Annotated in this window: 207 protein-coding genes, 9 tRNA genes and 4 pseudogenes (1 of these 220 cut by a window edge); 137 read left to right on the forward strand and 83 right to left on the reverse strand. The window is 63.9% G+C overall.

Annotated features, from left to right (window positions below; translation table 11 throughout):
* Positions 1-126 precede the first annotated feature (126 nt).
* On the reverse strand, positions 127-465 hold the full coding sequence (locus ACVWWQ_RS00005) for a hypothetical protein (RefSeq protein WP_133950876.1): 339 nt from the start codon (positions 463-465) through the stop codon (positions 127-129).
* A gap of 184 nt (positions 466-649) precedes the next feature.
* On the opposite strand from ACVWWQ_RS00005, the pseudogene ACVWWQ_RS00010 reads away from it, so the two are divergent.
* A pseudogene (locus ACVWWQ_RS00010) lies at positions 650-922 on the forward strand (phage integrase N-terminal SAM-like domain-containing protein); the annotation flags it as partial.
* 162 nt (positions 923-1,084) lie between these two features.
* Here ACVWWQ_RS00010 and ACVWWQ_RS00015 read toward each other — a convergent pair.
* From ACVWWQ_RS00015 to ACVWWQ_RS00030, 4 genes are all read right to left on the reverse strand, one after another.
* Positions 1,085-1,312: a helix-turn-helix transcriptional regulator gene (locus ACVWWQ_RS00015; RefSeq protein WP_099652437.1), complete on the reverse strand. Its 228-nt coding sequence runs from the start codon at positions 1,310-1,312 to the stop codon at positions 1,085-1,087.
* A complete protein-coding gene (locus ACVWWQ_RS00020; RefSeq protein WP_099652436.1) occupies positions 1,302-1,727 on the reverse strand; it encodes a DUF2178 domain-containing protein in 426 nt (141 codons plus the stop codon). The genes ACVWWQ_RS00015 and ACVWWQ_RS00020 overlap by 11 nt, the downstream gene beginning before the upstream one ends.
* Positions 1,728-1,857: 130 nt before the next feature.
* Positions 1,858-3,927: a GGDEF domain-containing protein gene (locus ACVWWQ_RS00025; RefSeq protein WP_133950874.1), complete on the reverse strand. Its 2,070-nt coding sequence runs from the start codon at positions 3,925-3,927 to the stop codon at positions 1,858-1,860.
* A gap of 21 nt (positions 3,928-3,948) precedes the next feature.
* Positions 3,949-4,686, reverse strand: a complete 738-nt coding sequence (locus ACVWWQ_RS00030; RefSeq protein ID WP_133950872.1) for a class I SAM-dependent methyltransferase — start codon at positions 4,684-4,686, stop codon at positions 3,949-3,951.
* Between the two features lie 229 nt (positions 4,687-4,915).
* Here ACVWWQ_RS00030 and ACVWWQ_RS00035 point away from each other — a divergent pair, with 229 nt between their 5' ends.
* Positions 4,916-6,124, forward strand: a complete 1,209-nt coding sequence (locus tag ACVWWQ_RS00035) for a serine hydrolase domain-containing protein (RefSeq protein WP_133950870.1) — start codon at positions 4,916-4,918, stop codon at positions 6,122-6,124.
* Positions 6,125-6,128: 4 nt separating this feature from the next.
* Here the strand turns inward: ACVWWQ_RS00035 and ACVWWQ_RS00040 are convergent, their stop codons facing one another.
* The gene (locus tag ACVWWQ_RS00040) at positions 6,129-6,971 is read right to left on the reverse strand and encodes an SAM-dependent methyltransferase (RefSeq protein WP_133950868.1); all 843 of its coding nucleotides are present in this window, start codon (positions 6,969-6,971) and stop codon (positions 6,129-6,131) included.
* 338 nt (positions 6,972-7,309) lie between these two features.
* Here ACVWWQ_RS00040 and ACVWWQ_RS00045 point away from each other — a divergent pair, with 338 nt between their 5' ends.
* Positions 7,310-7,675 carry a YciI family protein gene (locus ACVWWQ_RS00045; RefSeq protein ID WP_099652432.1) on the forward strand — a complete coding sequence of 122 codons (366 nt, stop codon included), beginning with the start codon at positions 7,310-7,312 and terminating at the stop codon, positions 7,673-7,675.
* Between the two features lie 116 nt (positions 7,676-7,791).
* Entirely contained in the window at positions 7,792-8,655 is an 864-nt protein-coding gene (locus ACVWWQ_RS00050; protein WP_099652431.1) for a YihY/virulence factor BrkB family protein, read from the forward strand.
* A gap of 8 nt (positions 8,656-8,663) precedes the next feature.
* Here the strand turns inward: ACVWWQ_RS00050 and ACVWWQ_RS00055 are convergent, their stop codons facing one another.
* Entirely contained in the window at positions 8,664-10,145 is a 1,482-nt protein-coding gene (locus tag ACVWWQ_RS00055) for an FUSC family protein (protein ID WP_166669764.1), read from the reverse strand.
* Positions 10,146-10,196: 51 nt separating this feature from the next.
* Here ACVWWQ_RS00055 and ACVWWQ_RS00060 point away from each other — a divergent pair, with 51 nt between their 5' ends.
* From ACVWWQ_RS00060 to ACVWWQ_RS00080, 5 genes are all read left to right on the forward strand, one after another.
* Complete coding sequence (locus ACVWWQ_RS00060; RefSeq protein ID WP_133950863.1) at positions 10,197-10,400, forward strand: hypothetical protein; 204 nt, start codon at positions 10,197-10,199, stop codon at positions 10,398-10,400.
* Between the two features lie 109 nt (positions 10,401-10,509).
* Positions 10,510-11,889, forward strand: coding sequence for a D-serine/D-alanine/glycine transporter (gene cycA / locus ACVWWQ_RS00065; protein WP_133950861.1), 1,380 nt, complete (start codon positions 10,510-10,512; stop codon positions 11,887-11,889).
* Between the two features lie 28 nt (positions 11,890-11,917).
* Entirely contained in the window at positions 11,918-12,718 is an 801-nt protein-coding gene (locus ACVWWQ_RS00070; RefSeq protein ID WP_457383255.1) for an alpha/beta hydrolase, read from the forward strand.
* Positions 12,719-12,817: 99 nt separating this feature from the next.
* Entirely contained in the window at positions 12,818-13,789 is a 972-nt protein-coding gene (locus ACVWWQ_RS00075; RefSeq protein WP_133951026.1) for a L,D-transpeptidase family protein, read from the forward strand.
* Position 13,790: 1 nt separating this feature from the next.
* A complete protein-coding gene (locus ACVWWQ_RS00080; protein WP_133950857.1) occupies positions 13,791-14,585 on the forward strand; it encodes a M23 family metallopeptidase in 795 nt (264 codons plus the stop codon).
* A gap of 55 nt (positions 14,586-14,640) precedes the next feature.
* On the opposite strand, the gene ACVWWQ_RS00085 is transcribed toward ACVWWQ_RS00080, so the two are convergent.
* Positions 14,641-15,300 (reverse strand): glutathione S-transferase family protein, encoded by a 660-nt coding sequence (locus ACVWWQ_RS00085; RefSeq protein ID WP_133950855.1) that lies wholly within the window; start codon positions 15,298-15,300, stop codon positions 14,641-14,643.
* A gap of 137 nt (positions 15,301-15,437) precedes the next feature.
* On the opposite strand from ACVWWQ_RS00085, the gene ACVWWQ_RS00090 reads away from it, so the two are divergent.
* From ACVWWQ_RS00090 to ubiM, 3 genes are all read left to right on the forward strand, one after another.
* Complete coding sequence (locus ACVWWQ_RS00090) at positions 15,438-17,129, forward strand: DUF748 domain-containing protein (RefSeq protein WP_133950853.1); 1,692 nt, start codon at positions 15,438-15,440, stop codon at positions 17,127-17,129.
* A 133-nt stretch (positions 17,130-17,262) separates the two neighbouring features.
* Positions 17,263-17,502, forward strand: a complete 240-nt coding sequence (locus ACVWWQ_RS00095) for a hypothetical protein (RefSeq protein ID WP_133950851.1) — start codon at positions 17,263-17,265, stop codon at positions 17,500-17,502.
* An 85-nt stretch (positions 17,503-17,587) separates the two neighbouring features.
* Complete coding sequence (gene ubiM / locus ACVWWQ_RS00100; RefSeq protein ID WP_133950849.1) at positions 17,588-18,811, forward strand: 5-demethoxyubiquinol-8 5-hydroxylase UbiM; 1,224 nt, start codon at positions 17,588-17,590, stop codon at positions 18,809-18,811.
* A gap of 143 nt (positions 18,812-18,954) precedes the next feature.
* Here the strand turns inward: ubiM and ACVWWQ_RS00105 are convergent, their stop codons facing one another.
* Complete coding sequence (locus ACVWWQ_RS00105; protein WP_133950847.1) at positions 18,955-19,371, reverse strand: OsmC family protein; 417 nt, start codon at positions 19,369-19,371, stop codon at positions 18,955-18,957.
* A 205-nt stretch (positions 19,372-19,576) separates the two neighbouring features.
* On the opposite strand from ACVWWQ_RS00105, the gene ACVWWQ_RS00110 reads away from it, so the two are divergent.
* Positions 19,577-19,843: a DksA/TraR family C4-type zinc finger protein gene (locus ACVWWQ_RS00110; RefSeq protein ID WP_133950845.1), complete on the forward strand. Its 267-nt coding sequence runs from the start codon at positions 19,577-19,579 to the stop codon at positions 19,841-19,843.
* Between the two features lie 217 nt (positions 19,844-20,060).
* Positions 20,061-20,630: a 2'-5' RNA ligase family protein gene (locus tag ACVWWQ_RS00115; RefSeq protein WP_208321620.1), complete on the forward strand. Its 570-nt coding sequence runs from the start codon at positions 20,061-20,063 to the stop codon at positions 20,628-20,630.
* Positions 20,631-20,649: 19 nt separating this feature from the next.
* Here ACVWWQ_RS00115 and ACVWWQ_RS00120 read toward each other — a convergent pair whose 3' ends face one another.
* Entirely contained in the window at positions 20,650-21,513 is an 864-nt protein-coding gene (locus tag ACVWWQ_RS00120; protein ID WP_133951024.1) for a DMT family transporter, read from the reverse strand.
* Positions 21,514-21,657: 144 nt separating this feature from the next.
* Positions 21,658-22,197, reverse strand: coding sequence for a protein-tyrosine phosphatase family protein (locus ACVWWQ_RS00125; RefSeq protein ID WP_133950841.1), 540 nt, complete (start codon positions 22,195-22,197; stop codon positions 21,658-21,660).
* A gap of 374 nt (positions 22,198-22,571) precedes the next feature.
* On the opposite strand from ACVWWQ_RS00125, the gene ACVWWQ_RS00130 reads away from it, so the two are divergent.
* Positions 22,572-24,104, forward strand: a complete 1,533-nt coding sequence (locus ACVWWQ_RS00130; protein ID WP_133950839.1) for a carbohydrate-binding protein — start codon at positions 22,572-22,574, stop codon at positions 24,102-24,104.
* Between the two features lie 51 nt (positions 24,105-24,155).
* On the opposite strand, the gene ACVWWQ_RS00135 is transcribed toward ACVWWQ_RS00130, so the two are convergent.
* A complete protein-coding gene (locus ACVWWQ_RS00135; protein WP_133950837.1) occupies positions 24,156-24,521 on the reverse strand; it encodes a VOC family protein in 366 nt (121 codons plus the stop codon).
* A gap of 114 nt (positions 24,522-24,635) precedes the next feature.
* On the opposite strand from ACVWWQ_RS00135, the gene ACVWWQ_RS00140 reads away from it, so the two are divergent.
* Positions 24,636-24,980 carry a zinc ribbon domain-containing protein YjdM gene (locus ACVWWQ_RS00140; protein ID WP_133950835.1) on the forward strand — a complete coding sequence of 115 codons (345 nt, stop codon included), beginning with the start codon at positions 24,636-24,638 and terminating at the stop codon, positions 24,978-24,980.
* Positions 24,981-25,093: 113 nt separating this feature from the next.
* Entirely contained in the window at positions 25,094-25,570 is a 477-nt protein-coding gene (locus tag ACVWWQ_RS00145) for a PepSY domain-containing protein (RefSeq protein ID WP_133950833.1), read from the forward strand.
* Positions 25,571-25,628: 58 nt separating this feature from the next.
* Here the strand turns inward: ACVWWQ_RS00145 and ACVWWQ_RS00150 are convergent, their stop codons facing one another.
* The 4 genes from ACVWWQ_RS00150 to ACVWWQ_RS00165 form a co-directional block, all read right to left on the reverse strand.
* A complete protein-coding gene (locus tag ACVWWQ_RS00150) occupies positions 25,629-26,054 on the reverse strand; it encodes an organic hydroperoxide resistance protein (RefSeq protein WP_099652414.1) in 426 nt (141 codons plus the stop codon).
* A gap of 83 nt (positions 26,055-26,137) precedes the next feature.
* Entirely contained in the window at positions 26,138-26,605 is a 468-nt protein-coding gene (locus ACVWWQ_RS00155) for a MarR family transcriptional regulator (RefSeq protein ID WP_133950831.1), read from the reverse strand.
* Between the two features lie 52 nt (positions 26,606-26,657).
* The gene (locus ACVWWQ_RS00160; protein WP_133950829.1) at positions 26,658-27,191 is read right to left on the reverse strand and encodes a lipocalin family protein; all 534 of its coding nucleotides are present in this window, start codon (positions 27,189-27,191) and stop codon (positions 26,658-26,660) included.
* Positions 27,192-27,297: 106 nt separating this feature from the next.
* Positions 27,298-28,518, reverse strand: coding sequence for an FAD-dependent oxidoreductase (locus ACVWWQ_RS00165; protein WP_133950827.1), 1,221 nt, complete (start codon positions 28,516-28,518; stop codon positions 27,298-27,300).
* A 129-nt stretch (positions 28,519-28,647) separates the two neighbouring features.
* Here ACVWWQ_RS00165 and ACVWWQ_RS00170 point away from each other — a divergent pair, with 129 nt between their 5' ends.
* The 4 genes from ACVWWQ_RS00170 (at position 28,648) to ACVWWQ_RS00185 (ending at position 31,983) form a co-directional block, all read left to right on the forward strand.
* The gene (locus tag ACVWWQ_RS00170) at positions 28,648-29,604 is read left to right on the forward strand and encodes an ABC transporter ATP-binding protein (protein WP_457383256.1); all 957 of its coding nucleotides are present in this window, start codon (positions 28,648-28,650) and stop codon (positions 29,602-29,604) included.
* Positions 29,601-30,362, forward strand: a complete 762-nt coding sequence (locus ACVWWQ_RS00175; protein ID WP_133950825.1) for an ABC transporter permease — start codon at positions 29,601-29,603, stop codon at positions 30,360-30,362. Before ACVWWQ_RS00170 ends, ACVWWQ_RS00175 begins: the two co-directional genes overlap by 4 nt.
* A gap of 100 nt (positions 30,363-30,462) precedes the next feature.
* Positions 30,463-31,314 carry a DUF3014 domain-containing protein gene (locus tag ACVWWQ_RS00180; protein ID WP_133950823.1) on the forward strand — a complete coding sequence of 284 codons (852 nt, stop codon included), beginning with the start codon at positions 30,463-30,465 and terminating at the stop codon, positions 31,312-31,314.
* A gap of 36 nt (positions 31,315-31,350) precedes the next feature.
* Positions 31,351-31,983, forward strand: coding sequence for a 2'-5' RNA ligase family protein (locus tag ACVWWQ_RS00185; protein WP_133950821.1), 633 nt, complete (start codon positions 31,351-31,353; stop codon positions 31,981-31,983).
* Here ACVWWQ_RS00185 and ACVWWQ_RS00190 read toward each other — a convergent pair.
* Positions 31,974-32,420, reverse strand: a complete 447-nt coding sequence (locus tag ACVWWQ_RS00190; protein ID WP_133950819.1) for a cupin domain-containing protein — start codon at positions 32,418-32,420, stop codon at positions 31,974-31,976. The genes ACVWWQ_RS00185 and ACVWWQ_RS00190 overlap by 10 nt on opposite strands.
* Positions 32,421-32,578: 158 nt before the next feature.
* On the opposite strand from ACVWWQ_RS00190, the gene ACVWWQ_RS00195 reads away from it, so the two are divergent.
* From ACVWWQ_RS00195 to ACVWWQ_RS00260, 14 genes and pseudogenes are all read left to right on the forward strand, one after another.
* Positions 32,579-33,970 carry an NfeD family protein gene (locus tag ACVWWQ_RS00195; RefSeq protein ID WP_457383257.1) on the forward strand — a complete coding sequence of 464 codons (1,392 nt, stop codon included), beginning with the start codon at positions 32,579-32,581 and terminating at the stop codon, positions 33,968-33,970.
* Between the two features lie 16 nt (positions 33,971-33,986).
* Entirely contained in the window at positions 33,987-34,763 is a 777-nt protein-coding gene (locus ACVWWQ_RS00200) for a slipin family protein (RefSeq protein ID WP_133950816.1), read from the forward strand.
* A 23-nt stretch (positions 34,764-34,786) separates the two neighbouring features.
* Positions 34,787-35,668: an SAM-dependent methyltransferase gene (locus ACVWWQ_RS00205; protein WP_133950815.1), complete on the forward strand. Its 882-nt coding sequence runs from the start codon at positions 34,787-34,789 to the stop codon at positions 35,666-35,668.
* A gap of 255 nt (positions 35,669-35,923) precedes the next feature.
* On the forward strand, positions 35,924-36,226 hold the full coding sequence (locus ACVWWQ_RS00210) for a hypothetical protein (RefSeq protein ID WP_133950813.1): 303 nt from the start codon (positions 35,924-35,926) through the stop codon (positions 36,224-36,226).
* 70 nt (positions 36,227-36,296) lie between these two features.
* A complete protein-coding gene (locus ACVWWQ_RS00215) occupies positions 36,297-38,036 on the forward strand; it encodes a tetratricopeptide repeat-containing diguanylate cyclase (RefSeq protein WP_457383258.1) in 1,740 nt (579 codons plus the stop codon).
* A 180-nt stretch (positions 38,037-38,216) separates the two neighbouring features.
* A complete protein-coding gene (locus tag ACVWWQ_RS00220; protein ID WP_133950809.1) occupies positions 38,217-39,002 on the forward strand; it encodes a class I SAM-dependent methyltransferase in 786 nt (261 codons plus the stop codon).
* Between the two features lie 82 nt (positions 39,003-39,084).
* Positions 39,085-39,270 (forward strand): oxidoreductase-like domain-containing protein, encoded by a 186-nt coding sequence (locus tag ACVWWQ_RS00225; protein ID WP_457383259.1) that lies wholly within the window; start codon positions 39,085-39,087, stop codon positions 39,268-39,270.
* Positions 39,267-40,061, forward strand: coding sequence for a dimethylarginine dimethylaminohydrolase family protein (locus tag ACVWWQ_RS00230; protein ID WP_457383260.1), 795 nt, complete (start codon positions 39,267-39,269; stop codon positions 40,059-40,061). The genes ACVWWQ_RS00225 and ACVWWQ_RS00230 overlap by 4 nt, the downstream gene beginning before the upstream one ends.
* Before the next feature lie 3 nt (positions 40,062-40,064).
* Positions 40,065-40,535 carry a GNAT family N-acetyltransferase gene (locus tag ACVWWQ_RS00235; RefSeq protein ID WP_099652401.1) on the forward strand — a complete coding sequence of 157 codons (471 nt, stop codon included), beginning with the start codon at positions 40,065-40,067 and terminating at the stop codon, positions 40,533-40,535.
* 136 nt (positions 40,536-40,671) lie between these two features.
* Entirely contained in the window at positions 40,672-41,922 is a 1,251-nt protein-coding gene (locus ACVWWQ_RS00240; protein WP_457383261.1) for a sensor histidine kinase, read from the forward strand.
* Positions 41,909-42,685 (forward strand): LytR/AlgR family response regulator transcription factor, encoded by a 777-nt coding sequence (locus ACVWWQ_RS00245; RefSeq protein WP_457383330.1) that lies wholly within the window; start codon positions 41,909-41,911, stop codon positions 42,683-42,685. Before ACVWWQ_RS00240 ends, ACVWWQ_RS00245 begins: the two co-directional genes overlap by 14 nt.
* 202 nt (positions 42,686-42,887) lie before the next feature.
* Positions 42,888-43,130: pseudogene (locus tag ACVWWQ_RS00250) on the forward strand (ATP-binding cassette domain-containing protein); the annotation flags it as partial.
* Between the two features lie 35 nt (positions 43,131-43,165).
* Entirely contained in the window at positions 43,166-43,666 is a 501-nt protein-coding gene (locus ACVWWQ_RS00255; RefSeq protein WP_133950803.1) for a hypothetical protein, read from the forward strand.
* Between the two features lie 108 nt (positions 43,667-43,774).
* On the forward strand, positions 43,775-44,491 hold the full coding sequence (locus ACVWWQ_RS00260; RefSeq protein WP_133950801.1) for an ion channel: 717 nt from the start codon (positions 43,775-43,777) through the stop codon (positions 44,489-44,491).
* 12 nt (positions 44,492-44,503) lie between these two features.
* On the opposite strand, the gene ACVWWQ_RS00265 is transcribed toward ACVWWQ_RS00260, so the two are convergent.
* The gene (locus ACVWWQ_RS00265) at positions 44,504-45,439 is read right to left on the reverse strand and encodes an HDOD domain-containing protein (protein WP_457383262.1); all 936 of its coding nucleotides are present in this window, start codon (positions 45,437-45,439) and stop codon (positions 44,504-44,506) included.
* 352 nt (positions 45,440-45,791) lie between these two features.
* Positions 45,792-46,514, reverse strand: coding sequence for an rRNA pseudouridine synthase (locus ACVWWQ_RS00270; RefSeq protein WP_133950798.1), 723 nt, complete (start codon positions 46,512-46,514; stop codon positions 45,792-45,794).
* 107 nt (positions 46,515-46,621) lie between these two features.
* Between ACVWWQ_RS00270 and ACVWWQ_RS00275 the strand changes: the two genes are divergently transcribed.
* Together ACVWWQ_RS00275 and ACVWWQ_RS00280 are read left to right on the forward strand one after the other, a co-directional pair.
* Positions 46,622-47,617, forward strand: a complete 996-nt coding sequence (locus ACVWWQ_RS00275; protein WP_133950796.1) for an LLM class flavin-dependent oxidoreductase — start codon at positions 46,622-46,624, stop codon at positions 47,615-47,617.
* Positions 47,618-47,678: 61 nt separating this feature from the next.
* Entirely contained in the window at positions 47,679-48,536 is an 858-nt protein-coding gene (locus ACVWWQ_RS00280; protein WP_133950794.1) for a PA4780 family RIO1-like protein kinase, read from the forward strand.
* 110 nt (positions 48,537-48,646) lie between these two features.
* Here ACVWWQ_RS00280 and ACVWWQ_RS00285 read toward each other — a convergent pair whose 3' ends face one another.
* Positions 48,647-49,081: an FKBP-type peptidyl-prolyl cis-trans isomerase gene (locus tag ACVWWQ_RS00285; RefSeq protein WP_133950792.1), complete on the reverse strand. Its 435-nt coding sequence runs from the start codon at positions 49,079-49,081 to the stop codon at positions 48,647-48,649.
* A 75-nt stretch (positions 49,082-49,156) separates the two neighbouring features.
* On the reverse strand, positions 49,157-49,714 hold the full coding sequence (locus ACVWWQ_RS00290) for a YaeQ family protein (RefSeq protein ID WP_133950790.1): 558 nt from the start codon (positions 49,712-49,714) through the stop codon (positions 49,157-49,159).
* 224 nt (positions 49,715-49,938) lie between these two features.
* Between ACVWWQ_RS00290 and ACVWWQ_RS00295 the strand changes: the two genes are divergently transcribed.
* The 6 genes from ACVWWQ_RS00295 (at position 49,939) to ACVWWQ_RS00320 (ending at position 58,267) form a co-directional block, all read left to right on the forward strand.
* Positions 49,939-50,817, forward strand: a complete 879-nt coding sequence (locus tag ACVWWQ_RS00295; RefSeq protein ID WP_166669763.1) for a pseudouridine synthase — start codon at positions 49,939-49,941, stop codon at positions 50,815-50,817.
* Positions 50,818-50,941: 124 nt separating this feature from the next.
* The gene (locus ACVWWQ_RS00300; RefSeq protein ID WP_133950786.1) at positions 50,942-52,939 is read left to right on the forward strand and encodes an OPT family oligopeptide transporter; all 1,998 of its coding nucleotides are present in this window, start codon (positions 50,942-50,944) and stop codon (positions 52,937-52,939) included.
* A 90-nt stretch (positions 52,940-53,029) separates the two neighbouring features.
* Positions 53,030-55,639 (forward strand): bifunctional lysylphosphatidylglycerol flippase/synthetase MprF, encoded by a 2,610-nt coding sequence (gene mprF, locus ACVWWQ_RS00305; RefSeq protein ID WP_457383263.1) that lies wholly within the window; start codon positions 53,030-53,032, stop codon positions 55,637-55,639.
* Between the two features lie 17 nt (positions 55,640-55,656).
* Positions 55,657-56,424, forward strand: a complete 768-nt coding sequence (locus ACVWWQ_RS00310; RefSeq protein WP_457383264.1) for an AcvB/VirJ family lysyl-phosphatidylglycerol hydrolase — start codon at positions 55,657-55,659, stop codon at positions 56,422-56,424.
* A gap of 74 nt (positions 56,425-56,498) precedes the next feature.
* Complete coding sequence (locus ACVWWQ_RS00315; protein ID WP_133950782.1) at positions 56,499-57,569, forward strand: methyltransferase; 1,071 nt, start codon at positions 56,499-56,501, stop codon at positions 57,567-57,569.
* Positions 57,566-58,267 carry a 16S rRNA pseudouridine(516) synthase gene (locus ACVWWQ_RS00320; RefSeq protein ID WP_133950780.1) on the forward strand — a complete coding sequence of 234 codons (702 nt, stop codon included), beginning with the start codon at positions 57,566-57,568 and terminating at the stop codon, positions 58,265-58,267. Before ACVWWQ_RS00315 ends, ACVWWQ_RS00320 begins: the two co-directional genes overlap by 4 nt.
* A 57-nt stretch (positions 58,268-58,324) precedes the next feature.
* Here ACVWWQ_RS00320 and ACVWWQ_RS00325 read toward each other — a convergent pair whose 3' ends face one another.
* Positions 58,325-58,669, reverse strand: coding sequence for a YkgJ family cysteine cluster protein (locus tag ACVWWQ_RS00325; protein ID WP_099652385.1), 345 nt, complete (start codon positions 58,667-58,669; stop codon positions 58,325-58,327).
* A 46-nt stretch (positions 58,670-58,715) separates the two neighbouring features.
* Positions 58,716-59,306 (reverse strand): DUF1415 domain-containing protein, encoded by a 591-nt coding sequence (locus tag ACVWWQ_RS00330; RefSeq protein WP_099652384.1) that lies wholly within the window; start codon positions 59,304-59,306, stop codon positions 58,716-58,718.
* Between the two features lie 114 nt (positions 59,307-59,420).
* On the opposite strand from ACVWWQ_RS00330, the gene ACVWWQ_RS00335 reads away from it, so the two are divergent.
* Positions 59,421-60,980, forward strand: a complete 1,560-nt coding sequence (locus ACVWWQ_RS00335) for a protein adenylyltransferase SelO (RefSeq protein WP_133950778.1) — start codon at positions 59,421-59,423, stop codon at positions 60,978-60,980.
* A gap of 166 nt (positions 60,981-61,146) precedes the next feature.
* Positions 61,147-62,463, forward strand: a complete 1,317-nt coding sequence (locus tag ACVWWQ_RS00340) for a divalent metal cation transporter (RefSeq protein WP_099652382.1) — start codon at positions 61,147-61,149, stop codon at positions 62,461-62,463.
* A gap of 32 nt (positions 62,464-62,495) precedes the next feature.
* On the opposite strand, the gene ACVWWQ_RS00345 is transcribed toward ACVWWQ_RS00340, so the two are convergent.
* The 5 genes from ACVWWQ_RS00345 to ACVWWQ_RS00365 form a co-directional block, all read right to left on the reverse strand.
* A tRNA-Arg gene (locus ACVWWQ_RS00345) sits at positions 62,496-62,572 on the reverse strand.
* Between the two features lie 130 nt (positions 62,573-62,702).
* The gene (locus tag ACVWWQ_RS00350) at positions 62,703-63,752 is read right to left on the reverse strand and encodes a porin (RefSeq protein WP_166669762.1); all 1,050 of its coding nucleotides are present in this window, start codon (positions 63,750-63,752) and stop codon (positions 62,703-62,705) included.
* A gap of 10 nt (positions 63,753-63,762) precedes the next feature.
* Positions 63,763-64,746 carry a c-type cytochrome gene (locus ACVWWQ_RS00355; RefSeq protein WP_133950774.1) on the reverse strand — a complete coding sequence of 328 codons (984 nt, stop codon included), beginning with the start codon at positions 64,744-64,746 and terminating at the stop codon, positions 63,763-63,765.
* A complete protein-coding gene (locus ACVWWQ_RS00360) occupies positions 64,743-65,405 on the reverse strand; it encodes a cytochrome c4 (protein WP_133950772.1) in 663 nt (220 codons plus the stop codon). Before ACVWWQ_RS00360 ends, ACVWWQ_RS00355 begins: the two co-directional genes overlap by 4 nt.
* Before the next feature lie 106 nt (positions 65,406-65,511).
* The gene (locus tag ACVWWQ_RS00365; protein ID WP_457383265.1) at positions 65,512-66,393 is read right to left on the reverse strand and encodes a metalloregulator ArsR/SmtB family transcription factor; all 882 of its coding nucleotides are present in this window, start codon (positions 66,391-66,393) and stop codon (positions 65,512-65,514) included.
* 238 nt (positions 66,394-66,631) lie between these two features.
* Here ACVWWQ_RS00365 and amaB point away from each other — a divergent pair, with 238 nt between their 5' ends.
* The 5 genes from amaB (at position 66,632) to murB (ending at position 71,512) form a co-directional block, all read left to right on the forward strand.
* Positions 66,632-68,167 (forward strand): L-piperidine-6-carboxylate dehydrogenase, encoded by a 1,536-nt coding sequence (gene amaB, locus ACVWWQ_RS00370; RefSeq protein WP_133950770.1) that lies wholly within the window; start codon positions 66,632-66,634, stop codon positions 68,165-68,167.
* An 88-nt stretch (positions 68,168-68,255) separates the two neighbouring features.
* Entirely contained in the window at positions 68,256-68,558 is a 303-nt protein-coding gene (locus ACVWWQ_RS00375) for a DUF4190 domain-containing protein (RefSeq protein WP_099652526.1), read from the forward strand.
* Positions 68,559-68,565: 7 nt separating this feature from the next.
* Positions 68,566-69,339, forward strand: coding sequence for an SDR family oxidoreductase (locus tag ACVWWQ_RS00380; protein ID WP_133950768.1), 774 nt, complete (start codon positions 68,566-68,568; stop codon positions 69,337-69,339).
* A 99-nt stretch (positions 69,340-69,438) separates the two neighbouring features.
* Positions 69,439-70,473, forward strand: coding sequence for a quinone-dependent dihydroorotate dehydrogenase (locus ACVWWQ_RS00385; protein WP_133950766.1), 1,035 nt, complete (start codon positions 69,439-69,441; stop codon positions 70,471-70,473).
* Positions 70,474-70,483: 10 nt separating this feature from the next.
* Positions 70,484-71,512 (forward strand): UDP-N-acetylmuramate dehydrogenase, encoded by a 1,029-nt coding sequence (murB, locus tag ACVWWQ_RS00390; RefSeq protein ID WP_133951011.1) that lies wholly within the window; start codon positions 70,484-70,486, stop codon positions 71,510-71,512.
* Positions 71,513-72,295: 783 nt separating this feature from the next.
* Here the strand turns inward: murB and ACVWWQ_RS00395 are convergent.
* Positions 72,296-73,543: an MFS transporter gene (locus tag ACVWWQ_RS00395; RefSeq protein ID WP_133950764.1), complete on the reverse strand. Its 1,248-nt coding sequence runs from the start codon at positions 73,541-73,543 to the stop codon at positions 72,296-72,298.
* A gap of 215 nt (positions 73,544-73,758) precedes the next feature.
* Here ACVWWQ_RS00395 and ppk1 point away from each other — a divergent pair, with 215 nt between their 5' ends.
* Positions 73,759-75,918, forward strand: coding sequence for a polyphosphate kinase 1 (ppk1, locus tag ACVWWQ_RS00400; protein ID WP_133950762.1), 2,160 nt, complete (start codon positions 73,759-73,761; stop codon positions 75,916-75,918).
* A 210-nt stretch (positions 75,919-76,128) separates the two neighbouring features.
* Entirely contained in the window at positions 76,129-76,332 is a 204-nt protein-coding gene (locus ACVWWQ_RS00405) for a hypothetical protein (RefSeq protein ID WP_133950760.1), read from the forward strand.
* 53 nt (positions 76,333-76,385) lie between these two features.
* Here the strand turns inward: ACVWWQ_RS00405 and ACVWWQ_RS00410 are convergent.
* Together ACVWWQ_RS00410 and rnd are read right to left on the reverse strand one after the other, a co-directional pair.
* A tRNA-Ala gene (locus ACVWWQ_RS00410) sits at positions 76,386-76,461 on the reverse strand.
* A 60-nt stretch (positions 76,462-76,521) separates the two neighbouring features.
* The gene (gene rnd, locus ACVWWQ_RS00415) at positions 76,522-77,637 is read right to left on the reverse strand and encodes a ribonuclease D (RefSeq protein WP_133950758.1); all 1,116 of its coding nucleotides are present in this window, start codon (positions 77,635-77,637) and stop codon (positions 76,522-76,524) included.
* Between the two features lie 112 nt (positions 77,638-77,749).
* Between rnd and ACVWWQ_RS00420 the strand changes: the two genes are divergently transcribed.
* Positions 77,750-79,687 carry an SUMF1/EgtB/PvdO family nonheme iron enzyme gene (locus ACVWWQ_RS00420; protein ID WP_133950756.1) on the forward strand — a complete coding sequence of 646 codons (1,938 nt, stop codon included), beginning with the start codon at positions 77,750-77,752 and terminating at the stop codon, positions 79,685-79,687.
* Between the two features lie 127 nt (positions 79,688-79,814).
* Here ACVWWQ_RS00420 and ACVWWQ_RS00425 read toward each other — a convergent pair whose 3' ends face one another.
* Positions 79,815-80,306 carry a peroxiredoxin family protein gene (locus ACVWWQ_RS00425; protein ID WP_099652370.1) on the reverse strand — a complete coding sequence of 164 codons (492 nt, stop codon included), beginning with the start codon at positions 80,304-80,306 and terminating at the stop codon, positions 79,815-79,817.
* 133 nt (positions 80,307-80,439) lie between these two features.
* Here ACVWWQ_RS00425 and ACVWWQ_RS00430 point away from each other — a divergent pair, with 133 nt between their 5' ends.
* Both ACVWWQ_RS00430 and ACVWWQ_RS00435 read left to right on the forward strand, forming a co-directional pair.
* The gene (locus ACVWWQ_RS00430; protein WP_099652369.1) at positions 80,440-80,892 is read left to right on the forward strand and encodes an Hsp20/alpha crystallin family protein; all 453 of its coding nucleotides are present in this window, start codon (positions 80,440-80,442) and stop codon (positions 80,890-80,892) included.
* Positions 80,893-80,960: 68 nt separating this feature from the next.
* Positions 80,961-81,857 carry a DnaJ C-terminal domain-containing protein gene (locus ACVWWQ_RS00435; protein WP_099652368.1) on the forward strand — a complete coding sequence of 299 codons (897 nt, stop codon included), beginning with the start codon at positions 80,961-80,963 and terminating at the stop codon, positions 81,855-81,857.
* A 68-nt stretch (positions 81,858-81,925) separates the two neighbouring features.
* On the opposite strand, the gene pilH is transcribed toward ACVWWQ_RS00435, so the two are convergent.
* From pilH to ACVWWQ_RS00480, 9 genes are all read right to left on the reverse strand, one after another.
* On the reverse strand, positions 81,926-82,291 hold the full coding sequence (gene pilH / locus ACVWWQ_RS00440) for a twitching motility response regulator PilH (protein ID WP_099652367.1): 366 nt from the start codon (positions 82,289-82,291) through the stop codon (positions 81,926-81,928).
* A 69-nt stretch (positions 82,292-82,360) separates the two neighbouring features.
* Complete coding sequence (locus ACVWWQ_RS00445) at positions 82,361-83,359, reverse strand: YhdH/YhfP family quinone oxidoreductase (protein WP_133950754.1); 999 nt, start codon at positions 83,357-83,359, stop codon at positions 82,361-82,363.
* A gap of 21 nt (positions 83,360-83,380) precedes the next feature.
* A complete protein-coding gene (locus ACVWWQ_RS00450; RefSeq protein ID WP_099652523.1) occupies positions 83,381-83,977 on the reverse strand; it encodes a TIGR00730 family Rossman fold protein in 597 nt (198 codons plus the stop codon).
* Positions 83,978-84,100: 123 nt separating this feature from the next.
* The gene (gene lpdA, locus ACVWWQ_RS00455; protein ID WP_133950752.1) at positions 84,101-85,525 is read right to left on the reverse strand and encodes a dihydrolipoyl dehydrogenase; all 1,425 of its coding nucleotides are present in this window, start codon (positions 85,523-85,525) and stop codon (positions 84,101-84,103) included.
* A 100-nt stretch (positions 85,526-85,625) separates the two neighbouring features.
* On the reverse strand, positions 85,626-86,843 hold the full coding sequence (gene odhB / locus ACVWWQ_RS00460; RefSeq protein WP_133950750.1) for a 2-oxoglutarate dehydrogenase complex dihydrolipoyllysine-residue succinyltransferase: 1,218 nt from the start codon (positions 86,841-86,843) through the stop codon (positions 85,626-85,628).
* A gap of 81 nt (positions 86,844-86,924) precedes the next feature.
* The gene (locus ACVWWQ_RS00465; protein ID WP_133950748.1) at positions 86,925-89,765 is read right to left on the reverse strand and encodes a 2-oxoglutarate dehydrogenase E1 component; all 2,841 of its coding nucleotides are present in this window, start codon (positions 89,763-89,765) and stop codon (positions 86,925-86,927) included.
* 299 nt (positions 89,766-90,064) lie between these two features.
* Complete coding sequence (locus tag ACVWWQ_RS00470; protein WP_133950746.1) at positions 90,065-91,015, reverse strand: GNAT family N-acetyltransferase; 951 nt, start codon at positions 91,013-91,015, stop codon at positions 90,065-90,067.
* A 10-nt stretch (positions 91,016-91,025) separates the two neighbouring features.
* Complete coding sequence (locus ACVWWQ_RS00475) at positions 91,026-92,222, reverse strand: cupin domain-containing protein (protein WP_133950744.1); 1,197 nt, start codon at positions 92,220-92,222, stop codon at positions 91,026-91,028.
* Positions 92,223-92,348: 126 nt separating this feature from the next.
* Positions 92,349-93,344: a LysR substrate-binding domain-containing protein gene (locus tag ACVWWQ_RS00480; RefSeq protein ID WP_133950742.1), complete on the reverse strand. Its 996-nt coding sequence runs from the start codon at positions 93,342-93,344 to the stop codon at positions 92,349-92,351.
* A 395-nt stretch (positions 93,345-93,739) separates the two neighbouring features.
* On the opposite strand from ACVWWQ_RS00480, the gene cysK reads away from it, so the two are divergent.
* The gene (cysK, locus tag ACVWWQ_RS00485; RefSeq protein WP_133950740.1) at positions 93,740-94,681 is read left to right on the forward strand and encodes a cysteine synthase A; all 942 of its coding nucleotides are present in this window, start codon (positions 93,740-93,742) and stop codon (positions 94,679-94,681) included.
* A gap of 64 nt (positions 94,682-94,745) precedes the next feature.
* On the opposite strand, the gene ACVWWQ_RS00490 is transcribed toward cysK, so the two are convergent.
* Entirely contained in the window at positions 94,746-95,135 is a 390-nt protein-coding gene (locus ACVWWQ_RS00490; RefSeq protein ID WP_133950738.1) for a winged helix-turn-helix transcriptional regulator, read from the reverse strand.
* Positions 95,136-95,324: 189 nt separating this feature from the next.
* Between ACVWWQ_RS00490 and gstA the strand changes: the two genes are divergently transcribed.
* From gstA to ACVWWQ_RS00540, 10 genes are all read left to right on the forward strand, one after another.
* Complete coding sequence (gene gstA / locus ACVWWQ_RS00495; protein ID WP_133950736.1) at positions 95,325-95,936, forward strand: glutathione transferase GstA; 612 nt, start codon at positions 95,325-95,327, stop codon at positions 95,934-95,936.
* A 355-nt stretch (positions 95,937-96,291) separates the two neighbouring features.
* Positions 96,292-96,376, forward strand: a tRNA-Leu gene (locus tag ACVWWQ_RS00500).
* Between the two features lie 90 nt (positions 96,377-96,466).
* Positions 96,467-97,759 carry a trigger factor gene (gene tig / locus ACVWWQ_RS00505; protein ID WP_133950734.1) on the forward strand — a complete coding sequence of 431 codons (1,293 nt, stop codon included), beginning with the start codon at positions 96,467-96,469 and terminating at the stop codon, positions 97,757-97,759.
* A gap of 49 nt (positions 97,760-97,808) precedes the next feature.
* Positions 97,809-98,438, forward strand: coding sequence for an ATP-dependent Clp endopeptidase proteolytic subunit ClpP (gene clpP, locus ACVWWQ_RS00510; RefSeq protein ID WP_099652355.1), 630 nt, complete (start codon positions 97,809-97,811; stop codon positions 98,436-98,438).
* 109 nt (positions 98,439-98,547) lie between these two features.
* Positions 98,548-99,840 (forward strand): ATP-dependent Clp protease ATP-binding subunit ClpX, encoded by a 1,293-nt coding sequence (gene clpX / locus ACVWWQ_RS00515; RefSeq protein ID WP_099652354.1) that lies wholly within the window; start codon positions 98,548-98,550, stop codon positions 99,838-99,840.
* Positions 99,841-100,008: 168 nt separating this feature from the next.
* Positions 100,009-102,480 carry an endopeptidase La gene (gene lon / locus ACVWWQ_RS00520; protein ID WP_133950732.1) on the forward strand — a complete coding sequence of 824 codons (2,472 nt, stop codon included), beginning with the start codon at positions 100,009-100,011 and terminating at the stop codon, positions 102,478-102,480.
* Between the two features lie 341 nt (positions 102,481-102,821).
* Positions 102,822-103,094 carry an HU family DNA-binding protein gene (locus ACVWWQ_RS00525; protein ID WP_099652352.1) on the forward strand — a complete coding sequence of 91 codons (273 nt, stop codon included), beginning with the start codon at positions 102,822-102,824 and terminating at the stop codon, positions 103,092-103,094.
* A 19-nt stretch (positions 103,095-103,113) separates the two neighbouring features.
* Positions 103,114-103,188, forward strand: a tRNA-Val gene (locus ACVWWQ_RS00530).
* Between the two features lie 9 nt (positions 103,189-103,197).
* A tRNA-Asp gene (locus ACVWWQ_RS00535) sits at positions 103,198-103,274 on the forward strand.
* A gap of 138 nt (positions 103,275-103,412) precedes the next feature.
* Positions 103,413-105,314, forward strand: coding sequence for a SurA N-terminal domain-containing protein (locus ACVWWQ_RS00540; RefSeq protein ID WP_133950730.1), 1,902 nt, complete (start codon positions 103,413-103,415; stop codon positions 105,312-105,314).
* A gap of 123 nt (positions 105,315-105,437) precedes the next feature.
* Here the strand turns inward: ACVWWQ_RS00540 and ACVWWQ_RS00545 are convergent, their stop codons facing one another.
* Both ACVWWQ_RS00545 and gloB read right to left on the reverse strand, forming a co-directional pair.
* Entirely contained in the window at positions 105,438-106,433 is a 996-nt protein-coding gene (locus ACVWWQ_RS00545) for a transglycosylase SLT domain-containing protein (protein WP_133951009.1), read from the reverse strand.
* 203 nt (positions 106,434-106,636) lie between these two features.
* The gene (gloB, locus tag ACVWWQ_RS00550; RefSeq protein ID WP_133951007.1) at positions 106,637-107,401 is read right to left on the reverse strand and encodes a hydroxyacylglutathione hydrolase; all 765 of its coding nucleotides are present in this window, start codon (positions 107,399-107,401) and stop codon (positions 106,637-106,639) included.
* A 245-nt stretch (positions 107,402-107,646) separates the two neighbouring features.
* Here gloB and ACVWWQ_RS00555 point away from each other — a divergent pair, with 245 nt between their 5' ends.
* The 19 genes from ACVWWQ_RS00555 to ACVWWQ_RS00645 all read left to right on the forward strand — a co-directional run bounded on the left by ACVWWQ_RS00555 (position 107,647) and on the right by ACVWWQ_RS00645 (position 123,249).
* On the forward strand, positions 107,647-108,333 hold the full coding sequence (locus tag ACVWWQ_RS00555; protein ID WP_133950728.1) for a methyltransferase domain-containing protein: 687 nt from the start codon (positions 107,647-107,649) through the stop codon (positions 108,331-108,333).
* 23 nt (positions 108,334-108,356) lie between these two features.
* Positions 108,357-108,800, forward strand: coding sequence for a ribonuclease HI (gene rnhA / locus ACVWWQ_RS00560; RefSeq protein WP_133950727.1), 444 nt, complete (start codon positions 108,357-108,359; stop codon positions 108,798-108,800).
* Positions 108,797-109,501, forward strand: coding sequence for a DNA polymerase III subunit epsilon (gene dnaQ, locus ACVWWQ_RS00565; RefSeq protein WP_133950725.1), 705 nt, complete (start codon positions 108,797-108,799; stop codon positions 109,499-109,501). The genes rnhA and dnaQ overlap by 4 nt, the downstream gene beginning before the upstream one ends.
* Before the next feature lie 376 nt (positions 109,502-109,877).
* A complete protein-coding gene (locus ACVWWQ_RS00570) occupies positions 109,878-111,098 on the forward strand; it encodes a site-specific integrase (RefSeq protein WP_133950723.1) in 1,221 nt (406 codons plus the stop codon).
* Between the two features lie 67 nt (positions 111,099-111,165).
* The gene (locus ACVWWQ_RS00575; RefSeq protein WP_133950721.1) at positions 111,166-111,423 is read left to right on the forward strand and encodes a hypothetical protein; all 258 of its coding nucleotides are present in this window, start codon (positions 111,166-111,168) and stop codon (positions 111,421-111,423) included.
* Between the two features lie 98 nt (positions 111,424-111,521).
* Positions 111,522-111,965 carry a hypothetical protein gene (locus ACVWWQ_RS00580; RefSeq protein WP_133950719.1) on the forward strand — a complete coding sequence of 148 codons (444 nt, stop codon included), beginning with the start codon at positions 111,522-111,524 and terminating at the stop codon, positions 111,963-111,965.
* 87 nt (positions 111,966-112,052) lie between these two features.
* Positions 112,053-112,271: a MerR family transcriptional regulator gene (locus ACVWWQ_RS00585; protein WP_133950717.1), complete on the forward strand. Its 219-nt coding sequence runs from the start codon at positions 112,053-112,055 to the stop codon at positions 112,269-112,271.
* Complete coding sequence (locus tag ACVWWQ_RS00590) at positions 112,268-112,492, forward strand: hypothetical protein (RefSeq protein ID WP_133950714.1); 225 nt, start codon at positions 112,268-112,270, stop codon at positions 112,490-112,492. The genes ACVWWQ_RS00585 and ACVWWQ_RS00590 overlap by 4 nt, the downstream gene beginning before the upstream one ends.
* Positions 112,489-113,097, forward strand: a complete 609-nt coding sequence (locus ACVWWQ_RS00595) for a hypothetical protein (protein ID WP_133950712.1) — start codon at positions 112,489-112,491, stop codon at positions 113,095-113,097. Before ACVWWQ_RS00590 ends, ACVWWQ_RS00595 begins: the two co-directional genes overlap by 4 nt.
* Positions 113,094-115,259: an AAA family ATPase gene (locus tag ACVWWQ_RS00600; protein WP_133950710.1), complete on the forward strand. Its 2,166-nt coding sequence runs from the start codon at positions 113,094-113,096 to the stop codon at positions 115,257-115,259. Before ACVWWQ_RS00595 ends, ACVWWQ_RS00600 begins: the two co-directional genes overlap by 4 nt.
* Positions 115,260-115,670: 411 nt before the next feature.
* Complete coding sequence (locus ACVWWQ_RS00605; RefSeq protein ID WP_133950708.1) at positions 115,671-116,357, forward strand: hypothetical protein; 687 nt, start codon at positions 115,671-115,673, stop codon at positions 116,355-116,357.
* Between the two features lie 2 nt (positions 116,358-116,359).
* Complete coding sequence (locus ACVWWQ_RS00610) at positions 116,360-118,954, forward strand: phage tail tape measure protein (RefSeq protein ID WP_133950706.1); 2,595 nt, start codon at positions 116,360-116,362, stop codon at positions 118,952-118,954.
* Positions 118,951-119,541: a hypothetical protein gene (locus tag ACVWWQ_RS00615; RefSeq protein WP_133950704.1), complete on the forward strand. Its 591-nt coding sequence runs from the start codon at positions 118,951-118,953 to the stop codon at positions 119,539-119,541. Before ACVWWQ_RS00610 ends, ACVWWQ_RS00615 begins: the two co-directional genes overlap by 4 nt.
* Positions 119,538-120,119 (forward strand): hypothetical protein, encoded by a 582-nt coding sequence (locus ACVWWQ_RS00620; RefSeq protein WP_133950702.1) that lies wholly within the window; start codon positions 119,538-119,540, stop codon positions 120,117-120,119. The genes ACVWWQ_RS00615 and ACVWWQ_RS00620 overlap by 4 nt, the downstream gene beginning before the upstream one ends.
* Positions 120,116-120,886: a phage terminase large subunit gene (locus ACVWWQ_RS00625; protein ID WP_166669760.1), complete on the forward strand. Its 771-nt coding sequence runs from the start codon at positions 120,116-120,118 to the stop codon at positions 120,884-120,886. Before ACVWWQ_RS00620 ends, ACVWWQ_RS00625 begins: the two co-directional genes overlap by 4 nt.
* 35 nt (positions 120,887-120,921) lie before the next feature.
* Positions 120,922-121,560: a hypothetical protein gene (locus ACVWWQ_RS00630; RefSeq protein ID WP_133950698.1), complete on the forward strand. Its 639-nt coding sequence runs from the start codon at positions 120,922-120,924 to the stop codon at positions 121,558-121,560.
* A 66-nt stretch (positions 121,561-121,626) separates the two neighbouring features.
* On the forward strand, positions 121,627-121,830 hold the full coding sequence (locus ACVWWQ_RS00635) for a hypothetical protein (RefSeq protein ID WP_133950696.1): 204 nt from the start codon (positions 121,627-121,629) through the stop codon (positions 121,828-121,830).
* A 488-nt stretch (positions 121,831-122,318) separates the two neighbouring features.
* Positions 122,319-122,555, forward strand: coding sequence for a hypothetical protein (locus tag ACVWWQ_RS00640; protein WP_133950694.1), 237 nt, complete (start codon positions 122,319-122,321; stop codon positions 122,553-122,555).
* 1 nt (position 122,556) lies between these two features.
* A complete protein-coding gene (locus tag ACVWWQ_RS00645; protein ID WP_133950692.1) occupies positions 122,557-123,249 on the forward strand; it encodes an SOS response-associated peptidase in 693 nt (230 codons plus the stop codon).
* Between the two features lie 162 nt (positions 123,250-123,411).
* On the opposite strand, the gene ACVWWQ_RS00650 is transcribed toward ACVWWQ_RS00645, so the two are convergent.
* Positions 123,412-123,501: transfer RNA gene (locus tag ACVWWQ_RS00650), tRNA-Ser, on the reverse strand.
* 111 nt (positions 123,502-123,612) lie between these two features.
* Between ACVWWQ_RS00650 and ACVWWQ_RS00655 the strand changes: the two genes are divergently transcribed.
* On the forward strand, positions 123,613-124,314 hold the full coding sequence (locus ACVWWQ_RS00655; protein ID WP_099652347.1) for a protein phosphatase 2C domain-containing protein: 702 nt from the start codon (positions 123,613-123,615) through the stop codon (positions 124,312-124,314).
* A 120-nt stretch (positions 124,315-124,434) separates the two neighbouring features.
* On the opposite strand, the gene ppsA is transcribed toward ACVWWQ_RS00655, so the two are convergent.
* Positions 124,435-126,807 (reverse strand): phosphoenolpyruvate synthase, encoded by a 2,373-nt coding sequence (gene ppsA / locus ACVWWQ_RS00660; RefSeq protein WP_133950690.1) that lies wholly within the window; start codon positions 126,805-126,807, stop codon positions 124,435-124,437.
* A 284-nt stretch (positions 126,808-127,091) separates the two neighbouring features.
* On the opposite strand from ppsA, the gene ppsR reads away from it, so the two are divergent.
* Both ppsR and ACVWWQ_RS00670 read left to right on the forward strand, forming a co-directional pair.
* Positions 127,092-127,907, forward strand: a complete 816-nt coding sequence (ppsR, locus tag ACVWWQ_RS00665) for a posphoenolpyruvate synthetase regulatory kinase/phosphorylase PpsR (RefSeq protein WP_099652345.1) — start codon at positions 127,092-127,094, stop codon at positions 127,905-127,907.
* Positions 127,908-127,944: 37 nt separating this feature from the next.
* Positions 127,945-128,406 (forward strand): DUF1249 domain-containing protein, encoded by a 462-nt coding sequence (locus tag ACVWWQ_RS00670; protein WP_133950688.1) that lies wholly within the window; start codon positions 127,945-127,947, stop codon positions 128,404-128,406.
* Between the two features lie 67 nt (positions 128,407-128,473).
* On the opposite strand, the gene ACVWWQ_RS00675 is transcribed toward ACVWWQ_RS00670, so the two are convergent.
* The 3 genes from ACVWWQ_RS00675 to ACVWWQ_RS00685 all read right to left on the reverse strand — a co-directional run bounded on the left by ACVWWQ_RS00675 (position 128,474) and on the right by ACVWWQ_RS00685 (position 128,747).
* A tRNA-Asp gene (locus tag ACVWWQ_RS00675) sits at positions 128,474-128,550 on the reverse strand.
* A gap of 36 nt (positions 128,551-128,586) precedes the next feature.
* Positions 128,587-128,662, reverse strand: a tRNA-Glu gene (locus ACVWWQ_RS00680).
* A 9-nt stretch (positions 128,663-128,671) separates the two neighbouring features.
* A tRNA-Ala gene (locus ACVWWQ_RS00685) sits at positions 128,672-128,747 on the reverse strand.
* Between the two features lie 170 nt (positions 128,748-128,917).
* Between ACVWWQ_RS00685 and ACVWWQ_RS00690 the strand changes: the two genes are divergently transcribed.
* From ACVWWQ_RS00690 to ACVWWQ_RS00710, 5 genes are all read left to right on the forward strand, one after another.
* Complete coding sequence (locus ACVWWQ_RS00690; protein WP_133950686.1) at positions 128,918-130,666, forward strand: cation:proton antiporter; 1,749 nt, start codon at positions 128,918-128,920, stop codon at positions 130,664-130,666.
* A gap of 190 nt (positions 130,667-130,856) precedes the next feature.
* Positions 130,857-131,606 carry an FKBP-type peptidyl-prolyl cis-trans isomerase gene (locus ACVWWQ_RS00695; protein ID WP_099652342.1) on the forward strand — a complete coding sequence of 250 codons (750 nt, stop codon included), beginning with the start codon at positions 130,857-130,859 and terminating at the stop codon, positions 131,604-131,606.
* A 163-nt stretch (positions 131,607-131,769) separates the two neighbouring features.
* Positions 131,770-133,113 (forward strand): UDP-glucose dehydrogenase family protein, encoded by a 1,344-nt coding sequence (locus ACVWWQ_RS00700; protein ID WP_133951004.1) that lies wholly within the window; start codon positions 131,770-131,772, stop codon positions 133,111-133,113.
* The gene (locus tag ACVWWQ_RS00705) at positions 133,110-133,334 is read left to right on the forward strand and encodes a SlyX family protein (protein WP_099652341.1); all 225 of its coding nucleotides are present in this window, start codon (positions 133,110-133,112) and stop codon (positions 133,332-133,334) included. The genes ACVWWQ_RS00700 and ACVWWQ_RS00705 overlap by 4 nt, the downstream gene beginning before the upstream one ends.
* Before the next feature lie 34 nt (positions 133,335-133,368).
* Entirely contained in the window at positions 133,369-133,941 is a 573-nt protein-coding gene (locus tag ACVWWQ_RS00710) for a DUF2058 family protein (protein ID WP_099652340.1), read from the forward strand.
* 60 nt (positions 133,942-134,001) lie between these two features.
* On the opposite strand, the gene ACVWWQ_RS00715 is transcribed toward ACVWWQ_RS00710, so the two are convergent.
* Positions 134,002-136,083: a 3-hydroxyacyl-CoA dehydrogenase NAD-binding domain-containing protein gene (locus ACVWWQ_RS00715; protein WP_133950684.1), complete on the reverse strand. Its 2,082-nt coding sequence runs from the start codon at positions 136,081-136,083 to the stop codon at positions 134,002-134,004.
* 328 nt (positions 136,084-136,411) lie between these two features.
* Between ACVWWQ_RS00715 and ACVWWQ_RS00720 the strand changes: the two genes are divergently transcribed.
* The 11 genes from ACVWWQ_RS00720 to recO all read left to right on the forward strand — a co-directional run bounded on the left by ACVWWQ_RS00720 (position 136,412) and on the right by recO (position 148,837).
* Entirely contained in the window at positions 136,412-136,906 is a 495-nt protein-coding gene (locus ACVWWQ_RS00720) for a hypothetical protein (RefSeq protein WP_099652338.1), read from the forward strand.
* Positions 136,907-136,919: 13 nt separating this feature from the next.
* Positions 136,920-139,481, forward strand: a complete 2,562-nt coding sequence (locus ACVWWQ_RS00725) for a bifunctional diguanylate cyclase/phosphodiesterase (RefSeq protein ID WP_133950682.1) — start codon at positions 136,920-136,922, stop codon at positions 139,479-139,481.
* Between the two features lie 215 nt (positions 139,482-139,696).
* Entirely contained in the window at positions 139,697-140,290 is a 594-nt protein-coding gene (gene rpoE / locus ACVWWQ_RS00730) for an RNA polymerase sigma factor RpoE (protein ID WP_199107269.1), read from the forward strand.
* Positions 140,287-140,976 (forward strand): sigma-E factor negative regulatory protein, encoded by a 690-nt coding sequence (locus ACVWWQ_RS00735; RefSeq protein ID WP_133950680.1) that lies wholly within the window; start codon positions 140,287-140,289, stop codon positions 140,974-140,976. The genes rpoE and ACVWWQ_RS00735 overlap by 4 nt, the downstream gene beginning before the upstream one ends.
* 182 nt (positions 140,977-141,158) lie before the next feature.
* Positions 141,159-142,631 (forward strand): Do family serine endopeptidase, encoded by a 1,473-nt coding sequence (locus tag ACVWWQ_RS00740; protein ID WP_133950678.1) that lies wholly within the window; start codon positions 141,159-141,161, stop codon positions 142,629-142,631.
* 216 nt (positions 142,632-142,847) lie between these two features.
* Positions 142,848-144,641: a translation elongation factor 4 gene (gene lepA, locus ACVWWQ_RS00745; protein ID WP_133950676.1), complete on the forward strand. Its 1,794-nt coding sequence runs from the start codon at positions 142,848-142,850 to the stop codon at positions 144,639-144,641.
* 102 nt (positions 144,642-144,743) lie between these two features.
* Positions 144,744-145,640, forward strand: a complete 897-nt coding sequence (gene lepB, locus ACVWWQ_RS00750; protein WP_133950674.1) for a signal peptidase I — start codon at positions 144,744-144,746, stop codon at positions 145,638-145,640.
* A 181-nt stretch (positions 145,641-145,821) separates the two neighbouring features.
* Positions 145,822-146,205 (forward strand): DUF4845 domain-containing protein, encoded by a 384-nt coding sequence (locus ACVWWQ_RS00755; RefSeq protein WP_133950672.1) that lies wholly within the window; start codon positions 145,822-145,824, stop codon positions 146,203-146,205.
* Between the two features lie 3 nt (positions 146,206-146,208).
* Entirely contained in the window at positions 146,209-146,868 is a 660-nt protein-coding gene (gene rnc / locus ACVWWQ_RS00760) for a ribonuclease III (protein ID WP_099652332.1), read from the forward strand.
* 131 nt (positions 146,869-146,999) lie between these two features.
* Positions 147,000-147,932 carry a GTPase Era gene (era, locus tag ACVWWQ_RS00765; RefSeq protein WP_099652331.1) on the forward strand — a complete coding sequence of 311 codons (933 nt, stop codon included), beginning with the start codon at positions 147,000-147,002 and terminating at the stop codon, positions 147,930-147,932.
* Positions 147,933-148,075: 143 nt separating this feature from the next.
* Positions 148,076-148,837, forward strand: a complete 762-nt coding sequence (gene recO / locus ACVWWQ_RS00770; protein WP_133950670.1) for a DNA repair protein RecO — start codon at positions 148,076-148,078, stop codon at positions 148,835-148,837.
* Here recO and ACVWWQ_RS00775 read toward each other — a convergent pair.
* Entirely contained in the window at positions 148,834-149,568 is a 735-nt protein-coding gene (locus tag ACVWWQ_RS00775) for a response regulator (RefSeq protein ID WP_457383266.1), read from the reverse strand. The genes recO and ACVWWQ_RS00775 overlap by 4 nt on opposite strands.
* A gap of 45 nt (positions 149,569-149,613) precedes the next feature.
* Here ACVWWQ_RS00775 and ACVWWQ_RS00780 point away from each other — a divergent pair, with 45 nt between their 5' ends.
* From ACVWWQ_RS00780 to ACVWWQ_RS00825, 10 genes are all read left to right on the forward strand, one after another.
* Positions 149,614-151,635 (forward strand): hypothetical protein, encoded by a 2,022-nt coding sequence (locus ACVWWQ_RS00780; RefSeq protein WP_133950668.1) that lies wholly within the window; start codon positions 149,614-149,616, stop codon positions 151,633-151,635.
* 52 nt (positions 151,636-151,687) lie between these two features.
* Positions 151,688-152,281, forward strand: a complete 594-nt coding sequence (locus ACVWWQ_RS00785) for a YdbL family protein (RefSeq protein WP_099652516.1) — start codon at positions 151,688-151,690, stop codon at positions 152,279-152,281.
* Positions 152,282-152,358: 77 nt separating this feature from the next.
* Positions 152,359-153,696, forward strand: a complete 1,338-nt coding sequence (gene rlmD / locus ACVWWQ_RS00790; RefSeq protein ID WP_133950666.1) for a 23S rRNA (uracil(1939)-C(5))-methyltransferase RlmD — start codon at positions 152,359-152,361, stop codon at positions 153,694-153,696.
* 76 nt (positions 153,697-153,772) lie between these two features.
* On the forward strand, positions 153,773-154,294 hold the full coding sequence (locus ACVWWQ_RS00795) for a CYTH domain-containing protein (RefSeq protein ID WP_099652327.1): 522 nt from the start codon (positions 153,773-153,775) through the stop codon (positions 154,292-154,294).
* Positions 154,288-155,304, forward strand: a complete 1,017-nt coding sequence (gene nagZ, locus ACVWWQ_RS00800; protein WP_133950664.1) for a beta-N-acetylhexosaminidase — start codon at positions 154,288-154,290, stop codon at positions 155,302-155,304. Before ACVWWQ_RS00795 ends, nagZ begins: the two co-directional genes overlap by 7 nt.
* Positions 155,301-155,855 (forward strand): hypoxanthine-guanine phosphoribosyltransferase, encoded by a 555-nt coding sequence (locus ACVWWQ_RS00805; protein ID WP_099652325.1) that lies wholly within the window; start codon positions 155,301-155,303, stop codon positions 155,853-155,855. Before nagZ ends, ACVWWQ_RS00805 begins: the two co-directional genes overlap by 4 nt.
* 84 nt (positions 155,856-155,939) lie before the next feature.
* Entirely contained in the window at positions 155,940-156,701 is a 762-nt protein-coding gene (locus tag ACVWWQ_RS00810) for an S-methyl-5'-thioinosine phosphorylase (RefSeq protein ID WP_099652324.1), read from the forward strand.
* A gap of 155 nt (positions 156,702-156,856) precedes the next feature.
* Entirely contained in the window at positions 156,857-157,060 is a 204-nt protein-coding gene (locus ACVWWQ_RS00815) for a cold-shock protein (RefSeq protein WP_007805352.1), read from the forward strand.
* 136 nt (positions 157,061-157,196) lie between these two features.
* The gene (locus ACVWWQ_RS00820) at positions 157,197-158,183 is read left to right on the forward strand and encodes a N(4)-(beta-N-acetylglucosaminyl)-L-asparaginase (protein ID WP_457383331.1); all 987 of its coding nucleotides are present in this window, start codon (positions 157,197-157,199) and stop codon (positions 158,181-158,183) included.
* Positions 158,180-158,905 carry a copper homeostasis protein CutC gene (locus tag ACVWWQ_RS00825; RefSeq protein ID WP_133950660.1) on the forward strand — a complete coding sequence of 242 codons (726 nt, stop codon included), beginning with the start codon at positions 158,180-158,182 and terminating at the stop codon, positions 158,903-158,905. Before ACVWWQ_RS00820 ends, ACVWWQ_RS00825 begins: the two co-directional genes overlap by 4 nt.
* Here ACVWWQ_RS00825 and pdeM read toward each other — a convergent pair whose 3' ends face one another.
* The 4 genes from pdeM to ACVWWQ_RS00845 are packed head-to-tail and all read right to left on the reverse strand — an operon-like array spanning position 158,906 to position 164,568.
* Complete coding sequence (pdeM, locus tag ACVWWQ_RS00830) at positions 158,906-159,568, reverse strand: ligase-associated DNA damage response endonuclease PdeM (protein ID WP_133950658.1); 663 nt, start codon at positions 159,566-159,568, stop codon at positions 158,906-158,908. It lies immediately after the preceding gene.
* Positions 159,565-162,009 carry a ligase-associated DNA damage response DEXH box helicase gene (locus ACVWWQ_RS00835; protein WP_133950656.1) on the reverse strand — a complete coding sequence of 815 codons (2,445 nt, stop codon included), beginning with the start codon at positions 162,007-162,009 and terminating at the stop codon, positions 159,565-159,567. The genes pdeM and ACVWWQ_RS00835 overlap by 4 nt, the downstream gene beginning before the upstream one ends.
* Positions 161,966-163,561 (reverse strand): ATP-dependent DNA ligase, encoded by a 1,596-nt coding sequence (locus tag ACVWWQ_RS00840; protein ID WP_133950654.1) that lies wholly within the window; start codon positions 163,559-163,561, stop codon positions 161,966-161,968. Before ACVWWQ_RS00840 ends, ACVWWQ_RS00835 begins: the two co-directional genes overlap by 44 nt.
* The gene (locus ACVWWQ_RS00845) at positions 163,561-164,568 is read right to left on the reverse strand and encodes a ligase-associated DNA damage response exonuclease (RefSeq protein ID WP_133950652.1); all 1,008 of its coding nucleotides are present in this window, start codon (positions 164,566-164,568) and stop codon (positions 163,561-163,563) included. The genes ACVWWQ_RS00840 and ACVWWQ_RS00845 overlap by 1 nt, the downstream gene beginning before the upstream one ends.
* A 136-nt stretch (positions 164,569-164,704) precedes the next feature.
* On the opposite strand from ACVWWQ_RS00845, the gene fabV reads away from it, so the two are divergent.
* Complete coding sequence (gene fabV / locus ACVWWQ_RS00850) at positions 164,705-165,904, forward strand: enoyl-ACP reductase FabV (RefSeq protein WP_133950650.1); 1,200 nt, start codon at positions 164,705-164,707, stop codon at positions 165,902-165,904.
* An 85-nt stretch (positions 165,905-165,989) separates the two neighbouring features.
* Here the strand turns inward: fabV and ACVWWQ_RS00855 are convergent.
* A pseudogene (locus ACVWWQ_RS00855) lies at positions 165,990-166,109 on the reverse strand (IS3 family transposase); the annotation flags it as partial.
* Positions 166,110-166,181: 72 nt separating this feature from the next.
* Between ACVWWQ_RS00855 and ACVWWQ_RS00860 the strand changes: the two are divergent.
* Complete coding sequence (locus ACVWWQ_RS00860) at positions 166,182-166,565, forward strand: GFA family protein (RefSeq protein ID WP_133950648.1); 384 nt, start codon at positions 166,182-166,184, stop codon at positions 166,563-166,565.
* Positions 166,566-166,764: 199 nt separating this feature from the next.
* On the opposite strand, the gene ACVWWQ_RS00865 is transcribed toward ACVWWQ_RS00860, so the two are convergent.
* Positions 166,765-167,247: a nuclear transport factor 2 family protein gene (locus tag ACVWWQ_RS00865; RefSeq protein WP_133950646.1), complete on the reverse strand. Its 483-nt coding sequence runs from the start codon at positions 167,245-167,247 to the stop codon at positions 166,765-166,767.
* 201 nt (positions 167,248-167,448) lie between these two features.
* Between ACVWWQ_RS00865 and ACVWWQ_RS00870 the strand changes: the two genes are divergently transcribed.
* The 4 genes from ACVWWQ_RS00870 to ACVWWQ_RS00885 all read left to right on the forward strand — a co-directional run bounded on the left by ACVWWQ_RS00870 (position 167,449) and on the right by ACVWWQ_RS00885 (position 170,579).
* Positions 167,449-167,964, forward strand: coding sequence for a DUF2127 domain-containing protein (locus tag ACVWWQ_RS00870; RefSeq protein ID WP_133950644.1), 516 nt, complete (start codon positions 167,449-167,451; stop codon positions 167,962-167,964).
* Positions 167,965-168,137: 173 nt separating this feature from the next.
* Positions 168,138-169,340, forward strand: a complete 1,203-nt coding sequence (locus ACVWWQ_RS00875) for an alpha/beta hydrolase (protein WP_133950642.1) — start codon at positions 168,138-168,140, stop codon at positions 169,338-169,340.
* Between the two features lie 241 nt (positions 169,341-169,581).
* Positions 169,582-170,040, forward strand: a complete 459-nt coding sequence (locus ACVWWQ_RS00880) for a BON domain-containing protein (RefSeq protein ID WP_208321619.1) — start codon at positions 169,582-169,584, stop codon at positions 170,038-170,040.
* 20 nt (positions 170,041-170,060) lie between these two features.
* Positions 170,061-170,579: a hypothetical protein gene (locus ACVWWQ_RS00885; RefSeq protein WP_133950640.1), complete on the forward strand. Its 519-nt coding sequence runs from the start codon at positions 170,061-170,063 to the stop codon at positions 170,577-170,579.
* A gap of 222 nt (positions 170,580-170,801) precedes the next feature.
* Here the strand turns inward: ACVWWQ_RS00885 and ACVWWQ_RS00890 are convergent, their stop codons facing one another.
* The 7 genes from ACVWWQ_RS00890 to ACVWWQ_RS00920 form a co-directional block, all read right to left on the reverse strand.
* Positions 170,802-171,155: a cytochrome C oxidase subunit IV family protein gene (locus ACVWWQ_RS00890; protein ID WP_133950638.1), complete on the reverse strand. Its 354-nt coding sequence runs from the start codon at positions 171,153-171,155 to the stop codon at positions 170,802-170,804.
* Positions 171,152-171,775 (reverse strand): cytochrome c oxidase subunit 3, encoded by a 624-nt coding sequence (locus ACVWWQ_RS00895; protein WP_133950636.1) that lies wholly within the window; start codon positions 171,773-171,775, stop codon positions 171,152-171,154. The genes ACVWWQ_RS00890 and ACVWWQ_RS00895 overlap by 4 nt, the downstream gene beginning before the upstream one ends.
* Positions 171,772-173,880 (reverse strand): cbb3-type cytochrome c oxidase subunit I, encoded by a 2,109-nt coding sequence (locus ACVWWQ_RS00900; RefSeq protein WP_133950634.1) that lies wholly within the window; start codon positions 173,878-173,880, stop codon positions 171,772-171,774. Before ACVWWQ_RS00900 ends, ACVWWQ_RS00895 begins: the two co-directional genes overlap by 4 nt.
* On the reverse strand, positions 173,877-174,968 hold the full coding sequence (locus ACVWWQ_RS00905; protein ID WP_133950632.1) for a cytochrome ubiquinol oxidase subunit II family protein: 1,092 nt from the start codon (positions 174,966-174,968) through the stop codon (positions 173,877-173,879). The genes ACVWWQ_RS00900 and ACVWWQ_RS00905 overlap by 4 nt, the downstream gene beginning before the upstream one ends.
* A 245-nt stretch (positions 174,969-175,213) precedes the next feature.
* Entirely contained in the window at positions 175,214-177,682 is a 2,469-nt protein-coding gene (locus ACVWWQ_RS00910) for a hybrid sensor histidine kinase/response regulator (protein ID WP_166669758.1), read from the reverse strand.
* 207 nt (positions 177,683-177,889) lie between these two features.
* Complete coding sequence (locus ACVWWQ_RS00915) at positions 177,890-178,393, reverse strand: PepSY domain-containing protein (RefSeq protein WP_133950630.1); 504 nt, start codon at positions 178,391-178,393, stop codon at positions 177,890-177,892.
* Between the two features lie 351 nt (positions 178,394-178,744).
* On the reverse strand, positions 178,745-180,244 hold the full coding sequence (locus ACVWWQ_RS00920) for a catalase (protein WP_133950628.1): 1,500 nt from the start codon (positions 180,242-180,244) through the stop codon (positions 178,745-178,747).
* Between the two features lie 661 nt (positions 180,245-180,905).
* On the opposite strand from ACVWWQ_RS00920, the gene ACVWWQ_RS00925 reads away from it, so the two are divergent.
* A complete protein-coding gene (locus ACVWWQ_RS00925) occupies positions 180,906-181,958 on the forward strand; it encodes an NAD(P)-dependent alcohol dehydrogenase (protein WP_133950626.1) in 1,053 nt (350 codons plus the stop codon).
* 169 nt (positions 181,959-182,127) lie between these two features.
* Here ACVWWQ_RS00925 and ACVWWQ_RS00930 read toward each other — a convergent pair whose 3' ends face one another.
* The gene (locus ACVWWQ_RS00930) at positions 182,128-183,267 is read right to left on the reverse strand and encodes an MBL fold metallo-hydrolase (RefSeq protein WP_133950624.1); all 1,140 of its coding nucleotides are present in this window, start codon (positions 183,265-183,267) and stop codon (positions 182,128-182,130) included.
* Between the two features lie 72 nt (positions 183,268-183,339).
* On the reverse strand, positions 183,340-183,897 hold the full coding sequence (locus tag ACVWWQ_RS00935) for a DUF3228 family protein (protein WP_133950622.1): 558 nt from the start codon (positions 183,895-183,897) through the stop codon (positions 183,340-183,342).
* A gap of 374 nt (positions 183,898-184,271) precedes the next feature.
* Here ACVWWQ_RS00935 and ggt point away from each other — a divergent pair, with 374 nt between their 5' ends.
* The 3 genes from ggt (at position 184,272) to ACVWWQ_RS00950 (ending at position 189,498) form a co-directional block, all read left to right on the forward strand.
* A complete protein-coding gene (ggt, locus tag ACVWWQ_RS00940; protein ID WP_457383267.1) occupies positions 184,272-186,011 on the forward strand; it encodes a gamma-glutamyltransferase in 1,740 nt (579 codons plus the stop codon).
* 746 nt (positions 186,012-186,757) lie between these two features.
* Positions 186,758-187,828 carry an HlyD family secretion protein gene (locus ACVWWQ_RS00945; RefSeq protein ID WP_166669757.1) on the forward strand — a complete coding sequence of 357 codons (1,071 nt, stop codon included), beginning with the start codon at positions 186,758-186,760 and terminating at the stop codon, positions 187,826-187,828.
* A gap of 167 nt (positions 187,829-187,995) precedes the next feature.
* Positions 187,996-189,498 carry an MFS transporter gene (locus ACVWWQ_RS00950; RefSeq protein WP_166669756.1) on the forward strand — a complete coding sequence of 501 codons (1,503 nt, stop codon included), beginning with the start codon at positions 187,996-187,998 and terminating at the stop codon, positions 189,496-189,498.
* Positions 189,499-189,771: 273 nt separating this feature from the next.
* Here ACVWWQ_RS00950 and ACVWWQ_RS00955 read toward each other — a convergent pair whose 3' ends face one another.
* The gene (locus ACVWWQ_RS00955; RefSeq protein ID WP_133950616.1) at positions 189,772-190,521 is read right to left on the reverse strand and encodes a TetR/AcrR family transcriptional regulator; all 750 of its coding nucleotides are present in this window, start codon (positions 190,519-190,521) and stop codon (positions 189,772-189,774) included.
* 231 nt (positions 190,522-190,752) lie between these two features.
* On the opposite strand from ACVWWQ_RS00955, the gene ACVWWQ_RS00960 reads away from it, so the two are divergent.
* From ACVWWQ_RS00960 to ACVWWQ_RS01000, 9 genes are all read left to right on the forward strand, one after another.
* On the forward strand, positions 190,753-191,148 hold the full coding sequence (locus ACVWWQ_RS00960; protein ID WP_208321618.1) for a carboxymuconolactone decarboxylase family protein: 396 nt from the start codon (positions 190,753-190,755) through the stop codon (positions 191,146-191,148).
* 10 nt (positions 191,149-191,158) lie between these two features.
* The gene (locus ACVWWQ_RS00965; RefSeq protein WP_457383268.1) at positions 191,159-192,673 is read left to right on the forward strand and encodes an efflux transporter outer membrane subunit; all 1,515 of its coding nucleotides are present in this window, start codon (positions 191,159-191,161) and stop codon (positions 192,671-192,673) included.
* Between the two features lie 82 nt (positions 192,674-192,755).
* A complete protein-coding gene (locus ACVWWQ_RS00970; RefSeq protein ID WP_133950612.1) occupies positions 192,756-193,913 on the forward strand; it encodes an iron-containing alcohol dehydrogenase in 1,158 nt (385 codons plus the stop codon).
* Positions 193,914-193,966: 53 nt separating this feature from the next.
* Entirely contained in the window at positions 193,967-195,001 is a 1,035-nt protein-coding gene (locus tag ACVWWQ_RS00975; protein ID WP_133950610.1) for an NADP-dependent oxidoreductase, read from the forward strand.
* Positions 195,002-195,056: 55 nt separating this feature from the next.
* Entirely contained in the window at positions 195,057-195,734 is a 678-nt protein-coding gene (locus ACVWWQ_RS00980; RefSeq protein WP_133950608.1) for a type 1 glutamine amidotransferase domain-containing protein, read from the forward strand.
* Between the two features lie 312 nt (positions 195,735-196,046).
* Entirely contained in the window at positions 196,047-196,442 is a 396-nt protein-coding gene (locus tag ACVWWQ_RS00985; protein ID WP_133950606.1) for a VOC family protein, read from the forward strand.
* 782 nt (positions 196,443-197,224) lie between these two features.
* On the forward strand, positions 197,225-197,863 hold the full coding sequence (locus tag ACVWWQ_RS00990) for an SDR family oxidoreductase (protein ID WP_133950991.1): 639 nt from the start codon (positions 197,225-197,227) through the stop codon (positions 197,861-197,863).
* Positions 197,864-197,912: 49 nt separating this feature from the next.
* Positions 197,913-199,292, forward strand: coding sequence for an NAD-dependent succinate-semialdehyde dehydrogenase (locus ACVWWQ_RS00995; protein ID WP_133950604.1), 1,380 nt, complete (start codon positions 197,913-197,915; stop codon positions 199,290-199,292).
* An 82-nt stretch (positions 199,293-199,374) separates the two neighbouring features.
* Positions 199,375-200,298 carry an NADP-dependent oxidoreductase gene (locus tag ACVWWQ_RS01000; RefSeq protein ID WP_133950602.1) on the forward strand — a complete coding sequence of 308 codons (924 nt, stop codon included), beginning with the start codon at positions 199,375-199,377 and terminating at the stop codon, positions 200,296-200,298.
* 258 nt (positions 200,299-200,556) lie between these two features.
* Here the strand turns inward: ACVWWQ_RS01000 and ACVWWQ_RS01005 are convergent, their stop codons facing one another.
* The 6 genes from ACVWWQ_RS01005 to ACVWWQ_RS01030 all read right to left on the reverse strand — a co-directional run bounded on the left by ACVWWQ_RS01005 (position 200,557) and on the right by ACVWWQ_RS01030 (position 207,022).
* Positions 200,557-202,323 (reverse strand): ABC transporter transmembrane domain-containing protein, encoded by a 1,767-nt coding sequence (locus tag ACVWWQ_RS01005; RefSeq protein WP_208321616.1) that lies wholly within the window; start codon positions 202,321-202,323, stop codon positions 200,557-200,559.
* A gap of 110 nt (positions 202,324-202,433) precedes the next feature.
* The gene (locus ACVWWQ_RS01010; protein WP_133950598.1) at positions 202,434-202,784 is read right to left on the reverse strand and encodes a ribonuclease E inhibitor RraB; all 351 of its coding nucleotides are present in this window, start codon (positions 202,782-202,784) and stop codon (positions 202,434-202,436) included.
* Between the two features lie 39 nt (positions 202,785-202,823).
* Entirely contained in the window at positions 202,824-203,420 is a 597-nt protein-coding gene (locus ACVWWQ_RS01015; RefSeq protein ID WP_133950596.1) for an IMPACT family protein, read from the reverse strand.
* Positions 203,417-204,418, reverse strand: a complete 1,002-nt coding sequence (locus tag ACVWWQ_RS01020; protein WP_133950594.1) for a hypothetical protein — start codon at positions 204,416-204,418, stop codon at positions 203,417-203,419. Before ACVWWQ_RS01020 ends, ACVWWQ_RS01015 begins: the two co-directional genes overlap by 4 nt.
* Entirely contained in the window at positions 204,415-204,969 is a 555-nt protein-coding gene (locus ACVWWQ_RS01025; protein ID WP_133950989.1) for an RNA polymerase sigma factor, read from the reverse strand. The genes ACVWWQ_RS01020 and ACVWWQ_RS01025 overlap by 4 nt, the downstream gene beginning before the upstream one ends.
* 214 nt (positions 204,970-205,183) lie before the next feature.
* Entirely contained in the window at positions 205,184-207,022 is a 1,839-nt protein-coding gene (locus ACVWWQ_RS01030; protein ID WP_133950592.1) for a VWA domain-containing protein, read from the reverse strand.
* 127 nt (positions 207,023-207,149) lie between these two features.
* Between ACVWWQ_RS01030 and ACVWWQ_RS01035 the strand changes: the two genes are divergently transcribed.
* Complete coding sequence (locus ACVWWQ_RS01035) at positions 207,150-207,620, forward strand: DUF1456 family protein (protein ID WP_099652286.1); 471 nt, start codon at positions 207,150-207,152, stop codon at positions 207,618-207,620.
* Here the strand turns inward: ACVWWQ_RS01035 and ACVWWQ_RS01040 are convergent, their stop codons facing one another.
* The 4 genes from ACVWWQ_RS01040 to ACVWWQ_RS01055 all read right to left on the reverse strand — a co-directional run bounded on the left by ACVWWQ_RS01040 (position 207,621) and on the right by ACVWWQ_RS01055 (position 213,814).
* Positions 207,621-208,034: a DUF1398 family protein gene (locus tag ACVWWQ_RS01040; RefSeq protein WP_099652285.1), complete on the reverse strand. Its 414-nt coding sequence runs from the start codon at positions 208,032-208,034 to the stop codon at positions 207,621-207,623.
* 96 nt (positions 208,035-208,130) lie between these two features.
* On the reverse strand, positions 208,131-211,574 hold the full coding sequence (locus ACVWWQ_RS01045) for a glycosyltransferase (protein ID WP_133950590.1): 3,444 nt from the start codon (positions 211,572-211,574) through the stop codon (positions 208,131-208,133).
* 178 nt (positions 211,575-211,752) lie between these two features.
* The gene (locus ACVWWQ_RS01050) at positions 211,753-212,250 is read right to left on the reverse strand and encodes a hypothetical protein (RefSeq protein ID WP_133950588.1); all 498 of its coding nucleotides are present in this window, start codon (positions 212,248-212,250) and stop codon (positions 211,753-211,755) included.
* A gap of 124 nt (positions 212,251-212,374) precedes the next feature.
* Positions 212,375-213,814, reverse strand: a complete 1,440-nt coding sequence (locus tag ACVWWQ_RS01055; RefSeq protein ID WP_133950586.1) for a phospholipase — start codon at positions 213,812-213,814, stop codon at positions 212,375-212,377.
* A gap of 133 nt (positions 213,815-213,947) precedes the next feature.
* Between ACVWWQ_RS01055 and ACVWWQ_RS01060 the strand changes: the two genes are divergently transcribed.
* Positions 213,948-214,709 (forward strand): YdcF family protein, encoded by a 762-nt coding sequence (locus ACVWWQ_RS01060; RefSeq protein WP_133950584.1) that lies wholly within the window; start codon positions 213,948-213,950, stop codon positions 214,707-214,709.
* Positions 214,710-214,836: 127 nt separating this feature from the next.
* Here the strand turns inward: ACVWWQ_RS01060 and ACVWWQ_RS01065 are convergent, their stop codons facing one another.
* On the reverse strand, positions 214,837-215,892 hold the full coding sequence (locus ACVWWQ_RS01065; protein WP_133950582.1) for an NAD(P)-dependent alcohol dehydrogenase: 1,056 nt from the start codon (positions 215,890-215,892) through the stop codon (positions 214,837-214,839).
* Between the two features lie 172 nt (positions 215,893-216,064).
* On the opposite strand from ACVWWQ_RS01065, the gene ACVWWQ_RS01070 reads away from it, so the two are divergent.
* The gene (locus tag ACVWWQ_RS01070) at positions 216,065-217,006 is read left to right on the forward strand and encodes an AraC family transcriptional regulator (RefSeq protein WP_133950580.1); all 942 of its coding nucleotides are present in this window, start codon (positions 216,065-216,067) and stop codon (positions 217,004-217,006) included.
* A 17-nt stretch (positions 217,007-217,023) separates the two neighbouring features.
* Here ACVWWQ_RS01070 and ACVWWQ_RS01075 read toward each other — a convergent pair whose 3' ends face one another.
* The 3 genes from ACVWWQ_RS01075 to ACVWWQ_RS01085 form a co-directional block, all read right to left on the reverse strand.
* Complete coding sequence (locus ACVWWQ_RS01075) at positions 217,024-218,454, reverse strand: aldehyde dehydrogenase family protein (protein WP_133950577.1); 1,431 nt, start codon at positions 218,452-218,454, stop codon at positions 217,024-217,026.
* A 110-nt stretch (positions 218,455-218,564) separates the two neighbouring features.
* A complete protein-coding gene (gene xseA / locus ACVWWQ_RS01080) occupies positions 218,565-219,914 on the reverse strand; it encodes an exodeoxyribonuclease VII large subunit (protein ID WP_133950575.1) in 1,350 nt (449 codons plus the stop codon).
* Positions 219,915-220,020: 106 nt separating this feature from the next.
* Positions 220,021-221,490: a phospholipase D-like domain-containing protein gene (locus tag ACVWWQ_RS01085; protein ID WP_133950573.1), complete on the reverse strand. Its 1,470-nt coding sequence runs from the start codon at positions 221,488-221,490 to the stop codon at positions 220,021-220,023.
* A 66-nt stretch (positions 221,491-221,556) separates the two neighbouring features.
* Between ACVWWQ_RS01085 and ACVWWQ_RS01090 the strand changes: the two genes are divergently transcribed.
* The gene (locus ACVWWQ_RS01090) at positions 221,557-223,560 is read left to right on the forward strand and encodes an acetyl-CoA hydrolase/transferase C-terminal domain-containing protein (RefSeq protein ID WP_457383269.1); all 2,004 of its coding nucleotides are present in this window, start codon (positions 221,557-221,559) and stop codon (positions 223,558-223,560) included.
* 67 nt (positions 223,561-223,627) lie between these two features.
* On the opposite strand, the pseudogene ACVWWQ_RS01095 reads toward ACVWWQ_RS01090, so the two are convergent.
* Both ACVWWQ_RS01095 and ACVWWQ_RS01100 read right to left on the reverse strand, forming a co-directional pair.
* Positions 223,628-223,699, reverse strand: a pseudogene (locus ACVWWQ_RS01095) (cbb3-type cytochrome oxidase assembly protein); the annotation flags it as partial.
* A protein-coding gene (locus tag ACVWWQ_RS01100) for a heavy metal translocating P-type ATPase (RefSeq protein ID WP_133950571.1) crosses the window boundary here: on the reverse strand, positions 223,696-223,972 show its 3' end. The gene runs 1,982 nt beyond the window's last position; the window shows 277 of its 2,259 coding nt (coding positions 1,983-2,259); the start codon falls outside the window, past its right edge; the stop codon is at positions 223,696-223,698. The pseudogene ACVWWQ_RS01095 and the gene ACVWWQ_RS01100, both read right to left, overlap by 4 nt.

Genomic DNA, 223,972 nt, shown 5'->3' on the forward strand with positions numbered 1-223,972 from the left:
CGATAGGTCGTTCGTGGGCCTGGATTCGGCATGGTGTGGACTCCTGAAGTGGTAGTTCAGGGTGTCCACTAAAGCGTAGGAACTGTCCCGTCCGCTTGGATGAGTGGTTAGGCCCTACCTTACAGCCTATTTGTTGAGGCTTATAGCAAGACCGGAAAACAACAAAACCATGAAGCACGAAAGGCCGAGCAGCAGTCTTTTGCGTGCGATTCGGTACGAAGAAAGCACAAGAGGGTCCAATGCTTGAGCTGAAATTTTGCCAGCTTGGATAGCTTGGAAGGCCCGATAGTTACCGTTGACTGGAGACAGCGAAGGCCGCCCGGCCGCGAGCAATTTCTCGTAAAGCCCAGGATGAAATTGCCTGAATACCTTTCCGAAGCGATGAAGCGAAATGAAGTACATCACATACAACGGCAGAATTGCCGCCAAAGCGAGAAGGAAAATAGCTGGGACTATAGAGCTCATCTGCACATGCGGGCCTAACGCTATGTAGATTTCAAAGTGCAGTGTAATCCTGCAGCCTATCCCCGGCGGTCAACTTTTTGTGGCGCGTCTTTGGTCTACATAAATCAACGACTTGGGGTCGTTGCTGCAGCCTAATCACGCCATCTAATCTCGCCATGTTGAAATCCAGGGACTGGAGAAGATGATGGCATTCTTTCGGGCGGCGGGGAAAGGCGGGTTGGCGAGCGGCAAGGCGCCGCCGAAGTTGCTGGATCAGGTGCGTCATCGCATGCGGCGACTGGGCATGGCCAGGCGCAGCGAGGAAGCGTACGTCGGCTGGATACGGCGGTTCATTCTCTTCAATGACAAGCGCCATCCTGCTGATCTGGGTACGTTGGAGGTCGAGGGTTTCCTGACGTCGCTGGCGGTGCAGGGCAATGTGTCGGTATCAACACAGAATCAGGCGCTTTCGGCGTTGCGGAAACCCCGGCCAGAGTGCATTTTCGAACGTCAGCCACTGGCCGATCACTGTCCTTCGATTCTGCCGGGTGGCGCCACCGCCGAGCTTCGGAAGTCCTGCGCACGAAGCTGGTCAATTGCGCTGGCGAAGGCGAACAGTTGCCTGGTGTTTTGCATTCGATCAGCCCCTGTCGCCATCCGGCTGCCAGTGAAATACCTCGTCGACGCGCTTGCCGAACACATGGGCGATGCGGAAGGCGGCGTCGAGCGAGGGCGAGTAGCCACCTTGCTCGATCGCGGCGATGGTCTGGCGGGTCAGGCCCACGCGCTTGCCTAGTTCGGCCTGGGTCATTTCCTGCGCCAGGAAACGCAGCAGCTTGACGTCGTTGGCGATCGGCTCAGTGGGCATGACGTGGCTGCCGGTAGCCGCGCACGATCAGCACGTTGCGGACGGTTTCGGTCAGCACGATGAAGAACAGCGCCGCATTGACCAGTTCCCAGCCACTCTTGTTGAACGGCATGACCATGCCGACCACGATGAGACCTGTCAGCAGGATGAAGTAACCAATGCGCGACGCGTAGCGGTCGATGGCATGGTCGCGCTCATCCTCAAGCAGGCTTTCGCCGGCTTCCCGGTGCTTCATCACCAGCAGTCCGGCGATATAGCCCGCCGCGTGCAGGCTGGCGATCAGCGCAAGCAGGCCGAAGCGTTCCAGCAGGGACGCCATGAAATCGGGAAACCCGATGCGCAAGATGAAGTAGATGACATAAACCGGACACATGCTCCAAAGCGTGAGCCAGGCGCGCTTCTCGAGAGGTGACATGGCATGACCTTGAGTTAGTAATGGTAGACGCAATGTCAATTATTACAAACATCATGTCAATAGTTTTTTCCTAGACACAGGACGGCATAAAGACGGCGCAGACGGAGTGCGCGGCCGTTGGGTATGGCTGTTACAGCGCGGCAGTTTGGTGGGGTGCAGTGCCGGTTGCGGGGTTTGTCACGGTGGGACCGTGCACCACGGTCAGCTCGATGTCTCCGGCCTGCTGCGATTTCATCAGGTCAATCTTCAACTGCCGGATGTCGGCGTGCGGGTGTACCCGGGTCAGGCAGATCGCACGATTACGGCCGCCGGATTTCGCCTGATAGAGGGCCAGGTCGGCGACGGCAAGGGCGGCTTCCCAATCCTGGTTTGGAAACATGGGAAAGCTGACTGCGCCCAGCGATGCCGTTACCTGGATATCACGGTCGCCTGTCGGTATGGGCGTGCCTGCAATCGCGTCGAGCACGTTGCGCGCCAGGGCGGGCAACGCACTGGCCGGCGTGTGCGGCAATACCAGCACGAACTCTTCGCCGCCCCAACGCGCAACGGTGTCGTCCTGTCGCAGCAAATGGCACAGGCGTTGCGCGACCGTCACCAGCACGGCGTCGCCACTGGCATGGCCCTGGCCGTCGTTGATCTGCTTGAAAAAGTCCAGGTCCAGCAACAGCAGGCTGATGCAGCTGTGTTCGTGTTCTCCGGAGTTCGAGCGTCGGCGTCGAGGTGGTTGTTGCAGGCGCTGGAGCAACTGCTGTACGTGGCGCCGATTGGCTACACCGGTAAGCGGATCGGTCGTTGATTGTTCGGCCAGTGACGCGTTGGCGACGGCCAGCGAGCGATTGGCCTGGCGCGTGCGGCGAATCGATCGCATCAATACGGTGGAGCCGATTGCCAGCATCAAGGCCAAGGCTGCCCACAATCGATTGCGCCAGGACTCTGCCGCCAGTTCCGCCTGCTTGAGCGCGTTCTGGGCGGAAAGCTGGGCAATTTGCTGAGCCTGTCGTTCGGCGGCGTATTTTTCCTGAAGCTCCAGAACGGCTTTTTGCCGCTGTTGCCGGGTCAGGTCACTTTCCAGTGTGTCGGCCTTGCGCAGTTCGGCCAGCGCCTCGCGGTAGCGATCTGCCCGCTCCAGCACGCCGACCAGTTCCCGGGTGATGCCGACGATGTATTCCTTCTGCCCGCGGCGCTGCGAAATGGCAATCGCCTGGCGGATATCGGCAATGCCTTCGTCAACCTTGCCCAGACGCGCCAGCGCGAGGCCGATATTGGTCAATGGCGCAGCGCGCTGTATGTCCAGCCCGTTGTCGCGAGCCAGTTGCTCTGCCTGACGTGCGTAGTCGAGCACGCGCCCTTCCTGCCCGGGTTCCGACAGATAGAGGTCGGACAGGTTGTTCAGGCTGAGCACGTGCAGGGTGAGCAGGTCCGGGTCGTCGCGGGAGAGTGCCAATGAGCGCTCTATCGCCATCCGCTGTCGCGTGCGGTCACCGGCCAGCGAATAGATGTGCCCCAGATCCAGGCTGACCTGGGCCATGACGGGCCGGAAATTCATGGCCGCGGCCCGCGCATAGGCTTCCTCCCCCAGTGTGCTGGCACGGGTCAGGTCGCCCAGATCGGCATTCATCCAGACCAGGGCGCTTTGCAGACCCACGGCGGCCGCGGCGTCACCACGTTCCTCGGCAAGTTTCAGCGCCTGCATCGTGTATTCGATGCCCGTGTTCAGCTTGCGATCCTGAGCCTGGTTGTTGCCCAGCAACGCATAGAGAAGCTCTTTGCCGATCGGATCCTCGATATCGGGCAGCAAGGCGGCGGCCCGGTCGAAATAGGGGCGTGCCGCCGGAGCGGAGATGTCGTTCAGCGCAAGCCGCCCTTGCGCGAGCAACGCATAGAACCGGCAGGGCAGGCAGGCATCCTGCTTTCCCATGTGGTCCATGGTGATCAGGCTCGAGCGAATCTGTTCTATCTGGCTGCCTTCCATGGCCAGCTTGAGCAGCGCCCGCTGGTAACGCAGCCGATCGGCCAAGGGCGCGGACGGGCCTGGAACGTCACTGGCCTGTCGCAGCCGGTGCATTGCGGCAGGCGTGCTTTGATAGCCCTGATCCTGCAGGTCACGCAGGACCTCGGTCACGGTTTCGGGAGTGCGCGCCAAACTGGGTTCCATCACGCACAGCAAGCTCAGGCACAACCATGTCAGGGCGATTTTCATGCAGCACTTATCGGCGCATTGTCAGGAATCTTGAGTCCGTTCCGACATGCCCGGCTTGCTCGCGGACAGCAGGATGGTCGGCACCCAGGGGCCGCCCCACCACATGCGCCAGCCCAGCGAACGACGTTCGGTGCGAATGCCGAGCCCGGCCAGATGCTTCTGGTACTGACGGCCTTTGGAGATGTCGGCAATCAGCAGTTGTCCGCCGGGGCGGAGCACTCGCCATGCCTCCGCAAGTGCGCGTTCGCGCTCGCGACGGTCGCTGATGTTGTGGATCGCCAAGCTGGAAATCACGATGTCGAAGCTGGCGTCGGCAAACGGAAGTTTGCACATGTCGGCGGTTTTCAATGCCACGCGATCGGCGACGCCCTCGACCTCCGCGTTGCGTGCGGTCACTGCCAGCGCGTTCCCCGACTGATCCTTGTTGCTCCAGATATCGATGCCCACGGCTTCACCGCGAGGCAGCCGGACGGCGGCCATCAGCAGCACGGCGCCGCGCCCGCAACCCAGGTCCAGAAGGCGTTCGTCCCCGCGCCAGTGCTGCGCGTCGAGTACCTCATGCCACACCGCGAACTTGCCGCGCAACGTGGTGTGCAGATACAGGGCCAGAATCATCAGGAGGATGGTGGCGCTGAACCACCAGCCACGGAACGGCGAGAACACGATCATGCCGACGCAGGCCAGCAGTCCAACGGCCATCAGCGCGGGCACATAAGGTGCATCCATGCCGTAGCGTCCCTTGCGGGATGGAATATTCATGCAGGCTCCGATGGCGGCAGGTTCGGCAAGCCATTCTTTGGCCTTTGTCGCGCCGAAGATAGTGACGCGTGTCATGCGGCGATCGGTGGGCGGTCGGGTGCGGACGTCTGCTCGTCCGGAACCACTACAATGGGTCTCCGGCCAACATGAGCGTTGGTGTTCGGCCGGCTTCCCTGTTTCGCGCTGCCGATGCTGTCTCGCACGCTGCGCATTGCCTTCGGAAAAAACCATGTTCTCGCTGATTCGTCGTTGTCTGTTGACTGGCCTGCTGGTTCTGGGCGCATCGCTGCCGCTGTTGCTGCTGGCCAGGGACACGCCGAGCGTGGGTCAGCAGCGCGAAGACGTGTTGTTCTGGAGCCAGGCCGAGCACACCGCGCGTTTCTCGCGCATGTACGAAATATTTCCCGCCGACCGCGTGGCGCATGGCAGCCATGTGCACGCCTTGCCGCAGGGTGGGGCGTTGGCACTGAAGTGGGATGACGCGACCACAGTGGCCGGTTACATGGCCGCGCATCACCTGGCTGGCGTGATGGTGTTGCAGCATGGCCGCATCCGGTTGCAGCGGTATGCGCCGGGTTTCGATGCCGACAAGCGCTGGACCTCGTTCTCGGTGGCCAAGTCGGTTACCTCGACCTTGCTCGGCATCGCGCTGCGCCGCGGCGACATCCACAGCATGGATGACACGCTGGACACCTATATTCCGCAGCTGCGCGACACCGCCTACGCCAAGGTCACGGTGGAACAACTGCTGACGATGACCTCCGGCGTGCGCTGGAACGAGGATTACGCCGATCCGAAGTCCGACGTGGCGCAGATGTACCGCAGTGCCTGCGAGAACGGCCAGCCGCATGTGATCTCGTATCTGGCCAGGCTGCCGCGCGAATTTCCGGCCGGCACGCACTGGAACTACAACACCGCCGAAACCGACCTGCTCGGCATCCTGGTGCAGCGTGCGACGAAAACATCGCTGGCAGATTACCTCTCGCAGACGATCTGGAAGCCGTACGGCATGGCGTCCGACGGGTACTGGCTGAAGGACGAATGCGATGGCAGTGATACCGGTGGCAGCGGTCTGTCCGCCACGCTCGCCGACTACGCGCGGATCGGCCAGTTCATGCTCGATGGCGGAAAAATCGACGGCCAGCCGGTGATCGCCGAGGCGTGGATGCATGGCGCCATGCGCAAGCAGCAGGATGTGGCCAGTCCGGGCCACGGCTACGGCTATCTGTGGTGGACCGATGCGGACGGCAGCTATGCCGCGATCGGGATCTTCGGCCAGATGGTGTATGTCGATCCGGCGCGGCAACTGGTGATCGTGCAGGTCGGCGCCTGGCCGGACGCGACCTCGAAGGCACTGGTGGCATCGCGCCGGGCGTTCGTCGAAGCGATCCAGCGCGCGGTGGATGCGGAGCCGGCTGCCGCGACGGCCAGCAAGTGACGCGTCAGCGTCGGGTCGCCAGCACGCCATCCAGTGCGAGCTGGGCCTTGAAGCCGGCCTTCTCCAGCCGCTTCTCGACTTCGCGTGGCACATCGCGACCGCTGGTCAGCTTGTTCGGGCTGCCGGTGTAGTGGAACAGGCGGCCACCGCGACGCAACACTCGCGCGAGCTGGCCATAGAACACCTGCGAGTAGAGTTCGCCGGCAATGCCGAAGCGCGGTGGATCGTGCAGCACGGCGTCCACCGAGCCGTCCGCGACCTGCAGGATCGCCTGCGCCACATCGGCATGGGCCAGTTGCAGGCGACCGCCGTTGGCTGGCGCCGCGGGATCGGGTGACCACGGATTGAGCGTGCGCAACCACAGCACGTCGGCATTTTTCTCGAACGACTGGATGTGCGCCACGTCCGCTTCCAGACAGCACGCCGCGAAGTAGCCCAAGCCGCCACAGGTGTCCAGCACGCTCTTTCCGCGCGGTTCGATCAACGCCACCTTGCGCCGGGCATCCTCGAACGGTGACTCCTTCGAAGTCGGCAGCATCTTGATGCCGTCGATCTCGAACGTGGGCGCGCCCCATTCAGTGGGTACCAGCTTGATCAGCGAGCCGGAGTAACGGGCGACCGGCGCAAATTCATCACCATCCCAGTAGTAGAGGGTGCGGTCCTTCAGTTTTTCTGGATAGGGATAGCGCTGGCCCAGCCACTCCCACGCATCGGGCGACAGCGCGGCGGTCCCTTCCGACCTGCCCAGATCCAGCGAACCGCGCCAGGCGCCATCGCCGGCATCGCGGGCAGCCAGCAACGTCTCGGCAAGCGGACGGGTGAGCAGGGGGCCGGTGTAGTGCGACACGAAGGATGATCTCCGGGGACTGTGCAGGGGCCGCCAGGCGGCGAAAGGCTGGCATCGTAACCGACTGGCGCGGGTGAGGTGATGGGTCGGGTTCGGATCGGAACCAGGCGACCGCGCGATGCGCGGGCACGGCCCGGCAAGCCTGGCGCAGGTGTTGTGGGGCGACACGGGCTTCCTGCCGTGAGTCTCCGGGGCGACCTGCGCCACCGGGATGACGAAAGGTTTGCGCGTCGTGTCGATTTGCGGGATCTCCGTTCGTTGCCTGACAGGCAGCGACAGAAGTGGCTGCGATGCGGGCTGACATGGCCCATTCACCCGAACTTGCCGGAGCCACAACGATGCAGTTTCTCTCGATGATCCGAATCAATGAAAACAGCGGCAAGCAGCCGGACGAACGGCTGATGAGCGACATGGGCAAGTTGATGGAGGAAATGATGACGGCCGGCGTACTGCTCGACACCGCGGGGCTGATGCCGACCTCGGCGGGAAAGCGCTTGCGCTTGCGCGACGGAAAGATCAGCCAGACCGACGGCCCGTTCACCGAAACCAAGGAGGTGATCGGTGGTTACGCGGTGCTCGAGGCGCCATCGATGCGTGAGGCGCTTGCCGCCTCCCGGCGCTTCCTCGACGTGCATGGCCCGGGCTGGGACATCGAGTGCGAGTTGCGCGAGATCGTGCGCCATCCCGATGGAACCTGTGGCTGACCGGCCGCCGGCCACCGCGCGTTGCGGCTGATCGCGGCATGGCATGCGCCGTCATGATGAGGTGGCTTTCACTCCCGGAATGATTCACTGACCGCCCCGTTCCCGGACGATGGCCCATGAAATCGATAGTCGCCCTGGTCAAACGCACCGTGACGTCGGCGTTTTCCGCGTTCGGCGACGACGAATTGATGACGCGTGCGGCGGCGCTGGCGTTCTATTCGTCAGTGTCGTTCGCACCGGTACTGATCTTGTTGGTGTGGATGCTGTCGATCCTGCACAGCGACGGCCAGCAGCAACTGGCCGAGATGTTGACCGGCATGATCGGCACCCGGGCATCCGAGGCCATCCAGGCGGTGGTGGCGAGCGCGCGTGAGCATCCGCACGGCGGAAACATCGCGGGCATGGTCGGCATCGGCGTGACTTTGTTTGGTGCTTCGGCGGTGTTTGCCCAGTTGCAGGGGGCGCTCAACCGGGTCTGGCGGGTCGAATCCCAGCCTGGCATCGCGATCGGTGCGTGGCTGCGCGCGCGGGCACGCGGGCTAGCGCTGCTGGGTGGCATCGGTTTCATGATGATCGTGACCTTCGTGCTGTCGGCGATCGTGCAGTTGGTGGTACCCGGCGACACGCGCGCATGGGCGATCATCGAATACGTGCTGTCGGCGGTGGTCTTCGTGCTGGCGTTCGGTGCGATGTATCGCGTGCTGCCGGATGCACGGATCCACTGGCGCGATGCCTTGCAGGGCGGTGCGCTGACCACTCTGCTGTTCCTTGCCGGCAAATGGGCCATCGGTTTGTACATCTCGCACAGCGATGTCGGCGGCGCCTATGGCTCTGCCGGTGCGCTGGTGGTGCTGCTGACGTGGGTTTTCTATGCGTCGGTGATCGTGCTGATGGGCGCCGAGCTGACGCATGCCTTGATGGTGGCGCGTGGAGAACGCACGCAACCGGCCAGGCACGCCGTGGAACACGAGGAACGATAGGCCCGCTTTCACGGCAATGGCGGGCCGGCATCAAGCCGGTCGGGCGCGGCCACCTTCTGCGTGCTGCGAAGCAGGCTGTGATGCAGCTCATGCAGCGCCGTCAGCAGCTGTTCGGGCTCGCGCAGCGCCTTGCGTGCCAGGCCGATGCTTCGGCGCACCTCGCCGTGAGCGATGCCCTGGTCGAGCAACAGGAGCGCCGGCTCGATGCAGGCGGTCAATGCGTCCACCCAGTCCGCCGGTTGCACCGCACGCCACCGGCGCGTGACCAGACGGCTGGCCCGGAACGCCGGCGCGAGCTCTTGCACTGACGCCAGCGCGCTCAGGATCTCGCTACGGGGCCGCACTGGCGTGGCCGGATCGAACGCGTCGGCGAGGATCGCCAGTATATCGGCCAGACGCCGCCGCAGCACGGCCCTTGAGCGCACCGGATAGACCAGCCAGGCCGAGGCCACACCGAGCAGCGCGCCGATCACGATCTCCTCCAGTCGCGGCCACAGCATCTGCGCCGACGAGCTGCCCTCGAAGCCTTGCAACAGGGCCAGCGCCAGGGTGACGAACAGCGCCCACCAGGCATAACCGAGCGGACGCAACCAGATGCCGATGAAGACGGCGCCGAGAATCAGCGCGACGGTGACTCGGTCGTGGCTGCCCAGGTGCACGGTGAAGCTCAGCGCCAGCAAGGTGCCCGCTGCCGCCCCCAGCACGCGCAACACGCTTTTGTAGGCCACGTCCAGCCGTCCGCGATTGCCGCTGTTGACGATGAAGGCGGTGAGCACGATCCACGCCCAGCGCTCGGCGAAGAACACGTAGCCGATCACGAACGACAGCACCAGCGCCACCGCCATCTGCAACGCCATCCGCGTGCTCGCCACCGGACGCAGCGCGCTCTGCCGGCCTGGTGCCACGAAAACGTGGGGCCGTGCGGTACGCGCGGACGGCAGCAGGTGCAAGCCACGACCCAGCGCATGGAACAGCGCCACCCAGCCCAGCGCAAGCAGCGCCACGATGATCGGCATGAGCACCGCCATCAGCGGGCCGAGATGGCGGGCCGGTACATGCGGCGTGGTCAGGATCACCACCAGTGGCAGCGCGAGCAGCGAACCGGCGCGACGCGCAGCGGCCCCGAATCGGCGCAGCCATATCGAAAGAAACATGCCCGCCACGAACACCGCGGCACCCAGCCAGGGCGTTCGCAACAACAGCAGGCCCACGGCCGTGGCGAGCAGGCCCACGATCGGCAGCGCCACGGCGGCTTCGAGTCGTCCGCGCAGGTCGCGATCGAGGTGACTGCGCGAAAACGACAGGCACAGCACCACGGCGAGCACGGCCGGGCCGGGCTCCGCCGTCATCGCCAGTGTGCAGCCGAGGGTGGCCAGCATCGCCAGCATGGTCACGACCGCCTCGCGTCCCGCACTTGCCAGCGTCGACACGCGAGCCACCGCGTCGTCGCCGAGGTGCGGGTGGCCGGAGTTGTCGTGGGCGAGCGTCATTCGGGCATAGAGTAGTCGAGCCGACAGCGGCGCGAACACGGGGGAAGATGAGTGCATATCATTTTGGTGGTGGGCGTCATGCTGGTCGTGCTGCTGTTCGGGCAATCACTGGAACGTAAGGCGTTTGGGGGCGATCCGCAGCGGAAGGAACAGTTTCGCCAGCGCATGTTTGCCTGGAGCTGGCGCGCGGCGGGTATCGCGGTGGTGGTGGGCATCTTGCTGGCGCTGTGGCTGCATGGCGCTGCGCCGCATTGAGACGAAGGCTCGCCTGCGCTCCATCGTTCGCCACCGCCGCTTGTCCGGCATGGCTGCATGAGGTGCTTTTCTGTATGTTGGCCTCTTTCCCGCTGCCAAGGCCCGCCGCATGACCGCAACGCTGGAACACCCGGATCACCTGCGACGAAGTCTCTCCAATCGGCACCTGCAACTGATCGCCATCGGCGGCGCCATCGGCACCGGTCTGTTCATGGGGTCGGGCAAGACGATCAGCCTGGCCGGGCCGTCGATCCTGCTGGTCTACCTGATCATCGGCGTGATGCTGTTCTTCGTGATGCGGGCGATGGGCGAGCTGCTGCTGTCCAACCTCGAGTACAAATCCTTCATCGATTTTTCCACCGACCTGCTCGGTCCCTGGGCCGGCTTCTTCTGCGGCTGGACTTACTGGTTCTGCTGGATCATCACCGCGATCGCCGACGTGATCGCGATCGCCGCCTATACCCAGTTCTGGTTTCCCGGGCTGGCGCCGTGGATCCCCGCGGTGCTTTGCGTACTGCTGTTGCTCAGTCTCAACCTGGTCACGGTGAAGCTGTTCGGCGAGATGGAATTCTGGTTTGCGCTGATCAAGATCATCGCGATCCTGGCGCTGATCGCCACCGGCTTCGCGCTGGTTGCCTGGGGCTTCACCTCGCCGACCGGACACAAGGCCGAGGTGGCCAATCTGTGGAATGACGGCGGCTTCTTCCCGAAGGGGCTGAGCGGATTCTTCGCCGGCTTCCAGATCGCGGTGTTCGCCTTCGTCGGCATCGAACTGGTCGGCACCACGGCGGCGGAAACCGCCGATCCGAAGCGCAACCTGCCCAAGGCGATCAACTCGATCCCGATCCGCATCATCATCTTCTACGTGCTGGCCCTGGTCGCGATCATGATGGTCACGCCGTGGCGTCTGGTGGAACCGGGCAAGAGCCCGTTCGTGGAACTGTTCGTGCTGGCCGGCATTCCGGCGGCGGCCAGCCTGATCAATTTCGTGGTGCTGACCTCGGCCACGTCATCGGCCAACAGCGGCATCTTCTCCACCAGTCGCATGCTGTACGGCCTGGCCGAGGAGAAGCATGCGCCGAAGCTGTTCGCGCGCCTGTCGCGCGCGGCGGTGCCGTCGCTGGGCCTGCTGTTCTCCTGCGTGTGCCTGCTGCTGGGCGCGGCGCTGATCTACCTGATTCCCGACCTGATCACTGCGTTCACCCTGATCACCACCTTGTCCGCGATCTTGTTCATGTTCGTGTGGTCGCTGATCCTGTTTGCCTACATTGCCTATAGGCGCAAGCGGCCGCAGTTGCATGAAGCATCCATCTACAAGATGCCCGGTGGCGTGTTCATGTGCTGGGTCTGCCTGGCGTTCTTCATGTTCGTGCTGGTGTTGCTCAGCCTGCAGGCCGACACCCGCGAAGCGCTGATCGCCAGCCCGGTATGGTTCGTGCTGCTGGGTATCGGCTATGCGTGGAAGGGGCGTCGTGCGCGTCTGGGCTGAGTCGATGCTCACGACCATAACGAGAGGCATGACCGCGGTGCTTTTCGGCTGGCTGGCGATTGCCGGCATGCCTCGTGCGGTGGCGGCCGAGGTGCCGGCGCATGCCACGTTCACCATCGACTCGACGGTGTTGAGCGAGGTACGCCACATCAACGTCTACACGCCGCCGGATTACCTGGCGGCGACGGCGACGCGCTACCCGGTGCTGTACATGCTCGACGGCGGGTTGGCGGAGGATTTTCCGCATGTTGCCCGTGATGTCGATGCGGCGATTCGTGCCAACCGGATGCGCCCGATGATCGTGGTGGGCATCGAGAACACCGAGCGTCGACGCGACATGACCGGTCCCACCACGGTGGCCAGTGATCGCGCCATCGCTCCGCATGTCGGTGGCTCGTTCGCGTTTCGCGAGTTCATCGCGGACGAGTTGATGCCACAGGTGCGCGAGCGCTATCGCACGAATGGCAAGACCGCAATCGTCGGCGAATCGCTGGCGGGCCTGTTCGTCGTCGAGACGTTCCTGCTGCAACCCAGCTTGTTCGACACGTATGTCGCGCTCAGCCCCAGCCTGTGGTGGAACCACATGGCGCTGGCGCGCGGCGCCGATGCGCGCCTGAAGGCATGGCCGGGCTTGCGAAGGACTCTGTACTTCGCCACCGCGAGCGACGATGACATCGGCGACGCGAGCGGGATGATGCAAACGGCACTGCACACGACCGCGCCGCAGGGACTGCACTGGTCGTACCAGGCATGGCCTGAGCTGCATCACGACAACATCTACATCAAGGCTTCGCCTGCGGTTTTCCGGCAATTGTTTCCACCGGAATAGGGCGCGGCATCCACCGCCATGGCTGTCGGGGTTTCTTCACAAACCCTCGGGCATGCTGGCTCCTCCAACGGGAGACAGCATGTGAAAACCAGCCTCACCATGATCCGGATCCTTGCCTTCGCGACGGTCGCTGCCAGTGCGCAGGCAGCCGCGGGTTCGGCCCCCACTGCGCTTGCGCCGGAGACGGTCAATGACGCGGCGCTGGTCACTCCGGCAAGCCACGGAGACAAGGGCGCCGCCGTGTTGCGCGCCCAGATTCTGCTGGATCGCGCGCGGTTTTCACCGGGCGAGATCGATGCCGCTTACGGATCCAATATGCGGCAGGCGCTTGCCGGCTTCCAGAAAAGTCAGGGCATCCCGGTGACTGGTGACGTGGACGCGGCCACCTGGAAAGCGCTGGACAGCGACACCGCTGCCGCGCTGGTGACCGTCACCTTGAGTGCCGACGATGTCGCCGGCCCTTTCAAGCCACTGCCTTCCGGCATGGCTGCGCGCGCGAAGCTGGATGCGCTGGGCTACACCTCGTCGCTCGAGGCGCTGGGCGAGAAATTCCACGCCAGTCCGGCCCTGCTGAAACAGCTCAATCCGGGCAAGGATTTCGGTCGCGCCGGTGAACAACTGGTGGTGCCGAGCGTGCAGCCCACCGCGCCGATGCCGGCTGTGGCCAAGGTGGTGGTGGATAAATCGGATGCCACCGTGTCACTGCTGGACGCGGCTGGCAAGGTGGTGGCGCAATACCCCGCATCCACCGGCAGCAAGCATGATCCCTTGCCGCTGGGCGACTGGAAGATCAATGGCGTCGGCAAGCACCCGGTCTTCCACTACAACCCGAAGCTGTTCTGGGATGCCAAGGCCACAGACACGAAGGCGACGCTGCCTGCCGGACCCAACAACCCGGTCGGCGTGGTGTGGATCGACCTTTCGAAGGACCACTATGGCATCCACGGCACGCCCGAGCCGGCGCACGTAGGCAAGACCGAATCCCACGGCTGCATCCGCCTGACCAACTGGAGTGCGCTGGAGGTATCCCGCGCGGTGAAGCCGGGCATGACCGCCACGTTGCAGCAGTGACATGAAGATCGTTATCGGGTTCGTCTTGGGTGCCATCTGTGCTGTCGCGGCCATGCTCTATCTGCCGGGTCGACTGTCACTCGCGAGGGACGCGCAGGGTGTCCCGCATGCCGCCTTGCATGCCGTCGCGGCGGATGCACCGGTCGCCGTGCCGCCGGTGCCGGTGGCTGCGGTTCCGGCGGCGTCCGCTCCGATGCCGCCGGCTCCGGTACTGGTCGATCCGACGGGGCAGGCTGCGGTGCCGGCAACAACGGTCGCGCCGGCTCCCCCGGCATCATCCCTCGCCGCACCTCCACCGACGAACCCGGCTGACCTGCCGCCCTCCGCCGTCAGCGGTTTGCGGATTCCGGTGGTGGGCGTCAAGCCCGGCGACTTGACCGATACCTTCACCCAGGCCCGTGGCAGCGGCCGCGTGCATGACGCGATCGACATCATGGCAGCGCGCGGGACGCCGGTGGTCGCGGCGAACGACGGTCACGTCGTCAAGCTGTTCACCAGCAAGCCGGGTGGCCTCACGGTGTACGAGTTCGATACGGACGACAAGGTCGTCTATTACTACGCGCATCTGGACAGCTACGCGCCAGGTCTGGCCGAGGGACAAATCCTGCGTCGTGGCGACCCCATCGGTTTCGTGGGCAGCACCGGCAACGCCAGTGCCGACGCGCCCCACCTGCATTTCGAGGTGGAGGTCCTGGGACCGGAAAAGCAGTGGTGGCATGCCACCTCGATCAATCCCTACGGTCGGTTCGAGGGGCAATCGCCGGTGCCGCAGGATTTACCGGGCCAGCCGCGCTGACGGTCCGCTCCCGTTCGCAACCGATGGGCGGCCATCGCCGGTTCCGGGATCCTGCTCAGTCACGGTCGGGTGCCCCCAACGGAAAGTATGAGCGGTACGGGCGGGCTTCTTCGACCGCGCGCGCGAACGACGGTCGTGCCAGCAGACGTTGCCGGTACGCGTTCAGGTGGCCGAGCGATTCAGGAATCGGGTGCGCCCAGTCGGCATAGAACAACGCGGGTGCGGCGGCACAATCGGCCAGGCTGAAGGTGTCGGCGACGCCCCAGTCATGCCCGGCCATCCGCTGATCCAGCCAGGCATAGGCGGCGTCCAGCATTGCGCGTGCCTCGCCAATGCCGAAGCTGTCGCGGTCTGCCTCGGGGCGCAGGCGGTCGAACACCATCTTCTGCAGCGGCGTGTGGATGTAGTTGTCGATGAAGCGGTCGAGCATGCGTGCGTCGAGCGCCGCATCGGCATCGGCGGGAATCAGCTGGATCTGCCCGGGATGATGTTGATCCAGGTACTCGATGACGATGCTGGACTCGAAGACGGCGTGCGCGCCATCGAGCAGCAGGGGCATGCGCTTGAGCGGCCACAGCGCGGCCAGTTCCTCGCCGGCAGCGGGATGGTCCGGCGCCACCAGGCACCACTCGAAGGCGGTGCCGTTCTCGTACAACGCGATCAGCACCTTCTGGCAGTAGGACGAGAAGGGATGGGCGTACAGCTTGAGCGTCATGGTCGGGCACCTGTGCCAACGGAGTCTGTCCTGGCGACGAACGGGCAGCGACGGAATCGACACAGCCAGGATGTGCTCGACGCTTCGCCCGCGCGGACCTAGTATCGACTATCGATGGCTCTGACCGGGTTGCTGCCATGAAACGTCTGCTGACCGGATTGTGCGTGCTGGTAGTGCTGCTGGTGGTGATCGCGGCGGGTGGGTTGCTGCTGATCGATGCCAATGACTTTCGGCCGCAGATCCAGAACACGCTCGGACAGGCGGTGGGGCGCGAGGTGACCTTGGGCAAGCTGCACGTGTCGGTATGGTCCGGTTCGCTTGATGCCGACCAGGTCAGCATCGGCGACGATCCTGCCTTCGGCAGTCAACCCTTCATCAGCGCCGGTTCGCTGCGCCTGGGCGTGCGGTTGTGGCCGTTGTTGTTGCACCGGCAATTGCACGTGACGTCGCTGACGCTGCAACAGCCCACGGTGCGGTTGTTGCAGGACCGGGCCGGTCGGTGGAATTTCGCCAGCTTTGCCGCCCATGCGCCAGCCGCTCCGGCATCCGTGCCCGCCACGCCAGCCAGCCGGCCATCGACGTTCCGCGTCGACAGCTTGCGCATCACCGATGGCCGCATCGATCTTCAGCGTGCCGTCGGCGAGGCGCGCAGCTATCGCAAGGTGGCCATGAGTGCCGACAACGTCGGCCTTGGCGCGGCGTTTCCGTTCTCGATGAGTGCCGATATCGCCGGTGGCGGCAGCCTGCAACTGGACGGCAAGCTCGGACCGTGGGCGTCGGGCAACGCGGTGCTGACGCCGGTGGACGCGCATCTGCGCGTACACGATCTGGATCTGGTCGGCGCCGGCCTGATGGCCGGCACCGAGGGTGTGGGCGGCGTGCTCGACATCGACACGCAGATCAGCTCGGTCGACGGCGTATTGAGCTCGAAGGGCGGCATTGATGCGCGCCAGCTCAAGCTGGTGGCGTCCGGCACCGCGTCGCCACAGCCGCTGCGCATCGACTATCAGGCCAGTTACCGGCTGCTCGACGGTGCCGGCAACATCGACCACAGCACCCTGGGTAGCGGGGGCGCGAAGCTGGCCGTCAATGGCAGCTTCGACAATCGCGGCAAGGTGCTGCAGCTCGATCTGCGCCTCAGCGGCAAGCAGTTGCCGGTCGATGACCTGCAGCCGTTGCTGCCGGTGTTCGGCGTGGTGTTGCCCAGGAACTCCCGCCTCAGCGGCGGCAGCCTGGGGCTGGATCTGCGTGCCATCGGTCCGCTGGACGCGCTGGTGATCAGCGGACCGGTCACCCTGGACAATGCACGCCTGCTCGGTTTCAGCCTGGGTTCGAAACTGGGTGGCGTGTTGTCACTGGCCGGCCTCAAGGCGCCGCAGGACACAGTGATCCGGCATGCCGCGGCCACGTTGAAGATCTCGCCGGCCGGCATCCACGCCGAGCCGGTCACGGCGGACATTGCCGACCTTGGCAGCCTTGCGGGCAAGGGCGGCATGGCGGCGAATGGCCAGCTCGACTTCAGCATGCTGGTGAAGCTGGATCCGGCGATCAGCGGCAAAGGCGCCGGTTTGCTGGGCAACTCCGGCGCCGGAAGGTTGCTTGGAAGCTTGCTCGGCGGAGCTTCCGGGCATGGCGTTGGCGTACGCGTCGGCGGCACCGCCAGTGCGCCCAGCTTCAGGGTCGACCCGGCGGCGGTGGCCGGTCTGCTGGGCAGCGGGATCGGCGGCGCACTGGACAAGGGTTCCGCGCGTCATCCGGAGGCGCGGCCGCCTGCCAGGCAGGACGCGCTGAACAGCCTGTTGCAGGGTGTTCTGAAGTCGCGCAAGTAGCGCCAGTGGTGATCCCAACCGACACCGCGGGCGAATTTCGCGACGCGGCTTGACCGGCGTCAAGACAGCGTCGGGCAGGTCGAATCAGGATCATCTCCATGGCACCAGGCGGTGTCGTGAAGCGAGGATCGTGATGGAATTCCATATTGCCGTGGGCGACGCATCGCCCGCTGCGGGCATCGTGCAGGACGCCTTGTGTGATATCGATCCGATGGCCGTCGTCGACCTGGACATGAGCGGCCTGGTGATGCGCGTATCGTCCACGGCGACGGTCGCCGACCTGATCGAGGTATTCCGCCGTCATGGCTGGTCGGTGGCGCCGGAGCAGGTGGTGCAGCTGCCTTCGATCTGCTGCGGCGGCTGCAGCGGCTGACTCGTGACGACTTTCTTGACCGCGATCAGCGCAGCGGGCTGTGGCTGCCCGTAGCGTGCAGTCACGTCTTTCGCGGAGTGTGGCCATGTCCTTCGATATCGTGATCATTGGTGCCGGCCCGGCCGGGCTGTGTTTTGCCCGGTCGCTGGCTGGCAGCGGCTTGCGCATCGCGCTGGTGGAGCGACAGCAAGAGGCCGCGCTGATCGCGCCGCCGGACGACGGACGCGAGATCGCGATCACCCATCACTCGCAACGGCTGCTGCGCGAACTCGGCTTGTGGGCGCGCCTGAAGGAAGACGAAATCGGCACCTTGCGCGATGCGAAGGTGATCGACGGTGATGACCGCGACGGGTTGCTGTTCCGTCATGACGAAGCGGGCAAGCCGCAGCTGGGGTGGCTGTTGTCCAACCATGCCATTCGACGTGCCGCTTATGCCGAGGTGATGGAACTGCCGGACGTGGAGCGGATCACCGGCGTGCAGGTCAGTTCGCTGCGCACCGGCAGTGCTGGTGCCGAGGTGGAACTGGCTAACGGCGAGACCTTGCGCGCGCAACTGGTGGTGGCAGCGGACAGCCGCTTCTCGGAGACACGCCGTGCGATGGGCATCGCCGCCGGCATGCACGATTTCGGCAAGACCATGCTGGTGCTGCGCATGCAGCACGATCTGCCGCACGAGCAGGTGGCGTGGGAATGGTTCGGCCACGGCCAGACGCTGGCCCTGCTGCCACTGCACGATTCGCATACGTCGTCCGTGGTGCTGACCCTTCCGCCGCAGGCGATGAAGACCCTGCTTGCGTTGGACGATGCGGCCCTGGAGCTGGCCATGGCCGAACGCTTCCAGCAACGCCTCGGCGCGATGCGCGTCGCCGGTCCGCGCTGCGCCTATCCGTTGGTCGGGGTGTATGCGAAACGGTTCGTGGCCGAACGTTTTGCGCTGATCGGCGATGCCGCCGTCGGCATGCATCCGGTCACCGCGCATGGCTTCAATTTCGGCCTGCTGGGGCAGGCCACGCTGGCGCGCGAGTTGCGTGCCGCGCAGGCCGCGGGTCAGCCGCCTGGCAGTCCGATTGCGCTGCAGCGTTATCAGCGTCAGCACCGCGTGGCCACCAGACCGTTGTATGTGGCGACCCAGCTGCTGGCCGGCCTGTACACCGACGATCGTCGCCCGGCGAAAGCCTTGCGCAAGCTGGCGTTGGGCGCGGGCGCGCGGCTGGGTCCGTTCAAGCGCATGGTGATGTCGGGTTTGACCGCCGATGGCATGGGCGTTCCGGCGCCACTGCGGCTCCTGCGCCTGGCGCGAGGAGCCTGAAGCGGTGACAGATACGGTGGTGGTTGCTTCAGCGCGGATCGACGTGCCCCATCATGGACAGGTCATCACCCCGAGCAGATCAGGCTGCCGCAGCCTCCCCGGGCGAGGCAGTTTGCACGGTTCTTTTGCGTTGCCTCGGAAGCTCATCGAGGAGTGTCGCTGAGCTGCGAGTTGATCCGCACTTCGCCGGTCAGCACCTTGTGAATGGGGCAGGCGTTGGCGATCTGCAGCAACCGCGCGCGTTGTTCGTCGCTGAGATCTCCCTGCAGGGTGATCACGCGGGTGATGTCGTTGCCACTGGCGGGTGCGCCCTCGGGATTGAATTGCAGATCCACGCCGACCCGGCGCAGTGGCCATTGTTTGCGTGCCGCATACATCTGCAGGGTGATGGCGGTGCAGGCGCCGAGTGCCGACAGCAACAGCCGATGCGGTGCCGGCCCGTTGTTCGCGCCGCCGTCCTCGATCGGCTCATCGGCCTGCCATGCATTGCCGGCGTCGTCGGTGAAGGTCACCGTATAAGGCGTCTGGCCGGTGACGGCATGAACGGAGGGGATGCTCATGATCAACAACTCCTGCAGCAAGGTGTGTGGGGACGATAAGCGTTGGCGAAGGCGGGCGAAGCGCGCACGAGTCGCACCGGGGGGCAACGGTGCTTGAAACGGCCCCGCCGCGCACCCAAGTTACTGGAACGGCTCGCATATATTCAGGGTTCTGGGGCGAAGTTGCGCTGACAGCTTCGCTCCTTTCAGTCTTGTGGAGGATGCCATGGCAACCGGTTGGGCAGGCGACGGCGCGGTGCAGGACCAGATTGACGCCACCGTCAGTGACGCGGTGCAGCGGGCGCGGCAGCAACTGCGGCAGGGTCCGGGCCTGACCCATTGCGAGGAATGTGACGCACCCATACCGGAGGCGCGGCGCAAGGCCGTGCCCGGTGTGCGACTGTGTGTGGCCTGCCAGCAAGCGCAGGACGAAGCGCAGCGCGGCGCCGGGCTGTACAACCGTCGCGGCAGCAAGGACAGCCAGCTGCGGTAGGGGCGGCGGCGCAGAGCGAGCGCTCGCGCTCGCGTCCGCGGTCGGCTTGACGGACTGTTGACGCCCACAATTGGATAAGCTGGGCGTCATCCGTTCGACTTGCTGCCGCGTGCCCAGGGGAGAGACCGTCATTTCCATTCCGTCGAACGCGTCCGGGCTTGCGGCGGGCATCAATTATTTCTTCGCGTTGTTGCCTGACGCCGCTGCGCGAGTGGCCATGGCCGCCGCCTGCGAGCGTTTCCGCAAATCCCATCGAATCGGTGGTACGGCAGTTGGCGTCGAAGGCCTGCATCTGACCCTGTGTCCGATGGGCCGATCCGACCAGCTGCGGCGACCGCTGGAAGAGGCCTTGCTCGCCGCCGGCGCGGAAGTGCACGAGCGAGGATTCACGGCCACGCTTGACGCGGCCATGCGCTTCACCGCTCGCGATGGCCAGTTTCCGTTCGTGGTGTGTGCGGATGGCCCCACGAACGAAGCGACGCTGGGTTTGCGCAAGGCGATCGCGGCGGCGCAGGCGCGTGCAGGCTTGCATGTCAGCGGCGTGTCCAGTTTCCTGCCACACGTCAGTCTTCTGCACGGCCACGCGATCGATGCCATCGAGGAGTCCATGGCGCCGATCCAGTGGCGCGTGTCGGACTTCGTGTTGATCCGCAGCTTCTTCGGCGAGTCGCGCTTCGAGGTGGTGGGGCGCTGGCAACTGGCCGAGGCGCTCGAAAAGCCGTCGACCGACCTGCTGGACGAGTTGGCCAACATGCCCGACCTGCCCGATCTTCCGGACGCTTACTGATCGCCGGCAGGCCCCTCGGTCAGATCGACGGCTCAGCGCGGGCCAGCGGAACGACGGTGCGGCGTTGCCGTTCGCGCCAGGCGATGTAAAGGGTGGCAGCCATGATGATGGCGGCGCCCGCTGCGGTATATCGATCCACCGTTTCCTCGAAAATCCACCACGCCAGCATCGCCACGATCAGCAGCTGCACGTAGCTGAACGGGGCCAGCAGGGACGCGTCGGCCAGCCGCAATGCACGCGTCCAGCAGTAATGCCCACCGGTGCCGAGCGCGCCGGACAGCGCCAACCAGGGCCAGATGTCCGCCTGCGGCCATTGCCACACCGCCAGCGCCGCCGGCAGCGACAGCGGAATCCACAGCAGGGTGGTAAGCAGCACGATGCGATCGGCCGGCTCGCTGCCGGTGAGCGACTTGATGCTGATCGTCACCGCGCCGGTCAGCGCTGCGGCCAACAGCGCCACCAGGCTGCCGGCAGCAAACGCCTCACTGCCCGGACGCACGATCACCAGTACACCGAGGAACCCGGCGATCACGGCGCTCCACCGGCGCATGCGCACCACCTCGCCGAGAAACAGCACCGCGCCGATGGTGACGAACAAGGGAGACGAATAGGACAAGGCCACGGCCTCGGCCAGCGGCAGGTTCACGATCGCCCAGAACCCGGCCAGCATGCCGCCCATGCCGATCACGCAACGCAGGATATAGAAACCCAGTCGCGGTGTGCGCAGCAGCTGCCAGCCATGCCCATGCAACAGTGGCAGCGCGAACAGGGCGCCGAAGGCACTGCGGAAGAAGGTGATCTGGAAGGGGTGCAACTGGGCCGATGCGAAGCGGATGGAAATGGCCATCAGCGCGAACAGGCTGGCACTGCCGAGCATCAGCAACACGGCGCGCAGCGGCAGCGACGCGGAGGATGACGGGGCAGGTGTGTTGTCCAGGAGGGCGGCGCCTGAGTGGGGTGGCGCGCATGGTATCGCAGGTGTGGCCAAAGCCTGCCGCTGCATGTTGTCCGGGATGACGCCAGGGACCTATGGCGTGGGCAGCGCTTGTTTTGACCATTCGCCAAGCCGCTCGCGCACCACCGGTTCCAGGCTCTTCAAGCCCCAGCGGCGACCTTCCTGCACGGCGGCCTCCATGGGCTGGCCGTCGATCACGGCGGCGCGCAAGGCGATCATTGCGCCGACCCGATTGCTGCTGGCGCAATGCACCAGGGTGTTTTGCGTGCCGGCGTCGCGCAGCAGCTGGTCGAATTTGGCGAGGTTCTCGCGCGACAAGTCGGCGGCGCCGTGGATGGGCAGGTTGTGATAGTCGATGCCTGCCGAGTGCATCGCGGCGGCTTCGTCGAAGTTGGGTGTTTCGCTGTCGACGCTCAGATCGATCACCTGGCGGACGCCGGCTTGCCTCAGCACGGTTACATCGCTCGGCTGCAGGCGTCCGGAGGCGATCCTGTTTGCGGCGGGAAAGCTCACGTGGGACAAGCTTTTGAGTGTGTTTTCGGGCGCTGCACCAGCCAGTGCCGCGCTGGCCAGCACGGCGAACGCCAATGACGCCAGCCACGTTCGGATCATTTCATTCGCCCTTGTTTGAACATCAACACCATAGCCGAAGCTGTCTCAGGATTTTCCCGCACTTGCCGGACAACGTTGTCATCCTGCTTCAAGTGAGTACCTGGAAGCCTGGACAATCTCGCCGCCCAACTATGGTCTGGAAGGTGAAACTTGTGCTCACGTTCATTGCGCGCAAGTCGTCACACTTTAGGCAGTGGCCAATAGACAACGTTGTCATTCGCGCCTATTACAGGACAGTCAACCCATAAAAAGCGGTACCGAGCAGGGAAGCAACAGGACCAGCGGGTTTCGCCAACCCCGTGGCTGACCGGAGTGTTGCCATGTGCGTCCCGACAACCCACCCGTAGCGATGCAGATCCATCAGGAGACATCTCATGTTTGCGAAACGATCGGCTGTGTGGTCCGGCTTGGCTTTGAGCGCATTGGGCAGTGCCGTCGGCACGTGCTTTTCGGTAACTCTGCTTGCGGCAGTTCCATGGCAGACAGCGTATGCGCAGTCCGCGCCTGCCTGCGCGGCGGCCTGGAATGCGGCCACTGCCTATGGCGGCGGAAGCGTGGCCAGCGAAAACGGCAATAACTACCTGGCGAACTGGTGGACTCAAGGCAATGACCCGGCAACCAGCAGTGGCGCTGCCGGCTCAGGCCAGCCCTGGACCTCGAAGGGTGCCTGCGGTAGCGGAACTCCCCCGACCAATCCACCCACGGATCCACCGGCCTCGGGTGGTTGTGATGTGGTGTGGAACGCATCAAGTGCTTATGGCGGCGGCAGCGTGGTCAGCGAGAATGGCGTGAACTACAAGGCCAATTGGTGGACACAGGGCGATGACCCGGTGAGCCACAGTGGCGCCGTCGGCACGGGCCAACCGTGGACGGCGCAGGGAAGCTGCGACGGAACGGATCCCGGTGGTCCCGGCGATGGCGGTTCGGGAGATCCAGGCAATCCGAATCCTCCCGCCCAGGGCTTCTTGTTCAGCCCGTACAAGGACGTAACCATCAACCTCAACTGGAACACCAACGTGATGCGGACCGCGGTCACCGGCACGCCGATTCCGCTGGTGGGTGCGGGCAGTCTGGTGTCCACGGCATTGCCCAATCTCGGCGCGGTCACCCTGGCGTTTGCTTCCGGCGAATGTGGCAGTGAAAGCTGGGGCGGCATTCCGGCGGCCGGTTTCGTCAGTGCCAACATCCAGCCATTGGTCGCCGCCGGAGTGAGTTACGTGGTGTCCACTGGCGGACAGGCGGGCAGCTTCACCTGCGGATCAGCGGCTGGCATGGCGCAGTTCCTTTCACGCTATGCCTCGCCCTACATGGTGGGCGTGGACTTCGATATCGAGGGTGGCCAGAGCCAGGCGCAGATCAACAACCTGATCTCCAACGCCGCCTATGCGCACACGCTGTATCCGAACCTGCGCTTCTCCTTCACGCTGGCCACGCTGGCAGCTTCCGACGGCAGCTACGGTGGCTTGAATGGCGTGGGCGACATGGTGGTGCGCGCGGTGAAGGCGGCCAACTTGCCGAACTACACCATCAACCTGATGGTGATGGACTACGGTGCGGCCGGCGCCGGCGTCTGCGTGGTCTCGAACGGGCAATGCGACATGGGGCAGTCGGCGATACAGGCGGCCAAGAACCTGCAGCACACCTACGGCATTCCATCCAGTCGCATCGAGTTGACCCCGATGATCGGCGTGAATGACGTGAGCAGTGAAGTGTTTCGGGCTTCCGACGTGGATACCGTGGTCAATTATGCGGTGAACCAGGGCATGGCCGGCGTGCATTTCTGGTCACTGGATCGCGACACGCCGTGTACGGGCGGCGGCGGTACGGCCTCGCCGATCTGCAACTCGGTCAACGGGACCACGCCGCTGCAGTACACCAAGCGGTTCCTGCAGGATCTGGGCAAGTAGGGGGAGTCAGTGGAAAGTGGCGGGTCGGCCGGGGGCCGACCTGCCACGCTTTCACGACATCGCCGATTCGACGAAGGTCACCATGTTGCCGTCCGGATCGCAAACCGGCGCGAAACGGACGTAGTGGGTGGCCAGTTGTGGCGCCGGTACATCAATATGACGATCCTGCAGCATGTGCAGGATCTCGTCGAGGTTGTCGACCATGATGCCGACGGAGGTGGCGCCGGCGTGGCTGCCGGGTCCGGGGCATGCACTTCTGGACAGCAGCTGGATGCGCGTGCGTCGAGCGATTTCCCACTCGGCGCATGCCGCGTTGGGGCTGTTGTCGGGGTCCCGGCCGAACAGGCGGGAATACCAGGCGCTGGATGCAGCGAAGTCGCTCACGGCAACAGTGGCGAGAACCTGGTGGGCAGTCATGATGTTTCTCCGCGGGCGATGGAGCACATTTAACGCGTTGTCCATGTGGACAATGTGAAGAGCACGCCCGCGCACGTATACTCGCGGCCCGATTGATCGTCCCGGAAACGCTGCATGTCCGATATTCCAGCCTGCCCGTCGTGCGCGATGGAACACACTTATCCCGATGGCAGCAACCATGTCTGCGCCGATTGCGGCCACGAATGGCCGATCGCGCCTGTCGAAGACGGGCACGGCGCGGTGCTGGTGGTACGTGACGTCAATGGCAACGTGCTCAACAGCGGCGATTCGGTCACGGTGATCAAGGATCTCAAGGTCAAGGGTTCGTCCATCCCGCTGAAGCAGGGCACCGTGATCCGCCAGATTCGCCTGGTCGATGGTGACGACGAGCACATCGAAGGCAGCTCGGACAAGATCAAGGGATTGGTGCTGAAGGTTTGCTTCCTTAAAAAGGCCTGAGGTCGCCGCCCGTTCGCATCAGCGGCACCGCTGTGCAACCTGCGGCTCGCCATGGGTTCCGCGGACCTCGCACCACTACAGTGCAGCACTAGCCCGAAGGACAACATTGCCTCATGTCATCCACCCATCGACTCCTGCGCGCGCTCCGTTCGATCCATCTCTACCTGGGCGTATTCACCGCGCCGATGCTGCTGTTCTTCGCGGTCACCGGCGGCCTGCAGGTGTTCGGTCTGCACGAGACCACACGCGGCAGCACGTATGTGCCGCCAGCGTGGCTCGCCAGTGCGGCCCAGTTGCACAAGAAGCAGACCCTGGTGACGCCGCAACGGCGGCGCCCGCCCGCGCAGGCAGGCGATGAAAAACCACCGTCCCAAGCCGCGCCTGAGCGAAGCGCGCCTGTCGAGCCAGCGCGGTCCGCCAAACAGAACCTGCTGCCGATGAAGGTCTTCTTCGCGCTGGTGGCGTTCGGGCTGCTGGTGTCGGTGCTCAGCGGGCTGTACATGGCCTGGCGCTTCATTCGCCGCCCGGCCACGTTCGGTGCGGTGTTGGGCGCCGGCATCCTGGTGCCGCTGTTGTTGCTGTTGATCTGATCGGTCCAGCTTGATCCCTGGCCTGACGGCGTTGCGTCAGGCCAGGGAAGTGCCGCACTCAGGCGACGGAAAGCGTGACGTCGATGTTGTTGCGGGTGGCATTGGAATACGGGCACACGATGTGCGCTTGCTGCACAAGGGTCTCGGCGTCCGCGCGCGCCATGCCGGGGATCGAAATGGTCAATTCGACTTCGATGCCGAAGCCGGTCGGGATCGGGCCGATGCCGACCTGTCCGGTGACCTGCGTGTCGGCCGGCAGGGTCAGTTTCTGCTGGGCCGCGACGAACTTCATTGCGCCGAGGAAACAGGCTGAATATCCCGCCGCAAACAGCTGTTCGGGGTTGGTGCCGTCACCGCCGGCGCCGCCGAGTTCCTTCGGCGTGGTGAGCTTGATGTCGAGCACCTGATCGGAGGAGACGGCGCGACCGTCGCGGCCCCCGGTGGCAGTGGCCTTGGAGCGGTAAAGAACTTTTTCGATGGACATGGCGTACTTCCTTTGTGGGCTGACTTACATGATCGCGCGCTAATATATAGTGCGCTATTTAAACGAACAAACGATATGGGCCATCAACTGTCGGTGGCCAACTTGCTACGCAATTCCTGCAATTCCTGTTTCAGATGCATCAGGTGTTCTGGCGCGCAGCGGGTGGCGCAAAGCACCGACTCCTGGACCTGGCCAGCTTTTGCCTGCAGCGCCTTGCCCCGGGCGGTCAGCGTGATCACCACATGGCGCTCGTCGTCTCGGGAGCGCAGCCGGGTCACCAGGCCCGCCGCTTCCAGCCGCTTGAGCAGCGGGGTCAGGGTCGCGGAGTCGAGGAACAGACGCTCGCCGATCTCCGAGACACTGAGGCTTTCGTCCTCCCACAACACCATCATCACCAGATACTGCGGGTAGGTGATGTCCAGCGCCTTGAGCAGCTTGCGATAGACCTTGTTCATGGCCAGCCCGGCTGAATACAGGGCGAAGCACAACTGGGCATCCAGCCGGGGGGTGGCTTTTGCGACGGGCTTCGAGGTGGAGCGCGTGGAGGTCATGGTTCGGCATATTACATAGCGCGCTATTCAATCGCAAGCTGTGTCGATGTGCCTATTCCTGCGGTGAGGTGATGATCAAACGGTCGACGTCATAGCCACGCTGGCGCGAATGCTCCTTCAGCAGGCGGAGCAGCGCACCATCCATGGTGGGTTTTCGGGCCAGTATCCACAGGTGTTTCTGGCCGGGGCTGCCGATCACCGCCCATTGGTAGCCCGGATCCACCTCGATGACCCAGTAGTCGGCCCAGGTCACCGGCAGCCAGCCTAGCCAGCCGGGAGCGAAGCGTACTTCGAGCGCGCCGGGCTGGCCGTCCTTGATTCGGGCAACGCCGGTGACCGACATTCGCCCCTTGTGGGTGCGACACGAATTCGCCACTCGCACCGTGCCGTCCGCGTTGGGCGAATAGGTGGCGGTGACCCCGTCCAGACACTTGCGCTCGAAATACATCGGCAACCGCGCGATCTCGTGCCATTGGCCGGCATAGCGATTCAGGTCGAGCGAGCGCACCGGTTCATTGGGTAACGTGGCCGCGGTGGCGGATGCCGTGAAACCCAGCGAGGCAAGCAAAAGGATCAGCAGTGGCATGGCGGGTATCCGTCTGGTGCGATAACTCATGCTACGGGTTTGTTGCCGGGCCGGATGCAGCACGCGCGTACGGGTTGGTGAGCGGGCGTCGCCGGCCGGGTCGGCGTCACGCTTTGCGTTCCAGCCGCTCGAACGAAAACAACGATTTCAGGCGGTGGGGCCGCCGCTCGATCAGGGCGCGGATCAGGCCCGCGCCGAGCATGCTGTAAGTGATGCCGTTGCCGCCGTAGGCCATCGCGAAATGCACGCGTGGCCCGTACTGCGGATGCGGCCCGAAGAACGGCAGGCCGTCATCGGTCTCCGCGAAGGTACCTCCCCAGGCGAACGCCGGCGTCAGTTGCAGGCTGGGAATGGCCTTGGCGACCTTGGATACAAGCTTGCGCGCCTTGCGATCGACGCGGGCGTCGCGCAAGGCGGGAATGTCGATGGCGTCGTCTTCACCGCCGACCAGCAGGCGGTTGTCGCTGGTCGTGCGCATGTAAAGGTAAGGTCGCGCGCTTTCCCACACCATGGTGTCGGCCAGCCCGTGCAGGGCCGCGCGATCCAGCGAATCGGTGACAAAGGCGTAACTGCTGCGGTTTTTCGCGACGGAAGCGTCCAGCCATTTCTGGCCGGCATAGCCGGCGGCAACCACGACATGGTCGGCGCGGAGCACCAGACCGTCGTCGGTTCGCAGGGTGACTTCCCGGCTGGTCGACTCGATCGCGTCGATCCGCGTGCGATCAAAGACCGCCGTTCCGGTCCGTTCCATGCGGATGAACAAGCGGCTGGCCATCCGATACGGATCGAGACTGGCGGCGAGTTGGCTCAGGATCGCGCCGGGTGCCTCGATTCCGAATTCGGATCGCAGCGCATCGGCGGACAGCCACTGCACCGACAGCCCGTGTTTGTGGCGCAGCGCCAATTCGTCCTGCATGGCGGGCACGTGATGGCGTCTGCTGGCGTAGTACAAGCTGGTGTTTCGCCGGTAACCGACGTCTCGCACCTCGTTCGCCAATGCGCCCAGTTGCGGTATCGCCTCGGCGCAGGCGGTGTAGGCGAGCGCGGCATCGGCCTCGCCAAAACGCCTGGCCAGTTCCGTCATCGGCGTGTCGATCTCGTACTGCAGCAGGGCGGTACTCGCGGCCGAACTGCCCCAGCCGATGTCGCGTTGTTCGACCACGATGACATCATGGCCGCCCTGGGCCAGTTCATTCGCGATCAGCGCGCCGGTGATGCCGCCGCCGATCACCACCACGTCGGCGCGCATGTCTTGCGACAGCGGCGGGAACGCATGCATCAAGCCGTTGCTGATTGCCCAGAACGGATAGCCGCTTTTCAGGTCCATCGCCGTGCACCATTGCTGTTGGTTCGATCGTGGCAGCGTCGGTGGTCGCGTGTCTGTGCTTCGTGAGGCCGCGATTCTGGTGAGATTGGCATTTTGGCTGGCCGCCAGGCGGTGGCGGGCATACCATGCATGTCCCCCGAGCTTTGCCAGGAAATTCGCGTGCCGCCGATCATCGCCGTGCAGCAACTCAGCAAGACTTACGCGTCCGGTTTCAGGGCACTGAACAACATCAACCTCGATATCCGGCAAGGCGAGATTTTTGCCTTGCTGGGTCCCAATGGTGCCGGCAAGACCACCTTGATCAGCATCATCTGCGGCATCGTCAACCCTGGCGAAGGCCGGGTGCTGGCCGACGGGCATGACGTGGTGCGTGACTATCGCGCCGCGCGCAGCAAGATCGGCCTGGTGCCGCAGGAGCTGACCACCGATGCCTTCGAAACGGTATGGAACACGGTCAGTTTCAGCCGCGGGCTGTTCGGCCGCTCACCCGACCCGGCGCACATCGAGAAGGTGCTCAGGGACCTTTCACTGTGGGACAAGAAAGACAACAAGCTGATCACCCTGTCCGGCGGCATGAAGCGCCGGGTGATGATCGCCAAGGCGTTGTCGCACGAACCGCGCATCCTGTTTCTGGACGAGCCCACCGCCGGTGTGGACGTGGAGTTGCGGCGCGACATGTGGGCCATGGTGCGCGCGCTGCGCGACACCGGCGTCACCATCATCCTGACCACCCACTACATCGAGGAAGCCGAGGAAATGGCGGATCGGATCGGCGTGATCAGCAAGGGTGAGTTGATCCTGGTCGAGGAAAAGACCGCCCTGATGGACAAACTGGGGCGCAAGCGACTCACCTTGCAGTTGCAGAATCCGCTGGAGAGCTTGCCGGCGTCGCTGGTCGACTACGCACTGGAGTTGTCCGACGATCGCCAGCAGCTGGTCTACACGTTCGACGCACAGAGCGAGCACACCGGCATCGACGGCCTGCTGCGGCGGCTGGCCGAGGCCGGCATCGACTTCAAGGATCTGAAAACCAGCCAGAGCTCGCTGGAAGACATCTTCGTGGATCTGCTGAGGGCGCGCGCATGAACACTCACGGCATCCGTGCGATCTACGGCTTCGAAATGGCGCGCACCTGGCGCACCCTGTTGCAGAGCATCATCTCGCCGGTGATCTCGACCTCGCTGTATTTCGTGGTCTTCGGTGCGGCGATCGGTTCGCACATGAACGGCATCGACGGGGTCAGCTACGGCGCCTTCATCGTGCCCGGACTGGTGATGCTGTCGCTGCTGACGCAAAGCATCTCCAATGCGTCGTTCGGCATCTACTTCCCGAAATTCGTCGGCACGATCTACGAGATTCTTTCCGCACCGGTGTCGCCATTCGAAATCGTGGCCGGCTATGTGGGGGCAGCGGCCAGCAAGTCGATCATCCTGGGCGCGATCATCCTGGTCACCGCGCGGCTGTTCGTCACCTTCGATATCGAGCATCCGCTATGGATGGTGGCGTTCCTGCTGCTTACCGCGGTGACCTTCTGCCTGTTCGGTTTCATCATCGGCATCTGGGCGGACAACTTCGAGAAACTGCAGCTGGTGCCGCTGCTGATCGTCACGCCGCTGACCTTTCTGGGTGGCAGCTTCTATTCGATCCACATGCTGCCGCCGTTCTGGCAGAAGGTCACCTTGTTCAATCCGGTGGTGTATCTGATCAGCGGTTTTCGCTGGAGTTTCTACGGCGTGGCCGATGTCAGCATCGGGGTCAGCCTCGGCATGACCATGGTGTTCCTGGCGATCTGCCTGGCGCTGGTGTGGTGGATCTTCCGCAGCGGCTATCGTCTCAAGGCGTAAGCACGGCAACCGCTGATGCGAGCGCCTGCGCAGGCGACCTGAACGATTCGGCGCGCGATGAGTCCAAGCAGGGTATTCGCGCATCGAACAGGAGCCAAGCATGGGCAAGCAGACTTCAACGGGTAACTGGATCGCCGCAGCGGTGCTGGTGTTTGCCATCGCGGCGGGCGGCGTGTATCTGGCGCGCAAGGCGATGCACGTCAGCCAGACGCCGGCCGTGGCGACCGAGGCGTCCAGTACGGCGCCACTGGGCGGCGCGGTGGGCGAACCTGCGGTCCAGCATCCCATCGAGCAGGCGCAGACGGCGCCGGCCAGCGCCTCGACCGCTCCGCTGCCGGCGCTGGATGGCAGCGACGCAAGCGTGGCGGACGCGCTGGCCAGGCTGGCCGGCGGCAGCGATCTTTCGGCGTTGCTGATTCGCCAGCGCATCATCGAGCGCATCGTCTCGACACTGGATGCACTGCCGCGTCATGAGGCGCTCGGGTCCTTCACCCTGCCGGCCCACACGCCGAAGGGCGCGGTCGTGGTCGACGATGCCGCGGGTTCCATGCAGCTCGGGGCAAAAAACAGCGCGCGCTACGCACCCTACCTGCAGGTGGTCGATGCCACCGAGCCGAAGGCGCTGGTGAGGTGGTACGTGCATGCGTATCCGCTGTTCCAGCAGGCCTATCGCCAATTGGGCTACCCGAAGGGCTATTTCAACGATCGCCTGATCGTGGTCATCGATGACTTGCTGGCGGCGCCGCAGCCGGCCCAGCCGCCGGCGGTGCTGCGCTCGAAGTCGTATTACGTCTACGCCGATCCGGCGCTGGAGTCGCTGTCCACCGGGCAGAAGCTGATGATCCGGATCGGGCCGGAGGGCGAGGCCCGGATCAAGACGAAGCTGCGGACCATCCGGGCACAACTGGTCGGCCGGAACATGGGCGCCGCTTCCGGGGACGGTGCCGGCTAGAATCGCTCGTTGACCCGACCCATTGATGGCCGTTCGATGTCCCCAGCCGATCACTCGCAGCCCGATCTTTTCGGTGCCACCACGACACGACCTGCCGATCTCCATCGGCTGTTCTTCGCGCTATTGCCGGATGCCGCCATCCGCGGGCAACTGGTACAGGCCGCGCAGACGGTCAGGGCAGCGCATCCGGCGTTGCGGGCACGCTGGGTCGCGCCGCAGCGCTATCACGCCACCCTGCATTTCCTTGGCGATCATCCGTCGTTGCAGCAGGACGTCGTGGCTGCCGCCATTGCCGCAGCCGATCGCCTGTCCACCGGGCCGTTCGACTGGATCTTGAACGAAGCCACCAGTTTCCACGCCAGCCAGCCGCCGTGGATCTTGCGCAGCGCCGAGTTTCCCGAATCATTGCAGGCGCTGTGGCAGGGTTTGCGCGGCGCCCTGATCCTGGCCGGGCAGGGGCGTCACGTGGAGCGCCAGTTGACCCCGCACGTGACGATTGCCTACGGCGAAGGCCGTGCACTGGAGACCGTTTCGATCGAACCCGTCGCGTGGCGGGTGGAACGACTGGCGCTGCTGGACAGCGTGGGCGGCACGCCGGATTACCACACGCTGGCCGAATGGTCGCTGCAGCCCGGCGGCGTGCAGCGGGTGCAGACGCCTCACGCGTAGGGCGTTCCATTCTTGTGTGAGTAGTGCTCCGCGCCTGGCGGGAGATCCAGGTCGATGTCGCAGTAGCGGCAGGCGTCGTCGTCGCAGCGGCTGCCGATATCCAGATAGACGGCCGTTTCCCCACTGCGGTTGATCAGATGGTGGCCATCATCCACGTTGCGCGGAAACGCGGCCGCATCGCCAGCGTGCAGCACCTGCTCGCCGGCGTTGGTGACCTCGCCGCTCAACACGTAGAGAAATTCCTCCTCACGCGTGTGCCAGTGGCGCTGGCTTGACCACGCCCCCGCGGGAAGCTGCACCAGGTTGACGCCCAGGTCCACCAGTCCGCCGGCGCGGCCCAGTGCCTTGCGCATGCGCGGACTGACCGCCTTATCGTACGGCGGGGGATAATCCGAACCCTGGCGGGTGATCACTTGGGCGATGTCGATCTTCGGCATGAGCGGCTTCCCTCGGTGGCTGTGGGCGCATTGTGCCTGCGTCCGCGGTCCGGCATGACGCGGCGCCTGACCGCTTTTTGAACACCCGAGCAGGTACAGTGACCTGATGGTCCTGATGTCTGACGGAGGTCGGCGTGATGACACGGTGTTGGTGGCGGATGAGCATCATCGCGATGATGGCGATCCTGAGCTTCCCCGGCTGGGCGGCGAACACACCGGTGGCTGGCCAGAAGCCCACCGGGACGATGGTGGCGCAGATCACGCTGGACGGCCCGATCGGTCCCGCGGCCGCCGAATACTTCGCGGATGCCTCGCAACGCGCCGGGCGCGATGGTGCAAAAGCCATCGTGTTGCAGCTGGATACGCCGGGCGGCTTGTCTGAATCGATGCGGCAGATCATCTCGGCCATGCTGGCCAGCGACCTTCCGGTGCTGGTTTATGTTGCGCCCGCCGGCGCGCGGGCTGCTTCGGCCGGCACTTATATCCTGTATGCCGGCCAGATCGCCGCGATGGCTCCGGCCACCCACCTCGGCGCCGCCACGCCGGTATCGCTGGGTGGCAGCACGCCGCTGCCGTCCGCCAAGCCGAAACCTGCGTCCGCCGGTTCGGCGGCACGCGATGCAGATGACAAGAAGGGCGAGGGTGGCGCCGAGGCCCACAAGGTCACCAATGACGCGATCGCCTACATCCGCTCGCTGGCGCAGCAGCGCGGGCGCAATGCCGAGTGGGCCGAGCAGGCGGTGCGCGGTGCGGAAACGCTGACCGCCAGTGAGGCGGCGAAACAGCAAGTGATCGACTTCGTGGCCAGCGACGTGAGTGATCTGCTGGCCAAATCAAACGGACGCAAGGTGACGGTGGGCAACCGCACGGTCACCCTGGAGCTGCAGGGCGCCACGGTCCGTGCCTACGCGCCGGGCGCGCGCACCCGTTTCCTGGCGATCATCACCAAGCCGACCATTGCCTATCTGTTGCTGCTGGGCGGCATGTTCGGCCTCGGTCTGGAAGTGCTGCATCCGGGCGCGATGCTGCCCGGCGTCGTGGGTGCGATCAGCCTGTTGGTCGGCATGTATGCGCTGCAGTTGTTGCCCGTGAACTATGCCGGACTGGCGCTGATGGTGTTGGGTATCGGCCTGCTGGTGGCCGAGGCGGTGAACCCCGGCGTGGGCGCGTTCGGTGTCGGCGGGCTGGTTTCGTTTGTCACCGGTTCGGTGATGCTGATGAACAGTGGCGTGCCCGGCTATGCGGTCAACCTGGGCGTGATCGCCGGCATCGCCGTGTGTGCGGCCGGCCTGCTAGGCCTGATCGTGTGGCTGGTGTTCCGCGCGCGACGAACCCGCTTGTTCAGCGGCGACGCATTGATGCTGTCCGACACCGGCGAGCTGCTGCAGGCCGTGGCGGCCGACGGCGAGAGCTGGATGATGTTGCGCGGCGAGCGCTGGCGCGTGCATTGCGACACCGCGCTGCCAGCCGGTGCCCGAGTGCGCGTGCTGGCCCGGCACGGGTTGCTGTTGCGCGTTGAGCCGGCGCAAGCCGAGACGGAAATTTCATGAAAAGCAGGAGATAGGCATGTTTGGATTTGTCGGTGTACTGGTCATTCTTGGCGTGATGCTGCTGTTCGCCACGGTCAAGATTCTGCCGGAGTACCAGCGTGGCGTGGTGCTGACCCTGGGCCGCTACACCAGCACCAAGGGCCCCGGCCTGGTGCTGCTGATTCCGGTGGTGCAGACGATGATCCGCGTCGACTTGCGGGTCACCGTGATGGACGTGCCGCCGCAGGACGTGATCTCGCGCGACAACGTCTCGGTGCGGGTCAACGCGGTGGTCTATTTTCGCGTGGTGGATTCGGACAAATCCGTGCTGGAGGTGGAGAACTTCCTGCAGGCCACCAGCCAGCTGGCGCAGACCCGCTTGCGCTCGGTGCTCGGCCAGCACGAACTGGACGAGATCCTGTCGCAGCGTGATTCGATCAACCATACCTTGCAGACGACACTCGACGAAGCGACCGATCCGTGGGGCATCAAGATCATGAACGTCGAGATCAAGGACGTTGATCTCAACGAGACCATGGTGCGCGCGATCGCCCGCCAGGCCGAGGCCGAGCGCGAACGCCGGGCCAAGGTGATCCACGCCGAAGGCGAGATGCAGGCGGCGGAGAAACTGCGCGACGCGGCCGCAATGCTGTCGCAGCAGCCGCAGGCACTGCAGCTGCGCTACCTGCAGACGCTGGCCGACATGTCCAACAACGGCAAGTCCTCGACCATCGTGTTCCCGCTGCCGCTGGATCTGATCCGGCCGTTGATGGAAGCGTTCCCGTCGAAGCGCGATTCGGGTAAAACGGACTGACTCTTCCCGTACGAGCAAACAACATGAGTGCAACCCCGGCTGGAAGCCTGGTCTGCGTCGGCCTGGGCATGACCCTGGGTTCGCACTTGGGCCCGCTGGCGCGCAGCCACATCGAGCAAGCGGATGTCGTGTTTGCCGGGCTCTCCGATGGCATCGTCGAGTTGTGGCTGAACAAGATGCATGCGGACGTGCGCAGCCTGCAACCCTATTACAAGGAGGGCAAGTCGCGCATGCTGACCTACCGTCAGATGGTGGAGGCCATTCTTGCCGAGGTACGTGCGGGCAAGCGGGTGTGCGGGGTGTTCTACGGTCACCCCGGCGTGTTCGCCTGGGCACCGCACAAGTCGATCGAGATCGCCCGCAGCGAGGGTTATTCCGCGCACATGGAGCCGGGCATCTCGGCGGAGGATTGCCTCTACGCAGATCTCGGCATTGATCCGGGCCGGTTCGGTTGCCAGCATTACGAAGCCAGCCAGCTGCTGTTCTACCAGCGCCGGATCGACCCGACGGCGTATCTGGTGTTATGGCAGGTCGGACTGGTGGGTGATCAATCGCTGGCGCGCTTCTCGACCGGCCCGGCCTATCGGCAGGTGCTGGTCGATGTCTTGGCGCGCGATTACCCGCTGGACCACGAACTGATCATCTATCGCAGCGCCACCTTGCCGATCCAGCAACCACGGATTGAACGGATGGCGCTCGGCGACCTGCCACAGGCCGATATCGGCGTACCCGATACCGTGGTGGTTCCACCCGCTCGTTCATTGCAGCCCGATGCCGCCATACGTGCCCGGTTGGCCGCGCTGGATCTGGTGACGGCCAGCGAAGCCACCGCCGCGGAGGTATCGGGACGCCTGATTGGACGGATGGGGTCCGAGATTGGTGTTTTTGACCTCAGCCGGGCTTAGTATTGGCGCTTGGGGTTATCGGAGAGTGCTTTCGGGGGGAAAGTCTTTTCGGACAATCAAGCAGTTTGCGAGTCATTGGCCGATGCCGTCGTGACAGGTCACAACAGGATGTTCGCACCTATGCATCGATTCGGTATCGGCGTTGGCCTCATGCCTTTGTGTTGAAGTTTCTGGGGGCTTTTTCAAAGCGTGTCTGCTCGATGGTGCGGGCCATCCCGGTGTTCATTGAATCTGTCAAAAATGGGGATACAACACATGTCGGACGTTATCGGCTTTCTCGAAAAGATGGGGCGGGACGCGCAATTGCGCTACGGATCGCAAGACGAATTGGAGATTGCGCTGGAAAATTCCGGGATTGATCCAGAAGTACGGATGGCCATTCTGGGCAAGGATAAATTCCGGCTGGACACGCTACTTGGACAGGGCGGTCTTTTCGGCATGATGATTCCGGCCAAGGAAGACGAAGACGAAAGTGAGGGTGAGGACGAAAAGGCTCCCGAGCGTGAGGGCGGCGACGTGAAGGATTCCATGCTCTCCGCTTCGGAATTGGCAGGCTAACCCGATGGTCCGTTTGTGCAGCGGGCTTCGACGGCTAATTGCCAGCAGCGTGCTGCTATGGGTCGTGTCCGTGGGTACGGCCATTGCCAATACGCCCGTATCAGGTGATTCGTCGCACTTGCTCAAGCAAGCGGATGTCATGAGGACATCGAACCATGCAGAGTTCGTCAGGCTTCTGAAGCAGCTTGATGACGGCAGGGCGGACCTGTCTGCCGAACAGCGCATGGAGCTGGGTTACCTGGAAGCATGGGAAAGTGGTTATAGCGGCAATTACGGGCGCGCACTGCAGGAGTACGACGCCGTTGTCAGTGGAACCGGGAACGCCACCCTGCAATTTCGTGCAAACGCCGCTGCAGTCAATACACTGGTCAACGGATCGCGTTATCAGGAGGCATTCGTGCGCCTGACCCAGCTATTGGAGCGGTTGCCGGAGATCACTGATAAAAACGCCCGGGCACAGGGCCTGGCCACGGCGGCCTTTCTTTACAATGGCGCGGGGCAATACGATCTGGCTTCAGCCTACGCAGACAGATTGTTCAAGGAGGAACCTGACAACAGCGGATATGCCTGCAGAGCCTGGTACATGGAGATTGACGCTCTCTACAAGAGCGGTAAATTGCAGGGTTTCGATGAAAAGCTGCGGAAGGGTATCGAAACGTGCGCCAAGGCGAACGACGTTCTTTGGGCCAACGGGATTCGTTTCCTTGAAGCCGGCTTCGATATCGACAGGGGGCACTCCCAGGATGCCATCAAACTTCTGCGGAAGAATTACGCAGATGTCGAGAAAACCAACTATCCATGGCTGATTTCCCAGTTTGACGCGACGCTGGCCCAAGCCTATTGGAATGTAGGCGATGTGGCGATGGCGAAACATTTCGCGCTTGTTGCGATCGACGGCAGCATCAAGAACGAGGTCATCGAATCGCAGGTAACGGCGTACCGGCTGCTCTATCTGATCGAGCAGCGCCAGGGTGATCTGGCGTTGGCGCTTGGGTACCACGAAAAGTACATGGCTGCGGACAAGGGCTATCTGAACGAGATCAGTGCAAAAGCACTCGCGTACCAGACGGTGAAGCAGCAGCTGCTGGCCAAGAAATCGCAGGTCGACACGCTGAACAAGCAGAACAAGATCCTGCAGCTGCAACAATTGCTAGACCGCAAAGCCTCCGAGGCGAGCCGGCTGTATATCATCCTGTTGCTGACCGTGCTGGCCTTCATCGCGTTCTGGACCTATCGCATCAAGCGCTCGCAACTGCGCTTCATGAAGCTGGCCCGGCGCGACGGGCTTACCGGCATTTTCAACCGCCAGCACTTCGTCAGCTCCGCCGAGCAGCAATTGCAATATTGTCGGAAGTCGTCACGCGAAGCGTGCCTGGTGCTGATCGACCTTGACCACTTCAAACTGGTCAACGACACGCATGGTCATGCGGTCGGCGATCGCGTGCTGAAGCGAGCCGTGGCGGCCTGCCAGCAGCATCTGCGCTCCACCGACATCTTCGGTCGGCTTGGCGGCGAGGAGTTCGGTATCGTGTTGCCCGAATGCACGCTGGAGCAGGCGCTCAGCCGCGCCGAGCAGATCCGCGGCGCGATTGCCACCGCCGCCAGTGGCGACGATGTCATTGGCGGGCCGGTCTCGGCCAGCTTCGGCGTGGCGACGGTCCAGCGTTCCGGATATGACTTGCGCAAACTGCTGATCGACGCGGACGACGGCCTGTACCGCGCCAAGCGCGAAGGTCGCAATCGGGTCAGGGTTTGCGATGACACGCAGCCCCGCCAGCGCGTCGCCGGCGTGGCCACCGAGCGCGCCTGACAGGCATCGTGACTCATCTTCGAAAGCCGGTCCCGCGTCGTGGCTGGCGCGGCTGACCGCTCGAGGTTGACGATGGCCTGGGTTTTTTGGCCGGTGGCTTGTCGCGGGTCGCGCGGGGCAGGCTGCGGCCGCCAGCGATCGGGCGCACAATCGGCTGACCTGCCACTGTGGAGATCCCTCATGCGCCCGACACTGCTTGCTGCCTTGCTGACTTTTGCACTCCCCGCGGCCGCCCTGGCGCGTGCCCCGGACGCCCATGCGGCCAGACAACATGACGTTGCCGCCACCGTGGTGGACCACGCATTGAACGACCCGGCGCGCTCGCTCGACAAGGTCGACGACACCCGTCGCAAGATCGCCCAAGTGATGGCTTTCGCCAAAGTCATGCCGGGCCAGAAAGTACTGGAACTGGTGCCTGGCAGCGGCTACTGGACCCGCGTGTTCAGCGCCATCGTGGGTCCGCAGGGTCATGTCTACACGGTGTGGCCGAACGAGATGGGCAAGTTCGATACCGAAAGCCTGGCGAACTGGAAGAAGCTGGCGGCCACGCCGCACTACGCCAACGTCAGCGTACTGGAGCAGCCCGCCGCGCAATTGCAGGCGCCGGCCCCGGTGGACCTGGTGTTCACCGCGCAGAATTACCACGACTTCCACGACCCCTTCATGGGCCCGATGAATATCGCCACGTTCAACAAGCAGGTATTCGACGCACTCAAGCCCGGCGGGCTGTTCGTGGTGATCGATCACGTTGCACCGGCCGGCTCCGGCCTGGCTGACACCAATACCCTGCATCGCATTGATCCGGCCTCGGTAAAGAAGGAAGTGGAAGCGGCCGGCTTCGTCTTCGACGGCGAAAGCAAGGCGCTGCGCAACCCCGCCGACACGCATGAACTGAAGGTGTTCGACAAGTCGATACGCGGTCACACCGACCAGTTCATCTTCCGCTTCCGCAAGCCGGCAAAGTGAGTCCGGACAAACGCGCGACTTGAGTTGTGGCGGCGCTTCGCTGCACCATCGGGTGGCCGTGTCGATGCCGACAGGTAGCCCCGTGAGTGTGAATGACGATGCACCCGCGGCGCCGGATCCCCACGATCCGGCGCCGCAACGAGCCGCCGAACCCGACGCCGCCGATTGCTGCGGCGAGGGCTGTGTGCGTTGCGTCTACGATAGATACGAGGAAGCGCTGGAACGTTACGAGTTGGCGCTGGCGGCGTGGCGTGCACGTCATCCATGAATCAGGGTTCCGGGGGAAACATGTGGCTGGCCATCACGCGTGACGTGAGTCCGACGCTCGGCGATTGCGAGTTGTCCTATGTCGACCGCGAGCCGATCGATGTGGAACTGGCCGTTGCGCAGCACAACCTCTATCGACAAGCGCTTGAGGCGCTGGGCTGTGAAGTTCACTCCTTGCCGGCCGAGCCGGGCCTGCCTGACTCGGTCTTCGTCGAGGACGTGGCGATCGTGCTGGATGAGGTTGCGGTAATGACCCGTCCGGGTGCGCCCTCGCGCCGTGGCGAAGTGGCCAGCGTGGCCGAGTCACTGGGTGGTTGGCGACCGTTGCTGGCGATCGAGTCGCCGGGCACGCTCGATGGTGGCGATGTGTTGCGACTGGGTCGCACGCTGTATGTCGGTGAGTCGGCGCGCAGCAATCCGGCGGGCATCGCGCAATTGCGCGAGCGGCTGGCGCCGCATGGTTACGCCGTGCGGGGAGTGCCGACCCGTGGCTGCCTGCATCTGAAATCCGCGGTGACCCAGCTCGACGATGACACCGTGCTGTTGCAGCCGGCATGGGTGGAGCGCGAGCGCTTCGCCGATTTCCGCGTGGTCGAGGTCGACCCGGCCGAGCCGCATGCGGCAAACGTGGCGCGCATCGGTGACGCGCTGCTGATGCCGGCCAGCTTTCCGCGCACGCGGCAGCGGCTGCTCGACGCCGGTTTTGCGGTGACAGTCGTGGATGTCTCCGAGCTGCAGAAGGCCGAAGGTGCGGTGACCTGTTGCAGCCTGGTGTTTCGCGCGTCGGCGTGAGCCATGCCGATTCGTTACCGGCTGGCCCGACCGGACGATGCGCTCGCGATCGGTTTGCTGGCGCGCCGGGTAACCCGACGCTGGATCCTGCCCGACCAACCGGCCAGTGCCGCGCCCGCGCTGCTTTACGGCATGAGCGCGCGGGTGATCCGGCACAAGATCCTGGCTGGCCAGCGCTTTCATCTGGCGTGGCAGGACGGGGCGCGCCTGGTCGGCGTGGCGGCGATGCGCGACGACACGCACCTGTTCCAGTTCTTCGTCAGCACGCGCCTGCAGGGCCAGGGCATTGCTCGCCGGTTGTGGCAGCGCACGATGCGTGACGCGTGCCGCCGTGCCGGCACGCGCCACTTCACCCTGAATGCGTCGGCCATGGCGGTGCCGATCTATCAGCACCTGGGCTTCGTGTGCCTGGGCCCACCGAAAGTCAGTGACAATGGCCTGGTGACCCAGCCGATGCAGTTGGACCGGTCATGAAACATGGCCTGTTTTTGCAGGCAAGTTGCTCCCGCGCACGGCTTTCGTCGGGCCCAGCCGCGTTTCGTCGCATCGGCTGCGACTTTGCGGCACTGTCTTCCTATTCTCGAAGACACTTTCATCGCTGGAATCTGCCGTGATCAGAAGTTTCCTTTTCCAGGCCCGGCTGGTCTTCGCCTGGTACGTATTGTTTCTTGCGCTGGCCTTCACCGCCGACTGGATCTGGTCGGCGCTGGGCAGCTTCGTGGCGCTGCTCGGGTTGGTCACCGTGGTGTTCGTGCTGGTGCGCGCGCATTCGCATCTGGGCCGCCTGCGCATGATGCAGGATGGCCGGCTGGATGCAGTGACACTGGCCAGCCGCCAGCAACGCCAGGTGGAGGTTCCACTGGAGGCCGACGAAGCGTTCGACCTGCTTGATTCGGTGATCCGCGGCCTGCCGGGCGTCATGGAGATCGACAGCAACCGCGACCGCTTGCAGGTACGCGCCGTGACCGCGTATTCCGACCCCTATGCCATCAACTGGCTGGGCCGGTTCGACCCGATGCGATGGATCGTCAGCCAGCGCAATCGGATCCTGGCCACGGTCAGCCGCGGTGAGGGCGCCAGCAGCTTCGTGCTGGTCTGCGAGCCGGTCAGTGCACCATGGGGCACGTGGTTGCAGCTGGACGACGGTGCCAACCTGGAGAACATCAAGGCGATCACCCGGGCGACCACGCTGGCCCTGGCCGATCGCCGGCGTGGCGAAAAGGCAGCGGTGGCGCAGAGCGCCACCGAGAAGGAACTGGCGATCGCGCGGCTCAATCTTCTGCAGGCGCAGGTTGAGCCGCATTTTCTCTACAACACGCTGGCCAGCGCGCAATACCTCACCACCAGCGATCCTGCGGGTGCCGAGCGGATGCTGGGCCATCTGATCGATTATCTGCGTCATTCACTGCCGCGCACCGACAACAGCTTGTCCACCCTGGGTGATGAACTGGAGCGGTCCAGCGCCTACCTGGAAATCCTGAAAGTCCGCATGGGAGCGCGGCTGAATCTGCAGCTGGACGTGCCGCCGGCGTTGCTCGGGACACCCTTGCCGCCGATGATGCTGCAGACGCTGGTGGAGAACGCGATCAAACACGGGTTGGAGCCGCGGCCGGGCGAAGGTACGGTGTGGATCTTTGCGCGAACCCATGGCACCAGCGTGACGGTGACCGTGGCCGACGACGGTCGCGGTTTCGATGCGGGCGGCAGTGGCAGCGGTATCGGCCTGAAGAATGTGCGCGAACGCCTGCGGCTGATCTACGGCGCGGCGGCGAGCCTGGTGATCGCCGCGAATTTTCCGCAAGGCGTCGCCGCCACGATCAGCGTGCCGGCCAGCTTCAGCGAGGTGCATTCCCATGGTTGATTGCGTGATTGCCGAAGACGAGGCGCTGCTGCGGCAGGCACTGATGGGTGCGCTGGCCACCGCATGGCCGCAACTGAAGATCGTGGCCGAATGCGAGGACGGTGCCAGCGCCCTGCAGGCGATTGCCGACCATCGGCCGGACGTGGCCTTTCTCGACATTCGCATGCCCGGGCTGACCGGATTGGAAGTTGCCGCCGCGAGTGCCCAAAGCAGTCCGGCCACGCAGATCGTCTTTGTCACCGCCTACGATCAATACGCCATCGATGCGTTCGAACGCGGGGCGATCGACTATCTGCTCAAACCGATTGCGGCCGAACGGCTGGCTGCCACGGTGCAACGTGTGCAGGCGCGGGCCGCGGCAGGCCAGGTGGATACGGCGGCGCTGGCGGCCCTGATCGGCCAGTTTGCCGCGCAACCGCGCGAGGCTCCCGGCGAACCGCCGCTGAACTGGATCACCGCCAGCACCGGCCGCGAAACCCGGCTGGTCTTGCTCGATGACGTGATCTATTTCCGCGCCGACAACAAGTACACCACGGTGATGACCGCCGATGGCGAAGCGCTGCTGCGCACGCCTATCCGTGAGCTGCTGGAGGTGCTGGATCCGGCCGTGTTCCGGCAGATCCATCGCTCGACCATCGTCAACATGAAGGCGATCGCCGGCGTGGTTCGCGATGACACCGGCAAGGGCGTGCTGCGTCTGCGCCAGCGTCCTGAAACCCTGAGCGTGAGCCAGCCGTTCATGACACTGTTCCGAAACATGTAGAACGCGTCATGCGCGCCGAACGCCTGCGGAGGTTTCCGCAGGCGTTCCTGTTTGCGCCTTGCGAACGGCGGCCTCCGTGGCGCACTTCGCGTCGGCTCCGGGCGGTTCTGTCGCGCGATGCAGGTGTTCGTCGCGACGCGGAGGACTTCGTGCAAGAGCGTGACTAGCATTCCAGCTCAGCCACTTCACGAAAGGGATTCCGATGCTGACCATCCGCGACCTGCGCAAGACCTACGCCAACGGCGTGCATGCACTGGATGCCATCAACCTGGACATTCCGCGCGGCATGTTCGGTCTGCTCGGCCCCAATGGCGCCGGCAAGTCCTCGCTGATGCGCACATTGGCCAGCCTGCAGCAGGCCGACGGCGGCAGCGCCTTGCTGGATGTCGACGGCGTACGCATCGACGTGTTGCGCGAGCCTGAGCTTCTGCGACGCCACCTGGGCGCGAGGAACTCGGCGAGGCCGCGCTGAACCGCGCGTTGCGCAAGTTCATTGCGGCCAAGGGCTTTCAACAGGCTCCTTACACGACGTCGCTGGAACTGCTGGGCTTCATTCGAGCCGAGGGTTCACCCGATCAGCAGGCCATGATCAGCGAGCTGTTCCAGAAAATCGTGTTCTACGACGATCGAGTGGTCGAGGCGGTTGCCGCGAGACGCGCGGACGGCAAATACCAGGTCTCCCTGCAGTTGCATGCGGCCAGATACGACGCCGATGGCGCCGGCAACGAAAAGCCCGGCAGGCTGGACGACTGGATGGATGTCGGCGTGTTTGCCCGCGGCCCGGCAGGGCATGAGGGCGAGGGCAGGGTGCTTTATCTGCAACGCCATCGGATCACGCACACGCAGACCAGCCTGAGCGTGTTGGTCGACGAACTGCCGTTCGAGGCCGGCATTGATCCGTACAACAAACTGATCGATCGGGTGCCCTCGGACAACCGCATGCGCGTTTCATGGCGGGAGCACGCCGTGCTGAATCGGTGATCGAACCGCTTCGATGCCGGACCAGATGGACGAGCCGTAGTCTTCACGGGAGCGATGCAACGTTTACACTGAGAATCACTGATTTGACGTGGTGCAAGGAACTCCGGAATGAGCGAGACCCAGGCGGCGGCAGAAGCAAGGACGATTTCATTCGCCCGTTTGCGATGGATGGTGCGGATCATCCGCCACCCTTCGGCGATCCTGTTGCTGGTTCAGCTGGCGGGCCTGCTGTTGTACCCGTTCATCGAGGAGACCCGGCCGGCACGCGCGATGCTGGGCGCGTTCGGCATCCTGGTGCTGGGCTTGGCGATATCGATGGTGCGGCGCACGCCCGGACGCGCGTGGATCAGCTTCTGCATTGCCGTGCCGGCGGTGGCTTTCAACGTGCTCGACATGACCATGGACATGCCGCAGCTGCGTCCGTGGTGGGCTGCGCTCGAGGCCATTTTCTACTTCTATGCCGCGGGCTGCCTGATCAGCTACATGCTTGCCGACCGGCGCGCCACCACGGACGAACTGTTCGCTGCCGGTGCCACCTTCACCTTGCTGGCATGGGCGTTCACCTTCGTTTATGTGTTGTGCCAGACCTTGCAGCCGGGTTGCTTCTCCGCGGCGGTGAATCCGGAGGCGCCGCGAACCTGGACCGAGATGCTGTTTCTGAGTTTCGCGTTGCTTTCCAGCACCGGCATCGGCGACGTCATTCCGATCACCGTGCACACCCGCGCGGTGGCCAGTCTGGAGATGTTCGTCGGGGTGATGTACATCACTCTGGTGGTGTCGCGCCTGATCGGTCTTACCGTGGCACCATTGCGCCGCGATAGTTGAGCCAGCTGGCGATCAGGCGGTCATGCTGTCGAAATTGTTGCTCAGGTCCTTCCGGCATCGGGCGACCAGCGCCGCTGGCAACATGGGGCTGCAATCGGCTTCGAGTGGCTCGGCCAATCGCGTCTGTTCTCTGAGCAGTTGCTCCATCGCCAACAGGTCGGCGGTCGCCAGGGCTTTGCCCAATGGGCTGCCAGGCGGCGTGTCGTCGCGTTCCATCTCGGCGATGGCGTCGATGACCCGGCTGGGCAACTCCCAGTGTTGCGCCGCCTGCAGGGAAAGCCGATTGGCCAACTTGCCACACTGGGCGAGGAAGGCGGCGGAAACCGGTGCGTCGGAGCCCGGCATCACGCTTTCCAGCAGGCGCGCCACGGCGCCTGTGCCGGTATGGCACATGATCCCTGCCAGATAGGATTCAAAGCCGTCGCAGCCATTGCTGCGGGATAGCCAGGCGCAAGCATGGGCGCAGCGTTCGGCGTGATCCCACAGGCGTATGCCGGCATGTCCGCCCGTACCGGCGTTGGCTTGGAGAATGGGCTTCATCACGTGCTGAGCCACCACCTGACGAAGGCCGTCCTGACCCAGCAGCACGACGGCTTGCTGCAGGCTGGTGATGGGTTGTGCCGAGCGGTAGAACACGCTGCTGGTCACGCGCATGACCTCGCCGATCAACAACGGGTCGCGGCCGATCAGCTTGGCCAGCTGGCCGCCGGCGGCGGTATCGCTGCGCAGTTCGCGCAACAGTTGCGGCAGCACGCTGGGCAGCCGGGGCAGGCTGCGCATGTCAAAGCGCGTACTGAGCAACTCCAGGCGATTGAGTGCCGCGGTCTCGCCCTGCGTCGCTGCGGTCAGCGGGCAGGGCGGCAACTCGAGTACGAAACGGTGAAAGAGCTCTTCGAGCCGGCTGCGGCTGGTCAGCGGACCCGCCGCTTCCGAAACAGATGGCGCCATCGGGCGCGGCTGCAATGGCGCTGCTGTGCGAGCCGCCTGCGGCCTCGCTTTCATGCGGTTGTCTGGGCCGCCGAAGAGGCGCTGCCACATGCTCGCCATAGGGGTCCCGGGTCATTTCTGCGTTTGGCAACTCCGTATCGGCCGCCAACGCCGGAAATTTAGCCCGGGAGGACGTTACTTGTTCTTCTTCTTTTCCTGCTTGGCGGCCTTTTTCTCCTTCATGGTCTTTGCCGGCTTCTTTTTCTCGTCCTTCTTTGAATCCATGCCCTTGCTCATGTGGCTCTCCGCGGTGTGGTTGGGTGGCTGTGACGTGGACAAGTCTAAGCGGTTCTGCCGCCCTCGGGCAGGGTGGTCAGATTCGGTCGGCCGGGGCCAGGTAACGCCACTGTCCGGGCGGCAACTTCGCCAGCGGGATACGCCCCACGCGCAGGCATTTCATCGCCACCACTTCAAGCCCGACCGCCTTGCACATCGGCTCGATCTGGCTGGCGGACATGCGTTTGAACGCAAAGCGCAAACGCTGTTCGCTCTGCCAGCTGACCTTGATCGGCGGCACCGCATAGTTGTTGAAGCTCAGGCCGTGGTTGAGCAGGGCCAGTCCGTTTTCCTTCAATGTGCCGCTGACTTCGACCACGAACTCCTGCTCGATCCGGTCGATGTCCTCGCTGAGCTTGCGTTTCACCCGCCAGTCCTGGGTGAAGATAAGCAGGCCGCTGGCACGGGTTGGCAGGGCCAGTGGCGTGGTCAAGCCGTGCATGTGCCGATGCAGTGGGCGCACGCCCGATGGGTCGTCGGGCGATCGCGTCGCTGGCGTGACCAGTGCACTGGCCGGGTTGGGGCCGTCACCGGCATCGTAGCCGGCCGGTTTGTGCAGGACCAGGGTGATCGCCTCCAGCGGGGCCAGCCGCGCCGCCGGGTCGATCTCGACCTGCTGGCTGTCGATCATGAACTGCGGTTCTTCCACCACCACACCGTCGACGCGTACCCAGCCGCCCTCGATGTACTGCTCGGCCTCGCGGCGTGAACACTGGGCCAGCGCGACGATGCGTTTGGCAAGGCGGACGGGTTCGGTCATGAAGGTGCCGGCAAGTGAGGATGGACCATTGTAGGCGGTGCGGACGGTGGCAATTGGCCGGCATGGCCCCACATCGTGTGCTTGACCCTTCCGGCAAGGTGCGTGACATGATTCCCTTTTCCATTCTTGACCTGGCCCCGGTGACCGAAGGCAGCGACCCGGCCGAGGCCTTTCGCAACACGCTGGACCTGGCCCGCCTCGGCGAACGCCTGGGCTTTCGGCGCTACTGGCTGGCCGAGCACCACAACATGCCGGGTATCGCCAGCGCCGCGACGGCCGTGCTGATCGGCCATGTCGCCGGTGGCACGTCGACCATCCGCGTCGGTGCCGGCGGCATCATGCTGCCGAATCACTCGCCGCTGCAGGTGGCCGAGGCGTTTGGCACGCTGGCCTCGCTGTATCCGGGGCGGATCGACCTCGGGCTGGGGCGGGCGCCCGGTACCGACCAGCCCACGGCGCGTGCCTTGCGTCGCTATTTCGACGGGGCGGACAGCTTCCCGCAGGACGTGCTGGAATTGCTCGGCTACTTCGAGCCGGCGACGCCCGGGCAGCCGGTGCGTGCGGTGCCCGGAGCCGGTGTCGAAGTGCCGGTGTGGCTGCTCGGCTCCAGCCTGTTCAGCGCGAAACTGTCGGCGCAACTGGGCTTGCCGTTCGCGTTCGCCTCGCACTTCGCGCCCGATGCGATGGACGAGGCGCTGGCGCTGTACCGGCGGGACTTCCGCCCGTCCGCGCGCCTGCAGCAGCCGTACGCGATGCTTGGCCTCAACGTGGTGGCCGCTGACAGCGATGCCGCGGCGCGGCGGCTGTTCACCACCCAGCAGCAGAGCTTCATCAACCTGCGTCGTGGTCGACCCGGCCTGATTCCGCCGCCGATCGACGATATCGAGTCGTATTGGACGCCGCCGGAAAAGGCGATGGTGGAGCGGTCGCTGGCGTGTGCGGTGGTCGGCGACGGCGGCACGGTGGCGCAGGGTATCGCGGCCTTCATTGCGCGACATCGGCCGGACGAGGTGCTGATCACCGCCAATGTGTTCGAACACGCGGCCCGCCGTCGTTCGTTCGAAATCGCCGCCGAGGCGCGTGATCGCCTGCAGGCGGCATGAGCCTCGGGCCGCCAATCGGCCATAATGGGCGTTGTTCTCTCATTTCGAAGCTCCCTCACGCATGAAAACCCCCAAGGGCCTGCAGGACCTGATCGACGAAGGCGTGATCGATCAGGTGTTGCGACCGCTGAAGAGCGGCAAGGAAGCCTCCGTCTACGTCGTCCGTTCGGGCGAGGATGTCCGTTGCGCCAAGGTCTACAAGGACATGGCGCAGCGCAGTTTCCAGGCGCGGGTGCAGTATCAGGAAGGCCGCAAGGTACGCGGCAGCCGGCAGGCGCGCGCGATGGGCAAGGCGACCAAGTTCGGCCGCAAGGAGGCCGAGGCCGCCTGGAAGAATGCCGAGGTGGATGCGCTGTACCAGCTGACCGCCGCCGGCGTGCGCGTGCCGAAGCCGTATGGCTACTTCAGCGGCGTGCTGGTGATGGAACTGGTCACCGATGCGGAAGGCTATTCGGCGCCGCGCCTGGGCGAGGTGGAGTTGTCCGCCGACACCGCTCGTGACTATCACCGCTTCCTGATGCAACAGGTGGCGCGAATGCTGTGCGTGGGCCTGATCCACGGTGACCTGTCCGAGTACAACGTGCTGGTCGGCCCGGACGGCCCGGTGATCATCGACTTGCCGCAGGCGGTCAGCGCCTCAGGCAACAACAACGCGCGGATGATGTTGCGGCGTGACGTGGGCAATATCACCATCAGCCTGTCGCGCTTCGCGCCGGAGCTGCTCGACACCCATTACGGCGAGGAGATGTGGGCGCTGTTCGAACTGGGCGAGCTGCACCCGGACAGCGAACTCACCGGCCACTTCGAGTTCGACGAAACCATCGCCGACGTGGACAGCGTGATGCAATCGATCATCGACGCCCGCGAGGAAGCGATCATCCGCCAGCAAGGGCGCGAAGCGGCCGAGCAGGAAGATTGAAGCTGCGCTGCCCAGCGTAAGGCGGGCACTGCCCGCCGCTCCCCATCAAGGCGTGAAGCAAAGGCTGGCGGGCAGTGCCCGCCGTACGAGGCCGAGGGCGTCTGGCTGGCTTAGTGCGCGCTGATGTCGACCAGTTCCACGTCGAACACCAGCGACGCGTTGGGCGGGATGTCGCCGCCGGCGCCGCGTGCGCCGTAGCCGAGCTCGGCAGGAATCAGCAGGGTGCGCTTGCCGCCGACTTTCATGCCGGCCACGCCCTGGTCCCAGCCTTCGATCACGCGGCCGGCACCCAACGGGAAGTTGAACGGTGCGCCGTGGTCATACGAGCTGTCGAACTTGGCGCCGTGCTTGTCCTTGGCGCTGTCGTCGTAGAGCCAGCCGGTGTACTGCACCAGCACGTCCATGCCGGGCTTGGCTTCGGCGCCGGTGCCGATCTTGGTGTCGATGATGGTGAGCTTGTCGACCTTGCCGCTGGCGTGGGCCGCGGGCGGGGTGCTGCAGGCGGCGAGGGCGAACACGGTAAGCAGGGGCAACAACCAGCGCATGGATGACTCCGAAAAACAGATGGGAATGGGCAGGGATTATGCGGGAAAGCGCGCTGTCGCGGGTTTTGCCTGGCGTCAGTTCACCAGGTCGGCGGCAACCATCCGCTTGACCGGGTCGACGGCGACGGAATCCGCATCGTTCATCAGTTGCAGCTGGCCGTCCTGGATCAGCGCCTGCAGCCGCATGCCTCGCTGCAGCAACGCGACCAGTTCGGCCACGGTGTCGACGGGGATGTCGAGCACGGTGAGGTTCTTGTTGCGGGCCAGTGCGCTGGCGTTCTTGTTCCACCAGATGTCCGACGCGTTGCCGCCGTAGTTGATCACCACCACCTGTCGCGAGCGACCGCAGGCCTTGCGGATGCGCGTCTCGTCCGGCTGGCCCACCTCGATCCACCATTCGATTTCGTCGGTATAGGCCTTGCGCCACAGCGCCGGTTCGTCCTCGTCGCTGATGCCCTTGCCGAACTCCAGCCGATCCTCGGCGTACAGGGCGAACGCCAGCAGGCGCACCATCAGGCGCTCTTCGGTTTCCGACGGGTGTCGCGCCAGGGTCAGTGCATGAGTGGCGTAGTAATGCCGATCCATGTCGCTGATCTGCAGTTCGACTTTGTAGATGGTGGAGTTGAGAGCCATGAGGGTGCCTTGAGACAACAACCGATCATTCTACGCGCTGGCGGTATGGCCGGTCTCGAATGAGGAAGCGGGGTTCGGAACCGCGTCGCTCGTCTGCTCCCTTGCGCGCTCGCAGGGCGGGCAATGCCCGCCGGCTTTGCAGCAATGTACAGGCAAGAGTCGGCGGACGGTGCCCGCCCTATGGAGCATCTCCGCGGCGTCGTGGACATTAGACTGTGGTCCTCATGACCGCGACCTTCCTTCGAGATCCGCAAGCCAGCACCGTGCACCTGCCGAGCGGGTCATGGGTGACGGTGATAGATGCGCTGTGTGACCACTTCGCCACCATCCCTCGCGCGCAATGGCTCGATCGCGTCATGCGGGGACGGGTGCTGGATGAACGCGGGAGCGCGATCACGCTGAAGACGCCGTATCGGGCGGGACTTTGCATCCACTACTACCGCGAGGTGGCGGATGAGCGGTCGATTCCATTCACTGAAACCGTGTTGCACCTGGATGAGCATCTGCTGGTGGTCGACAAGCCGCACTTCCTGCCGGTGACCCCGGCCGGTGGCTTCGTCGAGCAGACGCTGTTGCGGCGATTGACGCGACGACTGGACAACCCCCAGCTGGTGCCGTTGCACCGGATCGATCGACTCACTGCCGGGCTGGTACTGTTTTCGGTCAATCCGGACAGTCGTGCTGCATATCAGGCACTGTTCCGCGAGCGACGCATCGACAAGCGCTACGAGGCGCTGGCCCCGGCGCTGCCCCGACTGACGTTCCCGTTGCTGCGCCGTTCGCGCGTCGTGGCGGGCGAGCCTTTCTTCCGGATGCGGGAAGTGGAGGGCGAGCCGAACAGCGAGACGCGGATCGAAGTGATGGAGCGCGGTGGGGACGTCTGGCGCTATGCGCTGTTTCCGGTCACCGGTCGCAAGCACCAGTTGCGTGTGCACATGGCGGCGTTGGGGGCGCCGATCATGAACGATACGCTGTATCCGGAGCTTGCCGCGAAGTCTGATGACGATCATCAGCGACCACTGAAGCTGCTGGCGCACGGCCTGGCCTTTGTCGATCCGCTGTCGGGCGAGTCACGGCGATTCGAGAGCCGGTTGAGATGGTGAGACGCGGCCGTACCGGCCCCGGCAGGTCGCGCCAGCCGGCGTTCCGGCAACGGCAGGGAAATAACCATCGGCACCCATTCCACGCTATCTTCCACCGCAGCATCCATCCGGGGGAGAGCCATCAGTGAGTGCAAAACCAGCTTCCATCGGTGCGCCGCGCACCGAGTTGACCGTACGCGGGCTGATCATCGGTATCGTGATCACCCTGGTGTTCACCGCAGCCAACGTGTTTTTCGGGCTCAAGGCCGGCCTGACCTTCGCCACGTCGATCCCGGCGGCGGTGATTTCCATGGCGATCCTGCGCAACTTCAGGAACTCGACCATCCAGGAAAACAACATCGTGCAGACGATCGCCTCGTCGGCGGGCACGTTGTCGGCGATCATCTTCGTGTTGCCCGGGCTGGTGATGGTCGGCTGGTGGACCGGCTTTCCGTTCTGGATCACGTTCGGCATCTGCGCCACCGGCGGCATCCTCGGCGTGATGTACACGATCCCGCTGCGCCGTGCGCTGGTCACCGACTCCGACCTGCCGTATCCGGAGGGCGTCGCCTGCGCTGAAGTATTGAAGGTGGGCGGTGGCGATGATTCGGAGTCCACCACCGAGGAAAGCAGCCGCGCCGGCTTGCTGGCGGTGCTGGGTGGTTCGGTGGTGTCGGCGGTCTTCGCGATCGTGGTGGCGACCCGCGTATTCGGCAGCGACGTGGCGCAATATTTCCGGCTGGGTGATCGCGGTTCGGCGACCGGTTACGACTTCAATCTTTCCTTCGCGCTGCTGGCCGTCGGTCACCTCGTCGGCTTGTGGGTGGGCATTGCCATGTTGTTCGGTGCGGTGATCGCCTGGGGCTGGGCGGTGCCGCATTACACCGCGCTGCTGGGCGCCGCCGGTACTGCGGCGGACGTGGCGCAGGCGGCGTGGAGCACCAAGGTGCGTTTCATCGGCGCCGGCACCATCGGCGTGGCGGCGATCTGGACGCTGGCCAAGCTGGTCAAGCCGGTGATCGGCGGACTGGCTGCCGCCATGGCGTCGTCGCGTGCCCGCGCTTCGGGCCAGGGCGCCAGCCTGCCACGTACCGAACTGGACATGCCGATCGGCATCGTCGGCCTGATCAGCCTGTTGTGCCTGGTGCCGATCGCCTGGTTGCTGGGTGATTTTGCGCGGGATACCGGTTTGGGCGAGCACCTGGGGCTGTTGCTGGTCGGCGGGCTGGTGTTCGTGGTGGTGATGGGTTTTCTGGTCTCGGCGGTGTGCGGCTACATGGCCGGCCTGATCGGCTCCTCCAACAGCCCGTTGTCGGGCGTGGGCATCCTGGTGGTCATCGTCGCGGCCTTGCTGCTGGTCGCCGGTGTGCAGTCGCAGTTGCCGGTCAGTGCAGGGAAGGGCCTGGTGGCGTTCGCGCTGTTCGCCACCTCGATCGTGTTTTCGGTGGCAACCATCGCCAACAACAACCTGCAGGATCTGAAGACCGGTCAGCTGGTCGATGCCACGCCGTGGAAGCAGCAGGTGGCGCTGGTGGCCGGCGTGCTGGTGGGCGCGGCGGTGATTCCGCCGGTACTGGATCTGGTCAACCAGGCTTATGGCTTTGCCGGCATGCCGGGAGCGACAGCGCACGCGCTGGCGGCGCCGCAGGCCGGACTGATCTCGGCGCTGGCCCAAGGCGTGATCCAGGGGAATATCGACTGGAGCCTGATCATTCTGGGCGGCGCGATCGGCGTGGTGCTGATCATCATCGACGCCGTGCTGGGCCGCAGCAGCAAGTCCGCCTCGCTGCCGCCGCTGGCGGTGGGTCTGGGCATCTATCTGCCGACCTCGACCACGCTGATGGTGGTGGTGGGTGCGGTCGTGGGTTGGTACTTCGACAAGCGTGCCGAGCGTGCGCACGATCCGGAAGCGACCAAACAGCTGGGTGTGCTGTTGGCTTCCGGCATGATCGTGGGCGAAAGCATCATCGGCGTGGTGATTGCCGCGATCGTGGTGTTCTCCGGCAAGGACGCGCCGCTGGCCCTGGTCGGACCCGACTTCGGCACCGCCGCGATCTGGCTGGGCGGCATGGCCTTCGTGCTGGTCAATGCCGGCTTGTATCTGTGGGTGGCGCGTATGGGTCGTCGTCCGGCTGCGCTCTGAAGGCCGCTGCGATGAGCGGCCGGATGGTCGTTCATCGCGCGTCATCGGACTGGTCCTAGACTTGATGATCCCAGTGGAGTTCCACCCCGCGTGCAGCAAGAAAACGTTGATTCGGTACTGACCGCGGAACAGGCACTGGCTCCGCCGAGCCAGCGCATGGTGCTGTTGCGCAGAATGGCCGGGCCGCTGTTGTCGGTCGCCATGCTCTGCCTCGCCCTGTGGGCGCTGCACCTGCTGGCGCGCGACGTGAACTATCACCAGGTACGGCATTACGTGCGCGGCATCTCGCACGCGCGACTGGGTCTGGCGGCGCTGTTCACCTTGCTCGGCTTCGCGGTGATGACGCTGTACGACCGGTTTGCGCTGGCGTCGATTGAGCGGCCGCTGCCGTGGCGGCGGGTCAGCCTGATTTCCTTTGTCAGCTACGCCTTCAGCAACGCCATCGGCATGTCGCTGCTGGTATCCGGCTCGATCCGTTACCGGTTCTATATCCAGAACGGCTTGTCCACCACCGAGGTGGCGAAAGTTGTGCTGTTCTGCACGCTCAGCTTCTGGCTGGGCCTGTTGGCCTTGACCGGCGTGACCTTGTTGCTGGTGCCGTTGCCGGCATCCCTGTCGATGGCCAGCTTCAGCCGTCCGTTGGGGATGCTGCTGATCTTGATACCGCTAGGCTGGATCGTTGCCGGTGGACTGCGTCGTCGACCGCTGCGGATTTTTCGCTGGCAGCTGCGCCTGCCGTCGTTCATGGTCGCCGTACGGCAGGTTCTGGTGGGGGCGCTCGACTGGGGTCTCGCCGCGGCCGTGCTGTATGTGTTGATGCCTGACGGGCTCGACAGTGGCTTTGCGCACTTCCTGGCGATTTTCGTGATTGCCCAGATCGCCGGTCTGATCAGTCATGTGCCCGGCGGACTTGGTGTCTTCGAAGCCATCATGCTGGCGGGCTTCGGTGCCACCGGCAACCCCGGGCTGACCGCACCCATCCTGGGCGCGCTGGCGGCATTCCGGGTGATCTACTACCTGCTGCCACTGTGTTCGGCCACGGTGCTGGTGCTGCAGCGCGAAGCCCGCGGCCTGCGGCAAAAATCGTTGTGGTCACCGTGGTTCATGGGACTGCTGCCCGCCTTCTTTGCCGGGTTGACCCTGGTATCGGGCGCGGTGCTGCTGTTCTCCGGGGCGACGCACGCGCTGCCGGCGCGCATGGCGGTACTGCGTGAGGTGCTGCCGCTGTCGGTGCTCGAAGTCTCGCACCTGCTGGCCAGCGTGATCGGCATGTTGTTGCTGATCCTGGCGCGTGGATTGCAGCGCAGGCTGGACGCCGCTTACTGGCTGACCCTGGTATTGCTTGTCGCTGGCGCGCTGTTCTCGCTGCTGAAAGGCATCGACTACGAAGAGGCGACCCTGTTGGTCTTGCTGGCGATGGCACTGGCCCCGGCGCGTCGCCTGTTCTATCGGCGAGCCTCGTTGTTCAGCACGACCTTTTCGCTGGGCTGGGTGCTGGCGATCGTGGCCGTATTCGGTTGCGCTGCGTGGCTGGCGGTGTTCAGTTATCGGCATGTCGAATACAGCGGCGACCTCTGGTGGCAGTTCAGTTTCAACCACGGCGCCGCGCCACGCGCCGCCCGTGCGCTGGTTGCCGCGGCGGCGGCGGGTCTGCTGTTTGCGCTGGCCAGCCTGATCCGGCCGATCAAGCTGCACCGGGAAGCGCCAAGCGAGGCGGAATTGCAACTGGCCTTGCCTCTGATCAAGCAGTTTCCGTCCGCGCAGGCTCATCTGGCATTGGTCGGCGACAAAAGCCTGCTGTTCGACGCCGCGCACAAGGCGTTCGTGATGTACGACATCGCCGGTCGCAGCTGGGTGGCAATGGGTGACCCGGTGGGCAGCGACGAAGATGCCCGGCGCGAGTTGGTGTGGGGCTTCCTGGAACAATGCGAACGCGCCGGCGGCTGGCCGGTGTTCTATCAGGTGACGCCGGCAGACCTGGACCTCTACCTGGAGGTTGGCCTGACCCTGTTGAAGGTCGGCGAGGAGGCGCGCGTGCGGCTGGCTGATTTCAACCTCGACGGCAAGTCGCGCAAGGTGTTGCGCAACACGGTGAACAAGTTGACCCGTGATGGCCTGCGACTGGAGATTCTGCCCGCTACCGCGGTCGCGCCGCTGCTGCCGCAGCTGAAGGTGGTCTCCGATGCCTGGTTGCAAGGCAAGAACGTGCGCGAGAAGCGCTTCTCGCTGGGTTCGTTTGCTCCGGAGTATCTGCAGCGCACGCCGATGGCCGTGGTCTGGCAGGATGGGCAGGTGGTGGCGTTCGCCAATCTGTTCCTGACCGAGTGCAAGCAGGAGGCATCGGTGGACTTGATGCGGCATCTGCCGGAGGGTCCGGCCGGGATCATGGACTACCTGTTCGTGGAACTGATGCAGTGGGCCCGCGACGAGGGCTATGTCTGGTTCAACCTTGGCATGGCACCTCTGGCGGGTCTGCAAAACCGGCGTCAGGCATCGCTGTGGAATCGTTTCGGCGCGCTGGTGTTTGGTCGCGGCGGGCGTTTTTACAACTTTCGCGGGCTGCAGCACTACAAGAACAAGTTCGATCCGATCTGGGAGCCGCGCTACATGGCCGTGCCGCGTGGCATTGCCCTGCCGATGATCCTGACCAATGTGGCCAGTCTGATTTCCGGCGGTCTTTCCGGAGTGGTGCGCCGATGAAACGCAGGAGTCGAATCATGCTGGCCGTGGTAGCTGCAGGTTTACTGGGTGTGGCGATGATGTGGAACCCGTGGTCGCGTGTCAGCCTAGAAAAAACCACCGTGGTGTTGCCGGTGCCAGTCGCCGGCACGACGCCGCCGGCGGGCAGGGACGACGTCATGGCGATCATCTATTCCGGTGACGGCGGCTGGGCCGACCTTGATCGGCGCCTCGGTATCGCCTTTGTCGACCGCGGCATTCCGGTGCTCGGCGTCAATACCTTCAAGTATTACTGGCGCGATCGCACGCCGGAGCAGTCGGCGCTGGAACTGGACGCGCTGATGACGAAGTATCTCGGCGCATGGGGCAAGAAGCGCATCTGGCTGGTCGGATACTCCTTCGGTGCCGATGTGCTGCCGACCATCATCGACAAGCTCAGTCCGGCCAACCGGGCGCGAATCACCCAGCTGGTCCTGCTGTCACCCAGTCGCGACGTGACCTTCGAGATCGAGCTGGAGGGTTACATGATCAAGCAGGGCTGGTTCAAGGAGCATGTGAAGACCGTGCTGCAGCACATCAACCCGATCCGGCACTACGATGCCTTGCCGCCGCTGCAGGCCTTGCAGGGCAAGCCGCCGGTGGTGTGCTACTACGGCCTGGTCGACGCCGACGACAGCGTCTGCACCCAGTCGGGCCTGCCGACGTGGGTGACCGTGCACGCCAAGAAGGGCGGTCATCATTTCGACGGTGGCTATCAGCCGCTGGCGAAACAGATGCTGGACGAGTTGCCGGTCGCCGCGCATTGACGCGCCTTTGCATCAGCGTGAGTGAGGTTCGTCCACGTACAATGGCGCTCCCGTTTCCCTGCTGATGACATGACGTGACTGCTGCCGGCTTTTTTGCGGCCGCGCCCGATGCGGCGCTGGCTGCGCTGTTCGTACCGTTCGAGTCGGGAGAGTTGCGCCTGCCCGCGGACGGCAGCGTGCTGTTCCTGCGCGCCCGCGCCGGTGTGCGCCTGCGCGAGATGGCGCAGCCGGGCTGGCTGTGCGAGCAGAGCTTTCTGCCGTTTGCCGACGAACTGGGCCGCAACGGCCTGCGCGTGGGCGAGCCGGCGGTGGGTGAAAGATTTTCGCTGGTGCTGGTGTTGCCACCGCGTCAGCGCGACGAGGCGCGCGCCTTGTTCGCGCGCGCGCTCACGCACCTGGCCCCGGGCGGTTGCGTGCTGGCGGCGATGCCCAATGCGGAAGGCGCGAAGTCCGGCGAAGCGGATCTGGCCAAGCTCACCGGTTCCGTGCAGCACCTGTCCAAGCACAAGTGCCGGGTGTTCTGGAGTGCGCCGGTCGATACCGGGATCGATCGCGACTTGCTGGCCGAATGGCTGGCGCTGGATGCGCCCCGCGAGATCGTCGACGGCTACGTCAGTCGGCCCGGTCTGTTTGCCTGGGATCGCATCGATCGCGCTTCGGCCTTGCTGGCGCAGCATCTGCCGCCGGACCTGCATGGGCGGGTCGCCGATCTGGGCGCCGGTTATGGCTATCTGGCCAGCCAGATCGTGGCGCGTTGTCCGCGGGTGCAGGCGCTTGATCTGTACGAAGCGGAGGCGCGGGCGTTGGAACCGGCGCGGATCAACCTGGCACGCGCACAGCGCGAACGTGGTCGGGAACTGGCCGTGGCGGTGCACTGGCACGACGTCACCCGCGGGCTGGCACAACGTCATGACACCATCGTCAGCAATCCGCCGTTCCATCAGGGCCGCGCCGATTTGCCGGAACTGGGTCGCGCGTTCATCGTCAGCGCGGCGGAAGCCCTGCAAGCCGATGGCCGTCTGCTGATCGTGGCGAACCGTCATTTGCCGTACGAGGCCATACTGGCCGCACGTTTTCATGAAGTACGCGCGCTGGTTGTGCAAGAAGGATTCAAGGTGATCGAAGCGATGGGGGTGCGTGGATGAAACTGGTCAAGCTGATCGCGAATCTGGGCTATGGCAGCCGCAAGGACGTCACGGCGCTGTTCCGTTCCGGTCGCATCACCGATCGTGCCGGCGAAGTGCTGTACACCGACGACGTGGTGCCGCACGAAACCATTCTGGTCGACGACGAGCCGCTGGACCCGCCGCCCGGGCTGGTTCTCATGATGAACAAGCCGCTCGGCGTCACCTGTTCGCGCAAGGATCCGGGCCGCGTTGTTTACGACTTGTTGCCGCCGCGCTACAGCGTGCGCTCACCGGCGCTGTCCACCGTGGGAAGGCTCGACCGCGACACGTCGGGCATGCTGCTGTTCACCGACGATGGTGCGCTGCTGCACCGGATCATCTCGCCGAAGGCGCAGGTGACCAAGGTCTATGAGGCGACCCTGGCGCAGAACCTGCGGGGTGACGAAGCGGAGCTGTTCGCCAGCGGAACGATGATGCTGGAATCGGAGAACGAGCCGCTCTCACCGGCGACACTGGAAGTGCTGGGGCCGCGCCATGCCCGTCTCAGCGTCACCGAAGGCCGCTACCACCAGGTACGCCGGATGTTTGCCGCCACCGGCAACCATGTCGAGACCTTGCAACGGATTTCGGTCGGCGGGCTGATGCTGGGCGACTTGCCGCTCGGGGAATGGCGTGCACTCGATGCGGATGAAGTGGCGCTGATCTTCGCGGCGTAGGGCGGGCACAGCCCGCCGCCTTGCATCACGTTGCAGCCAAGACCGACACGTGCGGAGTTACAACAGGTGCACGGCGGTGGGAATGCTTGCGCCGAACCACCGGTGCCGTTCGTCACGGCAGCTCGGGCTGCCCATCGCGAACTTGCGACAGATGGTGGGGCGGTCTTCGTAGATGGTGCAGCCGGAGGTGTTCGGATCGACGGCGGCACACCAGCCGTCCTCGCCCTTGGCCAGGGTTTCCATGCCGCGTTCGTCGCGGTCGATCAGCCAGGTGGGCACATGGTCTTCGGGCATCAGCACCACGGTGAGGCGACAGCACACGGCCTCGCAGGTGTTGCAATGCACGCTCGGGTCGACGCTTTCGGCGTAGGGGTCGCGGGGGTCGACGCTGGAGTGATTCATGCGCCAGCATGTCACCGCCGCGATGAACAGGATGTTGAGAAGCGGCTCAGCCCGCGTTGTCTTTCCACAAGGCCTGCCAGCCATCCGGGCCCAGCCGGCGCAGGGTTTCGAGGTTGCGTCGGTAGATCGCATCGGTGTCGCTCATCTGCTCCATCGCACGCTCCACGCTGGCTTCGCGCAGCAGATGCAGGGTGGGATAGGGCGAGCGGTTGCTGAAGTTCTCGATGTCATCCGGCGCGCTGTCGGCAAACTGGTAGTGCGGGTGGAAGCTGGCGACCTGCCATTCGCCTTCAAGCCCGAGCGTCTGCACGGCAGCGTCCGCCACGTCGAGAAAATCGTTGTAATCGAGGAAGTCACCAAGCACGAACGGATGGATCAGCAGGCCGGTTTCGCATTCGTCCGCGCTGAGCGCATGGAGCGATTGCAGTTCACCGCAGAGATCGTCCAGCAGGGTGTCGGTATCGCGCGCCTGACTGACCCGCATGCGCAGCTTGCCCTGCACGTGCGGCGCGCGGGCGAACGGGCACAGGTTCAGACCGATCACGGCTCGTTCCAGCCAGCGAGTGGTGGCCGCCAGGTAGGGTGCGTCTTCGGGCAGGGCATCGGTGTTGAGGTCGGCGGACGGCGTGTCGTTCATCATGGTTCCGGGGAAGGTTCGCGGCGCCGACTATAGCGCCCATCGCGCGAGCGCTTGCATGCGGGGGTGGGCGCCCGGATATTGAAGGTCGACCCTTTGGCTCAGACTCTCTTCATGCCCAACCTCCAGTTCGACAACGCTTTCGTGCGCGAGCTTCCCGGTGATCCGGAGCAGGGCACGCGGCCACGCCAGGTCGAAGGCGCGCTGTATTCGCGGGTCGACCCCACGGCGGTGGCGGCGCCGCATTTGCTGGCCTATTCGGCGGAGATGGCGGCCACGCTGGGTTTCAGCGACGCGGAGGTCGCCTCAGCGGAGTTTGCCCAGGTGTTCGGCGGCAATGCCCTGTTCGATGGCATGCAGCCGTACGCGGCGAATTACGGTGGCCACCAGTTCGGCAACTGGGCCGGTCAGCTGGGCGACGGCCGGGCGATCTCGTTGGGCGAGATGCTCAACGCCCGCGGCGAGCGCTGGGAGCTGCAGCTGAAAGGCGCCGGGCTGACTCCGTATTCGCGGGGGGCGGACGGGCGTGCGGTGCTGCGTTCGTCGGTGCGCGAATTCCTGTGCAGCGAGGCGATGCATCACCTCGGCGTGCCAACCACCCGGGCGCTGTGCCTGATCGGTACCGGCGAGGCGGTGCTTCGCGACATGTTCTACGACGGCCATGCGGCTGCCGAGCCCGGCGCGATCGTCTGTCGTGCCGCGCCGTCGTTCATCCGCTTCGGCAATTTCGAACTGCCGGCCTCGCGCGGCGATACCGCGCTGCTGCGGCAATTGGTCGACTTCACCATCCGCCGTGACTTTCCTGAACTGCAGGGCGACGGCGAAGCGTTGTACGCAGAATGGTTTGCGCAGGTGTGCGAGCGCACCGCGGTGATGGTTGCGCACTGGATGCGCGTGGGCTTCGTGCATGGCGTGATGAATACCGACAACATGTCGATCCTCGGCCTCACCATCGACTACGGTCCGTATGGCTGGGTCGACAATTACGATCCGGACTGGACGCCGAACACCACCGATGCCCAGCGTCGGCGTTACCGCTTCGGCCAGCAGCCGAACGTGGCGTGGTGGAACCTGAGTCGGCTGGCCGGCGCGCTGGCCCCGTTGTTCGCCGACGTGACACCGCTGCAGGCCGGGCTGGATCGCTACGCAGCCGTTTATGCCGCCGCCGATCGCGCCAATACCGCCGCCAAGCTCGGCCTCGCCGAATGCCGCGACGACGACATGGCCTTGATGCAGTCGTTGCAGGCACTGATGCAGCAAGCCGAGATCGACATGACGCTGTGGTTCCGCGAGCTGGCCGATGTGGATGCAGCGGCACCCACGCTGAAACCGATGCATGACGCGTTCTACGACGAGACGAAACGACGCGAGACGGAACCTGCGCTCAATGACTGGCTGGCCCGCTACGGCGCGCGTCTCGCTGAGGACCCGCTGGCACCCGTCCAGCGTCGCGCGCAGATGAATCAGGCAAACCCGCGCTACGTGTTGCGCAATTATCTTGCCCAGCAGGCGATCGACCGCGCGGGGCAGGGTGACTTCGACGGCATTGCCGAGCTGCTTGAGGTGATGCGCCATCCTTACGACGAGCAACCGGAGCGCGAAGCGCTTTCGCAGAAGCGGCCGGACTGGGCGCGGCACAAGGCCGGCTGCTCGATGCTGTCGTGCAGCTCCTGAGGGCGACCGCTGACGTCCGTGTTGACCTGAGGCCGATTTGGGCATCTGCTTGCGTTGACTTCGGCGGCACGGTGTTTTGCGCATGCGCGCCATGCGGTGTCTTCCCGGTCCTCAGACGATTCATTCCGGCAATTTCGACAGCGACGTTCACCGCAACAGGCAGACCATGGCCATCAAGGTGTCAGAAAGTTTGCCGGAGCAGCACGTTCCGCAAGACTCGGAGAGTGTCGGGAAGAAGCCGCTGCTGAGTCAGCTCGGCGCGGGGCTGATCACCGGCGCGGCCGACGATGATCCCAGCGGCATCGCCACCTATTCGCAGGTGGGCGCGGCCTACGGCTACGGAACGCTGTGGACGGTGGTGCTGGCGCTGCCACTAATGATCGGCATCCAGACAATATGTGCGCGGATCGGGCGCGTCACCGGCAAGGGACTGGCAGCGAACATCCGTTCGCAATATCCGGTGTCGGTGGTGGTGGGGTTCGTGTTCCTGCTGTTCGCCGCGAACATCATCAACCTGTCGGCGGATATCGGCGCGATGGGTGCGGCCCTGCAGTTGCTGATTGGCGGCCCGGCGTTTGCCTATGCGGCCGGTTTCGCCGTGTTGTCGGTGGTGCTGCAGGTATTCATCCCGTTCGCCAGGTATTCGCCGTTGTTGAAGGTGCTGACATTCAGCCTGTTTGCGTATGTCGGGACTGTCCTGGTCATCCATGTACCGTGGCTCGAGGTGGCGAAGGGCACGTTCTTCCCGACGGTGCGACTGGACGCCAAATACGCGGTCGCGGTGGTGGCCGTGTTCGGCACCACCATCAGTCCGTACCTGTTTTTCTGGCAGGCCTCGCAGGAGGCTGATGAAGTGCGCATCACGCCCGGACGCAAGGCGCTCAAGCGCGCCTCGCAACAAGGGACAGCGGCACTTCACCGCATCAGGCTGGACACGGTCATCGGGATGCTGTTTTCCGAAGTGGTCGCGTTTTTCATCATTCTCACCGCGGCCGTGGTGCTGCACGCCAACGGCAAGACCGACATCCAGACCTCGTCCGATGCGGCGGCAGCGCTGTTGCCGATCGCCGGCAAGTTTGCGTTTTGGCTGTTTGCCGCGGGCATCATCGGCACCGGTTTGCTCGCCTTGCCCGTGCTGGCAGGTTCCGCTGCGTACGCGCTGGGTGAAGCGTTTCGCTGGAAGACCGGGCTGGAATCCGCCCCGCGCAAGGCCGTGTTGTTCTACGGCACCATCGTGCTGGCAACCCTGCTCGGGATGGTGCTGAGTTTCTCGCCGATCGATCCCATCAAGATGCTGTTCTGGAGCGCAGTGATCAATGGCGTGATCGCCGTACCGCTGATGGTCGTCATCATGCTGTTGGCGGCCAAGCGCAAGGTGATGGGCAAGTTCGTCATCCCGCCAAGGCTGAAAGTCATCGGCTGGCTGGCGACCCTGGTGATGGCGGTCGCGGCGGCAGTGATGTTCGCCACCTGGCGTACATAGCGGGATCGCGCCAGTCACGTCCAAGCTGAATTTGGTGCCCTCGAGACGATTCGAACGTCCGACCTGCCCCTTAGGAGGGGGCCGCTCTATCCAACTGAGCTACGAGGGCAGCGGCAGGGAAGAATACCGGGGACATCTCCAAAGTGAAACCGGAGGTGCTGACAACGCCAGCCTGCCAGCGCCGGCTGCTGTGCATTCCGGCGGCAAAAGCGGTCAGGCCGCCGCGGCACCTGCCGTGATCAAAAGCTGATCTGTGCCCACAGGCCGGCTTCGTTCGACGCGGTCAGTGACTTGCTGATATTGGCCAGCCGCTCACGTTTGTACACCGCAGCGATCTGCAGGTTGCGATTGACCCGATACTCAAGGCCGAGATTGCTGTAACGGTCGTGGCGGGTCGGGTCCAGCAACTCGCTGGTGTCGGTCTGATCGTGGCGGACAAAAGCGGCCCATTGCGGGGACAGCTGCATGCTGGCCCATGCCGACCAGCCGCTGGCGCGGTCGTTGTTGGTCGATCGCACCTGATTCCAGTCCGTCGCACGAAAATACTGGGCGCCGAAGCGGAAGCGCTGGTCGTGATACGCGGCAAGCGCATCCCATCGGCGTGCCGTGTGCAGCGCCACGTGCGAACCGCCATCGAGCGCACGGGTACCGTTGTAGCCACCGATCGCGAGCACGGTCTGTTTGGTCGGTTGCCATGCCACGCGCGCCTCGAAGTCCGGCCGGTCGCCGGTGCGCGGGCGTTTGAAGCTGGAACCACTGACCATCGAGGTGGCGTACTGCAGTTGGCCGCGGTCACCGACGGCACCCAGCACGTGAACGCCCCAGTCGGCGGACGCGCCGTAGCTGAGTCGGGTGACCAGTTCCTTGTCGACGTAGCGGTAGCCTGACCAGCTGTTGACGAAGCCTCCCCACGGCATGTCGGCCGAGCCCAGTCGCAGCACCAGCGCCTTGCTGAAGGCGCCTTGCAGATAGGCACGCTTGACCCACAAGTCGGTGGGCGATGCATTCCGGAGCCAGTTGATGTCGGTGGTCAGATGCGCCGACCACACCTGGCTGAAACGATGATCGAGGTCGAGATACAGGCGCTTGAGGTCGGCACTGTTGCCGCTGGCATCGGTGCGCTTGCCGTTCTTGCTCTGGTCAAGATGCGAGGCGTCGACAAAGATCTTGCCGCCGAAGGTGGTTTCGCCAATCGGGGTTTCAGCGGCCAGCACGGGCGTGACGGCGGCTGCGGCCAGCGCAAGCGTGACCAGTCCCGTCAGCACGCGGCAGGAGGAGGGAGGAAGCATGAGTGGATCCTTATCGGGTTGCGGGGTGGGCGCCAAGCAGCCGGCCATCCACCGTGGTGCCGTACAGCGACATCGGGGTGTCGTGATATTGCTTGCGCGTTTCGGAGAGATTGCCTTTGTAGCGGGGGTCCTGCGGGCGCTCGTGCGCGTCCATGTACATCGCCACGTCCCAGGCATCCTGGTCGCTCAGGGTGCCGCCGCGGCTGAGCGGCATGTTCGCCTTGATGAAAGCCGCCGCGTTGTCCAACTGGTGCATGCCGGCGCCCCAGTTGAAGGAATCCGGTCCCCACAGGGGCGGGAACACGTTCTTGCCGGCGACTTGCTGGCCCTGTCCGTCGGCGCCGTGGCAGAGCGCGCAACTGCGTTCGTAGACTGTCTTGCCGCGGGCGTAGTCCGCCGGTTGCGGCGGCTTGAAGCCTTTCTTCGGGTAGCCGGCGCCGGCCATCTTCGCGCCAATGGGCACGCCGGTGGACATCCAGTAGGCATACGTTTCCAGTGCCAGCATTTCCTTGCTGTCCAGCGGCGGTGCCTTGCCGTTCATGCTGTACTTGAAACACCCCTGAAGGCGCTCGCCGAAACTGTTGACGTGCCCGTTTTTCTTGCGGTACTGCGGATAGGCGGTATACGCGGCCCAAAGCGGTGCGGAGTTCGCCTGGCGACCGGCATCAAGATGGCAGTTGCTGCAGCTCAGTCCGTTGCCGACATAAGGCTTGGCGTACTCGCTGGTATGCAGAAAGATGTCTCGGCCCTGGCGCACCACGTCGCCGAACGGACCACTGGGGATGTCCGATTCCAGCGGTGGCGAAAAAGGCTTTTCGTTGCTGGTTGCATCGACTTTTGCGGTGGTTGCGGGGCTTGGCGCAGTGGCCGCCGACATCGGTGCGGATGAGGCTTTCGCGACCGCCGGCGGTGCCGGCGAGTCGGAAGGAGCCTTGGCCGAACACGCAGCCAGCATCAGGACCAGAAGACAGGTGGCGACATGGCGTGCGGTCATGGGGTTTCTCCCTTGCTGTTCAGCGGCTGTGCCGCAAACCACGTAGCCACGGCGGTGATGTCGTCGTCGCTCAGTGCCTTGCTGACGTGTTGCATCAGTTCAAGCGGATCGTTGTGCCGCGAACCCTGTTTCCAGGCCTTCAACTGGTTTTGGATATACGTGGCCGACTGCCCGGCCAGCGGCGGGAAATTCGCCCCCACGCCGACGCCGCCAGGCGCATGGCACTGCACGCACGCGGGCACCTGTTGCGGCCACCGTCCACGCGTGGCCAGCAATGCACCGGCGCTGTCGGCGGCTGGCATGGGTGTTGCCGGCTTGGCCAGTGCCGCGGGTATCGGCAATTTGCTGTAGTACTCGCCCAGCGCCTTGCGCTCCGCGGCGCTGAGTGCGCTCGCCACCGGCTTCATCACCGGGTTGTCGCGGGTGCCGCTGGCGAAGTCTTCCAGTTGCTGTTGCAGGTAGCTGGCATTCAATCCGGCCAGACGCGGAAAGCCCGCTGCGGGTTGCCCCGCGCCATCGGCGCCATGGCAGGCCACGCAGGCGGGCGCGCCGTTGCCATTGCCCTGGGTGGCTATCTGGGCGGCGTCGGCCGCGTTGCCCGTGGCGGGCAGCAACATGCTCGCTGCGATGAAAGAAGCGGCGAATGCAGGCAAGCGCATCAGTATTTCCTCATGGTTGTTTTCCCCGTGGAGCAGGCTTGTCCGGGCCTGGGCGGCCGCCAGCTGATGGGCAAGGCTTTCACGCCCCACTTCATCGCGGCGTGAATCAAAGTGGCATCAGGGCGTAGCCCTTCTGCTGCAGCTGGGTGATGGTGGTCAGCGCGGACAAGGCCAGGGTGACGCGCTGGTCCAGACCGTCGAAGGGATAATGGTGCTCGGCGATCGCTTGCCCGCACACCGCGACGTCGACGCCGGCCTGGCGCAATTGTTGGATGATCGGCAGGTTCGGATTGGGTGTGCCGTATTGCTGCAGATGGTGCGCATCGTCCAGCGCAATGACCGTGGCACCCGCCGACGCCACGGCCACGAACTGCAGCTGGCCGAGCGGGATGCCCGCATTGGCGTACAGATTGACCGTGCGCGCGACGCGTTGCAGCGCCGGGTTGATCTCGGCAGGGTGGGCAGGCGCCATGGTCATGCCGAAGACGACCTTGCAGCTCTCACCAGGGTCCGGCTGGTACGCCGCCTGCGGCAACGGGTGAATCTTGCCCGCGCCCGTGATGGTGGCGGCCTGCCAAAAACCGTCGGCGGCGACTGAACCGTCGTCCGGAAACGCCAGGGCGAGGGCGGCGGCCACGGTCGACGGCCTGGCGTGATCGTCCACGGTGGCGGGCGCGGAGTCCTCGCAGATGCTCGCGAGCAGCGTCGGCAGTCGGGAGGATGACGCTTCGCTGATCCGGTAGAAAACCTGTCTCGATTGCCGACGCTGACTGACCAGTCCTTCCTCGCGCATGCGGTTGAGGTGCTGCGAAAGCGCGGACAAACCGATGCCCAGTTCGGCAGCCAGGCTGCCGGCACTGGATTCGCCATGCTGGAACAGACGGCAGAGGATCAGCAGCCGCGACGTGTTGCCCAGCGCCCGCAGCAGCTTGGCCGTGGCGGCGGCATTGGCGTGTAGCGCTGTGGTCGAAGTGATCAGTGAATTCATATTTAAGTGAAATATGGATGTATTGAATTATTGTTAAGTGATCGGGGTATGTCAAATTGTCGCAAGGCACGCAGCGGCGCTGGAAAAGCTGATCCAGTCGCGTCCGGAGACTTCGGCAGTGTCCGGGAAGGCGGCGGCAGGCGCGTGGAGGGACCGGCTTGTCCAGCCTGTTAGACTGAGTGGTTTCACGCTTCCCATTCACGGCGCTCGCGGGCGCCGCACGTCCAAGGAGACATCTATGTCCCATGCAATCCTCAGCGCGCTCGGTCTTGACGGCGAGCAGTCCGGTAGCTACCTCGGCCAGGGCGAGTGGTCCAGGACCACCGACGCCGGCGCGTTGCAGCCGGTGAATCCGGCCACCGGCGAAGTGCTGGCCACCGTGCACGCGTCCAGCGCGGCCGATTACGAAGTGATCGTCAAGCGCGCGCAGGCCGCCTTCAAGGTGTGGAAGACCACCCCGGCGCCGTTGCGTGGTGAAGCGGTGCGCCTGTGCGGCGAGGCGCTGCGCAAGCACAAGGATGCACTGGGTTCGCTGGTCGCGCTGGAGATGGGCAAGATCAAGCCCGAAGGCGACGGCGAAGTGCAGGAGATGATCGACATCGCCGACTTCGCCGTGGGCCAGAGCCGCATGTTGCATGGCTACACCATGCATTCGGAGCGCCCGGGCCACCGCATGTACGAGCAATACCACCCGCTGGGTATCGTGGGCATCATCAGCGCGTTCAACTTTCCGGTCGCGGTGTGGGCCTGGAACGCGATGCTGGCTGCCGCCTGCGGTGATATCTGCATCTGGAAGCCGTCGCCGAAGACGCCGCTGACCGCGATCGCGACCATGAAGATCTGCAACGAAGCGTTGAAGGACGGTGGCTACCCCGACCTGTTCTTCCTGTTCAACGATGCCGGCAGCGACCTGGCGCAGGCGTTTGTCGACGACAAGCGCGTGGGCCTGATCAGTTTCACCGGCTCGACCAAGGTCGGGCGCATGGTCGGCGAGCGCGTGGCGCAGCGCATGGGCCGTTCGTTGCTGGAACTGGGCGGCAACAACGCCATCATCCTGGACGAATCGGCCGATCTGAAGCTGGCGATCCCGGGCATCGTGTTCGGCTCGGTCGGCACCGCCGGCCAGCGCTGCACCAGCACGCGTCGCCTGTTCGTGCACGAGTCGATCTTCGACGGCGTGCTCGACACTCTGGTCAAGGCTTATCAACAGGTCGAGGGCAAGATCGGTGATCCGACCCTGGCCAGCACGTTGATGGGCCCGCTGAACAGTCAGGAAGCAGTGCAGGGTTACCTCAACGCAGTGGAGAAGGCCAAGGCGGCCGGCGGCACCGTGCGTACCGGCGGCAAGGCGCTGGCTGATCGCAAGGGCAACTTCGTGCTGCCGACCATCATCACCGGCGTGAAGAACTCCGACGATGTGGTGCAGACCGAAACGTTTGCGCCGATCCTCTACGTGATGTCGTTCAAGACCCTGGACGAGGCGATCGAGATGCAGAACGACGTGCCGCAGGGCCTGTCCTCGTCGATCTTCACCAACAACCTGCGTGCAGCCGAGCAGTTCCTGTCGGCCGCCGGTTCGGACTGCGGCATTGCCAACGTCAACATCGGCACCTCGGGTGCGGAGATTGGCGGCGCGTTCGGCGGCGAGAAGGAAACCGGCGGCGGTCGCGAGTCCGGTTCGGATGCGTGGAAGGTCTACATGCGTCGCCAGACCAACACCATCAACTACTCCGATGCGCTGCCGCTGGCGCAGGGCATCAAGTTCACGGTGTAATCGCAACACCGGTCACGGGCGGCTCGCCGTCCGTGACCGTTCGATGCATGACGGCGCTGTTTCCCCTCCTTGAAGAGTGAGCGACCCGATGAGCTATCAACCGTCCTATCGGCCTGCCGCCACCACCAGTTCGCTGGCCGTGGTGAGCCTGGTGTTCGGCATCCTTTCCTGGTGCCTTCTGCCGTTTGTCGGCGCCCTCGTGGCCATCGTCTGCGGCCATCTGGCACGCAGTGAAATCCGCCGCAGTCCGCTCGACCACCGCATGGAAGGCGACGGCATGGCCGTGGCCGGAATGGTGCTGGGCTATGTCCAGCTGGGCCTGTGCGTGCTGGGCGTTTTCCTGCTGATGGCGATGTTGTTCTTCGGTTTCGCGATTGCCGGTTGGCATTGACCGGCGCATGAACAACGCGGCTCCCGTTCCTTTTGATTTCAATGGCTATCGCGTCGTGGTGGCGGGCGGCAGTCGCGGCATCGGCCGCAGCATCGCGCTGGCTTTTGCCCAGGCCGGTGCGGCCGTATCGATCTGCGCACGCGGCGCGGCAGCGCTGGAAGAAGCGCGGCAGACCATCGCTGCGCAAGGGGTCATGGCGCACGCCCAAGGTTGCGATCTCGCCGACGCCGAGGCCATCAACGCCTACATCGCCAGTGCGGCGGCAGCGCTGGGCGGTATCGACGTGCTGGTCAACAATGCCAGCGGCTACGGTTTCGACGAAAGCGACGAAGGCTGGTTGGCCGGCTTCAATGTCGATCTGATGGCGGCCGTACGTGCCTCGCGCGCGGCCCTGCCATACCTGCAGGCGTCCGCGCACGGCTGCATTCTTCACACCAGTTCCATCGCGGCGTTTCGTCCGCGCGCCAACGGCGCGGCCTATGCCGCCGTGAAGGCGGCGCTCAGCCAGTACACCACCTCGCAGGCGCTGGCACTCGCCGAGCAGCGGATTCGCGTCAACGCGATCGCGCCCGGTTCGATCGCCTTCGCCGAGGGGCTGTGGGAACGCCGCAAAGTGGAACAGCCCGAGCTGTATCGGGCGACCCTGGCAAAGATCCCGTTCGGCCGCTTCGGCAAGCCGGAAGAGATCGCTCACGCGGCGTTGTTTCTGGCTTCGCCGTGGGCAGGCTGGATCACTGGGCAGACCCTCGTCGTCGATGGCGGGCAAATGCTCCGTGGCTGAAACGCGACCGCGCGATCGGCTGCCCCTTCCGGTGCATTTCAGCAGGCTAAACTGCGACCTCGACTTCCGTCTTCATCCCGAATCCTTGATTTGAAACCCATGTACGACATCCTGCGCCCGCTGCTGTTCAAGCTTGACGCCGAGAAGGCGCACCACCTCACCTTGTATTCGCTGGGCGTGGCGCAGCGCAGTGGCTTCGCGCACTGGATTGCCAAGCCGCCGGCCGACGTGTCGACGACGGTGTTCGGCATCACCTTTCCCAATCCGGTCGGCCTCGCTGCCGGGCTGGACAAGAATGCCGAGCACCTCGACGCGCTCGATGCGCTCGGTTTCGGCTTCATCGAAGTCGGCACGGTCACGCCGCTGCCGCAGCCGGGCAACGACAAGCCGCGCATGTTTCGCCTGCCGCAGCACGAGGCGATCATCAACCGGCTCGGCTTCAACAACGGCGGCGTCGATGCGCTGGTGCGCAACGTGCAGCAGTCCAGCTATCACGGCGTGCTCGGCATCAACATAGGCAAGAACAAGGACACCCCGAACGAGAAGGCGGTCAACGATTACCTGACCTGCCTGCACAAGGTCCACGAGCACGCCAGCTACATCACGGTGAATATCTCGTCGCCGAACACGCAGGGTCTGCGCGACCTGCAGCAGGAAGCGACGCTGTACAAGTTCATCTCGGTACTGCGCGCGGCGCAGGAACGGCTGGGTTCGCAGCAGGGCAGGCGCAAGCCGATGCTGCTGAAGATCGCGCCGGATCTTTCCGAAGGCGAACTCGACGCGATCGCCGAAGTCCTGCTGCGCACCGGCATCGACGGGGTGATCTGCAGCAACACCACGATCGACCACGCGTCCGTGGCTGACGACCCGCATGGCGGCGAATCCGGCGGTTTGTCCGGCAAGCCGTTGTTCGAGCGTTCCACGGCTGTTCTGGCCGGCATGCACAAGCGCCTGCAAGGACGCATTCCGCTGATCGGCGTGGGGGGCATTCTCGATGGCAGCGATGCGGCCGAAAAGCTCGACGCCGGCGCCTCGCTGGTGCAAGTGTATTCGGGCCTGATCTATCGCGGGCCGCATCTGGTGGCCGAGTGCGTCAACGAGATCCGCCGCCAGCGCGAGGTTGCCAATGTCTGAACGCATCGACATGGGCGGCTACACGCTGATCGAAAATGCCTCGCTGGCCAATCGCAACACGCTGCGTGTGGATGCGCGCGCGACGCTGCTCGCCGAAATCCGCGACGCCAGCAAGTTGCCCGAATTGCTCGACTTCCCGGCCGTGCGCAAGGGTCGACTGCTGGTGCTGGGCGAGGGCAGCAACATGCTGTTCACCGGTGATTTCGACGGCACCGTGCTGGCAATGGCAACCCGTGGCGTGCAGGTGGAAAGCGATGGCGACAGCGCGCGCATTGCGGTGGCGGCCGGTGAGCGCTGGGATGACTTCGTGCGCTGGACGCTCGGCCAGGGTTACGCCGGGCTGGAAAACCTGATCCTGATTCCCGGCACGGTCGGCGCCGCACCGATCCAGAATATCGGGGCCTACGGCTGCGAAGTGGCCGAGTTCGTCGAGAGCGTCGAGGCCTGGGACACGCGCGAGCGCAAAGTGGTGACGCTGGACCACGCGACCTGTGCATTCGGCTACCGCGACTCGTTGTTCAAGCATGAACCCGGCCGTTACATCGTCACGGCGGTGCGCTTCATGCTGCCACGCAGCCGTCCGCTGCGCACCGATTACGCAGGCATCAACGAACAGCTGGCGCGGATGGGTGTGGAGCATCCCGCGCCGTTCCATGTCGCCGAAGCGGTGGTCCATTTGCGCACCAGGAAGCTGCCGGATCCGGCGGTGATCGGTAATGCCGGCAGCTTCTTCAAGAATCCGATCATCGATGCTGCGCTGGCTTATGCACTCAAGCGTGAGCATCCCGGACTGGCCGTGTGGCCGCAGCCGGACGGCCGCTGCAAAGTGTCCGCTGCCTGGATGATCGAGGCCGCTGGTTTCAAGGGTATCCGCGAAGGCGATGCGGGCATTTCCAATCGGCACGCGCTGGTGCTGGTGAATCATGGCAAGGCGACGGGGCCGCAACTGTGGGCGTTGGCGCAGCAGGTGATGCACGGTGTGCGTGCGAAATTTGGCGTTGCGCTGGAGCCGGAGCCGGTGGTGATCGGCGCGCGCTGAGTCTTTCTGTGGGAGAGGCTTTCACCTCGGTGCTCTTGCTCGATTTCGTAGCTTGAGTGCAGAGCGGTCGTTCGCCTGCGGCGACCGAGTCACTTTTCTCTTGCGTGGCCAAGAGAAAAGTAACCAAAAGAGAAGGCCACCCCGCTTGGCGCTTGCCGGGCATCCATGCCCGGCAAGTCCGTGAGGGCCGGCCGGGTTTTTCGACAGGACTCCTGTCCTGGCGAAAAATGATCGGCATCCCTGCCGATCACCCTGCGGGCCTGTCGTCCGTCCCTCACCGCCGCACAGGGGCGCCGGGTAGAGCAGCGGACCATCCTGGCCCGCACTCGGTGAAAAAACTCAGAAGCAACAGCAACAGCAACGGCAACGGCAACGGCAACGGCAACGGCAACGGCAAAGCGTCGTGCCTCCACGATTACGCTCTGGCTCTGCTTTTGCTCTGGCTGTTCTGAAAAGTACGCGCAGGATGCGCGTTGCTCTACCCGGGGCCCCTCTGAAGCGGCGGGCGGGTGGAGGAAAAGCCCGCAGGGTGGCCGGCATGGATGCCGGCCAGTTTGGCGTCAGGGCAGGATGCCCTGTCGACAAACCCCGAAACCCACCCGCGGACTTTCCGGGCATGGATGCCCGGAAAGCGCGTAAGCGGGGTGTCGTTTTCTCTTGGGTACTTCTCTTTTGGACAAGCAGAAGAGAAGTACCTCGCCCTCCACAGGAGGGTGAAAGCTTTGCACTTAATCAACAAGAATGAGCAAGAGCAACGCGACTGAAGACACCCCAACAAAGAAGCTACGCGTGAGCCCGCTTCTCGATATCCGGCAGAAACACCGTGATCAACCCCATCAACGGCAGATACGCGCACAACCGGTAGACGTATTCGATGCCGTGGGTGTCGGCCAAGCCGCCGAGCACGGCTGCGCCGATGCCGCCCATGCCGAAGGCGAAGCCGAAGAACAGCCCGGAAATCATGCCAACCCTGCCGGGAATCAGCTCTTGTGCATAGACCAGGATGGCCGAGAACGCCGACGCCAGGATCAGGCCGATGACCACGGTCAACACTCCGGTCCACATCAGGTTCGCGTGCGGCAGCAGCAGGGTGAACGGCGCCACGCCCAGGATCGACACCCAGATCACCCACTTGCGTCCGATCCGGTCGCCGACCGGGCCGCCGATCAACGAGCCGGCGGCGACCGCGAACAGGAACACGAACAGATGCACCTGCGCGCTCTGCACTGACAGGCCGAACTTGTGGATCAGGTAGAACGTGTAATAGCTGCTGAGGCTGGCCAGGTAGAAATACTTGGAGAAGATCAGCAGACCGAGGATCGCCAGCGCGGCGATGACCTGGTTGCGTGACAGCGACACGACGGTGAGATGCCGCGAGACCGATAGGCTGCGTGCGACATGATGGCGGCTGTACCAGCGCCCGACCTGCAGCAGCACCACGATCGCCAGCAGCGCCGCCAGCGAGAACCACGCCACGCTGCCACGACCGTGCGGCACGATGATCCACGCGGCCAGCAGTGGTCCCAGCGACGAGCCGGTGTTGCCGCCAACCTGGAACAACGACTGGGCCAGCCCGTGCCGTCCCCCGGAAGCCATTCGCGCGACGCGCGAGGACTCCGGATGGAACACCGACGAGCCGGTGCCGACCAGACCCACGGCCAGCAACAACACGGGAAAGCTCGGAGCCACCGCCAGCAACAGCAAACCGCACAGGGTGAACGTCATCCCGACCGGCAGGGAGTATGGCAACGGACGACGATCGGTAACCATGCCTACCAGCGGTTGCAGCAGCGAAGCGGTGAGCTGGAACGTCAGGGTGATCAGGCCAACCTGGGCAAAGCTCAGATGGAAAGTGCCCTTCAGCAACGGATAGATCGCCAGGATCAGCGACTGGATCATGTCGTTGAGCATGTGCGCGAAGCTGATCCCGCCGAGCACCGCAAATTGGGTAGGCTCGCTGGCGGGGATGCTGTTGCCGGACGCGGGGATCACGGAAGGGGAGAGTGAGGCGCTTTCGACGCGGGTCTGCATGAGGGTGCTTGACTGTAGGAGGCGGCGCGGAGGCGCTCACGATAAGCCAAACGGTCGCCACGTCGCATGTGCCAGGCGTCGCGTCAGCGTCATCCAGCGGTCATCAAGACATCGCAGACTGAGCGGCAGCTGAGCCAGTCGCGCGCGCCGGGCCGGCATGGCCGGCGGCACGCTACCATGGGAAGGCCGCCCACTTCATGCTGCATGGTGTACCGATGAACAGCCGCATCATTCGCGAAACTTCGTCACACGACGTTTCCGCACCCGCTGCCAATGACACGGCGGAAATCGTTCCCGCGGTGGATCTTGCCGATCCGCGCCTGTACATCCATCGCGAGCTTTCGCAGCTGCAGTTCAACATCCGCGTGCTGGACCAGGCGCTGGACGAGCGCACGCCGCTGCTGGAGCGGCTGAAGTTCCTGCTGATCTTTTCGCGCAACATGGACGAATTCTTCGAAATCCGCGTGGCCGGGCTCAAAGGTCAGGTGGCGCTGGACCACGAGCTGATCGGTCCGGATGGCATCGGGCCGAAGCGCGCGCTGGCGCTAATCAGCGACATCGCGCATCGGCAGATCGAGCGGCAATACGCGATTCTCAACGATCGCATCCTGCCGGAGCTGGCCGAGCGGGGCATCCGCATCGTGCGGCGCCAGCAATGGACGCACAAGCAGAAGCTGTGGGTACGCCGCTACTTCCGTCAGGAAGTGGCTCCGTTGGTGACTCCGATCGGTCTTGACCCGACCCATCCCTTTCCGTTGCTTGTCAACAAGAGCCTCAACTTCATCGTGCGGCTGGAGGGGGTTGATGCGTTTGGTCGCGATTCGGGCCTGGCGGTGGTGCCGGCCCCCCGCGTGTTGCCGCGGCTGATCCAGATGCCTGCCGATGTCTGCGAAGGCGGCGACAACTACGTGTTGCTGTCCTCGATCATCCATGCCCATGTGGAAGAACTTTTCCCCGGCATGGACGTGCTCGGTTGCTACCAGTTCCGGCTGACCCGCAATGCCGATCTCACGCTGGACCCGGAGGATGTCGAGGATCTCGCCCTCGCGCTGCGCGGCGAGCTGTACTCGCGCCGCTTCGGCGACGCGGTGCGACTGGAAGTGGCTGACAACTGCCCGAAGGATCTGACCGATCATCTGCTGAAACAGTTCGGGCTGGCCGAGTCGGAGTTGTATGAGGTGAACGGCCCGGTGAATCTGGCCCGACTGTTCAGCATCGCCTGTCACGCGAATTATCCGAGTCTGCAATACCCGCCGTTCACGCCCGCGTTGCCGAAGGAGTTGCGGCATGCGGAGGACCTGTTTCAGGTGATCAGCAAGCAGGACGTGCTGCTGCTGCATCCCTACGAGTCGTTCGCGCCGGTGGTGGACCTGCTGCGCCAGGCGTCCGTCGATCCGCAGGTGCTGGCGATCAAGCAGACGCTTTACCGCACCAACGCGAAGTCGGAGATCGTCGATGCGCTGGTCGACGCTGCCCGCGCGGGCAAGGAGGTGACGGCCGTGGTCGAATTGCGTGCGCGCTTCGATGAGGAATCCAACCTCAGCCTCGCCTCGCGTCTGCAGCAGGCCGGGGCGATGGTGATCTACGGCGTGGTCGGCATCAAGACCCATGCCAAGATGATGTTGATTCAGCGTCGCGAAGGTCGCGAACTGGTGCGTTATGCGCACCTGGGCACCGGCAACTATCACAGCGGCAACGCACGGCTGTATACCGATTACAGTTTGCTCACCTCCGACGAGGCGCTGTGCGAGGACGTGCACAAATTGTTCAGCGAACTCACCGGCATGGGCACCTTGCAGCACATGAAGCGGCTGCTGCATGCGCCGTTCACGCTGAAGAGCCGGTTGCTGGAGATGATCGCCTGCGAGGCGGCGCACGCCGCGGCGGGCAAGCCCGCGCAGATCATTTTCAAGCTCAATGCGTTGACCGAACCGAGCATCATTCGCGCGCTGTACCAGGCCAGCATCGCAGGCGTGCAGATTGACCTGATCGTGCGCGGGATCTGCAGCCTGCGTCCCGGGGTCGATGGTGTTTCGGAGAACGTCAGGGTCCGGTCGATCATCGGCCGATTCCTGGAGCACAGCCGCGTGTACTGGTTCGCCAATGGCGGCGAGCCGCGCCTGTATCTGTCCAGTGCCGACCTGATGGAGCGCAACCTGGATCGTCGCGTGGAAGCCGCGTTTCCGATCGAGGGCAAGAAGATGCAGCAGCGCATTCGTCGCGCGCTGGATCTTTGCCTCGCCGACAACGTCGGTGCCTCCTTGCTGCAGGCCGATGGCGACTACCTGCATTCCGCGCCGGAACCCGGCCAGCCGGTTGTCGATGTGCAGGCCGAGTTGATGGCAACGCTGTGCAGTCCGGCTGGCGGCCGCTGAGAAGACAAGCGGCGGTCGGTTGCCGCACGGCTTCGCTCGATCCTTGCGTAACCTGCCGGCCCGACGATCGAAACCGCTTCGCTTCGCCGCTGGTACGGATCGGCCGTTGATGGCGTCCATGCGAGATGCGCTTCGCCCGCTCGCATGGGCAACCGTCGCCAGCGCGGGAGTACGATGCGCCCGGACGGACCGAACGCAGGGGGCATCGCCTTGAATACATCGACATTGTGGTGGGGGTTGCTGTTTGGCTCGATCGGGCTGGGCTTCTTCATCTATGGAAAAAAGCAGCAGGCGATCGTGCCGCTGATCTGCGGCATCGCGCTGATGGTGTTTCCGTATTTCGTCAGCGGTACGGCGTGGCTGGTCGTCATCGGCTTGGTGCTGATCGCCATTTCGCGCTTCCTCAAGGTCTGACCCGCGCGCAAACAAAAGGCCCCGGCAATGCCGGGGCCTTTTGTTTGAATCCGTGGTGGAGCGGATGGGGATCGAACCCACGACCTCCACGATGCGAACGTGGCGCTCTCCCAGCTGAGCTACCGCCCCACGGAAGCGAGGAATACTAGCAGTGCGCCGGGGCTTCGCCAAGACCCCGTCGCGGAAGACTCAGTCCGGCAACAGTCCGGGAAGGTCGCCATGCAGGACGTCGCGACGCCAACCCTCGAGGAACTCCGGCCACTCGGCGGTGACCACGTATTCCTCCAGCACCTTGCGCGGGCACAGCAATCCCGGTGGCAGGTCGAGCTCGCCCGCGCGCGTATCGACCAGCTGTTTCATCTCGCCCAGTGCCTTCTTTGCCGCGCCTTGCGGATGCGCCGGGATGCGCGCGGTGGCAGCGACTTCCTCGGGACTCACGGCAGGTGCCAGCAGCTCGAACAGTTCGCTGCGCTGGGCCGAGCGCAACGCACGCTGACCGCGACTGCGTTGCTCCAGATCGCCCAGCGCGGCCGGTGGCTTATCGGCCAGGTTCAGCGCGAGATTGTCGTCGAGCAGCCAGGGGCGCGGCACGTCCAGCCGCCGTGCGCTGCGATCCCGCCACAGCAGCAGGCGACGCAGCATGGCCTGCTGTTCGGCCGGCCACTCGGCCGCACCGCGCAAGGCGCGTTGCGGCTGCGGGTCGCCATCGCGGTGGCTGGCGCGCTGCTTGAGCCGGGCACAATCCTGGGCATGCCAGGCGCTGCGGTCGCGCTGCCTCAGGCTTTCGGACAGTTGTTCGTGGATGGTCTTCAGATAGACCACGTCCAGGGCGGCGTAGCTGCGCTGCGAATCGGTCAGCGGCCGCTGCAGCCAATCCGAGCGCGTTTCGCCCTTGTCCAGTTCGGCGCCCGCCAACTCGGCGACCAGCGCCCGATAGCTGATGCCCAGGCCCATGCCGACGAAGGCCGCGGCGATCTGGGTATCAAACAACTCGTGCGGGCCATCGGGCAGCAGGGGGGCGAGGGTTTCCAGGTCCTCGCTGGCGCTGTGCATGATGGTGATGGCCGTACCGGCGCCGAGCACGGGCTGCAACGCAGTGCCGATGTCGAACGCCAGCGGATCGACCAGTGCATGGTGCCCGTTCCAGCCCAGTTGCAGCAGGGCAAGTTGCGGGTAAAAGGTGTTGCGTCGCATGAACTCGGTGTCCAGGCCGATCGCCGCATCCGCCGGTATCGTGGCCAACCACGCGTGCAGCGCGTCGGGGTGATCGATCCAGTCGGCGGCAGGGGTTTCGGGCAGTGACATCGGTACTCCTCGGAAATGTCGCACAACGACGCAGACACGGATTGCCCTGTCGGCAATTTGTGCCTATGGTGAGCAGCGCACGATAACAGGCCGCACCCAAGGACGCCCATTTATGCCGAACAACGCAACCCTGCGCCATCAGCGCTTTCTTGGTGGTGCGCTGGGGCTGGTCGTGCTGGGTTTCGCGCTGAGCTATCACTTCTTTCCGCAGTGGTTCCACGTGGACCTGAGCCAGGCGCCGCGCCGTTCGATGTCGCTGGGCGCGGCAGCTCCGGTGAATGGCCCGCAGCCGGAACGGGTGGCGGCCATCAGCGAACTCAATGCCGGACCACCGCTGACGCTTGCGCCGGCCACGGTGATTGCCGCGCGCAACAGCGCGAAGGCCGACCTGCCCAAACAGCTGAGTGCGGATCCGCCCGAGGTCCAGGCCTTGCTGGATCGCGCGACCAAGGCGCTGCACGCCGGCGCGCTGGCCGGTGACGACAACAGTGCGGCGGCCTTGTTCGAGAAAGCCTTGAAGCAGAAGTCGGACAGTCGGCGCGCGGTGCAAGGTTTGTTCGACGTGCGCGCACGGCTGGTGGCAGAGATCGACCAGGACATTGCCGTGGGCGATGTCGACGCCGCGCACGACCTGCTCGATGCCTTGCGCACGCTGCCCAATGCCGATTCCGAGGTGGCGCAACTGGAAACCAGCCTGCAGACGCTGGAAAAGGTGCGGCCGATGCTGGCCAAGGCGGCGGGTTTGTTGCAGCAAGGCAAGGCCGACCAGCCAGCTGGCGGCAGTGCATTGGACCTGTACCACGAGGTGCAGGTGCTGGATCCGCAGAATGCCGTGGCGGAGCAGGGCATTCTGCAGGTGCAGCGTGCCGTGCTGGATCGAGCGCTGGCCGCGGTGGCTCAGAACGATTTCGCCGAGGCCGACCGTGAATTGGTGAAGGCGCAGGTGATTCGCCCCGGCTCGCAGCAAATGCGCGACGTGCATGAACGTGTGGACAACCTGCGCGAGCAGCGCGCCATCGGCGTGCTGAACCAGGCGCGTACGGCGCTGGACGCGGGCAACCTGGCGCTGGCCACCAAGCTGGCGGCGCAGGCGCGTTCGATTGACGGCGGGCTGGCTGCGCTGGAACCTTTCGCCGAGCAACTAACCAATGCACGCCTGTATGCCAGCTACAAACCGGGCCAAGTCTTCGTCGATCATTACGTCGATCTGCCGGGCAAGACGCCGACCATGGTCGTCGTCCCCACCGGCAGCTTCCTGATGGGTTTGCCGCCGGCGGATTCCAACCGGATCGAATCCGCCCAGCCGCAACATGCGGTGACCATCGCGAAGGGTTTCGCGATGGCACGCACCGCGGTTACCGTCGCCCAGTTCCGCGAGTTCGTGCGGGCCAGTGGCTACGTCCCCGACTCGATCAAGCTGGGCGGCGCCAGCGTCTACGACGAACGCAGCGGCGCCCTGCGCGACGACAGTTCGGCCACCTGGGAGGACGACTATGCCGGTCGCAAGGCCGACGACAACCTGCCCGTGGTCAACGTCTCCTGGGCGGACGCCAGCGCGTACGCGGACTGGTTGCAGCAGCGCACGGGCAAGGCGTATCGATTGCCCAGCGAAGCCGAATTCGAGTACGCGCTTCGTGGCGGCACGCAGACCCGTTACTGGTGGGGCGACGGCACGCCCACGCGCCCCGTCGAGAATCTCACCGGCTCGTTCGACCGCTCGCGCAGCGGCCGTCGCTGGAGCAACGCGTTTCGCGGCTATCGCGACGGCTACTGGGGGCCGGCTCCAGTGATGAGCTTCGCCGCCAATCCGTTCGGCCTGTATGACATCGACGGCAACGTTTCGGAGTGGGTGGCGGACTGCTGGCACGACAGTTACCTGCGTGCCCCCACGGATGGCAGCGCATGGATCAACCCGGGCTGTCGCGCCCACGTGTTGCGCGGCGGTTCATGGGGCAGCTCACCCGAGCAGGTGGACTCCGCTTACCGGCAGGGAGCCAATGGCGATGCGCGCAGCGGTCGCGTCGGCTTCCGCGTGATCCGCGAGTTGTAAGCGGAGCCGCAACCCGTCAATGGCGGCGCCGCTGGTGTCGCCGGGCTCGATGAAACAGTCCGGTTCTCCAAAGCGGAGCCTTATCCGCACCGGGTTGGCAGGCTGATGGCCGGCGTGCGGGGCGATGTCAGGTGGTCAGTGCAGTGACCGCAGCAAGCATCGCCTCGGCACTGGATACGCGCAATTCGCCGGGCGCTTCCACCTGCAGCAAGCGCACCAGACCGTCCTCCGCATACAGCGCAAACCGGCGCGTGCGCAAGCCCATGCCGAAGGCGCTGCCGTCCAGCTGCAGCCCCAGCGCAGTGGTGAAGCTGCCGTTGCCATCGGCCAGCATCAGCAACCCGGCGGGCACGTGCTGCGACGCGGCCCAGGCCTGCATTACGTACCCATCATTGACGGCGAGGCACATCACGTCGATCCCGTGTTGCCGGAAGTCGGCAAAGTGCTTCGTGTAGCCCGGCAGATGCTTGTTGGAACAGGTCGGCGTAAACGCCCCGGGAACACCGAACATCACCACCCGGCGTTTGGCGAACAGGTCGCGCGTCTGCGCCGGCTGGATGTCGCCGTCGATGCGTTGCACGGTGGCGTCGGGAATCGTGTCGCCGGCTTGAATGCTCATGGGATCCGGAATCATGAAGTGAAGAGCGCATGCTAGGGCGGTTCGAGGGGGTTGTCGCCTTGAATCGTCGCCGAGCGCACCTATTTTCTGTGGCAGGCGGTAATCGACCGCAATCCAATCGAGGAGAATCGCAATGAACCTTGGTCGTCATGGGATCTGGAATGCAGGCAACGGCCTGCCCGAGGAAGTCCGGCAGGCGTTCGACCGCTTCCTGCAGCCGGAAGATGCGGATGCCTCCAGCGTGGTCACCAGCCAGTGGGCGCCGCGCGTGGACATTCGCGAGGACGAGCAGCGCTTTGTGATCCTGGCCGACATTCCCGGCGTGGATCCGGCGCAGATTGAAGTGAGCATGGACAAGGGCATCCTCACCATCAAGGGCGAACGTGAAGCTGCCGGGGTGGAAGCGACCAGCAAATTCACCCGCGTCGAGCGTGCGCGCGGTGCCTTCCATCGCCGGTTTGCGTTGCCCGACAGCGCCGATGCCGACGGCATCACCGCAACGGGAAGGCTCGGCGTGCTGGAAATCGTGATACCGAAGAAGGCGCAGGCGACGCCGCGGCGCATTACCATCAACGCAAGCCACTGAGTTCGGAGTGGGTTGTCCCGCGGCGGAGCTGATCCGCCGCGGGTTTTGCGCAAGTCGGGGAGCGGTGAGTGGAATTCAAAGATTATTACGAAATTCTGGGTGTGAAGCCCGATGCCAGCGAAGCCGAGATCAAGACGGCGTATCGCAAGCTCGCGCGCAAATACCATCCGGACAAGAACAAGGAAGCCGGTGCCGAGGAGAAGTTCAAGTCGGTCAACGAGGCCAATGAGGTCCTCAAGGACGCCGAAAAGCGGCGCTCTTACGACCAGCTGCGTGCTGGCGGTTACCGTCAAGGTGAGCAGTTCCGTCCGCCGCCGGGTTGGCAGGGACAGCAAGGCTTCGGTGGCGGCGACGACGGTGATTTCAGCGACTTCTTTGAAAGCCTGTTCGGGCGTGGTGCCGCTGCAGGCGGACATCGGGGCCAGCCGCGCCCGCGTCGCGGCCAGGATGTGCAGGCATCGGTGCAGATCGAATTGCAGACGGCCTTCGAGGGCGGTCGCACGCGACTGGCGATGCATGATCCGGCAGGCGGCGAGCGCGTGCTGGAGGTCAAGATCCCGGCCGGTATCCAGCCGGGGCAGGTGATTCGCCTGAGCGGACAGGGTCAGCCCGGCATGGCCGGTGGCCCGAACGGCGACCTGCTGCTGGAGGTGGGACTTCGCGAGGATCCGCGTTTCCGCCTGGATGGACGCAACGTGGTCAGTGTCCTGCCCGTCACCCCGTGGGAGGCCGCCCTTGGTGCCACGGTGCCGGTACCTACCCTGGCCGGGACCGTCGACCTGCGTATTCCGGCGGGCTCGCAATCGGGACGCAAGTTGCGCCTGAAGGGGCGGGGCATGCCTGGTGCGCATCCCGGCGATCAGCTGGTGGAGTTGTCCATTCGTACCCCGCCGGCGGAAACGGACGAGCAGCGCGCCGCTTATGACGCATTGCAGGCCGCCTTCGGCGAATTCAATCCCCGATAGCCACGCCTTCAATGGAGCAAAAAAACGGCGCCTCATGGGCGCCGTTTTTCGTCGAATCGGTTGCCACTTCAGCCTGGCAGGAATTCTTCCAGCGCCTTGACCAGTTCTTCTTCACGGATCGGTTTGGTGACATAGGCCTTTGCGCCCTGGCGCATGCCCCACACCTTGTCGGTTTCCTGATCCTTGGTGGTAACCAGGATGATCGGGATATGCGCGGTTTCGGCGTTCTTGCTGATCGTGCGCGTCGCCTGGAAGCCGTTGAGGTTGGGCATGACCACGTCCATCAGGATCAGATCAGGCAGCTCGGCCTTGGCCACTTCCACGCCGGCGGCGCCGTCTTCGGCGGAAAGGGTTTCATGCCCGAGTTTTTCGACGATGCGCTTGATGCCAAGCAGCTGTGAAGGGGAGTCGTCGACGATCAGGATGCGTGCCATAGAAAGATAGTCCCCTGCGAGTTTCGTTGATTCTAAGCCGTGGCAATGGTACTTCCAAGCGCGGTTTCGTCAAACCGCGCCATCGACGCACACGAGAGTGCGTCCGAAGGAGTTCCCAGCGAGCATACGCGCAAACACTTCCGGCAGCTCTTCCAGCGTCACGTCGAGCGTGCAGATGCGATCGAGATGCCGCGGTTTCCAGTCGCTTGCGAGAAGCTGCCAGAGGCGGTCGCGCAAGTCGCGGGCGGTTCCAGCCGAGGCAATGCCGAGCAAGCTGGCGCCGCGGATGATGAACGGCATCACCGTGCTGTCGAACGCGACGCCGCCGGCATTGCCGCAGATCGCCACGTTGCCGTACGGACTGATCAATGGCAGCAGGCCGCTCAGCATGCTGCCGCCGACGTTGTCCAGCGCACCGCCGAAGCGCGCCGAGTCCATCGGCTTGCCGCTGAAGGCGAGCTGGTGGCGATCGATGCATTCCGCCGCACCGAGATCGCGCAGGAAATCGAAGTGATCGGCCTTGCCGCTGATCGCGTGCACGGCGTAACCGGCGCGACTGAAGATGTCGATGGCAAGCTGGCCGACACCGCCGCTGGCGCCGGTCACCGCGATCGGGCCCAGCGCAGGCGTCTGCCGGTTGTCCTGCATGCGCAGCAGTGCCAGCGCGGCGGTAAAGCCCGCAGTGCCGATGACCATGCTTTCGCGCAGGCTCAGGCCGGCAGGCAGCGGAATCGTCCAGCGGGCATCGAGCCGGGCATATTCGCCGTAGCCGCCGTCACGCATCTCGGACAAGCCGCTGCCGGTACACAGCACGGCGTCGCCTTCGCGGAAGCCCGGATCGGTGGAGGCCACCACCCGGCCAGCCACGTCGATGCCGCCATTCAATGGATACGTGCGCAAGATTCGGCCCTTGCCGGTACCTGCAAGGGCGTCCTTGTAATTGACCGAAGAGTAGGCGACCTTGATCAGTATTTCGCCGGGTGACAGCACTTCGCTGGACATCATTTCGATGCCGGCGCGATAGCCGCTGTCGTCGTTGTGGATGCGAAACGCGCGGAAGGAGGTCATGTCGATGTTCCGGGTTGGAGGTCAGGCATCGACACTGCGGGTGTCGATCCATTTCGGCACGTAGGTGCCCTGGTAGTCCTGCATCCAGGCGAACAACTCGGCCATGCTGTCGCCGAACCAGATGCTGTCGTGTTGCTCGGCGCGCACAAACTTCTCTTCCACCATGTGCTGCATCATCTGGCGCAGGTCGCGGTAGTAACCGCGCACGTCGAGGAAGGCGCACGGGTAGCGATGCAGGCCGAGCTGGGCCCAGGTCAGCATCTCGAACATCTCGTCCATGGTGCCGAAGCCACCGGGCAGGGCGACGAAGGCATCGGACAGCTCGTACATGCGCGTCTTGCGCTGGTGCATGGTTTCCACCACGACCAGTTCGCTCAAGCGGGGATGGGCCACTTCCAGCTCCACCAGCTGGCGTGGAATCACCCCGATCACCTTGCCGCCACCGGCGAGCACCGCGTCGGCCACCACACCCATCAGGCCGACGTTGCCGCCGCCATAGACCAGCGCGATGCCACGTCGCGCCATTTCCGTGCCGAAGGCATGCGCCTGTTCGGCGTATTCGGGATGCCTGCCGCTGCTGGAGCCGCAGTAGACGCAGATGGCGGTGGGTTGGGGCATGGACTTGTCCGAATTGAAAAAAGGATTGCAGAAGCCCGCCAGCAGGCTCCTGCACGGGAATGCAGAATGCAAAGGCCCGCCCATGTCGCCACGAGCGGGCCGATGTACGCTCGACGCGGGCGCTCAGTTGCCCTTGTGAATGGCGCGCTTGTCGACCGACAACGCCGCTTCGTGCACGGCTTCGGACAGGGTCGGATGGGCGTGGACGATACGCGCCAGATCCTCGGACGAACCCTTGAACTCCATCGCCACGACGCATTCGGCGATCAGCTCGGAGACGCCCGGGCCGACCATGTGCACACCGAGGATGCGATCGGTTTCGGCATGGGCCAGCATCTTCACCTGGCCGACCGCCTCGTTCATCGCCACGGCACGGCCGATGGCGGCGAACGGGAAGCTGCCGACCTTGTACGGAATGCCGGCGTCCTTCAGTTCCTTCTCGGTCTTGCCAGCCCATGCAATTTCCGGCTCGGTATAGATCACCCACGGAATCGTGTCGAAGTTGACGTGACCAGCCTTGCCGGCGATCCACTCGGCCACCGCCACGCCTTCCTCGGAACCCTTGTGGGCGAGCATTGGGCCGCGCACCGCGTCACCGATCGCCCACACGCCATCGACACCGGTGTGGTTGTGCTCGTCCACCACGATGCGTCCACGCTCGTCCAGCTTCACGCCGGTGTCGTCGGCCAGCAAGCCGGCGGTGTAGGCGCGGCGGCCGACGGCCACCAGCAGCTTGTCGACGACGAGCTGCTGCTCGCCGTCCTTGTCGGTGTAGACCAGGTGCACGCCGTCCTTCTTCACCTCGGCCTTGTTGAGCTTGGCGCCGAGCTTGATGTCCAGGCCCTGCTTCTTGAATTCGCGCGCGGCGACCTTGGCGACGTCGGGGTCAGCCACGCCGAGGAAGTCGGGCAGCGCCTCGATGATGGTGACTTCGGAACCCAGGCGCTTCCACACGCTGCCCAGCTCCAGCCCGATCACGCCGGCGCCGATCACGCCCAGGCGCTTTGGCACCTCGGTGAAGTCCAGCGCGCCGGCGTTGTCGACGATCGCCTTGCCGTCGAACTTGGCGAACGGCAACTCGATGGGCACCGAGCCGGAAGCGAGGATCACGTTGGTGGCGCTGATCGTCTCTTTCTTGCCGTCGGGGCCGGTGATCTCCACCGAGTTGCCTTTGAGCAGCTTGCCGGTACCGAAGTACGGCGTGATCTTGTTGGCCTTGAACAGCTGCGCCACGCCGCCGGTGAACTGCTTGACGATCTTGTCCTTGCGTCCGACGAAGGTCGGCACGTCGATGCGCGCGTTGTCGGCGCTGATGCCGTGCACGTCGAAATTGTGGGTGAGGTTGTGGAACTGGCGCGAGGAGTCCAGCAGCGCCTTGGACGGGATGCAGCCCACGTTGAGGCAGGTGCCACCAAGCGCCTGCTTGCCGTCCTTGCCGGCGAACGCGTCGACGCAGGCCGTCTTCAGGCCCAGCTGTGCGGCGCGGATCGCAGCCACATAGCCGGCCGGACCGGCGCCGATGACGATGACATCGTATTTGTCGCTCATGGTTTTGGTGTCCTTGAAAGCGGGAACAGGGAACGGGGGGCGGGGAACAAGGGCGGCAACTTTTGCCGTCCCGCGTTCCCTGTTCCCCGTTCTCGCATCATTAGAGTCCGAGCAGCATCCGCTGCGGATTCTCGAGCTGGTTCTTGATGTCGACCAGGAACAGCACCGCGTCCTTGCCGTCGATGATGCGATGGTCGTACGACAGCGCGATGTACATCATCGGTGCGGCGATGATCTGGCCGTTCTCGACGATGGCGCGTTCCTTGATCGTGTGCATGCCGAGGATGGCGCTCTGCGGCGGGTTGACGATCGGAGTGGACAGCAGGGAGCCGAACGTGCCGCCGTTGGTGATGGTGAACGTGCCGCCCTGCAGATCGTCCAGCGACAGCTTGTTGGCGCGTGCCTTGGTGGCGTAGTCGGCGATGCCTTTCTCGACGTCGGCGAAGCTCATGTCCTGCACGTCGCGCAGCACCGGCGTGACCAGACCCTTGTCGGTCGACACCGCGATCGAGATGTCCTGGTAGCCGTGATAGATCACGTCGTTGCCATCGACCGATGCGTTGACGAACGGGTAGCGCTTCAGCGCTTCGGCAGCGGCCTTGACGAAGAAGCTCATGAAGCCGAGCTTGACGTCGTGCTCCTTCTGGAATGCTTCGCCGAGTGCTTTGCGCATCTTCATCACTTCGCTCAGGTTTACCTCATTGAACGAGGTGAGCATGGCGATGGAGTTTTTCGACTGCATCAGGCGTTCGGCGATGCGCTGACGCATGCGGGTCATCGGCACGCGCTCTTCCGGACGCGAACCCGGGGTCGGCCTGGCAGCCGGAGCCGCGGCGGCTGGAGCCGGAGCCGGAGCGCTGCCACCCTTGCCGTAGTTGACCAAGTCTTCCTTGGTCACGCGGCCATCGCGGCCAGTGCCGCTGACCTTGGATGGATCGATCTTTTCCTCGGTCGCCACACGCAGGCCGGCTGGCGACAGGTCCGCACTGCCCTTGCCGGCAGCGGCCGCGGGTGCGGCTGGTGCCGGGGCGGCAGCCGCCGGAGCAGGTGCGGCAGCGGCGGGCGCAGGAGCCGCGGCGGCGCCTTCCTCGATGATCGCGATGACCTGCTCGCTGTTCACCGTGTCGCCGACTTCATGGCGAATTTCCTTCAGCACGCCGTCGACCGGCGAGGGCACTTCCAGCACCACCTTGTCGGTTTCGAGGTCGACCAGGTTCTCGTCGCGCTTGACTGCATCACCGGCCTTCTTGTGCCAGGTGGCGATGGTGGCGTCGGAGACGGACTCGGGCAGGACGGGGACTTTGAGTTCGATGGACATAGCAGGCCTTTGAGTTTGTGCGCGCGTCCCTGGGCGCAGAGATCAAAAAGCGGCCATCCTGGCCGCACTATTTGAAGGAGCTTATTCTGCCGAGTGGTCGGTGCCGACCGGCGTGCTGAGCGCCTGTTCGACAAGGGCTGACTGTTCGGCGACGTGGGTGTTGTGATGGCCGGCGGCCGGTGCCGGCGAGCGCGCACGTCCTGCATACGACAGGCTGTGCTTGCTTCCGGTGCAGGCCTGCAGGTGATGGCGGATCTGGAACCAGGCGCCCTGGTTCATCGGCTCTTCCTGGCACCAGATCACTTCCTTGGCCGATGGATACTTGGCCAGCTCCGCCGTCACCTCTTCGCGCGGGAAGGGGTACAACTGCTCGACGCGCACGATGGCCACGTTGCCCAAATCACGTTTTCCGGCTTCCTCCAGCAAGTCGTAATAGACCTTGCCGGAACACAGCACTACGCGATTGACCTTCTTGGCGGCCAGCTTGCGATGTTCGCCGATGACCAGCTGGAAGCTGCCATTGGCCAGCTCGTCCAGGCTGGACACGGCCAGCTTGTGGCGCAGCAGCGACTTCGGCGTCATCACGATCAGCGGTTTGCGTGCGGCACGCAGCATCTGCCGGCGGATCATGTGGAAATCCTGCGCTGGCGTGGTCGGCACGCAGACCTGCATGTTGTCGAACGCGCACAACTGCAGGAAGCGCTCGAGGCGGGCCGAGGAATGCTCCGGACCCTGGCCTTCATAACCGTGCGGCAGGAAGAGCGCGAGGCCGCACAGGCGGTTCCACTTCGCTTCGCCGGAACTGATGAACTGGTCGATCACCACCTGGGCGCCGTTGGCGAAATCGCCGAACTGGCCTTCCCAGATGTTCAGCGTGTCGGGATCGGTGGTGGAGTGGCCATACTCGAACGCCATGACTGCTTCTTCGCTGAGCAGCGAGTCGATCACCTCGACGTCAGCGGTGGCGCGCAAGTTGGCCAGCGGCATGTAGGTATGGCCGTCCTTCTGGTCATGCAGCACGGCATGGCGGTGGAAGAACGTGCCGCGACCGGAGTCCTGGCCGACCAGGCGCATGTCGAAGCCGCCATCCACCAGGGTGGCGTAGGCGAGGTTTTCGGCGAAGCCCCAGTCCGCCGGCAGTTCGCCGGCGGCCATCTTGCGCCGATCGTCGTAGATTTTTGCCACGCGCGCCTGCAGGGTGAGCTCGGCGGGCAGGGTGAGAATCTTGCTGGAAAGCTCCTGCAGCTTCTTCTTCGGCACCGTGGTATCGGTGGGCAGGGACAGCTTGCCGCCAAGGAAGCGTGCCCAGTCGACGTGACTGTCGCGCACCGGCGAAGGGTCGAGGTCGGTCATCGGCGCACCGGCTTCCAGTCGCTCGCGATAGGCCTCGAACTGCTTCTGTGCCTCGCCTTCGGCCAGCACACCCTGCTTGACCAGCTGCTGCTGGTAGAGGTCGCGCGTGGTCGGACGCTTGCGGATGATCTGGTACATCACCGGCTGGGTGGCGGCCGGCTCGTCGGCTTCGTTGTGGCCGTGACGGCGGTAGCAGACCAGGTCGATCACCACGTCGCGGCGGAACTGCTTGCGGAAGTCGTAGGCGATCCGCGTGGCCAGGATCACCGCATCCGGGTCATCACCGTTGACGTGCAACACCGGCGCGTTGACCATCTTGGCCAGGTCGGTGCAGTACATGGTGGAGCGCGCGTCCTGCGGATTGGAGGTGGTGAAGCCGACCTGGTTGTTGACCACGATGTGCAGGCTGCCGCCGATCTTGAAGCCACGGGCCTGCGACATGTTCAGCAGTTCCATGTTCACGCCCTGACCGGCGAACGCGGCGTCGCCGTGGATCAGCACGGCCATTGACTGCGCATGCAGGGTGTCGCGGCGACGTGTCTGGCGCGCATGCACCGAGCCGCAGACCACCGGGTTGACGATTTCCAGGTGCGACGGATTGAACGCCAGTGCCACGTGCACGCCGCCCTTGGGCGTCTTGACGTCAGCGGAGAAGCCCATGTGGTACTTCACGTCGCCCGAATGTGCGGGGTCATCGGGGTGCTCGAACTTGCCTTCGAACTCGTCGAACAGGGTCTTCGGCGGCTTGCCGAGGATGTTGACCAGCACGTTGAGGCGGCCGCGATGGGCCATGCCGATCACCAGCTCCTTGATGCCGTTGTCGCCGGCGGCGCGAACCACGTCGTCGAGCATCGGGATCAGGCTGTCGCCGCCTTCCAGCGAGAAGCGTTTCTGGCCCACGTATTTGGTGTGGAGGTAGCGCTCCAGGCCTTCGGCGGCGGTGAGGCCGTCCAGCACGCGCTGCTGGCCGGGCTTGTCCAGACCGCTCTGGCCGGCCGCCTGTTCAAGCCGGCTGTAGATCCAGTTGCGCTGTTCATGATTGCTGATGTGCATGAACTCGGCGCCGATCGTGCTGGCGTAGGTCTTCTGCAAGCGTGCAAGCAGGTCGCGGAGTTTCAGGCGCTTGCCGCCACCGGCGTAGTTGCCGGTATCGAATTCGGTGTCGATGTCCGAATCGGACAGGCCATGGAAGGCCAGGCCGAGGTCCGGGGCCGTCATCTTCTCGGTCAGACCCAGTGGATCAAGGTCGGCCGCCAGGTGGCCGCGCGAGCGGTAGGCCGTGAGCAGGCGCAGCACGCCTGCCTGTTTGCGCGCGTGCTCGTCGCTCATCGGCGCGGCGGCAACGCCGGCGTGACGCTGCTTTTGTGCCGCTTCGATGCGAGCGATGGCGGAACCGTGGGCGACATCCCCGGATTCGCGACCCTTGAATGACTCGAAATACGTGGCCCATTCGGCGGGAACCGACGAAGCGTCGGCCAGCCAGGCGTCATACAGCGATTCAACGTAATCGGCGTTTCCGCCTGCGAGTTGGGAAGATTCGAGGAACTCGCTGATCAGGTTTGTAGTCACGTCACCACCGGCAGGGAAGGGATGCTTGCGGTCATCCGTGTCACTTTGAAATTGCGGTTTCCAGTGGGTTTCAAGCCCGACCGGCCGCGGATACGGATGACTGGAGAGAATCCCGGGGATTATAGCCTTTGCCTGCTGCGGCGCGGCAACCCGCGCACCGCCTCGGACGGGTAGTCCGCGGTGTTTTTCAGACCAAGGTCTAACCCGGTTTCCCGCACGAGTCGCATTTTCAAGGGGTTTGCGTCGGATCGTGCAGACAGGCGCCCACTGACCACCGGGCCAGCTGCGGTTCAGCCCGCTCAGATATTCAGCGACTGCAGTTCGCTGGCGCGCTCGGCGCGCTCCCACACTTCATTGAAGTGCTGTTGCAGCGGCGCTTGGCTGGCGCGGTCGCTGCGGGCCGCGCGGCCGCGTTGGCGGTCGGCTTCGGGCAGGAACAGATAGCCACCCACGTCATTGAGCAGATAGGCCGAGGAATACGCCAGGTCGGCGTCCTCGACTGGCGTGCGAATCTGGATAGTGCTGGGCAGACGTTGCGCCAGGGCTACCAGGCGATGGTCGTTGCGCAGCGCGGCGGCCGGATCGTGAAGCAGGATGCGGATCTGCGCGCCGCGGCCGGAGATCGCGATGCGTCGCAGTTCGGCCAGCTCTTCCGCGCTGGCGTACATGTCATTGCCCAGGAACGGCAGGTAGATGTCCAGCCCGCGACGGGCGTCGGTGAGCAATTGCAGCCGGGCCGCGGCAGCCTCGCTGCGGGTTCCGGCGGCGAGCATGCCGATGTCGCGCACCGGTGCCGGCCCGTCGCTCGTTGCCGGCAGCGCCAGCCGCATGGCGCGGTGGGGCAGTCCGGCGTCCTCGAATTCCTCGCCATGGGCCACGAAACCCTCGCGTTCGTAGAACCCTGTGGCGCTGACTTGCGCGTCGAGCGCCACTTCCGGCCAGCCTTGCGTGCGGGCGTGGGCGACCAGTTCGCGCAGCAAGGCTACGCCAACGCCACGCCCGCGCCAGTCACGCAGCACCGCCATCCGGCCGATCTTGTGGTGGGGCGTGAGCCGGCCGCAGCCGATCGGTTGGCCACTGCCGTCACGCGCCAGCACATGCCGGCAATCCACATCGAGTCCGTCGCGTTCGCGCTGCTCAGGCACGCCCTGTTCCCGGATGAACACGGTTTCACGCAGCTTGAGCAGGGCGTTGCGCTGGTCGTCATTCGACCAGTCGGCCACCTCGATGTGGAAGTCCTGCAGCCTCATGGACGGGTGCTCACCGACGCTTGCGGGATTTTCGCGGGATCAGGTGACCATCATTGACCAGCGCCAGAAGCAGGTCGCGCTCGATCGCGTTGAGCTTCTTGCCCGGGGTGAATGCGCGCTCCTCGCACAACGCCTGCGCCAGCGTCGGCGTAGCGGGATAGGCATGGCCGCTTGCATACAGGGTCGCTGCGGGTTTGCCGCGGTACCAGGCCAGCCGCGACCATGGATGTCGCAGCAGGTGGGCGCCGGCAGCGAGCTGTTTGGTCAGCGCGGCCTCGGTCAGCGGCTTCTCCAGCGGTGCCGGAATCTGCGCGTTGCGGTAACGGGTGATGAAGCGACCGAACCAGTCATGCAGCAGGTCTTCGCGCAAGGCCGCAGCGAACGGCAGGGCGTTCTTCAGTCGCTCCAGCGCGGCGCGTTCGATCTCGCCGGTGGTCTTGGCCGGTTTCAGGTCCGGGTCGGCGTAACGCAATTCATCGGGAAGCTGCTCGGCGATATAGTCGGCCAAATCGCCGGTCAATTCGGCCTGCGATGGCGCGCGCATGCCCACCGAGAAGGTCATGCACGGACCGCCGAACGCCACGCCGTCGTGCGCGATGCCCGGCGGCAGGTACAGGATGTCGCCCGCGTCAAGTAGCCATTCGTGGGTAGGCTCGAACTGCGCCAGCTGCTTCAGTTCCACGTCGGGCCGGAATGCCTTCGGGGCAAGCGGGTCATCGCTGATCGCCCAGTGCCGCTGGCCGAGACCCTGGATCAGGAAGACGTCGTACTGGTCGACATGAGGGCCGACACCGCCGCCAGGCTCGGCATACGACACCATCACATCGTCCACGCGCCAGCTGGGCAGGAAGTTGAAGTGCTGCAGCAGGGCGGCGACGTCGGCATCCCATTTGTCGACATCCTGTACCAGCAGGGTCCAGTTGCTTTCGGGGGTGCTGGAGAAGTCCGCTTCGCTGAGCGGGCCGGGGTTGACGTGCCAGCGATCGCGCTTTTCGTCGTGCACGATCAGTCGTGCCAGTGCGGCAGGTTCGCAGGCCAGCCCGGCCAGGTCGTCCGGCTGCAGCGGCGGTCGAAAATCGGCAAAGGCCTGGCGGATCAGCAGCGGGCGCTTCTGCCAGTAGTCGCGCAGGAAACGGGCGGGCGACATGCCCAGGGGCTGCCTGGCAGAGCCGCGGACTTCGATGGGGAAAACAGGGGGCTTGGTCATGCGCCCATTGTAGCGGGGGACGCGCCCGGCGGATCAGGACAGGGCCGCTCACTTGTCCTGCATCCACATCGCTGGTCGACTATCTGGCCAAGACGCAGGAGATTGACCGGTGCCTGGGAAAGGGTTCTACGCCGCGTTGGGGAGCGTGGCGGGTGGCCGCTGCCGCCAATGCGGCACGTTGGCTTCGTCGAGGGTCGCTTCGTCACCGGCGAGCAGGCGCGCGACGTCCCGACGATCGAGGTGCGGTGCGAATCGAACGATGAAATCCAGGGTGTAGTCGCGCAGTACGCTGTCGCGGGGCAGGACGATCCATGTGGTGCATCGGGGAAACAGGTGATCGGCTGGCAGTGTCGTCAAATCCGTATCGCTGTCCAGCATGGCCATCTCGGCCAGTACGCCGATGCCGAGTCCGGTACGCACGTAGGTCTTGATCAAATCGGCGTCGCCGGCTGTCATCGCGATCTGTGGTTGCAGGCCGCGCGCTTCGAACGCACGCCTCAGCGAGGAATCCGCCTGCAGCGACGATTCGTAGCTGATCAGGGGCAACCGGACAATCTCGTCCAGCGAGAGGATCTGGCGATCACTGGACAGCGCATGCCCCCGCGGTGCCAGGATGACGCGGTGCCAGTGATACGCCGGCAGCGCGATGCCGAAGCCCGGCGCGCTGCCGGCGGTACTGACCACGGCAAGATCGGCCCGGCCCGCTTCCAGTTGCGCCAACACCTCGCTGTCACTGCCCGGTTGAAGATGCACGCTGACATGCGGATAGCTCCGGTTGAGCGCGCTGATCGCTGCTGGCAGGGCGAACCGCGCCTGGGTGTGGGTGGTGGCAATGCGCAACTCACCCTGCGCCTCGTTGCGCAGGTTCGCGGCGATGGAGCGGATGTTGGCCGCCTCGACCAGGATGGTGCGGGCGCGTTCCAGTACCTGGCTGCCGGCATGGGTTACCGCGTCCAGGCTTTTCCCCTTGCGCACGAACAGTTGAAAACCCAGCTCGTCCTCAAGTTGCCTCAGCTGCTTGCTCAACCCCGGCTGGGTGGCATGCAGTCGTTCGGCAGCCAGCGTGATGTTCAGGCCGGAATCGGCAATCGCAACCAGATAGCGGAGTTGGGTCAAGGTCATGATGATGCTCTCGTGGGCGATCGGGACGACGAACAAAGGGCGGGTGCATCGCCTCGCGAGAGACGTTCAGCGTGATGGGTCCGCCGGGCCCGGTCAGCAAATGTCGGCGGGTGAGACGGTCTTGCTGATGGTGTGTTCAAGGTCAGCCGTCTATACGGCTGTTTGACTTGGTGGTCAAGAGCGCCGTGCTCATGACATGGAGGCATATGTCTGCAACGACAAGTCATTTGTCGATCGGTGTGGGACTGGTTAGCTTGCGCATCTCTTTCGAGACAGGTTGGGACCTTGGCGCATGAAGTTGCACTTTTCTGGTCGTGGCTGGCGGATATTTGTGCCCGGCAGGCGCATGATGCCCACCTGTCTCGCCGTTTCTTCCCGCCGGAGGGCCACCCGCCATGATTCATGAAAGCATCGTCGATACCATCGGCAAAACGCCGATCGTGCGCATCCGGCGACTTGCACCGAGCCACGTGGAAATCTACGTCAAGGTGGAGTCGTTCAATCCCGCGGGCTCGGTCAAGGACAGGCTGGCGCTGGCGATCATCCTCGACGCCGAAAAGCGCGGCTTGCTGCAGCCCGGCCAGACGGTGGTCGAAGCCACCTCCGGCAATACCGGCGTGGCGCTCGCTGCGGTTTGCGCGGCGCGCGGCTATCCGTTCGTCGCGGTGATGGCCGAGACCTTCTCGATCGAGCGACGCAAGCTGATCCGGGCTTACGGCGGCAAGGTGGTACTGACGCCTGCCGCTGCCCGCGGTACGGGCATGGTCGAGAAGGCGCTTGAGCTGGCGCAGAAGCATGGCTGGTTCTTTTCCAATCAGTTCGAGAATCCGGCCAATCCGGCGTATCACCGGCAGACCACCGCACCGGAAATCCTGAGCGACTTCGCCGGCCGGCGGCTGGATTACTTTGTCAGTGGATGGGGTACCGGCGGCACGCTGACCGGTGTGGGCGAAGTGCTGAAAGTGGCGCGCCCGGACGTGCAGGTGGTCGCGACCGAGCCGGCCGGTGCCGCGCTGCTGTCAGGCAAGGAATGGACGCCGCACAAGATTCAGGGCTGGACCCCGGACTTCGTGCCGGCGGTGCTGAATCCGCAGGTGGTCGACCGGATCGTGTTGATCGACGACGTGCTCGCTCGCGACACCTCACTTGCCTTGGCGCAACGCGAGGGCATCTTCGCCGGTATTTCCTCCGGCGCCACGCTGGCCGCTGCGCTGGCGGTGGCCAGGGACGCGCCAGAGGGCTCGGTGTTGCTGGCCATGCTGCCTGACACCGGCGAACGCTATCTGTCGACCTTCCTGTTTGAAGGCGTCAACGAAGGATCGGACGAGGTCGAGTGAACGGGTGGCTGGCGCTCGCCCGGCGATGATGGCTTGGGCCGAACTCGAGGCGGCGGCCTTGCTGTCACTTGTCGCGAGTGCCGGGCTTTGCCGCGGCGGGCGCTGCCACACCCCGTTGCGCGATCAGTTTCTGCCCGACGCCGGCCAGCGCGAGAATGGCCGGCAGCAGCTCCCGACCCAGTTCGGTCAGGGCATATTCGGCCGACGGCGGTGAGGTATCCAGCAGCTGCCGCGTGACCATGCCGCGGGCTTCCAGTTCGCGCAGTCGCGCACTGAGCACTCGCGCCGAGATGCGCGGGATGTCGTGGCGCAATTCACCGAAACGGCGGGGTTCGGCGCTGAGGTACCAGATGACGTTCGGCGCCCAGGCGCCGCGCAATAGATTCAGGCTTTTGGTGAGCGGGCAGGCGGGTGGCGGGGCGGAAACCTTGCTCTTGCGGACGGGCAGGCCCATGCGGACGTTCCTCCGGCGGATGCCGGTAACCTGGCGGATACTGCATTCTGCACTAACCATGGGTTACCAGGTATCCAGCAGTAACCACTCTGGCTAAGATGTTCGCTGCCGCGCTGCAGTCCGTCCTGCGTTAACACGGTGTCGCGATTCGTCCCTTTCCCCCTTTCGTTTGCAAAACTGGAGAAACGCATGAAGCTCTATTACATGCCTGGTGCCTGCTCGCTCTCGCCGCACATCGTGGCGCTGGAGGCGGGCATTCCGCTGCAACTGGTCAAGGTCGACGGCAAGACCAAGCGCACCGAAAACGGCGACGATTTCATGCAGATCAATCCCAAGGGTTATGTGCCGGCGTTGGAGCTGGACAGCGGTGAGCTGCTGACCGAAGGCACGGCGATCGTGCAGTACCTGGCTGACCAGAAGCCCGAAAGTGGCCTGGCGCCGGCTAATGGCACCTTGCCTCGCTATCACTTGCAGGAATTTCTCGGCTATATCAATTCCGAACTGCACAAGTCCTACAGCCCGTTGTTCAACCCGGCCACCAGCGCCGAAACCCGCGAGGAACGCAAGGCGTATCTGCGCAAGCGTTATGCGATGCTCGATGCCTTGCTGGCGAAACAGGACTGGCTGGTTGGCGATCACTTCACCGCCGCCGATGCCTATCTGTTCACCGTGACCAACTGGGCGAAGCACGCGGACCTTGATCTGTCCGCGTTCAAGGCACTGACTGCGTTCCAGCAACGTGTCGCGGCGCGGCCGATGGTGCAGGCTGCCTTGTCCGCCGAGGCGCCGGTCAAGAATTAGGCAACATCGTTCGATGCGCCGACATGGGCTGGTACCTCGCGGTGCCGGCCCTTTTGGTGAAGGGCTTGCCATGCGGCGGGGCACTTACACACTTATATATGGGTGGATCGACAGCAGGAGTCGCCCGCGCCGTCATTGGCGGCACAGGTGTCAGCAAGCGGGATGGATCGAATCGTCTGGCATGGCTTGTGCTGAAACGTCGCGCAACCGTAAAATGGTCCGCTTTCGTATAAGGGAATCATCGACTTAGACGGGCACGACCGTTGGGGATGTGAAGTGATGACCAGTCTGCGCCTCGCAGATCGGATTGGCTTTGCAGATCAGCTGGTTATGATCGTTTGACGAGGGTGGCAAGGCGAGAGTGGCGGAATTGGTAGACGCACCAGATTTAGGTTCTGGCGGTTAACCCCGTGGGGGTTCGAGTCCCCCCTTTCGCACCATGCCCCGTTGATTTTCTTAGTTTTTCGGGCGGCACAGCCGCCATGGCGCCGGTGCGGGCCCACCACATTCAGGTAGTACCAGGAGACGTCATGCAGGTTTCAGTTGAGAACATCGGCTCGCTCGAGCGCAAGCTCACGGTGAAATTTCCGGCTGAGCGGTTTGAGACGCAGGTCAGCGCTCGCATCGCGGAAATGGGCCGCACGGTTCGCCTGAAGGGTTTTCGCCCGGGCAAGGTGCCCACCACGGTGATCAAGCAGCGTTTCGGCGATCAGGTTCGGGGCGAAGTGTTGTCCGATCTCATCGGCAGCACGTTGCGCGAGGCGGTGCAGCAGGAAAAACTGCAGCCGATCGCCAACCCGGCCATCGATACGACCGGCAAGCCGGAAAATGGCGAGATTGCCTACACCGCCACGTTCGAAATCATGCCGGAGTTTCCGCAGGTCGACGTTGCCGCGCTGGAAATCAATCGTCCGGTAGCTGAAGTCAGCGATGCGGACATCGACAAGATGCTGGAGACCCTGCGCCAGCAGCGTCGCAGCTTCGACGAAGTGGATCGCGCTTCGGCCGAAGGTGATTTCGTGATGTTTGAATACTCCGCCAGCGCGGGCGACTACCGCTTCCCGGCCGAGGGGCTGGAGCGCGCCGGCAGCGTGCTGGGCTCCGGTACGCTGTTCAAGGCGCTGGACGAGGCACTGACCGGCCGCAAGGGTGGTGACAGTTTCGAGACGGATGTGCTGTTCCCGGAAGACTTCCGGAACGATCAGCTTGCCGGCAAGAATGCCAAGGTCACTTTCAGCATCCTGAAGGTGCAGGCACCGAAGTTGCCAGACATCGACACCGACTTCGCGAAGCTGTTCGGCATCGCCGATGGCGATCTGGAAACCTTCCGCAAGGAAGTGCGCGCCAACCTCGAGCGTGAGTTGAAAGCCGCGTTGATGGGTCGCCTGAAGTCCGAAGTGGCCGAAAAGCTTGCCGTGACGCATGCCGGGCTGGACGTGCCGAAGCTGATGGTTCAGTCCGAAGCCCGCAACATGGCCGCCGGCAGCGTGCCGCAGGGTCAGCAGCCGCCGCCGCAGCTGATCGAGGCTGCCATGCCGATGGCCCGCCAGCGGGTGGTTGCCGGTTTGCTGATGGGCGAGATTGCCCGCAAGCAGGAGATCAAGATCGATCGCAAGCGGGTGGCTGAACAGCTGGCCGCGATTGCCTCGACCTACGAAGAGCCGGAGCAGGTCATTGAACTGTACAACGGCGACCCCCAATTGATGTCTGGGCTGCAGAATCGCGTGATGGAAGACCAGGTGGCGGAGTGGGTGGCGGACCATGCCAAGACCACCCAGCTGGATCTCACGTTCGACGAGGTGATGCGTCCGGTCAATGCCTGAGCAATCGGGCTGGCAATCGCGCCAGATGAATCAACGGAGAGCTGCAAACATGGCCATGGATCAGATCCAGAACCTCAATTTGGTACCGATGGTCGTCGAGCAGACCGCTCGCGGCGAGCGCTCCTACGACATCTATTCACGCCTGTTGAAAGAGCGCGTGATCTTCCTGGTGGGCGAGGTCAATGACCAGGTCGCGAACCTGATCGTGGCGCAGATGCTGTTCCTCGAATCCGAGAATCCGGACAAGGACATCAACTTCTACATCAACAGCCCGGGCGGTGCCGTCACCGCCGGTCTGGCGATCTACGACACGATGCAGTTCATCAAGCCCAATGTCAGCACGATGTGCATCGGCCAGGCATGCAGCATGGGTTCGTTCCTGCTGATGGCCGGCGCCAAGGGCAAGCGCTTCGCGCTGCCCAACTCACGCATCATGATCCACCAGCCCTCCGGCGGCGCGCAGGGTCAGGCTACCGACATCGAGATCCAGGCGCGTGAAATCCTGTACATCCGCGAGCGCCTGAACAAGCTGTACGTCGAACACACCGGCCAGCCGCTCGCGAAGATCGAGCTGGACATGGAGCGCGACCGCTTCATGAATGCGGTGGATGCCAAAACGTATGGCCTGATCGATGAAGTGCTCGACAAGCGCGCTGGCGAGACGGTGAAATCCGCCTGAGTTCCGGTTTTCACACCACGGTCACGAGAGGGGCTCCGCGTCTGCAGGCAGACGTGGAGCCCTGTGTTATTCTCGCGGCGCATCCAGATTTACCAGCGGGATCGAGAGTATGAGTGACGACCGGCAGGGACGTTCCAGCGACAGCGGGAAGATTCTCTATTGCTCTTTCTGTGGCAAGAGCCAGCATGAAGTGCGCAAGCTGATCGCGGGTCCGTCCGTGTTCATCTGCGACGAGTGCGTGGAGCTCTGCAACGACATCATTCGCGAGGAACTGGAAGAAAAGGCCGCCTCGGGGCGCACCCAGTTGCCCAAGCCCAAGGAGATCCGCGAGTCGCTGGATCAGTACGTGGTGGGCCAGAGCCGTGCCAAGAAGGCGTTGGCGGTGGCGGTGTACAACCATTACAAGCGGATCGAGTCGCGCCAGAAGAGCGACGACATCGAACTGGGCAAGTCGAACATCCTGCTGATCGGTCCGACCGGTTCGGGCAAGACGCTGCTGGCTGAAACGCTGGCGCGCCTGCTCAATGTGCCGTTCACGATCGCCGACGCCACCACGCTGACCGAAGCCGGTTACGTGGGCGAGGATGTCGAGAACATCATCCAGAAGTTGCTGCAGAAGTGCGATTACGACGTCGAGAAGGCGCAGTCGGGCATCGTCTACATTGATGAAATCGACAAGATTTCGCGCAAGAGCGAGAACCCGTCGATCACGCGCGATGTGTCCGGCGAAGGCGTGCAACAGGCACTGTTGAAGCTGATCGAGGGCACGCTGGCGTCGGTACCGCCGCAGGGTGGCCGCAAGCATCCCCAGCAGGAATTCCTGCAGGTGGACACGAAGAACATCCTGTTCATCTGCGGCGGTGCGTTTGCCGGCCTGGACAAGGTCATCCAGCAGCGTTCCGAAACCACGGGCATCGGCTTCTCCGCCGAAGTGCGTTCGAAGGAACGCACCGAAAACCTTGGCAAGGTGTTGGCTGAAGTCGAGCCCGCCGACTTGGTTCGCTTCGGCTTGATCCCCGAGTTTGTCGGCCGCCTGCCGGTGGTTGCGACCCTGGATGAGCTGGACGAGCCGGCGCTGGTGAAGATTCTCACCGAGCCGAAGAACGCCGTCACCAAGCAGTTCAAGAAGCTGTTCGAGATGGAAGAGGTGGAGCTGGAGTTCCGTCCGGAGGCTCTGGAAGCGATCGCCCGCAAGGCGCTGAAGCGCAAGACGGGTGCCCGCGGCCTGCGCACCATTCTGGAACAGGTACTGCTGGACACCATGTACGAACTGCCGTCGCTGGAGCATGTCAGCAAGGTGGTGGTGGATGACGCCGTGATCGAGGGGCAGGCCGAACCCTATCTGATTTATCGCGGCAATCTGCAGCAGCGCGTGGCGGGTGAGGGCGGCGACGCCGCCTGATCGTTCGCGGTCTCTGCATGAACACGGCTCCGGTGTTTTGCCCGGGGCCGTTTCTTTTTTGGTGGTCGCTCAACCTTGACTAGGGCAGCGGCCGCCTCCACTTGACGAGTTGGGATGCCCGGCGCAGTGTCGGGTGGAACGCACAACTGACCGAGGGACCCCTCTTTCATGGCCAAGAACGCCCCCCTTCCTGCTGCGCTGGACGCTCTGCCGGTATTGCCGCTGCGCGACGTGGTGGTTTATCCGCACATGGTTATCCCGCTCTTCGTCGGTCGCGACAAGTCCATGCGTGCACTGGAGCGCGCCATGGAGGGCGAGCGGCAAATTCTGCTGGTCGCACAGAAAAGCCCGGACATCGATGATCCGGAGATTTCCGATCTACATCAGATCGGCACCCTGGCTGGCGTGCTCCAGCTGCTGAAACTGCCCGATGGCACCGTCAAGGTGCTGGTCGAGGGTCAGTCGCGCGTGTCCGTCGAGGATTTCAAGGAACAGGACGGCATGCTGACCGCGCGTTCGCGCGTGATCGAACCGGTCTACAACGCGAAGGAGCGCGAGCTCGACGTGGTGTCGCACACGCTCATTTCGCTGTTCGAGCAACTGGTCAAGCAGAGCCGCAAGCTGCCGCCGGAAGTACTTGCCAGCCTGTCAGGCATCGACGATCCATCGCGTGTTGCAGACTCGATTGCCGCGCATCTTTCCGTGCGCATGGCGGACAAGCAGAAGGTGCTGGAGACGGCCGACGTCGGCCAGCGCCTGGAGTTGCTCATCGGTCTGGTCGATGGCGAGATGGACCTGCAGCAGGTCGAGAAGCGCATCCGCGGCCGCGTGAAATCGCAGATGGAGAAGAGCCAGCGCGAGTACTACCTCAACGAACAAATGAAGGCCATCCAGAAGGAACTGGGTGACAGCGAGGATGGCCCGAATGAGGTCGAGGAGCTGCAGAAGAAGATCGAGGGCTCGGGCATGCCCAAGCCCGTGCTGGCCAAGGCGCGCCAGGAGTTCAACAAGCTCAAGCAGATGTCGCCGATGTCGGCTGAGGCGACGGTCGTGCGCAACTACCTCGACTGGCTCGTGGGTGTGCCGTGGAAAAAGCGCAGCAAGGTGCGCAAGGATCTGCAGTTGGCCCAGGAAGTCCTGGATGCCGACCACTTCGGTCTGGAGAAGGTCAAGGAGCGGATTCTGGAATACCTCGCCGTTCAGCAGCGCGTGTCGGTGATGAAGGGGCCGATCCTGTGCCTGGTCGGCCCGCCGGGCGTGGGCAAGACCTCATTGGGACAGTCGATCGCCAAGGCGACCAACCGGAAGTTTGTCCGCATGAGTCTGGGCGGCGTGCGCGACGAGGCGGAGATCCGCGGCCATCGGCGGACGTACATTGGTTCCATGCCTGGTCGCATCGTGCAGAACATCAACAAGGTCGGAGCGAAAAACCCGCTCTTCGTGCTGGATGAAATCGACAAGATGTCGATGGACTTCCGCGGCGATCCTTCTTCCGCCCTGCTTGAGGTGCTGGATCCGGAGCAGAACCACGCCTTCAACGATCACTATCTTGAAGTCGACCTGGATCTGTCGGAGGTGATGTGGATTGCCACTGCCAACTCCTTGAATATTCCCGGGCCGTTGCTGGATCGCATGGAGGTCATCCGCATTCCCGGCTATACCGAGGATGAAAAGCTCGGCATTGCGCAGAAATATCTGCTGCCCAAGCAGCTCAAGGCCAATGGTCTGAAGCCGGAAGAGCTCAGTGTCACCGAGGGCGCCCTGCGCGACATCGTGCGCTACTACACGCGCGAATCGGGTGTGCGCAACCTGGAGCGCGAGGTTTCCAAGATCTGTCGCAAAGTGGTCAAGGAGCTGACCCTCGGTCAGGTCAGGAAGGCGAAGGCCAAGGTGGCTGCCAAGACGACCCGGGCCAAGGCGAAGGCGGTTCCGGACACCGCCAAGGTGACATCGGACAACCTCGACCATTACCTGGGCGTGCGTCGCTTCGACTTCGGTCGCAAGGAGCTGCAGAACGAGGTGGGTCTGGTCACCGGTCTCGCCTGGACCCAGGTCGGCGGCGAGCTGCTCAGCATCGAGGGCTCGGTCGTGCCGGGCAAGGGCAGGTTGGTGCATACCGGCCAGCTCGGTGATGTCATGAAGGAGTCGATCCAGGCGGCGTTGTCCGTGGTGCGTGCGCGTGCGGACCAGCTGGGCATCGATCCCGAGTTCCATCAGAAGCTTGACGTACACATTCATGTGCCCGAGGGAGCGACACCGAAGGATGGTCCCAGCGCGGGCATCGCGATGTGCACGGCCCTGGTGTCGGTGCTGACCAAGGTGCCGGTACGCTCCGAGGTTGCCATGACCGGCGAGATCACGCTGCGTGGTCGGGTGCTGCCGATCGGCGGGCTGAAGGAAAAGCTTCTGGCGGCCCATCGTGGCGGGATCACCACGGTGATCATCCCGGAGGACAACAAGAAGGATCTGGTCGACATGCCGGCGAACATCACTTCGTCCATGCAGATCTATCCGGTCCGATGGATCGATGAGGTGCTGGACATCGCGCTGGAACGACCGTTGCAGCCGAACGCCGCCAAGGCCGAGACTCCGGCCGCCGTCTCGGGCGATTCGTCCGAAGCGCATTCGTTGACCCATTGAGTCCGCGTCTGCGTATGTCTCGCGGTCTGCAGGGATGCCACGCTCGCGCGTGGCGTTCCCGTGCACGTTCACTGTTGTTGGGCGAAGTTTTCCATAGTCGTTCAGTGCGGGTTTTGCAAGCGGATTGGCAACGGTCCGATCTGGCTAAAACCTTGCTGTGACTTGTGTTGCGCCTTCCGGCAACGCACTGGTATAAAGGCGATACCGCAGTCCCGGCGTTGTCCGTCAGCGCAGCGATGCGGGGTTGCTTCTTGGCATCCTGCAAGCCAATCATCCATGCCGGCGCTGTCTGGTCATTTTGCTGACCGCGTCGACGAAATCCGAACGAGGGAGTTTTCTCAATGAATAAAACCGATCTGATCAATGCCATTGCCGAGAAGGCCGAGCTGACCAAGGCCGACGCTGGCCGTGCGCTGGAAGCCTTTTTCGAGACCGTGCAGAAGTCGTTGAAGGGCGGTGAGGATGTCTCGGTTGTCGGCTTCGGCACGTTCACCGTGCGCCAGCGCGCTGCCCGTACCGGTCGCAACCCGCGCACCAACGAAGCGATCAAGATCAAAGCCTCGAAAGTGCCTGCTTTCAAGGCTGGCAAGACTCTGAAGGATGCCCTAAACTAAGCGGCTGACGCTTGGTTTCGGGTGCTTAGCTCAGCGGTAGAGCGTCGCCCTTACAAGGCGGTGGTCGTAGGTTCGATCCCTACAGCACCCACCAGAAAAATGCGGAGTGGTAGTTCAGTTGGTTAGAATGCTGGCCTGTCACGCCGGAGGTCGCGGGTTCGAGTCCCGTCCACTCCGCCACAGTTCGCAAGGGCGCCCGCGTGGCGCCCTTGTCATTTGAGCGGTGCACTTCCGTGCAGTGTCTTGTGCGGCGCATCGTTCCGTTGAATTGAGCTTTTTGCGCGCCACGCGCTTTCACCATCTTGCGGGAAGATTTCGATGCTGCAGGCAATGCGTAACAAGATGCATGGATGGCCATCCATCATCCTTCTCGGGGTTTGCGTCTTTGCGATGTCGCTGTTTGGCATGGAGAGCTACTTCATGTCGCACGACGATGCCTACGTGGCCAAGGTCGGCAAGCACGAGATCGACCAGCGCGCCTTTCAGGATCGTGTCAACCAGTTGCGGCAACAGGCGGTTGCAGAGCAGGGTGACCAGTTCGATTCCAGCACGTTCGAGAAGACCGAGACCAAGCTGCGCATTCTCGACGGCATGGTCGATGAGCAAGTGCTTCAGCAGGCTAACGCGGATTGGGGCCTGCGGGTTTCCAACAGTCAGGTGCGCGACTACATCGCGTCGATTCCGGCGTTTCAGGTCAACGGCCAGTTTGACGCGACAAGCTACAAGGCCTGGTTGACCAGCCAGTACAAGACGCCGGAAACGTTTGAAAACGAGATACGCTCATCACTGGCAATCCAGTTGCTGCCCTCGGCCATCAATGCCAGCACCATCGTCAGCGATGCGCAGCTTGACCAGTTCCTGAAGCTGCAGGCACAGCGTCGCGACCTGCGTTACTTCCAGTTGCAGCATCCGAAGCTCGAAAACAGCACGGTAAGCGACGCCGAAATCGAGACCTGGTACAAGGCGCATCAGGCCGATTACATGACGCCTGAAATGGTTTCGCTGAAGTACCTTGAAGTGATTGGTGCGGATCTGCCGCTGGCCGCGCAGCCGAGCGACGATGAGCTGCGCAAGCGCTACGCGAGCGAAAAGCAGCGCTTCGTGCAACCGGAGCAGCGTCTTGCCTCGCACATCCTGATCAACGTGCCCGCCAATGCCACGCCGGAACAGCAGAAAGCCGCGTTGGCGAAAGCGGACAAGATCGCTGCCGAAGCCAATCCTTCGGACTTTGCCAAACTCGCTGAACAGGATTCGCAGGACCTCGGCTCGCGCCGTATGGGAGGCGACTTGGGGTGGCTTGAGAAGGGCGTCACCAACGAAGCTTTCGATTCGGCTCTGTTTGCGCTGCAGAAGGGACAGGTTTCCAAGCCGGTGCTTTCCACGGATGGTTACCACATCATCTGGCTGCGTGATGTGCGCAGTGGCGAGTCCAAGCCGTTTGAAGAAGTGCGCGACCAACTGGTCAAGGAAGTGACCTCGGCCGATCGCGACCGCAACTACAACGACGTTGCCGGCAAGATGTCCGACAATACCTACCAGAATCCCAGTTCGCTCGAGCCGGCGTCGGTAGCGCTGAAGACGCCCATCAAGACCACGGAATTGTTCTCGCGCAAGGGCGGCGAAGGCCTGGCCGCGAACCCGAAGGTGATCGCTGCGGCTTTCAGTGATGACGTGCTGGCGCAGGGTAACAATTCGGCCCTCATCGACCTGGGCAACAACCACTCCGTGGTCATTCACATCGACAAGCACGTCCCGGCAGCGGCCAAGCCGTTGGCGGAGGTGCGCGCAGATGTGCAACAGAAGATTCTCGATCAGCGCATGGCTGCGGTGGAGAAGAAACAGGCCGATGAGGCGGTGAGCCGCCTGCGCAAGGGTGAAACGATGGATGAGGTGGCCAAGTCCTTCGGCACCACCGTCACCACCTTGAATGAAGCCGTGCGGCATTCGCAGCTCCCGGCGCCCCTGCTGACGCAGGCGTTCCTGCTGCCGCATCCGGTGGCGAACAAGCCGCAATTTGCCGCGGTCGACATGTTGAATGGCAGCTACGCCTTGCTGGCGGTGGACAAGGTGCAGGACGGTGACCTGTCCAAGTTGATGCCTGAGCAGCGCGCGGCGCTGCGCCAGCAGATGGCGCAGGCGTACGGTTACGAGGCAACGCGCGAATTGATCGATCACTTGAAGAAGAAGACCGAGATCAAGATCAACAAGCAGCGGCTTTAATCGAAGCTGGCTTGCAGAGTCGGAAAAAGCGAAGGACGGCCAAGGCCGTCCTTCTTTTCTTTTGCAGGATCTGGTCGCTCGCGGCCTGAGCTGACAGCCGATGCTGCCGGCCATTTGCCGCCTTCAATCTGGCGCGCTGATGAGCAGTTTCCGCCCGGGCTTCAGTGCGTGATTCTCCAGGTGGTTCCATCGCTTGAGCTGATCGACTTTGACCGAATACTTGCGGGCGATTTGCCACAAGCTGTCGCCCGCTTTCACGGTATGGCGTCGGGGTGGCTTCTTGCGGGTCGGCGGGAGGGCAGGCGAAGCATCGCTGGCCTGGTTTTGCAGAGTCACATCGCTGTTGCCGGTACTGGCCAGGTCCACCAGCGCACCGTTGAACCGGCGGGCATGCGCGGCAGGCATCATCAGATAAGAGGCCGCCGCGGTGTCCACCATGTCACCGGCAAAAGCACCATTCAGTCGTTTCAGTGCCTCCAGCGTCATGCCGGCGCGGTCAGCCGCCCAGGCCAGCGACATGGATTGCGGAACACCGGCCTGGACGAGACGCTGTTCGCCGGGCAGCGTGGGCAGACTCACGTTGAAGCGTTCCGGCTCACGAATCACGCAGGCAATCGCCAGCAATTTGGTCAGGTGTTCACGCGTTACCTTGCGCACCGGAAGATCCGGGATGGCGGGTTGTTGCGGTGGCTTCCCATGCTTTCGAAGTGCTTTTCGTATGGCAAATTCACCAGCGTTATAGGCGTAGTCAGTCACTCGCCAGTCACCGAACTGCCGGTGGTATTGCTCGAGCAATTTCATTACGGCGTTGGCCGAGGCGGGCACGTCCAGTCGACCGTCGTAGTGGCGATCCACGCGCAGTCCGAGCGATCCGGCAGTGACCGGCATGAGCTGCCACATCCCGGCGGGCCGTTGTTTTCGCCCCGCGATGGGACGGAAGTGGCTTTCCACCCAGGGCAGAAGCACGAATTCCCCGGCCACTTCATAGCGATCCGCCACTTTCTGCACGTACGCGAGGCGTGGCAGCACGGCCTGCAACTGGCTCTGGAATTGCTGTGGATTGCGGGTGTAGCGTCTGGCCCAACCAAGCACCGCCGGGTCCGCATCACAACCGGGCATCGCAAAACTTCCCCGCAAGCGTTGCCAGACGTCGCTGCCTTCGGCGGGCGGCGGGTTTTCAGCGGGCTCAGTGGGAGCTTGCGCGGGCAGCACCGCGATGGGTGGCTTCGCTTTGGCGGGTGGCGCGGACTGCTGTGGCGGCGCGCTTGCGCAGGCTGCGAGCACGACCGACAAGGTCAGAGGGAGAAGTCGGATGGTGGGCTTCATCCGCGAAAACCGTCCTTGGCTTGGCGCAGGGTGGTGAAGCGGCCGACACGATTCTCCTCGCTGCCTTGTCGTCGGGCCCAAGCGATGACTTCATCCGCGTCGACCCGCAAGAAAGGGTTGCATGCCAGCTCGCTGCCAAGCGCCACCGGCAATGTCGGGCGGCCCGCTTCCCGCAGAGCGGCCACCTGATCCCGTCGCTCAAGCAAGTCGTTGTTGAGCGGTTCGACGGTGCGCGCGAATCGTGCGTTTGCTTCGGTGTACTCATGCCCCGCGCAGACCAGGGTTTCCGCCGGCAATCGCGATAGACGATCCAGGGATTCGAGCATCTGCGCCGGGCTGCCTTCGAACAGGCGCCCGCAGCCCAGGCTGAACAAGGTGTCGCCACAGAACAGCAGGCCGGCTCCCACGAAGGCGATGTGGGTGAGCGTATGGCCCGGGATTTCCATGACCTCGAAGCGGATGGCCGGTGAAGCCAGTTCGATGCACTCGCCGTCGCAGACTTCAATGACAGGCGCCTCGATGCGGTCATCCAGCGGAGCGTAGACCGGCACCTGGTGACGCTCTCGCAAGGCAGGCATGCCGCCAATATGGTCGGGATGATGATGGGTGAGCAAGATGGCACGCAGTTGGAGTTCATGCGTTGCCAATGCGCTCTCCACAACGGCCGCGTCGCCCGGATCGACGACGAGCGCGTTTCGCTCGTCGTCATGCAGCAGCCAGATATAGTTGTCGGTCAGTGCCGGTAACGGAAGAAGATGCACGAGGGAATCCGCTGCGTTGGGAAGCTGTCGCGAGCGCGAGAACTTCCAGGAACGATAGACGCAGCCTTCCCGGTCGCGCATGAGGCGGTCGACTATAGTTTGGCGATGCTGAGGACTCGTTAGAAGATCGTTAAGGGGCGAGAGGGTTGTTCAGCTGCGTGCGGCAGGTCCGCCTCGATCGTGATCTTCGTAGCCGGGGATCAGCCGCTACACTGTGCAAAGAGAAAAAGGGCGGATCGGTTTCCATGCAGCAACGCGATGAAGAGCTCTATTCCAGCCCACCCATGCTTCGCTTGCTGGAGGACCAGCTCAAGGTATTGAAGCCGGGTCTTCAGCGCTGCGCCGGCACGCATGCCTTGTTGGTGGGTGCATCGCATCATGGTGCTCCCCCGGCACTGCCGTTGCTGGGTTGCTGGACCTCCCTGGTGTTGCGGCGCCATCGATATGGCGGCGATCTGCAGGGGGCGGCGGACGAGCCGCTGCCTTTTCTCGACGAGGCATTCGAGTTGGTGCTCGTGCGGCACGCGCTGGAGGTGGCACCGCATCCTTCGGCGCTGCTTGATGAAGCCATTCGGGTGCTGGCACCCGGAGGGGCGCTGGCATTGACGGGCATCCATCCGCTGAGCTTCTGGGCGCCATGGCTGCATTGGCGTCGTCGTGGCGGGTCGCTCGCACTGCACATGCCCTGGCGTTTGCGACACCGATTGGCGCGTGCGGGCATGACGATCGAACAAGTGCAGCGGATCGGCAGCGCATGGCCCGAAGCGGGAGCGATGCGCCGCAAGCCGGGCAACCCTTTCGGTGGTGGTTATGTCTTGGTGGCGCGCAAGCGCACCCGGCCCGCGATGCTGGTGCGATTGCGCTCGGAAAAAATACGCGTGCAAACCAACGGTCAACTTTCGCCGACGGCTCGACGCGGTGCGTCCCATTGATTTTCAAGGAACATGCAGAACCCATGAGTGAAGTGGAAGCATTTACCGACGGTGCCTGCCTGGGTAATCCGGGGCCTGGCGGCTGGGCGGCGCTGCTGCGCGCCAAAGGCAGCGAGCGGATGGTGGCGGGCGGCGAGCCGGCGACCACCAACAACCGGATGGAGTTGATGGCCGCGATCGGGGCGCTGGAGACATTGAAACGCCCCTGCCACGTCATTCTCACCACCGATTCGCGTTACGTGATGCAGGGCATCGAGCAGTGGATGCCGAAATGGCGTGCCAATGGCTGGCGCACCGCGGACAAAAAACCGGTGAAGAACCAGGATCTGTGGCAACGACTGTCTGACGCGGTCACCGCCCATCAGGTGCGCTGGAAGTGGGTGAAAGGCCACAGCGGCCACGCCGAGAACGAACGCGTCGACCAGGCGGCACGCGAGCAGGCCGAGGCAATGAAGGGCCAGGCATGAGGCAGATCATTCTCGATACCGAAACCACCGGTCTTGAAGTCCGTCAAGGGCACCGGCTGGTGGAAATTGCCTGCGTCGAAATGATCGAGCGCCGCCTGACCGGCCGGCACTACCAGACCTACCTGAACCCGGATCGGGCGATCGACGAGGGTGCGCGCCTGGTGACCGGCATCGAGGATGAGTTTCTGCTCGACAAGCCGCGTTTCCCGGACGTGGTGGACGAGTTTCTGAATTTCATCGATGGTGCAGAGCTGGTCATTCACAATGCCAGCTTCGACGTCGGGTTTCTCGATGCCGAATTGAGCCGACTGGGCGAGCATGGCGGCAAGATCAGCGATCGCTGCACGGTGCTTGACACGCTGGCGATGGCACGCGAGCGCTATCCCGGCCAGCGCAACAGCCTCGACGCGCTGTGCAAGCGACTGGGCGTCGACAACTCCCGACGTGACCTGCACGGTGGTCTGATAGACGCCCAGTTGCTGGCTGATGTCTATCTGGCCATGACGTCGGGCCAGGTGGCTCTCGATCTCGGGTTCGAACGGGCTTCGGAGCAGCATGACGTGATGGTGGCTGCACCCGTCGTGTTGCTTGCGCGGCCGCGGGTTCTGCGCGCATCGCCGGAAGAATTGGCCTCGCACGAGCGGAGGCTGGATGCGCTGGACAAGAGTGCCGGTGGGATAAGTGTATGGCGAGGGGCGTGATGCTTGGCCATCGTTCTTGAATGGCCGGGCGTCTGCGCAGGATGGGATGGTCGTGCGGGGGCGGTGAGATTGTTCGGCGCGTTCGTGAGTCGGGCCCCTGTGCGCCCGCCGCGGGGCCAGCCTGCGGCGGCCAGCTTCGGCCCGCATGCCGATTGGTTCATGCCGGGCCCTCCGCCATAAAAGCAAAACGCCCCACGAGGGGGCGTTTGCTTTTTATGGCGGAGAGGGTGGCCGCCTAGCCACTGATTCATGCCGTCTCATGCCGTAGCGTACAACCTGACAAACCGCTTGTTTTATAGGTTTCGCTTGCATCATGCCGTGTCATGGCTTATCGTCCGATTGCACCCCCCGTTGTGGGGTAGGTTGGAAACGCATCATGCCGAAGAAAGCGAAAGAGCTGTCCGCCCTGGCCGTCAAACGTAAGTCAATCGAGCCTGGCTTGCATGCCGTGGGCGGCGTCGCCGGCCTACAGCTGCAGGTGCGCGGCGGTGCGGCATCGTGGATCTTGCGCGTGTTGATCGGTGGCAAGCGTCGCGATGTTGGCCTAGGCGGTTATCCGAGCGTGCTGCTGGCTGACGCACGCGACAAGGCGCGCTCATTTCGCGCCAAGATCGACGCGGGCGTCGACCCGGTAGCAGAACGCCAAGCCGCGCGTGCGTCGCTCATGACGGCGCTCACGTTCGACGAGGCGGCAAGGCGCGCGATCGCGGTCAAGGCCCCGGAGTTCAAGAACGCCAAGCATCTGGCCCAGTGGCAATCGACGCTCGACACCTACGCCAGCCCCGTGATCGGCAAGCTTCCGGTCGACAAGATCGACGCGCGCCACGTCTTTGCCATCCTTGAGCCTATCTGGACGGCCAAGACCGAAACCGCCAGTCGGTTGCGCGGGCGTATCGAGTTCGTGCTGGACTGGGCTACCGCCGCGAAGCACCGCACCGGCGACAACCCGGCGCGCTGGAAGGGCAACCTGCAGCCGCTGCTGGGCAAGCCGTCGAAGCTGCACAAGGTCAAGCACCACGCCGCCCTTCCGGCGACTGCGATGCCCGGCTTCATGGAAGCGCTGCGCCAGTGCGCCGGCATCGCTTCGCGCGCGCTTGAGTTCGCCATTCTCACGGCCGCGCGGTCGATCGAAGTGCGCGGCGCCACATGGTCAGAGATCGACGTGAAGGGCGCTACGTGGACCGTGCCGGCCGAGCGCATGAAGGCTGGCAAAGAGCACCGGGTGCCGCTGTCGCCGCAGGCGTTGGCGCTGCTGCGCGCATTGCCGCGGATGGCTGGCACCGACCTCGTGTTTCCTGCCCCGCGCGGCGGCATGCTGTCAGATATGACGCTCTCGGCCGTCATGAAGCGGATGAAGGTGGATGCTGTCCCGCACGGCTTCCGCAGCACGTTCCGCGACTGGGCGTCCGAGGTATCCCACTACCCGCAGGAAACGGCCGAGATGGCGCTGGCGCATGCCATCGGCAACAAGGTCGAAGCCGCCTACCGCCGCGGCGACCTGCTTGCCAAGCGTACGCACATGATGGCCGACTGGGCCAACTTCATCGAGACGAAGCCAGCGACCGGCAACGTCACCAAGATTCGCCGCAAGGCGTAAGCGCCGGCACCGGCTGATAGGCAGCCGGGCCGACTTCCACAGCAACACCTGACAAAGAGGTGACACCATGGCAATTCAGAGTTTAGGCGATCGCTTGAAGAAAGAACTGGCCCAGATCGAGCCGGGCACTGTCGTGCTTGTCGAGGATCCGATAGGGCTTGAGGTTGTGGCGCTCACGCGTGATATGGACAAGGAAGACCAGTTCCGCTGTCTGGTGCTGGCCCAGGCAATCGTCGAGGGCTCGCTGAGCGTCGCCGAGGCGAACGCAGCGGTGGCAGCCGGCCGCGAGACTGTGCTGGCATTAGCTGATCGTTTGGCAGCCTGATCCACCACGTTTTGAGCCGCGCCTAGGCTGATCCCCGAAAACCGGGCACCTTCCCCGGCTGGCGCGGCACCTATTGAAGGGCGCAGAAGGTGCGCGGCATGGCAAAGATATATTTGAACGTGGCACACCTGGATGCGGTATCGGCGGCCCCCCATGATCCCTTGGCCGCTGGTAATTGCCTTGCGCTGTTTGCGGCAAAGCTTCGGTCCGAGTATGTGCCGGGTGACGCACTAAGTGAGCACATTGCTAAGGCATTCGAGGCTGCTGCGGCCGCCCCTGCCAGCAAGCGCGCCAAAATGCTTACAGATGCCTTGTACCTGACCGCACCGCGAAAGCGCGTGGCCGGTGACTACATCAAGATTGGCATGGATGTTGACGGCCTGATAGGGCCAAAAACATCCGCGACTGCGGCAATCGACGCAATCGCAGACGAGAACGGAATCAGTTCAAGAACTGTGCGCCGCTATTTTGAGGAATACAAAATGGCGAGGGAAGAGCACGACGCCATATCTAGGTCGGAACGCGACGCCCGAGACGAGTAGTGCAATAGATGGGGGGCTGTTGCTGCATACGAAGGCCTCCTTGATGCATAAAGTTCATGTCACATCCACAGCATGGAGTGACATGCAATGTCATCGAATACGGTAAGCCTCCCCGACTACGCGCTGCTGCGACAGCGTGACTTGATGGCTGGCATGGTTCCCTTCGGCGCCGCCACGCTATGGCGTCGAGTCAAGGCCGGCAAGTTCCCCGCACCGATCAAACTTGACGACGGCAACATCACCTGCTGGCGCGTGGGCGAGGTGCGCGCCTGGCTTGAATCGCAGGGCGCGAGGAAAGCCGCATGAGCGGCGCATTCACGGTGACCCGCTTCGACCGCGCCCAATTCAACCCGAAGATGATGCACCACATTGCGCAGAGCGATGACGGGCGCAAACTGCTGGAAAATATGCAGGCGCAGGCCGTCGCAGACCGCGAGCGTTTCAACTGCTACGCGAATGCGCAACTGACCGAGTTGGACGAGCTGCTGCAGCGCTTCAAGACGGCTCTTGAAGGCGGTTCCGCATGAACGCCGCCCCCACCGAGGACGCCTGCTGGGCAGCCCATGACCGCATCGAAGCCGCCTTCGCCGGCAGTGACGTGGACGAGCAGCTGGCCGCAATCGTCCACGCATGGGACACCTGGCTGGCCGCAGGCATCATCTCGATCGACGATATACGCACTCCCATGCTCCCGCACCTGCGCGATGCGTTTGCCGTGCTGATCGAGCATGACCCCGAGCTGGCCGAGGCACAAGTTGAAATCGCTTGCGAGCGCATGGACGCGGAACGCTACGGCCTTGCCGAGGCCGGCTGGGCTGGGCTGGTGCTCCACTCTTTCACATACGCGCGGCAAGATTTGGGACTCGACCTGGTGCTGACGCCCGAGTTCAAAGCCAGCCTTGCACGCCTGGCACGCGGAATTGAGACCCGCGCCGATCTTGCTTGCATCGTGCTGCATCGTCATGCGATGCAATCTTTCAGCGCGGCGCAGGCCGATGCTGCCGAGGCCTGGTCCACCAGCAAGGGCGCGCGGCGAGAGGCGCAAGACATTCTCGAACTGCTGGGCGAGCCGGTGGACACACGCGAAGGCTGGTATCTACAGCGACGCTTGTCACAGGGAGGTGGCGAATGATGGCCCCTGAAAACGCGAACGCCTCGCTGGCGGGCGAGGCGGACGCAGAGAGCGCAGACATGGGCGAACTGCACAGCGAGCGTAGCACGGCTAAAAACTCCATGTGTGAAGTCGCCTACAGTCGCGGATATGGCGAGCACGACAACACGCCCGCCCAGCACGTTGCCGAGAGTTTCGCCGCGTTCCGCGATGCGATCGTGGTCGACCGTGCCACGGCCAAAGGGCAGCAGTGGATAGCCGGGCCGCTGGCCATCGCCTCCGATGATCTACTGCATCGCACCGGCGGCACCGATGGCAGCTTTGCCCGCGCCATCGGCAAGGCGCACCGGTGCAAGGCGTGCGCCTTGCCGCGCCGGTTCATTGCCCTGGACATTGACCACGCGCTGACGCCGAATGCGTTCGCAACGCTCGTGCAGGTGCTGCAGCCGTATTCCGGCCTGGTGTACACAACCGCATCGCACAAACCCGACGCGCCGCGGTGTCGCGTCGTGCTGGAGCTCGACCTGTCGGCGCCACGTGCAGAGCTGATCGCGGCCACTCATGTAGTGCAAGCCAGGATCGACGCTGCGATGGTTGCCGAAAGCCAGCCGGCGATTCCGTGGGATGGATCCTGCGACAAGCCCGAGCAGCCGCTGTATCTGCCCGTGGTCGATTCCCAGACGTACACGCTCGACGGGCTGCCGCTTTCTTTAGGCGAGCTGCTGGCCGAGGTGCCTGCCATCGCGGAGCCGCCAAAGGTGGCCCAGCAGCAACCGGCACGAGAGGCTGACCGCTATGCCCTTGCCGCGCTAGTCGGCGCAGAGCGAGCTGTCCTGGACGCTCCAGAGAGCACGCGTAACGAGGTGCTCAACAGGGAGGCGCACAGCATGGGCGGATTCATCGGCGCGGGCCGGCTGTCCCACAGCGTCGTTACGGCCACGCTGATCGACGCCACCGAGCGCGCCGGATGGGCAACGCCTGAAAAGAACCGCGCGACGATACAAGGCGGTATCGCCAGCGGCATCGCCAAGCCGCGCCATGATGGCCTGCCCGGTGCGCCGGCCCACAGCGAAGCGGCGAACGATTCCGGCGACCTCGTCGAGGTTCCGCTGGGCGACATCATGGGCGCGATGCCCGAGCCGCCGCGGTTCGTGGTCGACCCGCTGATCCCGCGACGCGTGGCGACGCTCCTGGGCGGCCATGGCGGCCTAGGCAAGTCCATGCTGAGCCTCACCATTTGCGCGCACGTTGCGTGCGGCCGAGGCTGGGCCGGTTTCAGCATCGAGGCATGCCGCGCGGTGTTCGTGTCGCTGGAAGATGAGGCGCAGATTGTCCGCTACCGGCTGCGACGCATCATCGAGGAATACCAGCTGCCCGCCGCCGAGGTGCTGGCCGGCTTGCGGATCTTCGACGGCGCCGACGTGGAAGCGGCGTTGATGGTCGAGGCCAGCAACAAGGGTTCCGCGTGCCTGATTGAAACGCCGATGATGGCGAAGGTAGTCGCCGCAGTCGCGGATGCTGGCCTGGCCGTGATCGACAACGCCAGCGATGCGTTCGCCGGCAACGAAAACGCCCGCCTGCAGGTGCGGATATTCATGCGCCGGCTGGCGAAGGTGGCCCGCGCCAATGATGCCGGCATGGTGTTGCTGGCGCACATCGACAAGAACGCAGCCAAGAACGGTGGAGCCGGCAACAACTACAGCGGCAGCACGGCATGGCACAACAGCGCGCGCTCGCGTCTTGCGCTGGTCGAAGATGATGCAGGCATCGAGCTGCGACACGAAAAGGCCAACCTGGGCAAGCGAGCGGACGCGGTGCGACTGCAACGCGCAGAGCACGGCGTGCTGATTCCGGCCGGCGCTGATGGGTCACGCGAAAGCGCGGCGGCCATGGTTGCCGATGGCGATGCCGAGGCGGTGCTGGGCGTGCTGGGCCTGGCCATCGGTGCCGGGCTGACCGTGACCACGGCCACAGCCGGGCCGACGACGGCGTGGCACACCCTGCGCCAACTGCCCGAGCTTGGCAGCCAGTACCGGACGGCCGAAGGCAAACGGCGCGTTGCTGCTGCGCTGGTGAGGCTGGCGCGCGATGGGCGGATTGTGCGGGCTGAGTACAAAAAGCCCGATCGGCACTGGGGCGCGCGCTGGGAACTCCCGCAAAGTGCGGCCGATATTGCGGCGTAAAAGTGCGGTGCGGTATATCCCCATACCCCTAGTGCGGAACTCCCGCACCTGGGGTGCGCGGGAGTCGCCGAGACAATCAATTACCGCACTACTCCCGCAACTCCCGCACTCCCGCAGGTGGTCAGGGGGTAGCGACAGGCCAGAAACCGCATAAGAACGCCACTTATGCGCCATCGGCGCCCCTAAATCGGCACCAAAACAGCCCCGCAACCCGCGCTGCTATGCGGTTTCTGGTGCTCGGCCGTTTTTCGCGCTTCGTGGCTGATTCTCAAGGATTGGCGGAGGGCTCGTCCGCCTCATGTTGTGTCATGTCAACGCTTACAAGGCGTTACTTGACTTCACCCAACAACCCGCCACACTTAAGGAAACAACTTTTTGCGCCATCCGGCGCCCGACCCGAGCAAACACCACATGTCCGTACTGATCAAAGCAAACCTTCGCGGCAAGTCGCACGCCATTGCAATGTGGCCTTTCGAGAACGCCACCGGCCCATTGAAGGAAGTACAGGCAAACGTCCAGCGCAGCGCGCGGCTGGTGGAGAGCTACGGGCAGGCGCTGGAAAGGATCGAGAACGATCCGCGCCTGAGTAACGAAGCGAAGCATGAGGACCGGCAGAAGCTGGCGACCCAGCAACTCGGGGCGCTGGATGTTGCCGGGACGATCCTCAACGGCTTGAAGGATGACGCCCAGGAACGGCGGCAGACTCTGTCGGCAGTAGCTCCCTACCCAGCCGGCGACTACAGCACCGTGGCGATCGACCTGGCGCTGGCGGCTCACCTTCGCTCAATGAGTGACGAGGCGCGCGGCAGAGCGGTCGCCAGCGACCCCCGCGCAATCGACGCCATCGTGCGATTGCCTGCGTCGCTGACCGGACTGACCGACCAGCAAAAAAGCCGCATATCGACCCAGGCCATTGTGTCGAAAAACCCGCTTGAGGCGCAGCAGCTTTCAGATATGGATCAGGCGCTGGGGTATGCGACCGAAGCCGCGGCGATCGCGCGGGACATCATTGCAACGGATGCGGGCCTTGCGTGGCGCCCGACCGGCGGTGTGGGCACGACCAGCGGCGACGCTGGTGCCGATTCAGCGGGTGACTGAGCATGACTGATCTTGCCAGCCTAAGCGTTCGCGTCACCACCCAAGGCGTCGACCAGGCGTCGAAAGGTCTGGACGACCTCGCCAAGAGCGGCGACAAAGCCGCCAAGTCGACGGACACGCTCAACAAGTCGTTCAACCAAGCCGGCGGCATCGACAAGCCGGCGAAGGCGGCTGCGCAGGCGTTCAACCAGCAGACGGCCGCGCTTGCCAAGCTGGCCGGCCAGATCGACCCGACTGTCGCCAAGCTGGAAAAGCTCGACGTGCTGCAGGCGCAGCTCGCCAAGTTCAAGAAGTCGGGCATGATCTCGGCGGACGACTTCGCGGCGCTGAACACGACGTTGGACGCAAGCCGCGTCAAGATTGCCAGTGCGGGCGAGGCTGTCCACAAGTTCAGCCTGAACAATGCGATGGCCCGGCGCGAGCTGGGTTATCTGGCCAAGGATCTGGCAACCGGACAATACGGCCGCTTTCAGCAGTCCGCGCTCACCCTGGCAAATGCTTCTGGCGTGATGTCGCTGGCGTTCAGTGGCATTGGCTTGGTGATTGGCGGCGTGGTTGCCGCGCTTGGCGCCTTTGCTGTGGCTGCGTTCAAGGGCTCCGAGGAATCCGAAAAGCTGCGCGTGGCGGTGATCGCCACCGGCGGCGCGGCTGGCGTGAGTGCAGCCGGCTTCAACGACATGGCCGTGAGTGTCGGCGCGATAACTGGTAAGTGGGGCGATGCACGCAAGGCAGTCGAGGCGTTCGCCGCGTCGGGCAAGGTAGCTGGTGCCGGTATCGGTGGGCTGGCCCGGCAGGCCGTCGACATGGCAACCGTCACCGGCGAGAGCATCGACAAGGCTGTCGCCAAGATCATCGAGCTGAACGACAAGCCGGCGGCGACGATCGCCAACTTGAACGAGCAGTATCATTTTCTGACCTCGGCGCAGTACGCGATGATCGCGGCGCTTGAGGACGAGGGCAAAACGCGCGAGGCGTCGCGGCTGGCCAATCAGCTCGACGCGCGAGCGATGGCCGATCGCGCCAAGGATGTCGAGGACAACGCCGGCATCATGCAGCGCGCAGGCCACGCCGTGGCCGTCGAGTGGGGCAAGGCGTGGGACTCCATGAAGGGCATAGGCCGCACGGCCGGACTGGGTGACCAAGTCAAGGCCGTACAGGACGCGCTCGAACAGCTGCAGGGCGGCGGGTTCCAGGCTAACGGAATTTTCCAGCAGGGAGCCGGCAAAGACGACCCTCGCGTGAAGCAGCTGCAAGCGCAGCTCGCCGAGCTTCGACGCCAGCAAGTCGCCGCGGGATTCGCTGACGCAGCCAAGCAGGATGCTGCGCTGGCGAACGCGCAATCCATCGCAGCACAACAGCGCTTGAGCGCGTACCGCAGCCCCAAGGAAACCCTCGACAACCAGATCAAGAAGGCCAACAGCGATCGGCTTGCCGCGCTGTACGGCATCGTGGACCCGGTAGAGCGCTCGCGCATCGAGAAGCAGGCAGACGACCAGATCAAGGCCGCGCAGAGCGCCTATGCCGCGGCAATGAAGAAGGACGGACCTAAGTCGCAGCGTGCCGCCCACGACTTCCGCGTTCAGGACATGAACGAACTTCGCGCCGAGATCGAGGCCGAAGGCAAGCTGATGGATCAGCGCCTGAAGAGTCAGGCGGCCGTCATTGCCTACCGTGCCAGCCTGCAGGACATGCTCGACACGCGCCAGGCGACGATTGATCTTCAGGTGGCATCGCTTGGCATGGGCGACAAGGAGATTGCCCAGCAGCAGGCGCTGATTGCGATCGACGAGGATTACAACCGCCAGAAAGCGAGCCTCGAACGCCAGCAGCGCAACAGCACGAGCGAGATCGACAAGGCGGGCTATGGCGCGCAGTTGGCAGACCTTGCCGCGTACCACGACAAGCGCGTCGCGATCGAGCAGAAGGGCTTCGAGCGCTCCGACGCGGCGCGCGGCAGCTGGGAAGTCGGCGCCAAGCGGGCGACCCAGAATTACCTGGACAACGCCAAAGACATCGCCGGCGCCACGTCCAGCGTGGTGACAAACGTCTATCAGGGGCTGACGGACAACCTGGCCGAGTTTTTTGCCAAGGGTAAAGCGGATTGGAAGGGCTTTGTTACGGACATCCTCCTGCAGATCGAGAAGATCGAGATTGCGAAGGCAGTGGCCGGCATTGCCAGCAGCTTTTCCAGTGCCATTGGCCCCGGCACCATCGGCGCGGGGTTTGCGAAGGGCGGCGTGTTCGAATCGCCGAGCCCGTCGCTATCCGCCTACAGCGGCCAGATCGTCAGCCAGCCGACCGCGTTCGCCTTCGCCAAGGGCGCTGGGATCATGGGCGAGGCCGGCCCAGAGGCCATCCTACCGCTGTCGCGCGGCGCCGACGGCAAGCTCGGCGTGAAGGCGGGCGGCTCGGGCGGTGACGTGAATATCACCACCGTGGTCAACGTCGACAGCAACGGCAACAGCAAGGCCACCACCGGCGGCGACAGCTCCGACGCCGGGCGCCAGCTTGGCAAGATGATCGAGAGCAAGGTGCGCGACGTGATGACGTCCGAGAGCCGGCCCGGTGGCACGCTCTGGCGGATGCAGCACGCATGAGCAAGCCGTGCAGCATATGCGAGCACCCCGACCGCGCAGCGATCGAGATCGGCCTGGCGAACGGGATCGCTCTGCGCGTGCTGGGGCTGCGGTACGGGCTGGACCCGACGCAGCTCTCGCGCCACCGATCCCGTCACATGGACACCGACCTGATTGCCCGCCTGCGCGTGCGCGGCAGTCGATCGGATGAAGAGCTGGCGCAGATCCGCGAGCACGAGTCGAAGAGCCTGCTGGATCACCTGGTGTGGCAGCGTGGCCGGCTGTATCGCAATGCCGACCGGTCGCTCGACATCGGCGACTTTGCCGGCGAGCGCGCCGCGATTGAATCCGCCGGCAGGGCGTCCGAGCGTATCGGCAAGCTGCTGGGCGAGCTGGGCGCCGGCATCACGATCAACAACAACACGATCAACCTCGTGCAGTCGCCGCAGTGGCACGCAATCCGCACGGCCCTGGTGCGCGAGCTGCGCCCGCTGGGCATTGAGGCCATCAACGCCGGCGCCCGAGCAATCGCCGCGGCGGAGGCATCCATCGCGCAACCGACCGAGCCGGCGCGCGTGCCTGTGCTGATTGAGGCGCGCACCGCATGAGCAGCCAGACATTCACCCTTGCACTATCCCAATTCGTAGAGAAAGCCAAGGCTGCGCCCGCGCAAGTGGTGCGCCGAGCTACGCAGGAGCTGCTGACAAACATCGTCATGCGCACACCGGTAGGCAACCCGGAATTGTGGGAAGTGAACCGCGTGGCCGTGAACTACAACACGCAGGTCACCGAGCACAACGCAGCGTTGCGCGCCAACCCGGCGAACCTGACACGCGCCGGCCAGCTTCGACCAGGCAAGAAGCTGCACGACGGCATGGACATAGTTGCGCCCGCTGGCTACGTGGGCGGTCGACTGCGAGCGAACTGGAACGTCTCGCTGGCGGCGCCTGACACGAGCACCACCGACGCGGTCGACAAGACCGGGACAGCGACCATCGGGGTCGGCGCGGACGTGTTGGCAAACGCAGACGGCAAGCAAGATATCTACATCACCAACAATCTGCCCTACGCGGTGTCGATCGAATACGGGCACAGCAAAAAGCAAGCGCCCGCTGGCATGGTTCGCGTCTCGATAGCCGAGTTTTCGCAGTACATCGACAAAGCAATTGCGGAGCAAGACAAGTGACCGATGCTGCCGAGGACTTCCACCGCGCGGCCGATCCGGCGTACCTGTTCCGCGAAGGCGTGCGCGATGCCGAGGGCAACACGGTCGACCCGGCGGCATGGCAAAAGGAGGTTATCCGCTCCGAAGCGCGGCGCCTGCTGATCCTGGTCAACCGGCAAGGCGGCAAGTCCACCGTGGTCGGCGCCAAGTGCGTGCATGGCATGCTCTACGCGCCTGGGCTGTATCTCATCATTGCGCCGACGCTGCGGCAATCGCGCCTGCTGTTCAAGAAGGTTTCGAGCGTCTATCGGCGCCTGCCCGGCGTGCCGCGCATTGTGCGCGACACCGACACCGAGCTGGAACTGGAAAACGGCTCGCACCTGGTCGCGCTACCCGGCGACAACGACGCAACCATTCGCGGATACAGCGCACCGCGTGCGGTCTACATCGACGAGGCCGCGCGCGTGGCCGATTCGGTCTATACCGCCCTGCGCCCCATGCTTGCCGCGTCGCCAAACGGCCAGATGATCGCGCTAACGACGCCCTATGGCCGACGCGGCTGGTTCTATGAGGCGTGGGAGTTCGGCAAAAACTGGGAACGCACCACGATCACCGCGCGCGACTGTCCGCACATCACCGAGGAGTTTCTGGCCGAGGAACGCGAGGGCATGAGCGAATTTCAATTTCGCGCCGAATACCTGTGCGAGTTCACGGACACCGAAGAAGCGTTCTTCAGCTCCGAACTATGCGACGCGATGGTCGACAACACACTGGAAGCCTGGGCATGAATCACCCGTTACTTGATTACCGCCGCACCGTCGCCGTGGGCGTCGACCTGGGCCAGTCGAAAGACCCCACGTCGCTCGCCGTGATCGAAAAGATCGCGCCGGAAGTCGCCGCGCACCGCCTGACCCCGCAAGTAGCGATCGAGGCGCGCGAGGCACTGCGCAGCGAGCGGCCGACCTACATCCTGCGCTTGCTTGAACAGGCGCCGCTCGGCGAGCCGTACCCGGCGCAAGCGCAGCGCGTGAACCGCATACTGGCGCGCCAGCAGATCGCCGAGCATGACCCGCGCGTGTGGATCGACTACACCGGCGTGGGCCGCGCTGTGTTCGACATCTTCAAGACCGAAAGGGTGCCGCGCATTGTGCCGGTTACGATCACGTTCGGCGGTGAGGAAGGCCCGAACGGTCGAGGCGGCCACAACGTGCCCAAGCTGGCCCTGGTGAGCCGCCTGCAGGCACTGATGCACACCGGCAAGCTGCACATGCCCGACACCCTGCCACTGGCCAAGCTGTTCCGGCGCGAGCTGCTGGATTTTCGCGTGTCGTATACGGCGGTGGGTAACGCCACCTTCGGCGCGCGCGAGGGCGCGCATGATGACTTGATTCTCGCCGTCGCGTTGGCGGTCTATGGCCTGGACGGCGGGCGCACGGTGACGGTCGAGCCGCTGCGGGTTTGAGGGCGGGGCATTGCGGCGCACGTTGCCGCCCGATATGTTCCAGTCTCCATCAAAGGAGGATCGAACATGGAATTGAACGATGTAGCTCTCGCGCTGTTCGTCGGGTCAATGCAGCATAAGAACCCCAGCCTTATCGGCGGGCCAAGAAAGGATGGCGCAGTGGAGGCGCTGGCCGATGATGCTTTTCACTGGGCCCGATTGTTTCTCGCCGTCGCAAAAAAGAATGCAACCCCTCCCGGTAAGGCGACAGTTGAACCCCTCAACGTTTAAAAGGCCACCACCTACACGCCACCGCGCCGCCTGCTGATGCGCTGCGCCGGCGCGATCGTGCAACCTGTCCACGCCCCGCAAGTCTGGCAAGCGCACCGATGGCCGTCCGGCATGGAGCCGACAGCACAAGTCTGGTGGATCCGATGACCGGGGCGTATTTATTTGACAGCTTTTAGCGCCGCTGTGACACCCGTCCAGCGGCATACGTCACAGGAAGCGCCGCCGCACGCCGCGCATGCTGTCATCTTCCATTGGGAGCGATGCAAGAACCTGCCCCGATGACAATGAAAGCAGACGATCCCGACCTGGTCGAGCGTTATGCAGCGCCGCCCGCAATGGTCACATATGCCGGCTGGCCCCATGAAGTTGGTGTTTCGATCTCTGGACATGGGCAGACGGTACGCTGGAACAGTCTCACGGTCTGATTGACCGACCCTTGACGTCCTCTGGCTGTACTGTGCGGCAACCCACCACAGCAGGGCGACTTTATGACTAGCCGCGACGTATTACAGCAACGTTTGGACGAACTCGAAGCGATGATGCCTGGCCTGGTCAGCAAGTATCCCGACCGCGACGATTTGTTGCAGGAATTTTGCGGATACGCCGACCAGATCACCGAGGAAACAACCGCCGAGACTGACGCATGGGCTAACGCGGCGTTGGATGACATGCTGACACGCCACGGCTACCCGCCTCTAAAAGACGAGCTTCCGGCGGACGGCTGATATGTGCGGACGCTACGCCATGTTTGGGCCCGTAAGCGTATCGCGAGAGGCGCAGCGCGAGCTTGAGCTGATGGAGCTGGATTTGGAGGCAGAGCTTAATCAGCGCGAACCACGTTTCAATGTGGCACCAACGCAGCGCGCCCCGGTGGTGGCATGGGGAGACGGGCAATACGAAACCCACGCTTGGCGCTGGGGTCTGGTCCCGTCGTGGGCAAAGGACCCGAAGATTGGCGCAAAGATGATAAACGCCAGAGCTGAGACCGTAGAAACGAAACCAGCGTTTCGCAGCGCGTTCAAGAAGCGCCGCTGCCTAATACCCGCGTCCGGATACTACGAATGGACTGGCAAGACCGGTAATAAACAGCCGTACTTCATCCACAATCCTGAAGGCATGCTGCTTATGTTTGCTGGGCTGTGGGAAGTCTGGCGCGCGTCAGAAACGGACGACTGGCACCGCACATTCACCATAATTACCGGCGAGCCGGGCAAGGTTAGCGGAGACATCCACGATCGTCAGCCAGTAATCGTGCGCCCCGAGTGCTGGAGTGAATGGTTGACCGGTGACACATCAATGGCGCGCGACGTTCTACAGCCTGACAAAACGACCTTGCTCACGTACTACCCAGTGAGCAGGGCCGTGGGAAACCCGCGAAACGAGGGCCCGGAGTTGGTGCAGGCCGTAGAGCCCGGTTGAGCTTGCCGGCGCGTCCGAAACCCTTTGAAATCCTGTGGCACATGTTTGTGTGCGCAATCCAGCAACAATTCTCACCGACTGAAACAAAACATCCCGCCACGTTGGGCAGGATGTTGGGGAAGTCAGATTTACTCGCGTAAGTTGCTGATTTCAATGACACATTGGCGGAGAGGGTGGGATTCGAACCCACGGTTGGCTTTCACCAACGCCTGATTTCGAGTCAGGTACATTCGACCACTCTGCCACCTCTCCGGTGCGCTGCATGGTGGCTCATGCGAGCCGGGAATAATACGCGAGCGAACTTGCCGTGACAACAACTCTGTCTTCCGGCATGCTGCGACAGCCAGTCTCCATTGAATACCCATGATCGAATTCGGACACGGAACCCACGTTGGTTTGCGTCGCACGCGCAACGAGGATACCTACTACGCGGATGCCTCGCTGGGCCTGTTCCTGGTGGCCGACGGCATGGGCGGACACCAGCACGGTGAGGTCGCCTCGGCGCTGGTACGTGATGAGGTGGTGCGATTGGTCAGGGAAGGACGCAGTCTGGTGGAGGCTGTTCGCGGTGCCGCTACCGTTCTGCTGGCGCGTGCCCGCGACGCTTTCGACATACTGCCCATGGGCACCACCATTGCCGCACTGAAAGTGGATGGCGACAGTCACGAAATCGCCTGGGTGGGTGACAGCCGTGTCTATCAATGGAAGCAGGGGTTGCGTCAGGTAAGCCACGACCATTCCCTGGTTCAGACCCTGGTCGAAGCCGGTCAGCTGGACCCCGCGCAGGCGGTCGAGCATCCGCAGCGCAATGTGCTCACCCAGGCGCTGGGTGTCACGGCCATTGAGCAGTTGCATATCGGCATGGCGCGCGGAAAGCTCCAGCCCGGCATGAGCTTTCTGCTTTGCACCGACGGCCTGACCGAGGGCGTCAGTGACGCCGCCATCGGGCGCAAAATGGCTCGCACCGACCTTGCCGTGCAGGAATGCGTGGATCAGCTGCTGCTGAGCGCCTTGGACAGCGGTGGTGACGACAACATCACGGTGTTGATCGTGCGTTCGCGCTGACGCCGCAGGGCGGAATTGCCTTCATCCGGCGATGGTGACGCATGAAAAAGGGCCGGAAGGCTCCGACCCTTTTTCGATACGACGAGACGACCTGTCTCAATGCAGCACTTTCGACGTGCGTCAGTTGGCCTTCTTTTTCGCCAGTCGCAACCAGGTATCAACCACCGTATCGGGGTTCAGCGACACCGATTCGATGCCCTGTTCCATCAGCCACTCAGCCAGATCCGGGTGATCGCTCGGGCCCTGACCGCAGATGCCGATGTACTTGCCCTTCGCGCGAGCGGTCTTGATCGCCATCGACAGCAGCTTTTTCACCGCGGGATTGCGCTCGTCGAACAGGTTGGCAACGATGCTGGAGTCGCGGTCCAGGCCCAGGGTGAGCTGGGTCAGGTCGTTGGAGCCGATCGAGAAGCCGTCAAAGATGTCGAGGAACTCGTCGGCCAGCAACGCGTTCGACGGCACTTCGCACATCATGATGACTTTCAGGCCGTGCTCGCCCTGCCTGAGGTCATTCTTGGCCAGCACCTCGATCACCTTGTGGCCTTCTTCCAGCGTGCGCACGAACGGGATCATCACCCAGACATTGTCCAGGCCCATCACCTCGCGCACGCGCTTGACCGCCTGGCACTCCAGGGCGAAGGCCGCGGCGAAGCTGGGATCGACATAGCGGCTGGCGCCACGGAAGCCGATCATCGGATTCTCTTCGTGCGGCTCGTAGCGTGAACCACCGAGCAAGCCGGCGTATTCGTTCGACTTGAAGTCGGACAGGCGCACGATCACCGGCTTCGGGAATACCGAGGCGGCGATGGTGGCAATGCCCTCGGCCAGACGGTCGACGTAGAACTCGACCGGACCGGCGTAACCGGCGATGCGCTCGTCGATCTTCGCCTTGGTCTGCGCATCCTGCTTGGCGTATTCCAGCAAAGCCTTCGGATGCACGCCGATGTGGCTGGCGATGATCATCTCCAGGCGGGCCAGGCCGATGCCCGCGTTTGGCAGCTGGCCGAAGTCGAAGGCGCGCTCGGGGTTGGCGACGTTCATCATGATCTTCAGCGGTGCCTCGGGCATGTCGCCCAGGTCGGCAGTGATCCGCTCGAACTTCAGGATGCCCTCGTAGATCGTGCCGGTGTCGCCTTCGGCGCAGGAAACGGTGACCTCGGCGCCATCGGGAATCAGCTCCAGCGCGTTGCCGGTACCGACCACGGCTGGCACTCCGAGCTCGCGGGCGATGATCGCTGCATGACAGGTGCGGCCACCACGGTTGGTGACGATGGCGGAGGCGCGCTTCATCACCGGCTCCCAATCGGGGTCGGTCATGTCGGCGATCAGCACGTCGCCGGCCTGCACCTTGTTCATGTCGGCCAGCGAGCGGATCACGCGCGCCTTGCCGGCGCCGATCTTCTGGCCGATCGAGCGGCCTTCGGCCAGCACCTTGCCCTTTTCGCTGAGGTGGAAACGCTCGAGCTGAGTCGCGTGCGAGCGCGATTTCACCGTCTCCGGGCGGGCCTGCACGATGTAGATCTTGCCGGTATGGCCGTCCTTCGCCCACTCGATATCCATCGGGCGGTCGTAGTGCTTCTCGATGATCAGCGCCTGACGCGCGAGTTCCTGCACGTCATCGTCGTTGATGCAGAACTTGTTGCGCATGTCGGCGGGGGTGTCTTCGGTCTTGACCCGCTCGCCCGGTGCGCTGGAATAAATCATGCGCAATTGCTTGGCGCCGAGGTTGCGGCGCAGTACCGCCGGCTTGCCCAGACGCAACGTGGGCTTGAACACGTAGAACTCGTCCGGATTCACCGCACCCTGGACGACCATTTCGCCGAGGCCATAGGAGCCAGTGACGAACACCACGTCGCGGAAACCGGACTCCGTGTCGAGCGTGAAAAGTACGCCGGACGCGCCCACGTCCGAGCGCACCATCAACTGCACGCCGGCGGAGAGGAACACGTCGTCGTGCTTGAAGCCCTGGTGCACGCGGTAGGAAATGGCACGATCGTTGTACAGCGAGGCAAAGACTTCCTTCACCTTGTGCAACACGTCGTCGATGCCGACTACGTTGAGGAAGGTTTCCTGCTGGCCGGCGAACGAGGCGTCGGGCAGGTCTTCGGCGGTGGCCGAGGAGCGCACCGCCACGGCGATGTCATCGGCGCCGGCGTCGTTGCACAGCTTGATGTACGCCGCGCGGATCGCCTGCTCGAGCTCGGCGGGCAGGGCGGTGTCGATGATCCAGCCACGGATTTCCTTGCCGGCGGCGACCAGGGTGTCGACGTCGTCGACATCGAGATGCTCGAGGCGCTCCTGGATGCGCTTGGCCAGACCGCTTTTCTCCAGATATTGCTGGAACGCGTCGGCCGTGGTGGCGAAACCACCCGGCACGGAGACACCCAGTTTGGCCAGGTTGCCGATCATCTCGCCGAGCGAGGCGTTCTTGCCGCCAACCTTGCCCAGGTCAGTCATGCGCAGTTGGTCGAGCCAAAGCACCAGATCGTTCAAGGGTGTCTCCTTTTGGGGAAGCGTTGCGAAGAGTGGAATGGACGCGACAGGCAGGCCCGAAGCGGGCTGCAAAGAACTGGTATTGTCCGCTGCGGATGGTGCGAAGCACAAGAAGACCATTGCACGAAGATGCCATTCCAACGGGATACCAGTCAGCTGGCGGTACATTTTCAATCGCGCCCCGATGGCTTCTCCGGCCCGGGTTGATCCGGCTTCCCCATGGCAGAACGGAGCCGGTGACCTGCTAAGGTGCGGCCAGTCGCCACCTGCCATCAGGGCCCTGTATGCATCGCACCGTATTCTTCATCTCGGACTCCACCGGCATCACGGCGGAGACCATCGGCAACAGCATTCTGGCGCAGTTCGAGGGTGTGCAATTCGACAAGCACCGATTGCCGTTCACCGACAATGCGCACAAAGCCGAGACCGCGGCGCTGCGCATCAAGACCAACTACGCGCAGAGCGGGATGCGACCGATCGTGGTCAATACCATGGCCGAGCGGGCGCTATGCGAGATCGTCGCGGCCAGCGGTGCCTTGATGCTGGATGTCTTTGCACCGTTCATCGGGCCGCTCGAGGACGAGTTGCAGACCCGGCGTTCGGGCGCGGTCAATCGCTCGCACGGCATGGTCGACTTCGACAAGTACGAGGCGCGCATCAACGCGACCAATTACGCGCTGTCGCACGACGACGGCATGGACGTGGATTACGCAGAGGCTGACCTGATCCTGGTTGGCGTGTCGCGTTCGGGAAAAACGCCGACCTGTCTTTACATGGCCTTGCATTACGGCGTGCGCGCCGCCAACTATCCGCTGACTGACGAGGACCTCGAAAAGCTCGAATTGCCGGCACGCTTGCGCCCGTTCAAGGATCGCCTGTACGGCTTGACGATCGATCCGGTTCGGCTGGCACAGATCCGCGAGCAGCGTCGCGCCGGCAGTCGATACGCCACCATGCAGCAATGTCGATGGGAGCTGGAGCAGGCCGATCGCCTGATGCGGCATGCCGGCATACCCAGTCTCAATACCACGCATGTCTCGATCGAGGAGATTGCCAGCAAGATCTTCGATCGCTTCGGCATTGAACGCACGATGTTTTGAACCACCTGCCTCGCACAATGGAGTTCGCCCAGCCCTGATGAGTGCCGTACTGGACAATCGCCGCAGCCTTCTACCGGGACGGTTCGAGTTCCTGATGGGGTTGTATGCCGAGAACTACCATCGTCTGACGCGGCTGTTCCAGCCGCAACAACTGGCGCCGGGTCGTTACATCTCGAACGTTGATGACGGCCTCGATGTGCACCTGTTCGTGCAGGAGCGTCACCCGTACACGCTGGAGCTGGAACTTACCTACGACTTCGTTGACGCCGACACAGGCCGGCGCGCGCCCTCGGCGCAACTGCGCGTGTACACCGATGCGCACGTGGCCGAGGCGCTGCATTGCCATCCCGGAAGGCACCTGTGGCAGGTGCTTGGTCCGTTTCCGCCGGCTCACTCGGTCTTTCAGCACCGGCTGCGCATGAACGGCTTCCTCTCGCGCTGGCTGGAATACCTTGCCGAGCAGGGACATTCCTCGGGCACGCTGCAGCGCCAGGATTGACCGTCACGCCCGGCGCGACGGAGACACAGCAAAAAGCCCGCGCGAGGCGGGCTTTTTGCTTGAATAGTGGCGGAGTGGACGGGACTCGAACCCGCGACCTCCGGCGTGACAGGCCAGCATTCTAACCAACTGAACTACCACTCCGCATTTTGCAACATCTTCCAGCTTTGCGAGCCAACTTGGCGTCCCCACGGGGATTCGAACCCCGGTGTCCACCGTGAAAGGGTGGTGTCCTAGGCCTCTAGACGATGGGGACAATTCAAGTTGGTGGAGCCAGGCGGGATCGAACCGCCGACCTCCTGCATGCCATGCAGGCGCTCTCCCAGCTGAGCTATGGCCCCGCCGCTGGAAGCCGCAAAGAATAGGTGCGAGCTGGATATCCGTCAAGCTTTTTTTCACACTTTCGATCAACGGTTGTGACATTCCCAACGAGGCGTTCAGGGAGCGGGCGAGTGTCGCTGTTCGTTCGTTTAAGCTGGAGCGATCCCTCGCGTTTGAGCAGGCTCGACGAATGCAAGAAATTGGCTTCATCCGTGACCTGGCCATTGTCATGATCGTGGCAGGGGCCACCACGGTCGTGTTCCAGCGCATGCGGCAGCCGGTGTTGCTGGGATACATCCTGGCAGGGATCCTGATCGGACCACATACGCCCGGTGTGCTGGTGGGCGACGCCAGGGCCATCGATGACATTTCCAATCTCGGCGTGGTCCTGCTGATGTTCACGCTCGGCCTCGAGTTCAGCGTGCGCAAGTTGCGCGAGGTGGGCATTGGCGTGCTGGTCGTGGCGGTTGCCGAAGTCGGCCTGATGCTGTGGGTCGGTTATGGCATGGGAGGCTTGTTCGGCTGGTCGGGCAAGGATGCCTTGTTTCTGGGCGCGATCATTTCCCTGTCCTCCACGATGGTTGCTACCCGAACGCTGGCCGAGTCGGGGCAGCGTGGGCGGAAATTCGCCCACCTGGTGACCGGGCTGCTGGTGGCCGAGGACATGCTGGCGATCGTGATGCTGACCTTGCTCACCGCGGTGGCGATCGGCGGGTCGGTGGAGGCGGAGACGGCATTCAAGCTGGTCGGGCATCTTGGATTGTTCGTGATCGTGGGAATGATTCTCGGGCTCCTTTTGTTGCCGCGTCTGGTGGACTACGTGGCGAGCTTCGAGCGCGACGAGACGCTGCTGGTCAGCGTGCTCGGCATTTGCTTCGGCGCCAGCCTGCTTGCCGCATGGATGGGTTTCAGCGTGGCCCTTGGTGCCTTCCTGGCCGGAGCCGTGGTGGCCGAGTCGCGCAGCGTAGGCCGCGTTCTTCACCTGGTAGAGCCCTTGCGCGACATGTTCGCGGCGTTGTTCTTCGTGGCGATCGGGCTGAAGATCGATCCAGCCATGTTGCTGCAATACGCCTTGCCGGCGCTGTTCATCGCGGCGGTGGTGATCGTCGGCAAGACCCTGGCATGCAGCCTCGGGATATTCATTGTCGGCCACGACCCCCGTACTTCGCTGCGTTCGGGGCTGGGCATGGCGCAAATTGGCGAGTTCTCGTTCGTCATTGCCACGCTCGGTCTGTCGCTGGGCGTGATCAGTGATTTCATCTATCCCATAGCCGTGGCGGTGTCCGTGCTTTGCATGGCCGCGACGCCCTACCTGAACCGCTCTGCCGATGGACTGGGCAACGGCCTGCGCCGAGTGACGCCGCGTTCGTTGCAGTTGTTGGCGAGCAGCTACAGCGGCTGGCTGGAGAACCTCAAGCCGGTCAACGAGAACGCGGCCATCGCCGCCATTTTCAGAAGGCTGCTCTGGCATATCGGCATCAACGTGCTGCTGGTGGTGGCCTTGTTCATCGTCGGCGCCTACGTCAATGCACACAACTGGGCCTGGTTCTCCATGCTCGGCATCAACCGGGAGCTGCGACACACCTTGATCTGGGCCTGCGCACTCTTCCTGTCGCTGCCCATGTTGATCGCGGTGTACCGCAAGGCCGAGGCGCTGGGCATGGTGCTGGCCGAGCTAGGCATTCGCGAACGCTTTGCCGGTTCCTATACCCAGGCCATTCGCAATGTACTGGCCCGCATCATTCCGTTAGCCACGTTGCTGGCGCTGGCGGTGCTGGTCAGTGTGCTGAGTTCCGCCATCCTGCCACCGCGCGGGATCGCCCTCTCGCTGCTGCTGCTGGTTGTCGTGGTGGCAGTGGTGCTCTGGCGCGGATTGGTCAGAATGCACGCTCGTCTGCAGGCTGCCCTGAAGGAGACTCTGGAAAAGCCCGGACCCTGAGGCAGGTGGCGACCTTTGCCGTGACGCAGGCGGCCTGCGCGCCACCTTTCGGGTGAACCTTTATCGTGAATGACGGTCGGATTCCGGGATCGTTGCCAAGATCCGACAAGCACCGCACAATGCGAGGCCTGCCTCCATCGGGGAGGCCCGGCCGGCAACGTCGGCACATCCATACTTGAGGGAGTTACGAATGAAGCACTTTCTGCGTCCCACGCTGACGGCGGTTGCGATGACCGTTGCGCTGGGCATGACGGCCGGCGCTGCCGCCCAGACGGCTGGCGCTGCCGGCACCGTCGACAAGGCCAAGGCCAGTTACGTTGTCGGCTGGGAGATTGCTTCCCAGGTTCCGCCGATCATGCGTGACGAGCTGGATGCCACCGCGGTGGCCAATGCCGTGAAGGCTGCGCTTTCCGGCCAGAAGCCGACCATGAGCGATGCCGAAGCCAAGAAGGTGCACGACGCCTTCATGGCCAAGATCCAGGCCAAGTACCAGGCTGAAATGACCAAGCTCGGCGCCAAGAACAAGGCCGAAGGCGATGCTTTCCTGGCCAAGAACAAGTCCGCACCGGGCGTGAAGACCACGGCGTCGGGCCTGCAGTATCAGGTGATCAGCCAGGGTTCGGGTGCCCGTCCGGGTCCGAACGACACAGTCGAAATCAACTACACCGGTACCTTTGTTGATGGTCAGGTGTTCGATGCCTCCGCCAAGCACAACCCGCCGGGCGCGGCCAAGATTCCGCTGGCTGGCGTGATTCCGGGCTTCCGCGAAGGTTTGCAGCTGATGCAGGTGGGCGGTCATTACAAGTTCTTCATTCCGTCCTCGCTGGCTTACGGTGCAGAGCCGCAGCCGCCGATGCCGCCGAATGCCACGCTGATCTTCGACGTGACTTTGGTCAAGACGGGCCCGACGCCGGCAGGCGCGGCTCCGGGCGGCAAGTAATCGCAACGACGTAGTCGCCGGGGCAACCCGGCTTCTGCTTTTCGAAGGGCGCGAAGCGATTCGCGCCCTTTCGTTTTGCCATCCACCGTCATGCCGAGGTCGAGTACGTCCCGCGGGCGGGTAGAATGGGCGTCTAACATCTGCGGGAATCGTCATCACGATGATGAATGTCACTATCTTCGGTACCGGGTACGTCGGCCTGGTGACCGGTGCCTGCCTGGCGGAAATGGGCAACAAGGTGGTTTGCGTCGACATTGACGCAGGCAAGGTCGAGCGCCTGAAGCGGGGCGAGATTCCGATCTACGAGCCGGGTCTGGAAGAGATCGTGCAGCGCAACCATGCGGGCGGGCGGCTCGACTTCACCACGGATGCGGCGCCGGCTATCGCACATGCGGAGCTGATCTTCATTGCCGTTGGCACGCCACCTGACGAAGACGGCAGCGCCGACCTGCAATATGTGCAGGCGGTGGCGCGGACCATCGGCCACCATCTCGCTCGTTACACGGTGGTGGTGAACAAGTCCACCGTGCCGGTCGGGACGGCCGATCGCGTGCGCGACGCGGTGGCAGGTGAACTGGCGGTGCGCCAGGCGTCGGTGGAATTCGACGTGGTGTCCAACCCGGAGTTCCTCAAGGAAGGTGCGGCGGTGGAGGATTGCCTGCGCCCCGACCGCATCGTGGTGGGTACCTCCAGTGCGCGGGCCGTGGCCTTGTTGCGCAAGCTGTATGCGCCGTTCAACCGCAACCACGATCGCATGGTCGTGATGGATGAGCGCTCGGCCGAGCTGACCAAGTACGCGGCCAACGCGATGCTGGCCACCAAGATCAGTTTCATGAACGAAATCGCCAACATCGCCGAGCGGGTAGGGGCCGATGTGGAGCTGGTGCGCCAGGGCATCGGTTCGGACCCGCGGATCGGCTACAGCTTCATCTATCCGGGCGCCGGCTACGGCGGTTCGTGCTTTCCCAAGGATGTGCAGGCACTGGAGCGCACCGCGCACGCGTGCGGTTATGAGGCCCGTTTGCTGGGAGCCGTCGAAGCCGTGAACCGGCAGCAAAAGGGCAAGCTGTTCGAGCTGATCTCGCGCCACTTCAACGGCCAACTGGCCGGTCGCACGATCGCGGTGTGGGGGCTGGCGTTCAAGCCCAATACCGACGACATGCGCGAGGCCTCCAGCCGCCGCCTGATCGAGTTGCTGTGGGAAGCCGGTGCCAAGGTGCGCGCCTTCGATCCGCAGGCGCGCGAGGAAACCCGGCGCATCTACGGCGAGCGGACTGATCTGGTCCTGTGCGATGACGCGATGAGCGCACTGCAAGGGGCCGACGTGCTCGCGGTGGTCACCGAGTGGAAGGCGTTCCGCAGCCCGGATCTTGCTGCCGTGCGCGCCGCACTTGGTGAGCCGGCGATCTTTGACGGGCGCAACTTGTACGACCCTGCGGTAGTGGAAGAGGCGGGCTTGGCTTATTACGGTATCGGGCGCGGGCGCAGCCTGCAGCAAGTCCGATGACCATGTCGCACGACACGCTTGAGCAGCGGCTGGACGAGATGGAGGTCAAGCTGACCTTCATTGACGAAGCGGTGCAGGCACTGACCATCGCGGATGCCGATCAGTCGCAACGAATCGCGGCGCTGGAGCGCGCATTGCGCGATCTTCGAGGCGAGATGGCCTCGATGCGTGTCGCCCAGGGCAGTGACGCGCATGACGAGCCGCCACCGCCGCATTACTGAACCAACTGGCATCCCACGATCACGGAATATCCGCATGGCCGATTCCCTGCGCGATCAGCTGCTCAAGAGCGGCATCGTCAAACAGGTTCAACCCGAACGTCCGCGTGAGTCCAGACGCGCGGACGCACCGGCACAAAGTCAGCAGCCCAGGCGGCGAGGTGGCAAGCCGCCGGTCTCGTCAACGGCAGGGCGCAGCCAGGCGGATATCGACCTGGCCAAGGCCTATGCGCTCCGAGCGCAGACCGAAGCGCGCGAACGCAAGCGGCTTGAGCAGGAAGTCGCGGAACAGGCCCGGTTGCGCCGGGAGCGCAAGCAGAAGATCCAGGCCTTGCTTGAGGGCAAGGCGCTGAACAAGGCCGACGCCGACCAGCCGCGCAACTTCGAATACGGTGGCAAGATCCGCCGCGTGCATGTCGATGCCGCGCAGCTGATCGCACTCAATGCCGGCGAACTGGGCGTCGTCCAGCACGCCGGACGCTACCTTCTGGTCAGCAGTGACATTGCCCGACAGGTTCGCGACATCGATCCGCATCAGCTGGCGTTGCTGGTTGATCCGGGTGCTTCCGGCATCGGTGACGACGGCGTGCCTGATGACCTGATGTGGTGATCTCCGCATAGAGAAGAGCCCGGCAAGCCGGGCTCTTCGTCTCATCTCACCTGCGGGTGCTCAGCTGGCGGAAGCGGCCGGGAATTCGAAACCGCTTTTTGCCAGTGCCGGATCGTCCCAGCCTTTCTTCGGTTTGAAGCGCTCGCCGTAGCGTTGCGCCAACTGATCGAGCTTGGCCTTGAGTTTGTCCGTGCCTTCGCTGCGCGCGTACTGGATCGGGCCGCCGCGGAACGGCGCGAAGCCGGTGCCGAAAATCACCCCGGCATCGAGCAGGTCCGCATCGTCCACCACCCCATCGGCCAGGCAGGCAATCGCCTCGTTGACCATCGGCAGGATCATCCGGTCAGCCAGATCGGGCGGCGTCACGTAGTCGTCAGGAACCTCCGGCTTCTGCGGCTTGCCGTCCTGCCACACGTACAGACCCTGGCCATCCTTCTTGCCGCGCTTGCCCGCCTCGAGCTTGTCATCCAGCCCTGGGGGCAGTTCCAGTCCCAGGAACGGGGCCAGTTCGCGACCGACGGACGCGCACACATCCAGCCCCACGGTATCGGCCAGTTCGATCGGACCCATCGGCATGCCGAATTTCTTTGCCTCGCGGTCCAGTACCGGGCCGGGAACGCCTTCGCTGTAAAGGCGCAACGCTTCCAGCAGGTAGGGCATCAGGATGCGGTTGACCAGGAAGCCCGGCGTACCCTTGACCGCCACCGGCAACTTGCCGATCGCCTTGCAGAACGCCAGCGCGCGCTTTTCGATCAGCGGATCAAGCTGGTCATGTCGCACGACTTCCACCAGCGGCATCTGTGCCACCGGATTGAAGAAATGCAGGCCGAGGAAACGTTGCGGTGCAGCAAGGTTCTTGCGCAATTCGTCCAGCGGAATGCTCGAGGTATTGCTGGCGAGGATCCCGTTGGCCTGGAGTTGCGGCTCGATGGTGGCGTAGAGCGCTTCTTTTGCTTCGGCGCTTTCGTAGATGGCCTCGATCGCGAGGTCCGCTGTGGCCACGCCACTGCCGCTGACGTCCGCCCGCAGTCGCCGCATGGCCGCTTCCACCTTGTCCGAGGCCTTCAGTTTTTTCTCGTAGAGGGTGCGTGCGCGGTCCAGCGCGGGCTGGATGAACTTCATCTCGCGATCCTGCAGGGTCACGTCGAAACCCTTGAACGCCGCCCAGGCCGCGATGTCGCCGCCCATCACCCCGGCGCCCACCACGTGTACATGCTTGATCTGCGGGTCCGTGCCCGCGCCTTGGCCCTTCAACCGTTCCTGCAGGAAGAAGATGCGGATCAGGTTCTGTGCGGTCGAGGTCTGCGCGAGCTTCGCCACCGACCGTGCTTCGAGTTTCAGTCGCTGGTTGATGTTCGAACCACCGCGCTTCCATACATCGATCATTGCGAATGGCGCGGGGTAGTGCTCCCTTCGCACCTTGGCCGAGGTCTGTTTCAGCACCATCGGCGCAAGGATTTGCCGGGCCAGCCAGGTGTTGCTGGCCCAGGCTTTGGCTCGCCGACCCCATGGGCGGGGTGCGGTGTGCCGCACCAGCAGGCGCGCTTCAGTCAGCAGCTCGTCCTGGCGTGCCAGTCGGTCAACCACCCCAAGGCTGAGTGCGCGCCTGGCCGACAGCGGCTTGCCGGTCAACATCACTGGCAGCGCCTCGGTGGCACCAATGAGACGTGGCAGTCGTGCGGTACCGCCCCAGCCGGGATGGATGCCCAGCATGACTTCGGGCAAGGCGATTCGGGTCTTTTCATCGTCGACGGCGATGCGCTGGCGGCAGGCAAGGATCAGCTCGGTACCCCCGCCCATGCAGGCGCCATGCACCGCGGCCACGGTGGAACAGGGCAGCCGGGCCAGTGCCTCGTAGACGCGCTGGCCGTGCTCGATGTTTTCGATCACCGTGTCGTTTTTCGCGTATTCGACGAATTCCTTGATGTCCGCACCGACGGCGAATCCGGATGCCTTGACCGAGTGGATGATGACCCCGGCAGGCTTCTCGATCGCGAGGCGTTCGACGATCTGTTCCAGTTCGTCCAGCACCCCGCGGGAAATCGCGTTGACGCTGCTGTTGGCTCGGTCCAGTGTCAGCGTGACGATGCCATCCTCGCTTTCGCTGGTCTTCCAGTGATTGAAGCGCAATCCTTCGAACATGGGGAGATACGGTGTGATGGAGGTGGCCTGAACCATACCGTTCTGACGCCGCGATTGCGAGTTGTGACCGTGGTGCTTGACCCTGTCGCGGCAGCGGTGTGAAATCGAATGTCGGTGGCTTTGGTGATGACCGGAATGCCGTCACATCGCGCAGGGCCGCGCGGCATGTACGCTTGCCACATGGCCGGGCGGCGGCTGGCAAGGGGCAGGGATGATCCACCGTGATTCAATCAACGAAATTGCAAATCGCGGGCATCTTCTGCCGCTTGTCCAGACAGTCGCGGACAGGCTGACTCCACGGTTCCATCGCTGCCGCCACGGGGACGTAATGAATTCGACACTCGCCTCCGTTCATGTGCAGGCCGGCAACGACATATTTGAGCGCATCCTGGCTGCTACCAGCGGATTGGTGGTGCTCGACAGCAAGGATGTGCATGCTTTGATCGACCAGTTCCGGGCAATTGCCCGACGCACGGGTCAGGCGGTCTATCTCTGGCAACCCGATACCGGCCTGAGCAGTCTTCGTGACGCCCATGTGCGCGTGCCTGATTGCCAACGGCTGGGGAATGCACTGCGTTACATGCAGCAAAGCATGCATTTCGGGGTGTATTTCCTGTTGGGTCTGGAGCTTCCCTTGTCCGCCATGGATGCCACGCTGCTTCGGCAGCTCGCGCGTTCGCCCAAAGGTCACTTGCGCCGGGTCGTTCTGATCGATGCGCCCGCGGCACTGGCAGAGCATCTGGGCGATCTGGCGGTGCGCCTGGGAAGCGACGACAGCCTGCCTCGGCGGTTGCGTTTGCGCGATGGCCGGTGGCTGGTCTGAAGCGGGGGCAGCGATGAACTCCGGCATCCTGGTGGTCGCAGCCCAGCGCGAGCTGCGCCGGAGTCTGTTCGATACACTCGATCAGGCGGGCTATTCGCAGATCTACAGCGCGCGGGATGTCCCGCATGCGGCCATCCTTCTGGAAGGGCGGCCGCCACAGCCTGCGCTGAAACTTCTGGTGCTCGTGCTGGCCGGGGATGCGCAGCAGGCGCGCCAGGCCTGTGAACAGTTGCGACATCTTCCAGGCGCCGCCGAAACGCCGCTTATCGTGGTGCTGGCGGACGAGGCGACTTTCGGACCGGCGGACCTTCCGCCGGGACTCACCGACTGGGTGTCGGCCTGGAACATCCCGGATGAACTGGTTCCGCGCTGGCGGCGCTCGCTTTCCACCGAGGTCCGGACACGTGGATCAGCGCCGGAAGTCACGGTTGCGCATGACGACTATCGATTCATGTTTGACGAGGCCGATGGCGAGTGGATGATTGCCGACGCCGAAAGTGGCCGCTTGCTCGAAGTCAGTCCCAACGTGGCCCGCTACAGCCGGATCCATGCCGACCAGTGGCAGGGATTGCTGCTGGCACAGGTATTGCGCTTCGAAGGTATTCCGATCAGCCAGGTGCTGGCCGAAGCCAATCGGAATTGGTACCCCTGTCAGCGCAAGTCGGCCCAAGGGGCGGATACCGGTCAGGCCAGCGTGCGACGGGTCCGGCATGCCGGCCGCGACGCCTTGGCGTTGCTATTCCGCAGTGATCGCGCCGACCTTCGTGCCGAGGCAGCACTATCGTTGCTGTCCCGCATTTTTTCGTCGACCAGCGGCGTCGACGCGCAAACGGCCGCAGGTCGGCTGTTGTTCGATGAATTGGGTCTGGACTACCTGGCAGTGTGGTCGGCACGGCCCGAAGGAGCGGAAGCGCCGAACCAGATGTTGCAGCTGTGGAGCGGCGAAGACGTCGAGTGGCCGGCCGCGCAATCGCAGGTTTCATTGCAACTGGTGCTGGCCGGCAAGTCGATCCTGTATCGCGCTGATGCAAAGCGGTTGGCGCCGATTGACCCGCTGCTGCAGCAACTTGAGCTGGCCGGCTTTGCCGGGCTTCCGCTCCACGATGAAAGGCACACCGTGCTGGGCGCGATGCTGGCCGGCAGCCGTCGCGGCTTCGGCGAGATGAGCATCATCGAGCCGGTACTGCGCTGCGCGGCCGCCCGTTTTGCACAGACGCTGGAGCTGGGGCGCACGCGTGAACAAGGGCGGGCCGAGGGCCTCGTCGATGCGCTGACCGGGCTGCCCAATCGCCTGCTGTTCAATGATCGACTGGAAACGATCATCCGCGAGGCCACTCGCAACGGCGAGTGCTTTGCGGTGTTGTTCGTCGACCTTGACCACTTCAAGGCCATCAACGACACCTACGGGCACGCGGCAGGTGACCAGGTGCTGCGAACTGTTACCCAGCGGCTTTGCGGCAGCATTCGTGCCTCCGACACGGTTGCTCGCTACGCCGGCGACGAATTCACCATCGTGTTGCGGCACATCGTCAAGAACGACGATGTGCTGCGCGTGGCGGAAAAGATCGTCCAGGTGATGGAGACGCCGCTGTACCTCGAGGATGGCACCGAGCTGCAGGTGACCGCGTCGATGGGGTTGAGCTTCTTCCCTGATGACGCCGGCGACGCGGCTACCTTGCTCAAGCACGCTGACGAAGCGATGTACGCGGCCAAGCATCAGGGCCGCAATACCTTCCGGATTTACGAGATAAGCCCCGAGTACGCCCAGCAGCACGGCATGGCGCTGAAGACCCGCCTGCGCCATGCCGAAGGCAACGGCGAACTGCGCGTGGTCTATCAGCCGCAGGTCAATGCCGAGACCGAGGACATTGTGGGCATGGAGGCGCTGGTGCGCTGGGAACACCCCGAACTGGGGATGATCAGCCCGGCGGTATTCATTCCGCTTGCCGAGGAAACGGGTCTGATCGTTTCGATCGGCGAATGGGTGATGCGCACCGCCTGTCGGCAGGCGGAGGAATGGGAGCAGCGTTATGGCTTGCGTCTGCGTCTTGGGGTGAACCTGTCCGCAGTGCAACTGATGGAGCCGCACCTGCTGGATACGGTGACCACGGTACTGCGCGATACGGGCCTGGATCCGACCTTGCTGGAGATGGAGGTGACCGAGAGCATCAGTATCAAGGCCGCGCCCAACCTGGTGGAGAACCTGCACGCCTTGCACAAGCTGGGCTGCCATATCGCGATCGACGACTTCGGCACCGGTGCCGCATCGCTGGATTATCTGCGCAAGCTGCCAGCAGACCGCATCAAGATCGACCAGAGTTTCGTGCGCAATATCGGGGTGGATCCCGATGACGAAGCGATCGTGCGTGCCACCATCGAGATGGCTCACCGGTTGAATCGGGCGGTGGTGGCCGAGGGTGTCGAGATCGAGCAGCACCTGCAGTTCCTGCATCAGCATGGGTGCGACGAATTGCAGGGATATCTTTTCTGTCGGCCGCTGCAGCCGATCAGCTTCGACAAACTGCTGGCCGAACGCCAACGCCTGCTGGAAGGGCGGGCGACCGAGCTGGCTTGAGCGAACCGCCGGCGCCCCCATAACTGACAAAGGCCGTTCACGGACAGGGGGAGACTGGTGGCGCATGACAACCAGCGAACACCCCGTGCGTTAAGGTTGGATCAGTACTCTGATGACAGGTGAACTCGGGCGCCGGGCCGTGGTCTGAGCGCGGCGTTCAGTTCAAAAACAAGCTCCCGCAGCGGATGACGGCATTGACGACGGATACGGCCCGGATGGGCGAAAATGAACTGGATCGCGCGCTGGTCGAGCGGGTGCAGCAGGGTGACAAGCGGGCCTTCGATCTGTTGGTACGCAAATACCAGCACAAGGTGATCGGCTTGGTGTCGCGCTACGTGCGCACCCACGCGGAGTGCGAGGATATTGCGCAGGAGTCCTTCATCCGGGCATGGCGCGCGATCGGTTCCTTCCGCGGGGACAGCGCGTTTTATACCTGGCTGTACAAGATCGCGGTCAATACCGCCAAGAACCACTTGGTGGCGCTGGGTCGTCGACCACCTTCCGCCGATATTGACGCTGACGATGCCGAGTTCATGCCGGGCGCCGAACGGATGCACGACAGCGCCACCCCCGAGCGCGAACTGATGCGTCAGGAAATTGAACAATCCGTGTTTTCCACTGTCCAAGCACTGCCCGAAGAGCTGCGGACCGCCATTACGCTGCGCGAAGTGGATGGCCTCAGCTACGATGAAATTGCCGAGGCGATGGGCTGCCCGATCGGTACGGTGCGTTCGCGCATCTTCCGGGCGCGCGAGGCGATTGATGAAAAGCTGCGGCCACTTTTGTCGGACCGCGAGGATCAGACATGAATCAGGCAGATATGAGTCAAGACATTCGGGAAAGTCTTTCCGCGGGCATCGACGGCGAATTGTCGGCTGAGCAGCTGAGGTTCCTGCTGCGTCGCCTTGACCATGACGCGTCGTTGCAGGGTGCCTGGTCCCAATACCATGTGGCGCGTGACAGTTTGCGCCACGAATTTCCGGCCATGGCGAGTGCCGGCTTTGCCGATCGCGTCATGTTGGCGATCGAGCAAGAGTCGGCCGCAGCCGTGGTCGTGCCGTCCCGACGTCATCATTGGTTGCGCTGGTCGGCCGGCGGCGCGATTGCCGCCAGTGTGGCTGCCGCGGCGCTGATGGTCGGTCAGCCTCGTCCGGGCGCCGACCTGGATCAGGTCACCGCGTCGGTCAATACCCGGCAATCCACATCGGTTGCCACTCTTGCGCCGAGTGCCAAGCCGTCGGCGCCGGCTGCCGTGCCACCTTGGCTCAGCGGCAATTCGGCTGGCTTGCTCAGCCAGCAAGCATCGGCCACGTTGGGTTCGCCGTTTGGCCAGAACCAGTCGTCCTATGCACGCCGGCTGTCGAACTATCCGTCGATGCCGCGTTACCGCACGCTGGAGAACAACGACGGCAGCTACCTGCTGCTGCTTGATCCGGATCAACGCACCGCCTCGCCGGACGATATTTCGCGTCCGGCGTCCGCCGTCGCGCAATAGGGCGAGTCCGCGTGTGGTTCCCGCGGCTGCCCTTTGATGCGAACGCCATCTGGCTCCCACAAAGGCCGGCAGATCGCGTGTGGGCGAACTCAGTGTCGCGGGCACGGGGTGTTTCCCGAAACCATCCATTCGGACCTATTCATTCCAGGCCGATCAGGCTTGAGTCAATCTGAGGAGGAGTCATGAATCATTCCATCCTGCGCAGTCTGGCGTGCTGCGCCTTGCTGGGCGTCGCCAGTGCTGGCGTGGTGCAGGCGCAAACCCCGACCAGTGCGGCCTTGCCGGATTTCACGGGCATCGTGCAGAAGAACGCGCCGGCGGTGGTCCATGTGGAGGCCAAATACACCGGTGAACCGTCCGGTCAAACGGGCAGGGCCGGCCAGCAGATGATCCCCGGGCAGGGCGGGCCGGATGATCCGCAGGCCGAGATCCTGCGCCGTTTCTTCGGGATGCCGATGATGCCTTCACCGCAGCAGCAGAAGCACACCTCGCTGGGCTCGGGTTTCATCATTTCGCATGATGGCTACATCCTCACCAACAACCACGTGGTCGACCACGCCGACAAGGTCACCGTGCGCCTGCAGGATCGCCGCACCCTGACGGCCAAGGTGGTCGGTACCGACCCCACCTATGACATTGCCTTGCTCAAGGTCGATGCCGGCAGTGACCTGCCGGCGGTGACCCTGGGCGATTCGCGCAGCCTGAAGCCGGGCCAGTGGGTGCTGGCGATCGGCTCGCCGTTCGGTTTCGACTACACCGTCACCCAGGGCATCGTCAGTGCGGTGGGGCGGAACCTGGGTCAGCGCGACCAGCCGTACACCTCGTTCATCCAGACCGACGTGCCGATCAACCGCGGCAATTCCGGCGGTCCGTTGTTTGATCTGCAGGGGCGCGTGGTGGGGGTCAACTCCCAGATCTATTCCAACACCGGCGATTACCTGGGCGTGTCATTCTCGATTCCGATCGATGTGGCGATGAGCGCCGTGCAGCAGCTCAAGACCAAGGGCTATGTGTCCCGCGGCATGCTGGGCGTCACCATGCAGCCGGTCGATGACGACATCATCAAGGCATTCAAGCTCGACAACGGCGCCGGTGCGGCAGTGGTGGATGTCAGTCCGGACAGTGGTGCGGCCAAGGCCGGCATCCAGCCAGGCGACGTGATCCTCAGCTACAACGGCCATCAACTGCAGCAGGCGTCGGATCTCCCGCCGCTGGTCGGCATGACCAAGCCGGGCAGCAAGGTGCCGGTGGAAATACTGCGCAATGGCAAGAAGCAGACGCTGGATGTGACCATCAGCGAGGCCAAGCGGGACAGCAATGCAGTCAACAATCTGGCTTCGTCGCCCGCGGCCGGCCAGGCTGGCTCGACCGCACTGGGCCTGACCGTGCAATCGATCGATAGCGATACCCGCAGCCAGCTGGGGCTGAAGGCCGGCCAGGGTGTGGTGATCGACCAGATCACCGGTCCGGTGGCGGCCCAGCAGGGTCTGCGCGCCGGCGATGTGATCACCATGGTCAATCAGCAGAAGGTCGGCAGCGTGGCTGAATTCGAGGCCGCCACGAAGAACGTGAAGGCGGGCAGCACCGTGCTGCTGCTGGTGCGACGTGGCGATCAGAGCAGTTTCGTGGGCCTGACCGTGCCGGCGGCTCGCTGAGCCTCCGTCCGTTTGGCAGGGCCTGATCGCGATCGCCTTCCGGCCTGCCGGTCGCTACTTGCGGCGTCACCCCTCCAGGGGCGGCGCCGCTTTGCCTCCACGCCTTGGTGATACCCGTTTCCATGCGATAATGCCGGGTTAGCGTTGCCCTCCGGCAACGTCGCCGCGCCGTGCGTGGCATCCAGCTTCAGCCCGACCACAGGCCGCCAGCGTTCCATGGAATTGATCCGCAACTTCTCCATCATTGCTCATATCGATCACGGCAAGTCCACGCTCGCCGATCGCATCATTCATTTGTGTGGTGGGCTGGCCACCCGCGAGATGGAAGCGCAGGTGCTGGACAACAATCCGATCGAGCGTGAGCGTGGGATCACCATCAAGGCGCAGTCGGTGTCGCTGCCGTACACCGCGCGCAACGGCAAGACCTACCAACTCAACTTCATCGACACCCCCGGCCACGTCGACTTCTCCTATGAAGTAAGCCGCTCGCTGGCTGCCTGCGAAGGCGCGTTGCTGGTGGTGGATGCGGCGCAGGGCGTCGAGGCGCAGTCGGTGGCGAACTGCTACACCGCCGTCGAGATGGGCCTGGAAGTGGTGCCGGTGCTGAACAAGATCGACCTGCCCACGGCCGACGTCGAGAAGGTGAAAGGCGAGATCGAGGCAGTGATCGGCATCGACGCCACCGATGCGGTAGCCATCAGTGCGAAGACCGGCCTCAACGTGGTCGAGGTGCTGGAGGCGATTGTGGCCCGCATTCCGCCACCGAAGCCGCGTGACACCGACAAGCTGCAGGCGCTGATCATTGATTCGTGGTTCGACAACTACCTCGGTGTAGTGTCGCTGGTGCGGGTGATGCAGGGCGAGATCAAGCCCGGCGACAAGCTGCTGGTGATGTCGACGGGGCGTACCCATCAGGTCGATGACGTCGGCGTATTCACGCCCAAGCGCAAGAAGCTGGAGAAGCTGGGCGCCGGCGAAGTGGGCTGGATCAATGCCTCGATCAAGGATGTGCATGGCGCACCGGTCGGCGACACGCTGACTCACGCCGGCAAGCCGGCCGAACATGCCTTGCCCGGCTTCCAGACCATGCAGCCGCGCGTGTTCGCCGGCCTGTTTCCGGTGTCGTCCGACGACTTCCCGGCGATGCGCGAGGCGCTCGACAAGCTGCGCCTCAACGACGCTGCGCTGTTCTTCGAGCCGGAATCCTCCGAGGCGATGGGTTTCGGCTTTCGCTGCGGCTTCCTTGGCATGCTGCACATGGAAATCGTGCAGGAACGGCTGGAGCGCGAATACGATCTGAACCTGATCACCACCGCGCCCACCGTGGTGTACGAGGTGCTCAAGACGGACGGCTCGATCCTGATGCTGGACAACCCCGCGAAACTGCCGACCAATACCAGCCTGGTGCAGGAAATCCGCGAGCCGATCATCATCGCCAATATCCTCACGCCGCCGGAATACATCGGCAACGTGATCACCCTGTGCGAAGAAAAGCGCGGCGTGCAGCGTTCCATCCAGTACATGGCGAGCCAAGTGCAGATCAGCTACGAGATGCCGCTGGCCGAAGTGGTGATGGACTTCTTCGATCGCTTGAAATCGGTCTCGCGCGGCTACGCCTCAATGGACTATCACTTCGATCGCTTCGAAGCCGGTCCGTTCGTGCGCACGGACGTGCTGATCAACGGCGAGCGGGTCGACGCGCTCAGCCTGATCGTGCACCGCAGTCACGCCGACCGTCGCGGTCGTGATCTGGTCGAGCGAATGAAGGACCTGATTCCTCGCCAGCAGTTCGACGTGGCGATCCAGGCCGCCATTGGCGCGCAGGTCATTGCCCGTTCCACGGTGAAGGCGCTGCGCAAGAATGTGCTGGCCAAGTGCTACGGTGGCGACGTCAGCCGGAAGAAGAAATTGCTGGAGAAGCAGAAGGAAGGCAAGAAGCGCATGAAGCAGGTGGGCCGGGTGGAAATTCCGCAGGAAGCCTTCCTTGCCGTTCTGAGAGTCGACAAATAGTTTTGGTCGGGCTTGGCGGATCGAATATCCGGAATCGCGGCAACAGGCTTTTGCGAATCCCGAATCTCGAACCCCGAATACCGGCCTCCAATGGAGCCGCACATGGATTTTGATTTCTCGGCGATTCTGCTTGGCCTCACCGTGCTGTTCGGCGTGGTGTGGGGTCTGGACCGCCTGTTCCTCTACAAGAAGCGCAAGGCGCGGCTGGACACGGCGGGCGAGGAATATCACGACCCGGTGGCGGTGGACTGGTCGCGCTCGCTGTTTCCGGTGGTGCTGGTGGTGCTGTTGCTGCGCTCGTTCGTGGCCGAACCGTTCCGGATCCCTTCCGGCTCGATGATGCCGACCCTGGACGTGGGTGATTTCATCCTGGTCAACAAGTTTGCCTACGGGCTGCGCGTGCCCGCGTTCAACAACAAGTTCGTTGATCTGGGCGAGCCGAAACGTGGTGACGTCGTGGTGTTTCGTTTTCCGGGTTACCTGTGCCAGGACGGCGGCAAGCTGGTGCGCAGCGGTGACATGAGCTGTGGTGATCCGGGTGCCAAGGTGCCGGCGCAGAACTGGATCAAGCGCGTGATCGGCTTGCCTGGCGACACCATCGAAGTGCACGGCGACGAACTGCTGATCAACGGCAAGCGGGTGACCTCCGACGAGATCGGTCCGTATGTGGGCAACCCCCAGCGCACGGTGGACGAGACCATGCTCAACATGGGCGCCACGGTGTGGACCGAGCACCTGGGCAACGTCAACCACATGATCGCGCGGATGCCTGCCTACAACACGCCGAACTCGATTCCGAACGACCGCGTACCGTCCAAGGTTCCGGCGGGCTGTTACCTGGTGATGGGTGACAACCGCTATGACAGCCTGGACAGCCGCTGGTGGGGCTGCATGCCGGAGCAGAATCTGGCGGGCAAGGCATTCCTGATCTGGATGAGCTGGAAGGGCTGGGGTACCGGTGGCGTGGACTTCTCGCGGATCGGCACGGTCATCCATTGACCGCTGGCCGGGCCTCCACGGGGCGCAAAGCGTGACCGGATCGAACCCCCGCACACACCATGGTCAACAGTGCGAGAATCGGCAGGCATAATCGGCACGCTGGACAGGGGCGCGCCGGCTGCCGGCAGATCATCACCATCCATATTGAGACAAGCCGCGAAGGCGGCATAGCGAGGGGACTATGAAATCGAAGCAGACAGGCGTCACCCTGATCGGGTTCCTGTTCATTCTGGCGGTGTTCGGTTTTCTGGCCTACATGGCGATGAAACTTATTCCGTCATATTCCGAGTATATGGGCGTGGTGAAGGCCATGAACCAGATTTCCACTGATGGCACCAGCGGCAAGTCGTTGGATGGGATTCGTCGCGACTTGATGTTCAAGATGAACTTCCAGTATGTGGATGACGCCACCATCCAGCCAAAGGACATTACGATCGTGCGCAATGACGGTGGTGCGAGCGAACTGCGGGTCGCCTACGACAAGGAGATTCCGTTCATGTACAACATCGACTTCCTGCTGCACTTCGACAAGAGCGTGCCGTTGCAGGGCAATGTGGGCGAGTAACTTTTGGAACTGAACTACCGTTTCCGGGATCCGGCGCTGGCCAGGCTGGCGCTGACCCATCGCAGTATCGGCAAGCCGAACAACGAGCGGCTGGAATTTCTCGGCGACGCGCTGCTTGGCGCGATCATCGCCGAGATGCTTTATGAAGTTCACCCGAAGGCCAGCGAGGGCGAGCTTTCGCGTTTGCGTGCGCAGCTGGTGAACGGCCAGGCGCTGGCCGTGGTGGCGCGTGAGCTGGAGTTGGGTGATGGTCTGCAGCTGGGGCCGGGCGAACTGAAAAGCGGCGGCTTCCGGCGTGATTCGATTCTTGCGGACGCGTTCGAGGCGATGATTGCCGCGGTGTATCTCGACGGCGGTTTCGACGCCTGCCGCGATACGGTGCGTGGGTTGTTCGCCGAGCGCATCGCCGCGTTGCGGCGCTCGTCGAAGGATGCCAAGACCCGCCTGCAGGAGTGGCTGCAGGCCAAGGGACTGCCGTTGCCGCACTACGAGCTGGTGGCCAGCCACGGCGAAGACCACGCCAAGACCTTCGACATCAGCTGCACCATCACCGAGCCCATGGCGCTGGTGGCCGAAGCCCACGGCGGCAACCGCCGCGCGGCCGAGCAGGATGCCGCCGAAATCGTGCTGAACCAGCTGTTGGAGCAGCACCGCTCCTCCTGAACGCGCTGCCACCCGCCGCGCGGGCCCCGGCACGGCCATGCGGCCTGGCTGGCCGTGCCACTCCGCCCGTGCCGCATGCCTTTCGCGGCGAAGCACTACACTTGCCATCCGACTTGCCGAGTATCCCAGTCATGAAACACGAACTGCATTCCGCCGACGGCAGTTTGCCGCACGACGATTTCCGTTGCGGCACGGTCGCGCTCGCCGGACGCCCCAACGTGGGCAAGTCGACCCTGCTCAACGCGCTGATCGGCTTTCGCCTGTCGATCATCAGTCCGCGCCCGCAGACCACCCGTCATCGCATTCTTGGCATCAACACCAACGAGGCGGGGCAGATCATGTACGTTGACACGCCGGGCCTGCATCGCGGCGCCAAGCGTGCCATGAACCGCAGCCTGAACCGCGCCGCGCGCTCGGCGATCAGCGACGTCGACCTGGTGGTGCAGGTGATCGAGGCCGGTCGGTTTACCGACGAGGACGAGGCGCTGTACGCCGCCCTGGTCGAGCAGTCCACGCCGCGGCTGCTGGTCATCAACAAGGTCGACCTCAACAAGGACAAGACGGTGATGCTGCCGTTTGTTTCCGAATTGGTGGCCACCCACAGCTATGACGAGATCCACTACGTCAGCGCGCTGAAGAAGCAGGGCTTGAAGGAGCTGGAACAGGCGATCCTGAAGCGCCTGCCGGTGCAGCCGCCGGTGTTCGGCGAGGACGAGGTCACCGATCGCAGTGAGCGCTTCCTCGCCGCTGAAATGGTCCGTGAGCAGCTGATGCTGCGACTTGACCAGGAGCTGCCGTACGCCACCACCGTGGAAATCGAACAGTTCAGCGACCGTCCCGACGGCATCGCCGAAATCCACGCCATCATCTGGGTCGAGCGCGACGGCCAGAAGGCGATCGTGATCGGCAACGGCGGCGTCCAACTGAAGGCCATCGGCAGCGCCGCCCGGCGTCACATGGAGCGCATGTTCGAGCGCAAGGTGTTCCTGAAACTGTGGGTCAAGGTGCGCGAGGGCTGGGTCGACGACGAGAACATGCTGAAGAAGTTCGGCTATACGGATTGAGAGCGGGGAAGGGATCAGGAACGCACAGGCCTCTGCATGGCCGGGGAATTCCTGCTTCAATGGTGATGACAAGGAATCGTCCCGTTGCTTGCGCGTTGCATCCGTTCCTGACGCTTTTCCCCGTTCACCGTTTCCCCTGACCGATGCGCATCGAACAGCAGCCCGCTTATGTCCTGCACGCGCGTCCCTATCGCGAGACGTCGCTGTTGCTGGAATGCCTGAGCCGTGAGCATGGGCGGCTTGGCGTGGTGGCGCGTGGTGTACGCGGCGAGCGGGCACGGTTGCGGCGGGCGCAGCTGGAACCTTTCCAGGCCCTGAGCATGGATCTGTTGCTGCGTGGCGAGATGGCCACGCTGACGTCGGTCGAAACGGTGGGCATATCGACGCGTTTGAACGGTGATGCCGGTCTGGCCGGGCTCTATCTCAACGAACTGGTGGTTCGCCTGACCGGGCGACAGGACCCTTCGCCCGCGCTTTTCGATGCTTACGCCCTGACCTTGCAACGCCTCGCCAGCGAGCCCTCACTGGCCTGGACCCTGCGCCGCTTCGAGCGTGACCTGCTTGAGTCCACCGGCTATGGCCTGCAATTGCAGTACGACTCGGTCTCCGGCGATTCGCTGGAAGCAGGAGCAAGCTATCGCTACGAAGTGGAGCAGGGTGCCATACGTTGTGCCGACAACAGTCCTCACGCGATTCGCGGCAGCGATCTGCTGGCGCTGGAAGAGGATCGGATGCCGGATGCGGCGGGTCTGAAGTCGCTGCGCGACATGGTTCGCCAGGTGATCCGCTTTCATCTGGGCGGCGGCGAGTTGCGCGCCTGGCGCGTGTTGACGATGGCGGTCACGCGTCGCCAGCCCTCCGCTCCACTGGTAGGCGACCCGTCGGTAGCTGATCCGAACGACTAACCCAGCGCCTGCATCGTCGCCAGCAAGGTCCGGCGAAAGCGCGTCAGCGCCGCGTCGCTGACCTGACGCTGCAACAGTTGTTGCTGCAGCAGCACGGTCTGCCGCGACAGCGCACCCGCACCACAGAAGCCGCAGGATGAGCGCAGTCGGTGCAGGCGGTCGCTGAAATTGGCGCGATCCAGGCGCAGCGTATCGAGCTCGTCCTGCAGCAGGGTCAGCTCCTCGCGTAGCAACAAGCGAAGCGCGCGCATGGTGGTGGCGTCGCCGGTGGTGTTCAGGGCAGCCTGGTCGTCCAGCACGCGGCTGCTGCGGTAATCCGTGGGCACCAGCGCCAGTACGTGGCGCAGTTCGGTCAAGCCGCAAGGCTTCAACAACACCTCGCTGAAACCGGCATCCTGCAGCGCCAGGCGGTCGCTTGGCGCCAGTTCGGCGCTGGTGGCTACCGCTATGCTGTCTGCGGAGCGTGCCTGCACATCGTCGCGCAGGTTCTGCAGTATCTGCAGCGCACCGGCGCCGGGCATGCGGCAATCCAGCAACAGCAGGTCAAAGGATTCGGCGCCGGCGCGGGCCAGCGCTTCTTCGCCGTCCAGGCAGGCCTGCGCATCGGCACCAAGGGCGCCCAGTCCATCACACAGGAATCGGCAGCTGCCGGGGTCGTCGTCGGCCACCAACACCCGCAGTCGGGGCTGGGTGACAGGGAGGCTGACGGGATTGGCAAGGGGGCTGATCATGACGAATTCCATATCGTTCATCTTGATTTGGCAGAATGGCCTGACATGCGTCTGACTTCAAGCCATTTGCTGATCTGTTGTTGCCTGCTGCTGGGAATCGGCTGGGCGTTGCCTGCGCACGCGGATGTGCTGCTGAAAGCCAAGTCGATCAAGGCGCCGGGCATCCAGTTGCAAACCGTGACGCTGCGCATCGGCGAAGATCCCGCTGGCGGATTGCACTTGGCAATGAGCGCGGCCCAGGTCGACGTTCCGGCGATGGGCTGGCGACGACTTGGTCTTACGTTGGAGGGCAATCTGCAACGCGACACCCGGCTGCGCTGGACGCTGGATGGCGACGCGCGTCTCAGCGGCGCTCCGGGCGGGGCACTGAGCGACGCGCACGTCAACGTGCAATTGAGCGAGGCGGCAAACACCTTGCTGGTCGACTTCAAGCAAGGCAAGGCGAATGCCAGTGCCTGGTTGCCTTTGGACCAGCCGACGCATGCCCAGATCAGCGTGGACAACCTCCCCACCGCCTGGCTGCAAGGCTTGCTGAGCACGGTGTGGTCCGGCCGCGCCACCGCCGGGCGGTTGAAGGCGGAACTGGCACTGGATGTGCGCGAGCAGGGTCTGCAGTCATCCGGTGAGTTCACTCTCGCCGACACCGGCTTTGACACGCCAGGCGGCACGCTGGCCGGGCAGCGGCTCGATGGCACGGGCCGCTTCAACCTGGATACCACCGGAGGCCCGGCCAGCATCGACCTCGACGCCAACCTGCGCAACGGCGAACTGTTGCTGGGCCCGTTGTACGCCCAGCTGCCAGGTCATGCGGTACAGCTCAGTCTGCATGCGAGTGCGCAACATGGTGCGTTCGAGCTGAGCCGGCTGCGGGTGAATGATGCCGATGCACTGCAGCTCGACGGCGCAGTGGCTTTTGACACAAAGGGTGAGTTGAAGAGCTTGCGGCTGGATCGCCTGCACGCGAATTTCCCCGCCGCCTATCAGCGGTACGGCAAGGCGTGGCTGAGCACGCTGGGCCTCCACAACATGCGCATCGATGGTCAGCTGAATGCCGCCATCGACCTGCGCACCGACGGGCTGCACAGTTTCGCATTCAACACCGACGGCATGAGCCTGGCTGATGCGGACGGTCACCTTGCCGTTGACGGCCTGAAGGGCGGCCTGGACTGGTCGCTCGATGGCGAACGCCCGGCCACCACGCTGGCGTGGCGCAGCCTGCAGTTCTACCGCGTGCCCAATGGCGCCGCCACGTCGCGCTGGCAAAGTCGCGGTGGAGCGCTGGCGTTGCAGCAGCCGATGGAGATTCCGGTGTTGAAGGGACAATTGCAGATCGGGCAGCTGGACTGGCGTCCGGCGGCGGCGAAGGGCCAGCGCCTGGTCGCCTCGATGACGCTGACCGGCGTCGACATGGCAGCTTTCAGTCGTGCGATGGGCTGGCCTGCGTTCCCCGGCACGCTTGCCGGCGCGATTCCCTCTCTGCGTTGGGTGGATGACCGCTTCGTGCTGGATGGCGGTCTGTCGGCAAGTCTGTTCGGCGGTTTCGTCGACATCACCCGACTATCGCTGCAGCAACCCTTTGGTCCCACCCCCGTGTTGAACGGTGACATCGCGCTCAAGCAGCTTGATCTGGCCGCGATCACCAGCGTGTTCGATTTCGGCAGCATCACCGGGCCGCTGGATGGCTCGATCAATGACCTGCGGCTGGTCAACTGGAGCCCGGTAGCGTTCAAGGCCAGCCTGCTGGCCGGCGAAGGTGGCCGGATCAGTCAGCGTGCGGTCAACAACCTCACCTCGGTGGGCGGAGGCGGCATCGCGGCAGGCCTGCAAGGTGCGGTGCTGAAACTTTTCAAGACGTTCGGCTACAAGCGCATCGGGCTCAACTGCACACTGCAGGGCACGGTGTGCCGGATGGGCGGGCTGGACGCGGACGAGGACGGCTACACTATCGTCGAAGGCAGCGGCTTGCCGCGGTTGCAGGTCATCGGCCACCAGACCCAGGTCGATTGGCCCACTCTCGTGCAACGGTTGCAGGACGCCATCCACGGTCAAAGCCCGCAAATCCGCTGAGTTCGACCGTTTGTCGTCACTTCCCTACACCTTTCCATTGCTGGAGTTCATCATGCGCAAGCGCCTCTACGTCGTCCTGACCGCACTGGCCGTGGCGTTGGTCGGCTGCGTCACGATCAACGTCTACTTTCCCGAAGCCGCTGCACAGAAGGCCGCCGACCAGTTCATCGGCAACGTGCTGGACCAGGCTGCGCCGCAAGCAACGCCGCCGAAGGCCGCCAAGCCTTCTGGCCCGCAGCCTTCGGCGATGCTGCTTGACCTGCTGGTGCCGGCAGCGCACGCCGCCGACGTGCCGAACATCCGCATCCAGACCAGCGCCACCGAGGCGATTCGGTCACGCATGCATGCGCGTTTCAACGGAACGCTGGGGGCGCTGCTCGACAGCGGCGCGGTGGGCTTCACTCATGACGGCATGGTTGCCATGCGCGACGCCACCAAGGTGCCGCTGAGCGATCGCGCCCAGGCCAATACCACCGTGGCTGACGAAAACCGCGACCGCACCGCGCTGTATCGCGAAATTGCCAACGCCAACAATCATCCGGAATGGGAAGCGCAGATTCGCGCCACCTTCGCCAAGACCTGGATCGAGAAGGCGCGCGCAGGCTGGTACTACCAGAATGCTTCCGGTGCCTGGCAGAAAAAATGAGCTGCGCGGGGCTCCACGGGGCGTGATGCTGGCCGATCTGGGATAATCGGCGGCCAGCCATCAGCCCACACGTTGCCATGTCCCGATCCAACTCCGTATCGCCCAAACCTTTCGAAGCTCATATCACCGACCTCGGCCACGATGGTCGCGGCGTGGCACGGATCGACGGCAAGACGGTATTTGTCAGCGGCGGGTTGCTGGGCGAGCACGTGGTGGCGAAGCTGCGCAAGCGCCATCGGCATTTCGACGAAGCCGAAGTGGTCGAGGTGATCACCGCCTCGCCGCACCGGGTCGAACCGCTGTGCCAGCACTTCGCGTTGTGCAGCGGTTGCTCGCTGCAGCACCTGGATGCGCCATCGCAGATCGCCGCGAAGCAGCGCGTGCTGGCGGAGAATTTCGAACGCATCGGCAAGGTCACCCCGCAGTCGTGGCTGCCGCCGCTCACCGCCGAACCGTGGGGTTATCGCCGCAAGGGTCGGCTGTCGGTGCGCAACGTGGCGAAGAAGGGCGCGGTGCTGGTCGGCTTCCGCGAAGAGCAGAATGCGCGCTTCGTCACTCCGATCCAGCGTTGCGAGGTGATGCACCCGTCACTCGGACCCAAGGTCGGGTTGCTCGCCGAATTGCTCGCCACGATGGACGCGGCCGATACCATTCCGCAGATCGAATTTGCCGCTGGCGACGAATTGATGGCGCTGGTGTTCCGGCACATGCAACCGCTCAGCGCGAGCGACCAGGCGGCGCTGACCGCATTTGGCCAGCAGCATGGTTTCGCGATTTACCTGCAGCCCGGTGGCATCAGCAGTGTGCACCCACTGTGGCCGGAGCAGCCGCGGCTGGCATTCCGCATCGCCAGCGACGATGCGCGTTTCGCCGATGTGGAACTGGAGTTCCAGCCGCTGGACTTCGTGCAGGTCAACGCCGGCATGAACCAGCTGATGATGGCGCGCGCGATGGAATTGCTCGACCCCCAGCCGACCGATCGCGTGCTCGACCTGTTCTGCGGTCTCGGCAATTTCACCTTGCCGATCGCGCGTCGGGTGGCCGAAGTGGTGGGCGTGGAGGGTGAGCACGGACTGGTCGAGCGCGCCGCCGAAAATGCCACGCGCAACGGCATCGACAACGCGAAGTTCCACGTCGCCAACCTGTTCGACGACCAGCGCCATACCGATTGGGCGCGCCAGCCGTGGGACAAAGTACTGCTTGATCCGCCGCGTGCCGGCGCCGACAAGGTGCTGGAGTACTTGCCGCACAAGCAGACCCGGCGCGTGGTCTATGTTTCCTGTCATCCCGCTTCGCTGGCACGCGATGCCGGCATCCTCGTCAACCAGCACGGCTTCAAGCTGAGCTCGGCCGGCGTGATGGACATGTTCCCGCATACCGCACACGTCGAGTCGATTGCGCTGTTCGAACGCTGAAAAGGAGCAGCGCGTGAGCCGCTGCCGCCTTTGCACTTCTGTTTTCCACTTCTGTCCACTGACTTCTCCAACCGCCATGGCCATAGAAATCGAACGCAAATTCCTGTTGGCTGACGACAGCTGGCGCCACGCCATCGAGCACAGCGAACCGATGGCGCAGGGTTACCTGGTAGGTGCGCAGGCGTTGCGCGAAGGGCACGCGCATGCTTCCGTGCGCGCGCGCCTGGCAGGGGACCGGGCCTGGTTGAACATCAAGGCCGCCACGCCGGGCATCGCGCGCGCCGAATTCGATTACCCGATTCCGGTGGACGACGCTCGCGCCATGCTGGACGACCTGTGTGACGGCGTGCTGGAGAAGGTTCGTCACCATGTTCGCGTCGACGGCGTGCTGTTCGAGATCGATGAATTCAACGGCGACAACGACGGCCTGATCGTCGCCGAAGTGGAGTTGCCCGCGATCGATGCGGCCTTCCCGCGGCCGTCATGGTTGGGCCGCGAAGTGAGCACGCTGACGCGCTATTACAACGTCAACCTCATCACCTGGCCTTACCGCCAATGGTCACCCGCCGAGCGCGCTGCCGAGGATGCCGCATGTTGATGATCGGCGTGGCCGCGCTGGAACTGGCCGAACACGAGAAGGCCTGGCTGCGTGCTCCCGGCGTCGCCGGCGTGTTGCTGTTCGCGCGCAATTTCCAGTTGCGCGAACAGCTCATCGCCTTGTGCGAGTCGATTCGCGACGTGGGCGGTGATGATTTGTTGATCGCGGTCGACCAGGAAGGCGGCCCGGTGCAGCGTTTCCGCGACGGTTTCACGCGGCTGCCGCCGCTGGCGGCGATCGGCGCCGTCTACGACCACGCTCGCGACGAGGCGATCCGGCTGGCGGAGGAGCACGCGTGGGTCATGGCCAGCGAACTGCGTGCCAGCGGCGTCGATTTCAGTTTCGCCCCGGTGGTGGACCTGGCCCGTGGCAATGCGGCGATCGGCCTGCGCGCGTTTCACGCCGACGCGGCGGTGGCCGGCGAGCTCGGCCAGGCTTACGTGCGCGGCATGCATCTGGGCGGCATGGCGGCCGTGCTCAAGCATTTTCCGGGGCATGGCTCGGTGGTCGGCGATACACACAAGGTGGCGGCGATCGATCCGCGCAGCCTGGAGCAGATCCGCCGCGACGACTTGCGCCCCTTCGCCGAATGCATCGAGGCACGCGTGGAGGCAGTGATGATGGCCCACGTCACCTATCCGGCGGTGGACAGCCAGCCGGCCGGTTACTCGAAGGTCTGGATCGAGCAGATCCTGCGCGGCGAGCTGGGCTTCACCGGTGCGGTGATCAGTGACGACATCAGCATGGCCGCCGCTGGTGCGGCCGGCAGTGTCGGCGAACGGGTGCGGGCGCATCTGGATGCAGGCTGCGACCTGGTGCTGGCGTGCTTCCCCGAGGTGGTCGACGAAGCGATCGCCGCGATGGCCGCCGCTACCGGTGTGCCAGCCTCGTCGCTGGCGGCATTGCGCGGTGCCATTGGCCCGAGCTGGGCCGGGCTCACCGACAACCCACAGCGCGACCGCTTCGTGGCGCGCATCACGGCATTGCATGCCGATCAAGGAAACGCATGAACACTCCCAGTCCCTCCCTTGCCGATGCGCTGGCTCAATCCGATTTGTTGTACACGCGTGAAGCGCTGGATCCGGTGATCGCCGATATCGGCCGCCGCATCGATGACGCCTTGAACGGCGAGCGCGCGGTGTTCCTCACCGTGATGAATGGCGCGCTGATCTTCGCCGGCCAGTTGGCGTTGTCGATCCGCACCGATGTCGAGTTCGACTACGTGCATGCCACCCGCTATCGCGGAGCCACGTCCGGCAGCGAACTGCACTGGCTGCGCGAGCCGGCGGTGTCGCTGGCTGATCGCGTGGTGCTGTTGGTCGACGATATCCTCGATGAAGGCCATACCCTGAAGGAAGTCCGCGAGGACTGCTACCGACGCGGTGCGAAAAAGGTGCTGATCGCCAGCTTGTGCACCAAGAAGCACGATCGCCTGGTGGATGGCATCGCCTCGGACTTCAATGGCGTCGAATTGCCCGATCGCTATGTGTTCGGTTACGGCATGGACTACTACGAGCAGGGCCGCAACTTGCCCGCCATCTACGCCTTGAAGGACGCGTAGGAACGCGCCTCGTGCGCGATGCCATTCGCCTCGCCTCGCGTCGCGAGCACGACACAGATCACCCTCCGCAAACGGATCACCACGATGTCTCATCCTGACCATTCCCCCATCGAACTGGCCGTCATCGGCGGCAGTGGTCTGTACAACTTTCCCGGTCTGGAAAACGTTTCACGCCACAGCGTGGGCACGCCCTTCGGCCCCACTTCCGGCGACGTGGTGGCCGGTGAATTCGCGGGCAAGCGCATCGCCTTCCTCGCGCGTCACGGCGAGAGCCACAGCCTGCCGCCGCATCGGGTCAATTACCGCGCAAACATGTGGGCGTTGCATGGCTTGGGCGCGCGCCGGGTGATTGGCGTCAATGCCGTCGGCGGCATTCGCGCCGACATGGGGCCGCGGGCGATCGTGGTGCCGGACCAACTGATCGACTACACCCATGGCCGCTACACCAGCTTCTGCGACGTGGACGGTGCCGAGGTCAAGCACATCGACTTCAGCGAGCCCTACACCGAATCACTGCGCCGGCAATTGCTGGCGGCAGGCAGCGAGGCCCACATCGGGCTGATCGACGGCGGCTGCTACGGCGCCACCCAGGGGCCGCGGCTGGAGACCCGAGCAGAAATCGCGCGCATGAAGCGCGATGGCTGCGATCTGGTCGGCATGACCGGCATGCCCGAGGCGGTGCTGGCGCGCGAACTGGAACTGGACTACGCCTGTCTGGCACTGGTCGCCAACTTTGCGGCTGGCTGTGGCGACGAGGCGGAAATCAGCATCGAGGAGATTTTTGCCCACCTGGCAGCGGCCACCGCCGAGGTACCGCGCATTCTGGCCGAACTGCTGAAAGCCTGAACTGGGTCACCGGAGATGTTGTACCCGCATGACAAATTCGTATTGCAATGCGCCTTCACCTCTTGCTATTTTGCCCGCGGTCAGGGCGACGAACCGGGGGGATCAGTCGCGCGAAAACCTGGCGCAATCACTCCATGTATCCAGAGGTTCTCGCAATGAGTTTCGGTACGGTCAAATGGTTCAATGATGCCAAGGGGTTCGGGTTCATCGCACCCGAGGATGGCAGTGCGGACGTATTCGTCCATTTTTCGGCGATCAACACCAAGGGCTTCCGCAGCCTGCAGGAAGGCCAGCGCGTACAGTTCGAAGTGACCCAGGGGCCGAAGGGTGCCCAGGCATCGGCGGTTGAAGCTGCCTGATCTGTCCGGTAAACGTTGCACGGCAAGACTGAAACCCCGCATCCTGTGCGGGGTTTTTTGCTTTCCTGAGCCGGAGAAGGGCATGACTGATCGCAGGCGTTTCCTCCAAGCCTCCCTGTGGGGAGTTTCCGCGTCGATGCTTGGCTGGGGCGGCAAGCTTGCTGCCACCACGATGACCCATGGCGCGAAAGCCTCCGGCGCGCGAGTGGTCTCGACCTGGGATTTCGGCATTGCCGCCAATCAGGCGGCTTGGGCCATCCTCGGCAAGGGCGGGCATGCGCTCGACGCGGTGGAAGCCGGCGTGCAGGTGCCCGAGTCCGACCTGAAAAATCATAGCGTCGGCAAAGGCGGCTATCCCGATCGCGACGGCCACGTCAGTCTCGACGCCAGCATCATGGACGCCGATGGCAATTGCGGTGCCGTGGCAGCCATCGAGCACATCGAACATCCGATCTCGGTCGCGCGCCGGGTGATGGAACGCACGCCGCACGTGCTGCTGGTTGGCGAGGGCGCGTTGCAGTTCGCGCTGGAGCAAGGCTTCAAGAAGCAGAACCTGCTCACCCGGGAAGCCGAAAAGGCCTGGCACGAGTGGCAGAAGACGGCGCACTACCAGCCAGCCATCAACAGCGAAGTGCGCGACTACGGCCGCACGGGTCTGCCGGGCGGCGAACACAACCACGACACCATCGGCATGCTGGCGCTGGACGCGCAGGGCCGCTTGGCCGGCGCCTGCACGACCAGCGGCATGGCGTGGAAAATGCGCGGACGGGTCGGCGACAGCCCGATCATCGGCGCCGGCTTGTACGTCGATGGGGAGATCGGTGGCGCCACCTCCACCGGTGTCGGCGAAGAAGTGATTCGCAACGCCGGCAGCTTTCTGGTGGTCGAGCTGATGCGTCAAGGCCGTACCCCGCACGAGGCGTGCAAGGAGGCGGTAATGCGCATCGTTAGGAAGCGCCGCGAGGCTTCAAAGACCCTGCAAGTCGGCTTCCTCGCGATGAACCGCGCCGGCGAAGTCGGCGCGTACGCGATCCAGCATGGCTTTGCCTACGCGGTGTGTGATGCAAGGAAGCAGGACGCCCTGGTTCCGTCGCAAAGCGTCTACACCACGAGCTACTCGTGATACTGGAAATCGCCGCCAACTCGGTGGCCTCCGCACTGGCCGCCCAGCAAGGCGGAGCAGGGCGCGTTGAACTGTGCTCGGCATTGGAACTGGGGGGGCTGACGCCGTCGCACGCGCAGATCGCACTGGCCCGCGAGCATCTGAGCATTCCGCTGTACGTACTGATCCGCCCACGCGCCGGCGACTTCCTCTACAGCGACCTCGAGTGCGAAACCATGCGGCGCGACATCGAAGCCTGCGCAGCAGCCGGTTGCGATGGCGTGGTACTCGGTGTGCTCGATGTCGAGGGCGAGGTGGACATGTCGCGCTGTCGCGCGCTGCGGGCTGCCGCAGGCAACATGGGAATCACCTTCCATCGCGCCTTCGACATGGTTCGCCGCCCGTCGCAGGCGCTGGAGAGTTTGATCGAACTGGGTTGCGAGCGGGTGTTGACTTCGGGTGGCGCAGCAACGGCAGTCGACGGGGCCGCGCAGATCCGGGCGCTGGTAATTCAAGCTGCGGATCGCATCGAGGTGATGCCGGGCGCCGGCATTACGGCGCACAACATCGCGGAACTGGCCATGCGCACTGCAGCGCATCAATTCCACGCGTCAGCGAAGCACAGGCTGCAATCACGCATGCAGCACCGGCATCCGCACCTGGATGACATGCAGCAGGGCGAGCTGCGCAGTGAGGTGCGCGCCGTGCAGGCCATGGTCATGGCCCTGCAGCCGGCAGGTTGATCAGCCGCCACGGCTGGCTGCGTCAAGCGGAACCAGGCCACCCGGCGTGATTGCCACAATCCGCTCGCCTGACTGTGCGCGTGTTTCATGCAGCCCGGTCAACGCGCCGAACGAGGGAAGCAGTCCCGACATGGCGGCAAAGCGGAACGCCGGTACGCGATGGCGTCGCCAGCCGTCGGTCAGGGTGATCGCCGGATGCACGTGTCCAGCCAGCACGTAGCTGCCCGGAACCACGCCTGGCGCATGGCGCAGCAGAAAGGGTGGCCGAGCCAGGTCATCGCCGACAATGTCAAAACCCAGCTGGCGCGCATCGAAATGCCGGTCATGGTTACCGGCGATCAGGCTCATGCCGATCGCTGCGTGGCGTTGGCGCCATGCGGCGACCATGCTGATCCACGGTGCGTCCACAGGCGCCGTCCCATGCACCAGATCACCGAGCACGACGAGTTCGGCCGGTTGGTAGTGCGCAATCAGCGCGTCCAGCCGCGCCAGGTCGCTCGAAGTCTGGCCAGTGGGAAGGTTGATGCCGGCACGGCGCAATACCGACCCCTTGCCGAAATGCACGTCGGCAAGCAGCAGGGATTTGGCACGCGGCCAGTACACGGCACGCTCGCTGTGCAGTTCCAGCCGTTCGCCGGCAACCGTCAAGCGCAGCTCGTTCATCGGGTGGCCGCCTTTTCCAGTGTGGCCAGCATGCGTTCGACCCTGCTCTTCCAGTCATCGGCGTGCACGCCACCTCGCAGGCGTTCCACCCATAGCGGAAAAGCGAGCGGGCTCAGCCGCGGCGTCTGCACCCACAACAGGCGATTGCGCGCGCAGCGGATCAGGCAGTCGCGCAGACGGCCGTAATCCAGTTGCTGATCGAGTACCTCGCGCTCGGCCTGCCACAGCAGCGGATGGCCAGGATCATGTTGGCGCAGCACGTCGAACAGCAATCCGCTGGATACCTGCAACTGGCGCAGCGTCTTGCCGCTGCCGGGGTAGCCGTTGAACACCAGTCCGGCCACCCGCGCCACTTCGCGGAACTGACGTCGGGTCAGTTCGGTGAGGTTGATGCTGGCGCGGATGTCCCGACGCAAATGCCACGGATGCAACAGCTGGTGCATCACGTCAGCGTCCAGCGGCGGCAGCTTGCGCGCGGTGATCGCCAGGCCGTAATCGTTGATCGCGTAACCGTAATCGGCCTTGGCCAACCGTGACAGGCGATAGCCGAGCACGGCGGCCAGTCCTTCGTGAGCCAGCCGGCCGGCGAATGGATAGACGAAAAGATAGTCACCTTCGCGCGTGTGGCAGCGCTCGACCAGCAGCTCGTCGTCGGCCGGCACGCGCGACTGCTGGCGCTGGATCGCCAGCAGCGGCCGCAGCGCCTTCATTTCTGCCTCCGGCGCGTCGCCATCGGCCAGTATGCGTCGCAGTTCGGCCGAGAGCTCGCCGGACAGCGGCATGCGCCCGCCCATCCAGCGCGGCACACCGCCCTGGCGGTTCGACGCCTTTCGCACGAACGCGGTCATGTCGCGCACGCGTACCAGTTCCAGGTTGCGGCCGGCAAACAGGAAGCGGTCGCCGGGGCGCAAGCGCGACACGAAGCTTTCTTCCACCGCGCCCAGGCGCGCGCCCTTCAGGTAGCGCACCTGCACGCTGCCGTCAGCCGTAATGGTGCCGATGGACAGCCGGTGCAGCCGGGCAACACGCCTGCTTTCCACGTGGTAGCGGCCAGTTTCGTCGCACTGCAGCTTGTGATATTCCGGATAGCCTGCCAAGGCAGTGCCGCCGCGTTGAAGGTAGTCGAGTACGGCGTCGAACTGGGCTCGCGGCAGTTGGGCGTAAGCGCGGGTGCTGCCGATCTCCGCGTAGGCCTGGTCGGCTTCAAAGCCGCCGCCCAGCGCGCGTGTCATCAGGTGCTGGGCCAGCACATCAAGGCAGCCGCGCAGCGGTCGGCGTGGTTCCAGATGATGCCTTGCCAATGCACGGCGGGCAGCCGCGATTTCGGCGAGCTCCAGCAAATGCGTCGGCACGCACAGGATCTTCGATGGCAGTCCGGGTGCATGGCCGCTGCGACCGGCGCGTTGCAGCAGTCGCGCCACACCCTTGGGGCTGCCGATCTGGATGACCCGGTCCACGCTGGAAAAATCCACGCCCAGATCCAGGCTGGAGGTGGCCACCACGCAGCGCAACGTGCCCTGGCGCAAGCTTTCCTCGGTGGCAAAGCGCAGCTTGGGATCGATCGAACCGTGATGGATGGCCAGAGTTTCCGGCGCTTCCGGCCACACCGAAGAAAGCGCCTCGTGCCACAACTCCGCCTGCGAGCGGGTGTTGGCGAACACCAGCGCCGAGCGCACCTCGAGGACCGCCTTCAACACCCGCGCCAATTGCTTCAAGCCCAGATGACCCGCCCAGGGGAAACGTTCGCCGTCGTCGGGCAGAGCGGTCTGGATCTGCACCTTCTTGTTGGCGCCGCCGCCGATCAGCACGCCTTCGCCTGCCAGCGTGTCCAGCGCTTCTTCCAGATTGCCGAGCGTTGCGGACAAGCCCCAGACGCGCACTGCCGGCTGCAGTGTGCGCAGGCGCGACAGGCCCAGTTGCAGCAAAGTGCCGCGCTTGTTGCCGATCAGCTCATGCCATTCGTCCACCACCACCCCGCGCAAGTGCTTGAACCGATCGGCCGCGTCGGGATAGCTGAGCAGCAGCGCCAGACTCTCCGGCGTGGTCACCAGCAACTCGCAGTCACCGCGACGCAGCTTGGCGCGTTCGCTGCTGGTGCTGTCGCCGGTGCGGCGCAGCACGCGCCACGGCAGTTCCATCGCTTCCACGGCCGTGGTGAGGTGTTGCGCAGTGTCGGTGGCCAGCGAGCGCAGCGGGGTGATCCACAGCAATTGCAGGCCGCGCTGGGGCCGAAGCATCGCGTCAATCAGGGGGCCACCGACGGCGGCCAGGGTTTTGCCCGTGCCGGTAGGGGCGTGGATCAATCCGTTCCGGCCGTCCGCCCATGCGCGCCATGCCGCGCGCTGGAACGCGGCGGGCTTGCGTTCGAGCGTGGCAAACCACGCCCGCAGGCGGGCCTCAGCCCGACGCCAGGCGGCGGAGGTCGTCGAGCTTGTCGGCATCGCCGATGCCCTTGTCGGTGCGCCAGCGCACGATGCGCGGAAAGCGCACGGCCACGCCGGATTTGTGGCGGCCGGAAAGCTGCACCGCCTCGAACGCCAGTTCGAACACATGCACTGCTTCCACCGCGCGCACCGGGCCGAAGCGTTCGGTGGTATGCGCGCGTATCCAGCGGTCGAGCTTGCCGATTTCCTTGTCGTCGAGCCCTGAGTAGGCCTTGGCCACGGTTACCAGCGCGTCGCCATCCCATACGCCGAAGCTGTAGTCGGTGAACAGCCCGCTGCGCCGACCGTGGCCGGGCTGCGCGTACAGCAGCACCGCGTCGATCGTGTGCGGGTCGACTTTCCACTTCCACCAGTCGCCGCGCTTGCGGCCTACGCGGTACGGCGAATCCAACCGCTTCAGCATCAGGCCTTCGGTTTGCCGCTCACGCGACTGCTCTCGCTCGCGGGCCAGCGCGGCCCATGAGGCGGCCTCGATCGACGGCGACATCATCAAGGCGGAATCGGTGCCTTCCAGCAGCCTGGCGAGCAGCGCGCGGCGCTCGTGCAGTGGCCGCTCACGCAGATCCGCACCCTCGTGTTCCAGCACGTCGTACGCCATGAAACGCACCGGTGCATCCGCCAGCAGTTTCGGCCCGGGTTTCAGCTTGGCGATGCGCTTTTGCAGCGCGGTGAATACCAACGGCAGCTTCGATGCGGTGTCCCAGGCCAGTATTTCGCCATCCAGTACGGCCTGGCCGGGCAGTGAGAGCGCGGCGCGTTCGATCTCGGGGAAACGGCCGTCCAGACGTTCCTCGCCACGCGACCACAGGCCGACGGCGTCGCCCCTGCGCATCAGTTGGGCGCGGATACCGTCCCACTTCCACTCGGCCAGCCATTCGGCGGGCTCACCCAGCGTATCCACCTCGTGTTCCAGCGGCGAGGCCAGAAAGAAAGGATAAGGGCGGTCAGCCAGATGTTCGTCATCTGCCACGGGCGCGGCCAGCGCGGCCAAGGCCTCCGCCGAGGGTCGCCACTCGCCACTCATGCGGTGCGCGATCAGATCGGTCGGCTGTGCGGACCATTGCGCCAAGGCCTGTACCACCAGTTTGTGCGATACGCCCACGCGCAGCGAGCCGGTTATCAGCTTGTTGAGCAGAAATACCTCAGCCGGCAACAAAGCCAACCACCAGGCCCGCAGCCGTTCCACGCGTGCATCGCTTTCCAGCCTGCCCAGATCGGGCAAGCGTTCTTCCATCCAGCTCTGCAGCGGCACGGCGGACAACCTGCCATCGCCCGGTGGCAGCATCAACGCAATCGTCTCGGCCAAGTCACCCACCTGCTCGTAGCATTCGTCGATCAGCCAGTCGGCATAACCGGTCGCTTCCGCCAGCGCCTGACGCAGCTCGCCGGATCTGGCCAGACGTCGCAACTTGCCACCGCCCAGCACATAGACCGCCCACGCGGCATCCGATGGCGGCGCTTCACGCAGGTAGGTCGCGATCGCCTCGCGCTTGGCCGAGGTGGAGGTGGTGCGATCCAGCTCGGCATACAGGGCGGCGAAGCGGCGCATCAGCCGTCGCTCTCGGCGTCGATCCCGCGCAACACGCGCAGCGACAGTGCGTCGTGGCCTTGCTCGCGCAGGTAGCGGATCAACGTTTCGCCGTCACCGTGGGTGACATAGATGCGGCTGGCCTGGCTGTCGCGCACGCTGCGCAGCAGCCCCGGCCAGTCGGCGTGGTCGGACACCACGAAGCCGCGGTCATAGCCGCGGCGGCGACGGTTGCCGCGGATCTGCATCCAGCCCGACGCAAAGCCGGTCGATGCCTTGGCAAAGCGCTTCATCCATGGCGACCCGGCAGCGGACGGCGGCGCCATGATCAGCTCACCGGCAAAGTCGCGACCGTGTGCCGACTCGCTCACCGGCGCGGTCGGCACCATCGCCACGCCGGCCTCGCGATAGCTTTCCACCAGCCGCAGCATCGCGCCATGCAGATGCACCGTGCGGTCGGTTCGCTTGGCCAGTTCTGCCAAAATGCGCTGCGCCTTGCCCAGGGCGTAGCAGAACAACACCGCCGACACCTTGCGCCGGGCGCAGTCATCCCACCACGCCAGCAACTCGTCGATCACCTGATCCATCGGCGGCCAGCGATATACCGGCAGGCCGAAGGTGGATTCGGTGACAAACACATCGCACGGAACCGGCTCGAACGGCACGCAGGTGGGGTCGGGGTCGCGCTTGTAGTCGCCGGACACCACCACTACCCGATCGGCGTGCTCCATCCGCACTTGGGCGGAGCCGAGCACGTGCCCGGCCGGGTGCAGCGATACGGTCACCTCTCCCATCGTGAAACGTTTGCCGTAGGCATGCGCATCGATCATCGCATCCGCGCCCAGGCGCTCGCGCATCAAGCCCAGGCCAGCTTCCGTCACTTGGTACCGCGCGCTGCCCGAGCGGGCATGGTCGCCGTGTGCATGTGTCACCACCGCGCGCGACACCGGCAGCATCGGGTCGATGAAGAAGTCCCCGGCGGGGCAGTAGAGGCCTTCCGGCCGGGGTTCGAGCAGGGGGTCGGACATCCGTGCAAGCTACGGACGCGGGCGTCAAAGCCACGACAAGACAACCGCCTGCGCCGCCGTTCTTACCCTACGGAAGCGCATGGATGTCACGCATGGCTAAAATGACGGATTGCCGAACCGTCGCAGGAGCCACCGAGTGATCATCAAGCCCAAAGTCCGCGGATTCATCTGTGTCACCGCCCACCCGGTGGGTTGCGAGCGCAACGTGCTCGAGCAGATCGAGATCACCAAGGCCACCAAACACGAAGGCCGCGGCCCGAAGCGCGTGCTGGTGATCGGCGCCTCCACCGGCTACGGCCTGGCATCGCGCATCACCGCCGCGTTCGGTTACGGCGCGGCCACGCTGGGCGTGTTCTTCGAAAAGCCCAGCAGCCCCGACAAGACCGGCACCGCAGGCTGGTACAACGCCGCCGCGTTTGACAAGGCGGCCAAGCAGGCCGGCCTGATCGCCAAGTCGATCAACGGCGACGCGTTCTCGCATGAAACCCGTGCCAGGGCGATCGAGATCATCAAGAACGATCTCGGCGGCCCGATCGACCTGGTCGTCTATTCGCTGGCCTCGCCGGTGCGCAAGATGCCCGACACTGGCGAGCTGGTGCGCTCGGCGCTGAAGACCATCGGCGAGCCGTTCCACAACACCTCGGTGGACACCAACAAGGACACGGTGATCGAGGCCACCGTGGAGCCGGCCACCGAACAGGAAATCAAGGACACCGTCACCGTGATGGGCGGCGAAGACTGGGCGCTGTGGATCGACGCGCTGAGCGCCGCCGGCGTGCTGGCCGACCACGCCAAGACCATCGCCTACAGCTACATCGGCACCGAAATCACTTGGCCAATGTACTGGCACGGCACCTTGGGCCAGGCCAAGCAGCACCTGGACAACACCGCCAAGGCACTGCGCAGCCGCCATCCCGGCCTGGAAGCCTACGTCGGCGTGATGAAGTCCGTGGTCACCCAGGCCAGTGCCGCTATCCCGGTGATTCCGCTCTACGTGTCCATCGCCTTCAAGATCATGAAAGAGAAGGGCATCCACGAAAACCCGATCGAGCAGGCCAATCGCCTGTTCCAGGACCGGTTGTATCGCGCGGATGACGCCGCCCCGGCGCTGGATGACGAAGGACGCGTGCGGCTGGACGACTGGGAGCTGCGCGATGACGTGCAGATTCCCTGCCAGACGATCTGGCCTGCGGTGACCACCGAGAATCTGCGCGAGATCACCGATTACGCCGGCTACAAGCACGAATTCCTCAAGCTGTTCGGCTTTGATCGGGCGGACGTGGATTACGAGGCGGAGGTTGATGCAGATCGACGGTTTGATTGTCTGGAGGGGTGAGGGACCCCGCTGTTCGCCAGCATGCATGAAAAAAAGCAGCCGCTTTATGGGTATGCGCCAATGACCCACATGCGTTATTGGGGTTCTACCCCGTTTTCGTAGACAGTTGAGTTAAGGCCGTAAAGGCTTGGTCCCGCGTGTCGATTCTGCGTTGCATTCGGGGATTGTGGAAGCGTTCGATGTAATCAAAAACGTCTGCTCGTGCATCAGCCAATACCCTTTTCGCGGCACGGTTCAATTCAGGCATCAGGCGGCACAACAACCAGGATTTCGACGCATGGGACACGAGCAGCCAACACCATCGCTTCACGGTTCCTGCCATTGCGGAGCGGTTCGCCTCACTCTTCCATTTGCACCGGACGAGGCCACAAGTTGCAACTGCTCGTTATGCCGTCGGTCCGGCGGCATTTGGGCGTATTACGAGCTGGGCACCGTGCTTGTTCAAGGTCATCCCGAGAACACGGAAGACTACGTCTGGGGTGACCGGATGCTGAGGAACCTGCGTTGCAAGACCTGCGGCATGGTCACTCACTGGGAGCCACTGGATCCCACGGCTGGTGCTCGGCACGGGGTGAACCTGCGCAACTTCGAGCCGAAGCTCCTCGAGTCAGTGGTTGTCAGGCGCTTTGATGGGGCAGATACGTGGACATTTCTTGATTGAACACTCGCCGTGTCGTGCGGCCTGAAAGTTCGGTCAAGGCCGATGGCATCGCCGCCGCTCATCCTGGCACCAAGCCTTCAATGGACGTCCATCAATTCCGAACAAGCCGGTTCGGTCGCTGACGCACAGCTGCAGCCATCGCGAGCTCATCAGGCTGCTACGGCGCAAGCGGCAGTCGAGTTTGTCGCCTTTCGGCCCGTCAATCAGGGCGGGCAGTACTGGCCGTTACCGCCGGCTTTGACGGCTTCGGTTTGGCCGGCGTGTATTGCGCCGATACCAGCTTCCAGCCATCCGGTGTGCGGGTTGCCGTCATGCCGACGCTCAAGGTCATGGAGTGGCCGGGCAGGGCGTAGCTGATGATGGTGGTGATCACGGCGATATCGCCGTTCGTGCGGGTCTGGAATTCACCCAATGCCACCGGCGGCGGCGAGTCTGGCTTTTGCTCTGCCGTGTAGAAAGACAGCACGCGGTCGTGCTCATCGATCTCACCACGTGGGCTGATCTCCACGAAGCCGGGCATGATCACGTTCGCCAGCGCTGCCTGGTCGAACCCCTTTTCGGCGGCCAGATATTGCCGGGCCGCTGCTTCGGGGGTGGCAGCGGAGTCGGCCAGAGCCGGGCGAAGGGCCACGCTTGATGCCACGGTGGTCAGACACATGAACAACAGTTTGCGGAATTGCATGGCGCCTCCGTCGAGTGGTGCGGCAAGAGCCTGATGCTATTCAGCTGTTTTCAACATCACATGGGCCGAAAGTCGGCCTTGCACGACTTAGCTTGCCGAGACCATCGGCAAGGTCGCGGCTTTTCACCGGTCGGTATCGCTGCATCACTTGTACACGCGGGCAGCGGCACACTCGAGTTCCGAATTCCAGAATGCCTTGCCATGTCCGACAGCCACCGAGAGCCCCAAGCCGCGCCGAACCACGCGCGCAAGCCGCGCCGCAGTGGGTGGATCAGTGTCATCGCGGTGTACAAGGCCGCCAAGACCATCGGACTGATCCTGGTGGCGATCGCGGCGTTTCACCTGGATCGATCGGAGCACTTCGAGCAGCTGGTGCATTGGCTGGAGCAGTTGTCGCTGAGCGACAGCAACGGTCTGCGCTGGAAACTGGTGGACAAGCTGCAGACGATGGGGCCGAGCAAATTCGTGGCGATTGGCGTGATCGCGCTGGCCTATGCGGCGGTATTCGCGACGGAAGGCATCGGATTGGGGTTGCAGAAATATTGGGCTGAATGGTTCACGGTGATCGCCACCGGGTCGCTGGTGCCGCTGGAAATCTATGAGGCCGTGCACCGTTTCAGCTGGTTCAAACTTGGCGCGCTGATCGCCAACATCGCGATCGTGGTGTATCTGGTACGTGTCGCTCTGCGGTCACGCGCCTCGCGTTCAGTCGAGTGATCGGCGTACTCGTCGTGTGGATTGGCGAAGACCGGGGCCGCGCGGGGTTCTTCCGGGGCGGCCCTGGGGCAGGGTGATTCCCACCGCAGATCCGCTGCATGAACCAATGACACTTGCACCGTGTTTTGTGGCGCTCCAGAGTCTTGGCGTTCTTTTCGCGACGGAGATTGCGCATGTCCCTGTTCGCCTTGTGCCCGCGCCTCACGCGATCGGTCGTCCTGTCCCTGTGGATGGTGGTTTCAGGCCATGCCTGTACCGCCGTGCAAGAACCTCCGGAACATGTAGCGGTGCTGGTCACGCCCATGCCGAGCGAGCATGGCGTCGGTCGCCGATTGCTGACATGGACCGACGCAACACGAATCGACCCCGATACGGCCTCGGGCAAGCGTGAATTGGCTGGCTGGCTTTACTACCCCAGCATCGACGTGCCCGCGCTTGCGGGTGTCGCGCTGGACGGGGCTTGGGCCACGGCCGCGCGACCCGGCCTGGAGCGCAAACTGGGCGTTGCCGCTGCGCACGCGATGTTGAACGCGCGCTGGCACGCCGGCGCCGGCGCCGTGGCGCCTGGCCGGTTTCCCGTGGTGATTTTTGCGCCCGGTCATCGCCAGTTGCCCACCAGCTACAGCGCGCTGCTCGAGGGCTTGGCTTCGCGCGGATACGCAGTTCTGGCGATTGCGTCTCCCGGCATCAGCGAGGTCGTTCCGTTGCCCGGGCAACGGTTCGCCTTTGCCCAGCCATTGGACGACGAAAGCTATGACACGGTGGCCCAGGACATCGCTTCGGCGATCGCCGAACTGTCCGCGCTCGATGTGGCGCCTGGCGAGCCTTGGACAGGTCATCTGGAGATGGGGCGCGTTGGCGCGTTCGGCCATTCGGTCGGCGGCGCGGCGGCCATCCTCGCATCTGCGCGTGTGGCCGAGGTGCGTGCGGCAGCCAATCTGGACGGCGATTTCATGGGGGCTGCGGCAGACGCGCGGCCACACGTGCCGTTGCTGTATGTGTCGTCTCAGCCGCCGGGCCGAGCGGCCCAGCCAATCAGCGACTGGAGCTCCGAGCACAACGAAGTGCGCCGCGATCGCGTCTGGCGCAGTGTGGCCAGCCAAAGCCCACGCGCGTTCCGCGTTCGAGTGGCCGGGATGTTCCACGCCAACTTCGAGGACTTTGCCTTGCTGCCGCCGGCCGCCATGCCCCGGAAGTTGCGCGAGAACAACTACGGTTCAATCAGCGGCGCTCGCGGGCTGGACTTGACGACCCGTCTGCTGGCGGCTTTTTTCGCCGAGACCCTGGGGGGTCCGCCAACGAAGGATGTGCAAGCCGTCGTTGCACAATTTCCTGAAAGCGCCATGCAGGTGCTGGCTGCTCCGGTTGAGCGCTGACGGTGCCGGAGGCGCGTGCGAGAAGACCGGATGTCGGCATCGCGAAACAAGCCGCCAGGACGATAGTCAGGAGGAAGACCACCTGGAACGAACGCGCTTCGTTGGCGAACGAGCTTGTCCGGGCATGAATCCCTCCGGAGGATGCCGGTACCGGTGAAGCGTGCCCCCGACGTGCCTTCGTTTGTCGACGCGGCACTCGCGCAGGTTGCACGCTCAGTTCACTTCACCTGCTGGATAAAGGATGTCCGCCGGGCATCTTTGGCGGTTCTTCCCCCACGGACCTGAACTCATGCGCCACATTCCATCACTACTAGTTTCATCCGCGGCCTGTGTGCTGGCTTTGTCGTTGTCCAGCGGTGCCTTTGCCCAGCAATCGGCCCCGGCTCCGGCCGTTTCCTCCCATTCGGCCGACAACACCGGCGTGAACCAGCGCGATCGGTCGTCGAACACGATGACGCCGGTAGACCAGCCCAACGACAAGACCGACATCAAGCTTGCCGCCCGCGTACGTCGCGCCATCATCAAGGACAAGGCGCTCTCGACCTCGGCGCATAACCTCAAGCTCATCGCGGCCAACGGCGTGGTCACCCTGCGCGGCCCGGTGACCAGTGCGGACGAGAAGGCGCTTGTCGAGACGCTGGTGAGCGGCATTGCCGGCGTGTCCCGTGTCGACAACCAGCTTGATATCAAAACCCCCTGATCCCCAAGGACATTGAACGAATGAACGCTTCCGTCTATTGCACCACCAAGACCGTTGAGCAGGCCGAGAACATCGTGCTTGAGTTGAAACAGGCCGGCTTCACCAGCGACGACATTTCTGCCCTGTTGCCCGACAAGCGCGGCACCAAGGACTTCGCTCATGAACACAACACCAAAGCTCCCGAGGGCGCCACCACCGGTGGTGTCGCCGGACTCGGTGTCGGCGCGGCGGTCGGCTGGCTGGCCGGTATCGGCGCGCTGGCTATTCCGGGCGTGGGTCCGTTCATCGCAGCCGGTCCGATCATGGCCGCACTCGGTGGCGCGGCCGTGGGCACGGCCGCCGGCGGCATCATCGGTGCGCTGGTCGGCATGGGTATTCCGGAATTCGAGGCCAAGCGCTACGACGCCAAGCTCCGCGAAGGCAACATTCTGATCTCCGTGCATACCGAAGACGGGAAGCAGAAGGATGTCGCCAAGGATGTTTTCAAGCGCAACCATGCGGACGATATTTCCACCGCTTCGGAAGCCAAGGTCGACTGAGTTTCCCCCGACCGCTCCACTGGCCGGTTGCGTGGAAGTCACGCCGGAACGCAGGCCCAATGCTTGCTCGACCTGAGTGATTCCGCAGCACCATCAAAGAAGCCCCGCGTTATGCGGGGCTTCGTTTCATGATGCACGAGTGACGCTTCACCGGTGAACCTCCCTGTGATGGCGGGCATGGTCCTGACACGGTTGCATCCCCCTCGCCCGCGTGGAATTTTTTCAGGGATACGTGGCTAGCGCCATGCGCACGCCCAGGCTGGCCATGATCCAGATCGTGCCGCCGACCATGATGACCAACAGCAGCGCCGAGAAAAGAATCAGCTGCAGATCTTCCCGCTGCTGGCGGAAGCCGATGTGCAGGAAGAATCGGAAGTGCACCAGCATCTGCACCAGCGCAAATGCGCCGATGACCATCAGCAGTGGCAGGCGCGCCACGCCCGGGTTCCACTGCACCAGCGCGAACGGCAGCACCGTCAGGACCAGGGCCAGCCCGATACCCCAGACGTAGGAGCGGAATTCGCGTCGTTCCTCCTGTGCCCGCTCCGCCTGATCCCGGGTCGTGTGCTCGTTCATGCCAGCCCCGCAAGGTAGACGACGGAAAAGATCGCGATCCAGATGATGTCGAGGAAATGCCAGAACAGCGCCAGCCGCATGATGCCCAGTTTGGTGTCGGCATCCAGTCCGTAACGTGCGAACTGGCCGAGCAGGGCGATCATCCACAGGCAGCCGGCGGCGACGTGGAGGCCATGCAATGGCACCAGATCGAAGAAGGCGGACAGGAACCCGCTGCGGGTGGCTACGCCGCCCTTGGCGACCATGTTCGAGAAGTCATGCAGTTCGAAACCCAGGAAGGCCACACCCAGCACCAGGGTCACCACCATCCAGCCGACCAGCTTCCGCTTGCCATGCTGATATTTCAGTGCCAGCGACGTCATGCCGAAGGTGAAGCTGCTGGCCAGCAACATCAGGGTCTGGATGAAAACGCTCTGGATGTCGTACAGCTGGCGCGGGCCGGGGCCGCCTGCCGTGCCATGCAATGACGTCACGTAAGTGGCGAACACCATGCCGAACAGGATGGCATCGCTCATCAGGAACACCCAGAAGCCGAACATCACCTTCTCGGCGGTCTGGTTGGCCTCGCCGTGCGCGGAACCCAGGTTCAACCCGGGATGCTTCATTGCCGACTGGATCATGGCACCACTCCGTCCGCTTCATGCCGTGCCCGCCCCAGATTCACCGGCTTGCACTCGTCGGCGCGCGAGACGGGGGTGGCGTTTCGGGCCGCGTCCAGCCAGCGCCGGTCCTCCCGCTGAATTTCTTCGGCGCGGATGATCCGCGTGGTGTCGCGCGTGAAGCCGCGGGCGATCATCGTGCCCATCGCAGCAAGCAACGACAGGATCACCAGCCACCAGATATGCCAGACCAGCGCAAACGCCAGTGCGAAGCCGACTGCCGCGACGGTCGGACCCATGGCGCTGTTCTTCGGCAGTTCGATATCCGCGTACGCGGCAGGCGGTTGATAGGCGCCGCCGTTCTCCTTCGCCATGGTGAAGGCATCGCGTCCGCTGACCGTGGGTAGCGTGGCGAAGTTGTACTCCGGCGGCGGCGCGGCGATCGACCACTCCAGGCTGCGCCCGTCCCAGGGATCCCCGATGGGCACGCGATTCTGCGTCCGCTGTCTGATCGAAATCCATAACTGCCACAACAGCGAAAGCAGCGCGACAAGAATGACCAGCGCACCCAGGAAGGCCACCCATTCCAGCGGCACATAGCGCGGCTCGGCATATGCCACCGTGCGTCGGGGCATCCCCATGATGCCCAGCGCGTACAGCGGAAAAAACGCCAGCATGAAACCGACGATCCAGCACCACGCGGAGACCAGTCCCCAGCCTTCATTCAGGCGAAAGCCGAACGCCTTGGGGAACCAGAAATGGTAGGCGGTAAGCATGCCGAACAGCACGCCTGGCACGGCCACATTGTGGAAATGCGCCACCAGAAATACGGTGTTGTGCACCTGATAGTCGATGGTCGGGTTGGCCAGCAGGATGCCGCTCATGCCGCCCAGCACGAACAACAGGATGAAGCCGAGCGAGTAGACCATCGGCACGGTGAAACGTATGCGTCCGCGGAACATCGTCCACATCCAGTCGTAGATCTTCACCCCGGTAGGGATGCCGATCAGCATCGAGGCGATGCCGAACACCGCGTTGATGTTGGCGTTCTGGCCCATCGTGAAATAGTGATGTAGCCACACCGTGAACGACAGGATGGCGATAGCCATGGTGGCCATGACCAGTGATCGATAGCCGAACAATGCCTTGCCCGAAAACGTGGAAATCACCTCGGAATAAACGCCGAACGCCGGAAGGATCAGGATGTAGACCTCCGGATGGCCAAACAGCCAGAACAGGTTGGCGAAATTCATCATGTTGCCGCCAAGGGCATTGGTGAAATAGTGGAAGCCCAGGTAGCGGTCCAGCGCCAGCTGCGCGGTAGCGACGGTCAACGGTGGCATCGCGAATATCATCAGGATGCTGGTGCATAGCGCGGTCCAGGTGAACAGCGGCATGCGCATGAAGGTCATGCCTGGTGCGCGCTCCTTGTAGATGGTGACGGCGAAGTTGATGCCAGTGAAGGTCGACCCCAATGAAGCCAGACTCAGGGCCCAGATCCAGTAGTCGGGTCCGACGCCCGGGCTGAAGGTCGTCTCGGTAAAGGGCGGATAGCCGAACCAGCCGCCGGTGGAAAACTTGCCGATCACCAGCGACACCATCACCAGTGCCGCGCCGGCCGCAGTCAGGCCGAGGCTGATCGAGTTGAGCACGGGGAACGACACGTCGCGTGCGCCGATCTGCAACGGCATCACGTAGTTGATGATGCCGGTGAGAAACGGCATCGCCATGAAAAAGATCATGATGGTGCCGTGGGTGCTGAACAGTTGCGCGAAGTGATCCGGCGAGAGGAACCCGCCACCCAGGCCGAATGCCTGCTGGGCCCGCATCAGCACCGCCTCGATCAGGGCCCGGGCCAGCATCACCAGCGCGATCACCACATACATGATGCCGATCTTCTTGTGATCGGGGCTGGTCAGCCAGTTCGACCATAGTGGCCGCCACAGTCTGTGACGCGTAAGCAGCGCCACCAGCACGATCCCACCGAAGAGGACTACCGAGGCTGCGCCGGTGGCGATGATGCCGTTGATGATGTGGGCGCGGTCGGGATGCTGCAGCATCTCCCAGAAGGGCAGCGCCTGCGGGCTCAAACGGCCCAGCGGGTGCAGCAGCTGCTGCAGGCTCATGGCTTGTGTTCCGTGCCGGCGGCGTTGGCGAACGCGCTGGCCGGCAGCTCGGGTCGTCCGTCCATGGTGGCCCTGACCACGGCAGGGAACAGCGCTTCGCTTGCGCCAGCGAAGTAGATATTTCCGTCCATCGTTTTTGCTTCCGGGAGCACGGCAATCAATTCGTCACGGGTCGCGCGTTGCGCCACGAGGCGCAGTGCGCGCGCATCCAGCGGAATGGCGTTGGCACGCACGTGCCGCACCCATGCATTGAAATCCCTCGTCGACATCGCCTGCGCGGTGAACTTCTGCTGGTGGAAGCCATCGCCGTTGTACATGGTGTTTTCGCCCAGCGAACGACCCGCGGAGGTCGCCTGCAGGTTCAACTGCGTCACCATGCCGCCCATCGCATAGATCTGGCTGCCCAATGCCGGAATGAAGAACGATTGCATCACCGTCGCGGACGTGATCCGCAGGCTGATCGCTCGACCCACCGGCATGGCCAATGTGCCGACGGTGGCGATGCCTTGGTCCGGATAGATGAACACCCATTTCCAGTCATAGCCGATCACCTGCACGCGCAACGGTGGCTGGTTGGAGGCCAGCGCTCGGTACGGATCGAGTCGGTGCGTATCACGCCACACGAAGAACGCCAGGATCGCGACGATGACGATCGGCCCGCCCCAGGAAAAGATTTCCAGCACCCGTGAGTAGTCCCAGCGCGGCGTGTACTTCGACCCCTTGTTGCCGTAGCGGTAGCGCCAAACGAAGAACGGCAGCAGCAGGAAGATCGGTCCCGCGACCAGGATCGCCATGACGGCGAGCACGGCGTAGAAGTGCTCGCGTTGCGCGTCGGCGATCGGGCCCTGCGGATGGAGAAAAGTAAGGTGAGTGTCGCCACTGCATGCCGCAAGGACCAGAAACAGGACGCATAGGACGAGCCGGCAGGCGAGTTGGGCGAAATTTGCGGTGGGGCGATCAACGTGCCAGGCGCAGACGGGCAATCGAGTGCCAGCCAGCTCCGGGTCGGGCCCGCCGCCGGTGGTCAAAACACGATTCCCGCTGTTCACGATGAACGCTTCCTCCGGATGGGGATTCTCACGACGCATCCACCTGTCGTTGCTGCCGAGGCGGATGGATCTTGAACGGGCGCAGCGCAGGGCACAGGCTTCGACGGAAAACCGTATGCCCGCAGTCGTGATGATGGGGCGAATGGACGCGCGCGGCCCGCACCGACGTGGCGTCGCGTCCCGCGCCACAGCCCGCGTCGCAGGCGACGCGCGTGTCTTGACCTTGTCGAGGGCGCTCCGGCCCGCGGCATCGCCCCGAGCGGACTCTTCGAGTTGCCGGGGCGTCAGCCTGGCAGGATGTCGCGAATCCTTCGGCGCAACGCATCAAGCGAAAATGGCTTGGTGAGCACGTGCATGTCGTGTTCCAGATGCCCGTTGCCGACCACCGAGTTTTCGGCGTATCCGGTCATGAAGAGGATCTTGAGATCCGGACGCGTGGTGCGCGCGGCATCGGCCATCTGGCGACCGTTCATGGCCCCTGGCAGGCCGACGTCGGTGACCAGCAAATCGATCCGTTCGTCGGATTGCAGGATTTTCAGGCCTGCACTGCCGTCGCCGGCATGCCGCACGGTGTAGCCGGCATCGACGAGAATCTCGCAGACCAGTTCGCGGATGGAGGGCTCGTCCTCGACCACCACGATGGTCTCTCGTTGTGGTGCTGAGGGTGGCAGCCGCACCGCGGGCGTGGTTTCCGCGTCTACCGGAACGCTGTGGTGGCGGGGCAGGTAAATGCATAACGTGGAGCCGGCGCCCAGCTCGGAGTAGATGCGCACCTGTCCGCCGGATTGGCGCGCGAAGCCGTAGATCATCGACAGGCCCAATCCCGTGCCCTGGCCGATCGGCTTGGTGGTGAAGAACGGGTCGAAGGCGCGGGCGATCACATCGGCCGTCATGCCGGTGCCGGTGTCGGTGACACTGAGCGAGACGTACTGGCCCGGGTCCAGCTCGCACGCTTCCGCCGCATGCTCGTCCAGCGAACGGTTGGCGGTTTCAATGGTCAGGCGCCCGCCGTCCGGCATTGCGTCCCGCGCATTGATGCAGAGATTGAGCAGGGCGTTCTCCAACTGGGGTGGATCCACCAGGCTTGGCCACAGGCCGCCGGCGCCGACCACTTCCAGCTGGATGGATGGGCCGATGCTGCGACGGATCAGATCCTCCATGCCGCTGATCAGCTTGTTGATGTCGGTGGACCGTGGGTCCAGTGTCTGCTGCCTGGAGAACGCCATGAGACGCTGGGTCAGTGAAGCGGCCCGGCGGACCGCCGCTTCGCCCAGCGACAAATGGCGGGATGCGTCGTCGGACTTGCCGTGCTCCAGTTTCATCTTGGCCGCTTCCATCGATCCCATGATGCCGCCGAGCAGGTTGTTGAAATCGTGGGCGATGCCGCCGGTAAGCTGGCCCACGGCTTCCATTTTCTGCGCCTGACGCAACGCGGCCTCGGTGCGCAGCAGGGATTCCGCGGCTTCCTTTTCGGCAGTGACATCCCGCGCGCTGCAGTAGATCTTGTCGCCTTCGGCGATCGCCACCCACGACAGCCAGCGGTAGCCGCCGTCGGCATGGCGGTAACGGTTCTCGAAGCGAAGGGCCGGTTCGCCCTGTTCGAGGGCGCGTCTGAAGACGAGTCGGCTTGTCGCCTGGTCGTCCGGATGCAGGAAGTCAAAGAACGAGGTGTGAGCGATGCTTTCCTCCGGCCAGCCCAGAAGGCTTTGCCAGGCGGGATTGGACAGCTCGAATATGCCGTCGGCGTTGAGCACGCCCATGATATCGGTGCTGAGTTGCCAGGTACGTGAGCGGCCTTGAGTGCGTTGTGCCACTTGCTGCTCAAGATCGGCGTTGAGGGCTCTCAGTCTGGCTTCAGTGGCGCGCAATGCCTCTTCGGCAAGCGTGCGTTCGGTGACGTCGGTGCCTTCGACGAAAATGCCGGTGACCTCGCCGCCAGCGTTCCTGATCGGCTGATACACGAAATCCAGATAGTGCTGACTGACCGGCGCATCCGGCGCTGACTGCATGGCGAAGGGTGTTCCCGAAGCGGTATAGGTCTGACCACTTTCGTAGACCGAGTCGAGCAGGCCGAGGAAGCCTTGTTCGGCAACATCCGGCAGAGCTTCGCCCACTCCGCGGCCCAGTACATTGCGCCCGCCGACCAGTCGCACGAAGCTGGGGTTGGTCAGTTCGAAAACATGATGCGGACCTCTCAGCACGGCCATGAAGGAGGGTGCCTGCTCGAACAGCTCCTCCAAACGCTGACGTTCCGCCATCGCGCGCATGGACACCAGCACCTGCTCGGTGGTTTCGGTGCATACGACCAGCACGCCGCCCACGCCGCCCGGTGCGGACTCGTCATCGATGGGGCTGTAGCTGTACGTCCAGTAGGTGTCTTCCTCGCGACCATCGCGCTGCATCACCAGATGCTGGTTTTCGTGCCAGGTGGCGCTGCCACCCGACATCACCTGGCTGATCTGACCGCCGATTTCGCTCCATATCTCCGACCAGACCTGACGTCCGGGCAGGCCGAGTGACGAAGGATGGCGCTCGCCGGTGAGTGTCTGGCTGTAGGCGTCGTTGTAGAACCAGATCGCGTCAGCGCCCCAGAACAGACCCATCTGATGGCGCGAATTGAGCACCAGGCGGATGGCTGTACGCAGTGCCTGTGGCCACGCTTCGGGAAGCCCAAGGGGGTGTCGTGTCCAATCACAAGCGCGTGTCAACGCGCCCATTTCGCCGCCGCCAGCGAGGAAAGTTACATCGACCATCGGATCACCTTGAGCGGTTGAGCAAGCGTAGGTGCGAATCGTACCTTTCCGGTGAAGGCTACCATTGCAGGGAAGCCTCCGAACCTCGACCGCCCGACATCGTTGCCGATGATCCGGTCGCGATGGGCACCGAGGCCCGCCGATGTCATGACAAACCCGGCGCACAGTGGCGCCGGGTTCCGGGGAGTCAGCATCAGCGCAGAGCGATCAATCGCGCGACTTGGCGACCACGCTGCCGTCATCCGGATCAACCAGCAGGTCGACGTCCTTGCCGTGAGCGGTCTTGGCGTCTGCACTCCACAGACCGTGCTCGTACTCCACATCATGGACGTTCTCGTAGCCATCCGCGGCCAGCTTGGCGCTGATTTCGTCCTTGTTGAGCTTCGATGGCGCGTCATCGACATACACCTTGCCGTTGACCGGCCCGACGGCAAGTTCGACCCACTGCTTGTTGCCGCCACGCGCCTTGCTGCGCCAGACGCCATCCTTGAACTTCAGGCCCTTCACCTCCTTGAATCCGGCTTCGGCAATCGCCGTCTTGATGCCCTCTTCGGTCAAGGCGCCTGCAGGCGGCTGGGTGGTCCACGAGGAAACCGTGGTGGTGGTCTGGGTGGTCGTGGTGGCTGGTGGGGTGCTGGCAGGCATGTCTTGCGCAAAGGCGAAGCTGCAAAGCGACAGGCCGATCAACAGGGGAAGAGTGCGCTTGATCATGGGGATCTCCTTGGGGTGATGGGGAGCGGGCGAAACCACGCCGAAGATGCAGGCGTCGTTCGCTCCGGTCTGGGCAACACGCGTGCTTCGCGCAGGCCCATACCCTCCGGATGGAAGCACCGTGCGTCGCACGGTGGCGTGAAAGCAAGCGTGATCATTCGGTGAACAAGGACGCAGACAAAAGCCAGTCACGGTTCGGCCTTTCAAGAACGCAGGCACGCGCCGCGGAAGTGCCCCCACCGGGTGCACGGCGGCGTTGGGCTACGCCACATCGCCGCCGCTTTCGGCTGTACCCGACGCCGTCGCGATTCGCCGCGAGATGAATCAAGGCATCGCGGCGTCGTCTTCGACTCAGCCTTCGCCCATGCCCTCGACCGGGCCCGGTGCACCGCCAGCGCGAACCTTGTCCTCGATCTGCCGGCCGACGGTTGCGTCGACGTTTTTCCAGTACTCGAAGGCGCGTTCCAGCACCGGGCTGCGCACGCCGCCGAGCAAACTTCCGGCGACCTGTTCGACGAACTGCGCGCGCTGGGCGTCGTTCCAGATGTCCCGCACCAGGGTACCCGGTTGGCCGAAGTCGTCATCTTCCGCGTGCAGGGTATAAGCGCTGCGCACCATCTCGCCATCGCTCTCCCAACCATCCGCCACCGGGCCGGTCTCGTCCGACCAGGGACGACCGCCACTGTTCGGTGCATGTACCGGCGCGTTGCCGCTGTGGTGATAGGCCATCTGGCCGTCGAACATGTACGTGTTCACCGGCACCTTGGGCTGGTTCACGGGCAGCTGGTGGAAGTTGGTGCCGATGCGATGGCGCTGCGCGTCGGCATACGCGAACGCACGGCCCAGCAGCATCTTGTCCGGCGACAGGCCGATGCCCGGCACGGTGTTGCCCGGCGAGAATGCGGCCTGCTCGATCTGGGCGAAGAAATTCTCCGGGTTGCGGTTCAAGGTCATCGTGCCGACCTTGATCAGCGGATAGTCCTTGTGCGACCAGGTCTTGGTGAGGTCGAACGGATTGAAGCGATAGCCCTTCGCCTCCGCATACGGCATCACCTGCACCGACAGATCCCACACCGGATGTTCGTCGCGCTTGATCGCGTTGAACAGATCGGCGCGATGGAAGTCGGCATTCTCGCCGGCCATCGCGGCCGCCTCGGCGTTGTTGAAGAAGGCCATGCCCTGGCGGGTGTGGAAGTGGTACTTCACCCAGAACTTCTCGCCGGCGGCGTTGATCCACATGTAGGTGTGCGAACCGTAGCCATTCATGTGCCGCCAGGTGCGCGGCAGGCCGCGCTCGCCCATCACGTAGGTGACCTGGTGCGCGGTCTCCGGATTGCTGGTCCAGAAATCCCACTGCATGTGGTTGTCGCGCAGTCCCGAGTCGGGCAGGCGTTTCTGGCTGCGGATGAAGTGCGGGAACTTGATCGGGTCACGAATGAAGAACACCGGCGTGTTGTTGCCGACCAGGTCGTAGTTGCCCTCGTCGGTGTAGAACTTCAGCGAGAAACCGCGCACGTCGCGCCACGTATCCGGGCTGCCCGATTCACCGGCGACGGTGGAGAAGCGCGCCAGCATGTCGGTGCTCGCACCTTTCTGGAACAGCGCGGCCTTGGTGTAGCGGGAAACGTCTTCGGTCACTTCCAGCACGCCGAAAGCGCCGGCGCCCTTGGCGTGTGGCTGGCGCTCGGGCACCTTTTCGCGGTTGAAGTGCGCCATCTGCTCGAGAAAGTGCACATCGTGCAGCAGGATCGGGCCGTCCGGGCCGACGGTCAGGGAGTTGCGATCACTGATGGCGGGGGCACCGGAACCGGTGGTCGAGCCGCCCTTGGGGGTGTTGTCGGACTTGGACATGGCGTGCTTCCTTCTGTCGGTGACTGGCGGGGAGAGATGTGTGCAGCAGATTGGTCGAGTCTGCCTCCAATGACGCAGGCAAGCCATTCGGCATTTCCAATCGACCTGATAGGCAGGGCCTTGGAGAACATCCGCGCGCTGCGTCAGCACCATGACGACATGAGGTTGTTACTGGCGATTGCACGAAAGTGTCGTTTTGCTGGTGGAGTTGCCACCGGAAGGCGCTTCGACTCCGCCCGCTGCGCGGACTACGCTCAGCGGGAACGGTTTGGGGGCGTTTGGCCCTGAGTCAGTGCCATTCGATCATGAGGGCCATTCCAGCGCTGACTGCGCACGATCTTCGACGGATCACCGAGTCCGTGGCAAAAATCCAGATACAGGGCGATCGCTACCCGGCGCACCTTGCGGCGCACGTAGGCAAGTAGACCGCAGCGGAGCAGGGCGGGCACTGCCCGCCGGCCTTTCCTGCCGTGCGGGACAAGAATGGCGGGCCGTGCCCGCCTACAGCCAGGGCTCGCACGGGAGGATGCGAGGTGCGCCGGGCACGTTTCAGCAGGTGATGGACGGCAAATTCGTCCAATGGATGGAGAAGGTCGCCGATGAGGAATATCGTGTAGAGCCGACATCCTGATTCCCGTCCATCCCCAGCAAGGAAAACCCCATGAGTACGAAAGCCTACGGCGCACATGCCGCCGACAAGCCGCTGCAGTCGCTGGACATCGAGCGCCGCGCACCGGGCCCGCAGGATGTGCAGATCGAGATCGCCTACTGCGGCGTCTGCCATTCCGACCTGCATACCGTGCGGTCGGAGTGGGGTGGCACGCTGTATCCCTGCGTGCCCGGTCATGAAATCGTCGGCCACGTCAGCGCGGTGGGCAGCGAGGTGACCGGCTTCAAGGTCGGCGAGACCGTCGGTGTTGGCTGTATGGTCGACAGCTGCCAGCACTGCGCCGCCTGCGACGAGGGCCTGGAGCAGTATTGCGAAAATGGCTTCGTCGGCACGTACAACGGCAAGTCCAAGGATGCGCCCGGTCACACGCTGGGCGGCTACTCGCAACGCATCGTGGTCGACAAGAAGTTCGTGCTGAAGATTCGCCATCCCGAAGAACAACTGGCGGCGGTCGCACCGCTGCTGTGCGCGGGCATCACCACTTACTCGCCGCTGCGCCACTGGAACGTCGGCCCGGGCAAGAAGGTCGGCGTGGTCGGCATCGGCGGTCTCGGCCACATGGGTGTGAAGATCGCCCATGCGATGGGCGCACACGTGGTGGCGTTCACCACCTCGGACAGCAAGCGCCAGGCGGCGCTGGACCTTGGCGCGGACGAGGTGGTGGTTTCGCGCAACGAGGGTGAGATGAAGGCGCACGCCAACAGCTTCGACTTCATCCTCAACACCGTGGCCGCCAGCCATTCGCTGGATGCCTTCACCAGCCTGCTCAAGCGCGACGGCACCCTGGTGCTGGTCGGCGTACCCGAGCATCCGCATCCGTCGCCGAACGTTGCCAACCTGATTTTCAAGCGCCGGGCGATCGCCGGCTCGCTGATCGGCGGCATCGCCGAAACGCAGGAGATGCTGGATTTCTGCGCGGAGAAAGGCATCGTCTCCGACATCGAGATGATCCAGGTGCAGCAGATCGACGAGGCCTACGACCGCATGATCAAGGGCGACGTGAAATACCGCTTCGTCATCGACAGCAAATCGCTGGCTGGCTGAATTGCCCATCGCAGAAGCCCGCTCGCGGGCGATGCTCTCCCGAATCGAATCCCGGCCGAGAGCATCGCCCGCGATGGTGACGGAATCGCGGAAACTCCAAGCCTCCCATTACAGTCGAGGAACGGAGGGTCGCCACTCCGTGCATCACGAGCCGGCCAGTCCAGTGGCCTCAGTCCAGCGGCCAAGGCACCGATCCTGCGAGATGATCAGCTTCGGAGGTCTCGGCGGGTTCAGGCTCGACGACCTGCTTTCGTTCAATGCGGTCGTCACCGCTCCGCCACCAAGGCGTTGCCGGTCGCCGCTCTGATGGCTCGACCGCCTGGCCAATGTGCGGCAACAGCAGGTGGGAACGCTGCGGATCGGCCAGCTCGAGCAGGGTTTCCACCGGCTCGTCCCACGCGTGCGTGGACAATGCAAACGTGCCCCAGTGCACCGGCATCAGCACGCCGCCGCCGAGCATGTCGTGTGCCGCCAACGCATTGGCCGGACCCAGGTGGATGTCACCCCACGAGGGGTGAAACGCGCCGACTTCCAGCATGACCAGATCGAACGGGCCGAGGCGGTCCCGGATGGTTTCGTATTCATTGGTAAGGCCGGTGTCACCGCTGAAGAACACGCTGTGGCGTTCACCCTGCAGCACCAGCGACGACCACAAGGTGAGATTGCGATCCTTCAGGCCGCGCCCGGAGAAATGCTGCGATGGCGCGGCGGTGATGGTGAGGCCGGTACCCGGCACGCGGTGCGTCTGCCACCACGCCAGCTCGGTGATGCGCTCGGCGGCGATGCCCCAGCCTTCCAGATGCGCACCGACGCCGAGCGAGGTGACGAAGGGGACCTTCGATTTCACCAGCGCGCGGATGGTCGGGTAATCCAGATGATCGTAGTGATCGTGCGAGATCACCACCGCGTCGATCGGTGGCAGATCACGCAGGCTGACCGGTACCGGCTGGAAGCGCTTCGGACCCAGCAAGGTGAAGGGTGAGGCGCGCTGGCCCCACACCGGATCGGTCAGCACGCGCCAGCCGTCGATCTCCAGCAGCACGGTGGAATGGCCCAGCCAGGTGGCGCGCAGTCCGCTGGCGGGAGGCTTCAACCAGGTGTGGCGCGGATCGTCGGCGGGCAGCGGCGCCGGAGGGGTCCGGTCCGGGCCGCCGAAGACGAAATCGCGCAACGTGGGCCTGGGCGCGGACGTATCGCGCAAACCGGGCAAAACCGGGTGAATGTTGCGCAGCTGCTCTCCGTCCCACAGCGGCAAGTCGTGCAGACGTTCGAGACGTTCGCCGTGGGCGGGTTTGCCGAAAGATCGCATGGGAGATTCCTGTGGCGGGTGCAGCGCTTATACGGAATGCGCGCTGCGCTCCCACAAATCAAGGGCCGGCGTTCAGCCGCGCCAGTTCGCGTGCTGCTCCCAGAAGGCCACGGCGCGGCGGTACGCTTCGCGATCCAGCGGCACGCCCGAGCCGCCTTCCTCCACGCCCAGCGCATTGCGCAGCATGGTGATCGGCACCATTGGAATTTCTTCCGGATCGGCGGTGTAAAGGCAACCGACCACACCCCAGTCGGCCTTGATCGGCGAGCCTTCCTTCGCCAACTGCTCGCGGCTGTAGAGAATCGGCAGCAGGTAGTTGGCGACCGGCGGATCGATGCCCTCAAACCAGCGTACCAGCACCGGCAGTTCGTCCTTGTTGCGGGCCTCGTAGGCCGAACGAAGCTGGCGGCGATTGGCGTCGATGATCGGGGTGGCGGTGCAGCGCGTGGAGGTCCAGTTGCGGTGCACATGCAACTTGCAGAACGGGGCGTAGCCATCCAGCACGGTCAGCGGCGCTTCCATGTTCAGGTGCTGCTCGAATGCTTCCGCGCTGCAATTCTGAATGGCGCTGCGGCGGCGGTCGCGCGGGAACAGGCGGGCGCGGGCGAACGGGGTGAGGGCAATAGACATTGCGGTGGATGGCTCAGTGGGCGCGGGGCGTGCTGGTGCAGTCTTCGGCATGGGATTCTCCTTGCGTGGATTGAATCACAGCGCGCCGGAAGACGTTGCTCAAGACCGGACGCGGTCCGCGAGGAGCTCGCCGGACCAGAACCTCTGGTTATGCGCCGTATGCGTCTTGTCATTGGCTACACCTGCTTTCCAGCGATTATGCTCAGGGTCTTGCTCGTGGAGTGGAATTCATGTCGAACCGAAACGCGCTGCCATCCCGCCCCATCTCGCACGAGTGGATGACCCGGTCACACGGCTTGCCGGGGTCCTGGCGGCATGGGCTGGTGATAGCGGTGTCTGCCATCGGTATCGCGGCCTGTTCCGGAAACGGCACATTGACCAAGGCCACCCCGACCGACCAGCCCGCATCGAACGTCACGGCGCCGTTGCTGACCTCGCCCAATCCGGATGAGACCGGAACCATCTTCGCCAATACACGGGCAGACCTGGCCAAGGCCCGTCCGGTGACGGCGAAAAACGCCATGGTGGTCACCGCCCAGCATCTGGCGACCGAGGTGGGCGTGGACATCCTCAAGCAGGGAGGCAACGCGGTGGATGCGGCGGTCGCGGTCGGTTACGCCGAAGCGGTGGTGCATCCGTGCTGCGGCAACATCGGTGGTGGCGGATTCATGAACATCCACCTCAAGGACGGCCGCAGCCTGTTCCTGAACTTCCGTGAGAAGGCCCCGCTGAAAGCCACGCCGACCATGTTCCAGGACGCCGATGGCAACGTGGTCAAGGACCGCAGCACCGACACTTACCTGGGTGTTGGCGTGCCCGGCACGGTCATGGGGCTGAATACCGCGCTGAAGACATACGGCACCATGTCGCTGAAACAGGTCATCGCGCCGGCCATCAAGCTGGCCCGTGAGGGCTACGTGTTGCAGCAGGGCGACATCGACAGTCTCGATTCGCGTGCGAAGGACTTTGCGCAACACCCGAATGTGGCTGCGATCTTCCTCAATCACGGCAAGCCCTGGAAAGTCGGTGAGCGGCTGGTGCAGAAGCAGTTGGCGCACACGCTGGAGCTGATCGCCAACGGCGGTACCGATGCGTTCTACAAGGGTTCCATCGCCCAAACGGTGGTCAAGGCCAGCGATGCCAACGGAGGCATCCTGTCGATGAAGGATTTTGCCGACTACACGGCGCAGTGGGAAAAGCCGATCACCTGTGACTACCACGGGTATACGGTCATCTCCGCGCCGCCGCCCAGTTCGGGTGGCACCACGGTGTGTCTGATCCTGCAGATCATCAAACCGTATCCTTTTGAAAAGTGGGGCTACGGCTCGGTCAACACGGTGCATTATCTGGTCGAGGCCGAACGTCGTGCGTTTGCAGACCGCAACACGTACCTGGGCGATCCGGCCTTCGTGAAGAATCCCGTCGACACGCTGCTGTCGGCCGAACATGCGGCCAGGCTGCGCGCCACCATCCAGCCTGACAAGGCCACTCCTTCGTCCGAAGTGACGGGCAGCCTCGGCGCACCCGAAGGCAACCACACCACCCACTATTCCGTGCTCGACAAGGACGGCAACGGCGTCGCCGTGACCTATACGATCAACTTCCTGTTCGGCAACAAGCAGATTGCCGGTGACACCGGATTCTTTCTCAACGACGAGATGGATGACTTCACCGGCAAGCCCGGCGTGGCCAATGGTGCGGGCCTGGTGCAGGGCGTGATCAATCAGGTGGAACCGGGCAAGCGACCGTTGAGTTCGATGACGCCGACCATCGTGCTGCGCCACGGCAAGGTGTTCATGCTCACCGGCAGTCCCGGCAGCGCCACGATCATTTCTTCCACGCTGGAAAGCTTCCTCAACGTCGTCGACTTCGGCATGAACATGCAGCAGGCGGTCAATGCACCGCGCGTGCACCAGCAGTGGTATCCGGATGTCGTCTACGTGGGAGACGGCATGCTCACGCCCGAAGCTCAGCAAAAGCTGGAAAGGATGGGTCACACGTTCAAGGCGTTCAGCGGCGGTGCCGTCGAGGCCATCCTGGTCAACCCGAAGACCGGCCTGCTCGAAGGCGCCAACGACCCACGCCGCCCGGCGGGTCTGGCGGCCGGTTATTGATCAGACCGTCCACAAATTGAGCCGACAAGCTGCCAGCTTCGCATCATGCGGGAGCAGGGCGTCACGAGGGGGCTGGTAAGACAATTCGGAATGAGCCTGACTGACGATGGGCTGATGGGAATCAGAACATCAGGTTGACGCGACGAAGGCGGCGTCGACTTGGTTTTCCGCGTACCGTTTGTCGGTTTGTCGGTTTGTCGGTTTGTCGCGCTGGTTCGGCGAGTTGGAAGCGTCTGCTTCCGACCCATTTCAGACTGTCACGAACGGCCGCCTTGGGGGAGTCCATTTTTCCAAAAATGAAAGCAAATACTGGCCGTGTCAGCAGACCCAGCGGATGCGCTAGCTAGCCGTAACGCCGCCAGTTCAACCACTACAACCGCGAACAAGACTAGGTCATTGTCAGCTGCAAGCTAGATCTGGGGCGAGCCGACAACCAGTTGTTGTCGTGCGGCCACTGAAAGCTTGTGGTTGCCGGCGCGCGGCTGCTTGTTTGGCGTCAGCTCGGGAATCAATCAAGAGTCCCGGCGACCATCGAACAATTACCACTCGGTAAGTAGTATTGACTCTTCCTCCGCGCTCAGTATAATTGCCACATGGTAATTAGTGTGGAACCCCTGATGGGTCACAAACCGCCGTCGGAGAGCGAACGACGGTCATCGCGCTCAGCTCGTAGTAGAACGAGCCGATGGCTGCTGTTGTTTGGCCAAGGCTCTTGGCACCAACCTACGCAACGGGCAAAGCGTGTAGTGCTGGTGATCGGCGTTCTATTGGCGATTTTCGCAGCGGCGTGGTATCCAGCACTGGTCGATAGGGATGTTCAGAGCACAGATGATGCGTATGTCCGCGCTGATGTCACTCCGGTTGCATCGCGCGTCGAGGGATACCTGGTCGCCGTACCGGTCAACGACAATCAACACGTGCATCGGGGTGACGTGCTGGCTCGTGTCCAGGACACGAACTACCTTGCGCGGGTAGCTGAGGCGCAGGCAAACCTTGAACATTCCGAAGCTGCGCTGGCCAATGCGCTCAGCCGAACCCGGCTCCAACAGACACAGGTGGTTGCAGCAGCAGCCGCCATGGTGGCCACTCAAGCAGACCTGGATCGCGCGGTAATTGACCGTGCCCGCTACCACGACATGCTGCCAAGTGGTTCGGCGTCGCGGCAACAAGTTGACCTTGCGGACGCGGATGCCAAGCGCCTGAAGGCGACTCTTGCGCGTGAGCGAGCCGAATGGATTGCGGCGCAGCAACAGGTTCAGGTGGGCGAGACAGATGTTGATGAAGCTCGGGCCAACATCCACGCGATGCGCGCCGTTCTGGACGAAAGAAAGATTGAACTGGGTTGGACACGCATTACGGCGCCTGTGGACGGTGTGGTCGGTGAGCGGAACGTGCGTGTCGGGGTCTATGTCCGTCCCGGCACGCAAATTGTCGATGTGGTGCCGCTCCCGCATGTCTGGGTCGTCGCCAATTTCAGGGAGAGCCAGCTGGCGCATATCCGCCCCAAGCAACACGTATCCATTCGAGTTGACGGTGTGCCAGGTGTCGCTTTCACCGGCGTAGTCGACAGTTTGCAGCCTGCGAGTGGCGCCCAGTTCGCCTTGCTGCCACCAGACAATGCCACCGGGAATTTCACCAAAGTCGTTCAGCGGTTCCCCGTGAAGATCGTGCTGGATCGCGATCAAGGCAGCGTCGCATCGCTGCTTCCGGGCGTGTCGGTCGTTGCTACCGTCGATACGCCTTGCCCATCCGTGGGCACGCGTTGTTCAGCCACACTCGTCGGTAGCCTGTTCAACTGGCTGAGGGGACGGCAGTGACGACTGCCAAGGCGCATCCAGCCACCGATCGAGGGGATGGCGGGACGGGCCGTCCGCACAGTGGAATCTCAATCGGAGGGACCGGATCTCCTCGCCGCTGGGTTCCACAGTGGAATGGGCGACGCTTTGCCACATGCGTAGCCGCGGTATCGGCCGCATGGATGGTCATGCTCGGCGCGCACTACAGCGTGCTTGGAATGGCGGATATACGCGGCGGCCTCGGCATAGGTTTTGACGAAGGATCATGGCTGTCCACCGCCTATAAGGCGGGAGATGTGGTGGGTGTGGTGATTGGCTGCTGGCTTGCCACAGCTATTTCATTAAAGCGAGTGCTTTTGCACTCGGCCTTTTTGTTCATGACGGCATCCGGTGTGTTGGCGCTGTCGCCAAGCTTTACAGTCGTGCTGATAGCGCGCACGGCACAGGGGCTGGCCGGTGGCTCCTTGCTGCCGATGGCGATCGTCGCGCTCTTGCGAACGCTGCCGCCGCATCATCGCGCTCTGGCACTGGCGCTCTATACGTCTGCTTCGACACTCGCCCCCCAACTAGCCGCAGGGCTGGTGGCATTGTTGATCAATCACTGGGGGTGGACCGCGCTGTTCTGGGCGAATCTGATACCCGGGTTGATCGCACTTGGCACGGGAGCTTACGGCCTTCCGCACGAATCGTTTCGCGGGCGACCACTGCTGTATACCGACCGCTTCGGCCTGCTGCTATTGGTCCTCGGCGTGGCGATGCTGGCTTGCGGGTTCGACCAGGGTGATCGACTCGACTGGCTGCATTCGGCGCTAATTCGTGCCCTGCTTGTCGGTGGCACCGTTGCGTTCGGCCTTTCCATCGTATACGTGGCGCGGTTGAAACGAGATCTCCTGCTGAACATGGAACTGTTGTGGCGACCCAATATCTCGATGAGCACCTGGGGCATGCTGCCGTTTGGCCTGGCAGCTCTGGGTTGCACCTATGTGATCCCCCAATTTCTTGTACAAGCCCACGCCTATCGTCCTGATGAGCTTTGGCTGGTTTTGCAGGATGCTGCATGGCCACAAGTCATCAGCTATATCGCAGCCGTGGTGTGCCTCGGCAAGCAGTGGTTTGGGCCGCGTCGCCTGCTTGCGCTGGGGTTCTTGCTAGTCGGCGCAGGCCTGTTGATCGAAAGCATGGGACTGGATGGTGCATGGATTGGGCCCGACCTGTGGCTAGGCCAGGTGCTGCAGGGACTGGGATTGCCGTTGATCTTGTTAACGCTGCTGTTCTTGTTTGTCGGCGACCTTCTGCCGCGCGAAGGGTTACACGCGGCGATGCTGTTCAACATCATGCGCAGCTTGGGCGGCACGATCGGACTGGCGGGTGTCGCGACGCTGGACCGCGTGCGCGAGCAGGCACGGTCGAGCTTTCTGGTCGATCATGTCGCCACGGGTAGCTTGATCGTGTCCGCGCGTCTTGATGCGTTGACTGCGGCAGTCAGCGCACGATCGCTCGGCGATGATCAAGCTCAGGCACGCGCACTGCATATATTGGCGATCGAGGTGCGCCAGCAGGCGCAAATCCTTGGGCATGCCGACACGCTGGCGGCGCTCGCCATCGCTGTTCTGGTTTTTGGATCCCTGTGTACGCTCTGCCTGCGACCCAATGGCTCGGGACACCCGGATGTAGGCGCGCGGGCCAGATAAGTGATCTCATGCACCTGGCCCGCCCTCATCAATGCGGAAGCACTGATCGAGCACATCTGGATGGAAGCTGCGCACATCGGTGCCACCCCGATCGTAATCGTCAAAGACATCTGCCCCTGGGTGTTCTAGTCAGCCCGACCACGCGTTCTTCGCACCATCCACAGCTGAATTGGTGATGCGTCCTGATCTTTGCCGGCTGTGGCCTACTGCCTCGAAAACGAGATTTTAGAGAGCGTGATCGTTGTCAGCGGCGAGATCGGGCACAGAACTGGGCTACGGGGTACGAGGGTGCCGCGGCTTCTTACGAAGTTCGCGTTTCGCGACTTCGCGCAGGGCCGCCGGGGCCCCCCGCAGGAAACGGATAATCGCCGCTTCGATGACACCATCAAGGTCATCCGGAACCGGCATGTCATAAACCCATCGACGCACGCCCAGATAGAAAAGCTCGCCATGCAAGCCCCAGGCGACTTCGAGCTCTTCCGCTGAGGGCGGTGATTTCCGAGCCGACGTATCGCCCGACAACGCACGCAATTCCATGACCAGCGGTTCGATGACCTTGGCCTGGATCAACACGAGGTAACGCTGGCTGATGCTGACACCTTTCAACCCGGCGAATACGAAAATCCTCACCCAGTCGTAGCGGAAGATAGTGTCGAGATAGGCCTTGTAGAACTCGGTCAACCGTACTTCGAGCGACTTGTCAGGCTGACGCAGCAGGTGCTCCCACTCAGGCTGCCAGCGGCTCAGATAGACCTCTTGGTATACCCGGTCAATCAAGGCCTCCTTCGTCGGGAAGTACCGAAAAAGATTCTGATGCGTAATGCCAAGGCGCAGCGCCAGTTCGCGCAGTCCGCCATCGAATCCAACCTCGGCAAAGAAGCGGACGGCGCCCTCAATGATCTCTCGCTCACGCTCCTCGGGAGCGAGGCGCCGCCGCTTGGATGCCAGCGCGGCATTCGCACCCGTGGGTGCGATTCCAACGCTGCGTTTTCGCACAGGTGATTTTGTCGTCGATTTGGCCATCCGTTAAGTTTACGCTCAAGTAACCAACTGGTAAATAAGGCTGAGCGACGCCGCCAGACTGCGCGGTACTACTGTTTGCCGATCGGTAAATACCGTTGACGTGCACGGTTCTTCGAGTCATAATTACCTTGTGGCAATTAGTTGCGTGAGTGGTCCGATGCCAAAGATGACCATCGCCATGTCCCGATTCCATACAGCATTTATTTACCGCAAGGACCCCACATGAGCACTATGCCCAACACCGGTTTATCTGACCAGCGTTACGTCGCGGGTCAAGTGGCTTTCGAACAGATCACGGGCCTGCCCGCCACGGCGTTTCTGGATGGTCTAAAGGATCTGGCGCCTGCTTTCGGTCGCTTCGTCATGGAGTGGGAATTCGCCGATGTCTACGGAAAGACTTCGCTTGATTTGCGCACTCGGGAACTCATCATGGTGGCAGTTTGCGCCGCGCTCGGTGCGACAGCGGCACCCATCCTGAAGTTGCGGATTGGCTCAGCGCTGCGTGCGGGCGTGTCGCGCCAGGAATTGATCGATACCTTCATCCAGGTGGGGCTGCCAGCCGGATTGCCGGCCGCGTTGGCCGCCATCCAGATGGCAGGCGAAGTATTCGCCGCTGCCGACGCATGAAAATTTTGTAATGCGTGGCGTGACAGACCATCTCGAGACGCGCCAGATGATGATGCGGTTATCAAGAGTTGCCGTTGCGATGACGCTGCCCTTTGTTGTGGTGTTGTCGTCATGCAGCGTCGGCCCTGACTTTCATCGACCAGCCGTCTCGGTGCCAGCACGTTGGGACGAGGTTTCTGGTTCGACCGGTGTGAGTCCACTGGCCCCGGTGCCCATTGATCCGCAATGGTGGCGGGTGTTCGACGATGCCGAACTTTCGTCACTGATCGATCGGGTGGCGGCCTCCAATCTCGACGTGCGGGCCGCGACGAGTCGACTAAGGCAAAGTCGTGCCGAGCGTCGAGCCATTGGCGCAGACGCTCTGCCTGGCGTGAAAGGCCACGCCGCCTATCAGCGCGCTCAGGCTAGTACCGACGGGCTGGTTGATCCTTCAGGCAAAAATGGCGAGCGCCCTTATAACGTGTGGCAGTCCGGCTTTGATGCGTCATGGGAACTCGACATCTGGGGAAGAGTGCGCCGTGAGAATGAAGCGGCGGATGCTTCGGTAGAGGCATCTGCGGATGCCCGTCGTGACGTACTGCTCTCTGTACTTGCCGAAACAGCGAGGGACTACATTCAATTGAGGGCAGTGCAGGAGAAATCGGCCGTCATCAACCAGAGCCTTGGTGTGGCGCGTCATAGTCTTCAGCTCACCCGGATACGGTTTTCAAATGGGGTGGCCACTAACCTTCAGGTTGCAGAAGCAAGTTCCCAGGTAGCGCTTGTCGACGCGCAATTGCCGCTTCAGCAGCAGCTGCAGGCTCATCTCATCAATGCGTTGAGTTATCTATTGGCCGCGCCGCCACGGGCGCTCGCCGACGAACTGCGCGAGCGGACAGGTATCCCGCCAGTTCCACCGCAAATACCCTTGGGCCTGCCTTCCGAGCTGGCCGAGCGGCGTCCGGATGTTCGGCAAGCAGAGGCAGTTCTGCATGCCGCGACAGCGGATGTTGGCGTGGCGGTCAGCGATTTCTATCCCCGCATTACGCTATCGGGCGACGCAGGGCTGCAGGCTCTGCAATTCTCCACTCTTGGCACCTGGGGAAGTCGGATATTTGGCGTTGGCCCTGCCATCAGCTTGCCTATCTTCGAGGGTGGGCGACTGCGCGGCACTCTGGATTTGCGCCGAGCGCAGCAGCAGGAGGCAGCGATTCATTTTCAGGAGACTGTGCTGAGTGCGTGGCATGAAATCGATAACGGATTGGCGGACTACGCTGCCACCCAGCATCGACTTGACCAGCTAAATGAGGCCCTGCGCCAGGATCAGTTGGCGCTTGATGAAGCGCAGCGGCGATACGCCGTGGGTCTTGATGATTTGCAACAAGTGTTGGTGAAACAAAAGACCCTGCTTGCCACACGGGCGGAGGTTATCGATGGCTCAGCCGATCAATCGATCGCTCTCGTCGCGCTCTACAAATCGCTCGGTGGGGGCTGGGAAGTGACGTTTCCCGTGACCCCGCGAAGCAGATCGGCCAGTTCGCGCTGACGGACCTTGGTGAGCCAAGCCCCCATCCCACCTTTTTTCCCCACCCACACTAGACGACCAGTCTAGGCAAAGGAGCATTCCCATGCAGAATTTTGAATTCCACAACCCCACCCGCATCGTCTTCGGTACCGAGACGATCAGCAAACTGGATACCTTGCTGCCGGCGTCGGCGCGCGTGTTGATCCTCTACGGCGGCGCCAGCGCGAGGGCGAACGGCACGCTGGACGAAGTCAAGGCAGCCTTGGGTGATCGCCACGTGCAGGAGTTTTCCGGCATCGAGCCGAACCCCACGTTCGAGACGTTGATGGGCGCCGTTGAGTTGGTTCGCCAGGAAAAGCTGGACTACCTGCTGGCTGTCGGCGGCGGTTCGGTGATCGACGGCACGAAGTTCGTCGCCGCCGCGGTGCCGTTCGAGGGCGACCCGTGGACCATCCTGGAGAAGCACGGCCGCAATATCACCACTGCGTTGCCGTTTGGCAGCGTACTCACCCTGCCTGCCACCGGTTCGGAAATGAACAACGGCGGCGTGGTGACGAAGAGGGCGATAAGCGCCAAGCTGGCGTTTTCCAGCTCGCATACCTTCCCGCAGTTCTCCATCCTCGACCCGACCAAGACCTACACCTTGCCGTCGCGCCAGATTGCCAACGGCGTGGTGGATGCCTTCGTGCACATCGTCGAGCAGTACCTGACTTACCCGGTGCAGGCCAAGGTGCAGGATCGCTTCGCCGAAGGCCTGCTGCTCAGCTTGATCGAGACCGGCCCGGAAGCTCTGGCCAACCCGCAGGATTACGACACCCGCGCCAACCTGATGTGGATCGCCACGCTGGCGCTGAACGGCCTGATCGGTGCTGGTGTGCCGCAGGACTGGAGCACCCACATGATCGGCCATGAACTGACCGCAATGCACGGCATCGACCACGCCCGCACGCTGGCCATCGTGCTGCCGGCCAGCTTGAACGTGCGCCGCGACAGCAAGCACGCCAAGCTGCTGCAGTACGCCGAACGCGTCTGGCAGATCTGCGAAGGCAGCGAGGACGAGCGCATCGACCAGGCGATTGAAAAGACCCGCGCGTTCTTCGAGCAGATGGGCATCGCCACCCGCCTGCCGGATTACGATCTGGGCGCCGACGTGATCGACGCCGTCATCACCCAGCTCGAAGCCCACGGCATGACCCAGCTCGGTGAACACCGCGATGTCACCCTGGTCACCAGTCGGCGCATTCTGGAAGCCGCACTCTGAACTCACACACCGGGGCCTACGCTGGCCCCCTCAACTCTTGCTGAGGTCACTCCATGTCTCCCGACGCGACCATGCAACGCGCCATCGTGCTGAATTCCCGCCCGATCGGCGCACCCACGCCAGACGACTTCCGCCTGCGCGAAAACCCTCTGCCCACGCCCGCCGACGGCGAGCTGCTGCTGCGCACGCTCTACCTCTCGCTCGATCCGTACATGCGCGGGCGCATGAGCGACGCCAAGTCATATGCCGCACCCGTCGCCATTGGCGACGTGATGGTCGGCGGTACCGTGTCGCGGGTACAGACCTCGAACCACCCCGACTTCAAGGAAGGTGATCTCGTGCTCGGCTTCAGCGGCTGGCAGGACCATGCGCTGTCCGATGGCACCGGCCTGAGCAAGCTGGATTCGAAGATGGAACACCCATCGCTGGCGCTTGGCGTGCTGGGTATGCCCGGCTTCACCGCCTACATGGGCCTGCTCGACATCGGACAGCCGAAAGCCGGTGAAACCGTGGTCGTCGCGGCGGCCAGCGGCGCGGTGGGTTCGGCGGTGGGCCAGATCGCCAAGCTCAAGGGCTGCCGCAGCGTGGGTGTTGCCGGCGGGCCGGAAAAATGCCGCTACGTGGTCGAGGAGTTGGGCTTCGATGCCTGCATCGATCATCGCAGCGCCAACTTCGCCGCCGAGCTGGCGGCAGCCTGCCCCGACGGCATCGACGTGTATTTCGAGAGCGTCGGCGGCGCCGTGTTCGATGCGGTGCTGCCGCTGCTCAATCCCTCGGCGCGCGTGCCGGTATGTGGCCTTATCGCCAACTACAACGACACCGCACTGCCCGACGGCCCCGACCGGCTGGGCCTGCTTGCGCGCACCATCCTTAGCCAACGTATCCGCATGCAGGGCTTCATCATCTTCGATGACTACGGCGATCGCTACGGTGAATTCATGCAGCAGATGAGCCCATGGGTACAGGCCGGAAAGATCAAGTTCCGCGAAGACATCGTCGACGGACTTGACCAGGCGACCCAAGCTTTCATCGGCATGCTCAACGGCAGCAATTTCGGCAAGTTGGTAGTTCGCGTGGCCAGCGAATGACGCCTTGCCGGCACGACCGTTTGCTTCCCCATCCCGCATTCAAAGAAGGCACTCCATGAAAATTCTGATGGTTCTTACTTCGCACGATCAACTGGGCAACACCGGCAAAAAGACCGGTTTTTGGTTGGAAGAATTCGCCGCGCCTTACTACGTGTTCAAGGACGCGGACGCTCAGATCACGGTGGCTTCGCCGCATGGCGGGCAGCCACCGCTGGATCCCAAGAGCGACGATCCGTCGGCACAAACCGATGCCACCCGCCGCTTCAAGGATGACGAGGCGACCCAGGCCGTGCTGGCCAGCACGCACAAACTGCAGGACATGAAAGCCGGCGATTTCGACGCGGTGTTCTACCCGGGTGGCCACGGCCCACTGTGGGATCTGGCCGAAGACGCCGACTCGATCGCGCTGATCGAAACCACGCTGGCCGCCGGCAAGCCGGTCGCTGCCGTATGCCACGCACCCGGTGTACTGCGCCATGTGAAGTCGGCCGATGGCAAACCGCTGGTGCAGGGCAAGTCGGTCACCGGGTTCACCAATACCGAGGAAGAGGCCGTCGAGCTGACCGGGGTGGTGCCGTTCCTGGTCGAAGATATGCTGAAAAAGAATGGCGGCAACTACAGCAAGGCCGGCGACTGGCAGCCGCATGTGGTCACCGATGGTCTGTTGATCACCGGCCAGAATCCGGCTTCGTCCGCGCCCGCCGCCGAGGCGTTGCTCAAGATGCTGGGTTGATGGCCGTCACCAGCGATGCCGTGATGGCATCGCTGGTGACCCTTCATCAAGCCGGCCGCAGCCGGTCCCAGCCGAAATTGTAATGACTCTGCGCCAAAATCGTATCGATCCACGCCAAGCTATTCTCCGAGATGGTGCGGGAGTCAACTCGGCTAACTCAGCTTTAGTGAAGCCATATCGCTCGTTCAAGGCCGCCACCGCGGCTCAACTCCAACATTAGTCGTCACGACAACCGTTCGTCATTGGACGGTTGGGCAGAATCCGCGCCAGTGCTCAATACCCATACGATGCGGGAAGTTCAGGAGAGAAAATATGTTCAGTCATATCATGGTTGGAACAAGCGACATTGAGCGTTCAAAGTTGTTCTACGACGCCACACTCGCAACGCTTGGAATAGGTCCACCGGTGCGCAATCTGGCTGGCACTGGACACGCTCGGCTCTTCTATCGGCACGATGAGGGTATGTTCTGTGTCACCGAGCCCATCGACGGCAAAGCAGCAGTCTTTGCGAACGGTGGAACCATTGGCTTCAAGTGCAGCTCGCCTGAGCAGGTAAAGACTTTTCATGACACGGCGGTTTCCAATGGCGGCACTTCAATTGAAGAACCGCCTGGGCTGCGCGAAGGGAATATGGGTGCAATGTACCTGGCCTACGTTCGCGACCCCGATGGCAACAAGCTCTGCGCACTTCACCATGTTCCGAAGTAATACGATACGAGGACTTTCTCCCAGTCACCGGGGGAAGTCTCAACTCGAACGTTCCTTATCAGCGTCCCCGAAAGCAGACAACCACGACCGGCAGCAACGGGCCGGCTCTGGCCATGGATTGAAGGACTTTCATCGCTGATCAACGACAGCGTTGTGATCACGTCCCCTCGGAACTCTGTTCGTGCTCGCCCAGCATGCGCGCTGAGTCAATTTGGAAGCGACGGCGATCGTCTGTTTCTTTACCGAACGTGGACAATCGATTCCGCTGGTCGGCTCATCGCTAGAATCTTGAATTGTTGATTTTTGCCGAGAACTGAGCCGGGTTTTTCATCGAAAAGTGAGCTACCCGCTGATGGTGCAGGCTGATATCGACGCCGGTCGACTGATCGACTGGGGAACGTTCATCGAACCGTCGCATTGAGGTCTGGGCGCTGTATCCCTCTTATCGCCATGTGAGCGCACGCGTGACCGCATTCGTGAAGCTACTGGGGGGGGCGCTTCGAGACCGCACCCCCGCGGCCTTCGGAAAGATCATCTCAGGAACAAGATGAGAGCCCCCACGGCAGGGTTGGGCTACCGCAACGTCCGTTCATGACGGATGCCGGGTTCTACCCCGTTCAGTCTCCGCGACATCAGGGCGATTCGGATCCATCTTGAACACGTTGAGTGTACGTTGACCGGCGTAGAACACATCACGGCGCCTTTGCCGGCTGCGCCTTTCGTGCGTGCGTTGGCTCTCACATATCTGCGGCGCAGCGCTTCCCCTGTTCAAGGAGCTTCCCATGCGTGTTCTCATCGTTGGTGCAAACGGTCACATCGGCCGTCGCCTGCTCAAACAGATGCCTTCCGGCCCGCATCAAAGTCAGGCGATGATTCGCAGCGCGGAGCAAGCCACCGAGCTGCGCGAGCTGGGTGCCGATAGCACCGTGGTGGCTGATCTCGAAAAGGACGTGCAGCCGGCACTGGATGGCTGTGATGCTGTCATTTTCACCGCAGGCTCTGGCGGCAAAGGCGGCCCCGAAAAAACCGATGCGGTAGATCGCGATGGCGCGATCGCGGTGATCGACGCCGCGCAAAAAGCCGGCGTAAAGCGATTCGTCATGGTGTCTTCCATGGGCGCTGACACGCCGGAGCAAGGTCCCGAGTATCTGCAGCATTACCTGTACGCCAAGCAAGCTGCGGACAATCATCTGCGCGCGAGCGGCCTCGATTACACCATCGTGCGCCCCGGCGCGCTCACCAATGATCGTGGCAGCGGCAAGGTCGACGTCGCGAAGCGTCTGGGCCGTCAAGGCAGCGTCCCGCGCGATGACGTTGCAGCGGTGCTGCTGCAGGTGCTGGATGCAGACAACACACACGGCAAGCAGTTCGAACTGCTTGCCGGCGAATCATCCGTGCAGCAAGCGGTCGCCGCCATCTGACTGAAGGCGACATGGACGCAGCAGGCACCAAACAACAGGACATCTGATTTTGAAAACCATCACCACGACCAATCCCGCCACGAAAGAAACGATCACGACTTATGATTTAATGAGCAAGGACACCGCCTTCGAAAAGGTAGAGGCTTGCCACGCGGCGTTTCTGCAGTGGAAAAAGAAGACCCACGAAGAGCGCGCCCCCTATCTTCGCGACATCGCCGGCGCCCTGCGTGACAAGGCCGCAGACTTCGCCAAGCTCATGACCGAGGAAACCGGGAAGTTGCTGCGCGACGGCAGTCACGAGGTCGAACTGTGCGCGCAGATATTCGAATACACGGCCGACCATGGGCCGGCTGTGTTGGCCGACGAATCGCGCAAAGCCGGCGACGGCAGCAAAAAGGGCGTGATCGCCTATTGCCCGATCGGCGTCGTTTACAGCGTCCAGCCGTGGAACTTCCCGGTCTACCAACCGGTCCGCGGCCTGGCTTCGAATCTGATGGCGGGAAATGGCGTGCTTCTCAAGCACGCCAGCATCTGCACGGGCAGTGGCCTGATGCTGCGTGATGTCTGCCTCGCGGCGGGATTGCCGAAGGGCTTGTTCGAGGTGCTTCTGGTCGATCACGACACCTCGGACGAGATCATCAAGCACGAGCGCGTCCGCGGCGTGACGATGACCGGAAGTGACAAAGCGGGACGGCATATCGGACAGGCCGCAGCGAAGCAACTGAAGAAATCAGTGCTCGAACTGGGATCGAACGACGCCTACCTGGTACTTGAAGACGCCGACGTCGAACTTGCCGTGAAGGCGTGCGTGCAGGGACGCCTCTACAACAATGGCGAAACCTGCATTTCAGCCAAGCGCTTCGTCGTCACCGCAGCGGTCTATGACGCCTTCGTCGGTGCCTTCGTCGAACAGATGAAGGCCATCGTGATGGGCGTGCCGACAGCCGAGGACACGCAGCTGGGGCCGGTTTCGAGCAAGGAACAGTTCGACACCCTTTGCGAGCAGGTCAGCAAAAGCATCGACAGCGGCGCCACGCTGCTTTGTGGAGGGGTCCCCAAACAGGATGGCAGCGGCTATTACTTTCCAGCGACCGTCCTGGCCGACTGCCAGCCCGGCATGCCTGCCTATGACGACGAGCTGTTCGGGCCGGTCGCCTCGATCATCAAGGCGCGCGACAACGCAGATGCCGTGCGCATCGCGAACGACAGCCGCTACGGCTTGGGCGGAGGGATCTTCAGCGGGAATGTGGCCAAGGCCGTCCAGCTCGCACGCGACCATTTCGACACCGGCATGGTCCGCATCAACTCCTTCGGCGTGGCCGATCCCAACATGCCGTTCGGCGGCGTCAAGGATTCCGGATTCGGGCGCGAGCATGGCGGCTTCGGCATGAAGGAGTTCGTCAACGCCAAGGCGATCTATCTGCCGTAATAGCCGCCCGGCCACTTGTGTTCCCGTTCACCGCAGTCCGCCCCAGCGCGGCCAGATCGAAACCATGCCGAAGGAGTAGATGATGAAGGCCGCCATGATCCAGGACTATCACGCCCCGATCGAGATCGGCAACGTCGACAAGCCCGAATTGAAGGACGATTCGGTAGTGATCGCCGTGCATGCCGCCAGCATCAACCCGGTCGACGACATGCTGCGTTCGGGAGCAATGAAAAAGATGATGCCGCTGACCTTCCCTCATGTCATGGGTTATGACGTGTCCGGCGAGGTCGTCGAAGTCGGCAAGGATGTCACCCGTTTCAAGATCGGTGATGCCGTCTTCGCCCGCCCCAACCAGGACGATGCCGGCGCCATTGCCGAATACGCCCGAGTCAAGGCAAGCGAACTTGCGATGAAGCCCGAAACCCTGAGCTATGGCCAAGCCGCAGCGGTGCCCCTGGCGGGGCTTACCGCGTGGCAGGCATTGATCACCAAGGGCAAACTGAAAGCCGGCGACAAGGTGCTGATCCATGCCGGATCCGGCGGTGTTGGCACGTTCGCCATCCAGATCGCCAAACATTTCGGCGCTTTTGTCGCGACGACCTGCGGCGCTCGTAGTGTCGAACTTGTGCGCAGCCTTGGTGCGGATGTGGTGATCGACTACAAGACCGAAGCTTTCGACGAAAAGCTATCTGACTACGACCTGGTGTTCGACATGCTCGGTGGTGAAACCCTCAATCGCTCTTTCAAGGTTCTCAAAAAGAGCGGGACGATGGTTTCGATCAAGGGCCAGGACACTGACCAGCTTGCGCAGGAGTACGGCGTTCGTTTCGAGTGGTTTTTGATGGAACCCGATGGCGCGATGCTGGGCGAACTCGGCGCGCTGATCGACAAGGGTGCCGTCAAGCCTGTGATCGACCATGTTTTCCCGATGGATCAATCCGCTGCAGCCTATGACGAACTGGCAACTGGGCACGCCGTCGGCAAGATAGTCATCACGGTCGGATAGTTGGGTCCAAACTGCGGTTTTCGCCAGAAAAGACCGTGAAGGGAAACGTGCAAAGAGACGTGGTAATCACGAGCTCGGGGGCAGGTCTAGCAAAGTAGCCTTTGTTGTCGGCCCAAACGACGCCCGGTTCGTGCTGCCGCTTGGCTTTAGCGTTTCAGCCCCACCCACTTTGAACGGCAGCTTGTTGGCACGCACCCATGGTCATTGACCGTCCGGAATTGGTCGGTTCCGGCCATCGATGTTCTTCAATCCGACCAGTCAAGCCACAAACTGCAAGCGCGCCAGCTCCGCGTACAAGCCGCCCTCGGCCAGCAGGCTTTCATGCGTGCCTTGCGCCACGATGCGACCGCCATCGAGCACCACGATCCGGTCAGCACGTTGCACGGTGGCGAGGCGATGGGCGATCACCAGGGTGGTGCGGCCTTTTTCGAGTCGTTCCAGCGCTTGCTGGATCGCCGCTTCCGACTGCGCATCAAGGGCGGAGGTGGCTTCGTCGAGCAGCAGCAGCGGCGCATCGCGCAGGATCGCGCGGGCGATCGCGATGCGCTGGCGCTGGCCGCCGGAGAGGCGGACACCGCGTTCCCCCATTTCGGCCTGGTAGCCGTCGGTGAGGGCATTGATGAACTCATCGGCTTCGGCGGCGCGGGCGGCTTCGTGCACTTCCTCGTCGCTGGCGCCTTCGCGGCCGAAGCGGATGTTGTCGGCGGCGCTGCCGCTGAAGATCACGGTTTCCTGCGGCACCAGTGCGATCGCGCCGCGCAGGTCATCCAGCGTCACGGCACGCAGGTCGATGCCATCGAGGCTGATGCTGCCGCTTTGTGGATCGTAGAAGCGCAGCAGCAAGGCGAACACGGTGCTCTTGCCGGCACCGGACGGGCCGACCAGGGCGACGGTTTCGCCGGGGCGTACTTCGAGGGTGAAGTCGTGCAGGGCGGCGGTGTCCGGTCGTGTCGGGTAGTGGAAGCCGACGTGGTCGAAGCGCAGGGCGCCACTGATCGGACGTGGCAGTGCCAGCGGGTTCGCCGGCTCGATGATGGCAGGGCGTTCGTCGAGCAGCTCACCCAGGCGCTCCATGGCGCCGGCGGCGCGCAGCACGTCGCCCCACACTTCGGACAGGCCGGCCACCGAGCCCGCGGCGAACACGGCGTAGAGCACGAACTGGCCCAGCACGCCGGGATCCAGCGTGCCGGTCAGCACGTGGCGCGCACCGGCCCACAACACCAGGGTGATCGCGCCGAACACCAGCACGATCACCGCCATGGTCAGCAGCGCGCGCATGCCGATGCGGCGACGCGCGGTGGCCAATGCGCGCAGGATCGCGTTGCTGTAACGGGTGCTTTCGATGTTCTCGCGGGCGTACGCCTTCACTGCGGTGGAGGCGTTGAGGGTTTCGTTGGCGATCGCGGCGGCATCGGCCAGACGGTCCTGGCTGGCCCGCGAGAGTTTCTGCACGCGGCGACCGAATACCAGGATCGGCAGCATCACGGCGGGGATCACCAGCGCGGTGAGGCCGGCCAGCGACGGCGCGGTCCAGACCATCATGGTGCCGGCGCCGAGCAGCATCACCGCACTGCGCAGCGCCACCGACACGCCGGAGCCGATCAAGGCCTGCACCACCTCGGTGTCGGCGGTAAGGCGCGAGAGCAGTTCGCCGACGCGACTGCGTTCGAAGAAGCTGACGTCGAGGCGGATGACCTGCGCGTACAGCGTTCGTCGCAAGGAGGCCAGCGCCCGTTCGCTGAGCAGGGTGATGCAGAAGTAACGGGCCGCAGTGGCCACGGCGAGCACCAGCGCCACGCCGAACAGCGCGATGAAGGTCTCGTTGATCACTGCCTGGCTGGAATGACCGAAGCCCTTGTCGATGATGTAGCGAAAGGCCAGCGGTAGCGCCAGCGAGGCGCTCGATGAGAGTCCGAGAAAGACCAGCCAACCGATAGCCAGTGCCTTGTGTGGCTTGAGGAAGGGCCACAGCCCGCGCAGCGCGCCGATGCGACGGGAGGATGGGGGCTTGTCGGTGGCAGTCATGGGGTCTCGCAAAGAGTCGGCGTCGAGCCCATGACTTGGGGCGGTCGACGTGCTGATTCAATGCGCGGACGCGAAGCCGACAGGCACCGCTCCCAAGCGCGCGTTTCAGATCAGACTGCCTGCTGCGCCTCGCAGCCCCAGCCATCGTTGTGCCCGTCGAAGTCTTCGGCGGCTTCGCCCAGCAGGCGCTCGAAACCGGAAATGTTCTCGTGGCTGGGCTCCATGAACGGATGGGCCAGCACCTGCCACGGCATTTCGTCGTGTTCTTCGTAGGCCGAGAACGAGACCTTCTGGTCACTGCGCAGCAGGTGCACGGCAAACTTCAGGGCATCGTCTTCGGACGGGAAGAGCACTGCGAAATCCACTTCGCGGGGGATCGACAGGTCGTCGCCGGCCTCAGCCATCTGCCAGAGCACATTGCCGTTTTCGTCGTCGGGGAAAAGTTGGGGGTCACGGTTCATGGGGGGATTCCTGGGTGGGGATGGATGGGGTGGCGGGCATCAGTCGATGCGTACTGCGACGGTCTCGCCGCGGGTGAGGTCGGCGATGCGGCTGACCGCTTCGTCCACGCGCGCAAGCGGCAGCGTGAGCTGGAGGTTAGCGCCCTCGCCGGTAAAGTTTTCGCTGGTCACGCTGGCACCCAGTTCATGCATACGCGCCTTGAGCAAGGCAAGGTCCGCAAAACTGCATGACAGGGCAAGCATCGCCATCGGAATGATCGGTACGCGCTCGGCCCGGCGCAGGCATTCGGCTGCGGTACCGCCATAGGCGCGCACCAGACCGCCCGCGCCAAGCTTGATGCCACCGTACCAGCGCGTGACCACCACGACCACGCCATCCATCTGCTGGCCTTCGATCGCCTGCAGAATCGGGCGGCCGGCGGTACCGCCGGGTTCGCCGTCGTCATTGAAGCGATAGTCCTGGCCGATGCGGTAGGCCCAGCAGTTGTGCGTGGCGGTCGGGTCGGCGACTTCGCGCAGGAAGGCCAGCGCCTGTTCAGCCGTGTGCACCGGTGCGGCGAGGGCGAGGAAGCGACTCTTCTTTATGTCTTCCTGATGGCGGCACTGCTCGATCAGGGTGAACAGCGTATCGGTCATGGTTCCTGCAATTGTGCCTGCATCGCGGGCGACAACGGCCATTGCGGATGCGCCCGCCGGAACGCCCGCAGGCGCGGCAACGCCTCGGCCCGGTGACCCTGGTCGAACAGTTGCCGGATCTTGTCCAGTTCCCGGGTCGGCGTGTCGCCAGGTTGCTGCGTGGTATCGGTCTCGCTGGTCGCTTCGTTCGTTGGCATGGGTGCGGCGGCGATCGACGCGGATTGGGCGGCCATCGGTGCGGCGGCCGCCTGGTCGAACTTGTCGAGCTGGCCGCTTGCGGCACTGGCGGAAATTTCCTGGGCCGGCGCCGGAGGTGCGGGCGGCGCCGGAGGTGCAGGTGGTGGCGCAGCACGAGCAGCCAGTTCGGCGACCGGTGGTGGTGCGGCCATGGGCCTGGCTGCGGTCTTGCGTTGCGCTGACTGGAGCGTGTTGTTCTGTTTCAGCTTCTTCGCGGCAGAGACCCGCGTGGCAGCTCGCTGATCCAACGTTTCGGGCGGCGCAACGGCTTCGGACAAAACCACGGGCGCCAGCGGTGCAGCCAGCGGCGTCACCTGGGAGCCGACTTTGTCCGCTGCTGGGGAAGTGGCTTCGTTCGTTTCCTGTGCCAGCGGCGCCAAAGGTGGCGGGCTCGATTCGTGCAGTCGCCACGCCAGTCCGGACACCAGCACCAGGCTGGCCGCGCTGCCCAGGGTGATCATCCAGCGTGGTGCGCGCCGGCGCCGTGTGGTGGCGTCGACCGCCGGAGTCGCCCCTACCCTGGCAGCAGACCAAGGCATCGGCTGGGGCCGCTCGACGCGATCTTCGGGCGAGTGATGCTGCTCGCTGACGATGGCAGCGGTGGTGTCCAAGGCCGCGGCTGCGGCGCACAGAACGGCCGCATCCAGCGCGGGCGAGGGTTCGCTTTGCGGCAGCTCGCGGTACAACGCGGCCAGCTCGGCTTCACCGGGCAGCAGCTCGTCGGGGCGGGGCGGATCGGTCGGGGGCAGGGGCGTGGTCATTCGGACAGCACTTCGCGTAATCGATTCATGGCATAGCGCAGGCGGGACTTCACGGTTTCGCGGCCGGTACCGGTAACCACGGCAATCTCCTCCAGGCTCAACTCCTGTTCCAGCCGCAGCAACACCGCGGTGCGCTGTTCATCGGGCAACTGTTCGATGGCGAGTTGGAGGTGGCGCCGACGTTCGAACGCGGACAAGGCGTGGTCAGGTTGCTCGCGTTCGGGGGTGGCGAGGTTTGCCAAGACCACCTCGGCTTCATCGCTGCTGGCCATCGGTCGCTGGCGACGGCTGCCGTCAATCATCAGGTTGTGGGCGATCTGCAGCAGCCAGGTGCTGAACTTCGCCTGCGGTTGATAGCGCTCGCGGGCGCTGATCACCCGGCTCCAGGTTTCCTGGAACAGCTCATCGGCGCGATGCGGATCGCGCACGCTGCGCAGCAGGAACCGGTACAGCATGCCGCGATGACGCGCATACAGCGCCTCGAACGCGGCGAGGTCGCCTCGCGCGTAGGCAAGCATCAGCAGGGCATCGGGATCGACGGCGGCATCCATGGTGGGCGAGGGTAAGGCAAATCGCCGGGTGGCGGGGAGGTTGGCGTGGGTTTCGTTCGCGCCGCGAGTCGGCTCCATCGCCCGCACGCAGGGGCAGGTTGGGGCGGGTAGCTCTTGTTTTGCAGGTTCCGCCCCCGCTGCGCGGCGGTGGTTGGGGAAGGGCACGGAGAAAACGGTGCCCATAACCGCCAGCCGCGCAACGAGGCCGGAAAACTCAACGCGCCGCGGTGTCGATGTCGCCGTCATGACCGCGCGTCGCCAGCCCGTCGGCCAGCTTCACCAGCTGCACGAAGCCGGCACGGTAGCCGTCGGCGTCGTCACCGCGCGCGCCTCGGGCGAGTGCGGCGATCTGCGCATAGCTGTAGCCATCCAGATATTTGCCGCCGCGCAGCGCGTCGGCGAAGGCGGACACGGCGGCGGCATAGCGCAAGCGTTCGCTGGCTTCGACCGCCGGCCGGGCCGCGATCGGCTGCTCGATCAGCCGGCTTTCCGATTGCCCGGGCAACTTGTAGCGCAGGCGCAGGAAGGCCAGCTCATGGCCGCCGTGTCCGGCTGTCTTGTCATGGCTGCCGTAGCGCAGCGGGTCGATGCGGGCGCCGGGCGAACCGGTCGGCGTGATCTCGTAGATCGCGGTGACGTTGGCACCTGCACCGATCTCGCCGGCGTCGACCTTGTCGTTGTTGAAATCCTCGCGTTTCAGCATGCGCTTTTCGTAGCCGATCAGGCGGTATTCCTGCACCTGCGACGGGTTGAACTCGAGCTGGATCTTCACGTCTTTGGCGATGGTCAGCAACGTGGCGGACATCTCGTCGACCAGCACGCGACGGCCCTCCTGCAGGCTGTCGATATAGTGGTGGCTGCCATTGCCGACATCGGCCAGCATCACCGCCATGGCGTCGTTGTAGTTGTCCTGGCCGAAGCCCAGCGTGGTCAGCGCCACGCCGCTCTTGCGGTGATCCTCGATGGTGGTCTTGAGTGCTTCCTGATTGACCGTGCCGACGTTGAAGTCACCGTCGGTGGCCAGGATCACCCGATTCACGCCGCCCTTGATGAAACCTTGCTCGGCTTGCGCGTAAGCCATCTCGATGCCTGCGCCGCCATTGGTGGAACCACCCGCACCAAGACCATCGATCGCCGCGTTGATGACGGCGTGCTGGTCGCCGGCAGTGGAGGGCAGCACCACGCCGGCATAACCGGCATAGGCGACGATCGCCACACGATCCTGGGCGCGCAATTCGCCGACCAGTTGTTTCAGCGACGCCTGCAGCAGTGGCAGTTTGTCCGGTTCGTTCATCGAGCCGGAGGTGTCGATCAGGAAGACCAGGTTGGACGCAGGAATCTGCGCCCTGGGCACGCGGTAGCCCTGGATGCCGACCAGCAGCAGCTGGCGCTTCGCATTCCAGGGCGCGGGTGCAAGTTCGGTGGTGACGCTGAAGGGTTGCCGGCGATCGGTTGGCGGCGCGTAGCCGTAGTCGAAGTAGTTGATGAATTCTTCCGCGCGCACGGCGTCGGCAGGCGGCAGCTGACCGGCGTTCAACATGCGTCGCACATTGGTATAGGACCCGGTATCGACATCGATGCTGAAGGTGGATACCGGCTGTTCGCTGACCAGTTGCACGGGATTGGTGTCGCGATGGGTGTAGTTCTCCCGATTGATGTCGCCCGGCATTGGCTGCGACAGGATCGGGGTGGGCATGTAGGCCATGCGTTTCGCGTTTTGTGCGTGGTAGGACATCGCGGCGATCTCGGCCATCGCCGGTGGTGCCGCAGCGGCGGGTGGCGCGGGCGGGGCAGCCAACGGGCGGCCGACGTGGCCTGACGGTGGCGGCGCGGACTGCTCGCTCAGGCTGTCGGTCTTGTTCAAGCCCTTGTCCTGCGCCATCGCCGGTGGGGTGGCGGGTGCGGGTTCGATCCTCGGTTGTTCGGCGGGCGGCGGGGGCGTGCTGTCGTTCTCGCGTACCGGGGCGTCGGTTGCGGGCCGGGGCACGCTGCAACCGGCAACGATCACCAGCAGGGACAACAGCAGGCTGCGCAGCAGGGCTTTCAGTTTCATGGGGCGCTTCTCCTCTCGTGGTGAAAGGTGAAACGCGGGGTGTCGGTCAATGGGGTCAACCAAACGCGGTCAGGAGCCGCGTGGCGCGGTAGCATGGCGCCCCCACTGCGGCATTCATCGGAATGACATGATCAACAACGACGTATTGCGCTCCATCCGCTACATGCTCGATCTCAGCGACGGCAAGGTGGTGGAATTGGTTCATCTGGCCGATGCCAACGAGCCGGTGACGAAGGATGACGTGCAGGCGTTTCTGAAGAAGGATGGCGAGCCCGGCTACGCCGAGTGCAGCAACCAGACCCTGGCATTGTTTCTGGACGGCCTCGTGTTCCAGCGCCGCGGCAAGGACGAAAGTCGGGCTCCGCGGCCGCCTGAGAAGCGGGTCACCAACAACGTCGTGCTGAAGAAGCTGCGCGTGGCTTTCGAGTTGAAAGACGTCGACATGCACGAGGTACTCGCTGCCGCCGGCCTGCCGATCTCCAAGCCGGAACTGAGCGCTTTGTTCCGCCAGCCCGGCCACAAGAATTTCAAGCTGTGCGGCGACCAGCTGCTGCGGAACTTCCTGAAGGGTCTGACGATGCGCGTGCGCGGCAACTGATTACAGCGACACGGCGGGATAGCGTTCGACGTAGAATTCGCCGCCGCAGCCATAATAGGTGACGCAGCGTTCGACAAGGTCGGCGTCATAGCGGATCACGCCAGCCTCCCATGCGGCGAGGAGAAAGGCGGGGAAGCTGCTTTCCCCGGCCTGGTCGGTACGCAACGCGAGAATCAGCGCCTGCTGATCGAAGCGTGGTACATCGACACTGCCCGACACCAGTGGCGTGCCCTGCTGCAGCACCGGGCCGCGAGTGGTCAGGTACAGGCTCTGGCAGGCGGGCAGCTGCCACACGTTGCGCGTTACTCCCGCGCTCCGCAGCGTTTCGGCAAGATAGGGGAAGCCACCGACGCGAGGGCGGCCGGCCATGGCCCGGGCCTGTGCGGCCTGCAGGTGGGTGATCGCGTCACTCATGGCATTTCTCCGTGAGGCCAGGCAAGAAGATAGGTTTGAAATACGTAACGGGTGGATAGGCGTGATCGCCTGCGCGTACGACGCCGCACAGGCTCGTCAGTTGCCACTGTTCGTGGTCGCGACGGGTTCCTCGCCCGAGTTCACCGTCGCCTTGCGCTCCTGCTTGCCCCAGCCGACCGATGGTCCCTTGATGGCCGTCCATACCGAGCGCACCACCACGTAGTACATCAGCTGGCGATAGCCGAAGCGTTGCAGTACCAGCCACCACAACAGGCTCCACTTCTCTTTCTTTTCCATCGCGAAGGCGAGTGCGGACGCCGCCAGATCCACGGTCATGAAGGCGGCATAGAACACCAGCATGCGGATCAGGTTGGTGTCGTCGAACTGGCCGCGATGCTGCAGGAAGTCCATCGCCGTGCTGATGATCTGCCAGACCAGTACCAGGTCAACCAGTGGTGACACCACCGAGAACAGGATCTGGAACAGCCAGACCTGCGGCAGCGCGATCATGCCCAGCGAGCCGTAGCGCGGATTGAAGGTGGCATTGCGATGCTTCCACAGGCATTGCAGGGTGCCGTAGGCCCAGCGGAAGCGCTGGCGGGCGAGGCCGCGTGCCGTGTCAGGCGCTTCGGTCCAGGCGATTGCCTCGGCATCGAACAGCGTCTTGAAGCCGGCTTTTTGTACCGCGATGGTGAGGTCCTGGTCTTCGGCCAGCGTGTCGGCCGGGAAGCCGCCGAGTTGCTCCAATGCCTCACGCCGCCACGCGCCGACCGCGCCGGGCACCACGGTGATCGCGCCGAGAGCCGCCAGCGCGCGACGCTCCAGGTTTTGCGCGGTGATGTATTCCAGCGCCTGCCACAGGGTGATCAGGTTGATCCGGTTGCCGACCTTGGCATTGCCGGCGACCGCGCCGACTTGCGGGTCAGCGAACCAGCGCACCAGGCGCGGGATGGTATCCGGCTCGAACTGGGTGTCGGCATCCAGCGCGACCACCACGGCACCATTCGATTCGCGCAACGCGGTGTTCACCGCATGCGCCTTGCCGCCGTTGGGGATGGTGATCAGGCGCACGCGCGGCTCGTCGGCATAGTGCTCGCGCACCACGGCGGAGGTGGCATCGACCGAACCGTCATCGACCACGATGACTTCGAGGTTGGCGTAGCGGCTCCGGAGGATCTGCCGGATCGAACTGGCGATGACCTTCTCTTCGTTGTAAGCCGGAATCAGCACCGAAACCAGTGGTGGCTGGTCCCCGAGTACGGGGACCACACGTCGTTTTTCGCGTGCGCGATTGAGCAGGGCAAGCCCGCCGAGAAGGATCAGGCGCGCCACGCCGAGGGCGATCGCCACGGTCAGCAGCCAGCGGATGAAATGGCCGAAAAAGCCCAGCGCCAGAAACACGATGCGATCGGTCCATTGCGAGAGCGAGCCGGGCGCGATCGTCGGCATGGTCTGGTCGCGGGTGAGCCCGGCCAGTTCCGACACGGTGACAAACTGGTAACCCTGTGCGCGCAAGCCGTCGATGATCCGTGGCAGCGCGGCCACGGTTTCCGAGCGCTCGCCGCCACCGTCGTGCAACAGCACGACCTGGCCCTTGCGCTCGGGATTGGTGCCTTCGATGCCTGCCACGACATTATTGACGATGGCGTCGACGCCGGGTCGTTGCCAGTCCTCGGCGTCCACATGCAGGCCCACCGACAGATAACCCATGTTTTGCGCGATCTCGATCGGCACCAGTTCGTCGGCGGTGGTCGGTTCGGCATCGCCGAAATAGGGCGCGCGGAACAGCCGCATCGAATGACCGGTCAGCGCCTCGAACAATCGCTGGGTAGCGTTGAGTTCCAGCGCGACGATAGCCGGCGGACTGTCGCCCAGGTTGGGGTGGGTGAAGGTGTGGTTGCCGACGTCATGGCCTTCGGCCACCTCGCGTTGCACCAGCTTCGGCGACATCTCGGCGTTCTCGCCGATGATGAAGAACGTGCCCGGTACGTGCTTGGCCTTGAGGATGTCGAGGATCTGCGGCGTCCACTCGGGATCGGGACCGTCGTCGAAGGTCAGCGCGATCTTGTGCGGCAAGGTGCCCGCGCGCTGGATCACGTAGGAGCTGGGCAGGCCGGTATAGCTTTCGTCGTCGATGCTGCCGTCGTCCTTGTCCACCTCCAGTGTGCGCGTGCCCTCAGTTGGCTTGGAGGCAATCTCCAGCACTTCGCCCTGACCTTCGATGTCGATGTCCTCGCCCGCGCCGATGGTGCGCAACTGGTCGGGCGCGGGCGCAGCATACGGGCGTCCAAGCACGGACCACACCGACGGGTCTTCCGAGCCTAGCCGCCACAGCGCGTAGCCGTAGGGCTTGTAGTCGTCGGCGGCGTGGATCTCGTTGTACGCGGTGACGCCATCGAGGAACCAGACCTGATGGGTGCTGCCATCGTCCTCGTCGTAGGAGAAATGGGGGTTCTGCGTGTCCGGGTCGAAGGTGATGTCGACTTGCGCGTCGGAGGCTCGGTCCATCGCATCCTGGAAGGTCAGCGCTTCGGCGTTGTTGCCATGCGACCAGTCATAGCCGTAACTGCCGATCGCGACGATGGTCTGGTCGGGATCGAGCTCCTTCATGCGCTTCGCCAGCGTGTCTTCGAACCACTGCTGACCGGCGATGCTGCCCGGGGTCTTGCCGGCCCAGTGTTCGTCGTACGCCATCAGCACCACGAAATCGACGATGTCGGCATAGCCGGCGTAATCCCAGCTGGGGTCGTCGAACGGCACCGACAGCACGATGCCCCAGCCATGCGGGTCGAACGCATCGTTGAGTTCGTTGAGAAAGCTCTTCAGGTCCTTCTGCGAAGCGTCGGGCACTTCCTCGAAATCGATCGTCACGCCCTGGAAGTGATTGGCCGCGATGAACGCCACGATTTGCGCGATGCGCGCCTGGCGCATGGCCGGGTCGGCCAGCATGCGGGCCAGGCCGGCGCCATCCCAGTTCGCATCCACCGCGTTCTGCAGCAGCGGCAGGATCGGCGTGGCAGGCTTCTGCTTGCGGATCAGGTTGATCGCTTTCGCGTCGACGCTGGTGTGCAACGCCATGTCCTTGCCGCTCAGGCTCATCCACGAGGGAATCACCCAGTCCAGCTGGGACAGGCTGTGCTTCAGCGAGGAATAGCTGCTGTCGTCCCAGTTGACATAGAAGCCGATCGCCAGCGGCCGACCGTCCGGCTTGTTCAGCGACGGCGGTGGCACGTGGGTGGCCGCCGCCTTGCTGGCGTGGGTCTTCGGGGCATGCAGCAGCTTTTGCCGCGCGCGTACCTCCGCTGCCAACTTGGCCGCCGGCTTCAGCAGTTCCGGTGCGGCGGCTTTCACGTTGGCCAGTGGATGCCGCGTACGGGCATGCTCGCCGATGTGCAAGCCGCTCATGTTCGGGCCCACGAACAGGCTGACGGCACACGCCACCACGAACAACGTGCTGACCACCCCGGCAAGCAGGGCCAGGCGCGAGACGTGACTGGCACGCCGGCCGGAGGGGTCGAAGAAGATGGGTTTCTTTTGCATGCCTGGGCCGGGTCGACGAGTGTCGCGTCGCGTCATTCGGCTCGACCGATGGAACAGATCGAGAACGCGGACGCCGCGAAGACGCAGTATCGCCGATCTGCAGCGCTGCATACCGCCACCACTCAGGGGCGGTCAGCTCTCGTTGCCGACGGTGCGGCAAGGCATGGCTCGCGCAAGGCTATTCGGGGTTGAAGGCCCACACCGTCGCTTCGCCGCCGGTGCTGAGGATGCGACCGTTGCGACGTATCAGGTGCTCGACCGAGCTGGAGCGGGCCAGCGTCATGTTGCCCATGCGTACCTTGGTGTCCACTTCGACTGTGGCGAGCTTGCGGTTGGGTGACAGCGAGATGGAGCGGATCTGGTAGTCGTAATCCGGCTCGATCATGCCCCCCGTGCGTTCGCTGAGCGTCTTGAATCGGCGCATGGTGCGGGTGAGCTCGGCACAGGTTCCAGCCTTGTCGTTTGCGGTGGAAGTCTTGCCCGAGCCACGTTCAACCACCGTGGCGCTGTAGCTGTCGTCAAGGCTGTTGCACAACTGCTCGGCGTCGAAGCGTTGCAGCGCTGCCATCTGTGCCTGATAGCTTTCGCGAATCGAGGTTTCCGTCATCTTGCGGCTGATATCGAAGTACCACACAGACGCTGCGATCACGATGATCAGCAGGATCACCTTCTTCATGTTTTTCTTCCCTGATTGAATGACGGACTCCATGTGCACAGCCCTGGATGGCGCTGCGCGGGCACCATCGTAACTTCATGCGAATCGCGGACGCCAGCCATCGACGGATGACTGACCCGGCGCCTTACCCGATCACGGCACCCGGCACGGGTTTGCGGAAGTCCTCCGGCGACAGGTTTCCGGTCAGCCGGAACACGCCTTCGCGGACTTTTCTTGGCAGCACCACATCGAGCACGGTGGTCTGGTGTGGCGTGAGGATGGCGAACAGGTCATCGCCGGCGGCGCTGTGCGCCACGGCGTGATGGACCAGTCCGGCAAGATCGACCGGCTGCACGCTGGCGCCATAGGGACGATGGCTGGCAACCGCAGGCCTCAGCGTCTTGCGGCTGTTGCGCGGATCGGCCACGCGACCGTCGCCGGCGAGCAGGCTGTGGTCGAGGAACAGCGAGATGGTGGTGCGCTGTTTCGAATTGGCCTGACGATCGAGCAGAAAGCCTTCCGGCAGCAGGTCGGCGCTGGCCGGCGCGCCGGCGGTCAGCAGGAAGCCGGCGCCGGTCAGCGGTTCGCCGGCCTCGTCGGTGAGACGCACGATCAGCAGGCTGCGTGGATCGTGGATGTGTACTCGTGGTGCAAACGGACCAGCCGGCTCCAGCTCGACCTTGTCAGCGTCACGCGCCGCGTTCTCGCGCTCGAATGCGTCGCACAGCGCCCCGTAGTCATCGGGGCTGCGTACCATCAGGCAGCACAGGATGGCGGCCACCGTTTCCGGCGCCGCGGCGGCCAGGATGCCCAGCCGATCGCCGGAATGCGCGGCTCCGGCGATCAGCTTGAATGCGCAACGCGGCCCGCGACTGAGGTTGAGCGCCAGGGTGTCGATGCCGCCGGCACTGTTGAACTGGGGCGACAACACCGCGTGATGGGCGTTGAGGTTGGCCGCGGCGATGCGCACCACGCCGTCGGAGCCGTCTTCGCCGGTATAGCTGTTGAGCTGGTCGTAAAGTTTGCGATCCGGCCGGTCGCCAGTGAGCACGAACTGGAACTGGCCCCGACTCAGCGGGTCGTCGCTGTGGATGTAGTCAAGGTTGAGCGAAAGCGATCCGGCACTGCCCAGTTCCAGCCAGTCGAGTATCCGCTGGCCGGGTTCCACGCCGCCGAACCATGCCTTGAGCCGACCGAGCATGCCCTTGCCGAGTTGTGCCAGCGCCGAGCCGAAATTCGCCGGCGCCAGCATCACCAGATGGCTGAGCCGGATCGTGCTGTGCGTGGCGGGTCGGTCGCGTTGCGCGCGCAGCCATTCGCGGATCACCGGGCCGCCGGTGGAGTGGGTGATGCAGGCGAAACTGGCGTCGCGCAGATGCAGGTCGCGCAGGGCATGGTCGAACCCGCGTATCAGGTCGCCCATGGTCACCGCGTCGTCAAAGCTCACATATTCGGAAAGCCAGATGTCGGCAAGGGTCAGCGGGAGCCCGGCGGACGCAGCGTGCTGTTGCAGTTGCCGGGGCAGGCGGCCGTAGGCGGAGGTGTTGGTGACGCTCCAGCCGTGCACGAAGACGAGGGTGGTCATGCGCAGACTCCGATGCGTTGATCCATTCCAGGCAACGGCCACGCAGCCATTGGTGCGGCGCGGCCCATCATCAGGTTGAAGCGGGGTGCCGCCATAATGGCAGCAGTGCCCTCCATCCTCCACTGGCTTGCCGATGACCCTGAACGTGTTGCTGATCCTGATCGTGTTGGCGACGGCGCTGTCCTTGCTGCGCTGGCGCCGCTGCAGTCGCGTGTTGTTCGGTCTGGCGGTCGCGCTGTTGTTGGTGACAGGTTGCGGGCCGTTGCCGATCTGGCTGCTGACGCGCCTGCAAGCGGATGTTGCGGTAACCGCGCCGGTGGCCTGGGGTCAGCGCAATGCCATCGTGCTGTTGGGAGCGGGCACGGTACGGGTGGGTGAGGGCACGCAGGTCGAGGCCAGCCTGTTTGCCTACGGGCGCATCACCAGGGCGGCGATGCTGTATCGAGAGTGCCGGCAGGCCGTGCGCGAGTGCAAGGTCGAGGTCAGCGGCGGGGACGCGCGCGGGCTTGGCCAGTCGGAGGCCGCGATCTATGCCGGTGACTTGCAGCGGCTCGGCGTCGATGCCGCCGACCTGCTGCTGGAACCGCGCAGCATGAATACCTGGCAGAACGCGCAGTTCAGTGGCCCGCTGCTCGCAAGTGAGCAACCGGATCGTGTGCTGCTGGTGTCCTCCGGCTTCCACCTGCGCCGCGGCATGTTGTACTTCAACCACTTCGGCATTCATGCCACGCCGGTGCGCGCCGATTACGTCAGCGGCATCACTTCATGGTTGCCGCTGTCGTACAACTTCGCGATGACTGATCTGGCGCTGCACGAATACGCCGGCATCGCGCGCTATCGCTGGTACAACGCGATGGGCTGGAACGTGCAGGCGACGCGGCCCGGCTCGCTGTAAATCACCGCATGACCGCCACGCACGCAAGCCACGCAGGGCGGGCGCTGTCCGCCCTCTTTGATGCCTTGCGCCAGCCTGGGCAAGGCGGCGGGCAATGCCCGCCGTACGAGGTGGTGGGTTTGTCGGGTTACTGGCCGAGCGAAGCCATGTCGATCACGAAGCGATAACGCACGTCGCTCTTGAGCATGCGTTCGTAGGCTTCGTTGATGTCCTGGATGTTGATCATCTCGATGTCGGCATTGATGCCGTGCTCGGCGCAGAAATCCAGCATCTCCTGTGTTTCGGCGATGCCGCCGATGCCCGACCCGGCGATCGAGTAGCGGTGGAACAACATCGCGCTGGCATTGACCGGCGGGTCCAGCGGCTGCAGCTGGCCAACCAGGCAATGCACGCCGTCGAGCGCCAGCGTCGTTATATAAGGGTTGATGTCATGCGGGTTCGGCACGGTGTCGAGGATGAAATCGAATCGGCCGACCGCGGCCGTCATCTGTGCAGGATCGGTCGACAGCACCACATGATCCGCACCGAGCCGGCGGGCTTCCTCTTCCTTGCCCGGCGAGCGGGTGAACAGGGTGACATTGGCACCGAGCGCCTTGGCGAATTTCAGGCCCATGTGGCCAAGGCCGCCGAGGCCGACCACCGCCACCTTGCTGTCCTTGCCGACCTTCCAGTGGCGCAGCGGTGACCAGGTGGTGATGCCCGCGCACAGCAAGGGTGCAGCGGATTTCGGATCGAGCTTGCCCGGAAGGCTCAGGACGAATTTGTCCGACACCACGATGCGCTCGGAATAGCCGCCGAGCGTCGGCTGACCGTCACGGCGATCGATGCCGTTGTAGGTCCAACTGGGGCCTTCCAGGCAATATTGTTCCAGGCCTTTCGCGCAGGAGCTGCAATGCTGGCAGGAGTCGACCATGCAGCCGACGCCGACCATGTCGCCGACCTTGAACTTGCTTACCTCGGCGCCGACCGCGCTGACCCGGCCGATGATCTCGTGGCCCGGCACCATCGGGTAGATGCTGTTGTGCCACTCGTTGCGGGCCTGGTGCAGGTCGGAATGGCAGACGCCGCAGTACAGGATGTCGATCGCCACGTCATCCGGGCGCGGATCGCGCCGTTCGAAGGTGTGCGGCGCCACCGGTGCAGTGGCGTTTTGGGCAGCGTAGCCACGGGTAGTCAAAGGCATGGGTTTCTCCTGGGGACGTGACGAGGAAGCTGGAGTATGCGCAGCGCACTGCGCGGACCGGTAGCCAGATCCTGCTAGATCCTTGCCTGATCCTGCAAAGCTGGTGTCGCGTACTCGCACCAGCTTGCAGGAACAGGCAAGCTTGCGTCGTCCCCAAACTCTGTCGAATGCCATGAAGCCCCCATTTCCAGCCATCGAGCCGAGTACGCGCCTGGAGCGCGATCGAGCGGAATTGGCAGCCATCATTGACCGATCTACCAGCGTCGACGGCCATCACCCCACGGCGTGGCCAGCCCTGAATTTCTATCGTGCCGGCGAGCCGGGTGCACAGATGTGCGCGATGTACGAGCCGGGCTTGGCGTTGGTGGCGCAGGGTGCCAAGCAGGCGCTGCTGGGCGATGAAACCTATCGTTACGATCAGACCAACTACCTGATCACCTCGATCGACCTGCCGGTATCTTCCCAGGTGATCGACGCCTCGCCGGAGCGGCCCTACCTGTGCGCCATGTTGCGATTCGACGTACGCGTGATCACCGAGTTGCTGGCCGACACGGATCTTTCCGCCCCGTCTGCCAAGACGGTTCGCGGCATGGCCGTGAACCCGCTCAGCGAGGACCTGCTCGACACCGTGCTGCGACTGGTTCGCCTGCTCGATACGCCCACGGATCTACCGGTGCTGGCGCCGCTGATCGAGCGCGAACTACTGTACCGCCTATTGAACGGCGAGCAGGGACAGCGGTTGCGCCATGTGGCCACCATCGGCAGCCGCAGCCAGCAGATCTCGCACGCGATCGACTGGCTGAAGAACCATTATCACGAACCACTGCGCATCGAGATGCTGGCCGGCACCGTGAACATGAGCCCGTCTTCGCTGCACCACCATTTCCGTGCGATCACGGCGATGAGCCCGCTGCAATACCAGAAACAACTACGCCTGCAGGAGGCCCGCCGCCTGTTGATGGCTGGCCACGGCGACGTGGCGTCTGCGGCGCACCGGGTAGGCTACGAGAGTCCGTCACAGTTCAGTCGCGAATACAGCCGACTGTTCGGCGCGCCGCCACTGCGCGACGTGGAACAATTGCGGCGCGCCGGCGCAGTGTCGCTGGTCGGTTGAGCCTGGTCCGGCTTGGCTCACGATTCGCGCATCACCATCAGCCGGATTTCGGTCATGTCCTCGATCGCGTAGCGGATGCCCTCGCGGCCCAGGCCTGAGAGCTTGATGCCGCCGTAGGGCATGTTGTCCACGCGGAAACTGGGGATGTCGTTGACCACCACGCCGCCTTGCTCCAGTTCGTTCCAGGCGCGCATGGCGTGATCCAGGCTGTCGGTGAAGATGCCGGCCTGCAGGCCGAAGTCCGAGTCGTTGACCATCGCGATGGCGTCGTCGAACTGCGTGAACGGGGCGAGCAGGGCGAACGGGCCGAAGGCTTCCATGCGATTGGCCTTCGCGTCGTTCGGGACGTTCTCCATCAGCGTTGCATCCAGCATGTTGCCGTGGCGCTTGCCGCCACAGAGGATTTTCCCTCCAGCCTGCCTCGCCTCGACGATCCAGTCGTGCAGGCGCGTGGCGGCGGCTTCGTCGATCATCGGGCCGAGGAAGACATCCTTTTGTTTCGGATTGCCGGCCTTGAGCTTCTTCGTGGCGGCCACCAGCTTGCGCTTCAGTGCGTCATAGACATCGGCGTGGGCGTAGATGCGCTGCACGCCGATGCAGCTCTGGCCGGACTGGTAGAAGGCACCGAACACCAGCCGTTCGACCACCTTGTCGAGCTTCGGGCCCTGGTCGGCATCGACGATGCACGCCGCGTTGCCGCCGAGTTCCAGCACCACCTTCTTGCGGCCGGCGCGGGCCTTGAGATCCCAGCCGACCTGGCCACCGGTGAACGAGAGCAGGTGGAAGCGCTCGTCTTCGACCAGCGGTGCAGCGTGTGCGCCGTCCAGGGTAAGAATCGAGAACGCGCCCTTGGGCAGATCGGTTTCGGCCAGCACCTCGCCGATGATCAGCGCACCGATCGGGGTTTTCTCGGCCGGCTTGAGCACGAACGGACAGCCGGCGGCGATCGCGGGGGCCACCTTGTGGGCGACCAGGTTGAGCGGAAAGTTGAACGGCGTGATGAAAGAGACCGGCCCCAGCGGTACACGTTTGGTGTAGCCGTGATAGCCGTCCAGGCGCGAAGCCAGTTCCAGGTTCAGGGTCTCGCCATTGATCCGCACGGCTTCCTCGGCGGCGATGCGGAAAGTCTCGATCAAGCGGGTCACCTCGCCCGCCGCATCCTTGATCGGCTTGCCGGCCTCGATGCACAGCGCCTCGGCCAGTTCGTCGCGGCGTTCGCTGAAGCGCTGCGCGCAGTGTTGCAGCACGGCCTGACGCGCCCACGGTTTGTAGTCGCGCATCGGCCGGGTGGCTTTCACGGCCGCGACGATCGCTTTTTCGGTGGCCCTGGCATCGGGTACGGCAACGCGCGTCGCGACCTTGCCGCTGTACTTGTCGCGCACGTCCAGCATTACCTTCGAGGTCTGGGGGCGGTTGGCGAGGTAGTACGGATAGGTTTTCCTGAGCACGACGACATCCTCTGTGTTGGGTTGCGCCACGGCGGAACGTGGCCACGCGCCAGCATAATCCGCGTGGCGTCATGCCGCGATGACGGACGGCCAACCGGCGGCGGGAGGGATCAGTCTTCGCTGACCCGCACTGGCAGCTCGCCATCGGCCAGGCGGGCACGCAATGGCGTGCCGGGCGCGACGTTTTTCACCGAGCGCAGCACGTTGCCGTCGGCGTCGAACACGATCGCATAACCGCGCTCGAGCGTAGCCAGCGGGCTGATCGACTGCAGCGCATGGCCGGCGTGGCGCAGCGCGGTTCGCCGTCGTTCGAGGATCTGTGCGATGGCGCGATGCAGGCGTTGGTCCTGTTCGGCGAGGCGACGTCGAAGCAGCGGCAGCTGCGCGCCCGGGTGTCGGCTGAGCAGGCGGGCGTGCACGCGTTCGAGTCGGGTCCGGCGTTGCTGGTTCTGCTCGCGCAGCGCCACCATCAGCCGGTGGCGCAAATGCTGGAGTCGTTCGCCATCGCGCGCCAGCCGCGCCTGCGGGCGCTGGGCCTGCAACCGGGCCAGCAGATGGTCGAGACGTTGCGAATGGGCCTGCAACTGGCGTTGCTGCAAGGTGGCCAGACGTTGTTGCAACTGCTGCAGATGGCGATTCACGGCCACGGCATCAGGCACCAGCAATTCGGCGGCCGCCGAGGGCGTGGGCGCACGCAGGTCAGCGACGAAGTCGGCGATGCTGAAGTCGATCTCGTGACCCACGGCGGAGACCACCGGCACGGCGCTGGCATGGATCGCCCGCGCAACGGCTTCTTCGTTGAAGGCCCACAGATCTTCCAGCGAACCACCGCCGCGGGTCAGCAGCAGCACGTCGTAGCGCGCGCTGGCCGATGCCTTGCGCAGCATCGCCACGATCGCCGGCGGCGCCTCGCGCCCCTGCACCGGCACCGGCAGGACTTCAACGTCGGCCAGTGGCCAGCGGCGTGCCAGCACGCTCAATACATCGCGTACGGCCGCGCCGGTGGCCGAGGTGATCACGCCGATGCGCCGCGCGTAAGCGGGCAGGGCGCGCTTGCGGGCCGGATCGAACAGGCCTTCCGCGTCAAGTCGCGCCTTGAGCTGCTCGAACTCGCGCTGCAGCGCACCTTCGCCGGCCGGCTCCATGTATTCGGCGACCAGCTGGAACTCGCCGCGCGGCTCATACAGGCCGACCTTGGCGCGCAGCAGCACCTGCATGCCGTCGGCGGGACGGAAGCGCAGGGCGGAGGCTTTCATCTTGAACATCGCGCAGCGCACCTGGGCGCCGCTGTCCTTCAGGGTGAAGTACAGATGCCCCGAGGCGGGCTTGGCCACGTTGGACAGCTCGCCTTCGATCCACACCTGCGGGAGGGCATCACCCAGCAGGTCGCGCACCAGCCGGTTGAGCGAGCTGGGGGTGAGGATGTGGCGTGATTCTGTCTGATGGTACGGCGCTGACATAAGGGCGTGAGCCTAGCATGTGCTCCGTATCAAATTGTGAGAAAACATCCGCTTGAGGTGGAAAGCGCAGGAACAGCATCAAGATGTGATCGGGCGCTTTCCCCGCTCAGTCGTCGTCGCCTGCCTCACGCAGTTCGCGTCCGCGCCGCTTGCGCACGCGCCAGCTGCGTATGCCCAGGTTAAGCGCAAACCAAAGGGCGATGGCGCCGAACGGCCAGCCGATCCACGCCGGCCACAGGAAGGCCACCACGGCCAGGACGACCAGCACACCCGCGCCGATCATCAACGGGCTGCTGCTGGTGTCGCCAAGCACCCGGCGATTGGTCAGCGCGGCGCCGACGCTGTTGGCGATGCGCAACGCGCCGGCGGCGGCGCGACCGGAACTGCCGCCGCCATGGCGTACCCGGGGCGGGCGCGCCTCGGTGCTGCAGACCCGTTCGCTCTCACCGTTGCCGTGGCGGCGTCGACGCGGGGCGAGCACGATTTCGGTGGCGTTGCCCAGATCCTTCTCGTACTGGGCGGCGAGCTGGCCGGCGAAGCCGGCGTCCTCCACGGCCACGTCGATCTCGTGATTGCCCAGCCAGCTGGCGATGTTCAGGTTGGATGAGCCGACCCGGCCCCATTGTCCGTCCGCCACCGCCGTCTTGGCGTGCAGCATTGAACCGTTCCACTCGAACACCCGGATGCCGGCCTTGAGCAACGGCCGGTAACCCGAGCGCGACATGCCGGCCACCGCCGGGATGTCGCTGCTGCCCGGCACCAGCAGGCGCACGTCCACGCCATCGCGGGCGGCGGCGATCAGCGACTGCACGTACGGCGCCACGCCGACGAAGTAGGCATCGGTCAGCCACAGCGTCTTGCGTGCCATCGAGGCGATCAGCTGATCCAGCCGGTACATGCCGGCGGTGGAAGGCTGGGTGGCAATCAGGCGCAACGAGATATCGCCCGCCGGTGCGTCGGTTTCAGGTGCTGCCGACAATGCCCGCAACGCTGTTCCTGTCTCGCCCCAGCTTTGCGCGAACGCTGCCTCGAGCTCGGCCACTGCCGGCCCGCGCAGCATCACGCCGGTATCGCGCCACGGTGGCACGTTGCGCTTTTCGTCGCCCAGCCACTTGGCGCTGATGCATACGCCGGAAAGGAAACCGATGATGCCGTCGATCACCAGCAGCTTGCGATGGTCACGGCTGAGCCAGCCCAGTGGCTGGCCGAGTTTGGGTGGATTGAACACCCGCACCTCGCCGCCGGCCGCACGCAGCGGTGCCCAGAAGGCGCTGCGCGACTGACCCAGGCAGCCGACCCAGTCGGTGATCACGACGACGAACACGCCGGAGCGGGCGCGATCGACCAGGGCATCGCGGAAAGCGCGGCCCACCTCGTCGTCGCGAATGATGTAGTTCTCCAGCAGCACGCGATGTTGCGCACCGCGGATGGCGGCCAGCCACGCGTCGTAATGGGCGGCGGCGTCGATCAGCAGTTGCACGGCATTGCCGCTGAGCAAGGGCGCGCCGGCGGCGCGGCTCAGCGCCTGTTCGGCAAGCAGGCGGCTGGGGGTCGGTGGGATCAGAGGTGTAGGCATGCGACGAGTGTAGGCGATGGCCTGCCGCCGCGCCGCCATCACCGGGCTTCTGGCATGATCGCGCGCATGCCCATCGAGCACTGTTATACCGACACCGATGCCTGTGCACGCCACCTTGCCGACGCATTGGGGCCTGACCTGCGCATCGCCGCGCCGTTGGGGTTGGGCAAGCCGCACGGCTTGCTCAACGCCCTGTATGCGTTGGTGGGTGCGGACGCCACGCGTTCGATGCGGCTGTACACCGCCTTGTCACTGACCCGGCCCCAGCCGGCGCCCGGGCTCGAGCGACGTTTTCTGCAGCCGTTTCTCGAACGTCACTTCGGCGCCGATGCGGTTGATCCGCAATACGCGCTGGATCAGGCGCGCGATGCGTTGCCGGCCAATGTCGAAGTGCATGAGTTCTACCTGCAGTCGGGCGCGATGCTGCATTCGGGCAGCGCGCAGCGCAGCTACATCAGTCAGAACTACACGCACGTCGCACGGGATCTGGTGGTGCAGGACATCAACCTGCTGGTGCAACTGGTGGCGCGCCGTGAAGGGCCCGATGGCGTGCACTACAGTCTTTCGTGCAATCCGGATCTCACCCTGGATTTTCTGCGCCTGTCGCAGCTTGCCGGCAAGCCCCGGCCGATGTGCGTGGCCGTGGTGCATCCGGATCTGCCCTACCTGGGCGGGGAAGCCGAGGTTGCGGAGGGCTATTTCGACGTGGAGCTCCGCCCGGAAAGATCCCCGCCGCTGTTCGCGTTGCCGCGCTCGCCGGTCGGGTTGGCCGAATATGCGCTGGGACTGCATGCGAGTGCGCTGGTCCAGGATGGCGGCTGCCTGCAGATCGGCATTGGCGCGCTGTCCGACGCGCTGGTGAAGGCGCTGCTGCTGCGACACCAGGACAACATCCAGTGGCGCCGCGCGCTGGTGGCGCTGGATCCGGCGGGCGTCACCCATGCGCTGGCTGGCTGGCAGGGCGGCCTGGCGCCTTTCGAGGCGGGCCTGTACGGCGCCAGCGAGATGGTGATGGACGGCTTCATGCACCTGCAGCGCGGTGGCATTCTCAAGCGACGCAGCTGGAACAACCTGGCGCTGGAACGCGCCGCCGCGGCCGACCGGCTCAACCTGGAAACGCCTGGCGGGCACTACCTGCGAGGTGCGTTCTTTCTCGGTTCGCGGGCACTGTACGAATGGCTGCATGCCACCGAGGCAGCCGATCCCGACGCGATCGACATGTGCGCGGTATCCAACGTCAACCAGCTCTACGGTACCCATCAATCACTGGCGATGTTGCAGCGGCGTGGCGCCCGCTTCTTCAACACCTGCATGATGGCTACCGCACTCGGCGCGGCGGTGTCCGACACGCTCGAAGACGGCAGCGTGGTGAGCGGCGTTGGTGGCCAGTACAACTTCGTGGCGATGGCGCACGAACTGCCCGATGGGCGCTCGGTGCTGCTGTTGCGCGCCACCCGCAGCAGTCGCGGCGGAATCGAGAGCAACATCCGCTGGAACTACGGCGAAACCACCATTCCGCGGCACCTGCGCGACATCGTCATCACCGAATACGGCATTGCCGATTTGCGCGGCAAGAGCGACAGCGAGTGCATCGAGGCGATGCTCTCGATCACCGACGCGCGCTTCCTCGATGCGCTGTGCGCTGAGGCGAAGGCCCACCGCAAGCTGGCCGCGGATTTCGTGATCCCCGAACACTGGCGTCAGCATCTGCCACGTCATCTGCACAAGATGCTGGCGCCGCTCCAGCAGCATGGCCTGTTGCCGAAATTTCCGTTTGGCAGCGACTTCAATGACGTGGAGCAGCGTCTTCTGCCGGCGCTGGAATGGCTCAAGCATGCCAACGGCAGCTGGCGCGGCAAGCTGCGTCTGCTGGGAGCGTTGTGTCGCCCCGGCGAAGTCGTGCCGGGCGAAACGGAGGCGATGACCCGGATGGGCCTGAGCGAACCGGTCAGCCTGGCCGATCGCTTCCAGCGCCGCCTGCTTCAGGTGGCTTTGCGTCGCCAGACACCCCCGCCGGAGCGGGCGCTGGCGTTGCCGCCGGCGGCGGATCCCCAGCGGACGAATCCGTAGCGGGTTCATCCAGCAAGGGCAGGATCGCCGGGCTGTCGAGATCGTCGAATTGCTGATGGTTGACTGCCCAGAAGAACAGTCGCACCGCGACGATCACGATCACCAGGGTCACCGGTATCAGAACCAGCAGGATATTCATGCCGGCAACTCGCGGACACCCGTGCCCGGTCCGGAACGCTGCTCCGAAAGCGTGTCGTTCCTGCCCACCCGCAGTGCGTTCAACACCGCCACCAGCGAACTGAGCGACATGCCGATGCCGGCCAGCCACGGCGGCACCATGCCGAAGGCGGCAAACGGTACCGCGCAGAGGTTGTAGGCCAGCGCCCAGCGCCGGCTCTGGGCGGTGACCTGTTGCAGCTGGCGGGCGATCGAGCGGGCGTCGATCAGGCCACCGAGGCGCCCATCCATCAGC

The sequence above is a fragment of the Rhodanobacter sp. TND4EL1 genome, assembly GCF_054061035.1.

Bases quoted from the DNA above. Each gene is read 5' to 3' on its own strand.
- ACVWWQ_RS00915 (WP_133950630.1), bottom strand. From the start codon at position 178,393: ATGATCAAGCGCACTCTTCCCCTGTTGATCGGCCTGTCGCTTTGCAGC.
- ACVWWQ_RS00325 (WP_099652385.1), bottom strand. From the start codon at position 58,669: ATGAATCACTCCAGCGTCGACCCCCGCGACCCCTACGCCGAAAGCGTC.
- ACVWWQ_RS00140 (WP_133950835.1), top strand. From the start codon at position 24,636: ATGTCCGATATTCCAGCCTGCCCGTCGTGCGCGATGGAACACACTTAT.
- ACVWWQ_RS00020 (WP_099652436.1), bottom strand. From the start codon at position 1,727: ATGTCACCTCTCGAGAAGCGCGCCTGGCTCACGCTTTGGAGCATGTGT.
- ACVWWQ_RS01090 (WP_457383269.1), top strand. From the start codon at position 221,557: ATGCCCATCGAGCACTGTTATACCGACACCGATGCCTGTGCACGCCAC.
- ACVWWQ_RS00610 (WP_133950706.1), top strand. From the start codon at position 116,360: ATGACTGATCTTGCCAGCCTAAGCGTTCGCGTCACCACCCAAGGCGTC.
- ACVWWQ_RS00210 (WP_133950813.1), top strand. From the start codon at position 35,924: ATGTCGGACGTTATCGGCTTTCTCGAAAAGATGGGGCGGGACGCGCAA.
- ACVWWQ_RS01035 (WP_099652286.1), top strand. From the start codon at position 207,150: ATGATCAACAACGACGTATTGCGCTCCATCCGCTACATGCTCGATCTC.
- ACVWWQ_RS00600 (WP_133950710.1), top strand. From the start codon at position 113,094: ATGATGGCCCCTGAAAACGCGAACGCCTCGCTGGCGGGCGAGGCGGAC.
- ACVWWQ_RS00165 (WP_133950827.1), bottom strand. From the start codon at position 28,518: ATGGACCTGAAAAGCGGCTATCCGTTCTGGGCAATCAGCAACGGCTTG.
- ACVWWQ_RS00635 (WP_133950696.1), top strand. From the start codon at position 121,627: ATGGAATTGAACGATGTAGCTCTCGCGCTGTTCGTCGGGTCAATGCAG.
- amaB (WP_133950770.1), top strand. From the start codon at position 66,632: ATGTCCCATGCAATCCTCAGCGCGCTCGGTCTTGACGGCGAGCAGTCC.
- ACVWWQ_RS00280 (WP_133950794.1), top strand. From the start codon at position 47,679: ATGAAAACCCCCAAGGGCCTGCAGGACCTGATCGACGAAGGCGTGATC.
- ACVWWQ_RS00640 (WP_133950694.1), top strand. From the start codon at position 122,319: ATGACTAGCCGCGACGTATTACAGCAACGTTTGGACGAACTCGAAGCG.
- ACVWWQ_RS00950 (WP_166669756.1), top strand. From the start codon at position 187,996: ATGCTCGGCGCGCACTACAGCGTGCTTGGAATGGCGGATATACGCGGC.
- ACVWWQ_RS00030 (WP_133950872.1), bottom strand. From the start codon at position 4,686: ATGAATATTCCATCCCGCAAGGGACGCTACGGCATGGATGCACCTTAT.
- ACVWWQ_RS00340 (WP_099652382.1), top strand. From the start codon at position 61,147: ATGGCCATCAAGGTGTCAGAAAGTTTGCCGGAGCAGCACGTTCCGCAA.
- ACVWWQ_RS00110 (WP_133950845.1), top strand. From the start codon at position 19,577: ATGGCAACCGGTTGGGCAGGCGACGGCGCGGTGCAGGACCAGATTGAC.
- ACVWWQ_RS00420 (WP_133950756.1), top strand. From the start codon at position 77,750: ATGCCGAACAACGCAACCCTGCGCCATCAGCGCTTTCTTGGTGGTGCG.
- ACVWWQ_RS00130 (WP_133950839.1), top strand. From the start codon at position 22,572: ATGTTTGCGAAACGATCGGCTGTGTGGTCCGGCTTGGCTTTGAGCGCA.
- ACVWWQ_RS00075 (WP_133951026.1), top strand. From the start codon at position 12,818: ATGATCCGGATCCTTGCCTTCGCGACGGTCGCTGCCAGTGCGCAGGCA.
- ACVWWQ_RS00355 (WP_133950774.1), bottom strand. From the start codon at position 64,746: ATGACCGCACGCCATGTCGCCACCTGTCTTCTGGTCCTGATGCTGGCT.
- ACVWWQ_RS00885 (WP_133950640.1), top strand. From the start codon at position 170,061: ATGAACGCTTCCGTCTATTGCACCACCAAGACCGTTGAGCAGGCCGAG.
- ACVWWQ_RS00930 (WP_133950624.1), bottom strand. From the start codon at position 183,267: ATGCGATCTTTCGGCAAACCCGCCCACGGCGAACGTCTCGAACGTCTG.
- rpoE (WP_199107269.1), top strand. From the start codon at position 139,697: ATGGGCGAAAATGAACTGGATCGCGCGCTGGTCGAGCGGGTGCAGCAG.
- ACVWWQ_RS01055 (WP_133950586.1), bottom strand. From the start codon at position 213,814: ATGACCACCCTCGTCTTCGTGCACGGCTGGAGCGTCACCAACACCTCC.
- ACVWWQ_RS00905 (WP_133950632.1), bottom strand. From the start codon at position 174,968: ATGCGTCGTGAGAATCCCCATCCGGAGGAAGCGTTCATCGTGAACAGC.
- ACVWWQ_RS00620 (WP_133950702.1), top strand. From the start codon at position 119,538: ATGAGCAGCCAGACATTCACCCTTGCACTATCCCAATTCGTAGAGAAA.
- ACVWWQ_RS00970 (WP_133950612.1), top strand. From the start codon at position 192,756: ATGCAGAATTTTGAATTCCACAACCCCACCCGCATCGTCTTCGGTACC.
- ACVWWQ_RS00525 (WP_099652352.1), top strand. From the start codon at position 102,822: ATGAATAAAACCGATCTGATCAATGCCATTGCCGAGAAGGCCGAGCTG.
- ACVWWQ_RS01050 (WP_133950588.1), bottom strand. From the start codon at position 212,250: ATGAAGAAGGTGATCCTGCTGATCATCGTGATCGCAGCGTCTGTGTGG.
- ACVWWQ_RS00260 (WP_133950801.1), top strand. From the start codon at position 43,775: ATGAGCGAGACCCAGGCGGCGGCAGAAGCAAGGACGATTTCATTCGCC.
- ACVWWQ_RS00050 (WP_099652431.1), top strand. From the start codon at position 7,792: ATGAAATCGATAGTCGCCCTGGTCAAACGCACCGTGACGTCGGCGTTT.
- ACVWWQ_RS00190 (WP_133950819.1), bottom strand. From the start codon at position 32,420: ATGCCGAAGATCGACATCGCCCAAGTGATCACCCGCCAGGGTTCGGAT.
- ACVWWQ_RS00235 (WP_099652401.1), top strand. From the start codon at position 40,065: ATGCCGATTCGTTACCGGCTGGCCCGACCGGACGATGCGCTCGCGATC.
- xseA (WP_133950575.1), bottom strand. From the start codon at position 219,914: ATGTCAGCGCCGTACCATCAGACAGAATCACGCCACATCCTCACCCCC.
- ACVWWQ_RS01060 (WP_133950584.1), top strand. From the start codon at position 213,948: ATGACCCTGAACGTGTTGCTGATCCTGATCGTGTTGGCGACGGCGCTG.
- ACVWWQ_RS01085 (WP_133950573.1), bottom strand. From the start codon at position 221,490: ATGCCTACACCTCTGATCCCACCGACCCCCAGCCGCCTGCTTGCCGAA.
- dnaQ (WP_133950725.1), top strand. From the start codon at position 108,797: ATGAGGCAGATCATTCTCGATACCGAAACCACCGGTCTTGAAGTCCGT.
- ACVWWQ_RS00005 (WP_133950876.1), bottom strand. From the start codon at position 465: ATGAGCTCTATAGTCCCAGCTATTTTCCTTCTCGCTTTGGCGGCAATT.
- ACVWWQ_RS00145 (WP_133950833.1), top strand. From the start codon at position 25,094: ATGTCATCCACCCATCGACTCCTGCGCGCGCTCCGTTCGATCCATCTC.
- ACVWWQ_RS00645 (WP_133950692.1), top strand. From the start codon at position 122,557: ATGTGCGGACGCTACGCCATGTTTGGGCCCGTAAGCGTATCGCGAGAG.
- ACVWWQ_RS00580 (WP_133950719.1), top strand. From the start codon at position 111,522: ATGGCAAAGATATATTTGAACGTGGCACACCTGGATGCGGTATCGGCG.
- ACVWWQ_RS00815 (WP_007805352.1), top strand. From the start codon at position 156,857: ATGAGTTTCGGTACGGTCAAATGGTTCAATGATGCCAAGGGGTTCGGG.
- ACVWWQ_RS00740 (WP_133950678.1), top strand. From the start codon at position 141,159: ATGAATCATTCCATCCTGCGCAGTCTGGCGTGCTGCGCCTTGCTGGGC.
- ACVWWQ_RS00715 (WP_133950684.1), bottom strand. From the start codon at position 136,083: ATGTTCGAAGGATTGCGCTTCAATCACTGGAAGACCAGCGAAAGCGAG.
- ACVWWQ_RS01030 (WP_133950592.1), bottom strand. From the start codon at position 207,022: ATGAAACTGAAAGCCCTGCTGCGCAGCCTGCTGTTGTCCCTGCTGGTG.
- ACVWWQ_RS00135 (WP_133950837.1), bottom strand. From the start codon at position 24,521: ATGACTGCCCACCAGGTTCTCGCCACTGTTGCCGTGAGCGACTTCGCT.
- ACVWWQ_RS00265 (WP_457383262.1), bottom strand. From the start codon at position 45,439: ATGGCGCCATCTGTTTCGGAAGCGGCGGGTCCGCTGACCAGCCGCAGC.
- ACVWWQ_RS00375 (WP_099652526.1), top strand. From the start codon at position 68,256: ATGAGCTATCAACCGTCCTATCGGCCTGCCGCCACCACCAGTTCGCTG.
- ACVWWQ_RS00395 (WP_133950764.1), bottom strand. From the start codon at position 73,543: ATGCAGACCCGCGTCGAAAGCGCCTCACTCTCCCCTTCCGTGATCCCC.
- ACVWWQ_RS01020 (WP_133950594.1), bottom strand. From the start codon at position 204,418: ATGACCACGCCCCTGCCCCCGACCGATCCGCCCCGCCCCGACGAGCTG.
- ACVWWQ_RS00955 (WP_133950616.1), bottom strand. From the start codon at position 190,521: ATGGCCAAATCGACGACAAAATCACCTGTGCGAAAACGCAGCGTTGGA.
- ACVWWQ_RS00490 (WP_133950738.1), bottom strand. From the start codon at position 95,135: ATGGGCCTGCCCGTCCGCAAGAGCAAGGTTTCCGCCCCGCCACCCGCC.
- ACVWWQ_RS00870 (WP_133950644.1), top strand. From the start codon at position 167,449: ATGTCCGACAGCCACCGAGAGCCCCAAGCCGCGCCGAACCACGCGCGC.
- ACVWWQ_RS00275 (WP_133950796.1), top strand. From the start codon at position 46,622: ATGATTCCCTTTTCCATTCTTGACCTGGCCCCGGTGACCGAAGGCAGC.
- ACVWWQ_RS00430 (WP_099652369.1), top strand. From the start codon at position 80,440: ATGAACCTTGGTCGTCATGGGATCTGGAATGCAGGCAACGGCCTGCCC.
- ACVWWQ_RS00860 (WP_133950648.1), top strand. From the start codon at position 166,182: ATGGGACACGAGCAGCCAACACCATCGCTTCACGGTTCCTGCCATTGC.
- ACVWWQ_RS00925 (WP_133950626.1), top strand. From the start codon at position 180,906: ATGAGTACGAAAGCCTACGGCGCACATGCCGCCGACAAGCCGCTGCAG.
- ACVWWQ_RS00575 (WP_133950721.1), top strand. From the start codon at position 111,166: ATGGCAATTCAGAGTTTAGGCGATCGCTTGAAGAAAGAACTGGCCCAG.
- ACVWWQ_RS00990 (WP_133950991.1), top strand. From the start codon at position 197,225: ATGCGTGTTCTCATCGTTGGTGCAAACGGTCACATCGGCCGTCGCCTG.
- ACVWWQ_RS00105 (WP_133950847.1), bottom strand. From the start codon at position 19,371: ATGAGCATCCCCTCCGTTCATGCCGTCACCGGCCAGACGCCTTATACG.
- lon (WP_133950732.1), top strand. From the start codon at position 100,009: ATGGCCAAGAACGCCCCCCTTCCTGCTGCGCTGGACGCTCTGCCGGTA.
- ACVWWQ_RS00595 (WP_133950712.1), top strand. From the start codon at position 112,489: ATGAACGCCGCCCCCACCGAGGACGCCTGCTGGGCAGCCCATGACCGC.
- ACVWWQ_RS00360 (WP_133950772.1), bottom strand. From the start codon at position 65,405: ATGCGCTTGCCTGCATTCGCCGCTTCTTTCATCGCAGCGAGCATGTTG.
- ACVWWQ_RS00585 (WP_133950717.1), top strand. From the start codon at position 112,053: ATGTCATCGAATACGGTAAGCCTCCCCGACTACGCGCTGCTGCGACAG.
- ACVWWQ_RS00695 (WP_099652342.1), top strand. From the start codon at position 130,857: ATGAAGCACTTTCTGCGTCCCACGCTGACGGCGGTTGCGATGACCGTT.
- ACVWWQ_RS00880 (WP_208321619.1), top strand. From the start codon at position 169,582: ATGTCCGCCGGGCATCTTTGGCGGTTCTTCCCCCACGGACCTGAACTC.
- ACVWWQ_RS00965 (WP_457383268.1), top strand. From the start codon at position 191,159: ATGCGTGGCGTGACAGACCATCTCGAGACGCGCCAGATGATGATGCGG.
- ACVWWQ_RS00365 (WP_457383265.1), bottom strand. From the start codon at position 66,393: ATGAATTCACTGATCACTTCGACCACAGCGCTACACGCCAATGCCGCC.
- ACVWWQ_RS00385 (WP_133950766.1), top strand. From the start codon at position 69,439: ATGTACGACATCCTGCGCCCGCTGCTGTTCAAGCTTGACGCCGAGAAG.
- ACVWWQ_RS00095 (WP_133950851.1), top strand. From the start codon at position 17,263: ATGGAATTCCATATTGCCGTGGGCGACGCATCGCCCGCTGCGGGCATC.
- ACVWWQ_RS00025 (WP_133950874.1), bottom strand. From the start codon at position 3,927: ATGAAAATCGCCCTGACATGGTTGTGCCTGAGCTTGCTGTGCGTGATG.
- ACVWWQ_RS00960 (WP_208321618.1), top strand. From the start codon at position 190,753: ATGCCCAACACCGGTTTATCTGACCAGCGTTACGTCGCGGGTCAAGTG.
- ACVWWQ_RS00975 (WP_133950610.1), top strand. From the start codon at position 193,967: ATGTCTCCCGACGCGACCATGCAACGCGCCATCGTGCTGAATTCCCGC.
- ppsR (WP_099652345.1), top strand. From the start codon at position 127,092: ATGCATCGCACCGTATTCTTCATCTCGGACTCCACCGGCATCACGGCG.
- rnd (WP_133950758.1), bottom strand. From the start codon at position 77,637: ATGTCACTGCCCGAAACCCCTGCCGCCGACTGGATCGATCACCCCGAC.
- ACVWWQ_RS00670 (WP_133950688.1), top strand. From the start codon at position 127,945: ATGAGTGCCGTACTGGACAATCGCCGCAGCCTTCTACCGGGACGGTTC.
- ACVWWQ_RS00185 (WP_133950821.1), top strand. From the start codon at position 31,351: ATGTCCCCAGCCGATCACTCGCAGCCCGATCTTTTCGGTGCCACCACG.
- ACVWWQ_RS00935 (WP_133950622.1), bottom strand. From the start codon at position 183,897: ATGTCTATTGCCCTCACCCCGTTCGCCCGCGCCCGCCTGTTCCCGCGC.
- ACVWWQ_RS00290 (WP_133950790.1), bottom strand. From the start codon at position 49,714: ATGGCTCTCAACTCCACCATCTACAAAGTCGAACTGCAGATCAGCGAC.
- ACVWWQ_RS00475 (WP_133950744.1), bottom strand. From the start codon at position 92,222: ATGACCAAGCCCCCTGTTTTCCCCATCGAAGTCCGCGGCTCTGCCAGG.
- ACVWWQ_RS00655 (WP_099652347.1), top strand. From the start codon at position 123,613: ATGATCGAATTCGGACACGGAACCCACGTTGGTTTGCGTCGCACGCGC.
- ACVWWQ_RS00470 (WP_133950746.1), bottom strand. From the start codon at position 91,015: ATGAGGCTGCAGGACTTCCACATCGAGGTGGCCGACTGGTCGAATGAC.
- rlmD (WP_133950666.1), top strand. From the start codon at position 152,359: ATGTCCCGATCCAACTCCGTATCGCCCAAACCTTTCGAAGCTCATATC.
- ACVWWQ_RS00015 (WP_099652437.1), bottom strand. From the start codon at position 1,312: ATGCCCACTGAGCCGATCGCCAACGACGTCAAGCTGCTGCGTTTCCTG.
- ACVWWQ_RS00220 (WP_133950809.1), top strand. From the start codon at position 38,217: ATGCGCCCGACACTGCTTGCTGCCTTGCTGACTTTTGCACTCCCCGCG.
- ACVWWQ_RS01065 (WP_133950582.1), bottom strand. From the start codon at position 215,892: ATGCCTTTGACTACCCGTGGCTACGCTGCCCAAAACGCCACTGCACCG.
- ACVWWQ_RS00310 (WP_457383264.1), top strand. From the start codon at position 55,657: ATGCTGGCCGTGGTAGCTGCAGGTTTACTGGGTGTGGCGATGATGTGG.
- ACVWWQ_RS00320 (WP_133950780.1), top strand. From the start codon at position 57,566: ATGAAACTGGTCAAGCTGATCGCGAATCTGGGCTATGGCAGCCGCAAG.
- ACVWWQ_RS00795 (WP_099652327.1), top strand. From the start codon at position 153,773: ATGGCCATAGAAATCGAACGCAAATTCCTGTTGGCTGACGACAGCTGG.
- ACVWWQ_RS00085 (WP_133950855.1), bottom strand. From the start codon at position 15,300: ATGACGCTCAAGCTGTACGCCCATCCCTTCTCGTCCTACTGCCAGAAG.
- lepA (WP_133950676.1), top strand. From the start codon at position 142,848: ATGGAATTGATCCGCAACTTCTCCATCATTGCTCATATCGATCACGGC.
- ACVWWQ_RS00335 (WP_133950778.1), top strand. From the start codon at position 59,421: ATGCCCAACCTCCAGTTCGACAACGCTTTCGTGCGCGAGCTTCCCGGT.
- clpX (WP_099652354.1), top strand. From the start codon at position 98,548: ATGAGTGACGACCGGCAGGGACGTTCCAGCGACAGCGGGAAGATTCTC.
- ACVWWQ_RS01010 (WP_133950598.1), bottom strand. From the start codon at position 202,784: ATGAACCGTGACCCCCAACTTTTCCCCGACGACGAAAACGGCAATGTG.
- ACVWWQ_RS01025 (WP_133950989.1), bottom strand. From the start codon at position 204,969: ATGGATGCCGCCGTCGATCCCGATGCCCTGCTGATGCTTGCCTACGCG.
- ACVWWQ_RS00045 (WP_099652432.1), top strand. From the start codon at position 7,310: ATGCAGTTTCTCTCGATGATCCGAATCAATGAAAACAGCGGCAAGCAG.
- ACVWWQ_RS00330 (WP_099652384.1), bottom strand. From the start codon at position 59,306: ATGAACGACACGCCGTCCGCCGACCTCAACACCGATGCCCTGCCCGAA.
- ACVWWQ_RS00840 (WP_133950654.1), bottom strand. From the start codon at position 163,561: ATGCGCCGCTTCGCCGCCCTGTATGCCGAGCTGGATCGCACCACCTCC.
- ACVWWQ_RS00615 (WP_133950704.1), top strand. From the start codon at position 118,951: ATGAGCAAGCCGTGCAGCATATGCGAGCACCCCGACCGCGCAGCGATC.
- ACVWWQ_RS00230 (WP_457383260.1), top strand. From the start codon at position 39,267: ATGAATCAGGGTTCCGGGGGAAACATGTGGCTGGCCATCACGCGTGAC.
- ACVWWQ_RS00820 (WP_457383331.1), top strand. From the start codon at position 157,197: ATGCTTGGCTGGGGCGGCAAGCTTGCTGCCACCACGATGACCCATGGC.
- ACVWWQ_RS01015 (WP_133950596.1), bottom strand. From the start codon at position 203,420: ATGACCGATACGCTGTTCACCCTGATCGAGCAGTGCCGCCATCAGGAA.
- ACVWWQ_RS01070 (WP_133950580.1), top strand. From the start codon at position 216,065: ATGAAGCCCCCATTTCCAGCCATCGAGCCGAGTACGCGCCTGGAGCGC.
- ACVWWQ_RS00295 (WP_166669763.1), top strand. From the start codon at position 49,939: ATGACCGCGACCTTCCTTCGAGATCCGCAAGCCAGCACCGTGCACCTG.
- cysK (WP_133950740.1), top strand. From the start codon at position 93,740: ATGATTCATGAAAGCATCGTCGATACCATCGGCAAAACGCCGATCGTG.
- ACVWWQ_RS00285 (WP_133950792.1), bottom strand. From the start codon at position 49,081: ATGCGCTGGTTGTTGCCCCTGCTTACCGTGTTCGCCCTCGCCGCCTGC.
- ACVWWQ_RS00450 (WP_099652523.1), bottom strand. From the start codon at position 83,977: ATGCCCCAACCCACCGCCATCTGCGTCTACTGCGGCTCCAGCAGCGGC.
- ACVWWQ_RS00200 (WP_133950816.1), top strand. From the start codon at position 33,987: ATGTTTGGATTTGTCGGTGTACTGGTCATTCTTGGCGTGATGCTGCTG.
- ACVWWQ_RS00555 (WP_133950728.1), top strand. From the start codon at position 107,647: ATGCAGCAACGCGATGAAGAGCTCTATTCCAGCCCACCCATGCTTCGC.
- lpdA (WP_133950752.1), bottom strand. From the start codon at position 85,525: ATGAGCGACAAATACGATGTCATCGTCATCGGCGCCGGTCCGGCCGGC.
- ACVWWQ_RS01005 (WP_208321616.1), bottom strand. From the start codon at position 202,323: ATGACTGCCACCGACAAGCCCCCATCCTCCCGTCGCATCGGCGCGCTG.
- ACVWWQ_RS00270 (WP_133950798.1), bottom strand. From the start codon at position 46,514: ATGACCGAACCCGTCCGCCTTGCCAAACGCATCGTCGCGCTGGCCCAG.
- ACVWWQ_RS00070 (WP_457383255.1), top strand. From the start codon at position 11,918: ATGACCGCGGTGCTTTTCGGCTGGCTGGCGATTGCCGGCATGCCTCGT.
- ACVWWQ_RS00875 (WP_133950642.1), top strand. From the start codon at position 168,138: ATGTCCCTGTTCGCCTTGTGCCCGCGCCTCACGCGATCGGTCGTCCTG.
- ACVWWQ_RS00755 (WP_133950672.1), top strand. From the start codon at position 145,822: ATGAAATCGAAGCAGACAGGCGTCACCCTGATCGGGTTCCTGTTCATT.
- ACVWWQ_RS00380 (WP_133950768.1), top strand. From the start codon at position 68,566: ATGAACAACGCGGCTCCCGTTCCTTTTGATTTCAATGGCTATCGCGTC.
- ACVWWQ_RS00985 (WP_133950606.1), top strand. From the start codon at position 196,047: ATGTTCAGTCATATCATGGTTGGAACAAGCGACATTGAGCGTTCAAAG.
- odhB (WP_133950750.1), bottom strand. From the start codon at position 86,843: ATGTCCATCGAACTCAAAGTCCCCGTCCTGCCCGAGTCCGTCTCCGAC.
- clpP (WP_099652355.1), top strand. From the start codon at position 97,809: ATGGCCATGGATCAGATCCAGAACCTCAATTTGGTACCGATGGTCGTC.
- ACVWWQ_RS00350 (WP_166669762.1), bottom strand. From the start codon at position 63,752: ATGCTTCCTCCCTCCTCCTGCCGCGTGCTGACGGGACTGGTCACGCTT.
- ACVWWQ_RS00700 (WP_133951004.1), top strand. From the start codon at position 131,770: ATGAATGTCACTATCTTCGGTACCGGGTACGTCGGCCTGGTGACCGGT.
- ACVWWQ_RS00805 (WP_099652325.1), top strand. From the start codon at position 155,301: ATGAACACTCCCAGTCCCTCCCTTGCCGATGCGCTGGCTCAATCCGAT.
- ACVWWQ_RS00115 (WP_208321620.1), top strand. From the start codon at position 20,061: ATGGCCGCCGCCTGCGAGCGTTTCCGCAAATCCCATCGAATCGGTGGT.
- ACVWWQ_RS00835 (WP_133950656.1), bottom strand. From the start codon at position 162,009: ATGCCGACAAGCTCGACGACCTCCGCCGCCTGGCGTCGGGCTGAGGCC.
- ACVWWQ_RS00125 (WP_133950841.1), bottom strand. From the start codon at position 22,197: ATGATCCGAACGTGGCTGGCGTCATTGGCGTTCGCCGTGCTGGCCAGC.
- era (WP_099652331.1), top strand. From the start codon at position 147,000: ATGAAACACGAACTGCATTCCGCCGACGGCAGTTTGCCGCACGACGAT.
- ACVWWQ_RS00155 (WP_133950831.1), bottom strand. From the start codon at position 26,605: ATGACCTCCACGCGCTCCACCTCGAAGCCCGTCGCAAAAGCCACCCCC.
- ACVWWQ_RS00920 (WP_133950628.1), bottom strand. From the start codon at position 180,244: ATGTCCAAGTCCGACAACACCCCCAAGGGCGGCTCGACCACCGGTTCC.
- ACVWWQ_RS01045 (WP_133950590.1), bottom strand. From the start codon at position 211,574: ATGCAAAAGAAACCCATCTTCTTCGACCCCTCCGGCCGGCGTGCCAGT.
- cycA (WP_133950861.1), top strand. From the start codon at position 10,510: ATGACCGCAACGCTGGAACACCCGGATCACCTGCGACGAAGTCTCTCC.
- ubiM (WP_133950849.1), top strand. From the start codon at position 17,588: ATGTCCTTCGATATCGTGATCATTGGTGCCGGCCCGGCCGGGCTGTGT.
- ACVWWQ_RS00890 (WP_133950638.1), bottom strand. From the start codon at position 171,155: ATGAACGAGCACACGACCCGGGATCAGGCGGAGCGGGCACAGGAGGAA.
- murB (WP_133951011.1), top strand. From the start codon at position 70,484: ATGGGCGGCTACACGCTGATCGAAAATGCCTCGCTGGCCAATCGCAAC.
- ACVWWQ_RS00810 (WP_099652324.1), top strand. From the start codon at position 155,940: ATGTCTCATCCTGACCATTCCCCCATCGAACTGGCCGTCATCGGCGGC.
- ACVWWQ_RS00605 (WP_133950708.1), top strand. From the start codon at position 115,671: ATGTCCGTACTGATCAAAGCAAACCTTCGCGGCAAGTCGCACGCCATT.
- ACVWWQ_RS00980 (WP_133950608.1), top strand. From the start codon at position 195,057: ATGAAAATTCTGATGGTTCTTACTTCGCACGATCAACTGGGCAACACC.
- recO (WP_133950670.1), top strand. From the start codon at position 148,076: ATGCGCATCGAACAGCAGCCCGCTTATGTCCTGCACGCGCGTCCCTAT.
- ACVWWQ_RS00780 (WP_133950668.1), top strand. From the start codon at position 149,614: ATGCGTCTGACTTCAAGCCATTTGCTGATCTGTTGTTGCCTGCTGCTG.
- ACVWWQ_RS00735 (WP_133950680.1), top strand. From the start codon at position 140,287: ATGAATCAGGCAGATATGAGTCAAGACATTCGGGAAAGTCTTTCCGCG.
- ACVWWQ_RS00170 (WP_457383256.1), top strand. From the start codon at position 28,648: ATGTCCCCCGAGCTTTGCCAGGAAATTCGCGTGCCGCCGATCATCGCC.
- ACVWWQ_RS00160 (WP_133950829.1), bottom strand. From the start codon at position 27,191: ATGCCACTGCTGATCCTTTTGCTTGCCTCGCTGGGTTTCACGGCATCC.
- pdeM (WP_133950658.1), bottom strand. From the start codon at position 159,568: ATGAACGAGCTGCGCTTGACGGTTGCCGGCGAACGGCTGGAACTGCAC.
- ACVWWQ_RS00775 (WP_457383266.1), bottom strand. From the start codon at position 149,568: ATGATCAGCCCCCTTGCCAATCCCGTCAGCCTCCCTGTCACCCAGCCC.
- ACVWWQ_RS00710 (WP_099652340.1), top strand. From the start codon at position 133,369: ATGGCCGATTCCCTGCGCGATCAGCTGCTCAAGAGCGGCATCGTCAAA.
- ACVWWQ_RS00545 (WP_133951009.1), bottom strand. From the start codon at position 106,433: ATGCCCGGTTGTGATGCGGACCCGGCGGTGCTTGGTTGGGCCAGACGC.
- ACVWWQ_RS00425 (WP_099652370.1), bottom strand. From the start codon at position 80,306: ATGAGCATTCAAGCCGGCGACACGATTCCCGACGCCACCGTGCAACGC.
- gstA (WP_133950736.1), top strand. From the start codon at position 95,325: ATGAAGCTCTATTACATGCCTGGTGCCTGCTCGCTCTCGCCGCACATC.
- ACVWWQ_RS00035 (WP_133950870.1), top strand. From the start codon at position 4,916: ATGTTCTCGCTGATTCGTCGTTGTCTGTTGACTGGCCTGCTGGTTCTG.
- ACVWWQ_RS00725 (WP_133950682.1), top strand. From the start codon at position 136,920: ATGAACTCCGGCATCCTGGTGGTCGCAGCCCAGCGCGAGCTGCGCCGG.
- ACVWWQ_RS00570 (WP_133950723.1), top strand. From the start codon at position 109,878: ATGCCGAAGAAAGCGAAAGAGCTGTCCGCCCTGGCCGTCAAACGTAAG.
- rnhA (WP_133950727.1), top strand. From the start codon at position 108,357: ATGAGTGAAGTGGAAGCATTTACCGACGGTGCCTGCCTGGGTAATCCG.
- ACVWWQ_RS00720 (WP_099652338.1), top strand. From the start codon at position 136,412: ATGAATTCGACACTCGCCTCCGTTCATGTGCAGGCCGGCAACGACATA.
- ACVWWQ_RS01040 (WP_099652285.1), bottom strand. From the start codon at position 208,034: ATGAGTGACGCGATCACCCACCTGCAGGCCGCACAGGCCCGGGCCATG.
- ACVWWQ_RS00865 (WP_133950646.1), bottom strand. From the start codon at position 167,247: ATGCAATTCCGCAAACTGTTGTTCATGTGTCTGACCACCGTGGCATCA.
- ACVWWQ_RS00785 (WP_099652516.1), top strand. From the start codon at position 151,688: ATGCGCAAGCGCCTCTACGTCGTCCTGACCGCACTGGCCGTGGCGTTG.
- ACVWWQ_RS00910 (WP_166669758.1), bottom strand. From the start codon at position 177,682: ATGGTCGATGTAACTTTCCTCGCTGGCGGCGGCGAAATGGGCGCGTTG.
- ACVWWQ_RS00895 (WP_133950636.1), bottom strand. From the start codon at position 171,775: ATGATCCAGTCGGCAATGAAGCATCCCGGGTTGAACCTGGGTTCCGCG.
- ppk1 (WP_133950762.1), top strand. From the start codon at position 73,759: ATGAACAGCCGCATCATTCGCGAAACTTCGTCACACGACGTTTCCGCA.
- ACVWWQ_RS00900 (WP_133950634.1), bottom strand. From the start codon at position 173,880: ATGAGCCTGCAGCAGCTGCTGCACCCGCTGGGCCGTTTGAGCCCGCAG.
- ACVWWQ_RS00205 (WP_133950815.1), top strand. From the start codon at position 34,787: ATGAGTGCAACCCCGGCTGGAAGCCTGGTCTGCGTCGGCCTGGGCATG.
- ACVWWQ_RS00845 (WP_133950652.1), bottom strand. From the start codon at position 164,568: ATGTCCGACCCCCTGCTCGAACCCCGGCCGGAAGGCCTCTACTGCCCC.
- tig (WP_133950734.1), top strand. From the start codon at position 96,467: ATGCAGGTTTCAGTTGAGAACATCGGCTCGCTCGAGCGCAAGCTCACG.
- ACVWWQ_RS00690 (WP_133950686.1), top strand. From the start codon at position 128,918: ATGCAAGAAATTGGCTTCATCCGTGACCTGGCCATTGTCATGATCGTG.
- ACVWWQ_RS00445 (WP_133950754.1), bottom strand. From the start codon at position 83,359: ATGACCTCCTTCCGCGCGTTTCGCATCCACAACGACGACAGCGGCTAT.
- ACVWWQ_RS00540 (WP_133950730.1), top strand. From the start codon at position 103,413: ATGCTGCAGGCAATGCGTAACAAGATGCATGGATGGCCATCCATCATC.
- ACVWWQ_RS00055 (WP_166669764.1), bottom strand. From the start codon at position 10,145: ATGACGCTCGCCCACGACAACTCCGGCCACCCGCACCTCGGCGACGAC.
- ACVWWQ_RS00705 (WP_099652341.1), top strand. From the start codon at position 133,110: ATGACCATGTCGCACGACACGCTTGAGCAGCGGCTGGACGAGATGGAG.
- ACVWWQ_RS00180 (WP_133950823.1), top strand. From the start codon at position 30,463: ATGGGCAAGCAGACTTCAACGGGTAACTGGATCGCCGCAGCGGTGCTG.
- ACVWWQ_RS01000 (WP_133950602.1), top strand. From the start codon at position 199,375: ATGAAGGCCGCCATGATCCAGGACTATCACGCCCCGATCGAGATCGGC.
- ACVWWQ_RS00150 (WP_099652414.1), bottom strand. From the start codon at position 26,054: ATGTCCATCGAAAAAGTTCTTTACCGCTCCAAGGCCACTGCCACCGGG.
- nagZ (WP_133950664.1), top strand. From the start codon at position 154,288: ATGTTGATGATCGGCGTGGCCGCGCTGGAACTGGCCGAACACGAGAAG.
- lepB (WP_133950674.1), top strand. From the start codon at position 144,744: ATGGATTTTGATTTCTCGGCGATTCTGCTTGGCCTCACCGTGCTGTTC.
- ACVWWQ_RS00175 (WP_133950825.1), top strand. From the start codon at position 29,601: ATGAACACTCACGGCATCCGTGCGATCTACGGCTTCGAAATGGCGCGC.
- ACVWWQ_RS00195 (WP_457383257.1), top strand. From the start codon at position 32,579: ATGAGCATCATCGCGATGATGGCGATCCTGAGCTTCCCCGGCTGGGCG.
- ACVWWQ_RS00080 (WP_133950857.1), top strand. From the start codon at position 13,791: ATGAAGATCGTTATCGGGTTCGTCTTGGGTGCCATCTGTGCTGTCGCG.
- ACVWWQ_RS00090 (WP_133950853.1), top strand. From the start codon at position 15,438: ATGAAACGTCTGCTGACCGGATTGTGCGTGCTGGTAGTGCTGCTGGTG.
- ACVWWQ_RS00480 (WP_133950742.1), bottom strand. From the start codon at position 93,344: ATGACCTTGACCCAACTCCGCTATCTGGTTGCGATTGCCGATTCCGGC.
- ACVWWQ_RS00590 (WP_133950714.1), top strand. From the start codon at position 112,268: ATGAGCGGCGCATTCACGGTGACCCGCTTCGACCGCGCCCAATTCAAC.
- pilH (WP_099652367.1), bottom strand. From the start codon at position 82,291: ATGGCACGCATCCTGATCGTCGACGACTCCCCTTCACAGCTGCTTGGC.